This is a genomic window from Pseudaminobacter soli (ex Li et al. 2025) (assembly GCF_029892515.1).
Classification (GTDB): Bacteria; Pseudomonadota; Alphaproteobacteria; order Rhizobiales; family Rhizobiaceae; genus Pseudaminobacter; species Pseudaminobacter soli_A.
On record NZ_JARXVF010000002.1, the window covers coordinates 344,700 to 571,165 of the forward strand.

Consider the following 226,466-nt stretch of genomic DNA (forward strand, 5'->3'; position numbering starts at 1 on the left):
CCTGCTGAACGGCAACGCTTCGCCCTATGACATCGACAACGCTGCCTGGAAGGCGATGCAGGAAAAGACGATGTCGCTGCGCCCGCAGATCGGTGGGTTCTTCGACTATGGCGGCACCTTCTCCTCGCTGCAGAATGGTCAGATGCTGGCCATGGCCGGCATTGGCGACTGGATTACCGGCACACTTGAACGGAATGGCGCCAAGGTGCGCAGCGTCATCCCCGAAGAGGGTGGGCTACAGTTCACCGAATCCTTCTCCATCGGCAAGGGCACCAAGAAGGGTGATCTGGCAAAGAAGTGGGTCCAGTACATTACATCGCCCAAGGGGCAGGTGAAGTCGGCCAACATGGCGGCCTATCCTTGCCTCATCCCGAACAAGAAGGGCTGGGAACTGCTGGCCAAGGAATCCCCTGAAGAAGCCAAGCGGCAGGGCATGCTGCTCAACCAGAGCAACGTGATGGATCTCATCCGCAATGGCCGCATCAAATATCGCCAGTTGCCGGTGCAGCAGAGCCTTGAGGACTGGAACGACTTCTGGTCCGAATACAAGGGCTCGTAATCGACGGGCCTTCCGGGCTCGCTGCATTGAGGCAGCCGGGGCAGGGGCGGGGGGCGCCTGCCCCGTTCCGGCAATCTCTGCGCGGCGGCTGGCCGGGCAGTCGAGCCTCCAGCCTGGAACGGACGCGATGCGGAAACCGATCACACTCTATGGACTGACCTTTTCCCTGCCGATGCTTGTCTGGCAGGTGATGTTCTTTCTCGCGCCGCTGCTGTTCCTGATCGCGCTTAGCTTCTGGACGGTCAAGAATTTTCGGATGCAGCCGGATTTCGACACCGTGAACTGGGTCAGGATGCTCAGCCGCGGCGTTTTCTGGGATGCCTACCTGCGCACCTTCGGGCTGGCGACAGCAGCCGCCATCATCACCAGTGCGCTGGCCTTTCCCTGTGCCTATGCCATCGCCTTCAAGCTTTCGGACACGGCGCGGCGCTGGGCCATCTTCCTGATGGTCATCCCCTTCTTCACCAGCTACCTCGTACGCGTTTATTCCTGGCAGATCTTCCTGTCCGACCACGGCATCTTCAACGCCCTGTTCGCCAAGGTGGGGCTGGGGCCGTTCGGCATGCTCAACTCCGTCTTCGGCACGATGATTGGTTATCTCACATTGAGCTTTCCACTTGTCGTGCTGTTGCAGCTCTTCAGCCTGATCTTCGTCGACAGGACGCTCATCGAGGCAGCGCATAATCTGCGTTGCGGCCGGCTGCGCACCGTCTTTGAAGTCGTCATCCCGGCCGCCCGGGTGGGGCTCGTGATCGCAGCGCTGTTTTGCTTCATCCTCACCTTCGGCGATTTCGTGAGCCCCCTCTATCTTGGAGGCGGCGATCCGCCGACGCTTTCCATCCTAATCACCGACACGACCAAGTCTGGCCAGCAATGGCCGCGGGCGGCGGTGATCGCGCTTGCCATGATCGCAACGCTGCTTGCAGTCGCCTTCACTGCGGTGAGCTACGCCTACAAGGAACGCGGCAGATGAATGACTTCAACCGCAACCGGCTGATCGACTGGGCCCTGAAACTCTACGTCCTGCTTGCCTTCGCCTTCATCTTCGCGCCGATCGCGGCAAGCTTCGTCTTCTCGTTCAATGTCGACCGGTTTCCCTCACTGCCGCTCGGCGGTTTCTCGACGATCTGGTACGAGACGGTGGCCGCCGATCCGCTGGTGTGGGAAGGCCTTCGCAATACGCTCATCGTGGGCATTGTCGTTTCCGTGCTGGCGACGGCAATCGGCTTTGGTGCTGCCTATACCGATTTTCGCTACCGGTTCTTTGGCAAGAACCTCTATCTCGCATTGGCGCTGCTGCCGCCGACTATTCCCGTGGTCATCCTCGGCCTGGCGATGCTCGCCTTCCTGTCCAACGTCAATCTGTCGGGCGCTACTCACTCGGTGATCATCGCCCATGTGGTGATGTGCGCACCGTTTGCCATGGCCATCGTGCGGCTGCGTCTATCGCAGATGGACCCTTCGCTGGAAGCGGCGGCGTGGAACCTCGGCGCATCCGAATGGATGGCGATGCGCCATGTCATTGTTCCCTTCTGCAAGCCGGCTATCTTTGCCGCGCTGTTTATCACCATGGCCGTGTCGTTCGACGAGTTTGCCGTCGCCTGGTTCGTTTCGGGCCTTAGCGAGACGCTGCCGGTGAAAGTGCTCGGCTTCCTGCAAGGCCAGGTCAGCCCGCGCATCAACGTTATCGGCACCTTCGTCTTCATCGCCTCTATGACGCTGGTGGTGCTTGCCCAGATACTACTCATGAAACGCAGTGCCGCGCCCAAGGCGACGGCAGCACGAGCCGGAGCGAAGCTGTCATGACCGACCAATCCCTTGTCGTCTTTGATAGCGTCGTCAAGCGGTTCGGGAATTTCGTCGCCGTCGAGAAGATGGATTTCGAAATCCGCAAGGGCGAGTTCCTGGCCATCATGGGGTCGAGCGGCTGTGGCAAGACCACGACGCTGCGCATGCTGGCGGGATTGGAAGCGCCGACCGAAGGCGAAATCCGTCTCGCGGGCAGGCGGATCAACGATCTGCCGACCTGGCAGCGCGACACGCCGATGGTGTGGCAGAGCCTTGCCTTGTTTCCGTTCTTGACGGTGCGGGAAAACGTCGAGTTCAGCCTTCGCATGCGCGGCGTGGAAAAATCGGAGCGCCGCAGGCGCGTCGATAAATGGCTTGAGCGCATGCAGATCAGCGAATTTGCCGACCGCAATGTCGCGCATCTTTCAGGTGGTCAGCGCCAGCGCGTCGCGCTTGCGCGATCGCTGGTGACGGAGCCAGAGATCCTGCTGCTTGACGAGCCGCTGTCGGCGCTGGACGCGCATCTCAAGGTGCGCATGCAGACGGTGCTTTCCAATTTGCAGCGCGATCTCGGCATCACCTTCGTCTACGTCACGCACAGCCAGTCCGAGGCGTTCTCGATGGCCGACCGCGTCGTTATCATGAGCCGCGGGCGCATCGAGCAGATCGGCAACCCGCAGGAGATCTACCGCGCCCCGCGCACGAAGTTCGTTGCCGAATTCCTCGGCTCGTCCAATATCTTCGCCGGCAGCGTTTCTTATGCCAACGGCCAGTCGCTGAAGATCGCTACCCCGGCGGGCGAATTCATCGTCGTGCCGAATGCCGCGAGACCTCTGGCCAAGGGCGACAGGGCTACCTTTGTGGTGTCGGACGACCGCGTGCATCTCAGCAGCCAGCCGCCGGCCGACGGCTACAACGCCATGCAGGCATCGGTTGTTGGCGAAGAGTTCGTCGGGGCAACGGCGGTGATCCATCTCGAAGGCGCCGAGCGGATTGAGATCAAGGCACAGAGAAGCCACGAGGAGCTAGAGCGACTGAATCTCGAGCCCGGCGCCAAGGTGTGGGTGTCGTGGCGCCCCGAGGCGACGCACATTCTGCCAGGCGAATAGAACGCTTTCACCTGACCACTAAGCCGGCGCCGTCGGTTCACGCGGCCATGCGGAAAGCCGCCGGCGTAGTGCCGCGCCGCTCGCGGAAGGCGCGGATGAAATGCGAGGAATCGCAAAAGCCCGTTGAAGTCGCGATCTCGGTCACCGACTGGCCCGTATGGCGCAGCAAGAACTCGGCATATTCCAGTCGCATGATCTTGTAGGCGAGCGTTGGCGCCATGCCGACATTCGCCTGAAAATGCCGCTCGAGCTGGCGCCTACTCGCGCCCAGGCGGCGCGCGATTTCGGCTGCCGATAGCGGTGCGTCGATGTTTTGCTGCATAAGCAGCAGCGCCTTTCTCACCAGTGCGTCGTCCGTCGTGAGATCGAGCGGAATGCCCGGCTGCGGCTTCTCTGCTCGCAAGGCGTCATCGATGATCATGATGTGCAGGCTCTTGCGCGCCTGCGCCCGGCCGACATGCTTTTCAACCAGATGCGCGGCCAGATGCGCCGAGCTTGCGCCGCCCGAGCAGGTCAGCCGGCCGCGGTCGACGATGAAGATCTGGTCGGAGACGGGCTTCAGCCCATCGAACTGCTCGAGGAAGTCGGCGTGGTGGAACCAGCTTACGCAGCAGCGATAGCCGTCCATCAGACCGGCGCGGTGCAGGATAAAGGCGCCAGTGCAGACGCCGACCAGCGGCACTTCCGCGGCCGCCGCGCGCTGCAGGTAGCGCGTATATTCGGGGCTCAGATTGGGGATCTCGTCGATCAGCCCACCCACCACGACGATGTAGTCGAATTTCCTCGGGTCGCCGAGGCGCTCGTTCGGCTGCACCAGTACGCCGCAGCTCGACGCCACCGGGCTCATCGTATCCGACAGCACCGTCCACTCGCACAGGATCGGCCGGCTGCGATCGCCCTCGTCGGCGGCGAGCCTCAGCACGTCGACGAAATTGGCGAAAGCGCAGAGCGTGAAGCGGCGGGCAAGGATGAAGCCGACGGACAGGCGCGGCGCGGGTGCCCCGCGCTTTGACTGGCGGCTGGACCTGACGCTGCGTTCCATGAAACCTCCCACCATGTCCCTGCCGCACACGTAATATCGTGATGACGCAGTTATTCTGTCCAACATCGAGGCGTCTCGCAATACTCGGACCATGTTGAACTCCGGGGAGTGCTATGACCCGCTTTTCGTTTTCGTCGCTCCTGACCAACGCCCTGACAGGTAACAAGAACTGGCAGCCGCAATGGCCCGATGCCGAGCCCAAGGCCGAATATGACGTCGTGATCGTCGGCGCGGGCGGGCATGGGCTCGGCGCCGCCTATTACCTTGCCCGGGAGCACGGCATCACCAACATCGCTGTCATCGAGAAGAGCTGGCTGGGTGGCGGCAACACCGGCCGCAACACCACCATCATCCGCTCCAACTATCTCTATGACGAAAGCGCGATGCTCTACGAGCATGCCATGAAGCTGTGGGAGGGCTTGAGCCAGGAGCTCAACTACAACGTCATGTTCTCACAGCGCGGGGTGATGATGCTGGCGCATAACGTGCATGACGTGCAGAGCTTCAAGCGCCACATTCATTCCAACCGGCTGAACGGCATCGACAATGAATGGCTGACGCCGGAGCAGGCCAAGGAATATTGCCCGCCGCTCAACATTGCTGCCAATGCGCGCTACCCGGTGATGGGTGCCGCACTGCAGCGGCGCGGCGGCGTCGCCCGCCACGATGCGGTGGCCTGGGGCTACGCCCGAGGCGCAGCGGCTCGAGGCGTCGACATCATCCAAAACTGTCCGGTGACGGCGATCCGCCGCGATGCCTCCGGCAAGGTGAGCGGCGTCGAGACAGCCAAAGGTCTCATCAAGGCCAAGAAGGTCGCGGTGTCGGCGGCGGGCAGCACCTCCATAGTCATGGACACGGCCGGTGTACGCCTGCCGCTGGAGAGCTTCCCGCTGCAGGCGCTGGTATCGGAGCCGGTCAAGCCGATCTTCCCCTGCGTGGTCATGTCCAACACCGTGCACGCCTACATCTCGCAGTCGGACAAGGGGGAGCTCGTAATCGGCTCGGGCACCGACCAATACGTTTCCTACAGCCAGCGCGGCGGTCTGCCGCTGATCGAGCACACAGTGGCGGCGATCTGCGAAGTGTTCCCGATATTCACCCGCATGCGCATGCTGCGCAAATGGGGCGGCATCGTCGACGTCACGCCTGACCGCTCGCCGATCCTCGGCAAGACGCCGGTGCCGGGCCTCTATGTAAATTGCGGCTGGGGAACGGGCGGATTCAAGGCAACGCCGGGCGCCGCCCATGTCTTCGCCCACACCATCGCCAGCGACGAGCCGCACTGGATCAATGCGCCGTTCACGCTCGAGCGTTTCACCACCGGCCGGCTGATCGACGAGGCGGCGGCTGCCGCCGTCGCGCACTGAGGGAGGACAATAAATGCTTCTGATCCGCTGCCCCTATTGCGAGGCCGAGCGCCCGGAGGTGGAGTTTGTCTATGCCGGCGAGGCGCATATCGCGCGCCCGGCCGACCCGTCGAAGCTGACGGACGACGAGTGGAAGAGTTTTCTGTTCATCCGCTCCAACCCGCGCGGCACCCATTTCGAACGCTGGCGGCATCAGCATGGCTGCGCGCGTTTCTTCAACGCGGTGCGCGACACCGTCAGCGACAAATTTGTGATGACATACAAGGCCGGGCTCCCCCGCCCGATCGAGACCGAACTTGAGGAAGCACGGTCATGACCAGCTACCGTATTCCCGGCAGAGGCCGCATCGATCGCAACAAGCCGGTGCGCTTCACCTTCAACGGCGCCAGCTACCCTGGCTTCCAGGGCGACACCCTTGCGTCTGCGCTGCTCGCCAACCGCGTGCATCTCGTAGGCCGCTCGTTCAAGTATCATCGCCCGCGCGGCATTCTCTCTGCAGGATCGGAAGAGCCGAACGCGCTGGTCGGCACGAGCCGTGGCCCGGGCCGTTTCGAGCCGAACACGCGGGCGACCGTACTGGAAGTCTTCGACGGGCTTTCCGCTACCAGCCAGAACCACTGGCCATCGCTGAAATGGGACATCGGTGCGATCAACGACGCGCTCTACATGCTGTTCTCGGCCGGCTTCTATTACAAGACCTTCATGTGGCCGAAGTCGTTCTGGAACAAGGTCTACGAGCCGCTCATCCGCGGTGCCGCCGGACTAGGCAACTCGCCAACGGTGCCCGACCCAGACACCTATGCAAGCCGCTTCGCCCATTGCGACGTGCTCGTCGTCGGCGCAGGCCCGGCGGGGTTGGCAGCGGTGCTGGAAGCGGGCCGCAGCGGCGCCAAGATCATTCTCTGCGATGAGCAGGCCGAACTGGGCGGTTCGCTGCTTTCGGAAACGGATGCGGGTATCGAGGGGCTGTCCGGTTGGGACTGGTTGAAGTCCGCCAAGGACGAACTAGCGGCGATGCCGAATGTGACCGTTCTGCCGCGCACCACGGCGATCGGCTACTATCACCAGAACCTCCTCGGCCTGTGCCAGCGGCTCACCGACCACCTAGCCAGCCCGCTGGAAGGCGCGCCGCGTGAGCGCATGTGGAAGGTGCGTGCGAGACAAGTGGTTCTGGCGCAGGGCTCGATCGAAAAGCCGCTGGTGTTCGACGGCAATGATCGTCCGGGCGTGATGCTTGCGGGAGCCGCGCGCAGCTATCTAAACCGCTACGGCGTCAAGGTCGGCAACCGCCCGGCAGTGGTCACCTCGCACGACAGCGCCTGGCTGGCCGCATTCGACCTTGCCCAGGCAAGCGCGAAGGTCGCAGCCATAGTGGACGTCAGGCCAGAGGTTGCCGGTCATCTGAAACAACGCGCTGCTGGCCTTGGCATCGAGGTTCTGACGGGCTGGACCGTCACCGGCACCAGAGGCCGCCTGCGCGTTTCCTCGGTGCACGTCAATCCAGTCAGCCGTGGCGGGGTGGTCGGTCCGGCCCGCACGATTGCCTGCGACGCGCTCTTGATGAGCGGCGGCTGGACGCCGAGCGTGCATCTGTTCTCGCACACCAAGGGCAAGCTCGACTGGAACGAGGAAGGCCAGATGTTCCTGCCGGGCGAGCGCACGGAGGAAAGCCGCTGCGCCGGCGCAGGCAATGGCAGCTTCGGCCTGGCGGCAGCGCTCGCGGAAGGTGCCGCGGCGGGAGCGGCTGCGGCCGTCGATGCCGGCTTCAAGGCGAAGGCCGCGGCCTATAAGGTCGATGACGAGGTGCCGCTGACTGGCATCAGCTGCCGTGAGCTGCCGACGGATCGCAATGCCTCGAAAGCCAAGGCCTTCGTCGATTTCCAGAACGACGTCACCGCCAAGGACATTCGGCTCGCCGTGCGCGAGGGCTTCAAGTCAATCGAGCACATCAAGCGCTACACAACCAACGGGATGGCGACAGACCAGGGCAAAACCTCGAACATCAACGGCTTGGCAATCGCCTCCGATGCGGTGAAGCGGCCCGCACCCGCTGTGGGCCTCACCACGTTCCGCCCGCCCTACACGCCGACCACCTTCGGTGCCTTTGCCGGCTACAATCGCGGCGAACTGTTCGAGGTGACACGCAAGACGCCGATCGATGCCTGGGCCGAGGAAAACGGTGCGGTTTTCGAGCCGGTGTCGCTGTGGCGCCGCGCCTGGTATTTCCCAAAGCCGGGCGAGGACATGCACGCCGCGATAGCACGCGAATGCAAGGCGGTGCGCGAGTCGCTCGGCATGTTCGACGCCTCGACGCTCGGCAAGATCGAGATCGTCGGGCCGGATGCGGCCGAATTCCTCAACCGCATGTACACCAACCCGTGGTCGAAGCTTGGCGTGGGCCGCTGCCGCTATGGCGTGCTGCTCGGCGAGGACGGTTTCATCCGCGACGACGGCGTGATCGGGCGCGTGTCGAGCGACCGCTTCCATGTCACCACCACCACCGGTGGGGCGGCGCGTGTGCTCGCCATGATGGAGGACTATCTCCAGACCGAGTGGCCGGACCTCAAGGTGTGGCTCACCTCTACCACCGAGCAGTGGGCGGTCATCGCCCTGCAGGGGCCGAATGCGCGCAAGCTGCTGGAGCCGCTGGTCGATAGCATCGACCTGTCGGAGGAGGCGTTCCCGCATATGTCGGTGGGTGAAGGGCGCATCTGCGGCGCGCCGACCCGGCTGTTCCGCATGAGCTTCACTGGGGAGCGTGGCTACGAGGTCAATGTGCCGGCGCGCTACGGCCGCGCGGTGTGGGAAAAGCTCTATGAAGCCGGTCAGCAATTCGGCATCACGCCCTATGGTACCGAGACCATGCACGTGCTGCGCGCCGAGAAGGGCTACATCATCGTCGGCCAGGACACCGACGGCACGCTGACGCCGGACGATGCCGCCCTCGGCTGGGCTATCGGCAAGGCCAAGCCCGACTTCGTCGGCAAGCGCTCGCTGACGCGGCCGGACATGCTGAAGGACGATCGCAAGCAACTCGTCGGCCTGCTGACCGCCGATCCGAACACGGTGCTGGAGGAGGGGGCACAGATCGTGCTCGATCCGAACCAGGCGCTGCCGATGATGATGGTCGGCCACGTCACCTCGTCCTACTGGAGCGCGACGCTCGGACGCTCAATCGCGCTTGCCGTTGTCGAGGGCGGCAGGGCACGCGAAGGCGAGACCATTCATGTGCCCATGCCCGATCGCACGCACCAGGCCAGGATCGTCGGCACGGTATTCTTCGATCCCGAAAACAAGCGTCTCAGCGCATAGGAGTCGACCATGCTGCATGAACATCATCCGCTGGTGGGGCGGGAAATCGCCGTGCGTGAGGCCGCTCCGCTCAGCATCCGCGCTGTTGCCGACTGCGCGCGCTTCAGCCTGCGGATCGATCCGGCACGGATTGTCGAAGCTTCGAAAGCCTTCGGGCTTTCCTTGCCGGAAAGGATCGGCGACGTGACGGTTTCAGGCGACCGGCTTGCCGTCCGCCTCGGCCCGGACGAGTGGTATCTGACGGCGCCGTTGGCCGAGAACCAGGCCATCGAGCGCGACTTTGCCAAGCTCTATGCGACAGTGCCGCATAGCCTGGTCGATGTCGGCCACAGTGAAGTCGGCATCGAGGTGGAGGGCACGGCGGCTCTGCTTGCTCTGCGTTCGGGGATTGCCTTCGACATCGAGGCGATACCCGCCGGCACCGGCTGCCGCACCATTTTCAACAAGGCGCAGATCGTGCTGGTTCGCGAGGCGGAGAACCGGTTCCGCATCGAGGTCTGGCGCTCCTTCGCCGATCACGTCTGGGGCATTCTCCAGGCCGTTAGCCGCGAAATCGCAATCGACATTTGATTGCATCTCATAAGAGGTGGGCAAGGGGTCTCACAAGACAATCGCCGAACCATCACTCCTGCGTAGGGCTATTGCCGGGCGGTCGGTGCTCCTGACGTCCGATCAGCCATTCGCTGGCCGCGCAGATGATGAGCATCAGGCAGATCAGCAGGAGCCCCGCGGGTTGCTCGCGACCGAGGTGGACCAGCGAGCCGAGCAGCACGCCTGCCATCAACACCGCGCCGAGTACGATTAGCAACCGTATGCCGCCGGCCGATTTGCGTAAGCGCCAATGCGCAGCAAAGACGGCAAGATAGGCAATGAGGAAAGTGACGCCGGCAAGGTTTGCGATGGCGCCCAGCGGAAAGGCGAGAATGAGCGCCAGTGAGATGGCCAAAGCAATGAGTGCTGCACGGATGGGTATCCCGGTGTGCATCTCGACCCAATCAGTCACCACCGTCGAAGAAATTCGCGATGGCGCGCCGAGTGCCAGCCTGTGGTTCCAGTTGTACGTGTGGAAGAACAGGGACCTTTCGCGATCGCTGCTCGAACGCGTGGGAAAGGCGGGTGTGACCACGCTGGTCGTCACCGCCGACACGCTGGTCGTCACCGCCGACACGCCGGTGGGCCCGAAGCGCGAATACAATCAGCGAAACGGCTTCTCAATCCCGATCAAACCGTCAGGACGCTTGGCCTGGGACGTCGTAACTCATCCACGCTGGCTGTGCGGCGTACTACTTCGCTATATGGTGACCACCGGAATGCCGACCTACGGTCACTACCCACAGGAATTCCGAAGTAGGGTCACGCGACCATCCGTCGCTGAGGACGTCAGGCTCGAAAACCACTTGAACTGGGACGACATACGGGATCTGCGGCGCTGGTGGAGGGGCAAGCTGCTCATCAAAGGCGTCCTTAGCTTACGCGACGCGTTGAAGGCGAAAGAGGTTGGCGCGGATGGCGTCGTCGTGTCCGCTCATGGTGCACGCAACTTGGATGCGGCGCCCGCCCCAATCGCGGTTCTTCCGCACATTGCCGACGTCCTGGGCGACAAGCTTGAGATCCTTGCCGATAGTGGTGTGGTGCGCGGCAGCGACATCCTCAAGTACATCGGCAGCGGCGCCACATCGGTCATGGTCGGCCGGCTTCCGCTGTGGGGCCTGGCGGCCGGAGGTGAGGCCGGGGCCTACGCCCTTCTGACGATGTTGCGGGAGGAGATCGATATAACCCTGACGATGCTCGGCATTCGCGCGCCCGCCGAGACACGGACGTTAGCCACTGGCAGGTGACGCTCAAACGATCCAGAGCGAATGCCGCAGGCGCAGGACTGACTTGAAACGCAGGCGATGTTCGACACCGAGAAGAGGGCGGCAAGTGCGCCTGATCCCGCCTCGTGAAACCCGTCGTCAAACGCCAGAAGAAGTCGCGCCCCTTACCCATCACGTCTGTCCTTGTCGAACCAGTCATGACCTGCAGCATCGCTTCGACCTTTATGTTCTCCTCCCGGCCCATTCGATAGGCAAGTGTGAGTTGGTCGATCGCCTCGACGATTTCGTTGTCTGTCCAGCCGGCGGCACGCACGTTGTCGATCAGATCATACAGCGCGTCCTCGATCGCCTGCTGACAGTCGATATCCCTTTCGGGATAGTGTTCCTGCCGTTTCGGCGGGTCGATCTGCGCCATCTGGGTCGCGGTTCAGGCCGCTAGCGGCTCGATCATATTGGCGTTGTCGTTTCGCCTTCTGTCCTTGGTGGATGAGTTGACCGCGCGATTCACGCGATAGAATTCCAGGCTGCCATCCAAATCATGATTCAGCAGACCCTTGGCGTCCGGGACTGATGTCGACGGGTCCAACCATCCATCGTAGACGGCAGGATCAAGAATGATCGGCTGGCGATCGTGCAATTGCTTCATCGGCTCCTGCGCCGCCGCGGTCAGGATCGTGCAACTGGTTATGTCGAGCGCCTGGTTGTAGGCCCACAGGCCGGCGAATGAGAAAGGCTGGTGCTGCGGCAGATGGATGTGCCAGGGGTCTTTCTCGCCGTCGGCGCCCTTTGACCATTTGTAAAAACCATCCGCTGGGATCAGACAGCGCTTGGCCTTGAACGAGTCCCGGAAAGCCGGCTTGCTGTCGGCATCTTCCGAACGCGCATTGAATAGCGTGAACTTGGGCATTTCCTTCGCCCAGAACGGCACCAGCCACCAGCGGCCCTCGCGGACCTTGTGATGGCCGTCATCGCCGGCAGTGATGAACGTGACGCCCTGCGTCGGCGCGATTTTGTAGCGGGCTTCGGTGTTTCTGCCCCTGTCATTGACGGTCAGTCGATACTACGCGTGGATTTCAGCCCAAGTGTGATACTGCGTGAACCTACCGCACACTTTTCCTCTCCTTGCCCGTCCGGCCAACGTTGAAAGCATAGGTATAACCACGGAGAAAGGCGAGAGTGAGGGCTTCCCGCCTGGGCGTCGTGCTGGCCCAACTGGATGGCGCCGTAAGCCGGTACACACTTTCAATTCTGTGCTGGCCAGGCCTAAAAAAGGCCCCGGCAGAAAAGAGCCGGGGCCCCAGAGAACCTGATTAGGTTTTTTTCTTCGTGATTAGCGTCAGCGTTCCATCTGTGACCATGCTTGTGCCGACCACGTGTGCAGATGTCGCCCCTTTGGCATCGAGCGCGGCTTTCGCCTCCGGGATGCCATCGATGCCAGTGCGCAGCTTCTTGAGATTGGCTTCGCCAGCCTGCGCCGCAATTTGTTCTACCTGCTTTTGTGCCTTGTGAGGCAATTCGCTGACATCGACGACGTTGATGCGCTGGATTTTTGGTGCTTCCGGTGTAGCTACCGGTGCCTGCTTCGGCGGCTGTGGCGCTGATGTTTCTTGTGCGTTCGCCGCCAAGGCGCCAATGAAGGTGATGCTTGCTGCCAGCATGATAGCTTTGCGCATGGGTATCCCTTTCAAGTTGGCCCCCGCCAACCGACCAACCCACAACGACAATGAGTTCATAGGCTGCCATTCACGGGGCCATTTCGTGACCATATGTTGTCGACGGTGTGAGATGCGGTGCCGAACAGTAAAAAGGTGTCCGCAGTGTCCGCAGACGGGTGCCCATCCGAGCTAGCTTGGTGCCCCAATCCCTAAGGTGGCCCGACATCCCGCAAGGCAGGGTGTGGGGGAGCCTGCGAAAGCCGGGCCGGCCCCGATGGAATCGGGACACTGACCTTATACCAGCGGTGGGGCCGCATCGCCGCTCAAACTCACACAGAGCTAACAGCTATGACACCTGTGAGGGCGTCACTCCACACTGTGCGGGACCTCGCCTGATCTCGTGACGGCTGACATGCGGTGTCCACCCAGAGATAACAGCGCCCAGACCCAGATGACGAAGATCGCCACCAGTCCTGTCAGGATTCAATAAGGCCAGCGGCCGTAGCCGCCGCGATGCGGTTTCGGACTCATCGCACCTCCTCGGCTGAATCTAACCCCAGCGGCGCAGTAAGCTGACAGGGTAGGAGGCACTTCGTCAAAAACTTCCGCAACGCTGGCTTACCCCCAGCGAGTTGGCAGCGTGACGGAAGTTCAGGTGCTCGGCAACCGCCAACGTCTGAACCAATGACGTCAAGGGAATGCGTGAACCAAGAATGGTCCGGTCACGCATATCCGCCTTGGTGCGCCTCCTCATGATCAACACATCGGACAGAAAGCCGATGTGCTACCGCGTTGCGGATATGAGAAGCATCATCGGCCTCTCAATTTCTTCCTCCAAAGCTGGGTTCTCTCTGATCTGCTCCAGCGATGGCGCGAACTCTTCAACGACTTTGATCGTAAACCCGGCGCGGATCAGTGTGTTGAGCGTCGTGCCAATGGTCCGATGATATTTGACAACTCCTTTTACAAACCAGTCGGTCTGGCGCTCGCCCTCAACAGAATAGCGGTTCACAGGCCAGGTCTTGCGACCATCCTCATCTTGGATCCATCGCGGATGAGTGGCCGCCATGAAAATCGGATGCTCGATGGTAAGGACGAAATCGGCTCCGGGCACGAGCGATCGATGAACCATGCGAGCGAGCCGTTCGAAGTCGCGAACATAGTGAAATGTCAGGGCGCTGTAAGCGAGATCGAACGCTGCTTCGGGCAACTCAAGTGTTTCAAGATCTGCCGTTCGGTACGTGATCGCATCGTCGCTCGTGATCTCTTGCGCACGAGAGATCATCTTCTCGGACAGGTCGATCCCGAGGACTGACGTTGCCCCCTGTTCGCGCATCCAGCGCGAAGCCCAGCCGAAACCGCAACCGAGGTCGACGATCCGTGTGCCGGCCAAGTTAGGAAGCAGAGCGCGTATCGCCGGCCATTCGGGCGCGCCGGAGAGCCCCTGAACTTATCTGGGAAGCTGGCTATAGCCAGAAAAGAAGTCGGGATTGTCGTAGATATTTTGTGCCATGATGGACTCCATCGAAGATGATGGGACGAGGCACAGGTCATGCGGAAAGCCTCGTCCACGAAGGGCGCGAGGCCTAGGTATCGTTCCGCTGTCGATATTAAAGCGGTCGACGTCCCGGCATCCCGCCTACTGGGATGCCGGCGAACCGGGAGACAATATGAGTATCCTTCTCGACCATGGAGAAATGATATTATCCGGTATTGTTGGCGTCAACAGAGTGTCGTCGAGGTCGAAGAGAGGGCGCCGGTATTTCATTTTTCAATCCATTGAAGAGCGATGCCAATGACCTGTCGAGCGTCACAGGCAACTGGATAGCCGGCGCGGCCAGGCCGAACGGCATATGTCCAAGGCGGGCTAAGGTGGTGGGTTCCGCCCACAAATGACAACCTCTAAGGTTCGAGATTGGTGACAAATCGGTCCTTCAGCCGGTCGCAAAATTGGATCGCGACAAGCTAAGTCATTCCTTCTATCTCATTCCGTCAGGCGGCAGCTCCCGCCCCGCACAGCCTCGATAACCACGGAAAGAGTTTGCTCCCGAGTATGCGCATCTATCGGCAGGGCATGCCGCTCAAGCTGACCTAGCGATGAGAGTTGCTTGTGGAGTTCCGTGATTGGACCGGGATCATTCAAGGTGTCGCCGCCACGCTCTTGGCAGCGGCGGATGGCCACATCGAGAGGCGGGCGGAGAACCACGTAGTGAACTGGTACGGAGATTTTCCTGAACGGAGCGAGGAACCACGGTCCGACAATGCCGTCCACGATGACAAAGTAGCCGCCGCTGGCATAGCCTTCGGCGGCCTGCGCTAGCACATCGACAACAACGGTGTTCTGGTCATGAGCTTCCGGCAGATAGGGCTGGATCGCTCCATTCTTGATGAAATGCCAGAAATCGTCGGAATGAAGATGGACCTTCGACGATCCGGGCTCTCTGGCGAGCGCCTGCGCCGTCGTGGTTTTTCCGGAACCGGGAGGCCCGGTCAGAATGAGTATTTCGCCTGTATGATTCATCCGCCTTCTACCTAGCATTGAGCAGGCGTCTGCAGATCACAGCCCGCCCGCCCTGTTCAGGCCGGCCCTCACACAGGTCATCGCCGACGGCGTCGCCCGGGGCGTCTTCGATACGTTCGATGCGGAGAGTGTGGCCGACCTGCTCTTGAACCTTCCCGCGAGCACCTATCCCATTCTTGCTGAGATCATTGCGTCACCAGCGAAAGGCCGAATGGAGGAGCTGATCGATCTGCTCGATCGCCGCCTGCGCTTGTACGGAATCGCCATCGACCGGGTTCTCGGTCTCCCGGATGGAAGCGTGCCGCTCGCCAACATCCAGCACCTCCGCAAGCTCATCAGCGCTCGAGATTCCTCATGATACGGTCCCTGAACATCGCGACAGCTTCGGGCAGCCAGCCATTGGCAACAGGCTAGTGGTGAAAACCTGACGCTTGGTACCCGCAATGAACGGCAAGATCCGACCTCGAAGTGGCCATTCAGGGTTGGATTGGTGTTTGCCGAAAGCTGCCGCCTTATGGGTGCAACACATGATGCACCCCACGTCTGAGCAGAAAACTCAGTTTAGAACCGGGTCGAGGCTGCGGCGGGTCCCAAAGTTACTGCTCGGCTTTGTCGTAGGCGCGACGATGTTCTTCAATGGTAGGCAGATTATCTCGAATCCAAAAGTTGAGTCCTTCAAGGGCGTGCAAAACGCCGGTTCCCATGTCGGTCAACTCGTATTCGACCCGCGGTGGCACTTCGGGAAAATAATGACGCACGACAAGCCCGTCGCGCTCTAGATTGCGCAGTGTCAGCGTCAGCATTCGCTGGGTGATCCCGTCGATCTCTTTTTTGAGCGCTGAAAAGCGGAGCCGCCGCTCATCTGCGCGGGAGAGACGCCACAGGACTTGGACAGTCCATTTGTCACCGAGCCGCGTGCAGATCCCGTTTGATGGGATTGGTTTGAACTCCAGATTGCCCTCTGGCGCCTGATATGAGCGGGCATGAATGGAATTGTCCAAGAGTATCATCCCTGTACCTGATGCTGAAAAATGTGCCGTCTTCCAACGTCATTCTATCTGTATATATGGATGCCCTTGGTTCAACACGAGGGTTCTCATCAATGACCAATGACAAACGTCCGATCCTGGTTTTCGGTGCGACCGGTCGTCAGGGCGGATCGGTCGCTAAAGCTTTGCTGAAGGCAGGGTGGCCTGTTCGCGCACTTGTACTGGATCCAATGGAACCGGCCTCGATTGCCCTACGAGACGCAGGCGTCGAACTGGTGCCCGGGTCATTCAAAGACACGGATGTGATCCGGGCGGCGATGAAAGATGCTTATGGCGTTTTCAGCGTCTTGCCAGCCAACTTGGCGGCAGAGGAAGAAGTACGCTACGGCACCTCTCTCGCTGACTTGAGTGTCGAAAGCGGCGTCGCTCATCTCGTTTATTCCTCGGGCGCCAGCGCCGGGGATAAGCTGACAGGTGTGGCGCGGTTCGACGCCAAACCTCGCATCGAGGCGCACATCCGCAAACTGCCCATCAGCGCAACCATCGTCAGGCCCATGATCTTCATGGAAATGCTTGTGCGACCTAGGTTCGGCTTGGACGAAGGGCGGTTGCTCTCTCTTATCAGACCAGATCATTCGATCCAGCTTACTGCCGTGAACGACATCGGAAAGTTCGTTGCGGCCATGTTCGCCGACAAGGCTCGGTTCGGCGGGGTGACTTTGAAGATCGCAAGCGACAGGGTGACAGGTCTTGAGCTCGAAGCCGCCTTTACCGAAGTCGCCGGTCGCCCGATAACTTATGCACGCCTTCCGGATGACGTTCTCGCAGCCAATGCGGACCTCGCGCACATGGCTAAGAGCTTGGAAGATGGCCCGCTGGCAGAACGTGTCGATCTAAACGCTATGCGGGAGATCAATCCAGAACTCCTCTCTTTCCGATCTTGGCTTGCCGGCAGCGGACGCAAGGCGCTCGTTGACGCCTTAGGGACAAGTGCTGCCCACCAACCAGAGTAGCAGTGTTTTGGTGGCTTCGATCGCTGCCGCCGCTCCGGCATGCGAGCGATCGCAGAAGCAAAGGCGAGCGAAAACGCCCGCGGACAGAATGTGACTGCTTAATTGCGCAACCACGCAGATCTTCGTTCCAGCGAGCAACGCCAGGAGCGGACTGGCGGCTTCCCACCCCAGAGCAGCTCTCCGTGTCGGGCACCAAGCGTCAGGCTTTCACCACTAGCTTCCTCTCGCAAACTCAATGATTGGTACCGCTGCTATGAATCCAACTCCATCTGAAGCCGCAGGCGAACCGCAGGTGACCACCGAGTGGCGAGGCCCATTTAAGAACAGCGAAGTCAACTTACTGCACGCAGAGTGCTTCGAGCATAGGTTATTCGAGGACGATTGGTGGGCCCAGGTCAACCGCATCAGCCTGGGCTGGGTCTGTTTGCGCCAAGCAACAAATCTGATCGGGTTCGTTAATGTCGCCTGGGATGGAGCTGTCCACGCCTTCGTTCTGGACACGATGATAACGACTGCATTCAGGCGACAGGGCCTTGCGACAGATTTGATAAGGGAGGCGGTTGAACGTGCGAGGGAAGCCGGCTGCGAATGGCTTCATGTTGATTTCGATCCTCACCTCCGCTCGTTCTATTTCGACGCTTGCGGCTTCAGGCCAACGGACGCTGGACTCATCCCACTCAAGTAGCAGCGATGACGATTGAACTCAGTCGCGCCGAACTCCACGCTGTCGCCGGCTACGCTGCCGTTTGCGCGCGGGAAGCGTTGCCGATCTTCGAAGCCGAATGCCCTGAAGATCCACGACCTCGCACGGCGATCGAGGGGCGTTCGCGGACGGTGCCGAGCGAACTAAAGCGATCCGAGATAGCGCGTGGGCTGCGCAGCGGGCAGCTCAGGAAAGCCGGGACGCCGGACTGGCTGCTGCAAGCGAAGCCGCACGCGCTGCTTTGGCCGCGGCAGGCGCGGCGTTTCTTCACCCGCTCGCGAAAGCGACGCAGGTCAAACATATTCTCGGGCCGGCCGCCCATGCGGCGCGAGCGTTTGAGCTTTCCGCTGGCGACGATCCAGATGTGGGTACGACCCATGTGGAGAAAGCGGGGCTGCTCGATTTCCCAATGTGCGGGTGGTGCTGCGCTGCTAGGGTCGCAAGCGCGTCAGCGCCGCTTTCGCGTCGGGGAGGATGCCACGGAACACCCACGTCGACCCATGCCTGGGGCGACAAGGATTCCTGCAAAGGGCGGGTGGCGTAGATTGGCTCCAGGGTTGGGAGCTTCTTGCAGCTAACAAAAGCTTGTCGTTTCAGCCGCAACGGGGGCACTTGCATCCGGCCTCCGTCTCTGGCGGACGAGCGACTTTCTGGCAGGGGACAGGCTAGTTGTGGTTGTATGCCCGGCCGCCTGTGGGTGGACATCCACTACATCATCGCCTATATAGAGATCTGTGATGCCGATTATCGATTTCATAGATTGTATTTTCGGCAGCAGTAATCAAATCCAGAATTGGATGTCGGTAATATAGATCGTAGATAAGGAGATATTATCTGCCGATGCAGGCGGATGTGATTGCCTCATAATGCCGTTTAATATTGAATTTGAGAAATCGGATGCCTCGCGAGGCGTCAAAATCACCCTCAGGAACGTTTACAAGGTTTTCGGAGGCGTTACCGGGCGTGCGTTGGAGATGGCACGCGCAGGCAAAAGCAAGTCCGAAATTCGAGCAGCCACCGGTTGTGCGATCGGCGTCGATAGTGCAAGCTTCGACATCATGGCTGGCGAGACCTTTGTCATCATGGGCCTGTCTGGCTCCGGCAAGTCGACCTTGCTCCGCCTTCTCAACCGCCTGATCGAGCCAACCTCCGGCACCATCGAGATAGACGGCCGCGACATCACCAAGATGTCGAAGCGCGAGCTGATTGAGCTGCGTCGGCGCGACATGAGCATGGTGTTCCAGTCATTCGCCCTCCTGCCCAATCGCAATGTCCTCAACAATGCAGCCTTCGGGCTGGAAGTTGCGGGCGTGGGCGAGGCCGAGCGCGCCGAAAAGGCGCTTGCCGCACTCGACGCGGTCGGCCTCAAGGCCTATGCGCAGAGCAGGCCGGACGAACTTTCCGGCGGCATGAAGCAGCGCGTGGGTCTGGCGCGGGCGCTCGCCAGCGAGCCCACCATCCTGCTCATGGACGAGGCCTTCTCCGCACTCGATCCGCTCATCCGGACAGAGATGCAGGACGAGCTGATGCGCCTGCAGGGCGAAAACAGCCGCACGGTCATCTTCGTCAGCCACGACCTCGACGAGGCTATGCGCATCGGCGACCGCATCTGCATAATGCAGCACGGCAAGGTCGTGCAGGTCGGCACCCCGGACGAGATCGTCTGGAAGCCCGCCAACGACTATGTGCGTTCGTTCTTCCGCAACGTCGATGTCTCGCAGGTCTTCAAGGCTGGTGACATCGCGCGCAAGGCGCAGCTTACCATCATCGACCGGCAGGGCGTCTCCGTGGCGGCCGCGCTGGAGCAGATGGAGCAGTCGGGCCGGGACGTGGCAATCGTCGTCGGCCGTGACCGGAGATATCACGGCATGGTCAGCCAGGATGCCCTGATCGAGAAGGTGAAAGCCAAGGTCGCAGAGCCATATCGCAACGCCTTCCTGCAAGACGTGTTGCCCATAGCTGCAAGCGAACCCGTGTCGAACGTGTTGGGCCGCGTGGCGGAGAGCCGCTGGCCCGTTCCCGTTGTCGACGAGCAGGGCCGCTATGTCGGCTCGATCAGCAAGTCGTCACTTCTGGAAACGCTCGACCGCGCCGGTTGAGCCGAAACCGAAGGGAAGAAACATGGATTTCAATTTCAGTGTCGGCCACGGCGCTGACGTCACCGTCAACTACATTCTCGACAACTACACGCCCGCGCTGGATGTGATCGCTGCGGCCATCGGCTGCGTCACCGGCGGCATCCAGGGCCTCCTCGTCGGCATCCCGCCTGTTGGCGGCATTGCCATACTGGCGGTCCTGTCGCTCTGGCGCGTGGGCTGGAAGTTCGCCATCTTTGCAACGCTCTCGCTTGCGCTCATCAACCATATGGGCCTTTGGCAGCGTACGATGGAGACGCTGTCGCTGGTGCTTTCGGCCACGATTATAGCGGTCGTAGTAGGTATTCCGGCGGGCATCGCGTCGGCGCGATCGGACCGGGTGGCGAGCTTGCTGCGGCCAGTGCTCGACCTGATGCAGACGATGCCGGCCTTCGTCTATCTGATCCCGGCTGCGATGTTCTTCGGCCTCGGCGCCGTGCCGGGCACGATCGCGACGGTCATCTTCGCCATGCCACCTGTTGTGCGCCTGACAAATCTGGGCATACGCCATGTGCATTCCGAGTTTATCGAGGCGGGCTTGGCCTTCGGCTGTACGCCCTCGCAGCTTCTGTTCAAGGTGCAACTGCCTAATGCGATGCCCTCCATCATGGCCGGCGTGAACCAGACAATCATGCTTTCTCTGTCGATGGTCGTGATTGCCTCAATGATCGGCGCAGGCGGCCTCGGCAACTCCGTGCTGACCGGCATCCAGCGCCTCGATGTGGGCGCCGGCTTCGAGGGCGGCTTGGCCGTCGTTGTCCTGGCCGTGGTTCTTGACCGCATCACCCAGAGCTTCGGCAAGGGCAGTTCGGGCTTGCTGAGCTTCCTTGCCTTCCGAAAAGCCAGCGGACGCATTCGGGCGGCTTCGCAAGCCGCCGGTGTTCCGGCTGATGACGAGCGGCGCTCCGCCGCCGCTTGACCTCCCGAAACCAAGAAGGAGAAGATATGTTCAAAACACTGACACGCATAGGCTTGGCCGCGCTCCTGATGGGCGGCATGGCCACCTCCGCCTTCGCGCAGGACAACAAGTCCGTGAAGATCGGCTGGGCTGCGTGGTCCGACGCCGAATTCGTCACCAAGCTCACCGCGAAGCTCATCCAGGACAAGCTCGGGCAGAAGGTCGAGCTGGTGCAAACCGATGTCGCGCCGCTCTATCAGGGCGTCAGCCGCGGCGATCTCGACGTCATGATGATGGCCTGGCTGCCGCAAACCCATGCCGACTACTACAAGCGCGTCGTGTCCAAGGTGGATACGCTCGGCACCATCTATGACGGTGCGAAGCTTGGCTGGGTTGTGCCGCAATATATTCCTGAGAGCGAGATCAGTTCCATCGACGACCTCAAGAAGGACGATGTGAAGCAGAAACTCGGCGGCACCGTCCAAGGCATCGATCCGGGCGCGGGCCTGACGCGGCTTTCCGAGCAGGCCAACAAGGATTATGGCCTCGACTACAAGCTGCAGATCTCCAGTGAGGCAGGCATGCTGACCACAGTGGACCGGGACATGCGCTCCGAAAAGTGGTTCGTTGCCACGGCCTGGAGCCCGCATTGGATGTTTGGCAAGTACAAGCTGCGCTACATCGACGACCCCAAGGGGGCGCTCGGCAAGGCTGAGCATGTCGACATCCTCGCCCGCAAGGGGTTCAAGCAGGAGAACCCCAAGGTCGCCGAACTCCTGTCACGCATGAAGCTGCCGGTCCCCGAACTCGAGGCGGCCATGTTCGACGCGCAGGAAACCTCCTATGACAAGGCGGTGGACAAATACATCGCCGACCACCCAGAGCGGGTAAAGGCGTGGCTCGGCGAGTAATCGAGCCAACGTGCTGGAGAAGGCGGCATGGACCGGCGGCAATCTTGCTGTCGGTTCTTTTTCGGCGTTGCCACCCCGATAGAGGACAGTCAGTAGACGGCCCGGATCGGACAGGTCGAGAACGTCGATAGATGGTAAGCCCGGTCCGCCTTTGTGGAGGGCATGCGGCAAAGCGGACGTGAATGACATCGCTAACGTTTATCGGGCGGCAACATTGGTCGACAGGGATGCCACAACCTCGAACGTCTGAGTTCAAGGTGCCTCCTGCACTTCCTCGACTTCCGGCGTTACGGGCGCCGGATTGACCACGTAGATATCAGAGCTCAGATCACCGCTGGATCGGATGATGATCCCGTCGTCCTTCAGTCGGCTAAACGTTGCCATGGATAACCGCATGGGTTTGCCTCTGACATCCACGGCGATGATCTTTTCTGACCATGGAACGTGGGTGATCTTGTCGACACGCTTGAGAAAGCGCTTCTCCTTGTCGGTCAGTGTAATCATTTCGGACCGCGCTGTTAGCAAAGCTCGCTGGCTAGAAACGCCCGCGGCACCACGCTGTTCCGCGACGTGGCGACATGCCAAGCTCCGCAGTGGCGCAGCATCGGTCCGCTTCGGCCTCGGTGCGGGCTTTCCCCCGCATCTTCGGAACTTCGGCGGGGCTTAATCGTTTCCGCTACCTTCAGTGCGCAACCCTCGCTCGCCGCCTTCCAAGTCCGACGGCGGGCACTTTTTTGCCGAGCGAACGCTGGCATTACGGCGACACGAGGGAGAAAGGACGAAAGTCGTGCGCAGGATCCTGATCGTATTCGCCACGACAGTTCCCTTGGTCTTTGCGGCTCAAGCGCAAACCACTGAAGGCACCAGCACTCAGATGTTCGTTGCCCCAAAGCCAACAGATGTCCTTAGCTACAACCTCAAAGGGTTGAAAATCAAAAACGAGGCAAATGACGATGTTGGCGAAATCAAGGATCTGGTCCTCTCCCAAAACACGCTCTCAGGGTATGTGGTCTCTGTTGGCGGCATCTTGGGAGTAGGAGAGCATTACCATTACATAGTTGTCAGCCCAAAGGCGGTGAAGATCACCTACGACGAGAAGGACAAGAAGTGGACAGCGACAATGGACGCGACCAAGGCCCAGCTCATGGCTGCCCCGGAGTTCAAGTACGTAGGCCGCTGGAAGCGGTAAATCCATTCCTCATCCCACATCGAGCCCGCCGCACTCCAAGGCAGCCTGCTCGCGATACGCGAGCGAGGCTCGATGAACGCTCCTCCCAATCCCCGACTCGCCGCTGAACTGGGGGCGGTGTGCTTATCTCTCAGGCGCGCGCCGCTCTTTCTTTCCCAGATCGCCACCTAGCGAGAGCCGCCAACCACTGCGCAGTTTGATGTAGCGGGCAAGTGCTTCGGCCATGGCGGCCTCTTCCGTCACGCCCTCCAGATACTTGTACATCAGAAAGCGCGCAGCCTCGTTGACGCTGCCTGACAGGTGTGCGTCAGTGAGAACGCGTTTGATCTTCTCTAGGTCGGCCGAGGATAGAAACTGATGACTTGTTGGCACATCTTTTCTCCAGGGCTGCTTGGTCACTATACCCCGGGCTACGACGCCCCAACAGCCAAGATGCGCGCGGTAACCAGTCACGTCCAGTCCTCGGCCGGTTCAAATTTCGACCCAATGCTGGAACCTCGCCCCAGTTCGATCATTTTGATCTGAGTTCATATGTGATCGCTCTCACCCGCCGCCTTCCAACCTTGCCGGCGGGCATCTTTTTTGCGCGCGCACGCTGCCGGAACTTTTTTCTGGATATGTTCGCTATGCGGGTCCGCGGTAGGGCCAGAACTGACGAATGTCGCGCAAAGGTCTACCGCCCACGATCATCGCAGGCGTTTAAGTGTGCTGGGGTGGGGGGCCTATTTCCGCGCTCGCCTGGCCGGGCAGCTCAGGAACGATAGCACTGCCGCTGCGTTGACTCGGTGCGCTTGGCTCCCAAGCGATTTTGTGCATCGTTCCTGCCCGTCGACCGATCCGGGACGGCGGGCTTCTTCTTTTTGCGGTCTTGCTTTGCACCTCGGGCAAATCGTGCATTGCTACGCCGCACAATGAGCGTACCCCATGCGCGTCGCCGGCCAAGGTGCCGGCGCTAGCCTTTCGTCGGATGGGACTTGGTCCATCGCTTAACGGCGAATTCGCCGGTCATAGCCCCCTTGGTGCCCTGCTTCATGATCAGCTCACGGTGGGGATAGGGGATTTCTATTCCGTTCTCCTTGAAGGTGTCCCACAGCGCCAGCAGCACATTGCCGCGCACATTGGTCAAGCCCTGCTGGGGATCGTGGATCCAGAACCGCAGGACGAAGTCCAGTGAGGATTCGCCGAAGCCGGTAAGCCAGCAGACCGGCCCGTGGTCGGCCTCCACGCGGTCGACGCCCAATGCAGCCTCTATCGCCAGTTGGATGACCTTATGCGGATCAGCCTTATAAGAGACGCCGAAATTCACGTCGAGCCGCACGAGCTTGTCGCTGAACGACCAGTTGATGACCCTCCGGGTGATGAAGTCCTCGTTGGGGATCAGGTATTCGTGGCCGTCGCGCGTCACCACCGAAACAAACCGCGCCCGCAATTCGCGTATCCAACCGAAAGTGCCTTCGAGCGAAATGGTGTCGCCCGGCTTGATCGACTTATCGAGAAGGATGATCACGCCGGAGACGAAATTCGAGACGACCTTTTGCAGCCCGAAACCCACACCGACGCCCACAGCGCCGGAAAATACGGTCAACGCCGACAGGTCGACACCGACGGAGGAAAGCGCGATGGCACCCGCCACCAACACAAGCCCGATCTTTGCGACCTTGCCAATGAGAATTCGAATCGATGGCGTCAGTTCTTCGAAGCTCTGGACACGCTCGTCGAAATAATTACCGACGACGATGGCCAGCCAAACGGTTGCGATCAGCAGCACTGCCGCTTTCAGCACCGTGAGAGCGGAAATGCGCATCGCGCCCAAAGGGAAGGCGAGGCTGTCCAGGAAAGCCGCAGCCTCGTCGCTGATGCCCAGTATGACAAGGGCAGCATAGATCCAGGCAAACCAGCCGAGAGTGCGCCCGACCAGGCGGTTGCGTATGATCCGCGACAGTACCGACGCGAACAGCCACGCCAAGGACAATGAAAGCGCGATAACGAGCAAATGCGTCTGGCTTGGCTGAGTGACGCTCCGCATGAGCGTGAGTGCGACGAGCAGGAATACCGAGAAAAGGATCCAGTTAGTGCGTCGCAACAGCGCGACTACGACCCGCAATAGTCCGGGATGCCCCTTGATCCGGCGTGCCCGACCCTCCAGGAGCGGTTCGACGCGCCGCGCTACAAGCTTCGCCGCCAGGAAAAGGCATATGATGATAACAGTTTGATAGAGGAGCCACGGCGTGGCGGTGTAATCTATTGCTGCGCCGATCTGGACCAGCGTGTCGTTGATGGCGGTGCGAACATCTATGCCCACATACTCGATATGGCGCGGGCATCAAGAACGGCAAGCATCGCCCCCGCAAACCGTTCAGATGCCGCAGAATTCTGTGGGCGCGGGTTCACCTGACCCTCATTTTACTCCGCTTGTTCTGGAACGTGGCCCGATTTCGTGACCGCTGACATGCGGTGCCCACCTAAGGACAGCAGCGCCCAGATGACAAAGACCGTCACAAGACCCAGCAAGATCCAGTAAGGCCACCGACGACGGCCGCGGTCTCGCCCAGGGTCTGGTTTCGGGCTCATTGCGCCTCCTTGATCTTAATCTAGCCCCGGTTCCCCAACCTTCAATCACCGAAAGGATAGGCTATTGCTAAACCATGCCGGCCGGATCGGCGTTGCGGCTCGACTTCATCGGTGACATCGAGGTCCCCCAAAGGCTACGGCACAATCTACGGCAACAAGCAGAGCAAGTTGCCGAAGCCAACCACCGGCACGACGTTGGGCGATGCCGTCGACGCACAAACTTCTTGGACGAAGCAGTTCAGTCTTCGGCCGCCGGTCGCTTACCGGCTCATGCACAAGACGCTGCAGGATTTGGCGAAGGAACTGAGCCTGTGCGGCAACCATCTATTTGATGCCGATCTGTAGGACTGTCCGGCAAGGTCGACCGCGCCGAGTTCGGCAAGCGGCTGGCGCAGGAAGAAGGAACCAGCGAGGCCATGTCGGTTGCCACAGCGCAGTGTTCAGCGAATCTTTGCGCGCCAACGCCAATCTGCTTGCGGATCACCCAGGAAATTGCGCTGTCACGTTCGTCACCATCCTCTTCCCGGGGGAAAGGGGCAGCAGCAATTTGATGCCGACAAGGTGGACGCCACGACTGCGACGGTCATTGTGACAGTGATGAGTCGACCATTGCTCTCGTGGCCATGATTTCGGCAACGTGGTTGTACCCGCTGCCGGCCTCGGCCTCGGCGGCTCGAGCGCCGCAAGGGAAGGGCCCACCCTTCCGGCTTCGCGCCGCGTAGGCTTCTCCCTGGCCATTTAGCGTGGCACGTCATCCTTATAGTTGCGCCGCCCGGGCGGAAGCGCGACCCCGACGCGTCGGCGGGAGAACCGACCGCCTTTGGAAAGATTGTCGAGGATCACTTCCGCCGCGTCTTCGTATGAGATGGTCAACTCTGACACTTTTTGCTTGAAAGCAAACGCCAAGGCCAGTCTGGGCAGAACGTAAGTGTAGGCAGGTCGTGTCATCGGCCATTCGTCGACAGACAAACGCAATTCCCCTGTTGGCTTGTAGTTCTCAGACGGGATCATCGGACCGGGGCACAACATCGACCAGTCCAATGGGCTCCTACGAAGTGCGTCGAGGTTGGTTCGGTGTGCCTCGTAAACCTTCGGGACCTTCGGTAAGTCGACGCCCATGATGTGCGTGCCGGGCACGTCAAGAATCGCCGCACCGCCGAATTGCCAGAGCCGACCTCCTTCGCCGAGACTAATGATTGTCGCATCGATCACAGTCTGTACAAGCTGAGTGAAGCCGGAACCCTCCGTCACACTGCCGGCTGCATTGATAGCGACGTCGTGTCCGACCATCACCCTGGCGATGTCGGAGCTTATGTCACCAATGGACACGTGCAAGTTTGGCGGAATGGGTCTGCCAACGAGACTTAGGAGCTTCGACTCGTCTCGCACGAACGCGGTCACTTCGTGAGCCCGCCGAAGCGCCAGTCCCAGAATGCGTCGGCCGCTATTGCCAGTTGCGCCAAGGAGAAAGATTTTCACAACCGCTCCCCATTTCCTGAGCGAGCCATCTTCATCGATGACGCGCGCACAGTCCCTCAGCCCTGGGGGCCGTGGACTTGGCCGCCAACGAAACAGCGAAGGTAGAAGTTCCCGAACTATCCTGGATTTGCCGTGAACTGCCCTTGATTGAGGGCGTCGGTTCCGGGGCGGGCTTCTCCCGTTTGACAACGCCGAGTTCCGTGAATGGAACTTTTTTGTTCGCTATGCGTTCTCGTTAAGAGTCCGGATGTGGCCCATCCTAACGGCCCATAAGCAGGCTTTGAGCCGCGCGGACAACTTCTTTGGAGAAGACAATGAGACCCTATCTCTCAACACTCGCTTGTTCGGGGTTGCTGAGCATTGGAGCGCTCGCCGGTGCGTCCGCTTTTGCCGGGGGCATCTCCAGTTTCCTCCCCGACATTCCCTCGGCGGTCGACACGGCTGGCGTGGCAACTTCCAGAACGCTACCGACACAGCCCCCCGCAGACGGCCAAGTCTTGAACCGGTCTTGCATCGCGGATGCATGCCAAGGCAAGTTTGAGCCAGCCGTCCTTGTGCTCAAGCCCTCTGACGGCGCGACCGGCGGCTTGCAATTCATCCGCGGCGGCGGCGGCTTCCACGGCTTTGGCGGCGGCGGTTTCCACGGCTTCGGCGGTGGTGGCTTCCACGGCTTTGGCGGTGGGTTCCACGGCTTCGGCGGCTTCCATGGCTTTCATGGCATGGGCGGCTTTCACGGGTTCCATGGCATGGGTGGCTTCCATGGCTTCCGCGGCATGGGCGGCTTTCATGGGTTCCATGGGTTCCATGGGTTCCATGGTTTCCGTGGTTTCCATGGTTTCCATGGCGGTCATTTCTTCCACCATAACAACTTCTTCTTTGATGGTGGTGGCGACGACTTCGACTGGGGCTGGGGCTTGTTCGGTCTAGGCCTGCCGTGGCTGTATCCATACTACGGCGGCTACTACGGCGCTTACCATCCGGCTTACTATCACGCCAGATGGCACCACGCGTATGCCAGGTGCTATCACCACTATCGCTGGGGTTGGGCGCACCGCCATTGCATCGTTCACTGACCGGGAAGTTCCCGGCCTTTGAGGCGGGTTTGTCGTTTGCGTGGCAGCGGCCAATGTCCCGAGTACCGCGGTGGCAAGCGGCTTGGCAACAAAGGCCCGTCGTCTCACTCGAGGCGACGGGCTTTTCACATGCAGCAAAGAGAAAGCCCCAGCTTTCGCCGCCTCGGTCTTCAGGGCTTTTCCCGCGCTAGCTACCGTTTTCCCCGACATGACTGACGATTTGGCCTGGGTTAGTTTTGACCGCGTTGCGGGGGACGCCCGTTTATTGAGAAATATCAATCCGACAGTGACCCGCTCCGGTTTCCGGGGCGGGCTTTTCCCTTGTTCAGGGCACCGTTTTCCCCGACCTGACCGGCGGTTCAATCGGAGCTAGATTGCATCTATGGTCTGGGAGAGACGGACCATCTTCGCCAATGGAAGACCGGCCCGCCCTGGTCCCAGGGCGGGCGCTTTTTCTATGGCCAGAGATTCCGCCGTCTCGCCCGAGGCGGCGGACTCTCTTGATACGATAGAGGTCAGGCGACGATCAGGACGATCTCGAGGCTGTGGGGATCGACGATCGCGATCCGCCCGTCCGGCAACGCGAAATACATGAAGCCTTCGTAGTCGGGGATGATCTCCACGATGCGCGGCGGCAATCGATAAAGGTGCACCTCCCGTGGGACGCGCGCTCCGACGCCGACGGCGAAATTGATTTCAGGGGCGGCTTTGACGTGATTTTCATGGAAAACGCGCCTGAGTTCCGTCCGCTGCTCTTCGCTCACATGGCGCTTTCCGGCGTGCTGTTGCTTGGTTCCGCCGCCCTGTTCCTCCCCCTGCTTTTCGGTTGGCCGACCCGTTTCGCCGTTCTGTTCGTTCTTTTTTTGCTCGCCACGCTGCGCCTTGGGCTGCTTTTCCTCGCCGCCCTTTGGTTTCATCGGGGTCTGTTCGCCGTTCTCGCCACCGTTCTCCATGTTTTCGCCACCGCCAGGCGCCTGGCCCTTTTCGGTGTCATATTGCCCGCCTCCTTGGCCTTCGGACTGTTCAGGCGGCTTCTTCTTCATTTCGGTCTGGGCCAGCGCGACGGCAGGCGCAAAGCCGAGAGCCAACGCAATCGCGCTCTTGAAAAGGATCTGTCTCATCGGGGAGCTCCCTGGACTTGTTTCGGCCAACGTGGGTGCAGCGGCGGTGTTCCATCACTTTCCACGGATCGCCCAGGCGAACTGGTCTGGAACACCGCTACGAGTCCGCAAAGGCGCATGCCGTTTTCCCCGACCTGACGAGATCGTCAGCCGCGGCTAACATCGTTGTGGCGTCTTGCCACTGCGGGAGGTTCTCATGCGCATTCGTCCGATCGTGATGTTGGCCTCGCTTTACCTGATTGGCACCGTCCCGGCGGTCCTGGCCGCCGAGACGCCCACCGATCCCCAGATCGCCCACATCGCCTACACCGCGGGCGTGATCGACGTTGAGGCGGCGAAGCAAGCCCTGGCGAAATCCAAGAACAAGGAGGTTCGGGATTTTGCGAAAAACATGGTCCGTGACCACAAAGCCGTAAATGCAAAGGCGCTTGCTCTGGCCAAGAAACTGAAGATTAAGCCCGAGGACAACAACACCAGCAAGGCATTGACCGAAGCGGCCAAAACCGAGCGCGCCAAGCTCGGCAAACTTCACGGCGCGGCCTTTGATAAGGCGTATATCGACAACGAGGTCGCTTACCACAAGCAGGTGAACAACGACCTGGAGACCGTCTTGATTCCTTCAGCGAGCAACGCCGAGCTCAAGAGCCTGCTCGAAACCGGTCTGAAGGTATTCCAAGGTCACGAACAGCATGCCGAGCAGGTTGCCGCCAAACTCCAGTAGGAGGGAGCGATGGTGTCGAGACGATATCTATTGGTCGCCGCCACGCTGGCGCTGGTCATGAGTAGTGGCGCCCAAGCGGAGACCATTCAGGTCACGATCAAAGAACTGGCGTTCGCTCCGGCAGACATCCATGCCAAGGTCGGCGATACGGTGAAATGGGTCAATATGGACGCCGTCGCTCATTCGGCAACAACCAAGGGCGGCTGGGACGTGACCATCCCTCCAAACAAGACCGCCAGCGCGGTGATGAAGAAGGCAGGTGAGATTAACTACCACTGCCGCTTTCACCCGAACATGACCGGCCACATTACCGTAACAGCTCCATAGCCAAGCTTTGCGGCACGATCATCAGCCCGCCTTCGGTCTCGGGGCAGGCTTTGTTGCGCCGGGTGCCGCCACTTCAGATTGGCTGACCCAAAGTTAGATCGGCCAGAAAACTGCCGTTAACGTTCGGTCCGCTGACGAGAGCCACATCACAAGTTCTTCCCTATAGACGCGCCCGAAATGTGGCCTAAACTTCCGAGAAAGTGTTTGCATTTCAGGCGTGTTTCGGCGCGCGAGAGTGCGGTTCATGTTCAGTCGCCGTTCGTTCATGCTGGGGCTGTTCGCTGTGGTTCTGGTGCCCCAAGCGACTCTTGCCGCTGGACACAGGACGGTCAGGCATAAGAAACACTTCGTTCTTAATCCCAAATATGCCCCGCAGATGGTCGCGTATCCCACTTACTATGCGCCCGGCACGGTGGTGGTCGATCCTCATAATCGATTTCTGTACCTGGTTGAGCAGCCAGGCGTAGCCCGACGCTATGGCGTTGGCGTGGGCAAGGCTGGTTTGGCTTGGTCCGGCCACGCCGTTATCGGCCGCAAGGAAGAATGGCCGCGTTGGAAACCAACCAAGGACATGATCCGACGCAGTCCGCACAAATATCGCAAATACACCAAAGGCCTTGAGGGTGGCCCGCGCAACCCCCTTGGCGCGCGCGCGCTGTATCTCTATCACGGCGGGCGCGACACGCTCTATCGCATCCATGGCACCAACGAGCCATGGACGATCGGCCATGCGGTTTCCAACGGCTGCATTCGCATGCTCAACGAGCATGTCGAGGACCTGTATAGCCGGGTAAATATCGGGACTCCGGTTGTCGTCCTTTAGATGAAGGAAGCGGGCCCCAATGGCCGAAGGCGGGCGGTGGCGGGAGCGTCTTTCAAGCCAACGATTGTTGTGCGTCGGCTGGGTAAACGTTCCTTCCAGGAAACCGCCGAGCCTCCGGCCGCTCCTGTTCACTCGCAGTGCCAGATGCGGTGTGATTATCTCTCGGACGCGCCTGGCGGGCGCTTGTCCTGCTTAGCGTCGCGCATGTGCCAATCACTGCGCTGCCTCGCATAGCGGTCAAGTGCCTCGGCCAAGGCGGTCTCCTCCGTCACGCCCTCCTGATATTTGCGCATCAGAAAGCGCGCGGCTTCATCGATGCTGACGCACACGCGTGCACCAGCGAGAACGCGTTTGATTTTTTCCAGGTCTGACGAGGATAAGTACTGATGACTGGTAGACACGTCTTTCCTCCCGGGGCCAATTGTTATTGTTATCCCCCGATCGGCAAAGATGCCTGATGAGTACAATGCCTTTATATACGTGGCGCGTCCAGAGCGATATCTTGATTATATCTTTTCAGTTTCCCCGGTATCTGGACTATGGCGCACCATATTTCCGATCATCCTCCTGCGTCGGTATCAGACAGACCTCAACTTCTTGCCCGCAGCCTTCCGATTGGCACTAGCCGTTATCCATGACCTGACTAATGGCATGGCCGGAGCTGAAGTATTTCGCGAGGAGCAATCTTGACTAAAGGAAGCTGCCCGCGCGGCCGCAGTTGGAAGAGGCCGCCACGCGTTCGTCTCGCGTGTAATCGGTCAAAACACGGTCTCCACCCGCGAACCGTGCCGCACGCGGTTGAACGCGTCCGGAATAAGTCGTCATGGAGCAAAAGTAGCACGCCTTGCCGTTAAAGTTCCGGAAAATGGAACTTTTTTGTTCTTGATGCGTTCCAACTGCGCGTCCGATTGAGGCACATCCCAAGGGCCCAGGCAGGCATTGAGCCGCGCGGACAAATTCCTTTGGAGAAGACAATGATGCGCTATCTCTCAACACTCGCATGCTCAGGTCTGCTGAGCATTGGAGCGCTTTACGGCGTCCCCGCCATTGCCGGGAGCACGGTCAACGCCGCCGGCGAGGCTTTGTACTCTTCCGCTAAGCCCAATGCAGTCGGCCAGATCTGGTATTCCTGCACCACGGCAACCTGCCAAGGCAAGTTTGAGCCGGCCGTCTTGGTGCGTACACTAGATCCTGGCGGCAGCGTGCAACTCGTCCGCGGCGGTGGCGGTCATGGCATGGGTGGCGGAGGCTTTATGATGCACGGTGGCGGCGGCTTTGGTGGCTTCCATGGCGGCATGGGTGGCGGTTTCCATGGCATGGGTGGGTTCCATGGCGGCTTCCCTGGTATGGGGGGCGGCATGGGTGGCTTCCACGGCATGGGCGGCTTCCATGATGGTCAATTCCATGGCGAACGTCACTTCCGTGGTAACAACTTTTTCTTTGACGACGGTGACGGTGCCTTCTTTGGATTCGGCCTGCCGTTGTATCCCTACTGTGACCCCTATTATCTCAACTACTACGGCGTCTGCTCTTCCGGATACTATCCTGGATATTAGCGCCGCCCGTCCATAATCTCGTTTCAGCACATGCTAAACTGATTAGGTAGTGTCTCATACATTTAAGCCAAGAATTCGCCCGCCTCGGTCTCCGGGGCGGGCTTCTTCTTGGTGGAGCGAGGCCCGGTGAACGCTCCTCCCAGGAAGACACCGAGCCTCTGGCCGCTCCCAGTCCACTCGCCGGACCGGGGGGCGGTGTACTTATTTCTCGGGCACGCGTCGCCAATCCTGGCGTTGCTCAATGTAGCGAGCGAGCGCCCACGCCAGCGAAGCCTCGCCCGTCACACCCTCCTGGAACTTGCGCATCAGGAAACGAGCCGCTTCGTCTTCGGCTCGAGCATCGTTCTTAGGCAGGGGCGCGGTGGTGAGGACGCGCTTGATCTTCTCGAGGTCTGGCGTGGACAGGTAGTGATCACCGGTGGGCATGGTTTCCTCCCGGGATTGGTTCTGGGGCGAGAGAGGCCAGCGCGACAAGTGCCCCATGCGCGCCAGCCGTAGGCGCGACGGGGCGCCTATATAAGAACCGTTCGACAGAGATATGTGGCGGCGGCAGCGAGTGCAAGATCAAGAACGGCACTGGACCCTCGGCAAATGCGCGCGATATCGCCAAGGGTGCTGACGGCCAACCTGCGGACGAGCCGTCAGCGCCCAGTCTGTCGTCGGGCAGAGGCGGCGAGGAACTGCGGCCTCCATCATCGGCATGTTCTGCCGCTGGCTTGGGCGCGCGCAGGAATACAGTAGAATCACTCGACAGATCCGGGCTTTCTTCCCGCCAGCGCATGGTAAAACCATAGCACCACCACAGCACCGACGATCGCCACGATGAGGCTCCAGAAATTGAAGCCTGTCACGCCAGCCGCGCCGAAGAAATTGAAAATGAGACCAGCGACGACGGCGCCAACGATGCCGAGGACTATGTTCGTCAGCATTCCTCGGCCACCGCTATTGATGGCGGCGCTAGCCGCGAGACCTGTAAGGAAGCCGAGAACGATCCAACCGATAACTAACATCGCGCGTCTCTCTGTTGTCGGCGGCGCAATTCAAACAAGTAGATGAGGCTATCGTACCGCTCATTCTCTGGCCCACTAGCCGCTCGTCGGGAAGAGGGGTGATGCGCGAGCGCCTGGGTTCACCAGTCACCGCCGGAAGCTGAAGTCAACAAAGGGATTGATCAGCGGCCTGACGGAGAGATGCGCACCGACCAGGCAATGGTTGATAAAAGCAAGGGATGGGATGATGCACGCAAATCGCGTCACCCAAACGCCGGTTCAAAGGTTCGCTTGGGAGGGTCTTTTTCTTCGGAACGTCGTGGGGTTGATCGTTTCCACTACCTTCAGAGCGAATCCTTGCTCGCTGCCTCGCAAGTCTGAGGCGGGCACTTTTTTGCCCCAAAGGCCTAGGAACATCGTACTCCAAACCGGATAGGCGTATTATGCAGACATATGGAGGCGTGCAGTCATGCGCAAATATCTCTCCCTCCACCCTGAGCAGCGTGGCCCACATTACCCCGAAGAGCTGGAGAAACTCGACGAGTTGGTTCAGCGCGCAACAGAAGCGCTGCGCATAGTCGACCCTGATGAGCGGAATGAGGTCGCGGCAGGGATCTTGTCGCTTTACTCGACTGGGATTCGCGACGACGTAGAAATTCTGGAGATCACGATCCGCCGGCACAGGCGAGACAGCGATATCAGGAGAAGAAAGGCCTAGGTCGAAACCCAGCACCGCCGAACGCCACCCCGCTAATGAAAGGGCGGCTTTTCCCGTTTCAAGGCGCCGTTTCCCGACCTCGCGGGTCAGTCTGCTAGGTCGGCAGACGAAAGAGATCACCATGCTTTTGCCAGGTGTGATCAGTCGAACCAAGGTTTTCACCCCAGAAAATGTGAGCATCATGCGGCGCGCGGTTGAGCGCGTCCGCGCCCAGCGACGGTTGCCTCTTCACGGAGCGGAAACAGAGCGTCTTGCCGCCAAGGCGCTCGCTCTCTTCAAAATCGGCTACATCATGGAGGCCGCGCTGATCAGGGCGCTCAGCGACGAAGGCTAGAAGGGAGCGGGTATCCGCAGATATCTCTCGCTCCATCCCGAACAACTCGTCAGTTTTACCGTCGAGCAACTGGATATCCTCGACACCCTGGTGCAGCGCGTCGTCGACATTGTCGACATCAGCGATCTCGGCGACAGGAACGAGGCGGCCGCAAGGATCTTGTCCATCTTCACGCTCGGCGGGCGAGCCCACGACGAGATCGTGGACATCGCAGTCCGCCTCCACAGGCAAGGCTACTCGCCCGGCGGCCGCCGCTCAGACCAGCCGACGCCGAAGCGGATCAGGACCGAGCGCCAGCGCAGGAAGCAGCCGACGAAGCCAGAGTAGGCCGGAACAACAAGGCAGCATGCGAGTTATGAAATTGGAGCACCTGCTTTCCCGCAGGTGTGCCATTTTCCACCCCTGCATTGCCCGTCGTCTGCGGATGGCGGGCTTTCTTTTAAGGTCGGAACTTCGGTGGCCATGAGCGCGTTTGATCCACGGAACATGGCTCCGGCGAGTTCCCCTGGTTACATCTACGCCGGATGCCGAAGCGCTCGTCGTCCCCCTCCGGAGGCGGCGGGCGTTGCTTAATTTAGCCTGGTTGCAGCCTCCAATTGGTCAATCAGTTCCAGAACATCGCGCAGGTGGAGCTTGAAGGCGGCGTCACGTAGGCCGGAGTCACGATACAGGAACAGACGTTCAAAGGAGAAGGCGAACCGCCCTGAACCTCTGGTTGTCGCCTCGGATATGCGGTATGGCCCCCAGATGCAACCGCACAACAACCATCATGTCGTCGTGCACTTCTTGGTGTACGATGGCACGCACGCGTGAAATACCGATGTCGTTCTCATCTCTCACCTTGCTAGAAGCTCCAGCGTTAAAGTATATTTGCACCGTCTCCATGCCAACAATGGCGTTTTTATCTTGCATATGTATTATAAATTTGTCGTTAATGATACAAGATGTATAGTCAATTTCGCTCGGGGAAGTAAAGATTACCGAAGCGACGCAGAAAGGAGGCCCGTCGTCTCATTCGAGGCGCCGGGCTCCTTTGGGACGTCGGAACATTAGCGGCCACGAGACGTTTGTGAGAATCTGGCATCGCACCCGCGATTTCCCCTCAAACGCCAGACGGCGCCCACCACCTCTCGTTCCGCTCCAGAGGTGGCGGGCGTTTTCAGAAGGCACTGGACGCTCGGCGAAGGCGCGCCATATCGATACTGGGTGCTGGCGGCTCATGTGCGGACTAGCCATCAGCAGCCAGCCCGTCGTCTGGTAGAGGCGGCGGGCTTTCTTTATGACTGAGGAGCAATGGACCGGCGTCTCGTAACGACGCCGGGCGGCGGGAAGGTCGACCTCGAGCAACGGATACCCGCGTTTGACATTCGTCCGCGCTCGGGTCTGTCGATGGCTTGTCCGCCGGCGCGAGGTAGTAGGGCTTGTCGCGGTAGACCTGCCCGACATCGGACAGGTCGACAAAGTTCTCAATGGTCAGCACGTGGTTCGAGAGCGGCTTAAGAGTGTCGAGATCCGATGGCGCGAGCAGCAGATATTCGTTCTTGTCGATCTCGTAGCCTTTGACCTGGTCTTTGGTCTCGACCTCCTTGCCGGTTCCTTCATCAATGTAGGCCGGCTTGACCGGCTCCTTGGTTTCTCTGTTGAGGATTCGGATATGGACGGTCTCGGCATCGGTCCAAGCACCCACAATCTTCACGCCGCAGGTCACGTTTCCGAGCCGCATGAAGCCTTTCCATAGAGAACGCACGCTACTCATGACACGCTACTCCAACAAGGTTGGAGAACGGGCAGGGGCGTCTATCGTTCCTGCCGTCTAGTCGCGCATGGCGTTGCCGAACCAGTTAACCTGCATCGCAGCGCTGAGCTTGATGGTCTCCTGTCGCGCCCAGCGATAGGATGGGTGAAACTGGTTGATCAAGGATGCCTTGCCCTCTGGCCCCTGGTGCACTTTATTCTTGCATTATGGCCAAGGAGATCGAGCGCCAGTTCCTGGTGGCGAACGAGGAATGGCGCAGCTCTGCCGGAAAGTCGTCGTCGATCCGCCAATTCTATGTGGCCACGGGGCCCAACCGCTCGGTGCGCGTCCGCGTCCGAGACGGGAAGGCACTGCTGACGCTGAAGTTCGGGACCGCGGCCAGGACGCGGGACGAATTCGAGTATCCCATCCCGGTTTCCGAGGCCGAGGAGATGCAGGCTTATGTCCTCGGCCAGGTCATCGAGAAGACCCGCCATCACGTCCGCCATGGCGGCTATCTCTACGAGATCGACGTCTTTGAAGGGGCATTGCAGGGGTTAGTGCTCGCCGAGCTCGAGACCGCGGAGGAAGTGCCCGATGCCGCGCTGCCGCAGTGGCTCGGCCGCGAGGTCACGGGTCGGAGCGCCTACTACAACGTGTCGCTGGCGACTTCGGGACGCCCGGTGGAGCAGCCATGAGCTACCGCATCGCCCGGCATCTGCCGCTCGCCGACGAATTCCGTCGCATTGCCGATTTGCAGGTCTGCCGGGCCATGGGAAATCTGGAGGATGCGCGAAGCGATCCAGAGACGATGCTGCACGAGTGCAGGAAGCGCTTCAAGAAGGTGCGAGCGCTGCTGCGTCTCGTACGCCGGGCCGACAAGGGGTTTTTCCGCACGGAAAACGCCCGTTACCGCGATACGGCACACACGCTAGCCAGCGGGCGGAAGGCAACCGCGTTGATCGAAACAGTTGACCGGCTCATCGACGCCTACCCGAAAGCTACCGGTTCGGGCGAGCTCGACGGGATACGCACCGCCTTGGTGATGCGGCGTGAGGCGCGCTTGCGAGAAGAGGCAGGGATGGAGAGGCGGATCGACGCTGGGCTTGCCGCCTGCAGGATAGGCCGGGCGCAGATTCGCATCCTTGAACTTCCGGACGAGCCGGACGACGCAGCCGACGTGATTGCCGCAGGCGTGAAGAAGGTCCTGCGCAAGGCCGTCCGCGCGTACAAGGCAGCCCGCAAGGACGGCACGCCCGAGCAGTTCCATGAGCTGCGCAAGGGCGTCAAGAACCATTGGATGCACCTGCAACTCCTGCGAGCCTTCTGGCCGAGCCCAGCCAAGCGCCGCCGCAAGGCGGCCCACAAGCTTGGCCAACGCCTCGGAGATCTGCACGATCTCGACGTGCTGAAGCGGCTGGTCGAGCGGGAAGGCGACGCGCTGGGCAGCCGCGAGGAGATCGAGCAGTTGCGCCGCGTGATGGCTCGCTCCGACAAGTCGCTGCGCAAGCGGTGCTTGCGAAAGGCAAAGCGCCTGCTCGACAAGGATGCGCGGAAGATGCCACGCAAGGTGGCCAAAAACTACGCGGCTCGGGCGGCGGCCGCCTAGGGCGATGAACGATGACGGCTGCGACGGACACGCTGCTGGATGGGCTCGGGGGATGTCGGCGTGGCTGCAGCAGAAATAGTCCGGCTATGACAGTGTAGTTTCGACTTCACCCCAACATTTGAAAGCACGTCGATGGCGAAGAAGGCAAAAGCGGGCACCCAGGCGGGCGTGCGCGCCATGCTGCCGACCATGCCGCACTTCCTGAAGGTGCTGGGGCCTGGCCTGATCACCGGCGCTTCGGATGACGACCCAAGCGGTATCGCCACCTATTCCCAAACTGGCGCACAGTTTGGCTATGCGCCCAGTTGGACGTTGCTCTATTCCTATCCACTGATGGTCGCCATACAAATAATCAGTGCAGAGCTCGGCCGCACAACGGGGCGGGGGATCGCCGGAAATCTGAGGAAATTCTACCCGAAATCGGTCGTCTATGGCTGTGTCTCGCTGCTGCTGGCGGCAAACGTCATCAATGTCGGCGCTGACATAGGAGCCATGGCCGATGCCGTGCGGGTGCTGATCGGAGGTCCACAGATCGTCTACGTTCTGACATTCGGCGTGATCTGTGTCGTGGCGGAGGTCTACCTGTCCTACGATCGTTATGTCGTCGTTCTGAAATGGCTGACGCTCGCGCTCTTTGCCTATCTCGCTACTTTGTTCTTCGTGAAGGTCGACTGGTCCACCCTGGCACGGAGCCTCGTCGTTCCGCATGTCTCGTTCGACAAGGACTATCTGACGGCCATCGTTGCCATCCTTGGCACCACGATCAGTCCGTATCTTTTTTTCTGGCAGGCTTCCGAAGAGGTGGAGGACATCCGCGATGTGCCAAAGAGAAAAGCGCTCAAAGATGCACCCAGGCAGACGGAAGCTGCCACAGCGCGGATTCGCCAGGACACCTTCGTTGGCATGGGCTTGTCGAACCTTGTTGCGTTGTCGATCATGATGACCGCCGCAGCGACGCTCCATGTCAACGGCATTACCCAGATCGAAAGCTCCGCCCAGGCAGCGCAGGCCCTCAAGCCGCTGGCCGGGGTAATGGCCGAAACGATCTTCGCCCTGGGAATCGTCGGCACGGGGCTGCTCGCGGTGCCAGTCCTTGCGGGATCGGCAGCATATGCCGTCGGCGAGACCTTGCGGTGGCCGACCGGGCTCGATCGGAAGCCCATGCACGCAAAGGCCTTCTACGCGACGATTGCGATCGCGACGCTGATCGGCGTCGGCCTGAACTTCAGTCCGATCAATCCGATCCGGGCCTTGTATTGGAGTGCGGTCATCAACGGCGTCGTGGCGGTCCCGATCATGGCGATGATGATGCTGATGGCGGTGCAACCCCGCATCATGGGCAAGAACACAATCGGCGCCGGGCTTCGTGCGTTTGGCTGGCTTTCGACGGCAGTGATGACTCTGACGGCCGCAGCAATGCTCGTGACGAGTTTTCTGTAGCCCGTCCTGTCATGTTGCCCGACACGAGATCTACCGACCTTGTGCCGCGAAGCAGCTTGTATTCCAAATCACTCCAAATCCGGTACCTGGCCAGAGCGGCCAAGACCCGCGATGTCGGGTGAGGCCGACCTTGCAGTTTGGCGCTTCTCGATCTCGTAGGTAAGCCAGCGGCAGAACATGCCGATGATGGAGGCTAGAGCTCCTACGAGCAAACATGCCGTCAGAGCTACGCTTTCCTTTGCGTGCTGCCAGCTCACGAACGCCAGCAGGAGCACGCTGACGGTCGAAATGAGATACCCGGCACCCTTCAACTTGTGTATCGCGGAGCTTGTCACGAGCGCCTCCGTTCGGTTGCTGGTGAACAAATCCATGTCCCGCATCTGGTCTGCTTGGGTGGTCCGCATTTTAGAGAAACCTAATGGAACCAACCCAGAGATTCTGCGTTGCTGATGTTCCAACTAGGCGCATTGGTGGCGGGGGCCACCGCGACAAGCCCGTCGTCCCACCCGAGGCGGCGGGCTTATTCTTGTGTTTCAGGCTCGTGCGAATGCCTAGGCCTGTGCGGCCCATCGGACTAGAGCAGCCGCATGAATACCTCAGTGACACATGATTCCGCTGCCGAGACCTTCACCATGACGAAGGGCGCTTGGACGAATACCTATCCGATCTCCGATCTATCGAAGTGGATCAACTTCTATCGGCTCCAGCGGGAACGCTTTCCTGCGTACGCTACGTACTACGATGACGATGTCACAGCGCTTGAGAAGCTCGCCGCTACTATCCACCGGCTCTGACTTGCTGGCGCCTTACGTCTTTTCGGTGTGCACCATGCTGATTTCCCTGACATGACTATGCTGGTCGGGGGCCGCTAGTTTGCGCTCGCTAGCGTTCTTTTCGTTGACATCTTCGCACAATACTTGGCCCGCCCCGGTCTTCGGGGCGGGTATTTTCTTTTCAGCGCACTGTTTCCCCTGACATGACCGAAGGTTCTGCCAGGACTAAACTCCGCAATGCGAGTGAGCAGTTTTTTCATGTCTGTAGAAGGCCCGCCTCGGCTCGCTGAGGCGGGCTTTTCCATCAGACCTCGGGCGCACTCGGCGCGTGTTTGGACTGTTTGCCCCGCAAGAGCCGCGTCCGGAGCTTCGGCTGAAAATACGGAGTGAGCGGAGACGGCATTTTCCTCCATCTAGCGCACGCCGGTTGTCAGGATTCCCCCTTCAATGCCCGCCACAGTAGAGGGGCTTCACCCGGGCTGGATAGTAGAATCCCTGAATTGAACACAATCAATCGATGATGAAAATAGACTAGCGCGAGAATAGTTCTCGTTGTGGGGGCAGCAGATCGTCCTGTCATCAGATTTTCTTTGTCGATTGTTCACGAAAGGAATCCGACATGAAGAAGCTTCTCCTCAGCTCGATTGCAGTTCTTGCCATGGCGGCCTTTGTCGCCGAAGGCGCGTATGCCGGCAATCCCAGTGGTGGCGGCAGCCAGAGTGCCGGATCGGGCAACGGCAACGGCAACGGGAATGGCAACACGGGAAACAACAACGGGAACAACAACGGAAACAATAACACTGGATCCGGAAACGGAAACAACAACGGGAATAACAATACCGGCTCCAATAATGGGAATGGAAACGGCAATAACAATAGCGGATCCAACAACGGAAACGGTAACGGCAACAATAATAGCGGCAACAACAATGGGGGAAACAACGGAAACAATAATTCCGGCTCGGGCAACGGCAACAACAACGGCAACCATAACTCCGGGTCCAATAACGGAAACGGGAATGGGAATTTCAATAGCGGAAACAACAACGGTGTTGGAAACGGAAACAACAATTCCGGCTCGGGCAACGGCAACAACAACGGCAACCATAATTCCGGCTCGAACAACGGCAACAACAACGGAAATAACAACCGCGGCTCGAACAATGGCAACAACAACGGCAACGGGAATATGGTCCCGGTTCATCACCATCATCACAAATCCACGTGGTGAACGTATCGCCGGATGATCCGAGAGGCGCCTGAACGAGACGCTCTCATGAACTAGAATGGCCCGTCGTCTCACCCTGATGCGGCGGGCTTGTTTTGCGTTTCAGTGCGGCGGATTTGGCACTCCGCACCCTATCGTTTGGATTTGTGGCCGTCCAAATCGGAGTACACGCTCTTGATGCCGTGCACCAATTCCTCGCAAAAGTGCCCCACCGCATCGATGGCGGTCCGTTCGTCTTCGGTTTCTCGGACGTAGTAGCGAAGTGCCATCTGATAGAGCGCCGCAAGTTGGCCAATGTCCGACAGCACCCTCAGGTGACGCTCCGCCTTCGCCACAACCTCAGCGACCTTTGGGATTTCGAGCTCAAGCTCCTTCTGGATTTCCGCGTCTTGCTCATCTGTACGTCGCACCATGTCGACCTCCTATCAGGAGTTGTTGGCGCCGTTAGGTCCTAGGGCCGGACCCATAAACCGCTTTCATTGATACGGCAGTCGTGATCCACATCTCCGAATGGACGCCATTGATGAATCGGGACATTTCTGGCTAACGACGAGCAGGCTGGGCACGGCCGCAGCGATTATTGTGACGAGTTTTCTGTAGCTCGGCAACCTAGCTCTTGCCGGGACGGGCACTTACATTTGTGGCCGGTGGGAACCGCTACCCGCCAAAGACAAGCCCCTGCCTTCCAAACAGTTGGAGGGCCTTACGCCCCCTCATGGTTCTATTTTGCGAAAGCAGCATTTAGTTTTTCGGCCGATCGCGGAACGGCAGCCGACGCCCGCCGTTGAGGATTTGCTTTGTCCGTCGACGACCGCGCGTGTAGCGAGTGCAGCTATGAGCTTATTTGAAGAGGCACTATTTATTGCGGCAACGGCGCACCGAGGGAAAGTCGATAGGCATGGCAATGAGTATATCCGACATGTATTGCGAGTGATGGGAGCCGTAAGCGAAGGCCACGAACAGATCGTCGCCTTGCTCCATGACGTTGTCGAAAAATCCCAGATTACACTCGACGACCTGCGCGAGGACGGCATCCCACCTCAGATCATCCAAGCAGTTGACGCGATGTCTCGCCGCGTTGGCGAGGACTATTGCGACTTTGTAAAGCGGGCAGCGTCAAATCAACTGGCGCTACCAGTGAAGATCGCCGATCTCAGGGACAATTACCGGACGGCCCAGATTTTCAAAGAAGACGAGCGTATGGAAAAGTATGCGCGGGCTCTGACCATGCTTGGGATCAGCACCTGAGGCTAGTCGTCTCAGTGCGCTTGTCCTACGGAACTTTCGCGGGCGCATGTTCGTGCCCAGAGCCTGGCGTCCGGCGTGGACGGTGGCTCCTTATTGCGTTTCAGGTCCGCTTCGCTATCGAATCCTTGAAGAAGGGCACCCGTGGCCGATAGTCGCCCAGGCGATTTGGAACAACAACTGGGCGTCCGGGTTAATGCTGGCATCTCGGCAACAAGAGACGAAAGGACGAAAGTCATGCGCAGGATCCTAATCGCATTCGCCACGACAGTTCCTTTGATCTGTGCGGCTCACGCGCAAACCACGGAAAGCACCAGCACTCAGACGTTCGTTGCCCCAAAGCCAACGGATGTTCTCAGCTACAACCTCATTGGGCTGAAAATTAAGAACGGCGGCAATGACGATGTTGGCGAGATCAAGGATCTGGTTCTCTCCCAAAACACGCTTTCGGGGTACATCGTCTCTGTTGGCGGGTTCCTCGGAGTGGGAGAGCATTACGTTGTGGTCAGCCCCGAGGCGGTGAAAATCAACTACGACGAGAAAGACAAGAAGTGGACCGCGACGATGGACGCGACCAAGGAGCAGCTCAAGGCCGCCCCGGAGTTCAAGTACGAGGGGCGCTGGAAACGGTAATAACATCCCAGCCGAGCTCGCCTCGGTCTATGAGGCGACCATAAGAAAGCTCGTGGTCAATTCAGATCCTCCTCGGCTTCGACCGGGGGGACAATGAACGATGGCGATGAAAATTCGGTCAAAGGACTTTCGCGTCGGGGAAGGAAAGAAGGTCGACCTTGATGATTGGCCGACGCAGATAGAGCCGGTCTACAAATCCAAGAAGGACTATCAGGACCTGCTCGCCAAGCATGTTGCCCAGTAAGCAACAGCAGCTACTTTACGCCTGCAATCAATATGCAGTCTTGCTTATATTCCAGGCCATGGACGCTGCGGGCAAGGATGGCGCCATCAAACATGTCATGTCCGGGGTTAATCCTCAGGGCTGCCAGGTGTTCAGCTTCAAACATCCCAGTCCGGCAGAACTCGAACACGATTTTCTGTGGCGAACAACGCGGGATCTACCGGAGCGAGGGCGCATCGGTATCTTCAATCGATCCTACTACGAGGAAGTTGTAATCGTCCGTGTCCACCCAGAAATCCTGCTTTGTGAAGGACTGCAGAGAAAGCCGGATCCCCACGGAGACGGCATTTGGGAAGAGCGCTACCGCTCGATCGTGGATCTCGAAAGGCATTTACACGAAAACGGAACCCGCATAGTGAAGTTCTTTCTCCATCTATCCAAGAAAGAGCAGTGCAAGCGCTTCCTCGCGCGCATCGACGAGCCAGAGAAAAACTGGAAGTTCAGCTTGGCGGACGTCCATGAGCGTCAGTTCTGGAAGAGCTACATGAAAGCTTATGAGGAGTGCCTCGGCGCAACCAGTGCACGGAATGCGCCCTGGTACATTGTACCGGCAGACGACAAGGAGAATGCGCGGCTGATCGTGTCGCAAATTATCCTCGATACCTTCGCCAGACTCGACATGAGCTATCCAAGGACAGGCCCGGAGCGCTTGCGGGAACTGGAGGAGATTCGCAAACAGCTAGCGAACCAAGAATAGGGCCAGAGCAACGATTGGCAGCCGTGGACGGGGGGTAGGCCCGGCGCTTCCGCTAGCCGCGGGAATGCTCGGCGCGACGTCTCCCGTGAATGGTCTCCGTTCCGGACCTGACGTCCGCAAACGTCATTGGACACGAGCGCCTGACGATCTCGTTGCCACTCGGCGGAACGTTTCGTCTTTCGCACCGTTTTGACCAATATTTGCGAAGGACAAGACGATGGCTAATGCTCCCAAGGCAGCGGGCCTGAATATAGACAACGTCCAAAAGGCGCTCGAGAAGCAGATCGCAGAACTGCGCGGTGAGATAGGTAAGATCAACAATACTATTGAGGAAAGGGGGGCCAGGCTGGCACGCGAAGCGATCGAAACTGCATCCGCCCGAGCGTCGCGTGCCGCAAAGCGACTTGGCACGCAGACACAATCAGTGCGGGAAGTCGCTCGCGAGAGTCCAGGAGCAGTTACTTTGGTTATTGGAGCGGCGGCATTGCTCGGTTTCACGATCGGAGTCGCCACAGGCATGAATATCAATAGTCAAGGCCGCCGTAGGTATTGGAACTGAGCACTCTGCTCAAAGTTCATTGCTCGACGGACAACCATGCGGTCTGTTTTCAAGGAGAGTCGCCATGGCCGCGTCAGGAATTATCAGCATACTGATCACTTTTCTTGTCGTGGTTCTGGTGCTGTACCTTGTTCAGCGTCTGCCTATCGACGCCGGAATACGACAGATCATTCAAATCATTGTCATCATCATCGGTATCGTGTCGCTGCTCAAATACCTTGCAGTTTTCTGAACAATTCGGCCTTCACTTTCTGCACCACCTCATCGAGAGCTGCGAACAAAGAAGCGGCCCACTGAGGCAGCTTTTTCCGTTGCGTGTCCAGGTTCGTGTCACGTTCCTATAGTCATGCTGGCAAGGGGCTCGCCGTGACCGAAGCTAGATCTAGGTGCGCGAGCCGAACGGATGACCAGGCTTCGAGGAAAGGATTCGAAGCCGGAAGTGGTCACCCGGAAAGCCAGTCTTGCACCTGGCAGGCGTAGAGTGATTTTAGTGCAGCGCCGCGCATATCGGCTTTGCACCCCATCTACGTCATTCTCGAGCGGCTGCCGCTCTCCCGAAAGCGGTCATTCGTTCAAAGGCGGTGCGACCTTTCGAATGCTGCGACCACGAATCCCTACGACCTAATGCGGAAGCTAAGGGCTCCAACTCTCTGGCGCGATCAAACGCTTGGTTCATCTTCGAAACACTCTTCGGGTCGCAGCCAATGTGCGAGATCAGCGACCCTAATCCGATGATACAGACTTCTAATTTCCAGCGGCCAATTCGGCCTCCTATGATCCGTATCGAAGCTCAACCATCCGGTCTCGATGCGGAGGAAAAAATGAACGTTTTTGCCAAAGGTATGCCGAACGAATTACTCAGACTGCAGAACATGCACAACGGCGAGAAGGCCGTACCGACCTTCAGCGCCGCCGAAATGTCACGTCGTCAGGACGGGCTGCGCAAGATCCTCGCCGAGCTAAAACTCGACGCCGCTATCCTGACCTCTTACCACAACATCTGCTACTTCGCGGATTTCCTCTATTGCTACTTCGGCCGTCGTTATGCCTTCGTGGTGACAGCCGACAAGGCGGTTTCCATTTCCGCCGGTATCGACGCCGGCCAGCCGTGGCGCCGCACCTTCGGCGACAACGTCACCTACACCGACTGGCAGCGCGACAACTATTTCCATGCGCTGCAGCAGGCGCTGCTCAATGTGAAGCGCATCGGCATCGAGTACGATCATGTCAATCTCGACCTGCGCAAGCTGTAGGCACCGCTCTAGGCACCGCTTTTGCGGTTCTCAAAGGACGCACAATGTTGACTTCTGTCACGCTTTCCGCGCCGAGCGTGAGCGTGGTGCGGCAACTATTGGCCCTAAATTCAGCGACTTAGTTGCCATCTGCATCTCTAAGTCTGCTTATGCCGATATCGGAGGGCACCGGTTGTTGATCGACAGGTCCATCAGCTTGTGGACGTATTCGTCATCCCAAGTCTGGCAGAAGGTCGCGAGGTTCTGCCGCGCATTGCCGTCGAGAAACAGCTCGTCATGGATGATCTGGAAGACGGCTTTCGCCATCGTTTCCTTCGTAGGAAAGACCTGTGAGGCGGCGATGCCCTGCAGCGGTTCGGCGCCGAACAGCGGATCGATGAGCCCTTGTGCCAGCCGGTTCCCGTCAGTCATGACAATCTCCTTTTGACAGAAACTCTCGTTCGCGATTGGCCATGTGGCCAAGTGGAGGCGGCTTTCAAGCCTGCCAAGTGCGCGTGTCGAACTCCTACGAGAAGTCGAGCACCATCCTGCCGCCTACCTTGCCATCTTGGCGCTCGGAGAAGCGGCGGCCTTCATGGTTGCACTGGTCACGAGAAAACTCCGCCGCCCGGTATGGTACGGTTGCGACATCGAGCTGTTGCTCGAGCCTTGGATCGCGCTGGTGCTGGAGCTAGAGCATACCGGGTGATCGTCAAGTGAAACGGCGCCGCTGACAACGGACCTACATATGGACACGTGCGAGATGGCGGGAGGCAATTTCGTCCACTCGGGGCCTATGCGAAGTGGATTGCCTGCTACTTATGGCAACAGGTTTCTGTGGACCGACCTCAAGGTCATACCTTGGCAGCCCACACTGGACGCCACCGTATGAGGCTGACGTCCAGTGTTCGACGTTTGGGCCGGGGGTCGGCCTGTCTGCTTTCATTTTCCCGATGTTGTTATCCCGTAGGCGAGGACCGCTGCGAACGCAGCAAAAACGCCCAGTACGCAGGCCACGACGACAATTGAATCCGTAGGCATTGAGAATCTCCATTAATGTCTGGAGACGATAGGGCCGGGCGGTCGGGTCCTCGTTGATTTGGATCAAACTTCTGCCCCTACGGAAGGCAGGGCGATGGCCATAGGTTGGCAACCGCCTGCGATCAGCCGACGGTGTCCAGTCCAATGTCGAGGATCGGGGCGCTGTGGGTCAGCCAGCCGACCGAAATCAGGTCGACGCCGCTGGCCGCGATTGCAGGTGCGGTCGACGGGTTGACGCGGCCCGAGGCCTCGGTGATGGCGCGGCCGGCGACGATCTGCACCGCTTGCGTCAGCATTTCGGGCGACATGTTGTCGAGCAGCACGGCATCGACGCCTAGCGCAAGCGCTTCCTCGAGCTGGCCAAGCGTATCGACCTCGACTTCGATCTTCACCATGTGGCCGACGCCGGCCTTGGCGCGCTCGATGGCCGGCCGCACACCGCCGGCGATGGCGATGTGGTTGTCCTTGATCAGCACGGCATCATCGAGCCCGAAGCGATGGTTCGATCCGCCGCCGGCGCGCACGGCATATTTTTCCAGGGCGCGCAGGCCGGGCGTGGTTTTGCGGGTGCAGACGATCTGCGCCTTGTGTGCCCGCGCGGCGTCTACGATCCCGGCCGTGACGGTCGCGATGCCGCTCAGATGCGAGAGGAAGTTGAGGGCGACGCGTTCTGCCGTCAGCAGCCCGCGCGCTGGGCCGCTGAGCGTTGCGATGACATCGCCGGCCACCAGTCGGCTTCCATCCGGCGTTTCCACTTTCATTTCGATGGCGGGGTCGATGAGACGGAATGCAAGCGTGGCGAGGTCGAGACCGGCTACGACGCCTGGCTGACGCGCCGCGAGCATCATCCTCGCAGTCAGCTCCGGGGGCACGATGGCATCGGTGGTGATGTCGCCGGCGCGACCGAGGTCTTCCAGCAGTGCGGCGCGCACCAGCGGTTCGAGCATGATCTGGGGCAAGGGGGACAGCGGCATCGGTCAGGCGCTCCTGCTAGCGCATAACCCCAAAAATCGGAATCGATTTTTGGAAAGGATTATGCGCAGATTCAAAATGTTACAGCGTCCTTTGCGCGCCCGATCGGGCGCGCGGCGCTGTAATGGGAAGAGGTTCAAACTCGGCTGCGGCCTCGACAGCCTCATCAAGGTTCAGCCGTGAGCGGCTGGCAATTGCGCTCTGCGCAGGAAAATCCGTTCGGCAATGCGCGCCTCGGCTTTCCTCGCGGCGAAGTGCCGAGACCGTCATCATGAGGGCGACGGCCGCAGGATCGGCGCCGGCCGAATTGCCCATCGCTAGCGGCAGCAAGGCGGCTGCGGCGTCGCGCAAGCTTTCGCCGTCGCGCAGCACGCCCATCGCCGACGAAACGAAAGTTTGTGCCAGCGATGGATCGGGACGGACCGGCACTGCGGCCACACCTTTTGCCGTGACCGGCCTTGCAGGCGTGGCGGCGATGCTTGTCGCCACCCAGCCCGCGGTCACGACAGCCTCGGTCAGCGAATTGCTGGCGAGACGATTGGCGCCGTGAAGTCCGGTCGAGGCGACTTCGCCGCAGGCCCAAAGCCCCGGAACCGAACTGCGGCCTTCGCCGTCCACCACGACGCCGCCCATATGGTAGTGCGCCGCCGGGCGGACCGGGATTGGATCGGTGGCGGGGTCGATGCCCGCCTCCTGGCAGAAGGTGGCAATGGCCGGGAAACGCTTGGCAAAAGCCGAGCCAAGGCATGCGCGTGCGTCCAGAAAGGCCCGGTGGCCGCGCGCGAGATGACGGTAGACGCCGCGCGCGACGGCGTCCCGCGTGGCTAGTTCCGCGCCCGGCATGTCGGCCAGGAAACGCCGGCCGGTTTCGTCGATGAGCAAGGCGCCTTCGCCGCGCACCGCTTCGCTGATCAGCCGCATCGGCCGACGGGGCGTATCGAGCGCCGTGGGATGAAATTGTACGAATTCCAGGTCGGCCAATTCGGCTCCGGCGCGCGCCGCAAGCGCCAGCCCCTGGCCGAAACAGCCGAGCGGGTTGGTGCTGTCGCGGAACAGGCCGCCAATGCCGCCCGTGGTCAGCACGACGCGGCCGGTTTGCATGACTACGTCGCCTGTCGCGCCAGCCGCCAGCACGCCCACTATGAAGCCGTCCTCGACCAGCAAGCGTCGCGCTTCGACGCCTTCGAGCACAGTTATCGACGACGTCTGCCGGACTGCGGCAGCGAGAGCTCGCACCAACTCGCGGCCTGTGGCGTCGCCAGCCGCATGGACGATGCGGCGGCGGCAATGCGCGGCCTCGAGCCCGAGGCGCAGCTTGCCGTCTTCAGAGCGGTCGAAGGCGACACCCAGGCGTGCGAGTTTGTCGATCGCGCCGGGCGCGGCCTCGACGATACGCCTGACCATACGCTCGTCGCAGAGCCCGTCGCCGGCCGCCAACGTGTCGGCACGATGCAGTTCGGGGGAATCGTCCTCGCCCAGGCTTGCTGCGAGCCCGCCTTGCGCCAGCGCGCTGGATGCTTCACCGCCGAGCGCTCCGGCCGTCAGCAGCACGACCGGCTCGGGAGCTAGCTCCAGCGCAGTCATCAGGCCGGCAATGCCGGCGCCGATGATGACCGGCCGCCCCTCGAGGTCGCGGACTTCGACGGTCATACGGCGAGCATCCTCTCGACGGCGAGGCGGGCGCGCACCGCCAGTTCCGGATCGATGGTCACGACGTGGCGGTTTTCCTCAAGCGCGGCGCGAATGTTGCCAAGCGTGATCCGCTTCATGTGCGGGCAAAGATTGCAGGGGCGGATGAACTCGATGTCCGGATAGCCGACCGAGACATTGTCGCTCATCGAGCACTCGGTGATGAGCACGACACGCGCCGGCTTCTCCCTGCCGACATAGTCAGACATTGCCGCCGTCGAGCCGGCAAAGTCCGCTTCCGCCACCACCTCGGGCGGGCACTCGGGATGGGCGAGCACGGTGACGCCGGGATGGGCTTCACGCAATTCCCGAATGTCGGCGGGAGTGAACCGCTCATGCACTTCGCAATGGCCCTTCCAGGCGATGATCTCGACATCGGTCTGGGCGGCGATGTTCTGGGCCAGATATTCGTCGGGCAGCATGATGACGCGCGGCACGCCGAGCGACTCCACCACAGCCTTGGCGTTGCCCGAAGTGCAGCAGATGTCGGACTCGGCCTTCACCGCGGCAGAGGTGTTGACGTAGGTCACGACCGGCACGCCCGGAAAGCGCTGGCGCATGAGGCGCACGTCCTCGGGCGTAATCGAATCCGCCAGCGAGCAGCCCGCCCCCAGGTCGGGGATCAGCACTGTCTTTTCGGGGTTGAGCAACTTGGCGGTCTCGGCCATGAAATGCACGCCGGCCAGCACGATGACCTCGGCCTCGACCTCCATAGCCTTGCGGGCCAGCGCCAGGCTGTCGCCGACGATGTCGGCCACGCAGTGGAAGATTTCCGGCGTCTGGTAGTTGTGCGCCAGTATGACGGCGTTTCGCTCACGTTTGAGCCGCAGGATCGCGTCGATATCGTCCGCAAACACTGGCCATTCGATGGCCGGAATGACCTTTTCGACCCGGCTGTAGAGCGTGGCGGCGGAGGGGGAGGTGCCAGACATGGGCTTTCATCCTTATTATGCTCGAAATGAGTATAATAAGGATATGCTTATCATGAGCATAAGCCCTGTCAAGCTTCGATTTCGCTATTTGGTGCCGGCCACCGAGCGCTCGTCGAGCACGCCATGGCGAAACTGGAACAGCTTTGCCGGCCGTCCGCCGGTGTCGGAGGACATCTGGCCGGTCTCCTCGACCAGTTCCTGCTGTTCGATCAGGCGACGAAAATTCTGCTTGTGAACGGTCGTTCCGGCCAGCGCTTCGACGGTTCGCTGCAGCTGCAGCAGCGTGAAGGCGGGCGGCATGAGCTCGAACACGACTGGGCGATACTTGATCTTGGTCCTTAGCCTGGCGATGCCGGTGGCAAGGATGCGCCGGTGGTCGCCGTGCATCGTCCGCCCTGGAACGAGCTGCACACCAGTGACTCCGCTCCTGAGCGCCGCTTCCTCGACCAGGCCAGCCTCGTAAAGCAGCTCATAGCGCTGCAGGGTCAGTTCTTCGTTCCAATGCTGGTCATCGAAGCCGAAGCACACGGCGGCGCGCTGCCAGCGCTTGCGGCGCTTTTCCTGCGGCCCCGCATCATCGGCCCATTGGCGCAGTGCCGGTTCGATGACGTCGGTGATCACCGGTGGGGCGCCATAGCGATGGTCCTCCCATGGGAAGAACTCGTACCAGTTGCGCCAGCTACCCGGCGATGTCACGCGCGAGGGCTCCTCACGCGTCAGGCCCAGATAGCTGATCGAAATCACGCGCCGCTCCGGGTCCTCGCCGCTGCGGTCGCGATCGGCAAAGGTGTAGAGCTGTTCGATGTAGCCGAGCGGATGGCCGGTCTGCTGCTCGACCCAGTTGCGCAGGCCAGATTGCAGCGAGCGATGCCCAGATTCAAGCGGACCGGAGGGCAAGGCGGCCGCAGAGCCAATCGTCAGCACGACGGGATTGCCATTGGGTACCGCAACGAGCACGGCGGTCAGCTCCACCTGCACGCCGTGGTTCTCACCCGCGACCGCCGGTTCATTCAGCCTGGCAATTGTTTTGTCTTGCATTTTCAGCCGGTTGTTCAGGACCCTGGACGAAGCGTTCGCTGACGCAACCGAACGTGGACCCGCCGCGCCCTAGCTGTCTGCTATTAAGCACATAAGCGGCACGACATCCATCTCGATGTGCCTGGAGAGCGTCCCGTTCCATCCGTCATCAGGCCGTTATGAAAGACCCGTATCAGCATTGCCGACGCGCAAGGCAATTCCGCATTGCTTTGCACAGCTGTGCAACGGATTGAACATGAACGACGAAGCCTTTCTCGACATCGCTGGGATCAGAGCCGGTTACGGCCGGACGCCGGTCCTGCAGGGGCTGGACCTCTCCATTCGAAAGGGTGAGTTCGTCGCGCTTCTGGGCTCCTCCGGCTGCGGCAAGACCACGCTTCTGAGGGCGATTGCAGGCTTCGTGCAACCAAGCGGCGGCTCAATCAGCGTCGCGGGCCGCAACGTGACAAACCTGCCGCCGGACAAGCGCGGCATGGCGCTGGTGTTCCAATCCTATGCGCTGTGGCCGCATATGACGGTCGCGCAAAACATCGGCTATGGGCTCAAGCTGCAGCGCCGCCCACGCACCGAGATCGCGCGCCGCGTCGGGGAGATGGAAACTCTTCTGGGCCTGTCGGGGCTCGGCACGCGCAAGCCGGGTGAACTGTCCGGCGGCCAGCGCCAGCGCGTCGCGCTCGGCCGTGCTCTGGCCATCGATCCCCAGATCCTTTTGCTCGACGAACCGCTCTCCAATCTCGATGCGCGCATCAGGCTGCAGGTGCGCCATGAAATCCGCTCGCTCCAGCAGCGGCTTGGTATTACCGCCGTCCATGTCACGCACGATCGCGAAGAGGCCATGGTGATGGCCGACCGCATCGTCATCATGAACGCCGGCCGCATTGCCCAGCAGGGAACGCCCGAAGAGGTCTACAATCGTCCTGCCTCGCCCTTCGTCGCGGCCTTCATGGGCGCTGAAAACCGGCTGGTCCTGACGGGACACTCCGAGGCTTCCCGTTTCGAGATATTGGAAGGCAGCGACAATGAAGGCTGCGTGGTGCCGCTCGACGGGCGGCCGCTTGCAAGCGGAACGGTGGAAGCACGCTTCCGCGCCGAGGCCGCGCAACTGTTGCCTGCGGATAGCCGCGAGAACCTGCCCGATGCCGTTCTTGAACTCGCGGGAAGGGTGGCCGCCGTCAGCTATCCCGGCGGCCTGTGGCGGCATTCGATCAAAATCGGCGCGGCGGAAATCCTGGTCGATGCGCCGCGCGCCTTCTCGCCTGGCGAGGCCGTTAAGGTCCGCATCCCGCACCAGGTGCTGTTTCTCTTCAATTCTCGGGAGGCGTCGCCGCCCCCGACACCCGTTTCCCGGAGCGGCGCGGAAAGCCGCTTCCTGGAAGTATCCGAAGCCTGACTTCTTCAACCGGAGATTTCTAACCATGAAGACCCTTCTGCAAGCGACGACGCTGGCGCTCGCCCTTGGCGTGACGCCGACCTCGGCCGCCGAACTGACGGTGGTGACCGCGGGCGACCAGAACATGGTCGACTACATCAACGAATATCTGGGACCGCTTTTCGAAAAGCAGTACCCGGGCAACACCGTCCGCGCCGTCGGCACGGGGCCGGGCGACGCCGGCTCCCAAAAGATCACCGAGCGTTTCGAGGCACAGGCCAAGGCCGGCTCCGAGAAGTGGGACACCGACGTTGCCGTGGTGCACGAGAAGTTCGCCGGCCCGATGGTCGAGGCCGGTTATCTCGAGGCCTATCGCCCAAACATCGAGACCGGCAAGCTGGTGACGCGCGCCAACGCCGACATGGCTCTCGGCACCAAGGTCAGCGGCTATGTGATGCCGATGTTCAACAGCCAGACTGCGCTCGCCTACAATCCGGCTCTGGTTGCCAATCCGCCGAAGAGCTACGAGGAACTGGTTTCCTGGGCAAAGGAGCACCCCAAGCAGTTCGGCTACAACGGCATCAAGGGCGGCGCCTCGGGCGTCAGCTTCGTCATGGGCTGGATCTACGCTTTCGGCGGCAGCGACGCGGGCAAGCTGATGAACGGTCCCTTCGAAGAGGCCGAGACCAAGAAATGGGACGGCGCCTTCGCCAGCCTGAAGGACTTCACCCAGAACGCGACGCTCACTCCCGGCAATGCCGGCACGCTCGACCTTCTGAGCCGCGGCGAAATTGCCATCGGCCCGGTGTGGGTGGACATGTTCTATTCCTGGCAGGCCGATGGCCGCATGCCGCCGGAAATCAAGCTCGTCCTGCCGGCCCCCGGCATGCCTGGCCAGCCGATGCACTATGTGATCCCGGCCAAGGCCGCCAACAAGGAACTGGCCGAGAAGTTCGTGGCGCTGGCCACCAGCCCGAAGGTGCAGGCCGAAGGCATCGTCAAGCGCTTCAACTGGTACCCGGGCATCGACGCCAAATACGTCCAGTCTGAACTCGACGAAGCGTCCTGGAACAAGCTCTTCACCGACATCTCGCCGGAAGACCTGGCGACGAACGGCAAGACCTTCCCGATCGCGCCCTACAACAAGGCGATCCTGGAAGCCTACGAAAGCCAGGCCGCCAACTAAGGCCTAGGCATCCCACTTCCGGCCCGGTTCCTCGCGAGAGGGGCCGGGTCCACACACTATCAGGTACCCGTCGATGTCGAAGCGCCTGCTCGGTCTCATCCTTGTCCTGCCCGCCCTTGCGGTCATCGTGCTGCTTTTCCTCGTGCCGCTCGCCGCTTCGGTGGTCGGCGCGTTCGTGGCCGATGGGCGTTACGGGCTTGCCAATTTCGAGAAGGCATTCGCGCTCTACGCGCAAGACATCGTCTTCACGGTGGTGATTGTCTCCTTCTCGGCCGTCATCATCGGTGCGCTTTCGACGGCCATAGCCGGCTATCTGACGCTCGGCGAAAATCCGCGCGCGGTCGCCATCCTGCGGTGGCTTTACCGCTGGCCGATGTTCATTCCCTTCATCGTCGTCGGCCAGGTGCTGCGCACATTCCTCGCCAAGAACGGCTTGATGAACAACGTGCTAATCAGCGCCGGGTTCATTACGCCCATGCAAGCGAGCGGCATGCTGGACTGGCGCGGCATCATCATTGCATTCGTCTGGAAGCAGACACCCTTCGTCACGCTTTTGCTGGCGGGGGCCATGGCCTCCCTCGACCGGAGCACGATCGAGGCTGCGCGCAATCTCGGCGCCTCGCGCCTGCGCATCTTGTTGGAAATCGTCTTGCCGCAGGTGGCCACCACGCTGGTCGTCGGGCTCATCCTCTCCTTCGTGACGATGATGTCGGTTCTATCCGTGCCGCTGATGATCAATGCGCAGTCGCCGACCATGATCACCGCCGACATCGCGTTCCGTATCAACGCCTATGGCGACTATGGCGTCGCGAACGCGCTTGGCCTGATCTCGCTCGGGGTGACCGCCTGCGTCGCCTGGATTTATCTGCGCCAGACCATGAAGGAGCGGGCATGACCGCGCTGACCCATTCCATCGCCGAGCCGTCGCGGCTGCGCCTCGATCTCTGGTGGCTGCCGCGTGGTATACTCCTTGGGTTGCTCGCTTTTGCCATTTTCGGGCCACTCGCCAATCTGCTTTTGTGGGCGGTGACCGAACGCTGGTATTTCCCGCACACGCTGCCGCTGGAATACGGCTTCAGCTTCTGGGCCCGAGTATTTTCGCCGCGCGGCAACGCGATGGAATCGCTGACCAACAGCGTCGTCGTGGCGATCCTCACGGTTGCCGTTTCGCTGACACTGGCGGTTCCCGCCGGCTACGCACTGGCACGGCTCAAGCTGCCGCTACGCGGGCTGATCCTGCTTGTCTTCATGATCCCGCAGGCGTTTCCGAACCTGCCAGTCTACGTCAATGTTGCGCGGCTGTTCTACGAAATCGGCCTCAATGGCACCATCGCGGGCGTCGTTCTTGTGCACGTCACCCATGGCCTCGTCTTCGCTGTCTGGATCGCCACGGCCGCCTTCTCAGCCATAGATGTCGAGCTGGAACAGGCCGCGCGCTCCATTGGCGCTGGGGCGCTGCAGACCTTTCGCGATGTCACGCTGCCGCTTGCCATGCCCGGCCTGATGGCCAGCGCCATCTTAGTCTTCCTGGAGTCGCTGGACGAGTTCACCGGCAGCTATTTCGTCGGTGCGCCTGACGTAAACATGCTGCCGCTGCTGCTCTACAATGCGGGCGCGGGTGGCAACTACCAGGTCGCGTCCATCACGGCGCTGTTGCTTCTCATCCCGTCGGTCGGTTTCATGCTGGTCGTAGAGCGATTCCTGAAAGCCGACGTGCTTTCCAGAGTCGGACGGTGACGATGAAGAAAGCCAAACCCGAAAAAACTGCCACGAGCCTAAGACCCGGCTTCGTCAGCGCATTGCAGGTTGCGCAGCGAGCGGGCGTGTCGCGCTCGGCCGTCTCGCGCACATTCACGTCCGGCGCCAGCGTCTCGCCGGAAACGCGCGAGAAGGTGGTGCGGGCGGCCGAGGAGCTGGGCTATCAGGTCAACGACCTTGCGCGCGGGCTGCTTGCCAATGGCAGCCGTCTCGTCGGCCTTGTTGTGACCAAGCCGGAAGTCGGCTTCCGTGCATTGCTGATGGCTTCGCTCGCCCGCGCGCTCATCCGGCGTGGCAATGTGCCAATCATCATCGATACCGGGCAGACGGAGCCGGAACTTGCCGCCGCACGCACGGCCCTGTTCGGCCATCGCGCGGAGGCCACCATCATCCTCTCGGGCTCGCCGCCATCGTCCTTCGTCGATCTCGCCCGCTGCAACGGCCAGCCGTTGATCGTCATCGGGCGCTCGGAGCCCGAATGCGACCATATACGCACCGACAATGCCGGCGCGGCGCGTGAGGCGGCTGCCCGTTTCGTTGCCAGCGGCTTCCGAAAGCTTGGCCTAGCCGGTTCCGCATCAGGCACGCCGAGCATCGTCGAGCGCGAGGGCGCTTTTTGTGACGAGGCCGTGCGCCTGGGGGCCGAAGTCATCTTCGAGCGGGGAGGGGATTCGGACTATGCCGGCGGGCGCGAAGTGGCACATCGCCTGCTGAAGCGCCCGGACCGGCCCGAGGCCATCTTTTGCGTCAACGACCTGATCGCCTTCGGCCTGATGGACGTCGCGCGCCACGAACTCGGCCTGTCGCTGCCGCAGGATCTCTCGGTCATCGGCTTCGACGATGTACCGGAGGCGGCCTGGGATTCATATAGCCTCACCACCTTCAGGCAGGATCCGGACCTCCTGGCGACCAAGGCGATGGAGCTTCTCGATCGGCGCCAGGGCGATCCACAACTACCGCCGATGGTGACGAAACTGGCCGCGCCGCTGGTGACTCGGCAAAGCGCGGCACTCGCGGGAAACGCGTCCGCCAAGACCGAATGATAACCAGCGGCTTATGGACGCGGCCGTCACGTCCCTTTCGGCAAAGCCATATAGACCCGCGTGATGAAGGCCTTGATCTGCAATCACGCCTCAAGGAGGGAGAGGACGTGTCATGTTCGACGCTGACACCGTCGCAGCCATTCGGGCTGCAGCGATGAAACTGCATAGTTGTTCCGAGGAATTTCAACGACATATTGCTAATAATGCATGTTCGTTGTTAATAGCCGCATAGCCTGCTGGCGCCTACGGTAGGGTGCCGAGTACCGAGGTGTTGAGCGCCCAGGCAACAAAGGCCCATCGTATCGTCAGAGGCGACGGGCTTGCTGTACACGCTCCCAACGAAGTCGCGCGGATCGAAGTTGGCACCTTCGACTGGGCCGTCCGCCACTCCTTGGCAGGACGGCGCCTCCATGAGGTCTGTTCAAAAAAGCGTGCACCTCGGGAATTTTTTGGTTCGCGGAGCGTCTACTTCGTAGGTCCGATAGAGGCCCAACCCCGAAGATCATCGCACCAAGGTCAATCCTCCCCCTGCGATCAGCGGGCATTGGGCTTCACGGACGGTTTCCCTTGGAGAAGACAATGAAACGCTATCTTTCAACACTCGCATGTTCGGGATTGCTGAGCATTGGAGCGCTCTGCGGCGGTGCCTTTGCCGCGTCCCTTCCCAGCTCAATTCCCGGCATTGTCCCGACCGTGAACGCAGTAGGCGAGGCTTTCCGCGCTCTTCCAGCACAACCGGTGAACAGCGGCATACACGGCATCCTTTTACACAAGCAAAACGATGATCCTGGCGGCCTACAGTTCGTCCGCGGCGGTGGCGGTGGCGGTGGCGGCGGACACGGCGGGGGCGGGATGGGCGGCGGCGGCACGGGCGGCAATAGCGCCGGCGGCATGGGCGGCAATAGCGCCGGCGGCAGCGGCGTGGGTGGCGGCGGTGTAGGAGGCGGCGGCTTCTTTGGGTTCGGCCGCTATCCGCGTCCGTACTGCAACCCCTATTACGGCCCCTGCTATCCAGGATATCGTCGGGGATATTAAGCGCGTCCGGTAGGGTCGGCCGCTCCTAGCGGTTCAGGCCATTTTTCAGCCAAGCACTGGCCCGTCGTCTCACCCGAGGCGGCGGGCTTTCTTTTGCATCCTAGCGCGCGATCAGTAACCGCCGCTGTAGGAGCGGTCGTCGCAAGGCGCGGTGTAGATGCGTCCATAACGGTCCTGGTAACGGCACATTTCTTGACCGCGAGGTTGCGAGCTGCCTGAGCCAGCAACAACAGCACCAAGTAGCGCTCCGGCACCAGCGCCGGTTACTGTGCTTTTCGTGTCGCGACCGATAGCCTGGCCGACGAGGGCACCGCCGGCTCCGCCGACGAGTGCTCCCGTTCCAGCACTCTGTTCAGTTTGAGAACATCCAGCAGTGTTCGATGGAAGCGCGGAAATAGCCACGGATTGTGGCAGGTTGAGCGTCGGCGTAGTGGCGGCATCGCCACTAATCACTCCCCAGGGACCTGCTTTGCTTCGAGGGCGTCGAATATTAGTGCGCCCTTCCGGCTTTCCTCTGCAATTTTCCGGATGTTAGGGTTGTTGCGGACCGCCTGCCTACCGGCCTCGATGGCGAGGTCGACTTCGTCGCGGGTCAGTTTGAGCCGCGTGGGCACCTTGTTGAGGCGGGCGAAAGAGTCCGGATCGGCGTCGCGGAACGAGAGGTACTCGGTGGTGACGGTCACGTCTCGGCAGTCCCAACCGACGAGTGTTCCGCGCTGCTTGTGCACCTGTTCCCGTGAAAGGCCGCACCGGTAATGGATCAGCGCTTCCTGCCATTGATTAAGGGCCAGGTCGACCGCGTCGAACCCGCTCCTGTTTGCCGAAGCAATCGTGGTGTCCGATACGGCCCGAACGATGTTCCCCAGATGGGGTGCTTGCTGCGTCTCACCCCACTCGTAAGGGACGTATCTGCCTGCGTCGGTAACGATGAAGACGAAATTGCGGAGCCTCACAGCTTGTTGCGGCGATAGCGGCGCATACGGACTATCCGCTTTTGCCAGTTCGAGGGTGAGGCCGGTGATGCCAAGATTGTCCGTCAGTGCACCGTCGAGCAGCCGGACGAAGTTGAGATTTTGATCAGCTTGGTAGGAGTCCAACGATCGGGCATAGGCCTGCAGCCGGATTGATGGGTTGTCCGTATCCAAAGCCCGGTCCAGCCAGCGAGGGCGGTGGTAATCGCAATTTATCTTGGGCGCCTGAAGGATCATCGGCGCGAAGACCACTGGAACCGCGGCGGAAGCCCCAACGGCCTCGGCGATCTTGAGCTGGCTGATGTCGCTGCACAGGGCGGCGAACGTGTCTTCGGTAAACAGAAATGGCGTATTGTTGTAAATGTCCGAGGCCGTTACCCAGACGAGCGGCCTGCCTGGCTTGGCGAATGCCGAGAAGGTTGCCCGATCGAAAAGGTTGTCGTCCAGCCATCTCGCGAAGCTGTTTCGATCATTGGCCCCGCCACGGAGTGCCACCTTGACCAGGGTGCCGGGCAAGACGCTGGTAGCCATGTTGGCTTCGGCGTTCTGATACAGGAAACGTTCGCGGAAATCCCGGTAGTCATCTTTTCCCCTGTAACCGAGATAGGCGGCCAGGACGGCGCCACCGGACGTTCCAGCGACAGTGCGGACATTGTCGACCAATGTGCGCGTGATGGGAAATTCGTCGATAGTCAGCGTGTCGAGTTCCAAAAGCGTGCCGTAGGCGAAAGCGGCCGCCCGTGTACCGCCACCCGAAAACGACAACGCCAACACCGTCGAGCCGTCATCGGTGGCATCCGGGATGTAGTCGGGCGACGGGGCACCCGGCATATTGCTGACAAAGTTTATCGGAGAGGTGTCGACGACAACGCATCCCGAAGCTGCAATCGCCGCGGCAAGGCCAACCGCCCTCAGCAGCTGGGAGATTACGTTTCTCACTGAATTGCCCTCGCCGCCGATTCCCCTTTGGGGCCAGAGGGTTGCACGGTGATAGTAATCCTTCAAGTAGTCCTGACTTCCGCAGCGAACTGCGGCCCAACGCTCTCAATTGCACGGCCTAGGCGGCAGACTGCCCTCAGGAAAATATCTTGGGCCCGAGAAGCGTTTGTCATATCGCGAAGCACGGCACTCACCTTGTCGGCGGGTAGATATTTCGCGGTAGGCGCCCGGGCGTGGATCAGCGTTCCGATGCAGCGATCAGCATGGCCAGCGCTGCGGCGGGTGCTGCGCTCGCTTCTGTGGGCGCCGGTAGGCAAGGCGATGGAAAAAACGCCCGAAAGGCTCGACCCGACGCTGATCGAGACCATCAGAGCTGGCATGGGCTACACGGCGGCTGATCTCTGCGAGGCGCGGTTCGCCCGCACCGCCTGTTTCGGTAAGGTTCAGCAGGTGTTCGAGCGCTGCGATGTCATCGCCTCGCCGACGCTGTCGGCTCCCGCGCTGCCGATCGGGCTCGATCCGCTGGGTCGCGTGCAGATCGCCGGCCAGGATGTCGGCACCATTCGCGGTGCATGGTATCCCTACACCTTCCCGTTCAACCTGACCGGACATCCGGCGCTGTCGATCCCTTGCGGCCTGTCGTCCGCCGGCCTGCCGATCGGCCTGCAGTTGGTCGGGCGCTGGCACGAGGACCGCTTTCTGCTCGATTGCGCAGCGAAGCTGGAAGAAGCGCTCGGCTTTTTCGGCCGCCCATCCGCTGCCAAGGGCGGCCTGACCTCGAAGTCAGACGGCCCGTTCGATATCCCGCCGCAGGATGATTGCGGTGGTCAGGTCCTCGACGCCGGGGTGACTTGCGATCAGGTCGCGCAGTGTGTTGAGGCGGTCGATGGACGGCACCTCGATCTCCACGATGAGGTCGAGCTGGCCGCTGACCGACGAAACACGCCGCACCTCCGGATAGCGCGCGAGTTGGTCGAGAATGCCGAGCGAAGGCGTGCGCACCAGCGTGACCAGCAGGAAGGCGCAGACCAAGCCCTGTTCCATCTGCCCGATGTCCGCGCGATAGCCACGGATGACGCCCGACCTTTCGAGCTGCGCGACGCGCTCGCTGGTAGCGCTGCGCGACAGGCCGATGCGACCCGCCAGCGTCTTCAGCGGTATGCGCGCCTCCTTCGTCAGGATGCCGAGAATCTCCCTGTCCTTGGCGTCGAGTTCCTTCATGGTGGGCTCCACTGGCTTCCGTCAAAGTGCCGGTCGAAGCAGGCAAACTGCCGGTCTAACCGACGCTTTGCCGGATGCCTGATTTTTCGGCCCGTGCCAAGGTCCCGCGCAAACGAAATTCCGGACCTGCCATGACCGACGTGAATCACCCCGCCCCCGACTTTACCCTGGATGCCGCGAAGGAGTTGGCGCTGAGCCACTTCGGCGCGACCGGCGAGGCAAGCTCGCTCGACAGCGAACGCGACCAGAATGTCAGGCTGACGTCTGATCAGGGCACGTGGATCTTCAAGATCGTCAACGCCAGCGAGCCGCGCGATGAAAGCGAGTTCCAGACCGCGTTGCTGGAGCATCTGGCGCATACGGCGCCGGATCTCGCCATTCCGCGCCTAAAGAAGACCGGCAATGGCGAGGCGCTCGCCTATGTGACTGCTAGCGAGGCAGGTGAACAGCACGCGCTGCGCATGGTTTCGTGGCTGGCGGGCAAACCTTTTGCAGAGGCCGAGCGCTCGCTGGAGCTGCTCGAAAGCCTGGGTGCAACGCTCGGCAGGCTGGACCGGGCGCTGCAGGGCTTCATCCATCCCGGCGCCCTGCGCAGCTTCGATTGGGACATCCGTTGCGCCGGCGACGCACGCCAGCGCCTTCACCACATTGCGGATCCCGAGGACCGCGCGCTTGTGGAACGTTTCCTTGATCGCTTCGACGCGGAAGTTGCGCCGCGCCTGCCTGCGCTGCGTGCGCAGGTGATCCACAACGACGCCAATGACTGGAACGTTCTGGTGGACGAGGCCGGCGCGCCGCGCGTCACCGGGCTGATCGATTTCGGCGATGCGCTGCATTCGGTGCTTATTGCCGAAGTGGCGGTGGCCTGCGCCTATTCCATACTCGACACGGAAGACCCGATCGGCGCGGCAGCGCGCCTGGCGGCCGGCTTCCACCGCGAATATCCGCTGCGCGAGGAAGAGCTGGACGTCCTGTTCGACCTCATTGCCATGCGGCTTGTCATCAGCGTCACCTTGTCCGCCGCACGGCGCAGGCAAACCGAGGACAACCCCTATCTCGCCATCAGCGAGGCGCCCGCCTGGCGGTTGTTGCGGCGACTGGGCGCGATGAACCGGCGCTTTGCTAGCGCCATTCTGCGCCACACCTGCGGTTTCGACGCCGCGCCGGGCGCGCGCGCCGTGACGAACTGGATCGAAGCGAACCGCAAGGAGCTTGCGCCAATCCTCGACCGCCACCCGGCAACGCTGACCAAGGCGCTGGTGCCCTATGGAGACCCGCACCATCCGATGACGGTCGATTCCGCCGGCCAGCGGCCGGACAAGGCCACCGCCTGGTGGGACGACTATTGCGCCAAGCACGGCATCGAACTCGGCATGGGGCCGTGGGGCGAGGCGCGCACCGTCTATGCGGGGGACATGTTCAAGTCGCGCTTCGTGGAGGGCGAGCGGCGCATCCACCATCTCGGGCTCGACTTGTTCATGCCGGCCGGCACGAAGCTCTACACGCCGCTTGCGGCAACGGTCGTGAGCGTCGAGATCGAGGAAGACCCGCTCGGCTATGGCGGGCTGGTGGCGCTGGAACATCAGCCCGAGGGCTGCCCGCCCTTCATCACGCTGTGGGGGCATTTGGCGCACGAAGTGACGACGCGGTTGAAGCCGGGAGACCGGCTGGAGGCCGGCGATCTCGTCGCCATGATGGGCGCGCCGACACAGAATGGCGGCTGGGCGCCGCATCTGCATTTCCAGATTTCGACCGATCCGAGCCTTGCCGCACGCGACATCCTCGGCGTCGGCGAGGCGCGTTATCTCGATGTCTGGGCCGAGCTGTTCCCGGATGCGTCGGTTCTCGCCGGCATTCCGGCCGAGACTTTTCATCAGAGCGGCCGCACGCGGCCCGAGATCGTGGCGGCGCGCAAGGAAACGTTGCTGCCCAATCTCTCGATCTCCTATTCCGAGCCGATCAAATTCGTGCGCGGCGAAGGCGCGTGGCTGATCGACAATCGCGGCCGCGCCTATCTCGATTGCTTCAACAATGTCTGCCATCTCGGCCACGCCCACCCGGATGTGGTGGAGGCTATTGCCAGGCAGGCGGCGAAGCTCAACACCAACACGCGCTACCTGCATGACAACATCGTCACTTACGCCGAGCGGCTGACGGCGACGCTTCCGGCTGGGCTGGCGGTGGCGAGTTTCGCGTGCTCAGGCAGCGAGGCCAACAGTCTGGCTCTGCGCATGGCCCGCGCCCATACCGGGCAAAGCGATGCCGTTGTGCTCGACTGGGCCTATCATGGTACCACACAGGAACTGATCGATCTCAGCCCCTACAAATACAAGCGCAAGGGCGGCAAGGGCCGGCCGGCGCATGTGTTCGAGGCCGTCATTCCCGATAGCTACCGCGCTCCAGCCGACTGGCCGGTGGAGGAGCATGCGAAGCGCTTCGCACAGAGCATCGCCGAGCAGATCGAGGTGATGCGAAGCCAGGGCCGTGCGCCTGCCTACTTCATCGCCGAATCCATCCCGAGCGTCGCCGGCCAGGTGTTTTTGCCGGAGGGCTACCTCAGGCAAGTCTACGCCATGGTGCGCGCCGCCGGCGGCGTCTGCATAGCAGATGAAGTGCAGGTCGGTTTTGGCCGCGTCGGCAGCCACTGGTGGGCCTTCGAGATGCAGGGCGTGGAGCCCGACATCGTCACCATGGGCAAGCCGATCGGCAACGGCCATCCGATGTCGGCCGTGGTGACCACGCGCGAGGTGGCTGCGTCCTTCAACAACGGCATGGAATATTTCAACACGTTCGGCGGCAATCCGGTGTCTTGCGCGGCGGGTCTGGCGGTGCTTGACGTGATCGAACGCGACGGCCTCAGGCAGAACGCGGCCGAGATCGGCGCCTATCTCGTCGACCGGTTCCGCGAACTGCAGGCACGCTACGAGATCATCGGCGACGTGCGCGGGGTGGGTCTGTTCCTGGGCATCGAGCTGGTAACCGACCGCAAGACCAAGGAGCCGGCAACCGCGCTCGCCCGCCGCGTCAATGATGGTGCCCGCCAGCGTGGCGTGCTGATCGGCACGGAAGGCCCGCACGACAATGTGCTGAAGATGCGGCCGCCGATGATCTTCAGCCGCGCCAATGCCGACCATCTGGTCAGCGTTCTTGATGAAAGCTTCAAGGCGGCCCTGGCAGAGGCCTGACCGCATAGCGCGAGCCGGCCGGTGGCGGGCTCGCGCGAGAGTAAAAGTACCAGATGGACCGGATCGGCTTTGCCGATCCGGTTTGAGTAAGTAGGCCGGATTAGGCCTTCAGGCCTTCTGCGGCATAGGCGGCGATGTCCGCATGCGTGGCGAACCAGACATCGTCATGGCCGCGGATGTGGCGGATCAGCTCTTCCAGAATGGTGATGCGCGAACGGTAGCCGATGACATGCGGATGCATGGTCAGCAGGAACAGGCCGCCTTCCTCATAGGCGCGGTCGAACTCGCGGCGGAAGATATCCAGCACTGCCGTCGGCGGCGTGTAGGGCCGGTGGGCGGTGAAGCGGTTCATGTTGAAATAGACCGCGTCGTCGCGGATCCATTCCACCGGTAGCTCGACGATGCCGGTCGGTTCGCCATCCTCGACGATCTCGTAAGGATCGTCATCAGCCATCAGCGAGGAATCGTAGAGCAGGCCCAGCTCGCGCTGGATCTGGAGCGTCACGCTGGAAAAATCCCAGGACGGCGTGCGCATGCCGACGGGGCGAACGCCGGTGATCTTCTCCAGCGTGTCGGCCGCGCGGAAGTGCAGGTCGCGCTCGTCCTGCGGCGGCACCTTGGTGTTGAGCTCGTGGATCCAGCCATGCAGGCCGATCTCGTGACCCTCGGCGATCACCCGACGCTGCTCGTCCGGATAAAGCAGGCCGACCACGGCCGGCACGAAGAACGTCGTCTTGATGTCGTTGTCTGAAAGCGTCTTGAGGATGCGCGGAATGCCGACGCGGTTGCCGTACTGGCCCTGGGACATCCGGCCGATGGATTCGCCGCCGTCACGCAGTTCGTTGGTTTCATGATCGCTGTCGAAGGAAAGTGCCACCGCGCAGCGCGCGCCGTTCTTCCAGCTCTTCGGCTTCAGCGAGCGGCCGGCGCGCACCTTGTTCACCTTGCCGCGCCAAACCGTCTCGTCCCACTGCCAGGGTTCCATCATTTACCTCGTATTTCGATGGTTCAAAGAACGGCCGCATCCGCCGCTGACATCGCCTGTGGCAGCACGGGTACTGCGGCAAGCAGCCGACGGGTGTAGTCGTCCTGCGGGTTCTCGTAGATCTCGGCGGTCTGACCGGCTTCGACGATGCGGCCGCGATACATGATCGCGACGCGGTCGCAGAGGTGACGGACGACCGAGAGATCGTGCGAGATGAAGATGAGCGTCAGCTCCAGTTCCTTGCGCAGGCGGATCAGCAGATTGATGATCTGCGCCTGGATGGAAACGTCGAGCGAGGCCACCGGCTCGTCGCAAACCACCACATCGGGCTGCATGGCAAGCGCGCGCGCAATCGCCACGCGCTGACGCTGGCCACCGGAGAACTGGTGCGGATAGCGGCCAGCAAATGCCGGATCGAGCCCCACCGCGGCGAGCCACTGGCGGACATATTCGCCCGCCTGCGCCCGCGTCACGAGCCCATGCGCCAAGGGTCCTTCGGAGATGCAATCGCCGACGCGCATGCGCGGGTCGAGCGAGGCGAACGGGTCCTGGAAGATGGTCTGGATGCGCGTGGTGATCTTCTTGGGCGTACGGCCGCCGGAGATGACGCGCTCGCCCTCCAGCCGGACGATGCCCGAAGTCGGAGCGTAGATGCCCGCCGCGATGCGGCCGAGCGTCGACTTGCCACTGCCGGATTCACCGACGAGGCCAAGGGCGTCGCCGCGCGACAGCGTCAGGCTGATATTGTCTACCGCCTGAACCACTGGAACGGGCGAGGCGAGGCCTGCCTTCTCGGCCAGGCCATGCAACAGACCGGTGCTTCTGCGGAACTGCTTGCTGACCCCGTCGACGACGAAATAGGGCACGCTGTGCTTGGGCGTCCGGCTCTGGCCGGCTGTTGCAAGGCGAGGCGGCGGCACAGGATCGGCGGCACCGTCGCTGCTGTTGCGAGCAAGCATGCTGCCCGGCTCGGCGCGCGAGGGAAGAGCGTCGAGCAAGCCGCGCGTATAGGGATGCTGGGGCTTGAGCAGCACGTCCATGGTCTGACCGGCTTCGACGATGCGGCCGGTCTTCATCACCGCGATGTGGTCGGAGATCGAGGCAACAGTGGCAAGGTCATGGCTGATCCAGATCAGCGCCGTGCCGGTCTCTTTTACCAGCTCCTTCATCTCGTCCAGGATCTCGGCCTGGATCGAGACGTCGAGCGCGGTGGTCGGCTCGTCGGCGATGATCAGCTTGGGCTTGTGCAGCAGCGCAATGGCGATCGCCACGCGCTGCCGCATGCCGCCGGAGAACTGGTGCGGATAAAAATCCACTTTGTTCTCGGCATCGGGAATGCGCACCTGCCTCAGCGCCGCAATCGCGCGTTGGCGCGCCTCGGTGGCCGAGACCTTGCCATGCGCTTCCAGCGCAAGCTTGATCTGCGTGAAGATGCTGAGCACCGGGTTCAGCGTCATCATCGGGTCCTGGAAGACCATGGAGATGGCCTTGCCGCGAATGGCGCGCAGTTCGTTGGCCGGAAGGCCGACCAGTTCGCGCCCCTCGAGCTTGATCGAGGAGCCGCTTTCGATGCGCCCGGGATGATCGATCAGGCCGATGATGGAAAAGCCGGTGATGCTCTTGCCCGAGCCGGACTCGCCGACAAGGCCGAGAACCTCGCCGGCGGCCAACGAGAAGGACACGCCGTCCACCGCCTTCATCACGCCCTTGGCGGTGTGGAAGTGGGTCCTGAGTTCGGTAACCTGCAAAAGCGGAGCTGTCATTTCTGCAGCCTCGGATTGAGCTGGTCGCGGATCTGGTCGCCGACCAGGTTGAGCGACACGATGAAGAGGATGAGGGCGATGCCTGGATAGATCGAGATCCAGTAGCGGCCCGACAGGAGATACTGGAAGCCGTTGGCGATCAGCATGCCGAGCGATGGTTCCGTGGGTGGCAGGCCGACGCCGAGAAAGGAGAGGGTGGCTTCGAGCGAAATCGCGCTTGCCACCTGTACCGTCGCAACCACGATCAGCGGCGGCAGTGCGTTGGGCAGGATGTGGCGCAGCACCACACGGCGTGCCTTCAGCGGCACCGAAAGCGCTGCCTCGACATAGTCCTTCTGCCGTTCGGCTGACGCCGCGCCATGAGCGGTGCGGGCGAAGTAGGCGTATTGGGCGAAGATGAGCGCAAGGATCAGCTGGTAGCGACCCTGCCCGAGGATTGCTGCAATGACGAAGGCCAGCAGGATCGCCGGAAACGACAGCTGGAGATCGATGACGCGCATCAAAATGCTCTCGATCCGTCCGCCGACATAGGCGGCGGTGGAACCAACGAGCGCGCCGAGGGTGAAGGCGACGGCGCCGGAAATCACGCCGACCTCGAGCGAAATGCGCAGGCCGTAAAGGATCGCCGAGAGCAGGTCGCGTCCCTGAGCGTCAGTGCCAAGCAAATGGACATAGCCGCCCGTGCCGACATAGCCCGGAGCACGCCGCGCATCGCGCAGCACCAGATGGGCGAGGTCATAGGGGTCTTGCGGCGCGAAGAGCGGGGCCGCAACGGCCAGGATCACGATCAGCAGCGTCACGATGCCGGCGGCAAGTGCAACGCGGTTGCGCGAGAACTCCCTGAAGAAGTCGCGCATCGGGGTGGAGGCGTTCGTCATGCCCGTCCCTTTCTCAAACGCGGATCGAGCAGCACATAGACAAGGTCCACAACAAGGTTGATGACGATGAACAGGAGCGCGACCAGCATCAGGTAAGCGACCATCACGGGGCGGTCGAGCGAGGTGATGCTGTCGATGATCAGCTTGCCGAGACCAGGCCAGGAGAAAATCGTTTCCGTCACCACGGCGAAGGCGAGCGTCGAGCCGAATTCGAGGCCGAAGACGGTGACCAGCGGAATGGAGATCAACTTCAGCACGTGGCGGCGAAGGATAGTGCCTTCGCTGATGCCGGCGGCGCGGGCGAATTTCACCGTGTCGCTGACCATCACTTCGCGGGTGCCGGCCCGCGCCAGGCGGATCATCATCGACAGCTTGAACAGCGCCAGGTTGATTCCCGGCAGTAGCATGTGCTTGAGGCCGTCGGCGGTCAGGAAGCTCCATTCGACGCCGAAGAGCGCCGCGGTATGGCCACGCCCGCCGGCCGGCATGCAGCCGCACTGCACGGCGAAGATCATGATGAGCATCAGGCCGAACCAGAAGGTCGGCACGGAAAAGCCAAGGATCGACGCGCCCATGATGATGCGCGAGCCAAGGCTCTGTGGCCGGTAGCCGGCATAAACGCCGAGCGGAATGCCGACGGCCGAGGCCAGGATGACGGCGAACAGCGTCAGCTCCAGCGTGGCCGGCAGACGCGACAGGATCAACGTGCCGACCGGCATGCCATAGACGAAGGAGCTGCCGAAATCGCCGTGAATGAGGCGGTCGGCGAACTGCAGATATTGCTGCCACAGCGGCAGGTCGAGCCCGTAGCGAGCGATCACCTGCGCACGGATTTCCTGCGTCGCGTCAGGCGAGAGCATAACGTCGATGGGGTTGCCGACGGCATAGACCCCGCAAAAAACCAGGGCGGACATGGCGATGACCACCAGCCCAGCCTGGAAGAGGCGTTGAAAGACGAAAGAAAACATCGCTCCCCTGTCGCGTCCGTTCCGGACGTCATCTTGCCCTTGGTTGTTGCCGGATCAGTCCCAGTCAGTATCCAGAAGCGCCCGCGTTTCCGCGACCGCGACGTCCCAGATGGCCTGCATGTCCGCGTCAGGGCGCTGGAACAGGCCATGATAATTGCCTTCGCCAAGCATCTCGCGCTTGGTGGCTGCGTCGACGCGCGCCAGCCGGGCAAAGTCGATGCGCGGCTTGCTCTCGGCCGGCTGGGGCGCGTTCGCAAGGCGCGTCCAGGGGAAGTTCTCCATCCATGACGCGTGCGAGGCGGCCGGGTCGGTGTCCATCACCTTCTTCCAGGTGAGGGGCGCGCGCCACCAGTCGTGCATCTTCACCCGCGCATCGGGATGCTCGTTCAGCCATTCCGAAATGACCGCCGTCGCCGGCGTGTTGCCGCCATGCCCGTTGACCACGAGAATGCGACGGAAGCCCGACCGGTACATGCTGTCCAGAAGGTCGCCGATCACGCCGATATAGGTCGAGAGCTTCAGCGTCATCGTTCCCGGATAGGCGCTGAAGGACGAAGCCAATCCGTAGGGCACTACCGGGAACACCGGGATGCCGAGAGGCGCTGCCGCATCGATCGAGATCTTCTGGGCCAGGATCATGTCGGTGCAGAGGCTGAGATAGGCGTGCTGCTCGACGCTGCCGATCGGCAGGATGCAGCGGTCGTCCTTGGCGGCGCGCTCTTCCACCTGCATCCAATTCATCTCGGCTATGTCCATCGGGCTCTCACTTTCAGGCTATGCAAAGTCAGTTCCGCGCAGGCGCTTACGCTAGGGCACAAGCACAATCGGCGCCGCGTCGAAATAGTCCAATATTGTTCTATTAGGAACTAAAAAAAGAAATTGACAGCGGTTTTTGGCTAAGTCAAGTTCCATCCGGAACAAACAACGGGTGGAGGAGAAGTGACCATGGCGTCGCTGGACACCGGGTTGACGACTCTTGATGAACTGCTGATGGAAGCAGGCCGGCGAGACGCGCCCGAAGGGGCCGTCGACGACCTCGTCGCCGTCAAGCTCTGGCAGAATCCGTGCTGGTTTTCGTTCCGGATCAATTTCCTGGCGCTGCAGTTCAACGTGCCGATCTACCGCTGGATCGAAGTGGAATTCGGCCTGCAGCGCGTAGAGTTCGTGGTACTCTACTCGCTTAGTCTCAAGAACGGCGTCACCGCGAGCGCCATCTGCAATTCGTCCGGCTTTCCGCGGAACACCATCAGCCGCGCCATTCAGAAGCTGATCGACAAGAACATTGTCCGCCGCGAGGTAGATCCGGGCGATCTCAGGAGCTTTGTCCTCTATCTGACGGATGAAGGAAGACGGATCGTCGACGAGGCCATGCAGCCCATGCGCGAGCGCGAGCAGCTGATGCTGTCTTCGCTCAGCCCGGCCGAGCAGCTGATGCTCTCCGAGCTGCTGGCAAAGGTCGTCGCCGATTCGAGCAAGTGGCCAGAGACCTGGCCGTCAAACAAGAAGTCCAGCCAACAAACCGACACTCCCGAGGAGATGGAAGAAGTATGAATCTGTTGCGCGCAACCACCGGGCTCGCGCTCGCCCTGGGCCTTTCAGCCGGCGTTTCCAGCGTCGCGCTCGCTGCCGATCTGACCATCGGCGTCCGCGCCGGCCCGGCCTCGATCGATCCGGATTTCACCGCCACCGGCACCCATGCCGAAGCGATGAAGCACATCTTCGACACGCTCATCAAATCCGGCAACGATCTCCAGCTGGAGCCGGGCCTGGCTGAAAGCTGGCAGGCGATCGACGACACGACCTGGGAGTTCAAGCTGCGCAAGGGCGTGAAGTTCCATGACGGCTCGGACTTCACCGCCGAGGACGTCAAGTTCTCGATCGAGCGCATCCCGCACGTGACGGGCGCCAACCCGACGAGCGTCTATGTCCGCCGCGTCAAGGATGTCGAGATCGTCGATCCCTACACCGTTCGCGTCAAGACGGACGGCCCGGCGCCGACCCTGCCCAACGACTTCATCCGTCTCTTTGTCGTCTCGCACGTCGCGGCCAAGGATTATTCCGACACGCCCGAACACGCGACCGAAGGCTTCAACTCGGGCAAGGCCGCGATCGGCACCGGTCCTTACAAGTTCGTCTCCTGGACGCCGAAGGAAGAGCTGGTTCTCGAGCGCTTCGACGACTACTGGGGCGGCAAGGAGCCGTGGGACAAGGTGATCCGCAAGGAACTGCCGAACGACGCCGCCCGCGTCGCTCAGCTCAAGGCCGGCCAGGTGGACATCGTCGCACGCATCCCCGCGTCCGACATCGCGACGCTGGAAAACGACTCCTCGCTGAAGATCATCAAGACCGACAGCGTCTATGAGTTCCTGGTCTATTTCGACTTCCGCGAACAGGCGCCGCAGATCACGGCCAATGACGGTTCCGCGCTGGCCAAGAACCCTTTCCTTGACCCGCGCGTGCGTGAGGCCTTCGATCTGGCCATCGACCGCGAGACGATCACCGAAGTGGCGATGGAAGGCATGGGCAAGGCCCAGTCGCAGATCATCACGCCGAACATCTTCGGCTACAATCCGGCGATCCAGCTCACCCAGCCCGACATCGAAAAGGCCAAGCAGCTGTTGGCCGACGCCGGCTATCCGGACGGCTTCAAGGTGGTGTTCAACTTCACCAACGACCGTCTGCCGAGCGACAAGGAAGTCGGCACCACGATCGCCCAGATGCTGGCGGCCATCAACGTAACGGTCGAAGCCAACGCTCAGCCGGGCGCGGTCTACTTCCCGGCCAACACGCGGGGCGATTACAGCTTCGGCATGTCCGGCTGGGGCACGCTGACGGGCGAGGCGAACTATGCGCTGGCGGCACTCCTGCACACCAACGACCCCGAGACCAAGCTGGGCGGCTTCAACGTCCATCACTACTCCAATCCGGAGATGGACAAGCTGATCGAAGGCGCGGCAGCCGAGATGGACACGCCGAAGCGCGAGATGCTGCTGCAGGATGCCAACGCCCTTGTCGCCAAGGAGCGTGCAATCCTGCCGATCGCGTCCACGGTTTCGGCCTGGGGCATGAAGAAGGAACTGACGATCACGCCGCGTTCCGACGAGGACACGCTGGCGATGAACATTCGCCCGGCGAACTGAACCGGCAAATGAGACCTAGCGGCCGCCTTTCGGGGCGGCCGCTCCACTTTTGAGGAATATCCAAATGGGACCTGTTGCACTGGCGATCCATGGCGGCTGCGGCGTCATGGCCAAGCTCGACCTGAGCGAAGAGGAATGGGCGGCCGCCCGCGTCGATCTGCGCCGCTCGCTCGAAGCCGGCTGGGCCATTCTGTCGGCTGGTGGGAGCGCGCTCGATGCGGTCCAGGCGGCGGTGATCGTCATGGAGGATTCGCCGCACTTCAACGCCGGCTATGGTGCCGCCCTCAATGCGGCCGGCTATCATGAGCTCGACGCCTCGATCATGGACGGTCAAACGCAAACCGGTGGCGCGGTTGCCGGGTCCCGGCATATCCGCAACCCGATCCGCGCGGCGCGTCTGGTCATGGAGCGCGGCGAGGCAGTGCTTCTGGCAGGTCATGCCGCCGACGACTATGCGAAGGCTGGCGGCCTCGAGGTTGTGCCGAACAGCCATTTCACGACCGAGCGCCGGGTGAACGCACTCGCCGCCATGAAGGAACATGAAAAGCAGGGCACCGCGGCCAAGGCCAGCGAGTCCGAAAAGCACGGCACGGTCGGCGCAGTTGCACTAGATGCAGCCGGCCACCTTGCGGCTGCTACCTCGACCGGTGGCTACAACAACAAGCCAGAAGGCCGCGTCGGCGATTCACCGATCATCGGCGCCGGCACCTATGCGCGCGACGGCGTCTGCGCAGTCTCGGGCACCGGCAAGGGCGAGTTCTTCATCTTGCATGCGGTGGGCCATGAAGTGGCGTCGCGCGTTGCCTATCTCGGCGAGAGCCTTGAGCAGGCATCGTCGAAGATCATCATCGACGAGTTCCAGCCGCGCAGCATCGGCGCCGGGCTGGTGGCCGTCGACGCCAAGGGCAACATCGCGGCGCCCTACAACACCGACGGCATGTTCCGCGGCTGGGTGACGCCCGAGGGCAAGTTCTTCGTGGGAACCCACGACCAGGTTTTTGCCCTGTAATTGGGCCTTCACTACGGTAGCTCGGGCCCCGCGGCGGCGCATCTGGCGATGCGCCGTCGCTTTTATTATCAGGCGACCTCGGCCTGCTTGGCGGCGTGCCGCAGCAGCATGCCGAACAGGTCGCGCGGCTCGTCGGGATCGGCCAGAAGGTCGAGCTTTTCGTAGAGGCCGGTCGACTGAAGGCGGTCGCGCACATAGCGCAGCGCCGAAAAATCCTCGGTGGCAAAGCCGACCGAGTCGAACAGCGTGATCTGGGCAGGATCGCGCCGCCCTTCCACCTCGCCGGTCATCACCTGCCAAAGCTCGATCACCGGATGATCTGCATCTAGCTGCTGGATCTCGCCCTCGATGCGGGTCTGCGGCGGATATTCCACGAAAATGTCGGAACGCAGCAGGATGTCGCGATGCAGCTCGGTCTTGCCCGGGCAGTCGCCGCCCACTGCGTTGATGTGCACGCCGTTGCCGACCATGTTGTCGGTGAGGATCGTGGCATACTGCTTGTCGGCGGTGACGGTGGTGATGATCTGCGCACCCTCGACGGCCTCCTGAGCCGAATGACAGATGGCGATGTCAAATCCTTTGCCGGCAAGGTTGCTTGCGCATTTCCGACTTGCCGAGGCATCGATGTCGAACAGGCGCAGCCTGTTGACGCCGAGCAGGGCCTTGAAGGCAATTGCCTGGAACTCCGACTGCGCGCCATTGCCGATGATGGCCATCGTGTCGGCGTTCTTGGGCGCCAGATATTTGGCCGCGACGGCGGAAGTAGCTGCGGTGCGCAGCGCCGTCAGGATCGTCATTTCTGTAAGCAGCATCGGATAGCCGTTGCCGACATCGGCGAGCACGCCGAAGGCGGTGACCGTCTGGCGGCCGTCGCGCGTGTTGCTCGGGTGGCCGTTGACATATTTGAAGCCGTAGAGCTGGCCGTCGCTGGTCGGCATCAGTTCGATGACGCCTTCCCGGCTGTGCGAGGCGACGCGCGGCGTCTTGTCGAAGACCGGCCAGCGCTTGAAATCCTCCTCGATATAGCCGGCAAGCTCCACCAGGAAGCGCTCCACGCCGATACGCAGCACCAGCGTCATCATGTTGTCGACGCTGACGAAGGGGACGATGTTGAGGGCGGGGTTGGTCATGTCAGTAGCTCCGGGTGGGGCGGTCCATGATACGGCGCCCCATCAGGCTTGCCGTCAGATCGACCATGAGGGTTGCCGTGCGTCCGCGTTCGTCGAGGAAGGGGTTCAGCTCAACCAGGTCGAGGCTGGTCACCAGCCCACTGTCGTGCAGCATCTCCATCACCAGATGCGCCTCGCGGAAGGTGGCGCCGCCGGGCACAGTGGTGCCGACCGCCGGCGCGATGGAAGGGTCGAGAAAATCGACATCGAGGCTGACATGGAGCATGCCGTTTTCTGCGGCGACGCGCGCGAGGAAATCGCGCAGCAGCGGCGCGATGCCGTGCTCGTCGATCGCGCGCATATCATACATCAAGACGCCCGCGTCCTTCAGCGCAATGCGCTCGGCGGGATCGACGCTGCGGATGCCCAGCGTGCAAATGCGTTTGGGATCGACCGCGGAGGTTACCTGCGGAAGATATCCTTCGAAGCCCGGCAGGCCGGCAACATATGCGAGCGGAACGCCGTGCAGGTTGCCGCTGGTCGTGGTGTCGAGCGTGTGGAAGTCCGTATGCGCATCGAGCCACAGGACGAACAGCGGCCGGCCGATCTCGGCCGCGCGACGGGCGACGCCCGAAACGGTGCCGGCCGAAATGCTGTGGTCCCCGCCAAGGAAGATCGGCATTGCGTCGGTGCTGGCCTGGTAGGCCGCATCAGCGAGCGCTCCCGTCCAGGCCGCAATCTCGGGCAGGGCCTTCAGCGCCGGGTTGCGATGGCTCGCTGGCCGGGCGGCTTCGCGCGTCACTGCGCCGAGATCCTCGACCGTGTGGCCGAGCTCGGTGAGAGCTTCGACGAGGCCCGCCACACGCAGCGCGCTGGGCCCCATTTCACAACCTTTGCGTCCGGTTCCGTCTTGAACCGGCGCGCCCAAAATCCTGCAATGCATATTGGTCCGTCCGTGGAATGAATTTCGCCGGCATTCTAAGCCGATTGCGGTGGCGGAATGAACGGATTGAATTGGCAAACCTATCGATCTGTATTATCAAATTGGTATATTGCTCTTGCCAATATGAGAACTGGAATGGACGAGCTCGACGAAAGCCTGATCAAGCTGCTGCGTCACGACGGGCGTCGGAGCATCTCCGACCTGGCCTCGGACCTTGGCGTTTCGCGCGCCACCGCGCGCGCCAGGCTGGAGAAGCTGGAGCGCTCCGGTGACATTCTCGGCTACACGGTGATCCTGCGTGCCGACGCAGTCGACCAGCCGGTGCGCGGCATCATGATGATCGAAATTGCGGGCCACGTCACCGACAGGGTCGTGCAGGTCCTGGGCGGCTTTTCGGAAATCTCGGCCATCCACACCACCAACGGCCGGTGGGACCTCATTGTCGAATTCGGCACCACCACCTTGACCGATCTCGATGCGGTGCTGCGCCGCATCCGCCTCATTCCCGGGGTGACCAACAGCGAAACCAGCCTGCTCCTGGCCACGCCGCGCAGCACCAAGGCCAAGCTTTAGCCTCAGCATTCTGCTCCAAAGGTCCTGTCGTCGCGACTTCGAGGGAAGGTCTCTCGAAGGGGCGCGAACTCGCGTCTGTGGAAGGGTGAAGTCGTTAGCCGTTCATGGATGGGTGTTCATGGACATGAACGACATTCTCCTGAAAGAACAGAGAAAGAGTCGTAACCTATATGACAGGCGGGTTCTTGGCGCTGTCTTGTCTCGCCATTGTGTCAATCTATCGGGCCTCGTGAAGGCAATTGGAGGAATTGTAATGATCAGCAGACGTTCGCTCATGGCGCTTGTGTCTGTGCTGGCCTTGGGCGTGCCGGCAGCCGGGATCGCCCATGCTAAGGAATGGAAGACGGTCACCGTCGGCGTCGAAGGCGCTTTCCCGCCCTTCAATGCAACGACGCCGAGCGGCGAGCTCGAAGGCTTCGACCTGGATGTGGCCAAGGAAGTCTGCAAGCGCGCCGAGCTCGACTGCAAGATCGTGGCGCAGGACTGGGACAGCCAGATTCCCTCGCTCGTCGCCGGCAAGTTCGATGTCGTGCTGACCATGGGCCCGAACCCGAAGCGCCGTGAAGTGATCGACTTCACCGATCCCTATGCGATCACCCCGAACACCTTCCTGGTGAGCGCCGACGGCCCGCTGGCGGAACTGCCGCATACCGGTGAGCATCTTTCGATCGACACCGAGGAAGGCAAGCAGGCCCTCAAGGACCTGAAGGACGTGCTGAAGGGCTCGACGCTCGGCGCCTCGCTGTCCACCAGCCAGCTTCAGTTCGTTGAGGAGAACTTCAAGGACGTGGCCACGGTGCGCAGCTACAAGGGTTCCGAGCAGAGCCAGCTCGACCTCAAGGGCGGCCGCCTCGATGGCCAATTCGACAATGTCGTCTTCGTCGTCGATCGCGCCAAGAAGAGCGGCGGCGCGCTGAAGGTCAGCGGCCCGCTGCTCACCGGCGGCATCATGGCCACCAATGTGTGCATGGGTATCCGCAAGAACGAGCCAGAGCTGCAGGCCATCCTGAACAAGGCCATCGACTCAATGCGCGACGACGGCACGCTGAAGCAGATGTCCGAAAAGTGGTTCGGCGCTGACGTCAGCCCGCGCACCTGATTACAGGCATAACCTGAAATAGAAAACGGCCGCCAATCCGGCGGCCGTTTTCATTTGCGGTCAGTGCTTGGGAGGATGCTAGACCGCTGCTTGCGGTACTAGACCGCGTGTTGCTTGGCGTGGCGCACCACGTCGGCATGGGTGGCGAACCACACGCCGGGATGGCTGCGGATGTGGCGGATGAGTTCTTCCAGCAGCCAAATGCGCGAGCGGTGCCCGATGATGTCGGGATGCATGGTGAGCTGGAAAAGGCCGCCCTCGGCATAGGCCGCGTCGAACTCGCGCATGAATATGCCGAGGATGTCGGCCGGCGCGATCTGCGGACGCAGGCCGCCCCAGCGGTCCATGATCAGATAGGCCGCGTCATCGCGGATCCACTCCACTGGGAGCTCGACCACGCCGGTCGGTTCGCCGTCCATCAAAAGCTCATAGCAATCGACATCTGCCATCAGCGAGGAGTCGTAGAGCAGGCCCATATCCTTGGTGATCTGCAGCGTGTGTGCGCTGAAATCCCAGGAAGGAGTGCGGATGCCGACCGGCCGGACACCGACGATCTCCTCGAGCTTGTCGGCCGCGCGCAACTGCAACTCGCGCTCGGTTGCGCCGTCGAGCAGCGTATTGCGCTCGTGGATCCAGCCATGCAGCGCGATCTCGTTTCCGGCGGCTGCCAGGCCGCGCTGCTCGTCGGGATAGAGCATCGCCGAGACAGCCGGTACGAAGAAGCTCGCCCTGATGTCGTAGCGTTCGAGAAGCGCACGGATGCGCGGAATGCCCTGGCGCGGGCCGAACTGGCCCTGCGACAGCGCACTGACCGACTTGCCGCCGTCGCGCAGCTCGAAGGATTCGTGGTCGCTGTCGAAGGACAGCGCCACCGCGCAGCGCGCGCCATCTGCCCAGGAGGCAGGCTTCAGGCTGCGGCCGGCGCGCACGTGGTTGAGCACGCCGCGCCAGCGTTCTTCGGGCCAGTTCCAAGTGTCGAGTACTTTATCCATTGCAATTCTCTCAGGAGGTCGGGCCGCCATTGACCGACAGGGTCTGCCCCGTGATCCAGCTGGCGAACGGGGAGGCGAGGAAGAGCACGGCATTGGCGATGTCTTCCGGCTCACCGATCCGGCGCAGTGGGATCTCGTCGATCATCGCCTGCTGGCCGGCGCCGCCATAGGAAGCCCACTGCCGCTCATAGTCAGGACTGGTACGCAGGAAGCCGGGCGCGACCGCGTTCACATTGATGCCGAAGGGCCCGAGCTCATGTGCGAGCTGGCGCGTCAGGCCAATCTGCGCGGCCTTGGCGCTGGCATAGGCCTGGATGCCGGTGAGGCTGACGCCGAGGCCGGCACCGCTGGAGATCATGACGATCTTGCCTTGCTTGCGCTGCTTCATCGAAGGCGCCAGCGCGCGCGCCACCAGGAAGGCGCCCTTGGTATTCACGTCATAGATGCGGTCCCATTCGGCGCCCGTCACCTCTTCAAGCGGCTTGCGCTTCTGGCCCAGAACGCCGCCTGCGACGTGGACATAGACGTCGAAGTGCCGTCCCTTTTCGGCTTGCGCTTCCACGCAGCGGCGAATGTCGTTCTCGTCGGTGACGTCGAGGCGGTCCGTCTCGATTCGGTCGCCGCTTTGCGTCCGCAGCGCCTGCAGTTCGGTCTCGAGGACGTCCGTTGCCAGCACACTCGCGCCCGCATCCGCAAATGCCATGGCGATGGCATTGCCGATGCCGCGTGCAGCGCCGGCGACGAGCACATTCTTCCCGTTGAATTGAATTTCCATGCTTATGTTTCGCTTGTGTTGGAGCCTTTGAAACCAAGGCGGTAGCTGAGTTCGGCCGCGTTGCGGATAGCGGCCTGGGAGAGCCTGTCTTTGCAGGCGTCGAAACGCGGGGAGACAGTGGCGATGTTGAGGGCAGCTATGACTTCGCCCGAGCTATCGCGCACCGGCGCGGCAACGCCGGACCCGCCGAGAATGGCCTCCTGGTCACTGACGCCGAAGCCGCTGCGGCGCGTTTCCTCAAAGATCTTGCGCAGCTGCAACCTATCGATGACCGTGTAATCGGTGATCTTCACCAGCCTTTCGCGCGCCAGATAAGCATCGACGCGATGCGACGCCCAGGAGGCGAGCAGCACGCGGCCCATGGCGGTGCAATAGGCGGGGTCGGTGCCGCAGAGGTCAGAATCGAACCGCACTGCCTGCCGGCTGACGCTCTTGGACAAGATCCTCACCCGGCCGTCGCGGCGGCGCGTTCCGAGAAACACCGTCTCTCCTTCCAGGTCGCGCAGCGCATCCATGATCGGCTGGGCAGTGGCGATCAGCTGCGCGTCGCGGCCGCTGGCCCAGCCGGGCCCGTTCCGGAACGCATCGTGGATCTTGTAGCTCTCAGGCTCGACCCGCACGACATAGGCGCGTGAGATCAGCGTGGCCAGAAGATTGAAAGTGCTGCTTTTGGGGTAGCCGAGTTCGGAGACGATGGCGCGCAGCGTCATCGGCTCTTCTGCACGTGACAGAAGCTCCAAAAGCTCCAGCACACGCACCGCCGATTTGACTTCAGAACTGTCCCGTTCGTTCATATACATGAACCATATTCTGATTGATGAATAACGATGAATTTCTAACATGAAGCCGTCAAGGAAATAAAGGAGTTTTGAGACGTCATGCCCAACGTTCGGAAAGTCGCGGTTGTCACTGGTGCGGCACGCGGCATAGGCCGGGCCTGCGCGCTGGATCTTGCCCGCGCGGGATATGATCTGGCGCTGGTCGATCTTCTCGAACCGGAACTCGCCCGGACCAGCGACGAGGCTCGTGCGCTCGGCTCCGAGGTCAAGTTCTACATCGCCGACGTTTCGAGCTATGCGCGGACGCAGGAGATCGCCAAGGACGTTGCGGCGCATTTCGGCCGCGTCGACTTCCTGCTCAACAATGCCGGCCGCTCGGCGCCGACGGGCATCCTGGAAATCTCGGAAGAAGAGTTCGACCGCGCGATCGCGATCAATCTGAAGAGCTGCTTCAACTACATCCAGAATTTCGCGCCTATCATGCTGGAGCAGGGCGGTGGCCGCATCGTGTCGATGTCCTCGCTCAATGCGCTTTCGGGCGGCGTCACCGCGGCTGTCAGCAAGTTCGCCTATGCCGCCGCCAAGGCGGGCATCCTCGGCATGACGCGCTCGCTCGCCAAGGAATTCGGCTCGAAGATCCACATCAATGCGATCTGCCCGGGCGTCATCAAGACCGAGATCGATACCAACGTCACCGAGCGCGAGCCGGAAGTGATCAAGGGCATCGCGCTCAGCCGGCTGGGCTGCGCCGACGACGTGGCAAAGCTCGTGACCTTCCTGGCAACGTCGGAGCCCTGCTTCATGACCGGCCAGACGTTCACGGTCGATGGCTTCCAGTTCAACGTCTAGACTGGATTTCATCTGTCGCCCGGCTCCGGTCGGGCGACGTCCTTGAGGGAGGGGAAAGACGTGACGGATCGAGACCCAAATGCCGCAGCCTGATGCCTAAAAGCCGCACCAAAGCTGCCATAGGAGATCGTTTCGCTGCGATGCAGACGACTATGGCGCCTCTCAAGTCGAGATCAACCACAGACCGCCAGCCTCATGAACGAACCTGGATTTCTTGACATCATCAGTTTCGGCCCGACGGGCTGGGGCGCAGCACTTCTGGCCGGGGCGCTGATGACCCTTGCCGTCGCTGTGACCGGCTTTTTCGTCGGCGGCGTCATCGGCGTATTCGTGGCCTGGGCCAAGATTGCCGGCGGCCGCGTGCTGCGGGTATTGGCCGATGGCTACACCACCGTCCTACGCGGCATTCCCGAGCTGCTCGTCATCTATCTCTTCTATTTCGGCGGCAGCGCGCTGGTCACGGCCATTGGCAAATATTTCGGAGCCGAAGGGTTCATCGGACTGCCGGGGTTCCTTGCTGGCTCATTGGCGGTCGGCGTTACTTCGGGCGCTTTCCACACCGAGGTTTTTCGCGGCGCGTTCAGGGCGGTGAGCAAGGGCGAGCTGGAAGCGGCGGTCGCTTGCGGCATGTCGCCGTGGCTCAGATTCCGGCGCATCATCGCGCCGCTGACGCTGCGCCATGCGCTGCCTGGCTTGGGCAATGTCTGGCAGGTGGTGCTGAAAGAGTCCGCGCTGGTGTCGGTCACTGGCGTCGTCGAGCTTCTGCGCCAGGCCCAGATCGGTTCCGGATCGACTGGTCTGCCCTTCGACTTCTTTCTTATCGCGGGCGCGCTCTATCTCGCGATCTCGACCTTCTCCGGCTTCGTGCTGAGACTTGGCGAGCGGCGGCTCTCGCGTGGCGTCAGGAGGGGCTGATGGACTGGAATTTTCTTTCCGAGACCTTCCTCAAGCTGGTCGGCGCCATACCGCTCACACTCGAGCTCGGCGCATTGTCGATGGTTCTTGGCAGCGTGCTTGCCACCTGCCTTGCTTTCATGCGCCTGTCGGGCATCCGGTCAGTGGACGGCCTGGCGCGGCTTTACATCTTCGTTTTTCGCGGCACGCCGCTGCTGGTCCAGATCTTCCTGATCTATTACGGCCTCGGCCAGTTCCCCGCCATCCGCCACAGCTTCGTTTGGCCCTTCCTGCGCGAGCCATATTGGTGCGCAATTCTGGCGCTGACGCTGAACACCGGCGCCTATGTGGCCGAGATCATTCGCGGCGGACTAATGGCGGTCCCGAACGGGCAGATCGAGGCAGCACGCGCTTGCGGCATGTCGCCTTTGCTGAGGTTCCGCCGCATCGTCATGCCGCTAGCCATCCGCCAGGCGCTACCGGCCTATGGCAACGAGATCATTGCTACCGTAAAGGCAACCTCGCTCGCCTCGATCATCACTCTGATGGATGTTACCGGCGTTGCTGCGACCATCATCGCCGAGACCTACCGGACCGTCGAAGTGTTCGTCGTGGCTGGCGCCATCTATCTGGCGATCAATTTCCTGCTCACCAGACTGGTCATGCTGGCCGAATACTGGCTGACGCCGCATCTGCGCCAGCCACCTGAACGCTTGCTCGTTTCCGCAAAGGGAGAAGCCTAATGAACGCCGTCCAGGACGCATCCGTGGCGCTCCGCGTCGACGATCTGCGCAAGAGCTTCGGCAGCTTCGAGGTGCTGAAGGGCGTCTCGCTCACGGCGCGTGAGGGCGAGGTCATTTCGATCCTGGGTTCTTCCGGGTCGGGCAAGTCGACGCTCCTGCGCTGCATCAACCTGTTGGAGGTGCCCGATTCAGGCTCCGTGACGGTTTCGGGCGAAACGATCCGCATGGAGAAGGCGAAAGGCGTGAACCGGCCGGCCGACCGACATCAGGTGGAACGCATCCGCGCCGAGCTCGGCATGGTTTTTCAGGGCTTCAATCTCTGGTCCCACATGACGATCCTCGAAAATATCATCGAGGCGCCGGTCCATGTGCAGAAGCGGCCGCGCAAGGAGTGCATCGACGAGGCCGAAGCGCTGCTGGAGAAGGTGGGTATCGCCAACAAGCGCAACCATTATCCCTCGCACCTGTCGGGCGGACAGCAGCAGCGCGCGGCTATAGCAAGGGCATTGGCGATGCGGCCGAAGGTCATGCTCTTCGACGAGCCGACCTCAGCACTCGATCCGGAACTAGTCGGCGAGGTGCTGCGCGTCATGCGCTCGCTGGCGGATGAGGGCCGCACGATGCTCGTCGTCACCCATGAAATGGGATTTGCCCGCGATGTCTCCAACCGGGTGATCTTCCTGCATCAGGGACGGATCGAGGAAGACGGCGCACCGCAGGACGTGTTCGCCAACTCGAAGTCGGAGCGTTTCCGGCAGTTCATCAGCCGCGAAGCGGCGGCTTGACGGCAATTGGCGCGCCCGACGGATCGGGCGCGCGCTGATGTTCTTGATTTAGACGGTCGCAAAGTCGCGATCCGCTTTATGACTGCCCGCCGGCCCTCAATATCTCAGCCTGCCGCGGTCTCCCGCGGTTATGCGTCAGGCTGCGGTCTGGTCAGGAGTGCTTGCCCCAGTGCTCGCGCTGCCAAGAGCCCGCATCGTGGACGATCCTGCCGATCACCAGCAGCACGATCGAGCCGATGATGGCATTGATGGCGACGGTCGTGAGACCTGCGCCAATATGGACGCCCAGCAGCGGAAGCAGCCAGAAGCCGAGGAAGGCACCGACGATTCCGATGATCAGGTCACCGACCATTCCGAACCTGGCACCTTGCACTATCTGATCGGCCAGCCACCCTAATACGAGACCGACCACCAATATGGTCACAAGACTTTCGATCGACATAGACATCTTCATGCCTCCGAAATTTGGAGGAAGGGAGCACTTCAGACGCCAGAACCGAACCCAACGTCAGAAGCTGATCCATTCCTGCGCCCGGATGCTACGCCCGCGGCAGGATGGGGACTGTGCAAAATTATACAGCGTTAGGAAAATTTGCCGATTTCCGTCCACTTATCGGCGCGGCATTTCAGCGCTTGCCCTTGGACTGGTCGTGCATGATGACGTTCAGGAGCGAACTGTGGACTTCGATGCTGCCATTGTAGTCGATGAAGCCCAACCGGCGAAACTTGTTCATGAAATAACTGACACGTGAGCGGGTCGTGCCGATCATCTCGGCCAGCGTTTCCTGGCTGATCCGCGCAATGGTCGGTTCGGATGTATCGTCCTTGCCGAAATGCGCCAAGAGCAGAAGCAGGCGCGCAAGCCTCTTTTCGCTCGAGTTGAACAACTGGTCGATAAGGTCGGATTCGACGCGGGTCATCCGCTCGATGAGATGGGCGATGAACATTTCCGAAAAGGCGGGCTCGTAGCGGATGAGGCGAAGAACGGCCGCCTTTTCCAGCCCCACGATCACCGTCTCCATCATGGCGATGACCGTTTCCATGCGCTGCACCTGCCCGGCAAGGCAGGCCTCGCCGAAGAATTCGCCGCTGTCGAGAATGGCCACGACGGCTTCCTTGCCCTGCTCGGAAACGACAGTGACTTTTACCCCGCCGCTTTCGATGTAGTAAATCGCGTCGGCGGCGTCGCCTTGCGAGAAGATGACCTGGCCCTTGCGGTAATGGCCGACCCAACGACCCTCGCTCACTTTGGCGAGGAAGGATTTCGGATCGAATGACACGTGATGCTGCTCGCTTTATGCGGCCTCCACACCAATTCCGGAAGGGTACACTATAATATCGCGAGCCGGTTGCAGGCGCCCGACACGATTGCGTGCGATGCCGTGTGATCGCGGCTGAGCGAAGATGGCGCTTGCGGGACCGCAATAGCGTTGAGGCGGCGGAACTGGGCTCGGGGCGGGACGTTACATTGGAGGCCTACCGAGGAAGGGCGGGGTGATTGGCGCGTTGATCCCAGATCGGAGCGTCGAAGAACATGTCCACCGTAAACTTTGTTTCAGGCCGACCGGTGCCTTCGCCTACGGGCGACCGGCGAGATTTTCTCTACATTGCAACAGCTTGCTTCGCGGTCGTCGGGACCGGGGCCGTTCTCTGGCCGCTGATCGACAATATGCGACCAGACGCCAGTACGCTCGCCAGCGGCGGCCCGGTGGACATCGATATTTCAAGGCTTGGTGAGGGTCAGCAGGTCACCGTACGCTGGCGTGGCAAGCCGGTCTTCATCATCAATCGTCCCGATGCGGCTCTGCAGGCTTTGAAGAACCCCCAACTGATAGGACACCTTTCGGACCCGGATTCGGAAGTGTTGCAGCAGCCGCCCTATGCGAAGAACTGGGCGCGTGCGAGCAATCCGCGCTTTGCGGTGCTGGTAGGCGTCTGTACACATCTGGGCTGTATCCCGCAGTTCCAGCCGGCACCCGATCCCAGCCGGGATTGGCCGGGCGGATTGTTCTGCCCGTGCCATGGTTCGAAGTACGATCTGGCTGGCCGCGTCTTCAAGAACGTCCCGGCCCCATACAACCTGCCAGTGCCGCCGTACCGCTTCATCAGCGATACAATGCTCCGGATCGGCGAGAACCCGCCCGGCGAATCCTTCGATTTCAGCTCGATCGAGCAAGTATGAAGGTAGGACGATGCCTTTACGGCGTCGGCGCAGGCGTCTCATGCAGCGGCCAGAGCCAACCGCCGCCCAGCGCCTGGAAAAGGCTCGTCGCGGCCAGCATGCGGCTCAGCCGGACTTGCACCAGATTGGTTTCGGCGGTGAACAGGGTCTGCTCGGTCTGCAGCACGGTGATCAAGTTGACCGTGCCGCCGGCCAGTTGCAACTCTGCGATCTCGAAGGCCTTGCGGGAGTTCGTCACGACGTCGTTCTGCAGCTTTAGCTGGATGGTCGTCTGTTCGAGCGCGATGAGCGCCTGTTCGACGTCGGAGAAGCCTGATAGCACGGCCTTGCGATAGGCCTGCAAATCTTGCAGCTGCACGCCTCGGGCCTGCATCAGCTGGTTCTTCAGCAGGCCGCCGTCGAAGATCGGCTGCGTCAGGCTCGCCACCATCGTGTAGTACCAGGCGCCCGGCGTGAACAGGCGCGAAAGCTGCTGGCTCTGAAAGCCCGTCGTGCCGGTAAGCTGTATTTGCGGCAAGAAAGCCGCCCGCGCGGATTCGACACTGAAGTTCGAGGATTCGAGCTGGGCTTCCGCCTGGCGGATATCGGGACGCTGAAGCAGGAGCTCGGAAGGCAGGCCGGGCGTCACGCGGGGCACCGTCACCTGCGACAGGCTACGACCCTTGACGTTAAAGTCGGCGGGCGCCCGCGCCACCAGCACGGCGAGCGCGGAAACGTTCTGCTTCAGCGTCACTTCCAGCGGCGGGATGGAGGCCCTTACCGTGGCGACAACCGCCGCCTGCTGCGAGACGTCGAGCTGCGAGGCCGTTCCGGCTGCGAACTGCTTGTTGACGAGGTCAAGGATGTGGTTTGCGGCTGCCAGGTTCTTGCGTGCGACAGCCAGCTGATCCTGCGCGGCGAGAATCTGGAAATAGGTGTTGGCGACCGCGACGATGCTGCTGACCGTGACGACTTCGCGATTGTAGCGGCTGGCGATGGCGCTCTTTTCGGCGGCAAAGAGCGTGGCGTGGTTCTTGCCCCAGAAGTCGACAATGTAGCTCGCCGAGAGTCCCACATTGTACAGCGAAAACGTCGTGGCTGGCGTCGTCCGCGTTGCCGAAATACGCTCCCTTTCAGCGAATCCGCTTCCGGTGAGGGACGGAAAAAGCGCCGCGCCGGTGATGCCGATCTGTGCGTCTGCCTGGACGATCTGGGCCGTGGCGACCGCAATATCCAGGTTCGACTTTTGCGCCTCCTGGATAAGCTGCGTTAGCTCTTCCGAGCGAAAGCCGCGCCACCAATCGAGCGACGGAACGGCTGCTTCCGGCTTGTTCTTGCCGCCGCGGTAGGCGGAGGGGATCTCGAGCGCGGCTTCAGGATGTTCCGAGTGCAGGATGCAGCCGGACATGGCCAGGCTCATCGCGCACACGGCCAGGACGCGGCGGAATTGCCGATTGCGTCTCGTTAGTTGGGGAACAATCGACTTGAAAGCGACGCAACGCATCCGATGTCCAGCCAGGGATTCGACAACCCATACACCCCAGCACGCCGCGAAACTCGCGGTCGTCCATGGAGCTTCAGTCTCGACTCGAACGCGTCAACTCACACTAAGACGGAAAACATAGCTTGGAAGAAAAAGGTCTGCCAACGACGCAAGAGTAAAAGCCGGCAGTTATCCTCTGACATCTTGGTCATTCACCCGGCTGGGGCCTAGACTGTTGCGCCGAAGGCACGCGCACCCCCCGAATCCAGAAGCGGAACCGGTCGATGTAGATGTAGACGACGGGCGTGGTGTAGAGGGTCAGCATCTGGCTGAAGATCAGGCCGCCCACGATCGCAATGCCGAGCGGCTGACGCAGTTCGCTGCCTTCGCCGAAGCCGATCGCCAACGGGATGGCGCCGAAGAGTGCCGCCACCGTCGTCATCATGATCGGGCGGAAGCGCAGCAGACAGGCTTGGTAGATGGCGTCGTGTGCCGACTTGTTTTCATTGCGCTCGGCGTCGAGCGCAAAGTCGATCATCATGATGGCGTTCTTCTTCACGATGCCGATCAACAGGATCACGCCGATCAATGCCATCACGCTGAACTCGATATTGAAGAGCGATAGTGCCAGCAATGCACCGACGCCTGCAGAGGGCAGCGTGGACAGGATGGTCAGCGGGTGGGCGTAGCTCTCATAGAGGATGCCAAGCACCACATAGACCGCGAGCAGTGCGGCGAGGATAAGCAGCGGCTGGTTGGCGAGCGATTCCTGGAAGACGCGGGCCGTTCCCTGGTAGCTGCCGTGTATCGACGACGGCATGCCGATGCGGGCCTTGGCCGCGTCTATGGCCGCAACCGCATCGCTCAGCGCGACGCCGGGAGCCAGGTTGAAAGAGATCGTGGTTGCCACGAACAGGCCCTGATGATTGACGGCGAGCGGCGTGCTGCCTGGCCCGTATTTCGCCACCGATGACAGCGGCACCATGGTTTCGACATGGGTGCTCACGGCGGACCCAGTCGAGGCGACCGTCTTGCCTGTCGCTCCGATCGAGTTGGTTGCCTGGTTGCGCGCTGCGTCGGCGGCAATTGCGGCCGCGCTGTTGGATCGGCTGGGCGACGCGAAGGTGCCAGCGACCGCATTGGTCGCCTGCGAGCCGCCGACCGAGCCGCCCGCGGTGCTGACGAAGACCTGCTTCAGCGTCTCGGGGTTCTCCCAGTATTCCGGGGCCACCTCCATGACGACATGATACTGGTTGCGCGCCACATAGATGGTCGAGACCTGGCGCTGCCCGAAAGCGTCATAGAGGGTGTTGTCGATCTGGCTGACGGTGATGCCGAGGCGGGCGGCCGTATCGCGGTCGATCTCGACATTGGCCTCGAGACCCTTGTTCTGCTGGTCGCTGTTGACGTCGGTCAGTTTCGGCTCGGCCTGCAGCGCCGCCGTAAGCTTCGGCGCCCATTCCAGCAGGTCCGCGAAAGTGTCGCCCTGCAACGTGTACTGGTATTGCGCATTGGACTGGCGGCCACCGACGCGGATGTCCTGAACGGCCTGCAGGATGAGGGTGGCGCCCGGTACGACCGCAAGTTCACGCCGCAAGCGGCCGATCACCTGGTCTGCTGAAATCTTGCGTTCGGCCAGCGGTTTCAGCGCGACGAACATGAAACCGGAATTGGTCTGTCCGCCGCCAGTGAAGCCCACCGCCGTATCGACCGCCGGGTCGTTCTTCACGATGTCGACAAACTGAGCGAGCTTCTGTTGCATGAGCTGGAACGAGATGGCCTGGTCGGCCTGGATGGAGCCGACGAGCCGCCCGGTATCCTGCTGTGGGAAGAAGCCTTTGGGTACGGTTACATAGAGATAGCAGCTGAGACCGATTGTGGTCAGCAGCACCGTGAGGATCAGGCGGGGCCGGTCCAACGCCCATCCAAGCGATCTGCGATAGCCTTCCAGCATGCCGTCGAAGATGCGCTCGCTGAACCGATAGATCAGGCCATGCTTGCGGTCGCGCTCGCTTCTCAGGAGGATCGAACACATCATCGGGGTGGTGGTGAGCGATATCACGAGTGAAACGAGGATCGCGGTGGAAAGCGTCACCGCGAACTCGCGGAACAGACGCCCGATCAGGCCTCCCATCAGCAGGATTGGGATGAACACGGCAATCAGCGAGATGCTCATGGACAGCACCGTGAAGCCGACCTCCTGCGACCCCTTGATGGCGGCGGCCTTGGGAGACATTCCAGCCGATATGTGCCGGGAGATGTTTTCGAGCACGACGATGGCATCGTCGACAACGAAGCCTGTGGCGACCGTCAGCGCCATGAGCGACAGGTTATCGAGGCTGTAGCCCAGTAGATACATGACCCCCAAAGTGCCCACCAGCGACACGGGAACCGCCACGATGGGAATGAGCGTCGCGCGCGGTTCGCGCAGGAAGGCAAAGACCACAAGGATCACGAGCCCGATGGCGATCATCAGGGTTTGCTCGACCTCCTTCAGAGAGGCGCGGATGGTCGTCGAGCGGTCGACTGCGAGCGCAAGGTCGATGGCCGGCGAGATAGATGCCCGCAAGGTGGGCATCAAAGCCTTCACCCTGTCGACCGTAGCGATGATGTTTGCGTTCGGCGAGCGGTAGACGATGATCAGCACTGCCGGCTTGCCGTTGGCAAGGCCGGCGTTGCGGATGTTCTCGACAGAATCGGAAACCTCGCCGACGTCCGAAAGCCTTACCGGCGCGCCGTTGCGATAGGCCACGATCAGAGAGCGGTAGGCATCGGCCTGGTTTGCCTGGTCGTTTGCATAGATTTGGAAGCGTTGGGTTCCCGCATCGATGGCGCCCTTGGGGCTGTGGGCGTTGGCTGAACCAAGCGCTGCCCGGATATCCTCCAGTCCAATGCCGTATTTGTAGAGCGCCTGCGGATTAAGCTCGACGCGCACGGCAGGCAGCGAACTGCCGCTGACGATGACCTCGCCTATGCCGTCGACCTGCGACAGCTTTTGCGCCAGCACGGTGCTGGCGGCGTCGTAGATCTGGCCTCTGGTCAGCGTGTCCGAGGTGAGCGAAAGCACGAGGATGGGCGCGTCGGCCGGATTGACCTTCTTGTAGGTCGGGTTCTGCCGCAGGCTGCTCGGAAGGTCCGCGCGGGCTGCATTGATTGCGGCCTGCACATCGCGTGCGGCGCCGTCGATGTCGCGGTCGAGCCCGAATTGGAGGGTGATCCGGGTGTTGCCCACCGTGCTGGCCGACGTCATCTCGTTGACGTCGGCGATTTCCCCCAGATGCCGTTCCAGAGGGCTTGCCACGGTCGTCGCGACGATCTCCGGACTGGCGCCCGGTAGTGTTGCCTGCACCGAAATGACCGGAAAATCGACCTGGGGCAGTGGCGCTACTGGCAGCAGCGGAAAGGCCACCATCCCGGTCATCAGCAGGCCGAAGGTCAGAAGCGTGGTGGCGACTGGACGCCGGATGAACGGGGCCGAAAGGTTCATGGCGCTGCATCCGCGCTGCGCCCTTCGGGATAGTCAGGTTCGGCGCCCTGCAGGCGGGCCGAAAGGCGGTCGAACCAGAGATAGATCACCGGCGTGGTGAACAGCGTCAAAAGCTGGCTCAGCAGGAGGCCGCCGACGATGGTGACGCCCAGCGGGTGGCGCAGCTCGGAGCCAACGCCAGTGCCCAGCATTAGCGGCAGCGCGCCGAGAATTGCCGCCAGCGTCGTCATCAGGATCGGGCGGAAGCGCAGCAGGCAGGCCTGGTAGATTGCCTCTCGCGGCGACTTGCCTTCGTTGCGTTGCGCATCGAGCGCGAAGTCGATCATCATGATCGCGTTCTTCTTGACGATGCCGATCAGGAGGATGATGCCGATGATCGAGATGATGGTCAGGTCTTCGCCCGCGATCATCAGGGCCAGCAGGGCGCCGATGCCGGCGGAGGGCAGGGTCGACAGAATGGTGATCGGGTGGATGAAGCTCTCATAGAGCACGCCCAGAACGATGTAGACCGTCACGATTGCCGCAAGCACCAGGAACAGCTGATTGCTGAGCGAGGCCTGGAACGCGCGCGCGGCGCCCTGGAAGGTCGTGATCATGCTGAGCGGCATGTCGATATCGGCCTGGGCCCGGTTGATTGCGGCGACTGCCTCGCCCAGCGACACGCCCGGCGCCAGGTTGAATGACACCGTTGTAGCCGGGAACTGCCCCATATGGGTGATTTGCAGCGGCGCCGTCTGGACATGGGTCTTGGCCACGACCGAAAGCTGGATAGGCGCGCCGCCTGTCGCGGTCGGCAGGTAGATCGACGACAGCGAGCTAAGCGACTGCTGCAGTGACGGATCAGCCTCCAGGATGACGCGGTACTGGTTGGAAGTGCTGAATATCGTCGAGACGATGCGCTGCCCGAAGGCGTCGTAGAGGGCGTTGTCTACGGTGGCGGGGGTGACGCCGAAACGCGCGGCCTGGTCGCGATCGATGTCGACAAAGACCGCCAGTCCGCTCTGCGCGAGGTCGCTGGTCACGTCGGCCAGTTGCGGCAGGCTTCTCAGCTTGTCGATCAGCTTCGGAGTCCATTCCGCGAGTTCGTCGGCGTTCGCGTCCTGAAGCACGAATTGATACTGCGTCCGGCTGACCGTGCCGTCGATCGACAGGTCCTGCACCGGCTGCATGTAAAGCGTGATCCCCGCAAGCGAGGCCGTGCTTTCCTTTAGCCGATTGATGATGGTGGTGATGTCGGCGGTGCGCTCTTCATGCGACTTCAGATTGATCAGGATGCGGCCGACATTCGGCGTCGTGTTGGTGCCGTCGACACCGATGAAGGACGACAGGCTTTCGACGTCCGGGTCCTTGAGGATCGCCGCCGCCACTTCCTGCTGGCGCTCTGCCATCGAGGCGTAGGAGACCGACTGGGGGGCCTCGGTGATCGCCTGGATGACGCCGGTGTCCTGTACCGGGAAAAAGCCCTTAGGGATCACGACATAGAGCACGCCGGTGAGGATCAGGGTGCTCACCGCAACCATCAGCATGAATGTCTGCCGGTCGAGCACCCAGGTCAGCGCGCGGCCATAGCCGCGGATCACCCATTCGAAGAAGTCGTGGCTGGCGCGCTGGAAGATGTTCTCATGGACGTCCGATATCGGCTTCAGCAGCTTGGCGCAGGCCATGGGCACCAGCGTCAGCGAAACCACGGCCGAGATGAGGATGGTGGCTGAGAGAGTGATGGCGAATTCGCGGAACAGCCGGCCGACCACGTCGCCCATGAACAGAAGCGGGATCAGAACCGCGATCAGCGACACCGTCAGCGATATGATGGTGAAGCCGATCTGTTCGGAACCGATCAGCGCCGCTTCTTTTGGCGAATAGCCTTCTTCGATGTAGCGCGAGATGTTCTCGATCACCACGATGGCGTCGTCGACCACGAAGCCCGTGGCGATGGTCAGCGCCATCAGCGAGAGATTGTCGAGGCTGAAGCCGAACAGATACATGATGCCCAGCGTGCCGACCAGCGAGAGCGGCACCGAAAGGCTCGGGATCAGCGTCGCGCGAGCGCTGCGCAGGAAGACGAAGATCACCAGCACGACCAGGATGATGGCGAGCGTCAGCTCATATTCGACGTCCCGCACCGAGGCGCGGATGGTGGTCGTGCGGTCGGTTAGCAGATGCACCTCGACAGCACTGGGCAAGGAGGCCTGAAGCTGCGGCAGCAGCGCCTTGATGCGGTCCACCACCTGGATGACGTTTGCGCCGGGCTCGCGCTGGATGTTGAGGATAACTGCCGGCGTGGTGTTCATCCAGGCGGCCAGCTTGTTGTTTTCGGTGCCGTCGATGACCGTGGCTACGTCGGTCAACCGCACGGGCGCCCCGTTCTTGTAGGCGACGATGAGCGGTTCGTATTCCTGGGCACTCTTCAGCTGGTCGTTGGCGTTGACCGTGTAAGCCCGCGAGGGGCCGTCGAAATTGCCCTTGGGCGCGTTGATGTTCGCGTTCCCGAGTGTCGTGCGCAGGTCGTCGATGTTGAGGCCATAGGCGGCGAGCTTGCGCGGATCGGCCTGGATGCGGACTGCCGGCCGCTGGCCGCCGCTCAGGCTTACGAGGCCGACGCCCGGAAGCTGCGAGATCTTCTGCGCCAGCCGCGTGTAGGCAAGCTCCTGCACGTCGCGCAGCGGCATGGTCTTCGAGGTCAGCCCCAGCGTCAACACCGGCGCGTCGGCCGGGTTGACCTTGGCATAGATCGGCGGCGCGGGCAGGTCGGCCGGCAGCAAGTTGCCGGCAGCGTTGATCGCGGCCTGCACCTCTTGTTCGGCGACGTCGAGCGAGATCGCGAGATTGAACTGGAGCGTGATGACCGACGCCCCGGCCGAGCTTACCGAGTTCATCTGGTTCAGGTTGGGGATCTGCCCCAGCTGAACTTCCAGCGGCGCGGTGACCGACGAGGTCATCACGTCAGGGCTGGCGCCGGGATAGAAGGTCTGGACCTGGATGGTCGGATAGTCGACCTGGGGAAGTGCGGAGACCGGCAGGAACAGGAAGGCCAGCATGCCGGACAGCATGATGGCGATCATCAAGAGCGTTGTCGCTACCGGCCGGAGGATGAAAGGGCGCGACGGGCTCATTGCGGTTGGCCGAGCTCCTAACGCCGGTGCTTGCCAGTCGCCTGGCCCTTTTCATGGGTCGGCGTGGTGCTGCTTGAAGGCGCCGGATCCACCAGCTGTGTCTGGGGTGGCGTCGGCTGGGCCTGCGGCTGCGTCGGCTGTGCCGATGTCTGGGCTTCCTGCCGGACGGCGACCTTGGCGCCCTCGCGCAGCTTGTCGGCACCGTCGACGACCACCCGGTCGCCCGGGTTCAGCCCGGCAAGGATCTCGACCCGCTCGCCCTCGAATACGCCAAGCGTGACCTTGCGAACCGAAACGGTGTCATTGGCATTTACGAGGTAAACGAAGGTGCCGGGCACGCCGCGCTGAATGGCGGCGGTGGGCGCTATCACCGCGTCCTTGTGCTCGTTGACGATGAGTTCGATGTTGACGAACTGGTTTGGATAGAGCGTGCGCTTGTCGTTGGCGAAGGAAGCCTTGAGCTTGATGGTGCCGGTGGTCGGGTCGATCTGGCTGTCAAAGGTTTGCAATTGCCCGTCGGCAAGCTTGTTGTTGCCGCTGCGGTCGAAGGCCATCACGGGCAATGTGGCACCTTCATGCAGGCGCTGGGCGATGGCCTGCAACTGGTCCTCGGGAACGGTGAAGACCACGCTGATGGGCTCGATCTGGGTGATCACAACGATGCCGCCGGCATCGCCCGGCGTCACGTAATTCCCCACGTCCACCTGGCGCAGGCCGATCCGGCCGTCGATGGGGGCCTTGATGGTGGTGAAATCGAGATTGACCGATGTTGCCTGGACGCCCGCCTTGTCTGCTTCGATCGTGCCCTTGTACTGAGCCACCAGTGCCGTTTGTGTGTCCAGCGTCTGGCGCGGCACCGCGTTCTGCGTTGCGAGTTTCTGATACCGGGCAAGATCGACCTCGGCTCCCTGCAGCAGGGCCTGGTCGCGGGCGAGCTGTCCCTGCGCCTGGGCCAGTGCGGCCTGGAATGGACGCTGATCGATCTGCGCGAGAACGTCGCCCTTTTTGACGTCCTGGCCTTCTGCGAAATTCACCTGGACGAGTTGCCCGCCGATCTGGGTCTTGACCGTGACGGTGGCCAGCGACGTGACAGTGCCCAGAGCATTGAGCGTCACATTGATGTTACCGGTGCCGACCGTGGCCGCGCCGATTGAAACGGGCTGCGACGCATGCCTTTGCGTTGCCGGCGGCTCACTGAACTGAGGCCGCTGCCACCAATAGGCGCCCGCAGCCGCAAGAAGCGCCAAAAAGATCAGCCAGGGAAGCCATCCGCCCGAGCGGCGGGGGGCAACCCGCGGTCGCTCGGCGAGGTCTTCCCTCGTCGTCCTATCTCGAAGCTGATCCATGGCAACGCTTCATCCAATCCCGTCAACCCAGCCGATAGTCGGAGGAGATGATTAAGGACTTTTATATGGCACGTAATCGCGCAGCCAATGTTCTCACTTCTTCTTGATCTCGCTCCGAAAATTCCGTGTGTCGCCGCATGGTCGCAGGCATTGTGATTTGCGACATGTTGACATAAAGATATCTTTATGTGATCTGGCGAACAGTGTCGCCTTGGAAATTGGATTTGTCGTAAATGAGTTCCTCGTTTGATGCCCTGTTTGGGCCGGTCGTCGAGACATCCCGAGGAGCCGAGGTGCGCGCCGCGCTGGCTGAAGCGGCACGCGAGCGCATCCTGATCCTGGACGGCGCCATGGGCACGCAGATCCAGGGGCTCAGCTTTGATGAAGAGCATTTCCGCGGCGATCGTTTCGGTGGTTGTGCCTGCCACCAGCAGGGCAACAATGACCTGCTGATCCTCACCCAGCCGGCGGCGATCGAGGAAATCCACTATCGCTACGCCATCGCCGGCGCCGACATCATCGAGACAAACACCTTCTCCTCGACCAGCATCGCGCAGGCCGACTACGGCATGGAGGAGACGGTCTATGAGCTGAACCGCGACGGTGCGCGTCTGGCGCGACGGGCGGTGATCAGAGCGCAGCAGGAGGACGGCAAGCGCCGCTTCGTCGCCGGTGCGCTGGGGCCGACCAACCGCACTGCCTCGATCTCGCCGGACGTCAACAATCCTGGCTATCGGGCTGTTACCTTCGACGATCTGCGCATCGCCTATGCCGAACAGTTGCGCGGCCTGATCGACGGCGGCGCCGACCTTATCCTGATCGAGACCATCTTCGACACGCTGAACGCCAAGGCGGCGGTGTTCGCCTGCAACGAGATCTTCGCCGAGAAGGGCGTCGATCTGCCGGTGATGATTTCCGGCACGATCACCGATCGGTCTGGCCGCACGCTGTCAGGTCAGACGCCAACCGCCTTCTGGCATTCGCTGCGCCATGCCAACCCCTTCACCTTCGGTCTGAACTGTGCGCTGGGCGCCAACGCCATGCGCGAGCACCTGGCCGAAATTTCCGATGTCGCCGACACGCTGGTCTGTGCGTACCCCAATGCCGGCCTGCCGAACGAATTCGGGCGCTATGACGAGACGCCGGAATTCATGGCCGAGCAGATCGAAGAGTTTGCTCGCGAAGGCCTGGTCAACATCGTCGGCGGCTGCTGCGGCTCGACGCCGGAGCATATCCGCGCCATCGCCGAGGTGGTGAAGAAATACCCGCCGAGGCAGGTTCCCGAGCACAAGCCGCTGATGAAGCTTTCCGGCCTGGAGCCCTTCACGCTCGCGCCGGAAATCCCCTTCGTCAATGTGGGCGAGCGCACCAACGTCACCGGCTCGGCCAAGTTCCGCAAGCTGATCACCGCCGGAGACTACGCCGCCGCCCTGGACGTCGCGCGCGACCAGGTGGCGAACGGCGCGCAGGTCATCGACGTCAACATGGACGAGGGCCTGATCGATTCCAAGAAGGCGATGGTGGAGTATCTCAATCTGATCGCCGCCGAGCCTGACATAGCCCGCGTGCCGGTCATGATCGATAGCTCCAAATGGGAGGTGATCGAGGCGGGCCTGAAATGCGTTCAGGGCAAGCCCATTGTCAATTCGATCTCCATGAAGGAAGGCGAGGAGGCGTTCCTGCATCACGCAAGGCTCTGCCATGCCTATGGCGCGGCGGTCGTCGTCATGGCCTTCGACGAGGTGGGGCAGGCCGACACCAAGAAGCGCAAGGTTGAGATCTGCACCCGCGCCTACAAACTGTTGACCCAAGAGGCCGGCTTCGCGCCGGAAGACATCATCTTCGATCCCAACATCTTCGCGGTCGCAACCGGCATCGAGGAGCACGACAATTACGGCGTAGATTTCGTTGAGGCGACCCGCGAGATCACGGCCACGCTCCCGCATGTTCATGTCTCGGGCGGCGTGTCGAACCTGTCCTTCTCCTTCCGCGGCAACGAGCCTGTGCGCGAGGCGATGCATGCCGTGTTCCTTTACCATACCATCCAGGCGGGCATGGATATGGGCATCGTCAATGCCGGGCAGTTGGCAGTCTACGAATCGATCGACCTTGATTTGCGGGAGGCCTGCGAGGATGTGGTTCTGAACCGCGTTCCCAAGACCGGCGGCACCGCGACCGAGCGCATGCTGGAGATCGCCGAGCGTTTCCGGGGCACGGCGGGCAAGGAAGCCAGGGAAAAGGACCTTGCCTGGCGTGAATGGCCGGTCGAGAAGCGGCTGGAGCACGCGCTGGTCGACGGCATCACCGAGTTCATCGAGGTGGATACCGAGGAAGCTCGGCAGAAGGCCGATCGCCCGCTGCATGTGATCGAAGGCCCGCTGATGGCAGGCATGAATGTCGTCGGGGACCTGTTTGGGTCCGGAAAAATGTTCCTGCCGCAGGTGGTCAAATCGGCCCGCGTCATGAAGCAGGCCGTTGCTGTGCTCTTGCCTTACATGGAGGCCGAGAAGGCCGCCAATGGCGGCACTGGCGCACGAGAGGCCGCCGGAAAAATCCTGATGGCGACAGTGAAGGGCGATGTCCACGACATCGGCAAGAACATCGTCGGCGTCGTGCTGGCCTGCAACAATTACGAGATCATCGACCTCGGCGTAATGGTACCCGCGTCGAGGATCCTTGAAACCGCGCGTGAGCACAAGGTCGACATTATCGGTCTATCCGGGCTGATAACGCCTTCGCTCGACGAGATGGTGCATGTCGCCACCGAACTGGAGCGCGAGGGTTTTGACGTCCCGCTGCTCATCGGCGGAGCCACCACCAGCCGGGTCCATACGGCGGTGAAGATCCACCCGAAATATGAGCGCGGCCAGACTGTCTACGTGACCGACGCCAGCCGGGCGGTGGGCGTCGTCTCCAGCCTGCTGTCGCCGGATGCGAAGCATGGCTATGTCGAAGCCACGCGGGAGGAATACAGGAAGGTTGCCGAAGCCCATGCCCGCAGCGAAGCGGAGAAGCAGCGGCTGCCGCTGGCCAAGGCCCGCGCCAACGCCCACAAGGTCGATTGGGCGGGCTATGAGCCGACGAACCCTTCGTTCCTGGGTACACGCGTGTTCGTAAGCTGGGATCTCGCCGAACTTGCCCGCTACATCGACTGGACGCCCTTCTTCCAGACCTGGGAACTCAAGGGGCGATACCCGAAGATCCTCCAGGACGAGAAGCAGGGTCCGGCTGCGCGACAGCTCTTTGATGACGCACAAGCGATGCTTAAGAAGATCATCGAGGAAAAGTGGTTTGCGCCCAAGGCTGTCATTGGTTTCTGGCCGGCCAATGCGGTCGGCGACGACATAAAACTGTTTACGGACACGAACCGCGACAAAGAGCTCGCCACCTTCTTCACCCTGCGCCAGCAGCTGACAAAACGTGACGGCAGGGCGAATGTGGCGCTGTCCGACTTCGTCGCGCCACTGGAAAGCGGCAAGCAGGACTATGTCGGCGGCTTCGTGGTGACGGCGGGCATCGAGGAAGTGGCAATTGCCGAACGCTTCGAGCGCGCCAATGACGACTATTCATCCATCCTGGTCAAGGCGCTGGCCGACCGCTTCGCCGAGGCCTTTGCCGAGCGCATGCACGAGCGTGTGCGCAAGGAGTTCTGGGGCTATTCGCCCGACGAGAATTTCTCCGGCGAGGAACTTGTCGGCGAAGCCTATCACGGCATCCGCCCCGCTCCTGGCTATCCCGCCCAGCCCGACCACACCGAAAAGGTGACGCTGTTCCGCTTGCTCGAGGCGGAGAAGAATGCCGGGGTCAGCCTGACCGAGAGTTTTGCCATGTGGCCGGGATCATCCGTGTCGGGCCTCTATCTGGCCCACCCCGAAAGCTACTATTTCGGCGTCGCCAAGGTCGAGCGCGACCAGGTCGAGGATTATGCCATCCGCAAAGGCATGACGGTGCTGGAAGTCGAACGCTGGCTTGGGCCGATCCTCAACTATGTGCCTGCGCGGGCGACCGGAGCTTAAAGAACGGCCCAGGCCGCCCGCAGGGGCAGGGTTCAGCGATCCTTGACGATCAGCCCGTGCGGTCCTGAACGGTAGTGCGTCAGCGTCCGGTCGGCATGGCGCAGGCGCCAGGACAGGGCCTTCTGTGCATAGTCACGCACCAGCGATGCATAGGTCGGCTCGTCGACCAGGTTGACGAATTCGTGCGGGTCATTCTTCAGGTCGAAGAAGAGCGGAGGCAGGGCCGCGAAGTGCACATATTTGTAGTTCTCGTCCTGGATGACGCAGAGGCTGCAATCGTCCATGTCGAGGCCCAAGACGTCCTGCGGCTGCGAATAGAAGACGTCGCGGAAGTCGAATTCGTAGTGCAGCTCGGTACGCCAGTCTTTCGGCCGGTCGCCCTGCACCAGCGGAACGAGCGAGCGCCCGTCGCAGGCGCGCGGCACTTCGCCGCCCAGCCATTCCAGGATGCTCGGCATCACGTCGATGCTCTCGGTGAGGGCTTCCTCGATGGTGCCGGCACGTTCGGTGGCCGACGGGTCTTTGATGACCAGAGGAATGCGGAAGCTCTCGTCATTGTAGCCGATCTTGCCCAGCAGGTGATGGTCTCCCAACTGCTCGCCATGGTCACTTGTGAAGATGATCAGCGTGTCGTCCCACTGGCCGGTTTCGTCGAGATAGTCGAACACGCGACCGAGGCAGTCGTCGATCTCGGTCATCAGCCCGCAATAGGTGGCGCGCATCTGGCGCAGTTCCGCCTCGTCCATGGTCGCGCCGGAGCCTTCCGCGCCGTGGAAGAACGAGCCGCGCTCGATGCTGTCGATGTAGAAGCGCATCAGCGGGTGCTGCGCGCCTTCCGTTTCCGGATCGGCGGCACGCACTGGCGCGGGCATGTCTTCTGGTCGGTACATGGCGTGGTAGGGAGCCGACGCCACGAAGGGAGGATGCGGCCGGTAATAGCCGAGATGCAGGAAGAAGGGTCTTCCGGCGCGGCCCTTGAGATAGGTCAGCGCCCGTTCGGTGAAATAGGTGGAATCAGAGAACTCGGCGGGAATGCGCGAAGGCTTGTCGGTGGCGCCCGGAACAGAATCCTCGCCCTCGGGCAGCCAGATGTCCTCGCGGTTTTCCGGCAGCTCGAAGTCGTTCTGGGCAACCCAGCCGAAATAGCCGTCCATATTGGGCTCGAAGGCACCGACCGAGCGAAAGCCTTCCATGATGTCGCCCAGCACCAGGAAGCGCGGGTCATTGGTCGAGGCGGTGCGCGGATCGGGCGTGGTCGAGGTGTAGCCCACCAGCGCGGGATCGTAGCCGATCATCCGCAGCGCCTTGCCGAGATTCATGTGGCGCTGGTCGAGCGGCACCGTGTTCTGCACCGCGCGATGGTTCATCAGGTAGAGCCCGGTGAGCAGGCTTGCGCGCGCCGGGCCGCAGGGCACGCATGTCGTCACATGGTTGCGGAAGGTTACGCCCTCGCGGCAGAGCCGGTCGAGATTGGGCGTCTTCAGGAACGGCTCGCGCCCTTCGGCGCGCATGAGGTGGGGCACGAAATCCGCCCGCCACTGGTCGACGACGATGAGAAGTACGTTCTTGCGTGTCATGTCTGCCTCGGTATGTGCGAGGCGGTCTAGGCACACGCTATGTCACCGCGGTGAAGCTTGCGTGAAAGTTTGATGAAGGCTGGCGTCATGCACGGCGCGTGTGGCGGACCAGACTTGGCAGAGCGTTGGGCCTGGCATGAAGGGCGGTTGCCCGGCGCCCCGCGACCGCACTACAACCATGTCATCCAAGGGAGAGAAAATGTCCAAACTTACCGTCCCGCCGCGCAAGGTCGACCAGACCTTCATGGGTTTCCCGCTGGTCGAGGATCTCGACACGCTGAAGGCTGATGTCGTCATCATCGGCATGCCCTATGGCAGCCCCTATTCGATCGACGAGATGACGAACGACCAGACGAATGGCCCCACCGCCATGCGTCGCGCCTCAAACAGCATCAGCCTCGGGCTCGACAGCTACGACTTCGAGATTGGCGGCACGTTGTTCGATGGGCAGGACATCAAGGTGGTCGACGTCGGCGACGTGCCCGGGGACGCGACGGACATTGGCGCCCACTACAGGCGCTCGGAGGCGGCGATCCGCAAGATCCTCGCAGCCGGCGCCATGCCGATCATCCTTGGCGGCGACCATGGCATCCCGATCCCGGTCTTCCGCGCTCTGGACGGCGAGGGACCGATCACGGTGATCCAGATCGACGCGCATCTTGACTGGCGCGACGAGAGGAACGGCGTGAAGGACGGCTATTCGAGCAACATGCGGCGCGCATCCGAAATGGCGCATGTCGACCGCATCTTCCAGCTCGGCATCCGCGGCCAGGGCAGCGCGCGCATCGAAGAGGTCGAAGCCGCGCGCGCCTTTGGCGTCGACATCATCACGGCGGGTCAGTGGGAAGCGGAAGGTACGGCTGCGATCCTGAAGCGCATTCCCGACGGCGGGCGCTACTATCTCACGCTCGATGCCGACGGGCTCGATCCGTCGGTCATGCCGGCGGTGGCTGCGCCGTCTCCGGGCGGGATCAGCTATCGCCAGACCATCGACCTCATCAAGGGGCTTATCAAAAAGGGCCGGCTGGTCGGCATGGATTTGGTCGAGATCACGCCCTCGCGCGACATCAACGACGTCAGCTCGATCACGGCGGGCAACATCGTCCTCAACACCATCGGCGCGGCAGTGCGGGCTGGCTATTTCAAGCGCTAAAGCTTGGCTGGCAGAATAGGGATGGGGCCATCTCTTTGGCCCCATCACCGAGGGGCCGTTGACGAGGGCGGCCTGAAAATCAGGCCGCCTTCCTGTCCGCTCCAAAGGGCGTCTCATTCCCGCCGATCGAAGCCAGCAATTGCTTGAGGCCCGCGTTCGATACGACCTGTATGGCGTCGTCCAAACGAAACCAGCGCCGCTTGCACCGTGTGCTCGCCGGCCAGTTGGTCAGCGTTCCACGCACCTTCAGCCGATAGATCTCAACCACGCACGGCGACGGAGCCGCCGCTTGGCTTGAATAGGAGCCGATGGGTCCGGCATCGAGATGGCCGACGACCCCGGCCTTTTCGAACGCTTCACTCATCGCAGTCTGGCGTGGTGTCCTGTCGTTGCCCGGCAGGCCGCTCGGCAACGACCAGTGCTCGCCGCCGCGAGGCGCGACTAGCAGCACCTTGATCTCGCCCCGCTTCGTGCGCCGCCAAGGCAGAACACCGTATAGCTTCTGCTCCAGATTAGCCGGCGTTGCAGTCGCTGCCGCAGTGGCCGAACTCATGGCAGATCTCATAGGTGACCTCCGGCCCGATCGCCGGCCATTTCGGGACGCGGTTGAGCGTGCGGTCGCCGGCTGTCTGCACACCACGGACAGCGCATGGCGGCTCGTGGCAGGCGGTTGCGGCAGGATTTGCAGATCGAATAAGGCGGTTGGAAAATCATTCATGGCTCCGGAGAAATGCGTGGGTCACGCAACAACTGCACCGCAATTCGACTTCGAAATGCGATCCCGGAGCGGAAAGTCCTGTGCGGTATTCAGTTCAACATCGAGCCGCCCCGGGAGAAATTGCGCGCTTCCCCGGTAAGCCTCGAGATTTTGATGAAAGTTTCCATGCACATGCCTCCAATCTAGTTGGAGGAATATACAATACAAGGGCGCAGCCCAACTTACCGACAGTACGCGCCCTTTGGTCGCGGCGGCAGGTCGGCAAATTTGAATTGGAGCGGATTTTGAGTGTCCCGCCGAGGGCGACAGAAATTCTCGCTCGCAGCGCAGCAAGGTGCTCCGTGGGCCGGAGCCCACGGAGTTTTAAGTCAAAGGCCTATTCGGCGATGTCGACGTTTTCGAAGCGGTGCGAGCCGAGCGGGTCCATTACATAACCCGTCACCTTGTTCGACATGGGCAGTACGACCGTCGAATGGTCGAGCGTCGCCCACGGCGCCTGTTCCTTGATCAGAACCTGCATCTGCTCGTAGATCTTGGCGCGTTCGGCCTGATCGGAGGTCACACGGGCCTTCTGGATCAGTTCCTCGACCGGCTGGTAGCACCAGTTGGCGAAGTTGGCGCCACCGACGCCTGCGCAGCTGAAGAAGTAGCTGATCAGGTTGTCCGGGTCGCCATTGTCGCTGGTGCCGCCGAGGATGAGAGCGCCGTCGCGATCCTTGTCGCGCGCCCGCTTCACATACTCGCCCCACTCGTAAGAGACGATCTCGACATCGACGCCGACCTTGGCGAAGTCGGCCTGGATGAGTTCGGCCGTGCGGTGTGCGTTGGGCATATATGGCCGGCTGACCGGCATTGCCCAGATCTTCATCTTGAGATCCTTCACGCCGGCTTCGTCGAGCATCTTCTTGGCAGCTTCGGGATCGTATTTGTCATCCTCGACCGCGTCGTTATAGCCCCACATTGCCGGCGGCAGCGGGTTCTTGGCCACCTGGCCGGTGCCCTGGAAGATGGCGTCGATGATCGCAGTCTTGTTCATCGCCATGTTCAGTGCCTTGCGCACTTCGGCCTTGTCGAAGGGCGGCATCAGCGTGTTGTAGGCGAGGTAGGCGACATTGAGGCCCGGCTGTTCCATCACCGTCAGGTTCGGGTCAGCCTTCAGTCCGGCGATATCGGCCGGCGCCGGATAGGCGGCAACCTGGCATTCGCCCGCTTGCAGGCGCTGGATGCGCGCGGTCGCGTCGACGGTGATGGCGAAGACCAGATCGTCGATCTTCGGCTTGCCGGCCCAGTAGTCTGGATTGGCCTGGAAGCGGATTACTGCGTCCGGCTGGTAGTCGACGAAGCGGAACGGGCCGGTGCCGACGGGCTGCTGGTTCAGCTTTTCCTTGGTGCCTTCGGCGGCGAGCTTGTCGGCATATTCCTTCGACATAATCGAGCCGAAGTCCATGGCAAGGCTGGCCAGGATCGAGGCGCTGGGCTGGTTCAGCACGATCTTCACCGTGTGGTCGTCGACCTTCACGATGTCCTTGATCAGCGCCGGCATCTCCATGCCGTCGAACATTTCCCAGCTGGTGCCTGCGCTGTAGTCATACCATGGGTCGTCCTTCAGTCGCTGGCGGTTCAGCGAGAAGATCACGTCGTCGGCGTCAAGCTCGCGGCTCGGCGTAAAATAGTCCGTGGTCTGGAATTTCACGCCCTGGCGCAGCTTGAAGGTGTATTCGAGGCCATCGTTCGATACCGTCCAGCTCTCGGCCAAGCCGGGCAGGACATTGGTGGTGCCGTTCTCGAACTCGACCAGGCGATTGTAGACGGGCTTGGACGAGGCATCCCAGGTGCTGTTGGCGGAATAGAGTGCTGGATCAAAACCCTCCGGCGAGCTCTCCGAGCAATAGACGAGGGTCTTGGCAAATGCCTGGCTGCCGAGCAGGCCCGACAGCAGGGCGATGGCGATACCAGACGCCAGCTTTGCGGCAAGCTTGCCGCGGACAAAATTCTTCATGTCTTCTCCCTCTCTCTCATACGCAGTTGACGGCGACCGCCACAGTGCGGTCGCTCCGGTTTTGCTTCTCTCGATCAGTCCACACGGCCTGCCGTGGTTTCCAGGCCGCGCCCGGCGCGCCAAACCGGATCCGGCTGGGTCCAGAGGATCTCGGAGGTGATGAACTTGGCAACCTCGCGCGCATGCAGCGCCAGGAACTTCTCGCCCTTCTCGGCCGTGCCCTTGCTGGGGAAGCCCCAGGTGCCGGTGGTCGGCGCGCGCTCGGAGAAGGAGTAGAAGCGGGAGGCGCCGTAGGGAGCCTCGTTCTGGCCGGCGGGTACGGCTTCGGCGTCCTTGAACTTGTCGGTCTTCACGCAGTCGCCGGCAATGGCGAGCATGACCGAGGCTTCGCCCTCGCAGGCGTGCTTGGGGCCGTCGTCGGATTCAAACAGCGCAGCGGTCTCTTCCGCGGCCAGGAACCATGGCGTCGTCGCCACGATCGGCATGTCGAACTCCACGGCCAGTTCGCGCGTCGCCACTGCGAGCGGGTCGACATTGCCGCCATGGCCATTGACGATCAGCAGGCGCTTGAAGCCGATGGCCTTGAGCGAGCGGGCGACGGAACGCAGCATGGCATGATAGGTCGCATAGTCGGCGGTGATGGTGCCGCCAAAGGGCAAATGATGCTCGCTCATGCCGAGCCACAGGCCGGGAAGCACCGCCAGCGGAACGCTTTCGTCCACCAGTCGCGCGGCGCGCACTGCTACCGCGGCGGCGCTTGCGGTGTCGGTGATGACCGGCAGATGCGGGCCGTGCTGCTCCAGCGAGCCGACCGGCAGGATGGCCAGCGCGTTGCCGCGCGCAGCAATCTCACGCAGTTCCGGCGCCGTCATGCGCGCCCATTCTACTTCGCGACCCATGAATCTTCCTTTCTTCGACAAAGACTGACCGAAAAACAGACCCTTTCGCGGGCGCATTCTCCGGTGTTCGGTAAGGCGGCGTGCCTCCCCGATTTTGATACCAACTTTCCAATCCGCTAATTGATTTTCCTTGTTGCCGGCAAAGTCAATGGTTATCGTCAGCTAGCGAATTGGACCAACGATTGGGGATAGATGGCCACGCATCCGAAACTGGGCCCAAATCTGAAGGCCCTGCGCCAGAAATACGGCTGGAAGCTGAGCGACGTCAGCCACAAGACCGGCGTTGCCGTCTCGACGCTTTCCAAAGTCGAGAACGACCAGATGTCGCTGTCCTATGACAAACTGCTGCAGATCAGCGAGGGGCTGGGGCTGAACATGGCCGAACTGTTCGCGCAGCCTGAGGCGGATGGCGACCGGCTCGCGCGCCGCTCGGTCAATCTGCAGGGCGACGGCCTGCGGCAAAAGACGCAGAACTATGACTATCTCTATCTCAGCACGGACATCACCAAGAAGCGCATGGTGCCGGTGCTGACGCGGGCAACGGCGCGGACGCTGGAGGAATTCGGGCCGCTGATAAAACACTCCGGCGAGGAGTTCATCTTCGTGCTGGAAGGGGCGATCGAGGTGCACACCGAGCACTACGCGCCGGTGCGGCTGGAAAAGGGCGAAAGCATCTATATCGACAGCACAATGGGTCACGCCTATCTCGCTGTCGGCGAGGGCGATGCGCTGGTGCTGGGCGTCTGCTCCAGCGCGCAGCCGAATTTCCAGTCGGCGCTGATCGAGATGTTCGACCCGGAAAAGTGACGGTGTCGGTGCTTGACGTTATTTTCAAATTTTGAAAGTGTTTTCGTATAGGAAAATTGCATGCTCCGGGCCTTGGCCGGGCATAGGCGAGTTGCCGAGGGACTTTTCATGACATTGGAACATGCAGGCCAGCGCGAGGAGCCTATGAAGGCGGATGTGGTGATCGTCGGCGCAGGCATTGCCGGCGCGTCGATCGGCTATTGGCTGGCGCCGCATCTAAAGGTGGTGCTGCTGGAGCGCGAGAGCCAGCCCGGCTATCACTCTACCGGCCGCTCGGCCGCGCTATTCAGTGAAAGCTATGGCACCGCGCAGGTGCGCGCACTGACCATGGCCAGTCGCGCCTTCCTGCAATCGCCGCCGGCAGGTTTTACCGACCATCCCATCCTGTCGCCGCGCGGCACGCTCGTTGTTGCTTCGGCCGAGCAGGCGCATCTGCTGGAGGAGCATGAGGACGCAGTCCGGGCCATGGGCCTGCCCGGTGAGCGGCTGGATTACGCAGCCGCCAAGGCGTGGGTGCCGGTGTTGAAGCCGGAGGCTGCCATCGGTGCGGTCTACAATCCTGACTCCGAGGACATGGATGTTCATGCCCTGCATCAGGGCTACCTGCGCGGCTTGCGGCACGCCGGTGGCACCGTGGTGAGCAATGCCGAAGTCACCGCCGCCGAGCGGGTAGGCTGCGACTGGCGTGTCACCGCGTCGGGCAGAGACTATATTGCGCCCATCGTGGTCAACGCCGCGGGCGCCTGGGGTGACGAGGTTGGGCGCCTGTTCGGTGCGCGGCCGTTGGGGCTCGAGCCGCGCCGGCGCACGGCCTTCGTTTTTGCACCGCCGGCCGGGATGGATGCCACCCGCTGGCCGCTGTTCATGAGCGCCGACGAAAGTTGTTATGTGAAGCCCGACGCCGGCGTGCTGCTTGGCTCGCCCGCCAATGCCGATCCGACTATGCCGCAAGATGTGCAGCCGGAGGAGCTCGACATCGCGCTCGGCATCCATCGCATCGAGGAAATGACGACGCTGACCGTCGGCCGCCCCATCCGCGTCTGGGCGGGCTTGCGCTCTTTCGTGGCCGATGGCGACCTGGTCGGCGGTTTCGACCTGAGCGTGTCCGGCCTCTTCTGGGTCGTCGCGCAGGGCGGCTACGGCATCCAGACCTCGGCCGCCATGGGCGAGGCCTGCGCGGCACTGGTGCGCGGAAAACCTTTGCCGCAGCGGATCGCGGATTTCGGCCTCAGCGAAGCGCAGCTCAGCCCCGAGCGGCTGAATGGTGCTGGCAGCTGATCGGCTCCTACAGGCTGGCCGACAACGGGGGGATTGACTGTCCTTCCGCTTTGATGCGACCCGAGAGGTGACAGTTGTTTCGCCGTCTCGCCCTAGGCGGACGGCGGCCGTTCCGGAGTCAAAGCATGGCCAACCCGATCTACGACGCGCTTGTCGGCATTCATCGCGGCAACGCGAAGCCGTTTCTGCATCTTCAGGACGGCCGGGTGCTGAGCCATGCGGATTTCGCCGACCTCGTGGGGCGCATCGCCACGGTGCTGCGCGAGCAGGGGGTGGAGGAAGGGGACCGTGTTGCCGTCCATGCCGCCAAGACGCCGGAAACGCTGGCGCTGTTTTTCGGCTGCGCGCAGGTCGGCGCGGTGTTCCTGCCGCTAAACACCGCCTACACGCTGGAGGAACTCCGGTTCTTCCTCGGTGATGCCCAGCCAAGACTGTGCATTTGCGCGCCCGAGGAGGAGGCTGATATCGCCGGATTGCTGGAAGGCAGCGGCCGCACGCTTTCTATCGCCGCCGACAGCACCGGCAGCTTCGTCGATGCGATCGCCAAGGCCGAGCCGCTGAAGGACGTTGCCGAAAGGGGCGACGACGATCTGGCCGCGCTGCTCTACACGTCAGGCACCACCGGACGCTCCAAGGGCGCGATGCTGACCCAGTACAACCTCCTGTCCAATGCCCGCGCGCTGGTGGTCGAATGGCGCTTCACGGCCGATGACGTGCTGATCCACGCCCTGCCGATCTTCCACACGCATGGCCTGTTCGTCGCCACCAATGTGATGCTGGCAGCCGGCGGCAGCATCATTTTCCACCAGGCGTTCAAGGCCGACGCCATTCTCGACGACCTGCCGCGCGCGACCGCGCTGATGGGCGTGCCCACCTTCTACACGCGGCTTCTGGCCAGCGAGCGCCTGAACCGTGAGCTCGTCGGCCATATGCGCCTGTTCGTTTCGGGCAGCGCGCCGCTGCTGGCCGAAACCCATGTCGAGTTCGAGGCCCGCACCGGCCATCGCATCCTCGAACGCTACGGCATGACCGAAACCAACATGAACACGTCGAACCCCTGTGAGGGCGAGCGGCGTGCGGGCACGGTCGGCTTCCCGCTTCAGGGTACGGAGGTTCGCATTGCAGACGCCGACGGCAATTCGCTGGCGCAAGGCGAGATCGGCGGCATCGAGGTGCGCGGGTCCAACGTCTTCGTTGGCTATTGGGGCCTGCCGGAAAAGACGAAGTCAGAGTTCCGAACCGACGGTTTCTTCATCACCGGCGACGTCGGCATGATCGACAAGGATGGCTATCTGCACATCGTCGGCCGCGCCAAGGACCTCATCATCTCGGGCGGCTTCAACATCTATCCCAAGGAAATCGAGCTGGTGATCGATCAGGTCGAGGGCGTGGTGGAAAGTGCAGTGATTGGCGTTCCGCATCCGGATTTCGGGGAATCGCCTGTGGCCGTCATCGTGGGCGACGAGGCCGCGCGGTCCGCGGTGGAGGCAGCGCTTGCTACCTCACTCGCTCGTTTCAAGCAGCCCCGGCAACTGGTCTTCGTTGCGGAACTGCCCCGCAACACCATGGGCAAGGTGCAGAAAGCCGAACTGCGCAAGCAGTTCGGCGAACTGCTGTCGAACTGACGAACGAAAAGCCTCCAAGTTCGACCTCAATCAAAGAGAGCTGGGGTAGCGCGCCTGTTACCCCAGCGGTCGACTGGCCAGCGCGACTGCCGAGGCGACCTCTGTGATTTGCGACTCGTCTAGTATGCTGGTCGCGATCCGCACGGCCGACATTGGCCGAGGGGAAAATTTCGAGCCGGGGGCAACGGCAATCCGGCGGGCCGCCAGCGTTACCATTGCAAACGGCTCGGACGGGACCGGCAGCAGGCAACACAGGCCACTGCCGTTCGGTGGCGTGACGCCTTCGGCCGCCAACGCCTCTCCGAATTTTCGCGCGCGCTCGTGGTAAATGTGGCGGGTGCGGTCGAGTTGGACTTGCGTCTCCTCGTCGTTCAGCAGCCAGGCCACGGCCGATTGCAGAATGCGGCTTGTCCAGCCGGCGCTGAAGCTGCGGTAGGATTGGATCTGCTCGACGAGCGAGGCGGAACCGGAAAGAACCGCAAGGCGCATGTCCGGCCCCAGCGTCTTTGAATAGGACAAAATGTGTATGACGCGGTCGGGGAAGCGATTGCCGAGCGTCAGTCGCGGCGTGAGCGCGATATCCGCCACGCCGTCGTCCTCGATGATCAGCGTGTCGCTGCCTTCCAACACGTCGCCCAGAGCGGCCATGCGCGCCGCGCTCACGCAATGGCTCGTCACAGAATGGATGCGCGGCTGGAAGAGGAAGGCGGCCGGCTTCTGCGCCAGCGCCTCGGCTAGGGAGGCCGGCAGCGGCCCTTCGCGGTCGCAGGCGACGGGAATGATCGGCACGCTGAGGTCTTCCAGAATGTCCAGAAGGCGCATTGCCGTGGGGTCCTCGATCGCCACCGGCGCGTCCTGCGGCACCAGCGCGTGCAGAAGCGTGTAGACGGCGTTGTAGCCGCCATTCGTGGCGAGTAAGGCTTCGGGTTCGTAAGGCCAGTCGCGGCGAGCGGCGTTCTCAAGCTCGGGCAGGATGCGCGTGCGGTCGTAGCTGTTCAGGTTCTCCGCCTTCGCGCCGTGGCGCAGCGCGTCTTCCAACGGCGGCAACAGCGCCACGTCGGGAACGGCCTTCGATAGATCCAGTACGTCAGGGCCGTAATTGCCAAAGCTCGCCAGGCGCTCCGGCTTGGCCACGAAGCGGTCGCCGCTGACCCAGGTTCCGTTGCGGCCGCGGCCCGAGATGATTTTTTGCCTGCGCAGGTCGCTCCATGCTTCCGAGATCGTTGCCGGGCTGACGCCCAGCGCATATGCGAGGTCGCGTACCGGTGGCAGCTTGGCGCCCACGGGCAGGGTTCCGCGCCGGATCAGCATCGCCGTGTCACGCGCTATGCCGCGCGTGGTTCGATCTTCCAGTCTCTCGGCGAACCAGGAAGGTGGGAAGTCGAGCGCCATGCGTGGTTCCTCAATTTAATGTTCAATAACGTAATAGCATTTGATCGGGCCAAACTGAACATTTAGTTTGCCTCCCGGAATGGCAATTTCAAGGAAATGAGAATGACAATCGCGCTGCGGCTGGCCGTGAGGGATTGGGACTATCTGACGCCGCTGGCCCTGGGCGATGTGCGCTCGTCACGTCTGGAACTGATCGTCGATCGCGTCGGCACGCTTTCGGACCTGCGCGACGATGAGGCACATGACGCGGCCGAGATGTCGTTCAGCCGCTACACCTCCATGTGCGCCGATGGCGAGGGCGGTGTCGTCGGCATTCCCAACTTCATCATGCGCGGTTTTCGCCATCGCTGCGTCATCACGCGCTCCGACAGCCCTATCACTCGCTTCGACCAGCTTGCCGGCAAGAGGATCGGCGTGACCGGCTGGCGCGATTCCGGCAACACCTGGACGCGCGCGGCGCTGCGCCGCGAGGGCGTCGGCGTGGAAGATGCCTACTGGTATGCCGGCCGCCTCACCGCCGCGCATCCAATCGTCGACCGCCTTGACGGCTTCGGCCGCCCCGGCCGCATCGACGCGGTGCCGGGCGAGCGGCCGATGATGGAACTGCTGGGCGAGGGCTGGCTTGATGCGGTCTTCACGCCTTTCATGCCCGATGGCTTCTTCGGCAGGATTTCCGGCTTTCGCCAGGTGCTGGCGGATTTCCGCGGCGCAGAGCGGGACTATTTCAACGGCGTCGGTTACGTGCCGGGCATGCATCTCGTCGGCATCAAGTCGGAGATCGTCGAAGAGCATCCGTGGATTACGCAGGAGCTCAGCGACCTGATCGACGAGAGCCAGCGCATGTGGACGGCCAAGCGTCGCAAATATGCCGACACTAGCCCATGGGTGATCGACGAGCTCCTCCAGGTGGCGCGCGACCTGCCGGAAAGCTGGAACGACAGCGGCCTCGCGGCCAACACGGCGATGATCAACGCCTTTGCCGAGGAACTTCACGTCCAGGGCATACTTTCGCGCAGACTGACGGTGGAAGAGCTGTTCCCCTTCTTCGCGGCCCAAGTCTGAGCGGCATTCATATTTGGTTCTTTAGGGAGATGAAAATGTACAAGAAATCCATTCTCGCCGCTGCCTTCGTCGTTCTGGCGGCCCAGACGGCATTTGCCGAGGAAGCGAAAATTCCGGAGCAGAGCGTCAACGAGGCGCTGCGTGCCCGCCTGCCGGAGGAAATCGTCAAGGCCGGCCGCATGGTTGCGGTCAACAGCGGCTCCTTCCCGCCCTATGAGATCGTGACGGGCACGGAAGTGACCGGCGCCAGCGCGGAGATGACCGACGCTCTCGGCCAGCTTCTCGGCATCAAGATCGAGCACGCAACGGTGGCCGGCTTGCCGGCCGTGCTGAGCGGTATCAATTCCGGACGCTATCAGCTTGCCTCCGGCCCGATTGGCGATTTCGCCTCGCGAGAGGAAGCCAACGACTTCGTTGACTGGGTGAAGGAATATGTCGTCTTCGCCGTCCAGAAGGGCAATCCCGAAGGTATCGTTTCGCTGGACACGGCCTGCGGCAAGCGCATTGCGGTGATGGCCGGCGGCTCTGCCGAAAAGGTGATCAAGGCGCAGGCCGAGAAGTGCGTGGCCGACGGCAAGACCGCGATCGAGGTGCAGTCCTTCACCGACCAGCCGACCTCCATCCTGGCCGTGCGCTCCAAGCGCTCGGATGCCTTCTTCTCGTCACAGGCTCCGCTCACCTATTTCGTGCAGCAGGCCAACGGGCAGCTCGAACTGACCGGCACGGGCCAGAAGAACGGCTTCGACGACCTTTTCCAGGGCGCGGTGGTGCAGAAGGGTTCGCCTCTCGGCGAGGTGCTCCGCGACGGCATCAAGGAACTGATGGACAACGGCACCTATGCCGCAGTCATGAAGAAGTGGGGCCTTGAGAACAACATGATCGATGCCCCGGGCATCAATCTCGCCGGGAAGGCCGCGAAATGAACACGCTGTCGGCTCCCGCAATGGAAAAGGGAGCCCGCATGGACGCAGACCTTTACGACGTAGCCCGGGCGCATAGACCGTTCCGCCCGGGCCGGTTGCTCCTGTGGGTGGTGGTTCTCGCCGTCGCGGCGAACTTTGCCTACATTGTCGCCAACAATCCGAATTTCGGCTGGCCGGTCGTGGCCACCTATTTCTTCGACCCCACGGTCATCCGCGGGCTCTATGTCACACTGGGGCTGACGGTTGTTGCCATGGCCATCGGCGTTGCGCTGGGCCTTCTACTGGCCATCGCGCGCATGTCGCGCGACAGGCTTGCCAGCTCCATATCGGGGCTGTTCATCTGGTTCTTTCGCGGCACGCCGCTGCTTGTCCAGCTTATCTTCTGGTACAATCTGTCGACGCTGTTTCCGGAAATCTCGATCGGCATTCCGTTCGGCCCGACCTTCGCAAGCTGGAATACCAACGATCTGATATCGCCGGTGACGGCGGCAATCGTCGGCCTTGCGCTTAACGAGGCGGCCTACATGGCCGAGATCATCCGCGGCGGCCTGCTGTCGGTCGACAAAGGCCAATCCGAAACAGCCGAGGCTTTTGGCATGACCCGGGCACGGGCGCTGCGCCGTATCATCATCCCGCAGGCCATGCGCTCCATCGTGCCGCCCACCGGCAACCAGCTCATCAGCATGATCAAGGCAACCTCGCTGGTCAGCGTGATTGCGATGGCGGATCTGCTCTATTCGGTCCAGTCGATCTACAACCGCACCTTCGAGGTGATGCCCATGCTGCTGGTGGCAGTGCTGTGGTATCTGCTCATCACTTCCATCCTGAATGTCGGCCAGGGTGCCATCGAGCGCCACTACAATCGCGGCGAGCGCGACGCGGCCGTGCGCAAGGACGACGCGGCGGAAAAGGCAGTGCAGCAGGAGGACGCCCGGTGACCATGTCTAGCATCGATCAGGCGCCGCTCGTGCGCGCCCGGAACGTCCACAAATCCTTCCATCACGTCGAGGTGCTGAAAGGCATCGATCTCGACGTGAAGGCGGGCGAGGTGGTCGTCGTCCTCGGGCCTTCCGGCTCGGGGAAATCCACCTTCCTGCGCTGCATCAACCGGCTCGAGACGATCGACAAGGGATCGATCTTCGTTGATGGCGGGCAGATCGGCTACCAACTCAAGAATGACAAGCTGCAGCCGCTGTCCAATCGCGCCATTGCCGCCCAGCGCAGCAGGATCGGCATGGTGTTCCAGCAGTTCAACCTCTATCCACACATGACTGTGCTGCAGAACGTCATCGAAGCGCCGATCGGCGTGCATGGCCGTAACCGCGACGAGGCGATCGCCGAGGCGCGCGAGCTGCTGGCCAAGGTCGGTATGTCGCACAAGGTCAGTGCCTATCCGCGCCAGCTCTCGGGCGGGCAGCAGCAGCGCGTGGCAATTGCGCGCGCTCTCGCGATCCGGCCCACGCTCATGCTGTTCGACGAGCCGACGTCGGCGCTCGATCCCGAGCTGGTCGGCGAGGTGCTGACCACCATGCGCAGCCTGGCCGACCAGGGCCTCACCATGATCGTCGTCACCCATGAGATCGGCTTCGCGCGCGAGGCTGCCGACCGCGTGGTGTTCATGGATGGCGGGCGTGTGGTCGAGGAGGGACCGCCGGAGGCCGTTCTGGAAAATCCGCAGCACCCGCGCACCCGCAGCTTCCTCAGCCGCTTCATCTGACGCAGAGAATATGAGAAGGAGGGCTCGTCCTTCCGTGACGAGTCGCTAAACAATGCCACAATCGAACTTTGCCTCCCTTGCCGATTTCGAAGCCTCGAAAGCGTCGCTGAAGGAAATTCGCCACCACCTCCACGCCAATCCCGAACTCTCCTTCGAGGAAGAGAAGACGGCGGCCTTGGTTGCCGAGAGACTTGAGGCCTGGGGCTACGAGGTGACGCGCGGCGTTGGCGGGCATGGCGTCGTCGGCCGGCTGAGTGTCGGGCAGGGCAATCGCAGCATCGCCATCCGCGCGGACATGGACGCGCTGCCGATCCACGAGACGACCGGCCTGCCCTATGCAAGCAAGGCGCAGGGCAAGATGCATGCCTGCGGCCATGACGGCCACACGACCATGCTTCTCGGCGCTGCCGAATATCTGGCGCGCACGAAGAATTTCGAGGGAACCGTCAACCTCATCTTCCAGCCGGCCGAAGAGGCGGGCGTGCCCAGCGGTGCGCAAGCAATGATCGACGACGGCCTGTTCGAGCGCTTCCCCTGCGACGCGATCTTCGGCCTTCACAACCATCCCGGCGCCCCGGCGGGCAGCTTCCTCATGCGGTCAGGGCCGTTGATGGCGTCGGCCGATACTGTGGTCGTCACAGTGCGCGGCAAGGGCGGTCATGCCTCACGCCCGCATCTGACCATCGACCCAGTGATGGTTTCGGCCAGCCTCATCATGTCGCTGCAGACGATCGTGTCGCGCAATGTCGACCCGACCGAGACAGCCGTGGTGACCGTGGGTTCGATCCATGGCGGCGAAGCGTCCAATGTGATCCCGGAGAGTGTCATGCTGACGCTCAGCGTACGCTGCTTCTCGCCGACCGTGCGCGACCTCCTGGAGCGCCGCATCCGCGACCTCACCACCACGCTCACGGCATCCTATGGCGCGACGGTAGAGATCGACTATCAGCGCGGCTATCCGGTGGTGGTGAATTCCGAGGAGGAAACCGCTTTCGCGACCGAGGTCGTAAACGAGCTGGTCGGCGTGGAGAATGTTTCGGTCTGCCCGCTCATCCCAGGCAGCGAGGATTTCGCCTGCTTCCTCGAGCACAAACCGGGCTGCTTCCTGCGGCTGGGCAATGGTGTCGACTCGGCGATCCTGCACAACCCGAAATACGACTTCAATGACGACAGCCTGACCGTCGGCGCCGCCATGTGGGCGAGGCTGGCCGAGCGCTTCCTGTCGCGGCCGCGGTAAGACCGACGGACAGGGCGACCAGCGTAACATGAGGGCAGCCGATACCGGCTGCCTCAAACGCCGAGTTCTTGGGCCGTTTGGCGAAGATCGACGGCAAGTTCCGATGTCACCTCCAGAGCGCGATCCTCGCGGGCGGGCTTTCCATCCGAAGGGTAGTGCGCGGCCAGCACGCGGTCGCGCTCGCGGATCAGGCCTACAATCTCGTCGGCATAGAGCGCGATCACTGCGGCCAGCCAGCGGTTCACCAGATAGGATGGCCGCGCGAAGTGCGGATCGAAGCGCGGCAGCAGGGCAATGGTGCCTGCGGCGTCGAGCCACTCGTCGCCCACGACCCACTGGTTGACGGTGAACAGCCGTATCAGCCGGCCATAAGCGTCGACCCCGATCGCGACCAGATGATGGATGGGGCCGTTCGGCCCGTCCGGCCGAACGAAGCAGTGGAAGTGGCCGTGCTCCGCCTGGCCGTCCTGCGGCGGATGGCTGTGATAGTACCACTGCGCGCCTGTCTCGGGATCGAACACGTCTCCTGGCGGAAAATGTTCCCAAGGTGCGACGGAGTTCGCCTCGCGCAGCGTCTCCAGAAGCACGTTGCTGGCGGACTTCGCCAGCACCTGCTCGCAAAAGAGCGCCTGTCGTGCCGCCTGCGCTTTTGCATCGTCCATCGTCGCGGATCTCCGATCCCAGCTTGCCTATTGCGGCTGCGCCGCGCAAGGGGAGGCCGGGGCCGCAGCACAGGGCGATGCGGCTGCGCACGGAGACACAGGCGCGGCTGCACACGGCGCCGGCGCGGCACTGCAAGGTGCGGCTGCCGCGCAAGGGCTCGATGGCGAGCTTGCGGCGCATGGCGCGGAAGCTGCGCATGGAGATGCGGCGGCACAAGGCGAAGCCGCTGCGCATGGGCTTGCCGCGCTGCAGGGCGAGGCCATGCCGCATGGATTGGCGGCTCCGCAAGGGTTCGCTGCCGCACTGCACGGGTTGCCGGCCGCGCTCGGAGCCGCAGGTGCGGCGACCGCCGGGGCGGCCTTGGGCGCGGCGAAGCGGTAATGATCCACCGCAATCGCCGAAGTGGCGGCGAGGAAGGCGGTGCCGAAGAGGAGGGTGTTGCGCGCGCTCATTTCTTGTTGAATCCGTCGAGGCCGAACAGGGGACGCAGCGCCACGCCGCCGAGACTTCCGACAAAGGCCGAAGCGAACCAGAGCCAGCCATGCACGCTGCCCGAGGCGATGCCGGAAAATAGCGCACCCACATTGCAGCCGAAGGAAAGCCGCGCGCCATAGCCCATCAGCACACCGCCGATGGCCGCCGCCAGAAATGAAGCGAAAGGCACATGTACCTTCGGCGCAAATTTTCCGGCGAGCCCGGCTGCAAAGGCGGCGCCCAGGATGATACCGAAATTCATTACCGAGGTGACGTCGGCCAGTACGCTGGAGCCGAGGGCCTTGGCAGGTCCCGGCCAGTTCCAGAAATCCCAGGTCTCCACCGGAATGCCGACGGCCTGCGCGATCTTGGCGCCCCACAGGCCAAAGCCAAACGTGACCGACCATGGATGCCCGGCCGTCACCAGCGTGGCGATGTTGAGCGCAGCAAGACCAAGGCCGGCTGTGAATAGTGGCCATGGACCTTGCAGCAGCCGCGCGAAACTGTGCTCCGAGGCGGGTTTCACCTGCTCGAGGCTGCCATGGGCGCGGCGCTCGATGAGCACTGTGAGTGCGGCGACCGCGCCGAGGCCGGCCAGCGTCACGATCACGCCGCCGGGCACGCCGAGCGCGCTGCCGAGGCTGATCTGCGGCACGGAAGGCTGTGCGAGCCACCAGGGCAAATGCGCGGTACCGATGACCGCGCCGACAATGAAGAAGATCAGCGTGACCAGCATGCGCGAGCTGCCGCCACCCACGGTGAACAGCGTGCCGGAGCCGCAGCCGCCACCGAGCTGCATGCCGAGGCCGAACATCGCAGCACCCACCAGAACGGAAACGCCGACCGGCGCGAATGCGCCCGACAGCGGCTGCCCGTTGATGCTGCCGCTGGCCAGCAGCGGAATGAAGACCACGGCCGCCGCCGCAATCATCAGCATCTGCGCGCGTATGGCGCGTCCGCGCTGCTCCACCACGAAACGCCGCCATCCGCCGGTGAAACCGAAGGAGGCATGATAGAGCGTCATGCCCAGCAGGCCGCCGATGAGGAACAGAAGCGCCTGGCGAGGGCTGATCGCCTCGCCGATGGCGAGCGCACCGAGCACGAAGGCAAGGACGGCCACGACGACCGGCCCCTTGTCGAGATTGATGGGCGCGGCCGGAGCGCGCAAAGCGGCGTTGATTTCAGTCATGATTTGGTCGGGCAAGGATTGAGGGATGCGGACCGCTTGATCCATTCAGCAAGATGCCCAGGATCGCTCCCGGACATCTCGGTCATCTCAGATTGACGCGGCCAGGCTCACGAGCCGGGCTGCACGGGACGTTCGGGATTGGCCGCCCATTCGGCCATCGAGCCGTCATACATCTTGGTGTTCTTGTTGCCTTCGATCTCGCTCAGGCCGAACCACACGACCGAGGCCCAGTGGCCGGTGTTGCAGAAGGCGATGTTCTTCTCGTCATTGCCGAGACCAACCGCCTTGGAAAGGTTAGCGACTTCATCCTTGGAGGCGAAGGAAGCCTTGCCGGCATCGTAGAGCTTGCCGTTTTCGAGGTTCACCGCGCCCGGAATGGTGCCGGCGACACGCACCACCGGGCTCTTGGCTTCACCCTTGAATTGCGCGGCGGGGCGACCGTCGACCAGCTTGGTGCCGTCGGTACGCGCCTGCTCGACATCGGCGGTGGTGGCGAGCAATTCCTTGCGTAGCTCGCCGGTAAAGCTGGCGGCCACAGGCTGCGCGGCCTCGGTCGAGAGTTCGCCGCCGGCAGCTTCCCAGGCACGCTCGCCGCCGTCGAGGATGGACACGGCATCGTGGCCGAGCACCTTGAAGGTCCAGTAGACGCGAGTGGCGCCGCCGAACTCCGAGGAATCGGTGCCGTTCGGCACGATCACCACATGGCTGTCATTGCTGACGCCAAGCGCGCCGATGGTCTTGGCAATCTGGTCGACCGGCGGCAGCATGCCCGGCACGCCGTTTACTTCCGCGCGCCAGCCAGCGGTGGAGTAGGGGGCGTTGACGGCGCCGGGCACATGGCCCTTCTCATAAGGGTTGCCCTGCTTGTCGGCGTCGCGCACGTCAACAACCACAAGGCTCTTGTCACCGAGATGCGCCTTCAACCAGGCGGCGTCGACAAGCGGCTGGTCGGTCAGGCGCTCGGCCTGGGCTCCGGCGGCAAATGTCAGGACAGCTCCAAGGGCTGCGGCGAAAAGGGAAAGGCGCATCGACTGCTCCTGATGTTTTGGCAAAAGAACTCGACCGCACTTATAGGCACGTCAGGAGCGCCAAGCATGGCAAGCATCCCCCAATTTGCGCGACGCATTGGAAGAAACTGCCAGTCATGGCCCGAACCATGGAAAGAATTTTCCTTTCACATGTGAGAAGGTGAGCGGAGGAGCATAAATCATCCGAATCCACCCAAGTTGCACATGCGAAAAGGCCGTCCGCCTTGCAGCGAACGGCCTCTGCCGATTTTTCCAGGCTTCGAGGCGTCTTAGGCTGGCTTCGCCACCCGCCCGCGCTGCCAGCGCCACAGGTCGCGGCCAAGGATACCTAGAACCGTCAGCGAGATCAGGATCACCGAGATCGCAGCGATAGCGGGGTCGATGTTGTCGCGCATGCCGTTCCACATCTGCCGGGGCAGGGTGACGACATTGAAGCTGGTGATGAACAGCGTCACCGAGATTTCTTCCCAAGACAGGATGAAGGCGAAGAACGCGGCCGAGATGATACCGAACCTGGCGTTGGGCAGAATGATCCAGAAGATCGATTGCCACAGCGAAGCACCGAGCCCGCGTGCGGCCATGTCGATGCGCCTGTCGATCTGGCTGAGCGAAACCATGAAGGTGACCAGCGCAAAAGGCGTTGCCACCACTACATGGGCGAGGATGACGCCGCCGATGCTGTCGAAGCCGATCCAGGGCGCAATGTCGATCAGCGAGGTCTCGAAGAAATAAAGGATGATCGCCGACACCACCGGCGGCATCACCATGGGCAGAAACACCAGCGCGGCCAGCATGGTCGAAAAGCGATTGCGCACGTACCAGAGCCCGAGCCCGAACATGACCGCGAGCATGGTGGAGATCGCCGCGCTACCTAGTGCGATGCCGAGGCTGAGTTTGATGCTGTCCAACCACACCGGGTTGGTGAACAGCGCTTCGTAATGGCGCAGCGACCAGTTGCCCTTGGGCATGGAGAGGTAGCGCGCGCCGGTGAAGGATACCGGCACGATGGCCAGGAGCGGCATCAGCAAAAAGACGATCGTGAGATAGACTATCGCGGCGCTGACGCGGCCTGGCTTGTCAGTGCTGTTCGGGTTGGCGCTCATTGTTGTCACCCTACGAGCTTGTCAAGGCGCGCGACCTTGTGGAGCAGCGCGCCGAGCGCGGCCACGATGGCCAGAAGGATCACGCTGATTGCAGCGGCCAGTCCCCAGTTCACAGTCTGGAACAGCTGCAGATAGATGAACTCCGCAACCATCACGCTGCGACCACCCGACAGGATCGCCGGGGTGATGAAGAAGCCGAGTGCAAAGACGAAGACGATGATGCTGGCGCCCAGCACGCCGGGCATGGTCATGGGCAGCGTCACGGTCCAGAAGATGCGCATGCGCCCAGCGCCCAGTCCGCTGGCGGCCTGCAGCACGCGCGGATCGACCTGACGCAGCGCCGAGGCAAGCGGAAAGACAGCAAATGGTATGAGGAAATGCGTCATGCCGATGATGCTGCCGAGCTCATTGCGAACCAGCGCCAGCGGCTCCTTGATGACGCCGATGCTCATCAGGCTCTCGTTGATGATACCGTTGTTGCGCAGCAGGATCAGCCAGCCGAAGGCGCGGATCAGCACCGAAATCCAGAAGGGGATCAGCACGCAATACTCGATCAGCCGCTGTCGCTGCGGGGGGCCGAACACCCAGTTGTAGGCGATGGCATAGGCAAGCGTCACCGAAACGGTGGTGACTATGACGCAGATGCGCAGCGTGCGGATGAGCACCACCTGCACGGTCGGATCGGTGAAGATGCGGATATATTGCCCCAAGCCGGGCTCGGGGTCGGTCACGCTCCATTTCGCCACCATCAGGAATGGCAGCACATAGGAGGCGACCAGAAAGAGCGGCAGGGGAGCCAGCAGGATCGCATAACGCATCCAGGATCGTGTCATGATCGAGGCCCTCCTGACGCTCTCGGATGTTGAGGGGGCGGCTTCGCCGCTCCCGCTTACTTGGAAACCAGCGCCAGGAACTTTTCCAGCGCGGTCGAATAGTTGTCGGCATACCACTCGGCGCTGAGCGTGACCTGCTTGGCCTCCGCTTCCGGCGACACGCAGTTCAGTGCCTTCTTGTCGTCCGGGATCAGCGCGTCGGCCTGCGGGTTGGCCGGGCCGTTGCCGAGCAGGTCGAACAGCGCCACCTGGCTCAGTGCGTCCTGGGAGGACGCGATGAAGCGCATGGCATTGTCGCGGCCGGTGGGGTTGCCCTTCGGCGTGATCCAGGTCGAGGAGTTGAGGAAGCCGCCCTCATAGCCCCACTTGATCTGGTCGCCGGTGTCGCGGCCGAGCAGGATGGCGCGGGTGTTCCAGATGTAGCCCATGGCTGCTTCGCCTTCGAGCAGGAGCTGCTGGCTTTCTGCGCCCGAACCCCAGAAGGAGATGATGTGCGGCTTGAGCTCTTCGATCTTGGCGAGCGCGCGTTCGATGTTGAGCGGATAGAGCTCTTCCGGCTTCACACCGTCGGCCAGAAGGGCGGCCTCCAGCATGCCGTTCATCCACTTGTACATGGTGCGCTTGCCGGGGAATTTGTCGACGTTCCAGAAGTCGGCCGGCGACTTCGGGGCCTCGTCGGAGAACTTGGCGGAGTCGTAGGCGAGCACATAGGAGAAGAAGTAGCCCGGCGTGCCGAACTCGTAGTCGTAGCCCTTGCGGATCTTGGCGCGGTCGATGACGTTGTAGTCGAGCGCTTCCAGGACGCCTTCCTTGCCGAAGGCGATACCGAGGTTGGCGTCGGCGTCGATGACGTCCCAGATGACCTTGCCCGAGGTGATCTGCGCCTTGATGGCGCCTTCGGTCGGGCCGCTGCCGTCGATGCGAACGGCGATCCCGGTTTCCTTCTCGAACCGTTCGCCGAATGCCTTCTGGAAGGCTTCGATGGCGTCGCCGCCCCAGTTGGCGAGGACAAGCTGGTCGCCCGCGAAAGCCATCTTGGCGCGCATTGCCACCGGCACGCTCAGCAGGAGGGCTGCGGCCTTGACGAAGCTGCGGCGGTCGATCTCGCCGGCCGCTGTGCGGCGGGTGAGGATTTCAAAGCAGTCGCGCTTGAAATGGTCGGACATGATTTTCGTTTTCACTCCCATTAATTGGTTCAGGCGTTGCGGTCGTCGTGCAGGATGAAGCCGCTTTCGACTGGCCAGCACACTTTGGTTTCGGCGCCGACGGCGAGCGCGGCCGCAGCCGAATTGTCCGGGACGGACAGCAAGAGACGCTGCCCGGTGGGCAGGGCAACCTGCAGGCTCATTTCCGCGCCGTTGTAGATCTTGTCGGCAATCACGCCGGCGATGCCGTTTTCGTCAGCACCGGCCGCGCCGATGCGCAGATGCTCGGGACGAACCGCCAGCAGGGATTGCTTACCGGCAGGCGCAGCGGCATTGGTCGGCGCCGAGAGCGTCGCCTCGCCGAGGCGGCCGGTAGCGCGCCCGTCGATGGCGCTGCAGCCTTCAAGCGGCAGCATGTTGATGCGGCCGAGGAACTCGGCGACGAAGCGATTATCCGGTCGCGTGTAGATCGCGCGCGGCTCGGCCGCCTGCATAAGCTGGCCATGGTTGAAGATGGCGATACGGTCCGAAAGGGCCAGCGCTTCGCTCTGGTCGTGCGTGACGAAGACGAAGGTCGTGCCGGTTTCGCGGTGCACGCGCTTCATCTCGGCCTGCAGGCCTTCGCGCAGGTTCTTGTCGAGGGCGGAGAACGGCTCGTCGAGCAGGAGCACGCCCGGCTCGAACACCAGCGCGCGGGCAAGTGCAACGCGCTGCTGCTGGCCGCCGGAAAGCTGGCCAGGCTTCTTGTGGGCGTGCGCGGAAAGCCCGACGCGCTCGATCATGTCGCCAACGCGCTTCTTGATCTCGGCGGCAGGTACCTTGCGGACCTTGAGCGGGAAAGCGACGTTGTCGGTTACCGACAGGTGCGGAAACAGCGCATAGCCCTGGAACACCATGCCGAAATTGCGTTTGTCGGCCGGACGGTTCGTGATGTCGATGCCGTCCTCTTCAAGGCGCCCGCGGCTCGGCGTCAGGAAGCCGGCGAGAGCCATCAGAAAGGTCGTCTTGCCCGAGCCGGAGGGGCCGAGCAGGGTCAGGAATTCGCCTGCAGCGATGGTCAGGTCAAGGCTGCGCAAGGCTTCGAAATTACCGAAGGACTTGCCGAGGCCGATTGCACTGAGTTGAGAGGCGCGATGTCGTTGAGGGGCCAAACCCACTCCCCCTTTTCTATTTTTGCGGGACGATAGGTTGAAAACCGAATTCACCACAATGGAATAATTTGCGCAGTTCAGGTGAAGATTATTCATGTTGCCGTGAGCGGAGTAGTTGGCGGCTCTCCGCGAGGCTTGTTTTCAACCAGTTGCAGAAGGCGCTAACGATCGGCTGATCGAGCTTGTGCCGTTCACAGACCAGAAAATAGGACTCCGGCGATTTGATGGTGCTGTCGAAGGGGCGCACCAGGTCTCCGTCGGTCAGCGCCCTGCCGCAGACGATGTCGTCGCCCATGGCCACACCTTGCCCGGCGATGGCGGCGGCCTGTGCCAGATAGACGTCGGAAAAGACGATGCTGTTTTCCGGGTCCGGCATCGGCAAGCCATAGGTGCCGAACCAGAGCGACCAGTCGTGAAAGTCGTTGAGGTGCAGCAGCGTCAGCCGCGACAGGTCCTCGGGCGTGTGAATGTTGTTCGAGTTGAGCAGTACCGGGCTGCAGATCGGCGTGAATTCCACCTGCGCCAGCAATTCCGACCAATGGTTCGGCCAGCTGCCGGCGCCAAAGGCGATGAACACATCCGATTCGGGATCGCTGACATCGTCCAGCCGTCGCGGCGTCACCAGCTTGATGCGCACGAGCGGGTAAAGACTGCGGAAATCGTTCAGATGGTTGCAGAGCCAGAAGGTGGCGAAGCCCGGTGTGCAGGAGATCGTCAACCGGCCGTGAAGCTGCACATCGTCGGCGATCTCGGCGGCCTGGGCGATGAGCCCCAGCGCGGTGCGCACCTCCTGCGCATAGCGGCGGCCGAACGGGGTGAGCTCGATACCCTTGCCGTCCCGCTCGGTGAGTTCCAGCCCCAGCTCGCGTTCGAGGAAGCGCAGCTGGTGGCTGATGGCGCTCGGTGTGCGGTGCAGCTCCTGCGCTGCCTGCCAAAGGCTGCCATGGCGGGCAACAGAATCGAAGGCCCGCAAGGCGCTCATGGAGGGCAGGTTTCTGGCCGGCCAAGTCATGTATCCTCCCAAAGATGAAAAAGTCTCAACAGTGGAGACAATATATATCACTTTCTGAAAATCCCATTCACCCCATACCATGGATTTGCAATGAGCCAGGCTTGCCCGGCTCCGGAGGATCAATCTTGCCGGCCCTTTGCCGGCAATGCGTGCAAGTCACGCGGGGACAAATTACGAGCAGCCGATGACCAGGAATATTGCCGAGCAAACCGCCACGCGCTGGGTCGACGAGAACGCGGCCGACCTGTCGAAGTGGACCAGCGAAATCTGGCACAAGGGCGAGACGGCCTGGCGCGAATACGAATCCGCAGCCTGGTATGTCGAGCGTCTGCGCGCCGAAGGCTTCACCGTGGAAGAGGGCTCAGCCGGCATGCCGACGGCCTTCGCTGCTTCGTGGACCAACGGCGAGGGCGGCCCGGTCATCGCTTCCTATGCCGAATATGACGCCGTGCCGGGTAACTGCCAGGCGGCAAGCACCGTCAAAGAGCCCCGCGCCGGACTCAACGAACATGCTGGCGGCCATACCGATCCACACTCGGCGCTCGGCATGAGCGCCTTCGGCGGCCTGCTCGCCACCAAGGCGGCCATGCAGGCGCACAACATTCCCGGTACGCTGAAGTTCTTCGGCGAGCCAGCCGAGAAGGTGCGTGGCTCCAAGCCGATCCACGCGGCCAAGGGCTATTATGACGGCCTCGACGCCATGATCAGCTTCCACCCCTGCTACATGCTGCCGCTGTGCAACACGGTGAACTGGGACACACATTGCGGCGCGGCCTTTGCGATGGTCTATCGCTTCGTTTGCGACGAACCGGAAAGCTGGCTGAAGCGCGCCGACGGTCTTCCGATCCCGCAGGCGCACAGCGCCGTGCGCGCGCCGGGCGCCAACGACGCGCTGTTCTATATGTATAACGCCTCCAAGGCGCTGCGTGATTCCATGCTGCCGCATATGGGCGGCTGGTCGATCAGTGAGGCGATCCTGACGGCGGGACAGGCGACGGCCGACAACCTGCCGGCGCGGCTCGCCGAAATCCAGTACATCATCCGCGTTCCGACCGTGGAGATGGCCGAGCAGGCGACGCTGATTCTCGACCGCAATGCGGAAGCCGCTGCCAAGCTCGCCCATTGCCGCGTGGAAAAGATCTGGGTGTCGAAGTCGCGCCCCGGCCTTGCCAACCACGTCATGGCCGAACTGGTCTATGGCAAGCTGGCCTCCGTCGGCGCGCCGAAGTGGAGCGATCGCGCCAAGGAGATCGCCCGCGAGATCCAGGCCAATGTCGGCCTCGAGCCGATGGCTGAGCCCTTCCTGCCCGATTGCGAAAAGCTGATCGCGCCGCAGGAAGCCGAGCGCATTTTGCGCCAGGATCTGCCGCCGTCGCAGATCAACTACACCTCGGACGACTACACCGACATGTGCTGGCACGCGCCCACTGCGCGCCTCTACATCGCCCGCCCGATGCTGACCGGTCCGGCCGGCTTTGCCTACCCGGACTGGGTGATGAACGCACTGGGCGGCATTCCCGAGACCATCGACCCGATGGTTACCTGCGCGTCCAAGACCATCGCGCACTCGATGCTCGAACTGATGCAGAACGCGGAGTTGCGGTCGGCTGCCCGCAAGGAGTTCGAGGAGCGCACCGGCGGCGGCGTCGGCGGCACCAACTGGATCCCGCCGCTGGCCGACTACGAAGCGCCGATCGGCTTGCGCTGGCCCGAATATGTCACCACTGTGCGCGGCCGCGAATGGTGGATCCCGAGCGCCGGCTACTAAGGCCGACGCTCACGCCCTTCTCCTGACAGGTAACCGATAATGCGCGTACTCTACGATCACCGCCCGAGCCACTCGGACCGCAGCGTCTATGCGGACCTCGTGCTCGTCAACGGCCGCATTTATACCGGCGATCCGGGCTTGCCCTGGTGCCAAGCGCTGGCAGTGGCACGCGGGCGCATCGTCGCCCGCGGCGAGCGCGCGGATGTGGAACATCTGATCGGTGCCCAGACGAAAGTGACGGACCTCGGCGGGCGTTTCGCCATGCCGGGTCTCTACGACATGCACACTCATCCCGATCTCGCGCTGGCGCCGCGCTATGCCGAGGACCTGGATATCGGCATCGTCGATCCGACGCCCGATCAGGTCCGCGATGCGATCCTGGCCTATGCGGCCAAGCATCCCGATCGCGAGTGGATCTACGGCCAGTATTTCGTCCGCTACACCTTCCGTCAGGCCGGTCTCGTTCCTGGCAAGGAATGGCTGGACACGGTGATGCCCGACCGCCCGGTCGCGCTGCTCGACCGCATGTGGGGCACCATGATGGTCAATAGCGAGGCGCTTCGCCGCGCCGGCATCACCGCCGAAACGCCCGATCCGGCCAATGGCTATCTCGAGCGCGACCCGGTGAGCGGGGAGCCGACGGGGCTTTTGATCGACGGCGCCTATGCGCTGATCCATGCGGCCATGCCGCCCACGCCGGTGCCGGTCCTGCGCGCGGCCTATCGCGACGGCGTGCACTACCAGTCCGCGCGCGGCGTTGTGTCGACGAAATATGTTCATGTCTGCGAAAGCCGGCTGAACGCGCTGCAGTCGCTCGACCAGGCCGGCGAGCTCACGCTGCGCGTCGAGGCTGCCATCAGCTGGCAGGACGACATTTTCCCGGTGCGACGCCGCTGGGAACTGTTGGCCGGCGAGCGCCACTACTACCGTTCGGCCCGGCTCAACGCCAATGCAGTAAAATTCCACTTCGACGGCACGGTCGAGCCACGCTCGTCCTATCTGATGACGCCGTGGGACGGGAACAGCACGTGGAGCGGCAAGCTCAACCTGACGCCCGAGCATCTTGCCGACATGATCTGGGACATGGACCGGCAGGGCATTCGCGTCATCGCTCACTGCACGGGTGACGGGGCCTCCGACACCTTCCTCGACGCGGTCGAAGAGGCGCGCCGTCGGCCCGGCGGGCTCGGTGTGCGCCATCAGTGCGCGCACAGCACCATCCTGCATGGCAGCAATCTCAAGCGCTTCCGCGATCTCAACGTCACGGCCGAATTCTCGCCGGTGTCGTGGTATCCGTCGAAATTCGTCTCCGGCGCCCGTTCTGGCTACGGCAAGGAGCGTTTGTCGCGCGCCTACAACATCAAGGGCGTGCTGGAGGCCGGCGGCGTCGCCGTCATCGGTACCGACTGGCCGGTCAGCCCGCTCGATCCGTGGATCGCGCTGGAAACCATGGTCACCCGCGCCAATCCGTGGGGCGAGGGCGAGGGCCGTTTTGGCGAGCCGATCTCGCTTTCCCAGGCCATCGACGTGATGACCAAGAACGGCGCTTGGTGCATGGGCATCGAGCACGAAGCGGGTTCGCTCGAAGTCGGCAAGTCGGCCGACATCATCGTGCTCGACCGCAACCTTTTCGAGGTCGAGCCGCAGGGCAATATCCACTCCACCAAGGTGGACCTCACCTTCATGCAGGGCCAGCTCGTGCATGACCGACTAAACGAGAACTCCGAGGCCGTCTGGCACGGGGAGGCCCCGCAGCTATGGTGACCAAGGGCGCCGCGCCCATACCGGTCACCGTGATCGGCGGCTTTCTGGGCGCGGGCAAGACAACGCTCGTCAACCACATTCTGAGCGGCGACCATGGGCTCAAGGTCGCCGTGCTGGTCAATGATTTCGGCGCGATCAACATCGACGCCGCGCTTATCACTTCGACCGAAGGTGGCCTCTACAGCCTGTCCAACGGCTGCGTTTGCTGCGGCCTCAACCAGGGCTTCGTCGAGCAGCTCGAAGAGCTTCTGGCCGCCCGCGCCGACATCGACCATGTCGTGATCGAAGCGAGCGGCGTGGCTGATCCCGCCCGCATCATGGACACGGTGCGCTATTCGCGCTTTGCCTCGCGGCTGCGCGCGGACGCCATTGTGGTGGTGGTCGACGCCGCGGGCTTTGACGATGCTATCGCCGCAGCACCAGGCCTTGCCGAAGCGCAGGTCGGCTCGGCCGATCTTTTGGTCCTCAACAAGACCGATCTTGTCGACCGCGAAAAGCTCGATGCATGGCGCGCGCGCTGGACTTTTCCTGACACCCGTATCGTCGAAACGACGAATGCGCTTGTGCCCTTCGACATTCTCTTTGCCGGCGAAATTCTTTCGCGCGGCACTGCGTCGACCTTCGCCGCTGAGCCTGTCCACGAACAGGCAACGAGCGCCATCTGGCGTCATGACGGCACCGTCGATCTGAAACGCCTGCAGAAGGTTCTTGCCGGCCTGCCCACGGCGGTCTATCGCGCCAAAGGCTTTTTGCGCGCAAACGATGGCCGATGCTTTGCGGTGCATCTGGTCGGCACGCGCCTTTCCTTTGAATCTTTGGCAAAAGCGCCCGAAGGCCTCGACGCGGAAAACATCCTGGTGCTCATCGGCTTCGGCGAGCGGCCACCCTTTGAAACCATCCTGGCCCAGCTCGACGGCTGCGCCGAACCTGCTGCGCCTGCCGCGAAAGGAACTGCCTGAATGAAGACGGTTGGAACCTATCTGGTCGAACTGCTTGCCGCCTATGGCGTCGACACCGTGTTCGGCATTCCGGGCGTGCACACGGTGGAGATGTATCGCGGCCTGCCCGGCAGCGGCATCCGCCATATCACGCCGCGCCACGAGCAGGGCGCCGGCTTCATGGCCGACGGCTATGCCCGCGCGACCGGCAAGCCGGGCGTGTGTTTCATCATTTCCGGCCCCGGCCTCACCAACATCGCCACCGCCATGGCGCAAGCCTATGGCGACTCGGTGCCTATGCTGGTCATCACCAGCGTCAATGCGCCGGGCCGCATGGGCTCGGGCGAGGGGCACCTGCACGAACTGCCCGACCAGCGCCAGGTGGGCCGCCAATTCACCGCCTTCAGCCACACCGTGCTGCGAGCCGAAGAGCTGCCGCAGGTGATGGCGCGGGCCTTCGCCGTCTTTGCGTCGGCGCGGCCCCGCCCGGTGCATATCGAACTGCCGATCGATCTTCTGACCCTTGATGCTTCCGACCTTCCGCCCGCACAGAAACGCCCGGCACCGACGCGCCCGGCACCTGAAAGCCACGCGATCGCCGAGGCCGCTGCCCTGTGCGCGGCAGCGAAGCACCCGGTGATCCTTGCAGGTGGCGGCGCGGCCGATGCCGGCGCGCCGCTGCGTGCACTGGCCGAAGCGCTCGACGCGCCAGTGGTCATGACGGTTAACGGCCGTGGTACGCTGCCGGCCGGCCATCCGCTGGGCGTGCCGTGCAGCCCGGCCATGGAGGCGACCACCGCGCTTATCGAGGCGGCCGATCTCATCATCGCGGCGGGCACCGAATTCGGCCCGACCGATTTCGATTTTTACGACACCGGTGGTGCGCGCATTACCGGCAAGCTGACCCGCATCGACATCGATCCCGAACAGGCAATGCGCGGCCGTCCCGCCGATCTCGCGCTGATCTCGGACACCAAGCTCGCGCTTGAAGCGCTGGTCGCTTCAGTCTCGCCGCGCCCGGCCGGCGATGGCGCCGAGCTCGCAAAAGCCGCTCGTGACGGCGTGCGCCAAGCGCTCAACCCCGTTCTGCGCGCCGGCGTTCACCTCATGGAAGTGGTGCGTGACACGCTGCCCGACGTGGTGATCGCGGGTGACTCGGCTCAGCCGGTCTATGCCGGCTGCTGCGACTTTGCCGCCAGCCGGCCGCGCTCGTGGTTCTGCTCGGCCACTGGCTACGGTACGCTCGGCTATGCGCTGCCGGCGGCTGCCGGCGCGCTGATCGGCAGCGGCAAGCCCACGGTATGCCTTGCCGGCGACGGCGGCATCCAGTTCACGCTGCCGGAGCTCGGCTCGGCCCGCGAGGCCGAACTGCCGCTGATCGTGCTGCTCTGGAACAACAACGGCTATGGCGAGATCAAGGCCTATATGGAAGCGCGCGGCATCGAGCCGATCGGCGTTGATATCTACACGCCGGATTTCCTCACCATCGCGCGCGGCTTCGGCTGCGAGGCCGAGAAGCTGGAAGATCCGCGCGATCTGCCGGCTAAGCTAAAGGCTGCCGCCCAGCGCAACCGGCCGACCGTGATCGAGATCGACGAAGCTGCCTATACCGCTTTCGTCGCCGCTCAAACCGCCTAGAGCATGATCCCGAACCGAAGGTCCGCGCAGCGAATAGTTGCAGACTTTTCGGATAAGATCATGCCAAAAAAAACAAGAGCTTAGAGCGAGATAGCGACACAAACCGTCTCGCGCTAAGCCCTCCCAAGGCTGGCTATCTGCTCGAAGACATAGCGTTTCGCCTCGCGCACGCATTCTTGGAGCGGTTGGCCCAGCGCAAGCCCGGCGGCGATCACGCTCGCCAGCATGCAGCCCGTGCCGCGCATGTTTTTTTCCAGGCGCGGCGCCGTGAAGCGTATTGTTTCGCCGCCTTCGTGCACCAGCATGTCGGTTGACCCGTTCCCCACGGCATGGCCGCCCTTGACCAAGATGGCGGCGCATCCGGTCTCGAGAAGGCGGTGGGCCTGACGCTCCGCCTGGACATCGTCCGTCGCCGTTTCTTGGCCAACCAGAATCCCGAGTTCGATCAGGTTGGGCGTGGCGATCGCGCAGAGCGGCATTAGTTCGCGTTTCAGCGTCACGATGGCCGCCGGATCTAGCAGCGCGCGGCCGGAGGATGAGGCCAGCACAGGATCGTGCACGACCGGCACTTGGCCGTATTCGCGCAACACGCCCGCCACGGCCTCAATGGTGGCCTTGCCGGACAGCATGCCGATCTTGATTGCCGCGACTTCGTTCGCGGCAAGTGCCGCGCGCATCTGATCAGCAACGAGGTCGGGCGGCATCGGCTCAACCCGTTCGACGGATACATGCGTCTGTACTGTCACTGCTGTCACGGCCACTGAGCTGTGCAGGCCGAAGGCCGCGACGGTTTCGACGTCACGGGACAGACCTGCGCCCCCGGAGGAATCCGTCCCGGCTACGACCAGTACATGCGCGCTCATCGCCATGGCGCCGTGCGTCGGAGCCATTCGCGTGTACGCGCTTCCGGGTCCGGGTTAAGCGTGATGTCGGTGACGACAGCCGCAGAGTCTGCCCCAGCCGAAAAGACGCCGTCGAGCCGGTCAGGATTGAGCCCGCCGATCGCTACCAGCGGCAACGGTTCTGCGCGGCGTTTCCATTCGCCGATGCGGTCAAGCCCCTGCGGCGCCCATTTCATCTTTTTCAGGATGGTCGGATAGACCGGGCCGAGCGCGATATAGTCCGGCCCGGCGGCAAGTGCGGTTTCCAGCTCGGCGTGGTCATGCGTGCTGAGGCCCAGTTTCAGTCCGGCTCGCCTGATGGCGGCGAGATCAGCGGCGGCAAGGTCCTCCTGCCCCAGATGGATGAAGTCGCAATCCTCTTCGATCGCCAGCCGCCAATGGTCGTTGACGATAAGCTGGCAGCCATGGTCCGCGCAAATCGCCTTGGCCGTGCGGATCTCCGACCTGAGGCCGGTCTGGTCCATTTCCTTGACGCGCAGCTGCACCAGCTTGACGCCGAGCGGCACCAGCCGTCCGATCCAGGCAGTGCTGTCGACGATGAGGTAGAACGGGTCGAGCTTCACGAAAACACCGCCTTGCCGATGAGAGGCGTCGAAGGGACGGCCATGTCGCGCGGTTCCAGCATGCCGGCGAGAAAGGCTTCATGCCCGGCCTCGACCGCTTTGCCGAAGGCGCTCGCCATGGCCACGGGGTCGCTGGCCTTGGCCACCGCAGTGTTGAGAAGCACGGCATCGAAGCCGAGCTCCATCACGGTCGCGGCGTGCGAGGGACGCCCCAGCCCGGCATCGACGACGAGCGGAACGTCTGGGAAATGACCGCGCAGCGTGCGCAGCGCGTCGATATTGAGCGGCCCCTTGGCCGAGCCGATGGGCGCGCACCAGGGCATCAGCACCTGGCAGCCGGCCTCCAGCAAACGCTCGGCCACGACGAGATCATCGGTCGTGTAAGGAAACACTGCAAAGCCGTCGCCCGAAAGGATACGGGCCGCCTCCACCAGTCCGAACACGTCGGGCTGCAGCGTGTCGTGATTGCCGATCACTTCGAGCTTGATCCAGTTGGTGGAAAACAGTTCGCGCGCCATGTGAGCGGTGGTGACGGCTTCCTTGACCGAGTGGCATCCGGCCGTGTTGGGCAGGACGGCAACGCCAAGCTGCTCGATCAGCGACCAGAATTGGCCACCCGTATTGCCCCCGGCCATTTCCCGCCGCAGCGACACTGTCACCACTTCGGCTTTCGAAGCGCGAACCGCCTCGGCCAGGATCGCGGGCGAGGGATATTGCGCGGTTCCAAGAAGGAGGCGGGAGGCCAGTTGCCTGCCATAGAGCGAGAGCATGGATCACCCTCCCTGCATCGGCGACAGAACTTCAATTCGGTCGCCATCGGCAAGGCGGCAATCATTGCGCTCGGCGGCGCGCACCAATTCGCCATTGTGTGCTGTGGCCAGCCAGCGGCCCTCATATTCAAGCTCGGCCAGAAGCGCGGCGAGCGTCGTCGCCGCCACATCCTGATCCTTGCCGTTAACGGTGAGCTTCATGTGCGAGCTCCCTTGTTTTGGAAATGCTGAAGGCCATTTGCGCGGCGCGCTGCGCCATGGCGGGCGCAAGCAGGAAGCCATGGCGGTAAAGGCCGTTGATGCTGATCGTCGCGCCCGACTGCGTCACGCGCGGCAGGTTGTCGGGATAGGCAGGCCGCACACCGACTCCAGCTTCGACGATCTCGGCTTCGCCGAAAGCCGGATGCACGCTGTAGGCGGCGTTGAGCAGTTCCATCATGGAGCGGGCGGTGACAGGTCTTCCCGACTCGCTCTCGATCATCGTCGCCCCGACCATAAAGCAGTGGTCTGCACGCGGAACAACGTAGAGGGGAAAGCGCGGGTGAAGCAGCCGAACCGGCCGCGACAGCGTCACGTCCGGCGCGCGCAGGATCAGCATTTCGCCGCGCACGCCGCGCAGGTTGGGATCCGAAGCGGCTCTCGCCATACCGGTGCAATCGAGGGTTAGGTCGAAGCGGCTGCCCGCTTCCCCTTCGACGAACAAAACGCCCATTGTCTCCAGCCTGCCGCGCAAGGCGGTGAGCGCGGCGCGGGGATCGAGATGCGCCTCACGCACGAAGTGCAGCGCGAGACGAAACCGACCTGCGAGATCGGGTTCGAACTCGGCGATCTCCTCTTCGCCGAGCGTCCGGAAACCGGTCGTGCGCGCGGCAAAGCGAGCCAGTTCGGCCGTATCCCGCGCTGGTGCGACAACCAGCGTGCCGGCCCGGACGACGTGGCCCGGCAAAGCCGCATCCCACCAATCGGCGGCGCCGAGGCCCAACTCCTGGATCAGCGGCTCCGCACTCTCGCGCTCACAGTCGGGCGCGAGCATGCCGCCGGCAAACCACGAGGCCGCCCGCACCATGTCGGTGCGCGGGTCGACGACGGTGACCGCCGCCCCGCGCGATGCCAGCTCATAGGCGGCCGTCAGGCCGGCAACGCCGGCCCCTTTGACCAGCGCTTTCATGGCGCCGGCGCCTCCTTGTCCGCGGTTTCGACTGTTTCCACCGGCATATAGAGGTCGCCGCCATGGCGATATTTTTCAGCCATTTCGGCCATGCCGTGCTCGCGCGCGGCATCGCGTATGTCCTGCGAAATCCGCATCGAGCAGAATTTCGGGCCGCACATGGAGCAGAAATGCGCCACCTTGTGCGCTTCCTTGGGTAGCGTCTCGTCGTGGAAGGCGCGGGCCGTATCGGGGTCGAGCGAGAGGTTGAACTGGTCCTCCCAGCGGAACTCGAAGCGCGCCCGCGACAGCGCATCGTCTCGGGCCTTTGCCGCCGGATGGCCCTTCGCTAGATCCGCGGCATGAGCGGCGATCTTGTAGGTGATGACGCCGGTCTTCACGTCGTTACGGTCGGGCAGGCCGAGATGCTCCTTGGGCGTGACGTAGCAGAGCATCGCGGTGCCGAACCAGCCGATCATGGCAGCACCTATGCCAGAGGTGATGTGGTCGTAGCCCGGGGCAATGTCGGTGGTGAGCGGCCCGAGCGTGTAGAAGGGGGCCTCACCGCACACGGCAAGCTGCCTGTCCACATTCTCCTTGATCATGTGCATGGGAATGTGGCCGGGGCCCTCGATCATCACCTGGCAATCCTTGGCCCAGGCGATCTGCGTCAACTCTCCCAACGTATCGAGCTCGGCGAACTGCGCCGCGTCATTGGCGTCGGCGATGGAGCCGGGACGCAGGCCGTCGCCCAGGGAAAATGACACGTCATAAGCGCGGCAGATGTCGCAGATTTCCTCGAAATGTTCGTAGAGGAAGCTTTCCTTGTGGTGGTGAAGGCACCACTTGGCCATGATCGAGCCGCCCCGCGAAACAATCCCGGTGACCCGGTTAACTGTGAGCGGAATATAGGGAAGCCGCACCCCGGCATGGATAGTGAAATAGTCGACGCCCTGTTCGGCTTGCTCGATCAGCGTGTCGCGAAAGATCTCCCAGGTCAGTTCTTCGGCAACGCCGCCGACCTTTTCGAGCGCCTGGTAAATCGGCACCGTGCCGATCGGCACGGGCGAGTTGCGGATGATCCAATCGCGGATGTTGTGGATGTTGCGGCCGGTGGAAAGGTCCATCACCGTGTCGGCGCCCCAGCGGATGGCCCAGACCATCTTCTCCACCTCCTCGGCCATGGAGGAGGTGACGGCGGAATTGCCGATATTGGCGTTGATCTTCACCAGGAAATTGCGGCCGATAATCATCGGTTCGGTTTCCGGGTGGTTGATATTGGCGGGGATGATAGCCCGGCCGCGTGCCACCTCGTCGCGCACGAATTCGGGCGTGACGTAGTCAGGAATGGCCGCGCCGAAGGACTGGCCGTTGCGTGCAGCCTTGCGCATCTCTTCCCGGCCGAGATTTTCGCGGATGGCGATGAACTCCATCTCGGGCGTGATGATGCCGGCTCGTGCATAGGCAAGCTGGGTGACGGCCTTGCCATCTTTTGCCTTGAGCGCGCGGTGGCGCGACGGAAATTCGGGCGTTAGCCGGTCGCCCGAGACGAATCCGTTGTCCTCGGGCCGGACGATACGGCCGTCATAGGCCTCGACGTCGCCGCGAGCTGTGATCCAGTCTTCGCGGATGCGCGGCAGTCCCTTTTCGATGGTGATTCTCGCGTTTTCGTCGGTGTAGGGGCCTGAGGGATCGTAGACGGTGACCGGCGGTTCGCCGGCGCTGGGATGGAGAGCGATTTCGCGCATGGGCACACGTAGATCGGCGTGGATCGCACCGCATTTGTAGACCTTGCGCGACGCGGGCAAGGCGCCCACGGAAACGGTCGGGGTTAAGGCATTCATTGGGACGGACCTCCCTTGCTGGGTTGCAATGGAGACCCAGTTCCGTGCCGGAAGGAGGATACGGACTTCGCAAGTGCCGGAAAGGGCGGCTTCGCCGCAATATCCGGGACGAGCCGCAATGCGACGCGAAGCCCTTGCACCATCCCTACGCCAGTGTGAACTGGATCAGGTTCAACGGGTCACTGCGCTGCGAAAGCCAGCAGAATCTCAGCCCCTTGTCGGGACACCCCTGGTGAGGTGGGTAGCTTGTACGAAGGGTCGGCGCCTTGTCAACAGGCTGCTTCGGCTTCCACTTCTTGACAGGCGTGCCGATTCAGCATGGCATCTTGCATTGCTCAGTTAATATGAGTATTTCGCTCCAGAAATATCTCGACCGCGCAGCGAGGGGACAGCTATGCTGAAGAACCGGATTTTGGCCATCATGTTCATGGGGGCCATTTCGTTTGTCGGCACGGCAACGGCCCACGCGCAGGAGCAGGCGCCATCACAGCCGGCGACGGTCGAGACACCGGCGGCTCCTGCCGCGCAGCCTGTGGAAGCTCACGGGCAGCCGGCCGGCGCTACGCCGACTGCTTCCGATCTGGCACCGCAGATGCCTGCCACTTCGGTGGTGCCGGTCGATGGAACTCAGGTGCCGCTATCGAGCAGTCACTCGCCTATGGCCTCCAACCTGCCTCACAACCTGTCTCCCTGGGGCATGTTCATGAGTGCCGACATCGTGGTGAAGGCGGTGATGATTGGCCTGGCCTTTGCCTCGCTCGTCACCTGGACGGTCTGGCTTGCCAAGTCGCTCGAACTAGCGGCTGCGCGCCTGAAGGCCCGTCGAGCGCTGAAGGCCATAGTCTCGGCGCGTAGCCTTGCCGATGCGGAACGTGCGTTGGAAGGTCGAGGTGGTGCCGGCGCGCTGCTCGTGCGTGCGGCGCAGCAGGAGGTCACTCTTTCGCAGACCGCGCTCGACTTTGCTGGCGGTGAGGGCCTGAAGGAGCGTGTCGCCTCACGACTGTCGCGCATCGAAGCCATGGCTGGCCGGGGCATGTCACGAGGCACCGGCGTTCTGGCCACTATCGGTTCCACCGCGCCCTTTGTCGGTCTGTTCGGCACCGTCTGGGGCATCATGAATGCCTTCATCGGTATCTCCGAGGCGCAGACCACCAATCTAGCAGTCGTAGCGCCTGGCATTGCGGAAGCGCTGCTTGCCACTGCCGTCGGCCTCGTCGCGGCCATTCCGGCTGTTGTCGTCTACAACGTCTTTGCCCGCTCGATCACTGGCTACCGTCAGCTGTTGGCCGACGCGTCGGCAGGGGTTGAGCGCCTCGTCAGCCGCGATCTCGACTTCCGCCTGGTGCTGCCCAAGGCGCTGGCGGCGGAGTAGGGAGCAGCGCCATGGCTTCCCGAATCCGCGAGAGCGCCGGCGACGAGCTGGAAGAAAACCACGAGATCAATGTGACGCCGTTCATCGATGTCATGCTGGTTCTGCTCATCATTTTCATGGTGGCAGCACCCCTTGCTACCGTGGATGTCAATGTCGACTTGCCGGCCTCGACCGCTGCGGCAGCTCCCCGGCCGGACAAGCCAGTCTATCTCACGCTCAAGGAAGATTTGGCGCTGGCGCTGGGCAATGAGACCGTGCCGCGTCAGGCCTTTGCGGCGGTGCTGGACCAGCAGACTGGCGGCGACAAGGAAACGCGCATCTTCCTGCGTGCCGACAAGACGGTCGGCTATGGCGAGCTGATGGAGGTGATGAACCTCCTGCGCGCGGCAGGCTATCTCAAGATCGCACTGGTCGGGCTTGAAACCGCGCCTGCCCCGGAGGCACCGCAAGCGCAATGACCATGGCTGTCGAGCATTCTGGCCTCGATGCCCACAGCTCGCTTCCGTCGCGCCGTGAGGTGGTCGGGTGGCTTGCGGCGGGGGCTGTCGTGCTCACCCTGCATGCGGGCGCGGCCATGATGTTCCAGCGGATGACGAACGTACTTCCGGCCGCCGAGCAAGAAGCTGCAATGGTCGTGGAACTGGCTCCGGTGCCGTTCGTTGCTCCGAGCGAAGTCGATAGCGAGTTGGTCCCCGAGAAGGTCGCGCCGGAAGAGGCCATCGCGGCGCCGGGCACGGAAACGCCCTCCGAAGATACCGAAAGCGCCACGATCAAGCGGGACGTCGTCGACACCGCGGAAGAGGTGCCGGTCAAGCAGCCCGCCCCGGTCGCCGAAGAGCCAGTGCAGGAGGCAAGCATAGAGCCGGTTACCGAGCCAGCGGCGGAGTCCGAAATTACCGCACCGGAGCTGGTCGAGGCGGTGACGCCCGAGGTTGCGGTTCCGCTGCCGATGCCAAAGCCGAAGGTTGAACCGGAGCCGCAGCCCAAAAAAGCTGCCGAAAAGCCGAAAACCGAGCCGCTCAAGAAGGCTCCCAAAGCCAAGCCGGCGGAAAAAGTCGCGGAAAAGCCCGCGGAGAGGCAGGCGACGCTGGAAGCAGCCCCGGCTCCAAAAAGCCACGCTTCGATGGCGCCGACCGTCAGTCACGCGAAGTGGCAGGCAAAGGTGCTGGCCTGGATCAATCGCCACAAACCGCGGTCGGCGCGCGCGCGAGGCGTCGTGCAGGTCAGGTTCCAGATCGATCCGTCGGGAAGTGTTCTCAGCGCAAACGTCATACGCTCATCGGGTGACGACGCCCTGGATCAGGCCGCTATCAACATCGTCATGCGTTCTTCACCTGTCCCGCCTCCGCCGTCAGAAATCGCCCGCAACAGGATGTCCCTGTCCCTGCCGGTGGAGTTCAAGCGCTAGTTTTGAGGAGCCGCCCGCCCAATTCGTCGCTGTCGCCTTTGCACTTTGGCAATGTCGCATTCGTATGGCCCGGACCGCCCATTCAATGGTTAGATCAGGACACTTCAGGTGCCGGAGTCGTGAGAGCGAAGCCGGAGAATTGGGAAGCCGGTGAGAAACCGGCGCTGCCCCCGCAACGGTGGTGGAGTATGTCACGGACGGGAGACCACTGGGCGAAAGCCCGGGAAGGTGTTCGTGGCGGTTCTGCAGAACCAGCTCCTTAGCCCGGAAACCAGCCTGAGGTTGTTTCAACCCGACTGATCGCGGTGGGCGGTCAAGTGGCGGATTCTTGCGTGGGAGGAGGCCCGAAGCGGCCGGCTGCGCAATCATCCCCTCTGAAATCACCACCAATTCAGTCCTTGTTCGATGCGAGGACAGGACATGGACGTACGCGCCGATATGCTGAGGCGGATTAGAAGCCGCCGTGAGGGCTTCAGCCTCGAGCAACCTTTTTATATCGACTCCGACTATTACAAGCTCGACCTCGAGCTGATCTGGTATCGCGACTGGCTGTTCATCGGCCATGACTGCGAATTGCCCAAGACCGGCAGCTACATGACCGTTCAGGTCGGCGATTTCCCGGTGGTCATCGTGCGCGACCAGAAGGGCGATATCCGCGCCTTCCACAATGCCTGCCGCCACCGCGGCAGCCGCGTCTGCACTGCTCACAAGGGCACCACCGCAAAGCTGGTCTGCCCCTATCACCAGTGGACCTATGAGCTTGACGGGCGCCTCCTGTTCGCGCGCCAAATGAGCGACGATTTCGATGCCAGCCAGTTCGGCCTCAAGCCCGTGGCTTGCGAGACCGCGGGCGGCTACATCTTCATCTGCCTGGCCGACGAGCCGGCCGACTTCGCACCCTTCCGTGCGATGATGGAGCCCTATTTCCTGCCGCACCGGCTGACCGAGGCGAAGGTGGCCTTCGAAAGCACTATCGTCGAGAAGGGCAACTGGAAGCTGGTGTGGGAAAACAACCGCGAGTGCTATCACTGCGCCGGCAACCATCCCGAGCTGTGCAAGACCTTCCCCGAAGCGCCGACCGTTACTGGCGTCAGCGGCGCCGAGAGCGATCCGGAAATGCTGGCGCATTGGGCAAAGTGCGAGACCGCCGGACTTCCGAGCCGGTTCCGTATCTCCGATGACGGCCAGTATCGCGCCACGCGCGCACCGCTCCTCAGGGACGCCGTCAGCTACACCATGACCGGCAAGCAGGCGGTAAAGCGCAATCTGTCCGACAGCGTTTCGGCCGACCGCATCGGCTCGCTGCTGCTCTACCACTACCCGACGACGTGGAACCACGTTCTGGGCGACCATGCAGTCACCTTCCGCGTGCTGCCCATCAGCGCCACCGAGACGGCCGTCACCACCAAGTGGCTGGTCCACAAGGATGCGGTCGAGGGCGTGGACTATGATCTCGCCGAGCTCACCCATGTCTGGACCGAAACCAATGACCAGGACCGCCGGATCGTCGAAGAGAACGCGTTCGGCATCAAGTCGCCGGCCTACGAGCCCGGGCCTTATTCCGAGGTCCATGAAGGCGGCGTGATCCAGTTCGTCGACTGGTATTGCGGCTTCATGGAGCCGCGCCTGGCAGACGGCGAGAAGCCCGCGCTGCGCAGCGTCGCCTGAACTGGAGAAAGGCGATGAACGCCATGACCGCGATCGGCCTCTACCGGCATCTGGATCAGATGCTGCCGTGGAACGACAAGCTGCAGGTGCTGGAATGCATCGGCGTGACCGACGAGGCGGCACAGGTGAAGACCTTCACCTTCCGCTCCGACAATCAGACCTGGTTCCGCTACCAGCCGGGCCAGTTCGTCACGCTGGAGATACCGGTTGGTGCGGAGCCCGTGCTGCGCACCTACACGCTCTCGTCCAGTCCCTCGCGGCCGTTCTCAATCGCGGTCACGGTCAAGGCGCAGCCTGACAGCATCGGCACTCGCTGGATGTTCGACAATCTGCGGCCGGGCATGCACATCAAGGCATATGGCCCGGCCGGAGATTTCTCGCTGCACAACCATCCGGCGGGGAAATATCTGTTCGTCTCAGCGGGCTCGGGCATCACGCCGATGATGTCGATGACCCGCTGGCTGAACGACTTCGCGCCGCAGACGGACGTTGCCTTCGTCAACTGCGCACGGCGGCCGGAAGAGATCATCTTCCGCAAGGAGCTCGAGCTGCTCGGCAACCAGATGCCGGGCCTCTCGCTCAGCTTCCTGGTCGAGGAGCGGTCGAGCCGCGAAAGCTGGTTCGGCCATATGGGCCGCATCGACGCGGTGCGCCTGCCGCTGCTCTCGCCCGATTTCCGTGAGCGCGAGATCTTCTGCTGCGGGCCTGATCCGTTCATGCGTGCGGTGCGCGGGATGCTGGAAGCTGCCGGCTTCGACATGGCGCACTACCATCAGGAAAGCTTTGGCGCGCCGCCGGTCGAGCCGGTGTCCTTCGCCGCTGACGCGGATGAGGCGGGGGTGGATGCACCCGTCGAGGCTACGCCGATCCGCTTCTCGCTCTCGGAAGTCGATGCCGAATGCGTCGCAGGCCAGACCGTGCTGCAGACAGCGCGTGCGGCAGGTGTGCGGATTCCGGCCGCTTGCGAGTTCGGCCTGTGCGGCACCTGTAAGGTCAAGAAGGTCTCCGGCGAGGTCGAGATGAGCCACAATGGCGGCATTCTCGATCACGAGATCGCCGACGGATTTGTCCTCGCCTGCTGCTCACGCCCGCTTTCGGCCCTCGAGATCGAGGCTTGATAGATGGGGTCGCAACGATTGCCCGGCGCGTCGCCGCGCTGGGATATGCTTTGGGGTCACGCCTCGCCGGAAGCGAAGCCGGAACCGGAAGACGTCCTGATCGCCTGGCTGCTCTGGCTGCCGCGCGATGCGGATGTCGCGAAGGCAGCAGCGGATGAGGTGGCAAGGATGGACAAGCGACTATCGCTGTCCGGCGCCGCCGCTCGTCTCCGCGAACTACTGCTACAGCTGGTAGACGGCAGGCCGCTTACCCAATACGGCACGGCCTGAAAGCGAGTGGCCGGCGCGATTGACGCCGGCGATGGCCATTATCAGCCCTTGAACTCGTGCGCGGCGATTGAAGCCGGCTTCATCTCAATCGAGAAGCCCGGTGCCAGCGGCGGCATATAGGCCGCGTTGCGGATGTCGCAGGGCTCGACGAAATGCTCGTGCAGGTGGTCGACATATTCGATCACGCGGCCGTCCTTGGTGCCGGACACTGCAATGTAGTCGATCATCGACAGATGCTGCACATATTCGCAAAGGCCGACGCCGCCGGCATGCGGCCATACGGGCAGATTGTACTTGGCAGCGATCAGCAGCACCGCCAGCACTTCGTTCAGACCGCCCATGCGGCAGGAGTCGATCTGCACAACGTCGATGGCGCCTTCGGCGATAAGCTGCTTGAAGATGATGCGGTTCTGGCACATCTCGCCGGTCGCCACCTTCACCGGCGCAATCGCCTCGCGGATCTTGCGATGGCCCGCAATGTCGTCCGGGCTGGTCGGCTCCTCAATGAAGAAGGGTTTTGCGAAGGCAAGCTTGCCCATCCACTCGATCGCCTGGCCGACTTCCCAGACCTGGTTGGCGTCGACCATCAGGGTGCGATCCGGGCCAATCACTTCGCGCGCGATGGTGAGGCGGCGAATGTCGTCCTCGAGGTCGCGACCGACCTTCATCTTGATGTGGTTGAAGCCGGCATCGATAGCCTCGCGGCAGAGGCGGCGAAGCTTCTCGTCGCCATAGCCGAGCCAGCCGGCCGAGGTGGTGTAGCAGGCATAACCCTCGCGCTCGAGTATGGCCATGCGTTCTGCCTTGCCGGCCTCCGCCTTCTTCAGGATCGCAAGCGCCTCGTCGGGCGTCAGCGCGTCGGTCAGGTAGCGGAAGTCGACGATCTTCAGAATCTCTTCAGCCGACATGTCTGCCACCAGCCGCCACACGGGCTTGCCTGCCTCCTTGGCCCAGAGGTCCCACACGGCATTCACCACCGCACCGACGGCCAGATGCATGGCGCCCTTGTCGGGGCCGATCCAGCGTAGCTGGCTGTCGCCGGTCACATGGTGCCAGAAGCGGGCCGGGTCTTCCTTCACCCAGTCGAGATCGAGGCCGACAACCAGGTGCCGCAGCGCCTTGATGGCGAGGCAGACGACTTCGTTGCCGCGGCCGATGGTGAAGGTCAGACCATGACCCGCCAGACCATCTTTGTCCGTGTCGAGAACGACATAGGCGGCGGAATAGTCCGGGTCTGGGTTCATCGCATCCGAGCCGTCGAGGCTCTGCGAGGTGGGAAAGCGCAAGTCGAATACGCGAAGATCGGTGATGCGGGTCACGGTCTGCTCACGAATGAGGGGGGAGGGTGGCCGAGCTTTAGAGCGAGATTACCTTTTCTGACAATGTCTCACTCTAAAGCTCTGTTTTTGAAGCCTTATCTTGTCCGAAAAGTCTGCAACCATTCGCTGCGCGGACCTTCGGTTCGGGATCATGCTTTACGCGTCGGCTTTGACGTTCTGGCGCTGCTGGCCGAGGCCTTCGATGCCGAGTTCGACGATGTCCCCGGCCTTCAGGTAGCGCGGCGGCTTCATGCCCATGCCGACGCCCGGAGGCGTTCCGGTGGAGATGATGTCGCCCGGATGCAGGCTCATAAACTGGCTGAGATAGGACACCAGATATTTGACGCCGTAGACCATGGTCTGGGTCGAGCCATCCTGCACCTTCTGGCCGTTCACCGTCAGCCACATGGAGAGGTTTTGCGGGTCGGCGACCTCGTCCTTGGTCACCAGCCAGGGGCCGATGGGGCCGAAGGTGTCGCAGCTTTTGCCCTTGGTCCATTGACCCGAGCGCTCGGTCTGGAAGGCGCGCTCTGAGACGTCGTTGATGGTGCAGTAGCCGGCGACATAATCCAGCGCCTCGTCTTCGGTGACGTACTTTGCCTGGCGGCCGATGACGACGCCGAGCTCGACCTCCCAGTCGGTCTTCTCAGAGCCGCGTGGGATGAGCAGGTCGTCATCCGGGCCGACGATGGCCGAGGTGGCCTTCATGAAGATGATTGGCTCCGGCGGCACGGTGGCGCCGGTCTCGGCTGCGTGGTCGGAATAGTTGAGGCCGATGCAGATGAACTTGCCGGTGCCGGCGACGCAGGGGCCGAGGCGCGGATTTCCATGCACCAGCGGCAGCGTCGACGGATCGACATGCGACAGCCGCTCAAGTGCCGCCGGGTCCAGCGTTTCGTCCGACAGGTCGGCGATGTTCTGCGACAGGTCGCGGATGTTGCCATCTGCGTCGATCAGGCCAGGCCGCTCGCGGCCGACCTCGCCATAGCGCAATAGCTTCACGTCAAATCTCCTTCAAAAATGGACCGTGCTTTGCAGGGGTCCGTCATCACATCGCCCAGCCGCCGTCAATCGCGTAGGCTTGGCCGGTCGTATAGGTGGCGCCGGCCAGATAGACCGCAAGATCGGCGATCTCTTCCGGCGTGCCAAGCCGGCCCATCGGCTGGCGGGCGATGAAAGCGGCGCGCGAGGCTTCATAGTCGCCGCCGGCGCGCATGCGATCTTCCAGCGACGGGCTCTCCACCGTGCCGGGGCAAATGGCGTTGCAGCGAATGCCCTTGCCGATGTAGTCGGCGGCGACCGCCTTGGTGAGGCCAACTACGGCGGCCTTGGTGGTGGTGTAGGCGAAGCGGTTCGGCACGCCCTTCACGCTGGAGGCGACCGAGGACATGTTGATGATCGCGCCGCCGCCGCGTGCGATCATTCCCGGCAGCACGGCGCGGATGGTGCGCACCATGGAGCGCACATTGAGGTCGAAGGCAAAGTCGAGTTCCTCGTCCTTCATCTCCAGGATCGTGCCGGAGTGGACGAAGCCGGCGCAGTTGAACAGCACGTCGATCTTGTCGATCTCGGAGACAAGCTGCTCGACCTCAGTGGCGTTCAGCACGTCAAGCTTGCGGGCGATAATGCCGGGCTCGCTGGTCAGCTGTTCGACCAGTTTTTCGTTGATGTCGGTGGCGACCACCTCGGCCCCGGCGCGCGCGAAGGCAAGGGCGGTGGCACGCCCGATCCCTTGCGCCGCGGCCGTCACCAGCACCGTCTTACCCTCAAGATGTGTCATTGCTTCGTTCCCTGATCCGGTTGTTCGCTCAAGCTGCCCTGCGACGCTCGACAATGTAAATGTGTTCGGCGGCCAGCACGACCTCTTCGCGTTGATTGATGACCTCGCAGCGCTCGAAGACGCGGCCGGCGTCAGTGCGTTTGGGGTCGTCCTCCTTCCGCACGATGGTGGTGCGCGTGCGGATCGTGTCGCCGATGAATACCGGCCGCACAAAGCGCAGCCTGTCATAGCCATAGGAGAAGGCAACGGGGTTGATGACAGTCGCCGTCAGCCCGATGCCGATGGAGAACACCAGTGTGCCATGGGCGATGCGCTGACCGAACGGTGTCGACTTCATGAACTCCGCATCCATGTGATGGGGAAAGAAGTCGCCCGTGTGCCCGGCATGGACGATGAAATCGGTCTCGGTGATCGTGCGGCCGAAGGTCAGTCGCGACTGGCCGATCTCATAGTCCTCAAAATAGGTGGTCTGCTCCATGTCAGGCTCGCCTTTCGATCGGTGTCGCCGGGCTCGCGCTGGAGCGGTAGGCTGCTTCTACCAGGGCCATCGTGTTCCAGGCGTCCTCGACCGAGCCGACAAGCTCGGCATCTTCGCCGGATGCGAAGCGTTGCAGGTTGGCCATGCGGCCGACGAAGGCATCCGGGAACCAGGCGCCCTTCAACGGCACCGAAACCCAGCCATCGGCGCCCTTCGGATGGATCTCCAATATGTCCGGCTCGCCGCGCGGATAGTCGAGATTGACGCCGAGCTGCAGATAGGCCGCGCCCTCGGTGCCGCAGATGCGGAACTCGCAGGCCTGGTGCGGGCGGCCGAATTTGTGGTCATGGTTGATCGACAGCGCGCAGCGCACCCGGTCGCCATAGTCGAGAATGGCGCTGGTGCGCGTCTGGGCAACATCATGCGACGGGTGGCCGAGCGTCTTGGCGTGAACAGCCTGCGGATCGCCCAGCAACTGGCGGATCAGGTCCAGATAGTGGATCGAGTGCATGGCGATCTCGATACGCGGCAGGCCCTTCAGGAAGGGCCATAGCTGCCACGGCGTGTCGAGCGCCAGCCAGGCGTCGAAATCGACCACCTCGCCGAGCCAGCCTTTTGCGATGGCATCCTTCAGCGCCAGCATCATCGGTGCAAAGCGAAGCTGGAAGTTGACCGCCGCGGTGATCTTCTTTCGCCGGCAAATCTCAAGGATTCTTGTTGCCTGCGCGAGGTCTGCGCCCATCGGCTTCTGGATCAGCGCGACGGCGCCGTCCGGCAGCGCCTCAAGCACTTCGGCGTGGCGGCCGGGCGGCGTTGCAAGATCGAAGATGGCGTTCTCGACCGCCGCCGCCTCGCCAAGTGATCTATAGGCAGTGACGCCCCATGCGGAAGCCAGCTTCTCGGCCTTCTCTCTGTCGGGGTCGAACAGGCCGGCAATCGGGAAGCCGCCCTTGCGATAGGCTGGATAATGCGCGTCGCCGACGATGGAGCCGGCACCGAACGTCACGATCGGGCGCGGGCTTTCAGGCAACGGCCAGGACTGGGCGAGGGAGGCGGGATCGAACGGTTCACTCATGATGAAACACCTCATCCATCATCGCCCACCATTCGCCGTCCTTGCGTGTTTCGAGCGGCGACTGGCAGGGCATGCACACCGCCCACCATTCCTGAGTCGTGGGATCGGCGGCCATCTTCGCGGCATCGGCCGAAAAGTCGGCTCCGTGATATTCCCAATAGCCGAACAACAGGTTCTCTGGCTCCTTGAGAAAGATCGAGTAGTTGCGGATGTTGCAGGCCGAGATCATCGACAGCACCTCAGGCCAGACGGCGGCGTGCAGGCGCTTGTACTCAGTGACCTTTTCGGGCTTCAGACCGATCATCATGCCCATTCGCTGCATCAGGCCCTCCCGATCTCGCGCGTGAATTCGGGAATGCTCAGGTCGCGTACGGCGTCCCAGTCCCAGTCGATGCCGATGCCGGGTTCGCTTGGCGCATGGGCGTAACCGTTCTCAATGCGCATGCGGCCGGCTGTCAGTTCGTCAAGCTGGGGGATGTATTCGACATATTTGCCATTCGGCACCGCGCAGGCGAGGCTGACATGCAGCTCCATCAGGAAATGCGGGCAGACGGGGATGTCGAAGGCCTCGGCGGCGTGCGCTACCTTCAGCCAGGGTGTGATGCCGCCGATGCGGCCTACATCCACCTGCACGATGGAGCAGGCACCTTTCTGCATATATTCGCGGAAATGCCGGATCGAATAGAGCGACTCGCCGACGGCAATCGGCGTCGAGGTCGATGCGTTGAGGCGCACATGACCGTCGATGTCGTCGGCGGGCAGAGGCTCCTCGATCCAGGCGAGATCGAGTTCGGCAAGACGCGCTGCGCGCCGGATCGCTTCGTCGATGACAAAACCCTGATTGGCGTCGGTCATGATCTCGTAGCCGTCGCCCACCGCCTTGCGCACCGCCGACAGCCGGGCCAGGTCTTCCGAGCCGTGCGGCCGGCCGATCTTGACCTTAGAGCCTCGAAAGCCCTTGGCCTTGGCGGCAAGCGCATCTTCCACCAGCGCCTCGGTCTCGATGTGTAGCCAGCCGCCTTCGGTGGTGTAGAGCGGGCAGCGATCCTTGGCGCCGCCCGCGAGTTTCCAAAGCGGCAGGCCCTGTTTCTTCGCGCGCAGATCCCACAGCGCGGTGTCGATCGCGGCCAGCGCGATCGAGGTGATGGCGCCGATGGTGGTGGCATGAGTGGCGAACTCCAGCTCGTGCCAGATCGCCTCAATGCAGTCGGCGTCGCGTCCAATGATGCGCGGCGCCAGATGATCGGCCAGAAGCCGCATGACCGAAGAGCCGCCGGTGCCGATCGTGTAGCTGTAGCCGGTGCCGACCGCACCATCGGCGTCTGTGATGGTGACGATGGGCGTCTCCTGGGAGACGAAACTCTGGATGGCGTCGGTGCGCTTGACCTTGGGCACCAGGTCGACCATCCGCAACTCGACCTTCTCGATCTTTGCCATGGTCAGCTCCTGAGCGTGCGGCCGGTTTCGGCCGAGAAGAGATGTGCCTGGCTGAGGTCGAAGCTCATGCCGATGCGATCCCCCGTCCTTAGTGGCTTCGGATTGAGCATGCGCGACACCCAATCGTGGCCGTCGAACTCGGCGAACACCAGCGTCTCGTTGCCGAGCGGCTCAGTGATCGAGACGGGAAGCTCTGCACCGTGCACATCGGCCGCGTCGCCGGAATTGATGCCATGGCCGGTCGGGTAGAGATCGTCGGGTCTGAGGCCGAACACCACCTTCTGGCCGGCGGCGACATTGGACTGGAACTGCCGGGGCAGGGGCAGGCTCGACCCATTGCCGAAGCGCAGCTTGCCGTCGTCGATAGTCGCCTCATGCAGGTTCATTGGCGGCGAGCCAATGAAGCCCGCCACAAAGCGCGTGGCCGGGCGGCGGAACACCTCGTCGGGCGAACCCACCTGCTCGATATGACCGTCGCGCATGATGACGATGCGGTCTGCCAGCGTCATCGCCTCGACCTGGTCGTGGGTGACGTAGATGACGGTCGACTGCACCTTGGCGTGCAGCTTCTTGATCTCCGTGCGCATTTGCGTGCGCAGCTTGGCATCGAGGTTCGACAAAGGCTCGTCAAACAGGAACACGTCGGGCTTGCGCACGATGGCGCGGCCCATGGCGACGCGCTGGCGCTGGCCGCCGGAAAGCTGCGAGGGGCGCCGGTCGAGGAGATGATTGAGGTCGAGGATGGCGGCCGCTTCGTTGACGCGGCGGTCGATCTCGGCCTTGGGCTCGTTGGCGATCTTGAGCGAAAAACCCATGTTCTCGCGCACCGTCATGTGCGGGTAGAGCGCGTAGGACTGGAACACCATGGAGATGTTGCGCGCACGCGGCGGCAGGTCGTTCACCGTGCGGCCGCCGATCTCGATGGCGCCGCCCGAAATGTCCTCCAGCCCCGCGATCATGCGCAGCGTCGTCGACTTGCCGCAGCCGGACGGCCCTACCAGCGCGATGAACTCGCGGTCCGCCACGTCGAGCTCGATGCCGTGCACGATCTCCAGATTGCCGTAGCGCTTGACCAGCTTCTTCAGGGATACGGTCGCCATTGTCAGCCTTTCACCGCGCCCGACGTGAGGCCGGAGACGAGGTGCTTTTGCACTATGAAGGTGAGGGTGAGGGCCGGGATGATCATCACCACGGCAAGGGCGCACATGCCGCGCCAGTCGATGGTGAACTCGGCCGTGTAGTCGAGCAGGCCGACCGGCAGCGTCTTCGAATTCACCGAGCGGGTCAGTTGCGAGGCGAGCGCGAATTCGTTCCAGGACGTGAGGAAGGCGAAGATGCCTGCCGAGGCGATGCCGGGGCCGGCCAGCGGAAACTCCACCTGCCAGAAGGCCTGCCAGCGCGTGCAGCCGTCGATCTGCGCGGCTTCCGCCAGATCCTTCGGCACCTGCCGGAAGAAGCCGTCGATCAGCCAGATGGTGAAGGGCACGTTGAGCGCCACATAGGCCATGATCAGCCCGAAATGCGTGTCGATGATGCCAAGCCGGGCATAGACGAAGAACAACGGCAGCGACAGCGCAATCCCCGGCACCGTGCGCGTCAGCATGAAGCCGAGGAACAGGCCCGACTTGCCGCGAAAACGATAGCGCGCGAAGGCGTAGCCTCCGGCCATGCCGACCGCAATCGCGACCGCCGTGGAGGTGATCGAAATGATGAGCGAGTTGCGGAAATATTCCATCACCGGGATGCCGCCTTTGCCGACGCCGCTGAACATCGCGACATAGGCTTCGAAGGACAGTTCCTGCGGAATCCAGACCGGTGGTTTTGCCATGATCTCGACCGTTGGCCGCAGCGACGACAGCACGATCCAGAGACCCGGCAGGCAGATGATGGTCATGGCCGCGAACAGGCTGACCGCATGGGCGATCTTGAGAAGGCGGCGCTTGAGGCGGTGGGAGGCGTTCTCGTCGCGCATGCTTACCACTCCGCGCCGATCTGCGTGCGCGCCGCAGCGAGTTTGCGGAAGAAATAGACGGTGAAGAGGATCGACAGCAGGATCGACACATAGGCCATGGCGTTTGCCAGGCCCATCTTGGCGTCCGAATAGGCGGTGCGCGAAATTAGCGTCCACAACAACTCGGTACGCTTGGCCGGGCCGCCGTCGGTCATGATCTTGACGATGTCATAGGCGCGCGCGACGTCGAGCGAACGGATCGTCATGGCGATGTAGGCAAATGGCATGATGAAGGGCCAGGTCACATAGCGGAAGGTCTGCCAGGGCGTGCAGCCATCGACGCGCGCGGCCTCCAGCGGCTCCTTGGGCATGGCGAGCAAGCCGGCGAGGATGAGGATGGCAAAGACCGACGTGGCCGACCAGATCTCGGCGACAAGGATGGCGATGAAGGCGAGGTGCCCTTCGATGAGCCAGGGTATGGCGGTATCGGTGATGCCCAGCGCCTGCAGCGCATTGTTCACTAAGCCGATATTGTCGTTGAACATGAACTTGAACTGGAAACCGACGAGGATCGGCGAGAACATCATCGGGAACATCAGGAGTGTGCGCAGGATGCGCTGGCCGCGCGTCGCCTTCTCGACCATCAGCGCAAGGCCGAGGCCGAGCAGCATTTCGAGGTTGAGGGCGACCGTAAGCAGAAGCACGGTGCGGCCGAAGGCAGCCCAGAAATCCCAGTCGGAAAGAAGGTTGGCGTAGTTGCGCAAGCCGATGAAGACGAAAAAGGTCTCCGGCTTGGTCAGGCGGAACGGCGTAAAGCTCGAATAGAGCGACAGGGCCAGCGGCACGATCACCACCGCCGCCAGCACCACGATCGCCGGCATGACAAGCAGCACCGGCGCGGGTAGGCGCGGAAGCCTTATCGATCTCTGTTCCAGAATATCTTCTCTGGCGGTGGCGCTCATCGGGCGACCTTCCGTCTCTTATGCGGATTCATGGACCGGCACAGGATGCGCATCAGCCCGCTCTTCTCCCCGCCGAAGCGGGGAGAAGGTTCTGGGCGCCGGCAGGCATGACATGCCGGCATTGTTCTGGGATCATGCCTTAGAGCTTGCCGGCTTCCTCGAGGATCGAGGTTGCCTTGGCGGCAGCGTCATCAAGCGCCTGCTTGGAAGTCTTGTCGCCGAGGATGGCGGCCTGGAGCTCCGGATAGACGGCGTTCGAGATCTCGATCCACTCGGGGGTCTGCGGCACCGGGAAGGCGTGCTGCGCGGCTTCCTGGAAGGCCTGCAGGACCTCGGTCTTGTAAGGATCGGCCTTGGCCTGCTCGATGTCCCATTCCCACACGGCGGTGCGTGTGGGCAGCGGGCCGGCGGCGGCTTCCAGCTTCTGGCTGTCCTCATTGGTCAGGAACCAGACCAGCGAAGCGGCCGCTTCCTTGTTGGCGCAGTTCTCGGTGACCGAGAAGCCGTGATGACCCGACCAGCCGGTGCGCGTGCCCGACGAACCCTTCGGCTGCACCTTCACGCCGACATTGCCGGCCACCTTGGACGACTTCGGATCGTTGAAGAAGGAGGCCCAGCCCGGCCAGTCGAGGTTGAAGGCGACCGTGCCCGAGGCAAAGCCCTGACCGAGATCGTCCCAGAGATAGTTGGTGGTGCCGGCCGGCACCGCCTTGGCCTTGTAGAGATTGACGAACCAGTCGAGCGCGCGCACGCCGGCCTCGGAGTTGAAGGCGGGCTTGCCGTCCTTGTCGAGATATTCGCCGCCCTCGGCCACCAGCATTTCGTAGAAGCGGCCGTTAATCGCTTCTTCCTTGCCGGCGTACTGGGTGCCGTAAAAGTCCGGCGGATTGGCAAAGAACTCGGCCTGCTTGGCCACTTCGTCCCAGGTGTCGGGCGGGGTCAGCTCCTCGCCATACTTTTCCTTGTAAGCCTTCTTCTTGGCTTCGTCCTGGTAGAGGCTCTTCTGGTAATAGAGCGCGGAGACGTCGAACTGCGCGCGCGGCAGCATCACCAGCTTGCCGTCGAGCGTGGAGGCCTTGATGTTGGCCGGCACGAAGGCGTCGATCTCCTCCTTGGGCAGGAGCTTCGACAGATCGGTGTAGATACCGGGATATTGCGGCGCGAAGGACGAGTGGTTGGAGCCCACGCACCAGGTCACGCTGCCAGAGGCGATGTCCGACTTGATTTCCTTGTCGAGCTCGAAGTGGTTCTTCTTCGACAGCACGTTCACCTTGGCGCCGGTCGCCTTCTCCCATTCGCCGATGCGGGTGTAGAGTGCTTCATATTGCTGGCCGCCGATCAGCTTGGCATCAATGGTGACGCCTTCGAACTTTCCGGGCAGGTCCGCGGCGAGAGCGGCGCTCGAGCCGACGGCAATCAATAGGACTCCGGCCGAGACGCCGGAAAGCAGTCTGTTCATATCCTCTCCTCCCTCCAGACGGCGCGCGGGCGCCGTGTGAGCGCTCATAAGTGAGCGCTTCATTCATATAAGAAAAGCAAATTCATAAGCAGGTCAAGTTGAAACTTCTTCCTTCGGCTTTGCTTTATGCGTATATGCAAGGAGCAATTCACTGGAGGAAATTCCTTGGAGGACGAGGAGACAGACCGCTACCGCGCGCCGGCGCTCGACAAGGGCCTGGACATTCTGGAGCTGTTGTCCGGGGTGGATGGCGGGCTGACGCAGGCCGAGATCGCCAAGAAACTCGACCGCAGCCCGAACGAGTTCTACCGGATGCTCGACCGGCTTGTGCGGCGCGGCTATGTCACCAAGATCGACGGCGACCGCTATTCGCTGACCCTAAAGCTGTTCGGCCTGGCGCAACTGCATGCGCCGGTGCGCCGGCTGGTCTCCTACGCCACGCCGTTGATGCGGGAACTTGCCGAGACCTCCTGCCAGGCCAACCAGCTTGCGGTATTCGATCGGGGCGCGGCCGTGGTCATCGCGCAGCAGGAAGCGCCGGGCTACTGGGGCATTTCCATCCGCGTCGGCTCGCATATCAGCCTGTTCGACACCGGTTCGGGCCATGTGCTGCTGGCCTTCCGCTCGCCAGAGGAACGGATGATGATGATCGCGGAGAGCGGCCGCAGCACCGAGCAACCGGTCTTGAACGACGACTTCTTCAAGCGCCTCGACCTGATCCGCGAGCGCGGCTACGAGATGATGAGCAGCATGCAGACGGCGGGCGTCTACAACCTGTCAGCGCCCGTCATCGGGCCCGACGGCAAGGCGATTGCGGCGCTGACGGTGCCCTACATCACGCTCGTCAACACCCCGCACGCGCCGGACATCACGCGCACCATCGAGCTTTTGCGCGCAACCACCGGCAAGCTGTCGCTGCTCGCCGGATCGGACGTGCGCCCGCAGGAGTGATTTGTATTTGAAGTGATGATTTTCTTGCGGGAGCCCGTGAGAAGGCGAAGGAGGAGCGCCCATGATCGTCGACACGCATCTACACCTGATAGACCTTTCGGCACTGCGCTATCCCTGGCTAGCCGGGGTTGCGGCCCTCAATCGCGACTTCCGCTATGAGGAATACGCGCGCGAGGCAAAACGGGCCGGGATTTCGGCCACGTTGCACATGGAAGTCGATGTCGATCCGGCCGAGATCGAGGCCGAAACCGACTATGTGCAGGAACTTTCCGCGCAGCCGGCCAATCTGATAGTGGGTGCCATCGCGGCCTGCCGTCCGGAGGAGGCAGGCTTTGCCGCCTATCTCGAGAGCCAGGAGGGCAATCCCTTCGTAAAAGGCTTCCGGCGCGTGCTGCATGTGATGCCCGACGAGCTGTCGGAGAGCGCGCTATTCCGTGATAATATCCGGCGGCTTGCCGGTACTGGCCTGACCTTCGATCTCTGCGTGCTGCCGCACCAGCTGTCGAAGGCAATGGCTCTCGCCGACCTAGCGCCCGAGGTCCAGTTCGTGCTCGACCATTGCGGCGTGCCGGACATCAAGGGCGAGACAATTCATCCCTGGCGCGAGCACATGGCGGAAATCGCCCGGCGCGACAATGTCGTGGCCAAGATATCGGGCGTCGTTGCCTATGCCGATCCCGAGAACTGGACGGTCGAGACGCTACGCCCCTATGTCGAGCACACTATCGAGAGTTTCGGCTGGGATCGCGTTGTCTGGGGCAGCGACTGGCCGGTCTGCACGCTCGGCGGCGGCCTGTCGCAATGGGTGGCGGCAACCCATGCGCTGCTCGCCGGCGCCTCGGCCGACGAGCGCACAAAACTGCTTTCCGGCAATGCAAGGCGGATCTGGAAGTTGGCGTGAGGCGGGCAGCTATTGCCGTGCGTCCTTCGACGCTCGCCCTCTAGGCGAGCGCCTCAGGATGAGGGGAACCTGCGCCATCTGCGAGCGAAGCGAGCCTCGAAGGACGCACCAAAAACTTGAATGTTTTCAAAAGCTCCCGCGGAACAGCTCGTTGATGACTTCAATCACGCCACGCGCCGCGTGGCGGGCAGCAAGGCCTTCGTTGATGCGGTCCGATGCGGCTTGCTGGAATGCCATATAGCCATTGTGGCGAGGGCGTACCCATGCCCCTTCCAGCGTTGCGCGGGTCGCCTTGTAGAAGTCGCCGGCTGCTGCATTGACGCCGTCGTCCTCCCATGCATCCGCGTGGCCAGGCTGGCCGCCTGCGGCCGCATAGGGCCCGCTCTGCACCTCGCCACCGGCCACCCAATAGGCGAAGTCGGTAGCCGCTTCCCGTTCCCGCGAGAAGGCCGAAACGGCGATGCCGGTGCCGCCGAGCGCCGAGCCGACCGGGCCATCTTTACCGGCAGCCGGAATGTCGGCGAAGGCGAGACGATTGGCGCGGAAGCCGGTTAGCGAATAGCTGACATAGCCGTAGATCAGCGGCGAGCAGACGAGTTTTGAACCGGCCTCCGCCATCTTCTCAGACACGGCAATGGGATCCATTTCCGGCGAGGCGGGATCTATCAGATCGGCTATCTCGCGGATCATTTCGAACACTGCTGCGCCTGCCTCGGGTGTGATGAGCATGTCGCCTTCGACCGCGCAGGGATGGCCGAGATTGCCGGCGAGCGTATAAAAGCTCATAAGCGAATGCGGGGGTCTCAACGCCAGCGCAATGCGGCCTTCGCGCGCCAGATTCAGCACGTCGCTCCATTTGGCGAGCGGCGCGTCGAGCGCGTCGGGCCGCCAGGCCTGAACCTGTGTCGCCGCATCGATTGGGAACGCCCATTGCCGACCCTCCCAGGTGTAGCTGGGATAGGAACGGCCGACGCTCGCCGCAGCCAGTGCCGCGCGCTCCGCCTCGCGCCCAGCAACATCGAGCGGCGCAAGGCATCCCTCCGCAGTGATCTGGCCGACATGCGGATGATCGACGACGATGAGGTCGTAGGCGCGCGCCAGTTCCTCGACCGGGAAGGATTCGAAATCCTGCAGCGAGCGCTTGTCCCAGTCGATGCGCACGCCCGTGCGCTGCTCCCAGATCGCCGAGCAGGCGACCATCGGGTCATAGCCGCGCGGGTGGCTCCAGGTCATGCCCTTGAGGCGGACAGCCGCGCTCACAGGCCAAATTCCGCGCGGATGGCGTCGCTGTGCTCCCCGATGCGTGGCGCGGCGCGCGACACGACGGGACGCTGCCCGTTGATGCGCAGCGGCGAGCGCGTGGTGGTGATCGACACCTCGCCCTCGCGCGTCACGGTCTGCAGCATGTCGAGCACCTGGAAACCTTCGCTGTCCAGCAGCTCATTCCAGTCCATCACCTTGGCGCACCAGATGTCGGCCGGCTCCAGAATGGCAAGCCATTCCTCGATCGTTCCGGTAGCGATACGTTTCGCGATGACCGCCTTGATATCGTCGCGCGCGGTGAACCAGCTGGCGGGGGCGTCGCGGTATTGAGAGAGTTCCTCCAGACCAAGAAGGTCGGCCAGCTTGGGGATCGGCGTCATTGCGATGGCAAGGTAGCCGTCCCGGGCCGGATAGACGCCGTAGGGCGCAGCGAGATAGGCGTGCGCGCTGCGGAAGCTCGAGCGTCGAGGCAGGCGTCGGCCGTCGTTCAGATGCGTGGTCAGTACCTCGAACTGCAGGTCCACCAGCGCCTCGAGCAGGCTGGTCTCGATATGGCTGCCTTGGCCGGTAACGCCGCGCCGCACCAGAGCGGCCAGAATGCCTTGCGCCGCAGCCGCACCGGCCAGCATGTCGCCGATGGCGAGGCCGAAGGGCACCGGGCCCTGCTGCTCGTCGCCGTTCAGCCACATCACGCCCGAGCGCGACTGGGCCAGAAGGTCCTGACCGGGCCGCTTCAGCCAGGGGCCTTCCTCGCCATAGCCGCTGATCGAGGCGTAGACCAATCGCGGGTTGATCTTGCGCACCGCCTCGTAGTCGAGGCCGAGGCGCTCGATCACGCCGGGGCGAAAGTTCTGGATCAGCACGTCTGCTTTGGTCAGCAGCGTGCGCAGCGCAGCGAGGTCATCATCGTTCTTGAGATCGATCGCCAGGCTCTCCTTGGCGCGGTTGATGGCGTGGAAAATGGTGGAATCGCCGCCGATCTCGGTGTCGCTGAGATAGAGCCGGCGCGACAGGTCACCGCCGTCCGGCCGCTCGATCTTGATGACGCGCGCGCCGAGATCCATCAGCCTCAGCGAGCAATAGGGCCCGGACAGGAACTGGCTCATGTCCACCACGACGAGACCCGTCAGCGGCAGTTCGGTGTCTGTGCTCATCTCTGACTATTTCTCAGTCTTGCCGACGAAATCGGCCGGGTTGCGATACTTCACGGTCTGCAGGTGCTCGCAGTAGAGCACCAGTTCGCCTTCGCCCTTGAATACCTCATAGCTGGCGCGGATCAGGCCCAACTCCTTGTAGCGCGGGCGTTTGTCGAGGTTGGTGCGGATGGCGTAGATCGTGTCGCCGATGAACACCGGCTTGATGAAACGCAGCTTGTCGTAGCCATAGGAAAAGGCATTGACGCAATTGGTCGCGACAAGGCCGAGGCCGGCGGAAAAGACAAAGGCGCCGGCAATCAGCCGCTTTCCGAACATGCCCTCGGTTTCGGCGAACATCTGGTCCTGAACATAAGGGTGAATGTCGAGCACCAGCGTGTTGAAGAGATGGCTGTCGCCCTCCGACATCGTCCTCCGCAGCGAGCGGATCTTCTGACCAACGGGCCAATCCTCATAAAACCAGTTCTCCGAATTCCAGACCGGTATTTCGGCATGGTCGGCCGGCATGTTTAGCGGCCGCGTGGAGGAAATGCCCACCGTGGGCGCGAAGTCCGTCATCTATGCTTCCGTTTCGAAATTGTGCGGCCAGATCGTTGCAGGATCGACCCGCCCCCATATCTTCTTTTATGAATACAGTTTTCACATATGGATGAAACATGCAAGCCGAAATCACCCTCCTGCTGGGCGCGCGCAAGGAGGTGTTTTTCGCCGGCATCCGACGAAATTGGGAAAGGCATGGCGACATAAGAGCTTCGGCCCGGACGCCTATTGCGGTATCATCACCGCATACTTTCAATGACCAACACGGGAGCGACGATCATGGGCCTTCGCATCAACGACATTGCACCGGATTTCACCGCCGAAACGACCAAGGGCACGATCCATTTCCATGACTGGATCGGCGACGGTTATGCGGTGCTGTTCTCGCACCCGAAAAACTTCACCCCGGTCTGCACCACCGAGCTCGGCGCCATGGCCGGCCTTGCCGATGAATTCGCCAAGCGCAACGCCAAGATCATCGGCATCTCGGTCGATCCCGTCGAAAGCCATGCCAAGTGGAAGGACGATATCCGCACCGCCACCGGCTATGTGGTCGACTACCCGCTGATCGGCGACAAGGACCTGAAGGTCGCCAAACTCTACGACATGCTGCCGGCGGAATCCGGTGACAGCTCCGAAGGGCGTACGCCGGCCGACAATGCCACCGTTCGCTCGGTCTTCATCATTGGCCCCGACAAGCGCATCAAGCTCGTGCTGACCTACCCGATGACCACGGGGCGTAACTTCGACGAGATACTGCGCGCGCTCGACTCCATCCAACTCACCGCCAAGCATCAGGTGGCGACGCCGGCCGACTGGAAGCAGGGTGAGGATGTCATCATCACGGCTGCGGTGTCGGACGAAGATGCCATCAAGCGCTTCGGCGCTTTCGACCGCATCCTGCCGTACCTGCGCAAGACTAAGCAGCCGCAGGCCTGAAGCTCCGGTCGCTTCGCGTGAAGAAAATGGGCCTCGCCGTCGGCGGGGCCCTTCGTGTTTTCAGGGTTGGTGCGCGAAATCGCGCTGCGCATTGGCGGTTGCGAGCACTTTGCCCTTCGCGTCCAGAGCCTTCACTGTGAAGACATAGGTGTGCGTGCCGGAAGGCGGGCAGGGGCCTTTGTATTTGAACGCGCCATAGGGCAGCGAGCTTTCGCCCCTATAGGGAACCTGACCACCGCCGTGGTTGAAGTTCGGCGCATTCTTGTCTGTCATGTGGAAATCGAGGGTCGCGGTGCCGCTTGGAACGCCCGACAGCTTGAACGGCGGCGAGTTGGGGTCGAAGCACTTCTTTGTCGGCCCCCAGTCGAAGCTCACCTTCATCTCGGCGTGTGCTGTGGCAGTGAGAGCGGCGAGGATCGTACTTGCCAGCAAGAGACGCATGGTTCCGGTCCCTTTCTCTTCCCATCGTGTGCGCGGAGCGCTGATGTTGTCGTGCCGAAAAGATAGGGCGGCAGCAGCCTGTTGGAAGTTTGGGCACTATCTGCGCGGCGATGGAGGACAGATTGCGCCGTCCTCCATTTGGCCGTGAAATTCTCTAATTGCCGGCCGCCGGCGTCACCATGGCAGAAATAATTCGCTGCAGGTCCAGCCGGCCGATCTGCTCGCCGTCGCCATTGACGACGGAAAGCTCATTCTGCCCGGCCTTGGTCAGCATGGTCGCGGCCTCGTCAAGCGTGGTGTCGGCATGCGCCAGGACCGAAGCCGGCTGGGATCCTGAATTGACCGGGGCCATGACGGCATCGAGCCTGATCACGCGGCCGCGGTTCACCTCCTTCACGAAGTTGGCGATATAGTCGTCGGCAGGGTTGAGCACGATGTCCTGGGCGGTGCCCTGCTGGATCACTTCCCCATCGCGTAGGATCGCCACCCGGTCGCCGAGGCGTAGCGCCTCGTCGAGGTCGTGTGTGATGAAGACGATCGTCTTCTTGATCTCCCGCTGCAGGTCGAGCAGCACGGACTGCATATCCATGCGGATCAGCGGATCGAGTGCCGAGAATGCTTCGTCCATCAGAAGGATCGGCGCATCGTTGGCCAGTGCGCGCGCCAGGCCCACGCGTTGCTGCATGCCGCCGGAAAGCTGGTTGGGATACTTCTGTTCGAACCCGTCGAGGCCGACGCGCTCGATCCAGCGCATGGCCGAATCTACCTGCTTGGCCCGCGGCACGCCCTGCACTTCGAGCCCATAGACGGTGTTTTCCAACACGTTGCGATGCGGCAGCAGCGCGAACTTCTGGAACACCATTGCGGTCTTGTGTCGGCGGAATTCACGCAGCTCTCGTTGGTTCATCTTCACCACGTCGGCGTTGCCGACAAGCACCTCGCCGACGGTGGGATCGATCAGTCGGTTGATGTGACGGATCAGCGTCGACTTGCCGGACCCCGACAAGCCCATGATGACGAAGATGTCGCCGCCGGGCATGTCGATGTTGATGTTCTTGAGGCCCAGAACATGGCCGTGCTTCTCATTCAGCTCGGCCTTGGACATGCCTTGCCTGACCATATCGACATAACCTGCCGCGCCATGGCCGAAGATCTTGTACAGGTTGCGGATATGGATGCCGTTGTCCGCGTTCTTCTGCGGCTCAGCCATGGATGACCTCCAGGTGCCTTTGCAGCCGCTTGCCGTACGCCTGGCTGATGCGATCGAAGATGATGGCGATGCCGACGATGGCGAGGCCGTTGAACACGCCGAGCGTGAAATACTGGTTGGCAATTGCCTTCAGCACCGGTTGGCCGAGGCCCTGCACGCCGATCATGGAGGCGATCACCACCATGGCCAGCGCCATCATGATGGTCTGGTTGATACCGGCCATGATGGTGGGAAGCGCCAGCGGCATCTGCACGTTCTTGAGCTTCTGCCAGCTGGACGAGCCAAAGGCGTCCGCCGCCTCAAGCACGTCGCGATCGACCTGGCGAATGCCCAGATTGGTAAGCCGGATCATCGGCGGGATGGCATAGATCACCACTGCGATCAGGCCGGGCACCTTGCCGATGCCGAGCAACATGACCACGGGGATGAGGTAGACGAAGCTCGGCATGGTCTGCATCACATCGAGGATCGGGTTAATCCAGCTCTGCAGCCGGTCCGAACGCGACATGGCGATGCCGATGGGAATTCCGAGCACGATCGACAGGATGGTGCAGACCAGGATCATCGAGATGGTCTTCATCGTGTCGTCCCACATGTCGAAGTAGCCGATGACCAGCAGCGTGACGACCGAACTGATCACGATCCTCCAGCTGCGGGTGGCGAACCATGCGATAGTCGCGATCAGCAGCAGGATGATCGGCCATGGCGTATTGGTCATGAACCGTTCGGATTGGATGAGAAAATACTGCAGCGGCTGGAAGAAGCCCTCGATAGTGTCGCCATAGGCGCGCGTGAAGCCGCGGAAGCCCTCATCGATGCTCTTCTTCAAGACACGCAGCGTGTCGTCGTCCATGTGCGGAAATCTAGTCATCCAATCCATCGATTTCCCTTTCACTACAAGCGGATCGTGTTCGTATTGTTGGGCTTTTCGAAACGCGTGGGCGGCGAACCGGAGTGGCGCGCCGCCGACGGTTCGTTTGGCCGGTTATTGCGCGGCAGCCTTCACCTTCTCGGCGACCTCGGGCGAGACCCACTTTGTCCAGACGTCCTCGCCGGTCTTGATGAAGTGCTTGGCGCCTTCCTCACCGGTGGCCTGGTTATCGGTCATCCAGGCCAGCAGCTTGTTGACGGTCGCGTTCGGCCAGCTGCGAACCTTGAGGTAATCCATGGCCGGGCCGGCGCGATCGGCGAAGGCGGTGGTCACCAGGGTCTCGACCCTATCCTTGGGCCATGCGTTGCGCTGCGGATCCGGGCAGTCGGCAACTGTATTGCAGCGCTTCCATTCGGCTGCATCGTAGGGCACGCCATATTCGAGCTTGACCATCTCGTACTTGCCGAGCAGCGCGGTCGGTTCCCAGTAGTAGCCCATCCAGCCTTCCTTGCGCTCATAGGCCTTGGCAATCGAGCCGTCGAGGCCGGCGGCCGAACCGGTGTCGACGAGCAAGAAGCCGTGCTTGGCGCCTTCATAAGCCTTGAAGAGCTGGGAGGTGACCAGCGTGCCACCCCAGCCTTGCGGGCCGTTGAAGACGGCGCCCTTCGACGAATCCTCCGGCGCCGGGAACAGCTCGGGATGCTTGAGAGCATCGTCGATGGTCTTGATGTCTGGGTGGGCGTCGGCGATGTATTTCGGAATCCACCAGCCTTGGACGCCGCCGTCGGAGAGCGCCTCGACGGTGGAGACCAGCTTCTTGTCGGCAATGCCGCGCTCGACGACCTCGGGCAGCAGGTCGACCCAGCCTTCCGGCGCAATGTCGGGCTGCCCCTTCTCAGTCATCGAGGTCAGCGTCGGCACCGTGTCGCCGACAACGAGGGATGCGTCACAACCATAGCCGGCGTTGAGGATGAGTTTGTCGATATTGGCCAGCACCTCAGCCGACTGCCAGTTCATGTTGGCTATGGTGACTGTACCGCATTCGGCGGCGTTCGCAGCGCCGCCGATCGCCAGCAGGCCAAGGGCCAGGGCGGTGGATGCAAGCAGATGTTTCATTGTTCACTCCCATTCAAGCGGTGTTGAATAACGAAGATGACAATCGACACCGCGTCAAAAGCCACTTCGCGAAGCACCGCAGGCGCAGCGCGCATGCGATGCTTCAAAGGGCCGCTGCATGCCGCAATCTCCTCCGGGCATGCATCGGCCAAATTCTCAGCCGGTTCGCGACATGGCGACCGCCGCTGCCTCCGCAGCATCGAGACCGGCACTGACGGCGGCGATGAAACCGCCATCGATCATTCCTTGCAGTCCCGCCGCCGTGGTCCCCCGATAGTTGAGAAATGCCCTAACGGTCTCTTCTGGAGAAACATAGTGCGCGCCGAGCAATTGGCTTGCCCCGGCAACGACGGCTATCGCCGCTCTTGTGGCGATGTCTCGAGGCAGACCCTTGGCAACAGCATGATCCATCATGGCCTGTGCAAGCAAGGCTGGAAAGGCGGGACCCGATCCCGACAGCCCTGTCAAATAGTCGATATCGGCTTCGCGAAACACTTCATCCGTCGTGCCGCAGGTTGCAAAAAGCTGCCGCACGAGTTCCTTGTCCTCGGCCTTTGCACCATCGCTCGCGAACCACGGTGTGTAGGATTTGCCGATTTCGGCCGCAGCGTTCGGCATGGCGCGCACGATGCGGTCGCTGCCGCTTCTTGCGGCAAGAGTTGCGACCGGCACGCCCGCCATCACCGAGATTACCAGCTTGCCGCGGGCACCGATCTCTACCGTCGAAAACTGGTCGGGTCGAACCGACAGGATGATTGCGTCCGAACGGTCGGCGAGTTCCCGATTGTCGGCAGTACAAGCAACATCCGGCCAGCCGGACAGCCCGGTCGTCGACCGGCTGGACAAGATGAGTTGCGATGGTTCGACAAATCCCGCCTTCAGCATCGCACGGGCAATGGCGCTACCCAGCCACCCGGTGCCGCCGATAATGCCTATGGTGGGCCTGGTCATCAGACTGCACCTGCGGTTGCTTCGGCCGAGGCAATGTAGCCGTGCCGCGCGCTGAAGCGCTCCATTTCGCTTGGCGTGGGCTCGCGCCCGGTGAAGATCTCGACATATTTCGGGATGCGCGCCATGCGGGTGGCAAGGGTCTCTACCGTCTTCATCGAGATGTAGCCGATCTGGGTCAGGTAGATCGTCCGCGACCTGACATCTGCCGCGAAGGGCTCGAAGCCGAAGCGGAGGAACATGGACTGAAGGGCTTCGAGCCGAGCCGTATCGGCGGCCCCGATTTCCCTGGCCACCTCGGGCGACTGCTGCGCCCAGCTGCGAACCGCGAATTCGAAGCGGGAATCGAACAACTGCTGGTCGAGCCAGCAGTCAAAGACATTCAGGATCGCTTCGGCGACGCTCTCGGCGTAGCTTTCCGTGCGCTTGATGAAGTTTCCAGTGTTCTTGGACCGCCAGAGGTCGATGAGGGCGGCGAGCAGCTCCTCGCGGTCAGCGAAGAACCAGTAGAAGCTGGTGCGCGAAAGCTTCAGCCGCTTCGACAGCGGCAGCACGCGGACGGCATCGACACCGGCCTCGATCAGGCTTTCATAAGCAGCGTCGAGCCATCCGTCGCGTGACCCGCGCCAACCCGTTTCGCCAAGTTTCTCCTGCTCCATGACTGGAAGCTAAGCACGCTAGCAAGTGCCACGCAACCCAAAATGTACGGCGCTGTCGACAGAATTGACAGTGATGTACATTTCCACTTACGATCCTTTTGACGCCTTGTCCTCGGAGCATCCAACGATGTCGAACGACCCGCTTCTCCAACCCTACAAACTAAAGCATCTCACGCTCAAAAACCGGATGATGATCACCTCGCATGAGCCGGCGTATCCCGAAGATGGCATGCCCAAGGCGCGCTACCGCGCCTACCATGCCGAACGCGCCAAAGCGGGCGTCGCATTGACCATGACCGCCGGTTCCGCGTCCGTCGCGCGCGACAGCCCTCCGGTGTTCAACAACATCCTCGCCTACAAGGACGAGGTGGTGCCGTGGATGAGGGACGTGGTCGATGCCTGCCATGAGCATGGCGCGGCGGTGATGATCCAGCTGACCCATCTTGGCCGCCGCACCCGCTGGGACAAGGGCGACTGGCTGCCGGCGGTTTCGCCTTCGCACAATCGCGAGCCTGCACACCGCGCTTTCCCGAAGAAGCTGGAAGACTGGGACATCGAGCGCATCATCAAGGACTATGCCGATGCGGCCGAGCGTATGAAGGCAGCGGGGCTGGACGGCATCGAGCTCGAGGCCTACGGCCACCTGATGGACCAGTTCTGGTCGCCGCTCACCAATACGCTGGAAGCCCCCTATGGCGGCTCGCTCGACAATCGCCTGCGCTTCACCTTCGACGTTCTATCGGCGATGCGCGAGCGCGTCGGGCCGGACTTCATCGTCGGCATCCGCTACACCGCCGACGAGGTGATAGCCGGCGGCCTGACGCGCGAGGATGGCCTCGAAATATCCCGGCGCTTCAAGGCCTCGGGCATGGTGGATTTCCTCAACGTGATCCGCGGCCATATCGAGACCGACGCAGGCCTCACCGACGTGATCCCGATCCAGGGCATGCCGAGCGCGCCGCATCTCGATTTTGCCGGTGAAGTGCGCGCCGAGGTTGGCATGCCGACCTTCCATGCCGCGCGCATCCCCGATGTTGCAACGGCCCGCCACGCGATCGCATCGGGCAAGCTCGATATGGTCGGCATGACCCGGGCGCACATGACTGACCCGCATATCGTGCGCAAGATCATGGAAGGCCGCGAGGATGACATTCGCCCCTGCGTGGGCGCCAACTACTGCCTCGATCGCATCTACCAGGGCGGCGCGGCCTACTGCATCCACAACCCGGCCACCGGCCGCGAGTTGACGATGCCGCACGACATCCCGACGGCCAAGGTCAAGCGGAAGGTTGTGATCGTCGGCGCCGGCCCGGCCGGGCTCGAGGCCGCACGCGTCTCGGCTGAGCGCGGCCATGAGGTCGTGGTGTTCGAGGCTTCCGCCCATCATGGCGGCCAGGTACGGCTGACGGCTCGCAGCCAGCGCCGGCAAGAGATGATCGGCATTGTCGACTGGCGCATGGCGCAGTGCACCGCCAAGGGTGTGACTTTCCGCTTCAACACCTGGGCTGAAGAGGCCGACGTGATGGCCGAGAAGCCGGACGTGGTGATCATCGCCACCGGTGGCTATCCGCACACCGAAGTGCTGTCCGAAGGCAACGATCTCATCGTCTCCACCTGGGACATCCTCTCGGGCGACGTGAAGCCGGGCACCAATGTTCTGCTGTTCGACGACGCCGGCGACAATCCGGCGCTGCAGGCGGCCGAGGTGATCGCCAAATCCGGCGCCAAGCTGGAGGTGATGACGCCTGACCGTTCCTTCGCGCCCGAGGTCATGGGCATGAACCTCGTGCCCTATATGCGCAGCTTGCAGAAGCTGGACGTGACCTTCACCGTCACCTTCCGGCTGGACAAGGTTACGAGCGACGGCAACGAGCTGATCGCCCATATCGGCAGCGATTACGGCGGCGTCGACAAGGTCCGGCGTGTCGACCAGGTGGTGGTCAACCACGGCACCATCCCGATGGACGATCTCTATTTCGCGCTGAAGCCGAAATCGAGCAATCGCGGCGCAGTCGACTACATGCGCCTCATCGAGGGCGAGCCGCAGGAGGTGACGGAGGGAGGCTTCCAGCTCTTCCGCATCGGCGATGCCGTCTCGGCGCGCAACACACACGCCGCGATCTATGACGCTCTGAGGCTCGCCAAGGATCTGTAGCTCGAACAGGCTGGCGGAGGAGGCCGGCCGGGGAGGGGAGGGGAGGAAAATGCAGGAACGGACGTTCAAGCGCCTGTTCACGCCGGTTGCGTTGCGCCACAAGACGCTGCGCAACCGCATCGTCTTTGGTGCCCACACAGCCAACATGGCGGTCGAAGGCCTGCCCACCGAGCGGCACGCTGCCTACTATGCCGAGCGGGCCAAGGGCGGTGCGGCGATGGTGGTGGTCGAGCCCGTGCCGGTGCATGCGGCGGCGGTTTTGACGCGCGGCAACTTTCGCCATTCCGACGACAGCGTGATCCCGCATTTCCGGAAGGTGACGGAGGCCATACACGAGCATGGCGCCGTCGCCATCCAGCAGCTCTACCATGTCGGCCAGCATGGCGATGCCGACAATTCCTTCCATGCCGCCTGGTCGCCTTCCGGCCTGCCGAGCTATCACGACAGCGATGGCTCGCACCGCATGAGCGAGGGCGAGATCGAGGAGACGATCGACGGTTTTGTCCAGGCGGCGCGCCGCTGCCGTGAAGCGGGTTTCGACGGCGTTGAGGTGTGGGCCGCCTATCACGGCATGCTCGACCAGTTCTGGACGCCATGGTCCAACCGGCGCGACGACCGCTGGGGTGGCAGCTTGGAAAACCGAACCCGCTTCAGCCGCGAAGTGCTGACGCGTATCAGAAAACTCTGCGGCGAGGATTTTATTGTTGGTCTGGCCGTCAATGACCAGCCCGATGTCGAGGTGGCGCTGAAGCGCGAGGCCACCGCTGAAATCGTCGCGCAGCACGATCGCGACGGGCTGATCGACTACGTCACCTGCGGATCGGGCGGCTATTTCGACTTCTACAAGCTGATGCCGACCTTTCTTTATCCCGAGAAGCTAGGAGCCGATCTTGCTTCGGTGCTGAAGGGCGCGGTCTCGCATGCACTGGTCACGGCCGAAAGCCATATCCGCACGCCGGAAAACGCCGAAAGCGTGCTGAGCGAAGGCATGGCTGACCTGGTTTCCATCGTACGTGGCCAGATCGCCGATCCGCACCTCGCCAACAAGGCGAGGGAAGGTCGGCCCGAAGACATTCGCGGCTGCCTCTCCTGCAACCAGATGTGCTGGGGCAGGCGCTCGCGCGACTACTGGATTAGCTGTGTGGTCAACCCGTCTGCCGGTCGCGAATGGGAGTGGGGTGGAGATACGTTCCAGCAGGCTCCCACATCGAAGCGCGTTTTGGTGGTCGGCGGCGGACCGGCCGGGCTGGAAGCGGCGCGCGTGGCGGCCGAGCGGGGCCACAAGGTGGTGCTTGCCGAGGCGTCGGATCGGCTCGGCGGCCAGTTCCGCCTTGCCGGGCTGCAGACGCGCCGGGCGCAGGTCCTCGATCTGATCGACTGGTACGAACGGCAATTGCAAAAGCTCGGCGTGGAGATCCGCTACAACACCTATGTGGAGGCTGGCGACATCGCCACCGAAGCGGCGGACGAGGTGATTGTCGCCACCGGCTCGCTTCCGTCCGAAACCGGCTTCCAGCGGGCGCTGCCGCATGTCGAGACCTTGCCGGGTATCGAGCGCGGGAAATTTTTCTCCGCCGAAGCCATCATTGCGGGCGAGGCCCGGCCGGGCAAGCGCGTCATCGTGTTCGACGAAGGCGGCAACTGGAAAGGCTGCGGCACAGCCTGGAAGCTCGCCGAGGACGGACATGAAGTCAGCATCGTCACGCCCGACCCGGTGGTCGGCAAGGAGTTGCAGCGCACCACCGCCGACTTTCCGCTGCGCCGCAATCTTGCCCGGCTCGGCGTGCGGTTCGTCACCGAAAGTGCGATCCTCGAATGGACGGGCGCGGCCGCGCGGATTGCCTCATTCCTTGATGGCCGGGAAGAGTTGATCGAGGCCGATGCGTTGGTTTTCGCCGCAACCAATTCCGCGGAGGACAGCCTTGCGCGGGAACTGACCGAACGCGGTATCGCCTTCACGGCGATCGGCGATTGCCTCGCTGCGCGGCAGGTGCCCTATGCCATACATGAGGGACGCAAGGTGGCGCTGGCGCTGTAGGCGGCAGCGCCTGCGGCGTGGCTCAGGCCTTAGGCGCGCCGTAGTGCAGCACCTGCACCTTCTCTAGCGTCACAAGACCGCTCGACATCATCGTCTCCAGAACGGGGAGGAAGGCATTGATCTTTTCCTCGCTGTCGACGATCTCGACCACCAGCGGTAGGTCTTCTGACAGCCGCAGAATCTTGGCCGTGTGCAGCTGGCTCGACTGGCCGTAGCCCAAGCCGCCGCGCAGCACGGTCGCGCCAGCCAGGTGCAATTCGCGCGCCTTCAGCACGATGGCTTCGTAGAGCGGCCGTCCGTCGGCACGGTCGTCCTCGCCGATGAATATCCGCAGCAGTACCGATTGTTCGGGAATCTGCATGTCAAATTCCTCCCAGGCGGTTGAGGCGCATCGCGAGCAGGTGCCCAAGCCAGACGGCGAGCAGCCAGGCGATCACCGAGATGATGACATTCAGTCCGGCGAGCGACCAGTGACCGGATTGGGTGAGACGTAGCGTTTCGAGGCTGAAAGTGGAGAAGGTGGTGAAGCCACCGCATATGCCGGCCATCACGAACTGGCGATTGCGGCTACCGACGAGCAGGCGTCCGTCCGGGCCGGTGAGCGTGGAATAAAAGCCGATAACGAATGAGCCCACGATATTGACGAACAGAGTGCCCCACGGAAAGCCGGGGCCGAACATCGCAAGCGACGTCAGCGAGACCAGCGCGCGCAGCACGCTGCCGATCACCGCGCCGAGCGACACCGCAAGATAGAGCGAAGCTCTGTCGCGAAAGTTCTGGATCCAGGCCTGCGCTCGTGGTGGGGCGGCGGCGTGTGTCGGCTCCGGCCTGTTCATGAAATGGCGGCTCCGAAAATGGCGGCACCGGCAGCGAAGCCGATGGCGGCACCGGCGAGGCACAGCGTGACCGACAAAAGTACATTGCCGCCGGCACGCAGCATTTGGCCGTCGCGCGCGAGAGTGAGCGTATGAAGACTGAAGGAGGAAACGGTGGTGTAGGCGCCGAGGAAACCGGTCACGGCAAACTGCCACGCCTCGGGCAGGGCAAAGGCCCCGCCGGCGGCCGATGCGGCAGCGACGAAGCCGATGGCGCTCGCTCCGCTGACATTGACGACCATGGTGCCCCAAGGAAAGGTTTCCCCCACGCGCCGCCCAATGAGGCCCGACACGAAGAAGCGCGCGGGCCCGCCTAGCGCGCTGCCCAGCACGACCCAAAGCAAGCCGTGAAGCACGTCCAGCATCTCTTTTCCGAATCTCCTCGCCGCTGGTTCGCCGCGTCGGTAAGGAGTCGTCCGCATGACCCATGCGCTGTCAACCGGAAGCCGATCGAAATCGTTCCGATACTGCCGAGCTGCTTGGTGGTATGACCCGGCTAAGCCGTGTGGGTGGCGCTAATTTCCATCAGCTCGCGCGAATAGGGCTCCTTCAGCGCGCCCTGCTTGAGCTGAGCGGCGTCGGCGATTTCGACGATGCGTCCCTGCCGCATCACCGCCAGACGGTCGCAGAGAAAGGAAACCACCGGCAGGTTGTGGGTCACCATCAGGAAGGTCAGGTTCTGCTCGCGTCGCAGGCGCTTCAGCAGGTTGAGGATCTCAGCCTGCACCGACACGTCGAGCGCCGAGGTCGGTTCGTCGAGCAACAGGATCTTTGGCTCGAGCACCAGAGCCCGGGCGATCGCCACGCGCTGGCGCTGGCCGCCGGAAAGCTGGTGCGGAAAGCGGAAGCGGAACTTTCGGTCGAGCCCGACCGAGGCCATCACCGCCTCGACGCGGGCGTTCTGGTCGCCGATGCCATGGATGCTCAGCGGTTCGCTGAGTGTCGCGTCGATGGTCTTGCGCGGATGCAGCGACCCGTAGGGGTCCTGGAAGACCATCTGGCAAGCCCGCGCGAAATGGCCGTCGATGCCGTGACTGCGCGGCTTGCCGAAAGCGGTGATCGAGCCGGTCCAGTCCGGTGCAAGACCGGCTATGGCCTTGAGCACCGTCGATTTTCCGGAACCGCTTTCGCCGACGAGCGCAAAGCTCTCACCCTCGGCGATGTCGAGGCTCACGCCATGGGTGATGCGCGTTTCGCCATAGGAGATGTCGAGATTCTTGAGCGAAAGCGCGGTCATAGGCTGGCCCATGCACTGCGGTCGAGCACGGGCAGCTCGTCGCGGGTTTCGTTGAGGCGCGGGATGGATGCGATCAGGCCGCGCGTATAGGGGTGCGTGGCGTTCTGCAGCTCGCCCGCGCGGCATTCTTCAACCACCTGGCCGGTGTTCATGACCAGGATGCGGTCGCAATAGCTCGACACGAGATTGAGGTCGTGGCTGATGAAGATCAGCCCCATGCCCTTGCGCTTGATCTGCTCGTCGATGATGTCGAGCACCTGCGCCTGCACCGAAACGTCCAGCGCTGAGGTCGGCTCGTCGGCGATCAGGAGGTCGGGTTCCGGGATCAGCATCATCGCGATCATGACACGCTGGCCCATGCCGCCCGACACTTCGTGCGGATAGAGTTTCGCAACCCGTTCCGGATCGGCGATGCGCACCGATTCCAGCATCGCCAACACACGCTGGCCCACCTCGCGGCGCGACAGGCGCTGGTGGGTCAGCAGCGCCTCGGCGATCTGCTCGCCTATGGTCATCACCGGGTTGAGCGAGAATTTCGGATCCTGCATAACCATGGAAATGCGGGCGCCGCGAATGGCGCGCATCTCTCTTTCCGAGCGGTTACGCAGGTCGATGCCGTCGAAGTTCAGCTTATCCGCGCTGACGCGACCCGGCGCGCGGATGAGCTTCAGGATCGAGCGGCCGGTCATGGATTTGCCCGAGCCGCTTTCGCCGACGATGCCCAGTCGCTCGCGCCCGAGTGTGAAGGACACGCCGCGCACGACATCAATGTCGCCGCGCGGGGTAGGGAAGGTGACGCGCAGGTTTTCGATTTCCAGAAGCGGCGTGCTCAATGCTGTTCTCCGCTTTTGGGGTCGAGGACGTCACGCAGGCCGTCGCCGAGGAAGCAGAAGCCAAGGCTGACGACAATGATGGCAAAGCCGGGCATGGTGGCGACCCACCACTGGTCAAGGATGAAGCTGCGGCCGCGCGCGATCATCGCGCCCCATTCCGGCAGCGGCGGCTGCGCGCCGAGCCCGATGAAGCCGAGGCCGGCCGCAGTCAGGATGATGCCGGCCATGTCGAGCGTCACGCGGACGATCATGGATGACGTACAAAGCGGCAGAACGTGACCGAGTACGACCCTGAGCGAAGACGCGCCCTGCAGCCTGATCGCCGAGATGAACTCGGAGTTCTTGAAGGTCATCGTCTCGGCCCGAGCGATGCGCGCATAGCCGGGCCAGGTGGTGATGGCGATGGCGATGACGGCGTTTTCGATGCCGGGCCCGAGCGCGGCGACGAGGGCAAGCGCCAGGATCAGCTTGGGCAGCGACAGGAAGACGTCGGTGATGCCCATCAGGATGCGGTCTGGCCAGCCGCCGAAATAGCCAGCCAGCGCACCGATGAACAGCCCCGCAGGGGCCGCAAGCACGGCAACCATCGTAACGATCACGAGCGTGATGCGCGCGCCGTAGACGACGCGGGACCAGATGTCTCGGCCAAGTTCGTCGGTGCCCATCCAGTTGGCAGCACTCGGCGCCAGCAGGCGCTGCGTCAGATCCTGCTTTAACGGATCATGGGTGGCGAGCAGCGGCGCGAAGATCGCGGTGAGCACCAACGCAAGAATGATCACGGTCCCGACAACGGCAAGCGGGTTGCGCGACAGGGCGCCGGCGATGCGCCATGCGCGGCCAAGCCGGGCTTGCAGGCGGGAGGAGGGGCTGTCGTCGACCAGCCAGGCGCGAAGGGTTGCGGCCATGAAATCCTCCTATCGCGCGCGCGGGTCGAGGACGCGGTAGAGCACGTCCGAAAGTTTGTTGATGCCGATGAACACCGCGCCGATCACCAGCGTGGCGCCGAGCACGGCGTTCATGTCGGCGTTGAGCAGCGCAGTGGTCAGGTAGTTGCCGATGCCCGGCCAGGAAAAGATCGTCTCGATCATCACCGAGCCCTCAAGAAGCCCGGCGTAGGAGAGGCCGATCACCGTGATCAGCGGCACCAGGATCGGCCGGAAGGCATGGCGCCAGATCACCAGCCGCTCCGGCACGCCCTTCACGCGGGCGGTGGTGACGTACTCCTGCGCCAGCTGGTCGAGCATGAAGGAGCGCGTCATGCGGGCGATATAGGCGAGGCTGAAGAATCCGAGGACCGAGGCGGGCAGCGCCAGATGCCAGAGCGCGTTGAAGAAGATGTCGCGCTCGCCTGCAATCAGGCTGTCGATGAGGATCAGGCCGGTTACGGGCTGCACCAGCCCGTCATAGAAGATGTCGACGCGGCCGGGGCCTCCCACCCATTTCAGCTGGGCGTAGAACAGCGCGAGCCCGACCAGGCCGAGCCAGAAGGCGGGTATTGCGTAGCCGAGCAGGCCAACGACACGGATCGTCTGGTCCACAAGGCTGCCCTGGCGGCTGGCGGCATAGACGCCCATCGGCACGCCGAGAGCCACGCCGATGATGATGCCAATGGTGGCCATTTCGAGCGTCGCGGGGAACACGCGCTTCAGGTCATCAGCCACCAGCTTGCCGGTCGAGACCGACATGCCAAGATCGCCCCTCAGCACCGAACCGATATAGTTGAAGAACTGTACGATCAGCGGCTTGTCGAGCCCGAGCTCGATGCGCGCAGCCTCGTAGACCGCTCTCGGGGCACGGTCGCCGACCACCGCCAGAACCGGATCGATCGGCACCACGCGGCCGATGAAGAAGGTGATCGCCAGAAGCCCAAGAAAGGTGAAGGCCAGCGTGACGACGAAGCCGGCAAGCGCGAGCAGAAAGCGCTTATGCCTGCCCGAGCCAACTGGTTTTGCCGTGCCGGCGACGACCGCGCCCGTCGCGGTATCGGGTTCGAATGCCACGCTTGTCTTTCCCGTCCCTTGCATTCCGCCCTCCCGTCGAAACAGGGGGCGTCGCCCTCGAATAAAACGACGGCCATCCACCGCTGTTCAGGTGGTGGATAGCCGAAAAATCTGCTTGGACTATACAAACATTTTTGCTTAGATCAAAAAAATTTTGATGGGGACGAGAACAACAGTGTCCGTTGCAGCAGGAAAGTCTGCGGCGTCGTCGCAGCCGAAGGTGGGAGCGCTGATCCGCGCCCGCCGCAGGCAGCTGCAAATGACTCTTCAGGAACTGTGCGACGCGGCCGGCATATCTGTCGGCTATCTCAGCCAGGTGGAGCGCGACCACGCGACGCCCTCGCTTGGCACGCTGGCGCAGATCGCCAGGAGCCTTGATGTCGGGGTCGACTATTTCATCTCGGCGCCCGGCGTCGAAGAGGGCCAGACCCGCGCGAGCGAACGCAACAAGTTCTCCGTCGACGGCTCCTCTATCGTCTATGAGAGGCTTGGCGCGGATTTCGCAGGCAATGTGCTCTCTTCCTTCCTGCTGACCATTCCGGCCGGCTACCGCTCCGAGACGGTGAGCCATGAGGGCGAAGAGATCGTCTACATGCTGGAAGGCGCCGTCACCTTCCGGATCGATGGCGACGAGATCACGCTTTCGGCCGGCGACAGTTTCCATTTTCGCGGCAACAGCCCGCATGCCTGGGCAAACGAGACCGGAGAGGTCGCCCGGCTGTTGTGGACCGGAACCTTGCCGCTGTTCCGCTCATCGCATCCCGCGCGCCCGGCCTTGCGCAGTTCCAAGGCCGAGCCCGGCAAGAAGACAAGCAGGAAAACGACCAAAATGAAGGAGGGACTATCATGAAACTTTTGAAGGCCGCATTGCTGGCGGCAGCGCTGGCGATGCCGCTGGCGCCCGTGGCGAGCTATGCCGCTACCCCGGCCAACGCGCTGGTGGTGGCCCAGAACATCGACGACATCGTCAGCATCGACCCCGCCGAGGCCTATGAGTTCTCGTCGGGCGAATATGTGACGCAGACCTACGACCGTCTGGTGCAGTACGACGCGCCCGACGTGAAGACGCTGGCGCCGGGCCTTGCCACCGAATGGGTGGCCGATGACGCCGCCAAGACCATCACCTTCACCCTTCGCGACGGCGTGAAGTTCTCTTCAGGCAATCCGCTGCGCGCCGAGGACGTCGTCTACTCCTTCAAGCGCGTCGTTGTGCTCAACAAGGCGCCGGCCTTCATCCTGACCCAGCTCGGCTGGACGCCCGAGAACATCGACCAGATGGTCAAGGCCGAGGGCAATAAGGTCGTCGTGAAGTATGACGGCGATTTCTCGTCCGCCTTCGTGCTGAACGTGCTCGCTTCGCGCCCGGCCTCGGTTGTCGATGGCGTAAGCGTCCAGGCCAATGAGGCCAATGGCGACATGGGCAATGCCTGGCTGAAGGCCAATTCAGCCGGCACCGGCCCCTTCGTGCTCAAGGCGTTCCGCCCGGCCGAAATCATCAATCTCGTCGCCAATCCTGACTATTTCGGCGGCGCGCCGGCGATGAAGACCGTGATCATCCGCCACGTCGCGGAAGCGGCGACGCAGCAGCTGCTGCTCGACTCGGGCGACGTCGACATGGCCAAGAACCTGACGCCGGACCAGATCAAGAGCCTCGCCGAAAAGGACACGGCGAAGGTCGAGACCTATCCGCAGGCGGCCGTGCATTTCCTGAGCCTCAACCAGAAGGACGAGGCGCTGCAGTCGGAAGCCATCTGGGAAGCCTCGCGCTACCTGGTCAACTATCAGGGCATGGCCGACAGCTTCCTCAAGGGCCAGATGCAGGTGCACCAGGCCTTCTGGCCGAAGGGCTTCCCCGGTGCGCTCGATGACACGCCCTACAGCTACGATCCCGCCAAAGCCAAGCAGATCCTGGCCGACGCCGGCATCAAGACGCCGCTCAAGGTGACGCTGGACGTGATCAACTCCACCCCGTTCACCGACATGGCGCAGTCGCTGCAGGCGAGCTTCGCCGAGGCCGGCATCAACTTCGAGATCATCCCCGGCACTGGCTCGCAGGTCATCACCAAGTATCGTGCGCGCACGCATGAGGCGATGCTTCTCTACTGGGGCCCGGACTTCATGGATCCGGATTCCAATGCCAAGGCCTTCGCCTACAACGAAGACAATTCGGACGGCAATTATCAGTCGACCACCACCTGGCGTAACGGCTGGGCCGTGCCGGCCGACATGAACGCCGAGACCAAGGCCGCCCGCGCCGAGGCCGACCCGGCCAAGCGCAACGAGATGTATGTCGACCTGCAGAAGAAGGTCCAGGAGAAGTCGCCCATCGTGGTGATGTTCCAGGCCGCAACCCAGGTGGCGCACGCCAAGAACGTCCAGGGCTACGTCAACGGCGCGACCTCCGACTTCGTCTACTATCGCCTCGTCACCAAGAACTGAGGCTAGGGCCCAACAGGCTTTCGGGGGTCGCCTTTGGCGGCCCCTTTTCTTTGGGCACTCGTGTGCCTGCCTCTCAGGCGTGAGCGCTTGCGGCTTCGCGGATCGTCTTGAGCAGGATCGAGAAAGCGGGCGAGGGGGCCATGTCGGTACGCATGGTCAGGCCCACCGGGCCACGGGTTTCGCTTGTATCTATGGGCAGTGCGGCGAGCGTGCCGGCCTTGAGGTCGTCGGCAACGACGCCGGCGGAAATGATCCAGATCGCATCGCTCTGGCGAACGAAGGCGCGGCCGAAAGAGTCGGACACGGTCTCGATCTCGGTCGGGATGGCCGCCACCCCGTTGGTCAGGAAGAAGCGCTCGACGAAGGGGCGGATGATGGAGCCGCGTGTCGGCATCAGCACCGGGTAGTTGCTCAGCTCCTCGAATACATCCCGATCGCCCTTGAGCAGCGGATGGCTGCTGCGAACAACAAAGACGACCTGTTCGGAATAGAGGTGCTCGAAGAAGAAGCCGGTCATCTTTTCGGGCTCGGCCAGACGGCCGACGACGAGGTCCAACTCACCCAGCCTTAGTTGCTCGAGGAGCACGACGTTCTCACCGGTCACGATCTTGATGGTGACGCCTGTATCCTCTTCCAGGAAAAGCTTCATGGCCTGCGGCATGATGTGAGCCGACACGGTCGGCAGCGTGCCGATGCGGATCGGCGGGCCGGCTTCTGCGTCTGCATTGGCGACCGAGTCGATGCCCTGCCGAAGCGCGGTGATCGCCATACCGGCATGCTGCATGAAGATCTCGCCCGAGCGCGTTACCCGGATGCCGCGCCCATCGCGTTCCAGCACCGCAACGCCGAGCGCTTCCTCTAGCTCGCGAATGGTCTTGGTAACCGCGGGCTGGCTGACATTGAGGATGGCCGCCGCCTTGACCACGCTCTTCTGGCGCGCAACTTCAAGAAAGGTCTGGAGATGGCGGAACCGGACGCGGCTTTCGTTCATGGACGATACATAACCCATGGGTTAAGGGATCGCCACAAAATATCATTTTACCAAACCAAACAACTAATCCACTGTCACACCGAGGAGAAACTCAGTGCAATTCATCGATATTGGCGGCGTCGCGCTCCACTACCAGCTCATCGGCGGTCCCGCAGACAAGCCGGTAATCGTCTTTATCAATTCCCTCGGCACTGACTTTCGCATCTGGCGCGACGTGATCGTCCGTCTCGTCGGCGATTTTCCCATCGTGACTTACGACAAGCGCGGCCACGGCCTGTCAGATGTAGGCGCCCCTCCCTACGCGATGGAGGATCATGTCGGCGACCTCGAAGCGCTGCTCGATCATCTCAATGTAAAGAGCGCCATCATTTGCGGCCTGTCGGTCGGCGGCCTTATTGCGCAGGGTCTCTATGCACGCCGCCCCGACCTGATCAAAGGCATTATCCTTTGCGACACGGCCCACAAGATCGGCACGACAGACAGTTGGAACGCGCGCATCGCCACTGTGGAGAAAGAGGGGATCGACGCGATCGCCGACGGCATCCTGAAATTCTGGTTCACGCCTGCGTTCCATGCCGAGCGCAAGATCGAGCTCGCTGGCTATCGCAACATGATGGTCCGCCAGCCCGTCGCCGGCTATGTCGGCACATGCGCGGCGTTGCGCGATGCCGACTACACTGAAGTTGCCGCAAACATCGCAGTGCCGACGCTTTGTATCGTCGGCGACCAGGATGGCTCGACGCCGCCCGCACTGGTGCGCACCACCGCCGACCTTATTCCCGGCGCCCGTTTCGCGGTCATCGAGAACGCCGGACACATTCCTTGCGTCGAACAGCCCGAAGCGCTGGTCGAACTCATGCGCAAATTCCTTGCCGAACTGCCCTCCGGAGAAAGACGTCATGAGTGAACAGCCTCGGCACTCGAGAAGGTACCGGGAGGGGCTTGCCGTCAGGCGTTCGGTGCTTGGTGACGCACATGTCGACCGCGCCGAGAAGGCCTCGACCGATTTCGACCGTCCCTTCCAGGAGTTGATCACCGAAACCGCCTGGGGCAACCTCTGGGCGCGTCCGGGCTGGACCAAACGCGAGCGTTCGATGGTGACGCTGGCCCTGCTTGCCGCGCTCGGCCACGATGAAGAGGTGGCCATGCATGTGCGCGCCACGGCCAACACCGGTGCCACCCGCGAAGACATTTGCGAAGCCTTCCTGCACGTTGCAGTCTATGCCGGCGTGCCGGCGGCCAATCAGGCGATCAAGATCGCCAAGCAAGTGTTCGCCGAAATGGATGGGGAAACCGGGGCAAAATGAGCGCTGATCCGTTGTCCAACCGCAAGCCCGAGACCGGCGCCTTTTTCCAGCGCGACCGCCTGTGGCACCCGCCGGCATTCACGCCCGACTACAAGACCTCGGTGCTGCGCTCGCCGCAGAAGGCGCTGCTTTCGCTCGACAACACGCTGTCGGAGATTACCGGTCCGGTGTTCGGCCACAACGTGCTGGGCGAGCTCGACAACGACCTGATCCACAACTTCGCTAGGCCCGGCGAAAGCGCCATCGGGCCGCGCATAATCGTCTATGGCCGTGTGCTCGACGAGCGCGGCAAGGTCGTGCCCGGAGCGCTGCTGGAATTCTGGCAGGCCAATGCCGGCGGCCGCTATCGCCACAAGAAGGAAGGCTACCTTGCCGCCCTCGACCCCAATTTCGGCGGCTGCGGACGCACTATCACCGACGAGGAAGGCAACTACGTTTTCCGCACCATCCAACCCGGGCCCTATCCCTGGCCGAACGGCGTCAACGATTGGCGCCCCGCTCACATCCACTTTTCGGTGTTCGGCCACGGCTTTGCACAGCGCCTGATCACCCAGATGTATTTCGAGGGCGACCCGATGATCTGGCAGTGCCCGATCGTGAAGGCCATTCCCGACCGGACGGCGATTGAAACACTGATCGCCGCGCTCGATCGCGAGGCGACGATCCCCATGGATGCGCGCGCCTACAAGTTCGACATCGTGCTGCGTGGGCGCCGCTCGTCGCTGTTCGAAAACAGGCTGGAGGGTAACTGATGGCGCAGTCTCTCAACCGTCTGAAGGAAACTCCTTCGCAGACTGCTGGCCCCTACGTGCATATCGGCCTGACGCCGAATTTCTGCGACATCACCGGCGTCTACCCGGAAGACCTCGGCGCAACCATGGTCAACGACAAGACCAAGGGCGAGCGCATCACCATCCGTGCCCGCGTGCTCGACGGTACTGGCACGCCACTCAAAGACGCGTTGATCGAGATCTGGCAGGCCGATGCCGACGGGCTCTACAATTCTCCGGGCGAGATGCGCAGCGCTGCCGATCCGAATTTCTCCGGCTGGGGGCGCAAGGCCACCGACATGGATACCGGCGAATGCGTTTTCGAGACGATCAAGCCGGGCCGCGTGGCGTTCAAGGACAGGAGGCTGATGGCCCCGCACATTACTTTCTGGATCGTCGCGCGGGGCATCAATATCGGCCTGCAGACGCGCATGTACTTCTCTGAGGAAGCTGCGGCAAATGCCGAGGACCCGGTGCTGGCCCGCATCGAGCACAAGGTGCGCGTGCCCACCCTGATTGCGCAGCGCGCTGCCGATGGCGCCTATGTTTTCGACATCCATCTCCAGGGGGAGAAGGAAACGGTCTTCTTCGATATCTGAGCTGGGTATCAGGTCATGTCCTTCTCGCCCTTCGATCATCCAATACTCTCCGGCCTTCTCGGCGACGACGAGACCGCGCGGCATTTTTCGGCCGCTGCCGAGATCGAGGCCATGCTTGTTTTCGAGCGGGCATTGGCCGAGGCGGAAGCCGACGAGGGCGTTATCGAGCGCGAGGAGGCTGACGCGGTTATCGCGGCGTTGAAGACGTTCAAGCCGGATATGGCAGGGCTGAGGGCGGGGGTCGGGCAGGACGGCGTCGTGGTGCCGGAGCTGGTGAGACAGCTTCGCACCGCAATCGGCAAGCCGCATGAAAAGGCGGTGCATTTCGGCGCCACCAGCCAGGACGTCATCGACACTGGGCTGATCCTGCGGCTGAAGCCGGCGATCGCGCATCTCGACGCGACACTGTCCGACGTGATCGACCGGCTGGCGGGTGTGGAGGCACGCTTCGGCGACCGGTACCTGATGGGCAGGACGCGGATGCAGGCCGCGATCCCGATCACGGTTGCCGACCGCGTCCGGTCGTGGCGGGACCCGCTGGTCCGGCACCGCAGGCGACTGGACGAGCAGCGTCGGGAACTGCTCGTCGTACAGTTCGGCGGGGCGGCGGGCACGTTGGAAAAGCTGGGCGACAAGGGGGCAGGCGTGCGCGCCGCGCTGGCGGCCAAGCTGCAGCTAGGCGATGCGCCGCAATGGCACAGCCAGCGCGACAGGCTGGCAGACTTCGCAAGCCTCCTGTCGCTGATTGCCGGCAGTCTCGGCAAGTTTGGGCAGGATGTTGCGCTGATGGCCCAGACAGGCGGCGAGATCGAGCTGAAGGGCGGGGGTGGGTCCTCGGCCATGCCGCACAAGCAGAATCCGGTGGCCGCCGAGGTGCTGGTCGCGCTCGCACGGTTCAACGCCACGCAGCTTTCGGGAATGCACCAGGCACTGGTGCACGAGCAGGAGCGCTCGGGCGCGGCCTGGACTCTGGAATGGCTGATCCTGCCGCAGATGGTGGCGGCCACTGCCGCAGCCCTCCGGCAAGCGAAGGCGCTGGCAGGTCAGATCGAGGCCATAGGCTCGTAGCGGCGGATCTTCTTCCACCGCGACCACGGAATTGGAATGCCACCGCACGTCCGCGAGCCCGGTCATCGGGCGCGGCCGGCCTGAATGCAAACGACAAGCAGGGAAGCAATGCGCACGAAGGTTGTGGTCATCGGTTCGGGTCCCTCGGGGCTGTTGCTCGGGCAGCTTCTGGCCAACAGCGGCATCGACAACATCATTCTGGAACGGGTCGATCGCGACTATGTGCTGGGCCGCGTGCGCGCCGGCGTGCTGGAACAGGGCATGGTGGACCTGCTGGACGAGGCTGGCGTGGGCGCGCGCATGCATGCCGAGGGCTTGCCGCATGAGGGCATTTCCCTTGCCTTCGACAACCGTCTGCACCGCATCGACCTTTATGGGCTCACGGGCAAGCGCGTCATGGTCTACGGCCAGACCGAGGTGACGCACGACCTGATGGACAAGCGAGCGGCGGCCGGCCTGACGACCGTCTATGAGGCCAAGAACGTCCAGCCGCACGATTTCGATACGTCGTCGCCTTTTGTCACTTATGAGAAGGAAGGCCTCACCCAGCGCATCGACTGCGACTTCATCGCCGGCTGCGACGGCTTCCATGGCGTCAGCCGCAAGTCGGTGCCGCAGGATACCATCAGGACCTATGAACGCGCTTATCCGTTTGGCTGGCTGGGCATTCTCGCCGAGGTTCCGCCGGCGGATCATGAGCTGATCTATGCCAACCATCCGCGCGGCTTTGCGCTGTGCTCAATGCGCTCCGAGCACCGCAGCCGCTACTATGTGCAGTGCCCGCTTGACGACAAGATCGAGGACTGGAGCGACGAGCGCTTCTGGGACGAGCTGCGCTGCCGCCTGCCGAAAGAGGCGGCCGACCTGGTGGTGACCGGGCCGTCTTTCGAAAAGTCGATAGCGCCGCTGCGCTCCTTCGTGGCCGAGCCGATGCAGTTCGGCCGCCTGTCACTGGTCGGCGATGCCGCGCACATCGTGCCGCCCACAGGCGCCAAGGGCCTCAACCTTGCCGCCAGCGACGTGCGCTATCTCTTCTCAGGGCTGCGCGAATACTATCTCGACAAGTCATCGGCGAGCATGGAGACCTATTCGGGCAAGGCGTTGGCCAGGGTTTGGAAGGCGGTGCGCTTCTCCTGGTGGATGACCACCATGCTGCATCGCTTCCCCGACACCGACGCCTTCGGCCAGCGCATCCAGGAGGCCGAACTGGACTATCTCGTCCACTCGCGAGTTGCCTCGGCATCTCTTGCCGAAAATTACGTCGGTTTACCTTACTAAGGGCGGGCGTCGGCGGGCTGCACTGCCGGGGCCCTCAAGGGGCTCGAAAAGCACTCTTGCGCCTCATCGGACCCTGTCAGGATCCGATTGACAGGTTGACCGGCCTTTCGCTGGAGGTCGCCTGAATAAATCCTGTTCAGGATGGAACACGCGGTTTCCGCACGAGACAATGGCCGGTTGACCAGAAGTGGGCCTCCCAGCGAAGCGGGTTTCTTGCGGATATGGTCCCAAACCTTCCAGGTCCCATCGGGCTCCTGGACACATTCAAATCGAGAGGCGGTATCCGTCAAGTTGGACCTCGCTAAGCCATCCCTCCCGATGTTGCGACTGTTGTGCGAGGCCGCAATAAAGCAATTTCGGCTGCGTGTCATGTCGCAAATCGGCCAAGCATGCAGGACTGGCCGAAAGTACAAAACGCCCTCTGTTCGAACGACGCGGCGCTTACCGTTTCGAACGGCAGGCATTGGGCGTTAGCGTCGAATATGTGCGTGGATCTCCGCCAGAAGTGTCGGGTCGATCGCGGCTTTAGAAATCCCATCGAGAAGCGCATCGCAGCTTACGGCGTTCGCACCAGGCCCCAAGTTTGAGGCGGCAATCGCTCCAGCTACATTTGCTAAAGCGCCGGTGGCGGATGGCGAAAGGCCAGTAAGCATTCCGAATATGTAGCCGGCTGCGAAGGCGTCGCCCGCGCCGGTCGTATCGATGACGTCGACCTTGACGGCCGGCGAATGCAACTCTTCCCCTTTGCGAAAGAGAACCGAGCCTTCAGCGCCGCGCTTGATCACGACGTTCGTCGCGCCGGCTTCGAGCAGGGCGCGGGCGGCGGCATCCAGCGTTGTGGGCTGGCCTTGGCCGCCGAGCAGTTCGGCGTCCGACTCGCCGAGGAACACGGCGTCAATCTGCGGAAGCAGAACCATGACCGCCCGCCCGATCGCGCCGGCGATGCCTGAGGGGATGTCCAGCGTAATCGGGATGTTTCCAGCGCGTGCCAAGTCGATCGCGCGCAGTGCGGCATCGCTCTGAGGGGCCTTGAGCAGAGCATAACCTGAAAGATGGAGTAGGGTGGCGTCGGCCAGCGCCGCCGCTTCGACATCGTCGGCGCCGAGTTTCACGTTGGCGCCGCGATAGGAGAACATGGTGCGCTCACCGCTGGCGCCGACCACAACGATGTTGAGTTGGGTCGGCTCCTCGGCGTCGCGGCTGATCCAGCGGGTTTCGACCCCCGCCGCTGCCATCTCGGCCATGCACCAGTCGCCCCAGGCGTCGGTGCCGGTCCTGCCTATGAAGCGGACCGGCTGGCCGAGCCTGGTCAGTATCAGCGCGGTATTGGTAGCCGAGCCGCCGATGCCGTGCATCTGCCGCTCGGCAATGCCTTCACCGCCTTCCGGCGGATAGGCCGCAACCTGCAAACTAAGGTCGACGTTGATGTCGCCGAGGATTGCGACTGCGGGCAAGAGTGCTCCTAGACATCGATATGCATCTGATCGAGTGCCAGTTCTACATCGGCGATGATGTCGTCAATATGTTCGATGCCGACCGAGAAGCGGACCAGGCCGTCGACGATGCCCATGGCGTGGCGTTCCTGAGAAGGAATGTCGAGGAAGGCCATCGTCCCCGGCATCTGCGTCGTCGTGCGCAGGCCGCCCAGGCTGGCCGCGAAGGAGCAGAGCTGGAGACGCTTCAGCAGACGAACGCCGTGTTCCTCGCTTTCCACCTGGAAGGACAGCATCGCGCCGAAATTGCGCAGCTGTTCCTTAGCCGATTCATGGTTCGGGTGGGACGTCAGGCCAGGATAGAAGACGCGCTTCACCTTCTCATGGCCTTCGAGATAGCGGGCCAGGGCCGCAGCGTTGGCGCACTGCTTCTCAACCCGAAGCGCCAGCGTCTGCACGCCGCGCAGCAGCAGCCAGGCGTTGAAGGGCGACAGCGGCGCGCCGAGCTTGTTCAGTGTGTTCCACCGCACGTCTTCCAGCCAGTCCTTGGGCAGCAGGTCGGACTTCTGCGTGATGACGCCGCCGACCGCGTCGTTGTGACCGCCGATGAACTTCGTGGCGCTCTCGACCACAACGTCGACGCCGAAGGAATGGGGCTGGCAGACCGCCGGGCTGGCAAATGTATTGTCGCAGATCACAATGATGCCGCGGCTGTGCGCCAACTCCACGAGCTTGCGGATCGGCGGCACCTTCATGGTCGGATTGGCCAGGGCCTCGAAGTACAGCACCTTGGTCTTGTCGTTGAAGGCGCGCTCCACCTGTGCAGGATCGCTGGTGTCGACGAAGCTCACGGTGATGCCGAAATCGCCGATACGGTGGTCGAAGAATTCGTGCGTGCTTGAATAGGTGGTGATGTCGGTGACGATGTGATCGCCGGCCTTCAGGATGCCGAACAGGGCGTGCGAGATCGCGGCCATGCCCGAAGCGGTGGCAAGACAGACATCGGCGCCGGTCAATTGCGCGATGTGCTCCTCGAACTTGTATTCCGTCGGATTGCCGCAGCGGCTGTAGATGTTCACTTCCTTGCGCGCGCCGGCGACGATCTGGTCGTAGATGTCGCCTCCGTACTGGAAGTTGGCCGACATGTAGATCGGGTAGCTGATCGACTGCGACTCCGGTTCGGGTTCATAGAATACGGCGCGGCTGGCGAAATCGAGCTTTTTGGACGACATGCGGATACTCCTTGAGGGGGCTTATTCCTTGACCGCGCCGCCGGTTAGGGCGGTGGTGATCTGGCGTTCGAAGAAAACGAAGAGGATGAGCGGGGCGATGGCGGCCAGGAAAATTGCCGCCAGCATCACCGGATAGTTGGTGATGTGTTCGCCCACGAAGTCAGCCAGTCCGACGGGAAGTGTCTTCTTGGCCGGCGAATTGATGAAGACGAGGGGGAACAGGAAGTCGTTCCACACCCAGATCATGTTGACGATCGCGGCGGTGAACATCGCAGGCCGCGCAATCGGCATGGCGATGCGCCAGAAAATAGTGAACTCGCTGCAGCCGTCTATCCGCGCCGCTTCGATGATGTCGCGGGGCAGCGTGACGAAAAAGGCGCGCATGATGAAGAGGGTGACCGGCACATTGAAGGCGGCCGTCGGCAGGACCACGCCAAGATGCGTGTCGAGGAGGTTCATCGCGCGCAGCATCACCACCAGCGGAACGAGCGCCACATAGGCGGGGATGGCCATGGCGATCATCAGGCCGATCTCGATGCCTGCCAGCCAGCGCGGCCGGTAGATGGCGAGCGCATAACCGCCTGCTGTGGCAACGACGACGGCCAGTGCGGTCGAGCCAAGCATCACAATCAGAGAATTGAGCGAATAGGTGCCGAGCGCGCCGGTGCTCCACGCCTGGACGAAGGCGTCGAGGCTGGGCGTCGCAGGTAGCGACCACACCGAACGCATGAACTCCTTGTTGGTCTTCAGCGTGCTGTAGGCCATCCACACAAAGGGGAAGACCACTACCAGGACGTGAACCGAAAGGAAGGCGAGCACCCCGACGCGAGTGATGCTCCAGCGCGAAGTCAGGTGCATGCTCAATCGCCTTTGCCCGCTTTGCTGCTGCGCAGACCGCGGAAGACGATCCAGGCGCCGATCGCCGTCAGGAGCATCTGGGCGAAGCCGATGGTCGCCGCGTAGCCCATCTCGAAAGAGCTGAACCCGATCTTGTAGAGGTAGGTCGAGACGACCTCGCTGGCGTGGTTCGGGCCGCCATTGGTGAGCACGAAGACGAGCGAGAACGTCTTCAGCGAGCCGATGATGCAGAGCATGACGTTGGCGCGCACCGAGTCCCAGACCATCGGCACTGTGATCGAAAAGAGGGACCGAAAATGTCCGGCGCCATCAAGGGCTGCGGCTTCATAGATGCTGTCGGGTACATTGCGTACGGCGGCAACGAAGAGAAGCACGTAGAGGCCGAGATAGGTGAAGCTCATCACCGCAACGACCGCCGCGAACGCCGTTGAGGACTGGCCGAGCCAGCCGGTTGCCAGACTCTGCAGGCCCACGGCCTTCAGAGCCGCGTTGAGCAGCCCGAAATAGGGATTGTAGATGAAACGCCACAGCAGACCGATGCAGATCTCGCTGACGATAACCGGCACCAGATAGAGAAAGAGGAACAGCCGGCCGATTTTGCCAACGATGCGCACGAGGCAATAGGCAATCACGAGCGCCAGCAGCACCTGCAGGACGATGGCCGAGGCGGCCACCGCAAGATTGCGCGCCAGCGCTGCCCAAAAGAAGCCGTCGCCGGCGAGCCGCAGGAAATTGTCCAGTCCAACGAAGACCGGAGTGGCAGTGCCGTTCCATGAGTAGAAGGACAGGACGGAGGAATAGACGACCGGATAGGCGACGAACCCCACGACGAGGATCAGCGTCGGCAGCAGGAACAGCAGCGCGTAGCGGCTGTCGCGTTTCACCGCTGAACTGGCGGCCGCTGCTCCAGATGCCATGGGGGGTCTTCTCCGTACTTGGTCGCGCCACCAGGGGCGGCGCGACCTTGTCGAGCTGTTACTTCGCCTTCAGCGCTTCTTCCAGGCGCTTGGCGGCCTCGTCAGGCGCGACCGATCCATCGAGCACGCCCTGCAGCGAGGTGTAATACGTGTCGGTGCCCTTCGGCGGCATGGCGGTGTCGTAGAACGGATCGAGATTGGCCGCCTTCCCCATCAGGTCGTTGCTGATGCCATAGAGCACGGGACCTGCGGCTGCTTCGGTCGTGGCGCCCTTGACGGTGACCATCGTCTTGCGCAGCTCGACATATTTGGTCATCACTGCGGGCGAGGTCAGGAAGCGCAGCAGCGTGACCGCATCTTCCTTGTTCGTGGTCTTTTCGGCGATGCCGAAGGCCGCAGCGACGCCGCCAAGGATATCGCTCTGGTCGCCCTTGCCTTCGGCGACGGTCGGGAAGGGGAAGAAGCCGAGTTCGAAGCCGTCCGGCGCGTCGGCGGAAGCGCCGATCTGCCAGGTGCCGTTCAGCATCATTGCAGCCTGGCCGTTCAGGAAGAGCATGTTGGCTTCCTGATCGCTCATGCCGTTGAAGCCGACCGGGAAGTAGCCCTTTGCCGAAAGGTCGGCGATGCGCTTGAACGCCTCGGTGCCTTCCGAGCCGAGCGTGGCATCGGGCTTTCCAGCGACGAAGCTGGAGACGACGCCCGAGCCTTTCAGGCGCATTTCGAGATACTGGAACCAGAACGTCGCCGGCCAGGAATCCTTGTTGCCCAGAGCAAACGGAACGAGGCCGTCGGCCTTGATCTTCTCGCACAACTCGAGCAGCTGGTCATAGGTTGCGGGAGCCGTCCAGCCTTTCTCGGCGAACAGCTTCTTGTTGTACCAGAAGACGGAGGAGTCGATGTCGATCGGCACCGCATAGGTGTGGCCAGCCATCGTGGTTTGCGCAAGGGCGCTCGACAGGAAGCTGTCGCCCCAGCCATCCTTGGCCAGTGCCTCATCCAGCGAGTACATCTGGTTGCCGGCCACGAAGGCGCCAAGGAAGCCGCCCGGCAGCGTGTAGAAAACGTCCGGCGGATTGCCGGAAGCCATGGCCGTGTTCAGCTTGGTCTTGTAAGAGGACTGCTCGGCGGCGACGACGTTGAGCTTGATATCGGGATGCGCCTTGCCGAATTCCTCGAGCGCATAGTTGATGAAATCGACTTTGTCCTGCTGTCCGGAATAGGCGTGCCAGAAGGTCAGCTCGCCGGCCAACGCGGAAAAACTCATCGACATGGAAGCGGCGATGCCAAGCGCAACTGCACGCAAACGCATGATTTAACTCCTCCCTACAGGTTTCGCGCACCTTGCGCGAGGGCATGCAGTGGTGCCACATTCTCACTATGGTGTCCACAGTGGCACCACTTATCACCAGATTCTACGCACCGGTGATCTTTCGAGGAGAAGGCCAAAACGAGGCGGGCATGATCGATCATCCCAATATTTCTGGCGGCGGGGGCAATGCCGCGAGCCGGCTGCGCAGCGCGCTGCCCGCACTTTCGGACTCCGAGCGCCGCGTCGCATCCTGGATTCTCGAAAACGTCGACCTGGCCATTCGCCAGTCTATGTCCGCGATTGCGCAGGCCATCGAGGTCAGCGACACCACGGTTCTTCGCATGTGTCGCACGGCCGGCTTTGAAGGCTTCACCGATCTCAAGCTGGCGCTGGTCAGGGATTCAGGCGATCGGCCTGCCAGGGCTCTCGACCAGGCGACAGAGGCCGAGGGCGATTTTGCCTGGGCCAATCGTGTCTTCACGGCCAATATTCAGGCGATCAGCGACACGTTGACGATGCTCGATAAGCCGACCATGACTCGTGCGCTCGATCTCATAGCGGGCGCGCGTCACATTCTCATCGGCGGCGTGGGCGGATCCGGCCTCGTTGCGCAGGCGTTCTATCAGCGATGTTTCCGGCTGGGCCTGCATTGCGACGCGCCGGTGGATTCGCAGTTGCAACTCATGCACGCTTCGCTGCTGGGTCCAAAGGATCTTGTGGTCGCCATTTCCTATTCCGGCATAACCAACGATCCAATCCTGCTGCTTCAGGAAGCCAAGGCGCGAGGCGCATCGACGCTTTGCATCACCGGCAATCAAAGGTCTCCATTGGCGCGTCTCGCCGACCTGGTCCTGGTCAGTGTTTCGTACGAGATGCGCAGCGAACCAATGGCAGCGCAGATTGCCCAACTGACGCTTGTCGACGCCCTTTACGCCGCATTGGTCGCGCGAGCGCCGGACGCCGCCCATATGAACGAGGAGCGCATGGTCAACGCCATCCTCCCAAAGTCCATCCGATGAGGCATCATGCAGCCGGTTGCCGTGCAGGCTCGGTCCCGTTGCCGGATCGGCGCGTATTCAACAGGAATCGCGTCATTGCCGGCTTTCCCCGATCCCGGACAACCCATACAAGTGCAAGCGGCCTGCGTTCAAATGTGACTGTCATTACGAATTTGCATGGCTTGATCCAATCGTTTCATCGTTCAGTCGTGATAGCGCTCTTGACTCCCGAGGAAACGGAATTACAGGTTTTAGTTGTCAGACATCTTACATAGACTGGGGATCGTCCTGACGGGAGTGAACGGGAGGACTAATTGAAAAAGCTCTTCGCACGACTGGCCATTGGGGCTGCATTTGTCGCCTTTGCGGTCTCCGCCCATGCCGGGCAGACGCTCGACCGCGTCATGGGTAAGAAGGCGATGGTTGTCGCCACCAACAGCGGCTGGCCTCCGCAGAGCTATCTCGACGATAACAACGAGATGGTCGGCTTCGACATAGACGTTTCCCGTGAGATCGGAAAGCGCCTTGGCGTCGAGGTGAGCTTCGAGACGCCCGAATGGGCGACGCTGACCGGTGGCCACTGGCAGGGACGCTACGACCTTGGCGTCGGTTCGGTGACGCCAACCAAAGCCCGCGCCCAGGTGATCGATTTCGTCGGCATCTATTATTACAGCCCTTACGTCTATGCGGTGCACAAGGACAGCACGGCAAAGACGGTGACCGACCTCAACGGTAAGGTCATCGGTGTTGAGACGGCAACGACGTCGGAAGATTTCATCAACCGCAAGCTCGAGATCGATGCGCCTGGCCTGCCGCCGATCGAATACAAGCTCGAGCCCGGCGAAGTCCGCACCTATGCCGATTCGATGCTTCCCTTCGATGACCTGCGCCTCGGCGATGGCGTCCGCATCAATGCGGTGATTGCGCCCGAGCAGACGGCGCTCAACGCAATCAAGAACGGCTACCCGGTCCGCGTGCTCGAGGGCGAATACGCGTTCCGCGAGCCGCTCGTCGTGATCGCCGAGAAGGGCGACGCGGAGTGGACGGCCAAGGTCGGCGGCATCATCGAAGAGATGAAGAAGGACGGCACCCTCGGCCAGCTCACCACCAAGTGGTACGGCAAAGACTACAGCGCAGACTGAGTCTAGCGGCACGGGCCGATTTTGGCGCCCGTGCCTTTCCTTTTCTTGAAAGACCCAGGCGCGCGATGACCTATCCCGACACCTATTACAAGCGGACTATGTCCGATCCGAAGAAGCGTCCGTCGCTCGCCGGCACGGAAGAGTGCGATACCCTGATCATTGGCGGTGGCCTGGCGGGGCTGACGACCGCGCTGCAGCTCGCAAGGGCAGGGCAGTCGGTGGTGGTTCTCGAGGCCCAGAGCGTCGGGTTCGGCGCCTCGGGCCGCAATGGTGGGTTCGTCAGCCCAGGCTATGCCACCGGCACTGACCAGATCGCCCGGATCGCCGGACAAGACGCAGCCAAGCGACTGCATCTGATGTCGATCGAGGGCGTGGATTACGTCCGCCAGAACATCGAGGCGCTCGGCATCGACGACGCAAAGCCCAAAAAGGGGCTGATGAGCGCAGTGCGCTATGAGGACGGCGCCAGCCTCAAGGCATATGTCGAGCAAACCCGTCGGCAGTATGGCTATGAACTCGAATTCATGGATCGCGACCGGGTCCGCACCGTGCTGAAGTCGGACCGCTATTTCCAAGCAGTTCGTGACGGCCAATCCTTCCACATGCATCCCCTCAACTATCTGCGGGGGGTCGCGCGCGAAATCGAGCGCCTCGGCGGGCGCATCTTTGAAGCGTCGCCGGCAAAAGCCACCAATCTCGACGGCGCGCAGAAGCGTGTCATGACCCAGAACGGCGAAGTGCGGGCGCGCAACGTCGTCTTCACCACCGGCGGCTACACCGGCTCGCTGCATGGAAAGCTGAAGCGCTCCTTCCTGCCGATCGCGACCTATGTGATGGTCAGCCAAGAGGCGCCGGAACTCATCGCATCCGCTATCCAGACAACGGACGCCATCGGCGACAATCGCCGCGCCGGCGACTATTACCGCGTCGTCGATGACGGCAGGCGGCTGCTCTGGGGCGGGCGCATCACGACACGCGCTGCCTCGACGCAAGCGCTCGTTCGCGAGTTGCGCGCCGAGATGGTGGGAACCTATCCGCAATTGGCCGGCCTCAAGACGGAACTCGCCTGGTCGGGCCTCATGTCCTATGCCCGCCATCTCATGCCCCAGATCGGGCGCATGAGCCCCGGCGTCTGGCATTGCACGGCTTTTGGCGGGCACGGGCTCAACACCACCGCAATCGGCGGCAAGGTCATCGCCGAAGGCATTCTTGGAGAGTCTGATCGCTACAAGCTGTACGAGCCCTTCGGCCTCGTCTGGGCCGGCGGTCTGGCCGGCCTTGCGGTTGCGCAGCTCACCTATTGGAAACTTCAGGCTCAGGACTGGTGGCGCGAACGCGCTGCCTGAAAAGCGAAAGATCGACATCATGCTCGGCCGATTGATACTCAGCTATCCGGAAGCATCGCGGCGGGCCGCAGGCCTGTTCTTTCTCGCCCTGGTAACGGTTGCGCTCTACCAGCTTGGCATTAGTTCCGCCTGGATCGGTCGGGTGCTGCCCTCGGCCGAAACTTGGCTGAACGAAAATCCCACCGCGAGCCGGTTCGTCTCCGCGCTGTTGGTCGCGCTCATAGTGGCCGCCAACTGGAAGGCGCTGCACCAGCTTCCACGCAGACAGCAGATCGTCGCGGTGTGGATGGAGCTCTTCGCGCTCCTGATGGCCTTCTTCTATTCGTTCGATCTGTCCTTCGCCTTCATCGCCAAGAAGATCAGCTTCCTGATCACGCAGGGCGTGGTCACGACGCTTTATATTTCGGCGATCTCGATCGCGATCGCCACCGCCATCGCGCTTGTCGGTGCCATCGGCAAACTGTCGAGCAATGGCGTCGTCTACGGACTGGCGACCTTCTACACGTCGCTGTTTCGCGGCCTGCCGCTGCTGATGCAGATCTACATCATCTATCTCGGGCTGCCGCAGGTGGGTTATGTCATCGGCCCGGTGCCGGCCGGCATTCTCGCGCTTTCCCTCTGCTACGGCGCCTACATGACAGAGATCTTCCGGGCCGGCATCGAGAGCATTCCGCGCGGCCAGTCTGAGGGCGCGGCCGCACTCGGCCTCAACCCTTCCCAGACCATGGCCCTGGTGATCCTGCCGCAGGCGATGCGTATCATCATCCCGCCAACGGGCAACCAGTTCATCGCCATGCTGAAGGACTCTTCGCTGGTGTCGGTCGTCGGCGTCTGGGAAATCATGTACCTCGCCCGCACGCAGGGACAGACGGAATTCCGGCATATCGAGATGCTGATCACAGCCTCGATGATCTACTGGATCCTTTCGATCTGCCTCGAATACGGTCAGTCGCTTATCGAAGAACGTTTCGGCCGTTTCAATGTCCGCTGAAACGTCTTCGGCAGATGTCGACGGCGTGATTGCGCCGTCGAACAATCGTGCCGTGCTGCTTGTTCTTTCTGCCTTTGCCGTCTTCTCGTGCACTGATGTTATCGTGAAGGTGCTTGCGGGACGGATGCTGGCACCGCAGGTAACATTCCTGATCACCGCCGCGGCGCTGATTGTTTTGCTCGGCCACGCTTTTGCCACCGGGCGAGGGTCGCGGCTCGTTCCCCGCCATCCTTGTGTGGCGCTGCTGCGCGCGCTGCTGCTCGCCGGCGATACCTTGCTGATCCATTATGCCTTTGCAGTCCTGCCGCTTGCGGAGGCGTATCTGCTGGCTTTTTTGACGCCGATCCTCGTTGCGGTGCTCGGCTTTGTCTTGCTGGGCGAACGGCTTTCGGCGATTGGCTGGGCGGGCGTGCTGATCGGTTTCGCCGGTGTTGCGGTCGCTCTCAAGCCGGGTGTCGCCCCGCTCAATCTGGGTCATGCGGCGGCGGTCGGGTCCGCTGTCTTCTTTGCTCTTTCGCTGGTTTTGCTGCGCAGGACCAAGGCGGCCGAGACCGACGAGGCGCTTGTTTCAAGCCTGCTGGTCGTGCTTGCGCCGGTCGCCCTTGCTGTAGCGGCTGTCAGCGGCGGGTTCGCACAGGTCAGCCTCGGCGATCTGGCGCTCGCGCTCGCCGGCGGAGCGATGATGCTCGGCGGCCATGCGCTGCTTGTCCGCGCCTTCCGCATCGGCGAAGCCTCAGTGGTCGCGCCCTTCCAGTACAGCCAGATCATCTGGGGCTGCCTGTTCGGGCTGCTTGTCTTCTCGACCCCCGTAGAGCTCCACACGCTGGCCGGTGCCGCGATCATCATTCTGTCCGGCTGGCTCGTGCTCAAGTGATGCCGTGGCCGGCTCTCCGGCAGCCAATACGCCAGCCCTAGAGCCTCAAATCAGAGCGATTGCGGCTCCTGGGGAAAGCCGCCGACATGGGTGCAGGTCTGCGCCGCGTGATCCCGACCGGATTCCAGGCATTGGAGAAGCGATGCACCGGCAACATGCGCAGCCAGGAAGCCGGCGATAAAACTGTCGCCGGCCCCGGTCGTATCGACGACGTCGACCGCGCGAATGCCGGTCGAAGCGCGAACGGTCCCGTCGCTTGCCGCAGAGCCTTCGGAGCCGCGCGTCACCACCGCGATCCGGGCCCCTTGTTGCAGCAGGTGCTCGAGCATTTCCTCGCCGACCTGCTCGTCGTCTCCTGCAGAACCGAAGGCGACCTTAAGCCCGTCGATGCCGAGATCTTCCGGGTCAGCGTTGACGGAAATATCCTGTGACAGGCTGACGCCGGCTGCCGCGAGCGTGCGGCGCAGTGCGCCGCCGTCATTCATCCAGCCAATGTGTACGTGGTCCATCGTCTTGAGGACATCAATCTCGGCCGTCTCGGGCGCGTAACCGGCGCACACGCCGAAATCCTCGAAGGCGATGACACGATCGCCCGACGGCAAGACCTCGATATCGGTATAGGCGGTGACGCCGTCGCGCTCCTGAAGATGATCGAGCAGAACACCGTTTTCCGCCAGCATGCGCCGTGTCCTCAGCCCGCCCGCATCGCGCCCGACGGCGCCGAAGTAATAGGACTTATGCCCGCGACGGGCGAGTTGCACGGCGACGTTGACGGCATTGCCGCCGACGAACGACTGCGAGACGGGCCGCCGAAAGCGATCGATGCAATTGTCACCTACAGCGGCGAAGCGGAAGGTCTTCATGAAAAACCTCTAGGAGGACGGCAAAGCCGCGAACGCGGAAAGGCGCATTCGCGGCTTATAGCTCCGGCTGGCAAGCCTTTCGGGTCAATAGGCGACGCGCTTGTAGTAACGGCGCGTCGTCAGCGGATGATTGCGCATGACCTCCAGATGCGCGCTGATGCGTTCCAGCACCGTTGCGAGCAAGATAGGCGAAATCAGCGCGCGCACTTCCGGCGAAATACCGGGGAGGGCAAACTCGGCCGTGTCGAGCACCGCAAGCTTCTCGGTGTAGTTGGGCACGAAGTTCTGCACCCGCTCGGCGAGCGGCCGCAACTCGTCCTCACCCTTGAACAGGATAACGCTGACGCCCTTTTCGACCAGTTCGAGCGTACCGTGGAAGAAGTCGGAAGCATGAACCGGGCGGGTGCGGATCCACTGCATTTCCTCAAGAATGCACATGCCGTAGTAGAAGGCCTCCGGCCAGACGTTACCGGCGCCAGTCACGATGTGGTAGTCCGACCCAGCGAGGATCTTGGCGAAGGCCTCTGCCTTCGGCTCGTAGGCGCGCTTCACCTCGAGGAGCAACTCCGGCAGCTTGGAGAGCTCTCCAATCACCTGCTCGTAGTTCGCGATCTCGCCGCGATGCTTCATGATCGCGAGCGCGATGAAGAGGGACTGCAGGTAGAAGGACTCGCATGACGTGTCGTCCTCGGCAAAGTTCACGAAGACATGGTCGCCACCCTTGCCGAGCGGCGTTTCCTCATTGCCGACCAGCGTGATGATTTTTGCGCCGATCTCTTTCAACTTGCCGAGCAGGGCGACGCTTTCCTTGGTCGTTCCCGAAAGCGAGGGCATCACGACGATCGACTTCTCCGTCAGATTAGCCGACCCGGTGATGACGAGTTCGGCCGGCATGTCGATGAAGGCAGGGAAGCGAGAACGGCGCTGCAACAGTTGCACGGCCGGTTGCATGAGGATCGCAGCTCCTCCAGTGCCGAGGAAGAAAATGTTCTCCGCTCCGGCGGACAGGCAGGAGGTGATGGCCGCTTCCAGGCGCTTTTGGAGGGCGGCGGCACCCGACTGGATGCGCAGGAATCTCTGTTCGTCGAAGTTCAGCATGGTTTCGGCTCTTGGTCGCAATGAAGATGGATCAATGTTGTAAGACAACTGACATCGTGGTTGACGGCTGTCAAGGGAACGGTCTTGCTTTCTCATGGACTTATCGTTTGGGGAGGGCGGCAGCGCGGGGACGCTCTAGGCTTGACCTGCATGAATTTGTCAGACAAGAACAAGTTTGCGCTAACAATCTTACGAGGCAAGCCCGTGGATGAGCCCCTTCGCGATTCACGCACGCTGGCTATCCAGCTTCGCGATCGGATCGCAGATCTCATTCGTTCCGAAGGACTGAAGCCGGGCGACAAGCTGCCGACAGAGGCGCAGTTGACGCAGCGCTTCAAGATTTCCCGCCCAGCCTTGCGCGAAGCCCTGAAGCTGCTCGAGCAGGACGACATCATCTATGTCGAGCACGGACGTGGTCGCTTCGTCTCAGCGCTCTCCGCGGTCCAGGTTGACCGGCCGATCACGGTGTTCGAGAGCGTCACCGACATGGCGCGTCACTACGGCTACACCACCGTGAACAAGGTGCTGTCGATCTCGGAGGAAAAGCCGGACAGCCGCGTGGCCGAGTCCCTGCAACTCTCGCCTTCCGATCGCGTCATTCGCATCGAGCGCATAAGGCTGCATAACGACGAGCCGATCCTCTACTGCATCGACTATGTGCCGCGCAGCATCATTCCGACGCGGCTCTACGATATTGACTGGAGCGGATCGTTGCTGGGGCTGCTAGAGCAATATGGGAACAGGCCGCGCATGTCGGCCGCTACCGTGTCCTCCGTGATGTTGCCCGACGACGTTATCGAGCGGCACGATCTGAGGGATTTTGGCCCATCGCTGCGGATCACCGAAACCTGTTTCAACGCGGCAGGCATACCGGTGAACTATGCCATCGACTATCATCGTGGCAGCCACTTCTCCTTCAGCCTGACCCGCAAGTAGGCCTCTGCGGCAACGTTGGGGGTGGACCAAAGCGCCGGCAGTTACTGCACGAAAAAGTCTTCGATCCGAGCCGACGTCTGCTTCAAGAGCGGCAGGAAATCCCGCTCCATTTCGGCAACGGAATGTCGCGCGGACTGGGTGGAGACGTTGATTGCCGCGACGATCGCACCCGAGCGGTCACGCAGCGGCACAGCGATCGAGCGCAAGCCGATTTCCAACTCCTCGTCGACAATCGCATAGCCGTCGCGGCGCGCCTTGGTGACGGCATCGGCGATCCGTTTCGGCTCCGTAAGGGTTTTTTCCGTCTTGGGGTCGGGTGCGATGCGGGAAAGGAAGGCGGCGACTTCCTCGGGCTTCAGGCCGGAAAGCAGCACGCGGCCCATGGCCGTGCAATAGGCCGGCAGGTGCGAACCGACATGCAGTTCCAGGCTGACGATGCGCGGGCCTGCGGCGCGAGCTACATAGACCACATCCTCGCCCGACAGGATGGTGGCCGAGCAGGATTCCTGCAACGCGGCGGCCGTTTGGCGCATGAAGGGCTCGGCGAAGGCCCATAGCGAGGTGCCCTGCAGCCAGGTGCGGGCGACCGACAAGAGGCGCGGCGATAGCGCAAACAGTCGGCCGGTCTGCGTGGCATAGCCGGTCGCCACCAGCGTCAGCAGGAAGCGCCGCGCGCCGGCGCGTGTCAGCCCAGCCTTTTCGGCCGTCTCAGTGAGCGTCAACCCCGCCGGATGTGCGGCGAGGATTTCCATGACGCCGAGCCCGCGTTCCAGCGAATTCACGTGGTCGCGTGTGGTGCCTTCTTCACGCATGGACGGTGCTTTTCTGGGCGCAGCCATCGGGTGCACCGAAGATTGACTCTCGAGCAGTATTCATGCACAAAGTATCGCATATAAAACAATTGTTCGCAATGCGAACTTTTGACCAGACGACAAGAGAGCGCAATGGCCAAATTCCTGCCCCTGTCGCAAGCGGTTGCCGACAATCTCAAGGATGGCGATGCCGTCGCCTTCGAGGGCTTCACCCATCTCATTCCCACGGCGGCCGCGCATGAAGCGATCCGCCAGGGTTTCAAGGATCTCACGCTGATCCGCATGACCCCCGACCTCATCTACGACCAGATGATTGGAATGGGCATGGCAAAGAAGCTGATCTTTTCCTACGCCGGCAATCCGGGCGTGGGCCTGCTGCGTCGCCTGCGCGACGCCGTAGAGAACAATTGGCCGCATGCGATCGAGCTCGAGGAGCACAGCCATGCCGCCATGGCCAATGCCTATGAGGCGGGCGCCGCGGGGCTCCCTTGCGCCATCTTCCGCGGCTATCGCGGCGCCGAGCTTGCCAAGGTCAATCCGAACATCAAGTCGATAGAATGCCCCTTCACCGGCGAGAAGCTGGCCGCCGTGCCAGCCGTGCGTCCGGACGTGACCTTCATCCACGCCCAGAAGGCCAACAAGAAGGGCGATCTGCTTATCGAGGGCATCATCGGCATCCAGAAGGAAGCAGTGCTGGCCGCCAAGCGCGCCGTCGTCACGGTCGAGGAAGTGGTCGACGACTTCGACGACCTGCACCCCAACCTGACGGTGCTGCCGAACTGGACGATCACAGCGATTTCAGTCGTGCCGGGCGGCGCGCATCCTTCTTATGCGCACGGCCACTACATCCGCGACAACGCCTCCTATCTCGAATGGGACAAGGTCGCTGCCGACCGCGAGCAGTTCCTGGCCTGGATGCAGAAGAACGTGTTGGAATCGAAGCCGGAAGATTTCGCCGGTCGCGTCGAGAATCTGAGGGACGCCAAATGAGCACGGAACTGGGCTTCACGCCGAACGAGATGATGACGATTGCCGCCTCGCGCGCGCTGAAGAGCGACGACGTCTGCTTCGTCGGCATCGGCGCGCCATCGGCGGCCTGCAACGTGGCGCGGCTGACGCATGCGCCCGACATCACGCTGATCTATGAAAGCGGCACCATCGGCACGGCACCCGACGTGCTGCCGCTATCCATCGGCGACGGTGAGTTGTGCGACACGGCCGTGACCACCGTTTCAGTACCGGAAATGTTTCGCTACTGGCTGCAGGGCGGCCGCATCTCCATCGGCTTCCTGGGGGCTGCGCAGCTCGACAGGTTCGGCAACATCAACACCACCGTCATCGGCGACTATGCGCATCCGAAAACCCGACTGCCTGGCGGCGGCGGCGCGCCGGAGATCGCGACCTCGTCCAGGGAGATCTATATCACCATGGCGCAGTCCAAGCGCGGCATGGTCGAAAAGATCGATTTTTATACCTCCTTCGGCCATGGCGAAGGAGGGGACCACCGCAAGCGGTTGGGCATCGACACGGCCGGCCCGACACTGCTGATCACCGATCTCGCCATCTGGAAGCCTGACCCGGTGACCAAGGAGTTCACGGTTGTTTCGATGCATCCGGGCGTCTCCCGCGAAAAGGTTCAAGAAACCTGCGGCTGGACGGTGAAATTCGCCGAGGAAGTTGCTACGACGCCTGCGCCAACCGAACTGGAACTCAAAACGTTGCGCGACCTGCAGGCCCGCACCAAGGCGGCGCATGAGGGAACCGCAAAAGGGAAAGCGGCTTGAACATGGCTGACGCCTATATCTGTGACTACATCCGCACGCCGATCGGCCGTTTCGGCGGCTCGCTCTCCTCGGTGCGCACCGACGACCTCGGTGCGATCCCACTGAAGGCGCTGGTCGAGCGCAATGCCTCCGTCGACTGGGCTGCCGTGGACGACGTGATCTATGGCTGCGCCAACCAGGCGGGCGAGGATAACCGCAACGTGGCGCGCATGGCGCTGCTCTTGGCCGGCCTGCCGGTCGAGGTGCCGGGCACGACGATGAACCGTCTCTGCGGCTCGGGCATGGATGCCGTCATCGCCGCCGCGCGCGCCATCAAGGCCGGCGAGGCCGAACTGATGATTGCCGGCGGCGTGGAATCGATGAGCCGCGCGCCCTTCGTCATGCCCAAGGCCGACACCGCCTTCTCGCGCAATGCCGAGATCTATGACACCACCATTGGCTGGCGCTTCATCAACCCGCTGATGAAGAAGCAGTATGGCGTCGATTCCATGCCGGAGACCGGCGAGAACGTTGCCGAGGAATTTGCCGTCGGCCGTGCCGACCAGGATGCCTTTGCCGCACGCAGCCAGGCCAAGGCTGTGGCCGCGCAGGACAATGGCCGCCTCGGCCGCGAGATCACACCGGTGACGATCCCTCAGCGCAAGGGCGAGCCGGTGGTTGTCGCCAAGGACGAGCATCCACGTGCCGGCACGACCGTCGAGACGCTGGCCAAGCTGCCGACCCCCTTCAGACAAGAAGGCGGTACGGTGACCGCTGGCAACGCCTCGGGCGTCAATGACGGTGCTGCCGCCCTCATCGTCGCTTCGGAAGCCGCGATCAGGAAATACGGCCTGACGCCGATCGCGCGCGTCATTGGCGGCGCCACCGCCGGCGTTGCCCCGCGCATCATGGGCATGGGCCCGGCGCCGGCGACCAGAAAGCTCTGCGCCCGTCTGGGCATCAAGCCTTCCGACTTCGACGTCATCGAGCTCAATGAAGCATTCGCCTCCCAAGGCATCGCCGTGCTTCGCGACCTCGGCATCCCCGAGGACGCTAGCCACGTGAACCCGAATGGCGGCGCGATTGCGCTGGGCCACCCGCTCGGCATGTCGGGCGCGCGCATTTCGGGTGCGGCCGCACTTGAGCTGAAGGAACGCGGCGGCAAGCTGGCGCTCGCCACCATGTGCATCGGCGTCGGCCAGGGCATTGCGATCGCGCTCGAGCGCGTCTGAGCCGAATCATAGACCGCATTTTCAGGAGCCCGGCGTCACTGACGCCGGGCTTTTTCTTTGTGCGGACGGCACCACGTGCCTCCGCAACCTCGCGCGGATTAGACGGGTCATTTCCGTTTCGAACGAAATCGAAAGGATGTAGAAATGTTCATCCTCACGATTTCCGAAAATGGAGATGAGCCTTGCAAATTGACGACTTCGATAAAAAGATTCTTTCCGAAATCCAGAAGAATGCTAGCCTATCCGTATCAGCCATCGCCGAGCGCGTCAGCCTTTCGCCGACGCCGTGCTGGCGGCGGTTGCAGCGGCTGGAGCGCGAAGGGTTCATCGACGGGCGTGTGACGCTCTTGAACCAGGAGCGCGTCGGGCTCGAACTGACGGTCTTCGTGATGATCCGCACCAATCAGCACAACAGGAGCTGGCTGGAGCGCTTCAGTATGGCCGTCGGCAAGTTCCCGGAGATCGTGGAGGTGAACCGGCTGGCAGGCGAGTACGACTACCTGCTCAAGGTCATCACCAAAAACAACGCCGCTTACGACGCCTTCTACAAAAACTTCATCGACGAGATCGAGCTAAGCGATGTCACGTCCTGCTTCTCCATGGAACAGATCAAATACTCAACCGAGCTGCCTCTCGACGTCGTCGCCTGACGGGCTGGTGGGGAAGATCAGGCAAGGCGTGGTGGGCGAGGGGAGCCCAATCGAGGGCCCGTTCGGCCCGCGTCCGCTGGTCTATGCCGACTATGTCGCCTCGGGCCGGGCGCTGGATTTCGTCGAGGAGGCAGTGCGCGCGCATGTGCTGCCCTTCTATGGCAACACCCATACCGAAACGTCCTTCACCGGCCGCGAGACCACGCGGCTGCGCGAAATGGCTCGCGCATCGGCCAAGCGCGCGGTGGGCGCGGGCGAGCAGCACGCCGCGATCTTCACCGGTTCGGGCGCCACGGGCGCCATCGACAAGCTGATCCGCGCCATGGGCCTTTATGCGCCGGCGCACCTGCACGGGAAGGCTGATGCTGAACGGCCCGTCGTCTTCGTCGGGCCATACGAGCACCATTCCAACGACCTGCAATGGCGCGAAGCGTTGGTGGATGTCGAGCGCGTGCCGCTCGACAGCGAGGGGCAAATCTGCCTCGACACGCTGGAGCGGCTGTTGGCCAAGCACGAAGGCCGCGCGAAAAAGATCGGTGCGTTCTCAGCGGCCTCCAATGTCACCGGCATCAAGACCAATGTGCGCAGGCTGGCGGCACTTCTGCATCAGCATGGCGCGCTGTTCTTTTGCGACTACGCCGCCGGTGCGCCCTACATGGCGATCGACATCACTGAGAGCGCGCCGGGCGCGGGCGACCAAATCGATGCGATTTTCCTGTCGCCGCACAAATTCATCGGCGGCCCGGGGGCCTCGGGCCTTCTGGTCGCCGACCGCGCCCTGCTGTGCGGCAAGGTGCCGTCCGTCGCCGGTGGCGGCACGGTCGCCTACGTCACCGCCGATCATCACGTCTTCGTTGCGGATGCGGAACGACGCGAGGAGGCTGGCACGCCCAACATCGTAGCCGATATCCGCACCGGCATCGCGCTGGAGTTGAAGTCGAGCGTGGGCGCCGAAGAGATCGAGCGGCGCGAGAGCGCCATTGTGGCCAAGGTCATGCAGGCATTCCTTGCCGAGCCGGGCATCGAGGTCCTGGGCTCGCCAACGGCGCCACGCGTCGGCATCTTTGCCTTCAACATCCGCGCCGGCGGCAAGACCCTGCACCACGGCTTTGTCACCGCGCTGCTGAATGACCTGTTCGGCATCCAGGCACGCAGCGGCTGTTCCTGCGCGGGGCCCTATGCGCACGACCTGCTCGCCATTCCGGCGGAACAGGCTGCACGGCACGAAGCTCTTGTGGCTGGCGGCGAGAGCCTGCTGCGCCCGGGCTGGGTGCGGCTCGGCTTCAACTATTTCTTCAGCGAAGAGACGGTGGACTATATCGTCTCGGCCGTGCGCTTCATCGCGCGGCGCGGCGCCGACTTTTTGCCGCTCTACAAAGTCGATGCGAGGACCGGCGTTTGGCGCATGGCCGATGCCCCGACGCCCCGCCCGGCATCGCTGACTGAACTGGCCGACATCTGGAGCGACGCGGCACCAAACGAGCCCTCCGCCGCCATGCCAGATTTCGCCACCTGCCTGCAGCTTGCCGATGAGCTGGCAGATGTTGCCGCTGGCAGGAAATCGGCCGCCGAAAGCGCCTTGAGCCGCGAGGCCGAAGAGCTTCGCTGGTTCTGGATGCCGGGCGAAAGCGTGCGGGCCCCCGCCCGATAGGTGGCTATTTCTCCGGAGCAATCCCGACGCGCGCCGAACTGTCGCCGATAAAATTCCGAACCAGCGGCGGTATCTTCGCCGAATCGATGGGCAGGGCGCCGCATTCGCCGACACCCTTCCGGGTGTCGGCGGCCGTGCCCAGGTGCCGCCAGATCATCGGCGAGGCGTAGGGCAGGTTGGCCTGCCGCCACGACAGGCCGAAGGTCATGCCCTTCAGATAAAGCTTCTGGTGCACTGTTGCCGGCAGCAGGATCGTCTCAGAAACGAGATGCTGGAGCGTGCTCTTTTCGACGATGAAGATGCGGTCGCGCAGATAGGACACCAGTCCTTCGTATTTGCCCAGCTGGCTGATCTCGCGGCCCTTGTCGCGAATCCGCTCGACCGTCTTCACATAGACCAGCCCCTCATGCTCGTAGACCGAGCAGAAGGCGCGGATGATCATGCCCGGCCACGACGGCGAGGTGTGATAGGTCTGGTAATAGCCCAGATAGGGACGCAGCGCTGCCACATCACCGGGGAAGGCGCTCTGCACGAGATCCGAGATGGCGTTGCCGGGATTACGGATTTCCCGAAAACGCTCGCGGAAACTTTTTTCCGGTCGCTCAAAGTCTCCCGGCGTCAGCCCGAAATAGGTTGCGATGCGCGAGAGGTTGTAGGCCGATGGCCGGCTTTCACCCGTTACGTAGCGATTGAATTGCTGCCTGTTTATGCCGAGTTCGCGGCAGATCAGCGAGATCGACGGTTTGGTACTGCACGCCCAGCGCAGGTTGTCGGCCAAGTGGCTGTCTTCCATTCGTCGCTCCGATTGCCCCTTTCCAACTAGCGCAAACTAGCTGCAAGCCGCTGCACATAGCGCAATTGCATGACGCATGGCCAGCCATAGAGTGCGCCCCTCTAGTTTGACGGATGAAGGCAAGGGGCGAGGATTGCTTAACAAACCCGACAAGAACTTTACCGTGCTCGAGAACGAGTGGATCGAGCTCAAGGATGGCCGCCGGCTGGCCGCGCGCATCTGGCTACCGGATGTATCGGAGGAAAAGCCGGTTCCGGCTATCCTCGAATATCTGCCCTATCGCAAGCGCGATGGCACGGCGGCACGCGACGCCACCACCTATCCGGTCTTTGCCCAGCACGGCTATGCGGGTGTACGCGTCGACATCGCCGGCAATGGCGAGTCGGAAGGCCTTTTGACCGACGAATACACTGAGGACGAACTCGCCACTGGGGAGGAAGTCGTCGCCTGGATCGCCGCGCAGCCCTGGTGCTCGGGCGCGGTCGGCATCATCGGCATTTCCTGGGGCGGCTTCAACGGGCTGCAGATCGCCATGCGCCGCCCGGCGGCACTCAAGGCGGTCGTCAGCGTCTGCACCACCAGCGATCGCTATGCAGACGACATCCACTACATGGGCGGCTGCCTGCTCAACGACAACATGACCTGGGCGCAGCAGATGCTGGCCTATTCCTCGCGTCCGCCAGATCCGGCACTGGTCGGCGAGGGTTGGCGCGACATCTGGGTGGAGCGACTGAAGAACCTGCCCAACCTGGCAGCGAATTGGATGTCGCATCAGCGTCGCGACGCTTTCTGGAAGCACGGCTCTCTCTGCGAAGACTGGCAGTCGATCACCGCGCCGGTGCTGTGCATCGGCGGCTGGGCGGACGCTTACCGCAACACGGCCGCCGCGATTGCCGAAAAGCTCGAAGCGCCGGCCAAGGCGCTGATGGGGCCGTGGGATCACAAATATCCGCACATTGCCCGCGTACTGCCCAAGGCAGACTTCCATGGCGAAGTTCTGCACTGGTTCGACCGCTGGCTGAAGGGCGAGGAGAACGGTGCGGAAAACCTGCCGGACTATCGCGTCTTCGTGCAGGATTTCCAGGCACCGATGGTCGAGTTCGGCGAGCGTTCGGGTCGCTGGGTGGCGGAACAGAGCTGGCCGTCGCCGAATGTGGCCATGCAGGCTTTCCATCTTGGCACCGGCACGCTTGGCGCGCAGTCTGAGGGCGAAGTGGTCGTCTCGACGCCGCAGGATCTCGGCAAGGCCTCGGGCAATTTCTGCGCCGGCATGCGCATGGCTAATGAACTGCCGGGCGACCAGCGCACCGACGACGCGCTCTCGGTCTGCTTCGACAGCGGCCCACTGGAAGCGGATGTCGAAATCATCGGCGCGCCGATGATCGAGTTAGATGTGGTTTCGGACAAGCCAGCTGCATTCCTTGTCGGCCGGCTGTGCGAAGTGGCGCCCGATGGCACCTCGATCCTCGTCAGCTACCGGCCGTTCAATCTTGCGCATCGCATCTCGCATGAGCACCCCGAAGCTCTCGAGCCCGGCGAGCGCTATCGTGTGCGCTTCCCGCTCAATCAGTGTGCCCATCGCTTCTCCAAGGGCAGTTCGATCCGGCTTGCGCTGTCCACCAGCTACTGGCCGATGGTCTGGCCAAGCCCGGAGGCGGCTAAGGTGACGGTAGAACTGCGTGACAGCACGCTCTTGCTGCCAGTGCGCAAGAATGCGCAGCCGGAGGACAGCACCGCTGCGCCTGAACCCGCGCGCAGCTATCCCGTGCTCGCGGTCGAGAAGCTGACCGATGCCCATGACAGTACCGAGCGCGGCGTGGACGCAGACGGCCGCAGCTTCTTCGAGACCTTCGACGATTTCGGCTGGAATAGCGACCTCGAAACCGGTCTTGCGACCCATTCCAACGTGCGCCAGCGCTTTTCCGTCAAGCCGGACGATCCGCTAACGGCGGAGGCGTTTGCCGAGTGGACGATGGATCTCAAGCGCGACGGCTGGGAGATCCGCACCAACTCGCACCATCGCATGACCTGCGATGCCACGCATTTCCATATCGAGGCCGGCATATCGACTTTCGAGAACGGTAAACCGGTGTACGAGCACTACTGGAACCAAAAAATCCCGCGCGATCACATCTGAGCCGGGGATAAGGGAACGAACATGAAGAAGAACATGAATATCGAATGGGCTGGCCTGAATATGGGGCGCCGGCGCTTTCTGCAGGGCGCGGCCGCCATCGGCGCCGCGGCTGCGGTCGGCGGACTGCCGAAGCCGGCATGGTCCGCTGTTGGCGGCACGCTGCGCGTGCGTGCCTATTCGGACTTGAAGTCGCTTGACCCGGCCTTCTCGTCGGGCCTGCCGGGAGAGGCAGTACAGGCGCCGATCTACAACAAGCTCATCCAGTACAATCCGGGCAGCGACTGGGGCTGGCAGCTTGATGCGGCAACCTCCATCGAACAGGTTGACTCGACGCATATCAAGTTCGCGCTGCGCGACGACATCGGCTTCACCAATGGCTACGGCGCCATGACCGCCGAGGACGTGAAGTATTCGTTCGAGCGTATTATTGATCCGGCGCTGGATTCGCCCAACAAGCCCGACATGGGCACCCTGAGCCATGTCGAGGTGACAGGCGAGCGCGAGGGCGTGATCGTTCTAAAGGAGCCGTTCGCGCCGCTGTGGTCGATCGCGCTGCCGCACATCACCGGCAACATCGTCTCCAAGAAGGCGTTCCAGGAAGCCGGTGGCCGCATAACCACCTCGGCTGTCGCCGCATCCGGCCCCTACATGTTCAAGGAATGGCAGCCGCGCCAGAAGGTGGTGCTGGTGCGCAATCCCGACTGGAAGGGTACGCCGGCCGCCTTCGACAGCATCGAGATCCTGCCCATCGATGACGAAAACAGCGCCGAGATCGCCTTCGAGGCCGGCGAACTGGACTTCACCGGGGTCCCGGTTTCTTCGGTCGAGCGCCTGCGCGGTGCTGCGCCCAAGAACGGCGTGCTGAAGGAATATCCCTCGCTCTACTATGTTTGGCTCGGCATGAACCTGGACAATCCCAAGCTCCAGAACCCGAAGCTGCGTCAAGCGATCCAGTATGCGATCAACCTGCCGATGATCACCGAGGCCGCCTATTTCGGCATCGCCAAGCCCTCCACCGGCCTGATTGCGCCGGGCCTGGTCGGCCATCGCGAGCAGTCGCTGATCCCCGAGGCCGGCGATCTCGAAAAGGCGCGCCAGCTTCTGGAGGAATCGGGCGAGACCAATGTGTCGCTGACCCTCGACGTCAACAATACGACCACCTTCGTCACTGCAGCGCAGATCATCCAGGCGAACCTTGCCGAGATCGGCATCACGGTGGAAGTGAACGTGCACGAAGCGGCCACCTTCTGGACGCTGGGCGAGGAAGCTTCCGGCGACCAGTGGAAGAAGGTTGAGTTGGTGTTGAACCGCTTCTCCATGCTGCCTGATCCGTATTACGCCACCTCGTGGTTCACCTGTGCGCAAGTCGGCAAGTGGAACTGGGAGCGCTACTGCTCGAAGGAGTTCGATGCGCTACATGAGGCCGCTGCCATCGAGACCGACACGCAAAAGCGTGACGTGATGTACAGGAAGGCGCAGGACATGATGGAGGAAACCGGCGCCTACCGCTTCCTCACCCATGAGGCAACCGCCATCCTCTATAACAATACCATCAAGCCGGCGCTGCGCCCCGATGGCTTCACCTTGCTGCGCTACTTCGAAAAGGCGTAGTCCCGCAAACCGGCTTACCTCGGCGCCCCTTTGCATGGCGGGCGCCGGGCCGCCGCGTTGTTGCATTTTGGGGAAAGGCAGGGCTGCGATGCTCATCTATACGATCAAGCGGCTGGGGCTCGCCGCGCTGATCATCGTGGTGGCGATGACGCTGCTTCTGGTCATGGTGCATATGGTGCCGGGCGATCCCGCGCGCACCATGCTTGGGCCGCGCGCCACGCCCGAGATGCAGGAAGCCCTGCGTATCAGGATGGGTCTCGACAAGCCACTGATCACCCAGATCGGCATGTTCTTCATGAACCTTCTGCGCGGCGATCTCGGCATGGACGTGTTCGAGAACCGTCCTGTAGCAACCATCGTTTTCGAACAGCTGCCCTATACGCTTGAACTCATTGCCGCTGCCATCATCTGGCCGGTCGTGCTCGGCACCATCCTCGGCGTCTATTCGGCCTCGCACCGCAACAGCCTGATCGATCGGCTGACCGGCGTGCTGTCCATTGCCGTGGTGGCCGCGCCCGCCTTCGTCGTCAGCCTGTTTGCGCTGCTGATCTTCGCGGTGCAGCTGCAGTGGCTGCCCGCCATCGGCGCCGGCGATCCGGACAGTTTTGCCGACCGGCTGCGCTATCTCGTACTGCCGGGATTTTCCATCGGCCTGTCCTGGGTCGGATACATCGCCCGCATGGTGCGTGCCTCCATGCTGGAGGTGCTGGGCGAGCCGCACATCCGCACCGCTCGCGCCTTCGGCCTAAGTGAATGGCGCATCCTCTATGGCTATGCGTTGAAACTCGGCATCCTGCCCATCATCACAATGCTGGGCGTGGGGATGGGCTTTCTGCTTTCGGCTGCGGTCTTCACCGAGATGGTGTTCGCGCGGCCCGGAATCGGCAAGCTGGTCATCGATTCCATCACCTCGCGCAACTATCCGGTGGTGATGGGCGCGGTGCTGGTCTCGACCATCCTGTTCGTGCTCTCCACGGCCATTGCCGATTTCGCCAATGCCGCGCTCGACCCGCGCGTGCGCAAGGCGCTCTGAGGGGATGGCGATGAAGCAGCAATCCGAACTCCTCAAGAGCGCAAAGCTCATCCTGCGCGATCCGCTCGGCCTGCTTGGGCTCGTAATCGTCATTGCGCTGGTTGGCAGCGCAATCTTTGCGCCGTCACTCGCGCCCTTCAACCCGACCGCCATCGACATGAAGGCGCGGCTCAGCGCTCCCACCGCCGTCCACTGGCTCGGCACCGACCAACTCGGCCGCGACACCTTCTCTCGGATGATCCTGGGCGGGCGCGTGGCGCTGCAGGTGGCGCTGCCTTCGATCGCCGCAGCACTTGGCCTCGGCCTTTTGCTCGGCATGGTCGCCGGCTACGGGCCGCGCTGGCTCGACAATGCCATCATGCTTTTGTTCGACACGCTGCGCTCGTTCCCCACCGTGATGCTGGCGCTGTCCTTCGTGGCGCTCGTCGGGCCCAGCCTCGGCACTGTGATGCTGGTGGTGATCGTCACCTCCGCGCCGATCTATGGCCGCATCGCACGCACGCAGACGATGACGCTGAAGACATCCGAGTTCATCACCGCCGAAGAGGCTATGGGCGCGCGCATGCCGCGCATCCTGCTCATCCACATCCTGCCCAACATCCTCGGCACGCTGGTGGTGCTGGCTTCTATGGACATTCCGGCAGTGATTGGGCTGGAGGCGGGGCTGTCCTTCCTGGGCATGGGCGTGAAGCCGCCCACGCCGTCATGGGGCTCATTACTGAAGGACGGTTATGCGCTGATCCGCAGCACGCCGTGGCTGATTATCGCCGGTGCTTTCCCGATCGTCATGACCACGCTCGGCTTCACCTTCCTTGGCGAGGCGCTGCGCGACGTGGCCGACCCCAAGCTGCGCAGGACGAGGTAGGACATGAGCGAACCCGTTCTGAAAGTCTCAAATCTCAGCATCGACTACCGCACCGAGCAGGGGCGACTGAAGGCGCTGCGCAACATCGACCTGACCATAGGCGCGGGCGAGATCGTCGGCGTGGTGGGCGAAAGCGGTTGCGGCAAGTCCACACTGATCTCGGCCATCCTGCGGCTGATGGCCAACAATGCGGAAGTCACCGGCGGCGGCATCGCCATCAATGGTCGCGACCTGTTCACGCTGTCGGCGCGCGAACTGCGCATGATGCGCGGCGCGGAAGTTTCCATCGTCTTCCAGGACCCGATGCAGAGCCACAACCCGGTGATCTCCATTGGTCGCCAGATGATCGACATCCAGTTCCGCGAGAACATCTCGAAGAAGGAAAAGCTGAACCGCGCCATCGCCATGCTGGAGGAGGTCGGCATCCCCCAACCGGCGCAGAAGATGAAGCAATATCCTTTCGAGCTGTCCGGCGGCATGCGTCAGCGTCTGGCGATCGCCATGGCGCTGCTGTGCCGGCCTAAGCTTCTGATCGCCGACGAACCAACCACCGCGCTCGATGCGACGCTGGAAGTGCAGATCCTCGAAAAGCTGAAGGATCTGCAGCAGCGCTATGGCTGCGCTGTGCTGTTCGTCTCGCACCATCTCGGCGCGGTCGCCCGGCTCTGCGACAAGGTCGCGGTCATGTACAAGGGCGAGGTGGTGGAAAGCGGCGATATCGACACCGTGTTTTCCAACCCGCAGCATCCCTACACCCGCGCGCTGATCGAATGCGATCCAGCTGGGCTCGAAGAGCGAACGCGCGTGCTGCCCACCATCCCCGCTGACTTTCTGGAAGCTGCCCGCTCATGAACATCGCCGCAGCAACATGCTCCCAAGACGCGGCCCGCGATGAGGTCCTGCGCATCTCGAACCTGCGCGTCAGCTACAGCCGAAAAGGCTTGCTGACCAATTCCTCGCCGCTGGTCGCGGTCGACGGGATCTCGCTGTCGGTTGGCAAAGGCGAGATCTACGCCATCATCGGCGAAAGCGGCTCGGGCAAGACCAGCTTGCTCAGGGCGGCGGCGGGCCTCCTGCCGGCCAGCGGCTCAGTTCAGATCGACGGGCGCGAGGTCGTCGGGGCCTCGAAAAGCGAGCTGCGCGCCATCCGCGCCCGCTTCGGCCTGATGTTCCAGGACCCGGTCGGCAGCCTCAGCCCGCGCCTGACGGTACAGTCGATCATCACCGAACCGTACCGGATCCATGGCGTCAGCAAGAAGGACATGGCCGCCGAGGCACGGCGGCTGTTGAAGCTGGTCAGCCTGCCGGAGGATTTTGCCAGCCGATATCCACACCAGCTTTCGGGCGGCCAGGCGCGACGTGTCGGCGTGGCACGGGCGCTGGCGCTGGATCCGGCGCTTATCCTCGCCGACGAGCCGACCGCGGGTCTCGACGTTTCGGTGCAGGGAGAGCTGCTGAACCTGCTGCGCGATTTACAGGAAAAACTCGGCCTCGCGATCCTGATCATCACGCACAACCTGCATGTCGTGCGCCACATCGCCGACCGTATCGGCATCGTCTATAAGGGGCGCATGATCGAGGAAGGCGACAACGACAGCATCTTCGGCACGCCGGCCGAGGACTATACCAAGCTGCTGCTCGCCTCCAACCTGCACCTCAAGAACCGGGTGGAGCGAGCGTAGGGCAGGGGACTGCCCTATCAGCTACAGCCGCTTTTCTGATTCCTTGTCGAATACGTGCAGGGTGTCGGCGTCGAGCGCGAAGCGGCGGCGGGTGCCGGCCTGGATATCGGATTTCGGCGGCAGGCTGGCGGTGATGCGCTGATGGCCGATCGTTGCGCTGATGACGATTTCCGGACCGGTCAGTTCCACCACCTCGACATTCGCCTCGAATGCCGGCGCTTCGCCGTCCGAGGCAAGCCGCAAGCTTTCCGGGCGGATGCCCAACACCAGCTTCTGGTCGGGAGTGCCCTTGGCGGAGGTCTCGTAGGGTAGCGGAATGACGACATCGGAGCCATCGATGCGGGCGACGCCGTCGGCTATGTGCGCGTCGAGCATGTTCATAGAGGGCGAGCCGACGAAGCCGGCCACATAGAGCGTAGCTGGGCGCTCGTAGATCTCAGCCGGTGTCGCAAGCTGCTCGATATGGCCATTGCGCATCACCGCGATGCGGGTGGCGAGCGTCATCGCCTCGATCTGGTCGTGGGTGACATAGACCACGGTGGTGCGCAGCATCTGGTGCAGGCGCTTCAGCTCAGTGCGCATTTCCATGCGCAGCTTGGCGTCGAGATTGGACAGCGGCTCGTCGAACAGGAACACCTGCGGGTTGCGCACCAGAGCGCGGCCGATGGCGACGCGCTGGCGCTGGCCGCCGGAAAGTTCCGAGGGTCGGCGCTCGAGCAGGTTTTCGATCTGCAGGATCTTTGCGGCCTTCTTCACCGCCTCGGCACGCTCGGCCGCGGGAACTTTCCGCATTTCGAGGCCAAACCCGATGTTCCGTGCAACCGACATGTTCGGGTAGAGCGCGTAGGACTGGAACACCATGGCGATGTCGCGGTCCTTCGGGTGCACGCCCACGACAGAGCGGCCGTCGATGCGCACGTCGCCGCCGGTGGGTTCGGCCAGACCCGCAATGATGTTTAGCAAGGTGGACTTGCCGCAGCCCGAGGGCCCGAGCAGCACCAGGAACTCGCCGCTTTCGAGCGACAGATCGATGCCCTTCAGCGTGTCGACCGTTCCGTAGCGCTTGCGCACTCCGATGATGTCCAGCGCGCTCAACGGCCTTCTCCGGCGATAGTGTAGAGGGTCATGGGACTACTCGACCTTGGTGATCTTGGAGGAACGCACCGGCGTTCCGACATCCGCGACGCGATGCGAGGCAAAGGCCAGCATGAAGCGCTGTGCGGCTGGCAGCAATGCGAAGATGGCCCCGGCACCGCTGGCTGCGCTGGTCGCCACCGTTTCCGTGCCGGCAACCGGCGCTTCGCCGGAGGCGTCGAACACGACCACGGGCGAGCCGGCCTCCGCTGCCGAAATAGCCATGCGGGCGACGAGTTCGGAGGTTGCATCGGCCGCCCGGAACAGTACCACGCCGACATTGGCGCCCAGCATCTCCATTGGCCCATGGCGCAGCTGGCCGCCCTCGAGCGAGAAGCACGGCACGCGCGACAACTCGGTGAGGCCGAGCGCAATGGCTTCCGCAATGCCCTGCGTACGGCGGCCGGAGGTCACGATTGCGGTAACGTTTGCCAGCGATGCGGCGGCCGCGTCGATGGGCACGTTGGTCGGGTTCTTGAGGATTTCCAGCGCCTGTGTGGGGTCGGCGCCCAGCTCGGCGAGCACGGCCAGATGCAGCGCGAAGCTGATGGTGAGGCTGCGGGTCGCGGCAAAAGCCTGCTCGTTACCGCCAACGCCGGCGAGGCAGGGCACGGTCTTTGCGAGCGTGGAATTGCCGTCGAGCGTCAGGCCAAAGGTGTTTTCCGGTACGCCGGCCTCGGCGAACCAGCGCAGTACCTCGGCGCTCTCGCCCGACTGCGAGGTGACGAGAATGGTGCGCCCGGACAGCGGGAGCGGCTGGCCGAGCTGTTCCGACATCGGGACGGCAACCGCATCGATGCCCAGATCGCGATAAAGTGGCTCGACCGCGCGGCCGACCGCATGCGAGCCGCCCATGCCGAGCAGGAGCAGGCGACCGGTAGCGCGCAGCGCCTCGGCGATCTTTTCAGCGACCGGCTTTGCCGCCTCGAAGGAGGCGATGGCGTCGGCATTCTGCCGGGCCATTTCGTTTTCGATGGCGACCAGGCCCGCGGGGCGTTCGTTCTGTGCTGTCATTGTCATCCCTTGACGCCGCCCTGTGTCAGTCCCGAGATCAGGGCTCGCTGCATGAACAGGCCGATCAGCACCGGCGGCAAGGCGGCAAGCACGCCGGCCGTAGCGATCAGGCCGTAATCGGACACCCTGCCGCCGGCGAGGTCGGCGATCGCCACCGTCAGGGTCTTGGCCCTGAGGTCGGAGGTGAAAAGCAGGGCATAGAAGAACTCATCCCACGCCAGCAGGAAGGCGAAGAGCGCGGCAGTGGCCATCACTGGTGCCGCAAGCGGCAGCGTTATAAGCCTCAGAATCTGGTCGAGGCGCGCGCCGTCCATCATGGCCGCGCTTTCGATTTCGCGCGGGATGGAATCGAAGCCGGACTTCAGCAGCCAGGTGGTGAAGGGCGCGAGGATGGTGAGATAGACCAGCGCCAGGCCGTAGACGGTGTTGAGCAGGCCGAGCGCGGCAAGCGCCATGTAGAGCGGCACGGCCAGCGCGACCGGCGGCAACATGTAGGTGGCAATGACCGCATAGAGCGACCAGCCCACCGCTGGCGTACGCGACACCGCCCAGGCGGACGGGATGGCAACCACCAGTGCTGCAATGGTGGCCATGCCGGCAACGCGTAGGCTGTTGAACAGGGCTGCGACGAAGGCGGCGCCCTCGGTGTTGGCCACCGCAGTCAGCAGGCGCGTATAGCGCGACAAGTCCACCGTCTCGGGCCACCAGTGCAGGGGCTTTGCGGTGAGGTCGCCGGTAGAAGAAATGCTCATCACGAACAGCCAGACCACCGGCGCGACGATGATCGCCGCCAGAAGCAGCGCGAAGGCGTGGATGAATATGGTCGCCGTCAGGCTGCGCCGTTCCATCAATTTGCTCCCGCGGTCTTGCGGATGACGGCGGCGTAGATCGCGGCAAGCACCGTCACCATCAATGTAACCATCAGCGCCAACGATGCACCTGATCCCGCGCGTTGGAACGAAAACGCTTCCTGATAGACGAGGATCGAGAGGGTGCGCGTCGAGTTGGCAGGGCCGCCGCGCGTCATGACCCAGATGATGTCGAACACCTTGAAGGCCTCGATAGTGCGCAGCACCAGCGCGACCATCAGCGGACCGGCGAGATAGGGCAGGATAACGAAGCGGAAGCGCGACCAGGCGCCGGCGCCGTCAACCATGGCAGCGGATGTGATGTCACGCGGCACGGCCTGCAGGGCGGCGAGTGCGATCAGCGCGACGAGCGGAAAATTCTTCCAGGTATCGGCGAGAATGAGGGCGGCAAGCGCGGTGCCCGGCTCACCGAGCCAGGAGCGATAGGCGTCGAGCAGGCCTATCTGGGTCAGCGCCGCATTCAGCGCGCCGTATTCGGGATTGTAGATGAGCCGCCACAGCGTGGCGTTGACGACCGTGGGCAGCGCCCAAGGCAGGATCATCAGCGCCCGCAGCACAGTGCGGCCGTAGAATTGCTGGTTAAGCAGTAGTGCTGCACCAACGCCCACAAACATCTCGGCCGTGACGGAGATGACAGCGAACCACGTGGTTGTGAGGAAGGCGCGCTGGAAGCCGGAATTCGACAGCATCTTCAGATAGTTGTCGAATCCGACGAAGTTGCCGGAGGTGCCCACCAGCTTGGCGTCGGTAAAGGAGAGACGCACCGTATCGATGAGCGGCCAACCGATGACCGCCACCATGACGATCAGCAGCGGCAGCATCAAGAGCCATGCGCGCGTGTTGACCCAAGAGCTGGACATGAAGCGGAACCCGTACCCCTAAAGAAAACGCGGGCGACGTCGACGAAACGCCGCCCGCGAAATCAAGTTAGCCTATCAGAGGCCGCTGTTCTCTGCGGCGGTGTTGAGGGCATCCTCAGGCTTCGACTGGCCGAGGATGGCTTCCTGGACGGCCAGCTGCAGCGCGGTCGACAGCTCCTGGTACTTCGGAGTCGTCGGACGCGGATACATGGCAGCCAGAGCGACCTTGGCCGCGGCGATCATGTCTTCCTGGCCGGCGCTGACGGCCGGATCGGCATAGGACGAGGTCCAGATCGGCAGGCTGAGCTTGGCGTAGGCGTTCTGCGTCGCCTGCGAGGTCATGAACTCGATGTACTTCCAGGCTTCGTCCTGGTGCTTGCTGGTGGTGGTGATGCCAAGGCCCATCGAGCCGTTGACGGCCGAGACTTCGCTCTTGCCCTCGACGCCCGGTGCCGGCACGACGCCGACCTTGCCAGCGACCTTGCTCTCCTTGGGGTCGTTGGCCATGTTGTACATGTAGGTCCAGTTGAGGGCGAAGGCTGCCTCGCCGTTCTGGAACACGCGGCGCACGTCTTCCTCGAGGAATTCCTTCGAGTTCGGGTTGGTCAGGCCCGAGGAATACGACGTCACCATGTAGTTCAGTGCATCCAGGCCACCACCGGTCTGGAAGGCGGGCTTGCCGTCCTTCAGGAATTCGCCGCCAAAGGCGCTGACCAGCGTGGTGTAATCGCAGATCGCGGCTTCAGCCTGCGACCAGCTCCACGCGATCGGCGTATCGAGAAGGCCCTTCTCCTTGATGAGCTTGGCCTGGTCGGCAAGCTCAGCCCAGGTCTTCGGCGGGTTCTTGATGCCGGCCTTCTCAAGGATTTCCTTGTTGTAGAAGAGATACTTGGTGTCGAGGATCCACGGCAGGCCGTAGCGCTTGCCTTCATATTCGACCGTGGTCCAGGCGCCCGGCAGCACGCCTTCCTTCATTGCCGGCGTGATGCGGTCGGAGATGTCGACCAGCACGTTGTTGGTGGCGTATTCGGCCGGCCAGATCACGTCAAACAGCACGACGTCGTAACCGCCGCCCGAGCCCTGGGCCAGCACGGTCTTGTCATGCAGGCCTTCATAGGGAACGAACTCGATATTGACGGTGACGTCCGGATTGGCCTTGGTGAAGGCATCCGTCATCGCGCGCACGTCGGCTTCGCTATAGGCGGCCTGTGCCATGAAAAGCGCGTTGAGCTTGGTCTCCGCATGGGCGACGCCGCCGAGCGCGGCACTGAAAAGGGTAGCGCCGAGCAGCGCCGTCTTGATGGATTTCAACATTCTCTCTCCTCCACCGAGTGGTCCTGGACTTCTGACATCGAATTTTGATCAACGCTGTTTCGGAAGCAACCGGTTCCAGCCTCGGTTTTTCCCCCGGCTGACCCTCATTCTCCGAAAAACTTGCATTTTCTCATTAAATCAATTGTCTTGAAATATTCCTCGGTCAATATCGGGGAACTGTCAAGAGGGTCGGTTATGAACGAGATGCGGCAAATACGGGCAAAAAGCGGCACCAATCTCGGTGGCGCAAGCGCGCACAACCGCCGCGTCATGATCGATGCGCTGAGGGTAAACGGTGCGCTGTCGCGTGCGGACCTGGCGCGGGCGACACAGCTGACGCCGCAGACAGTGTCCAACATCATCGAAGAATTGTCGCGCGACGGGCTGGTCATGTCGCAAGGCGTATTGCGCAAGGGCAGGGGACAGCCGGCGACGCTCTACCGGCTCGTGCCCGAGGGCGCCTTTGCCATCGGCCTGCAGATCGATCGGCATGTGACGCGCGCCATCGCGGTCAATCTGGTCGGCGAAGTCTTGGCGCGGATGGAAGCCAATCTTCCCGAAGGCGGGCCGGCCGAGGGCGTGGAAGTGGTACTTGGCCTTGTCGAGCGCGCGCGCCGCGAGCTTTCGGGCTGCATTCCGCAGGCGGAAGAGCGGCTGGTGGGTCTCAGCATTGCTATGCCCGGACCGTTCGGTATCAGCGCGCCCTATGGCGATCCCTGGGCGATGACGGCGTGGCAGAATTTTCCGCTCGTGCAGACTATCGCGGAAGGAACCGGCCTGGAGGTTGCGCTGCAGAACGACGCGGCGGCTGCAGCGACGGCCGAAAAGCTGCTCGGCGCGGCCCATGGCGTGGATCATGCCATCTGCGTCTACCTGGGTTACGGCCTCGGTGCGGGCCTCATCATCAATGGCGAGCTCTATGGCGGCGCCTATGGCAATGCCGGCGAAATCGGCATGGTGCTGGCGCTGGCGCCGGACGATGCGGGCAGTGTCGCGCCGCTGGAGCATTTTGCGTCGATCGCCTCGCTCTGCAAGGCGCTCGAACTCGATCCTGCCGATCCCGAGCTGTTCGCCTTGATCGCCGATGCGGTCGCGCGCGCCGACCCGCGGGTGGAAGACTGGATCGTCAAGGCGGCCGAGCGCCTGCGCTGGACGGTGCAACTCCTGGAATCGGTGTTCGACCCGCAGACGATCATCCTGTGCGGCGGCGCGCCGCGTTCGCTCATCGAAAAATTGGTGGAGCGGATGCAGCCCTTGCTGTCTTCGGTTTCCGAGCGGCAGGAACGACTTCCGCAACCTCGCTTGCAGCCCGGCCTTGGCGACCCTTGGGCAGTGGCGCTCGGCGCGGCGGCGGAGCCGATCTCCCGTGCCTTCGACCCACGCTTTTCAGCCATCCTGAAGGCGCGGCCGACCTCGGGCTACATGTTCCGGTCTTGAACAACCGCACTGTTGCAGGCCTTGACGGCCGATAGCGCGGCGTCTTGAGCGCCTCGCTCCTCATCATTCGGCACAAGTGCGAAACGTCAGCAGGCGTAGTACATTTGTGCCGGAATGACGGCGGAGAAAGCGATGGCCAGAGAGTGTCGTCGAGGACGCAGCCAGGCGGCTTGCGTGGTGTGCTTTCTATTGCTGGCCGCGTCTCAGGCCGATGCCGCCGCGGGAGCAAGTTCAGGTGCTGGCGGGGTAGGCTTGACTGGCTCCAGCGAAGGGATCTTCGTGTTGGAGCTCGTGCTTCTGCTTGTCGTTGGCCGAGGCCTTGGCGAGCTGTTCCAGCGGCTCGACCAGCCAGCGATCATGGGCCAGCTCATTGGCGGCATCCTTCTTGGGCCGACCTTGTTCGGCTGGCTATGGCCAACCCTCCAGCATAGTGTCTTTCCGTCCGATCCAGCCCAGAAGGGCATGATCGAGGCAGTGGCTCAGCTGGGCATTCTGCTGTTGCTCATGCTGACCGGCATGGAGACCGACCTTAAGCTGGTGCGCAGGGTCGGTGCCTCCTGCCTTTCAATATCGACGACAGGCATAATCGTCCCCTTCGTCTGCGGCTTCGCGTTTTCGTTCTTCCTGCCGGAATCGCTGTTGCCCAATCCGAGCCAACGCCTGGTCGCCGGAATATTCCTCGGCACAGCGCTGTCGATCTCGTCGGTCAAGATCGTGGCCATGGTGGTTCGCGAGATGAACTTCATGCGCCGCAATCTGGGTCAGATCATCGTTTCCTCCGCAATCATCGAAGACACGATCGGCTGGCTCATCATCGCGGTTACCTTCGGCATCGTCTCGCATGGGAAGGTGGAGCTGCTGCCTTTGCTGGGCACCGTCGCGGCGGTCGCGGCATTCATGATATTCAGCTTCACCATCGGGCGACGCATGGTTTTTTCGCTGATCCGCTGGAGCAATGACACGCTCCAGAGCGAATATGCCGTCATCACCGTGATCCTCGTCATCATGGGGACGATGGCCTGGGTTACCAACTTAATTGGCGTTCATACGGTTCTGGGCGCTTTCGTGGCCGGCATTCTGATCGGCGAGTCGCCGATCCTGTCGCGGCACATCGAAGCCCAATTGCGGGGCATCATCACCGCGCTGTTCATGCCGGTGTTCTTCGGCATGGCCGGGCTGTCAGCCAACCTCACCGTGCTTGCGGATCCGCACCTTGCTCTACTCACCGCGGCACTCATCGCGATTGCCAGCGTTGGCAAGTTCAGCGGCGCCTTTCTAGGCGGAAGGGCTGCCGGCATGTCCTGGAAGGAAGCGACGGCTGTCGGCTGTGCAATGAACGCACGTGGCTCGACCGAGGTCATCGTGGCGAGCATCGGCCTGTCGGTGAACATCCTGTCAGACACTCTTTTCACCATGATCGTCACCATGGCGGTCTGCACCACCCTGTCGATGCCGCCCATGCTGCGCTGGGCACTCCGGCGGCTGCCGATGAGCCCCGAGGAAAAGGAGCGCGTCGAACGTGAAGCACTGGACGAGCGCGGCTTCGTCGCCAGGCTGGAGCGTCTGCTCGTCATCGTGGACGACAGCGCCGTCGGGAAATTCGCCGCGCGTCTCGCTGGCATGGTCGGAGGTTGTAGCGGCATGCCAATCACACTGCTGCGCCAGAATACAGAGTTGTCAGCAAGCCTGCCGGAGGGCGGCAGACCTCGCGAACATGTCAGGCAGTTGAGAAGGGCGGCGAAGTCGAGCGCCGACGCCGTGCAACAGGACGAAGGCACTCCCGTTGAGGAGGTCCATCTGACCGCTCGCAACGAAATTCCGGTTACCACCGAGACGGTCGCTGACGAATCCCGCAAAGGGTATGACCTGCTATTCGTGGGGCTGGGTGGGAGCACAGGCGGCAACGGGGCCTTCGCGCCCAGGCTCAACGATATCGCTGCCGGTTTTGACGGGGCGCTCTGTCTTGTCTTGCCGGGGGAGGTGGATGCTCGACCGATGCCAAGGCTCGGCAAGGGCTCGACCATTCTCGTCCCGATCAATGGAACGGAAGTCGCGCGCCGTGCCGCGGACCTGGCCCTGGCCCTGGCGAGGCCGCGCAAGGCGCATGTCAAGGTGCTCTATGTTGTCCGCGAAAAGCGGCTCGGTCGGCGCCCTTCCATATCCCGCTGGCGAGAAGAGGCCATGCTGAAGGAGATCGTTGAACTCGCGGACCGCTATGACGTGCCGGTCAGGACGGCGATCCGCACGCACACCAGTCCCGGTGACGCCATTTGCAAGGAAGCAAGGCAGGCCGCGCTCGTGGTCATGGGTGCAACGCAGCGACCCGGGCCCGACTTGTTCTTCGGGCCTACTGCGATGTCTGTCGTTGCCAATTGCCCTCAGCCGATCGTGCTTGTAGCCAGCGAACGCGGGCTGCGCACTGGATAGACACCGGCTCGTCGGGGGAAAGTTCGCCGCCACGCGGGTTATGAATAGGGACGGCGTCGATGAACCATCGGCCGGTCTTTTCGTGGCGAGGCAGGCAGTCTGAGATGAAGGAATCGCGCAAGACACGGAACGATGATCCCAAGGGTCCCTTCTTTTCAGCGGAGCAGGTGCGGCAAGGCAAAATAATATTGCGCACCCGATCGCGGCGTCTGATTTTCATAGCCGGGCTGGCCGGCATTGTCGTGCTGGCTCTGCTCCTGGCGATCTTTGCCAGGTAGCGTCCGTCAGTCCCTACTCTCGCGGGATATACGGATTTCTTCGACCTCGCCGTATTGCGCAAGCGTCGTCAACAGACCTGGCGGGAGTTCGGAAGGCTCGGGCCGGGTCCAGGAGACATCGAACAAGAACCGTTGCGCGCCGGCGCGGCCGAGGCGATCCGTACCGGCAAACCGCGCCTCATAACCCTGCGCCTTGAGGATTGCGGCGAGATCGGGCGCCGTCGCGCCGCCGGTGCCGAGCGCCACCGTGGCGTGATGCTGGCGGGGGATTCTGAGATCGACCCATTTCAGGGCGAGCAGCGTCACGAGCGTGAGCAATGTGCCGGCAATTCCCAGCCAAAGCTGCCCTCCTCCGAATGCGAGGCCGATGGCTGTCATCACCCAAAGCGTTGCCGCCGTTGTGACCCCGCTTACAAGATCGCCCTTCCTCAGAATGGTTCCGCCACCAATGAAGCCGACGCCGGTCAATACGCCGAGCGGAAAGCGCAGCACATCCATTGTGGCAAAGGATTCCGGGGTCTTGCCGGCGACGGACAGCAGCAGATTGGCCTGGATCATGCTGATGGCGGCCGCAAGCCCAACCAGTATCGTGGTTCGAAAGCCGGCCGCCTTGCCATGAGCTTCACGGTTCAAGCCGACCAGCGCGCCGGCCACCACCGTAAGGAGAAGGCGAAGCAAGATTTCCTGCCAGCTTGGGTTCAGTGGCATGCAAGACCCTCAAGTTCTCTCCACGATGTCGATGACGAAAACGCTCTCAGATTTTCGCGATGCCAGGGAAGAAAAGATAACAGGCGACGCTAATCACGACGAGATAGGCAAGCATCACCAGGCACCAGAAGAAATTGTGCCGAATGACCTCGCCTTCGTTGCGCACGAAACGCGTCGTCGATACGCCGACGCTGGCTGTCTGTGGCGCGATGGGCTTTCCTATTTCCGCACCGACTGAATTGACGGTCGGCAGCAGCAGCGGCGGGAAGCCGAGAAGTTGCCCGACCAGAGCCTGGAACTTGCCGAACATGGCGTTGGTGGAGGTGTTGCTTCCCGACAGGGCGACCCCTATGAACCCGAGGATCGGAGCAACGATGATAAAGGCCGTACCGAGCGACGAAAAAGCCTTCGCCAGCGACGCTGCCATGCCGGAATAGTTGTAGACATAGGCTAGGCCGAAAATGAACACGCCGACCAGGCAGGCTCCCCACATCTGCGACCAGGTCTTGTTCCAGATTTCGCCAAGTTGCCTGCGGCTCACACGCAACAGCAGTGAGACGATGATCCACGATGCGAGGATAGCCGAGCCTCCGACAAACGGCGTCCAGTTGAAGACGGCTGCGTTCTTCGCCCCCTCAACGATCGAGGATGCGGCGGCTACCTGCACATGCAGCAACACGATGCCGGGCAGCTTGGACCACGGTCCCGTCCAGGCGACGACAACGATGATCAGAACCGCGATTGGCATCCACGCTTGGAAGATATCGCCCGCGGATAGACCATGATCGCCCGTCGTGACGGGACCCGTCAGCGGCCTGCCGCCATAACCGCGCATCTGCTTGGGCTGCCAGACTTTGAGCAAGAGGAGCAGGCAAACAAAGCACACGATGGACCCGGCAATATCCGGCAGATAAGGACCGAGGAAGACGCCGACCGGCAATTGCCCGGCGATATATGCGAGGGACCCAACCACCGCGATGGGCCATGCCTCCCGCATGCCTTCCTTGCCCGAAACGAGATAGAGCAATATCCAAGGCGGCAGCAGAGCCAGTATAGCAACGATCTTGCTGACCGACCCTGACAGCGCAAGCAACGGGTAACCGGTGACGGCCGCGAGCGCGATGATGGGTGCACCAAGCGCACCGAACGATACCGGTGCGTTGTTGGCGATCGCGGCAACCCGGACGGCATCAAGATCCGGAATATCGAGGGCGATCAGGATCGGGGCGACAAACGCCCACGGATAGCCGAAGCCGACCAGGCCCTCCAGGAGGGCACCGAACGCCCAGGCAAACAGGATGGTCTGGACCCGGACATCCTGCGTTCCCTGTGCAATCAGCCAACGCCTCAGCTTGTCGAACGTGCCTGTGATGACCAGCGTGTTGAACAGCATCACGCCCCAAAATGTGATCCAGTCGACATTCCACACGCCTGTCGCAGAGCCGTAGAGATAGGCGAGCAAGCCGTCGCCGAGCGGCATGCGCCAGACCCATAGCGCCAGCGCAAATGTGATGATCGAGCCGACAAGCGTCGCCACCCACGCCGACCAGCGAAGCGCGGCCAGCATGAAAAGCAATGCCGCGACCGGCAGCAGGGCTACAAGCCAGGTGATGAACAGATTTCCGGTGGGGTTGAGAATCTGACTGAACATGTGAAACACCGCCCATCACAAGGTTGGCGCAGAGATTTCGTGTTCACTTCAATGCAAATCTTGACCGTATGAACTCTTGTTTCCGCCCAGGCTTCGGTGGTGCCTGGGCCGAAATCGTCATTTTGGCAGACGGTTGAGAGTAGCAGATTTTGGCTGCAACGTTAAGGCGAACCCCGTTCACCACCTCCAGGGTCCGGCGTATCTAGGTCGCCATTATCGCTATGGCAGCGGAAGCACCTCGGATCGCTTGGTTTGACCGAGAGCAAAACTCGTCTCGATCGATGCGACGCCCTCAAGCCGGGTGAGCTTTGTTTTGAGAAAGGCTTCGTAGGCCGCGAGGTCGGCCACAACCACCCGCATCAGATAATCGTATTGCCCTGTCATCAGGTAGCAATCCACGACTTCCGGCCAATTCGAAACGGTCTGCGCGAAGCGATCGAGATATTCTTCCCTTTGCCGCTCCAGCTTGATTGAGGCAAAGGCGCTGACCGGCAAGCCGATCTTGGCTTGGTCGATGATGGCGCTGTAGCCCTTTATGATGCCTTCGTCTTCCATCATCCGCAGACGTCTGGCACAGGGAGTAGGGGAGAGCCCCACCTTGTCCGCCAGCTCCTGCAGCGTGATGCGCCCGTCGCTTTGGAGCACGGCGATGATCTTGCTGTCGATACGATCCAGCTTGCTCATTGGCGGAATCCTCCTCAATCTCGGCCATCAATAGCCGAATATATTAAAATTGGCTCAAACCACCCCTGCTTTTAGCCGATTCCTCTAGTGGCGCCCGACTAAGGTTCCACCAAACGAAAGGGGACACCGTGGAAGACAAGATTGCTGTTCTGGCCGAGCTCGAAAAGAAGGTGCTGTGGCTGTCGAGCTGGATGATCCATCACGCCAACCATGTTCGGCCCAACGATGATGGATTGAAGGTCGGAGGGCATCAGGCCTCCTCCGCGTCGCTGTCGACGATCATGACGGCGCTTTATTTCTCCGTCCTCCAGCCAGAAGACCGGGTTGCGGTGAAGCCGCATGCCAGCCCGGTGTTCCATGCAATCCAGTACCTCTTGGGCAACCAGACCCTAGGCAAGCTTGAGAACTTCCGCGCCTTTGGCGGAGCCCAGTCCTATCCCTCGCGTACCAAAGATGTCGACGATGTCGACTTTTCCACCGGCTCGGTCGGCCTGGGCGCGGCTCAAACCGTGTTTGCGTCCCTGGTGCAGGACTATCTGGCAGCGAAGGATTGGTTCGCTGACGGGCGAGAGGGGCGCATGATCGCCCTGCTGGGCGATGCCGAGATGGACGAGGGCAACATCTTCGAAGCTCTGCTCGAGGGCTGGAAGCACGGCCTGCGCAATACCTGGTGGATCGTCGACTACAATCGCCAAAGCCTGGACGCCGTGGTGCGCGAAGGGCTCTGGGAGAGGTTCGAAGCGATTTTCCGGAACTTCGGCTGGGAAGTTCAAATCCTGAAATATGGCTCGCTGCAGCTGGCCGCCTTTGCCGAGCCAGGTGGAGATGCGCTCAAGCACTGGATCGACCAATGCCCCAATCAACTCTATTCGGCGTTGACTTTCCAGGGAGGTGGGGCCTGGCGCAAGAGGCTGCAAGACGACCTCGGCGACCAAGGTCAGGTTTCCGCGTTGATCGAACGCCGAAGCGACGCGGAACTGCACGCGCTGATGACCAATCTCGCCGGTCATGATCTGCCGGTTCTTCTAGAAGCGTTCGAAGCCTCGACGTCCCATGATCGGCCTGTGTGCTTCATCGCCTATACCATTAAGGGATATGGGCTGCCGCTTGCCGGGCATAAGGACAACCATGCCGGGCTCATGACGCCAGCGCAGATGGGTGCGCTGCGCGATAAGATGGGCATTAGGGAAGGCCACGAATGGGAGCCCTTCGAGGGGCTCGCCAAGGAGAACAAAACCCTCGACGCCTTTCTCCGGCAGGTTCCGTTCCAACGAAAGGGGACGCGCCGCTATTCCGCCCCCCGGATCGAGGTCCCCAATCGACTTGAGACGCAGATTGCGCCGTCGATGTCCACGCAGCAGGGTTTCGGTCTGCTGATGAACGAAATTGCAAAGCAGGATTCGCCTTTCGCCGAGCGGGTCGTGACGACGTCGCCCGATGTCACAGTGTCGACCAACCTTGGCGCCTGGGTGAACCGCCGCGGCCTGTTTGCACGCGAGGAACTCGTCGACCTGTTTCGCAAGGAGCGTATCCCATCGACCTTTACCTGGGATTTCTCTCCCAAGGGACAGCACCTAGAACTCGGCATCGCAGAGATGAACCTGTTCTTGACGCTGTCGGCGCTGGGGCTTTCCCATTCCCTCTTTGGCGAACGACTTTTGCCTGTAGGAACGCTTTACGACCCCTTTATTGAAAGAGGCCTCGATGCCTTGAACTACGCCTGTTACCAGGACGCCCGTTTCATCGTCGCCGCAACACCGTCGGGTGTAACGCTTGCGCCGGAAGGCGGTGCGCATCAGTCGATCGCCACGCCCCTCATCGGCATGGCCCAGGATGGACTTGCCTCGTTCGAGCCCGCATTCGTCGATGAGCTTGCGATCATTCTGAGATTTGCCTTCGACTATATTCAACGTGATGGCAGCCGTGAGCCAGACCGCAAAAATTGGCTGCGAGATGCCAACGGGGGCTCGGTCTATCTGCGGCTGTCGACCCGGACGATCGAACAGCCCAACCGACAGATCGACGCCGACATGGCTGCTGACATCGTCAATGGTGGCTATTGGCTGCGCCGGCCAGGGCCGAACGCGGAGCTCGTGATTGCCTATACCGGGGTTCTTGCGCCCGAGGCCTTGGAAGCAGTTGGATTGATGGCGGAAGACCGGCGCGACATCGGCCTCCTGTCGGTGACGTCCGCGGACAGGTTGAACGCTGGCTGGACGGCCGCGCACCTTGGCAAGGAGCAGGGCATGACCAATGCCCAGAGCCATGTCGAAAAGCTGTTGTCGATCATGCCCAGAAATTGCGGTCTGATAACCGTGGCGGATGGCCACCCCGCAACACTTGCTTGGATGGGAGCGGTGCACGGGCATCGCACGCGTTCGCTGGGCGTTGAGCATTTTGGCCAAACCGGCTCGATTGCCGAGCTATATCGTCACTACGGGATAGATGCGCAGGGCATCATGAAGGCAGCTCAATCGCTCATTCCGGGCAAACCCATTCGGCATCTGCAACTTTAGCAGCATCGATTGGCAAAGGCCTTCCGGCGGCTGCGAGGACGGCTCATCCAGGCTTGCGGACGGCTCGCACTCTCCCGCTGCTTCCGCCGCCGCAGAAGAACCGATCCTTGCCGTCGGATTCAAGCCCCGACACCATCGTCCCGGGCGGCATATCGATCCTCTCGAGAACCTTTCCGGTTTCGGGATCGATGTGCCGCAGTTCGCTCTCGTTGCCTTCCAGAGTGGCGTGCCATAGCTCGCCGTCGATCCACGTCACACCAGTGACGAAGCGGTTGGACTCGATGGTGCGGAGGACCTTGCCAGTCTCGGGATCGACCTGATGGATTTTCCGGTCTCGATACTGCCCGACCCACAGCGACCCCTCAGCCCAGGCGAGCCCTGAGTCTCCCCCGCCACCAGGCGCCGGGATCGTGGCGAGCACCTGGCTCGTCCTGGGATCGAGTTTCTGAATGCGGTTCTCGGCGATCTGATAAAGATGCTGCCCGTCGAACGCGGTTCCGGCATGCGCGGGAACGTCGATCGAACGCAGAACCTTCCCGTCCGCCGGATCGAGGGCGTTCAGCCTCTCTCCCGACGCGAACCAGACGTGCTGACCGTCAAACGTGACGCCATGCACTGCCTCTACCCCCGGAAAGGGGCCGTATTCCTTGATGACTTCGGCTGATGATCGTTTCATTCGCTTATCCTAGCCATTTGGCAGTGGAGCAGGGAGTAACAATGACGTCGGGAATCCTGGAACGGACGAGGCAATCCACCGATGCGACCGCCCCTGGCCGAACGACTGTACCTTGCCTTCTGTCGCAAGCTGTTCAAGCGCCCGTTGCACCGTGCGCGGGCTGGCATCGAGAGAGATCGCCAGGGCAGAGCTCGACCAGGACTCGCCGTCGGCCAGCAGGGCAAGCACGGCAGAATGCTGATTTTCGACGGGCGGTACCAGCACGACGACCTCGTTCGCGCGACGCGGCTTGAGCGTAAAGCCTTGCTTCGTCGCGCTTACTTCCGCCAACTCCCGAAGCTCTACACGAAGCCGCCCCATTTCCACTCGCAACCGCGCGCGATGAGATTCATCGGCGTCCTTGCCGTGAAAGGCACGTGCCACCAGCGTGTGTCTCGATGCATCCCCCGGCGAGGCCTCTCCGAGCGTGCGCGCCAGCGCAAAGAGGGTAGGGCGCGTCGCGAGCGAGACGACGCCTTTGGCATCCCGCACGACATTGCGACACCCATCCACGACCAGCGCGCCTGACGATAACAGCGCTTCCACCTCATCGAGCAGGAGCAGGCGTTCTTGGCCACGAGCGATAAGGCGGGCCGCAGGCGCGTTTAGCGTGGCCGATGCATACTCAACCTCCGCGCCCAGCGCGGGGATGCCCGCCTCACGCGCAGCCTGCGCGGCTCGGATAAGTGCGTCATGGGCAGCCTTCGTCTGCAGACGTCGGATTGCGATTCCAACGATTGCAAGCTCGTAGGCCGCCCTCAGCGCGGGTGGGAGACGTATTGGGTCTTGCTCGGCAAGTGCGCGCTCGGCCTCGTCGAGACGACCGATCAGAAGCAGGCGGCGGGCTGTCAGATTGCGCGCATGCGCGGCGTTCAGGCGGTCGCCGTGAGCCTCAAGCGTCGCCTGCGCTCCATCGAGCGCCTTTGCGGACCAGCCGAGATCACGCGAGACAAGCGCGATCTCGGCCTCGGCGACGAGGCACCGCGCGCGGGCCACAGCCTCTTTCGGGCCAAAAGTGCGGGCAGCACTCTTGAGGAGTGCCTTTGCTCGGACGAGATCGCCGAGCTGCGCCATCGCGATGCCTCGGAGGGCAAGCGCAGGGGCGTCTTCGCGCAAGGCAACCCGGTTCAATGCGCCGAGGGGGTCGCCATTGGCGAGGGCGTGAGCAGCGGCGGTGATCAGCGAGTCCATTCGAATCCCGTCACAATTGTAACTCTCACCGTTCGATTTCCGGTGCCAAAACTACCTAACGACCAATGGAGCCGCGCTTCAGCCAAGGCGCGGGACTTCGCCAACACTAGGAGGTTTCGAAAGCCATGACCACATCAGCCAAGAACGGACAAAAAGGCGGACAGCAAGCCATGCAAACGCCGCCAGTCGTGTCGCCACAGGCGTGGGAGGCAGCCCGCCAGCAACTGCTCGTGAAGGAAAAGGCCCAGAGCCGCGCCCGCGACGCCCTGGCTGCCGAGCGCCGGCGCATGCCATGGATGGCCGTGGAGAAGGCCTATGCGTTCGAGGGGCCCGAGGGCAAGGCCAGCCTGCTCGACCTGTTCGAGGGGCGGCGTCAGTTGATCGTCTACCGTGCCTTCTACGAGCCGGGGGTGTTCGGCTGGCCCGACCATGCCTGCCGGGGCTGTTCCATGGTGGCCGACCAGGTCGCCCACGTGGCTCACCTCAACGCCCGCGACACCACGCTCGTCTTCATCTCGCGTGCATCTCAGGCAGACATCGCCCGGCTGAAGCAGCGGATGGGCTGGAATATGCCTTGGTACACTGTCACGGACAGCTTCGACGCCGACTTCGGCGTGGACGAATGGCACGGCACGAACGTGTTCTACCGCGACGGCGACCGCGTGTTTCGCACCTACTTCATCAACAATCGCGGCGATGAGCAGATGGGGAACACCTGGAACTACCTCGACATCACGCCGTTGGGGCGGCAGGAGGTTTGGGAAGACTCGCCCGAGGGCTACCCCCAGACCCCAACCTACAAGTGGTGGAACTGGCACGACAGCTACGCCGCGGACGCAGCGCCCGACAAGAAATGGGTCGAGGTTTCGGACGCCGGAGAAGCTGCGTTCCGCAATCAGCCCGGGAGCACAAATCCATGAGCCACGCCTGTTGCGGCGACCCCGAAAGGCAGGCGGACCATCGGAGCGCCAGTCCACTCAGGACCGCCGATTGGCTGTCCCTCGCAGCATCGCCGACCTTCGCCATCATGGCGCTGCTGACCAGTGTCCTCGACAGCGGTTCGGCGGAGATGCTCTGCTCGACGATGCAAGGGTCGCTGCTGAGCGGGATGACCACGATGTACCTGCTGATGAGCGCCTTCCACTCAGCGCCATGGCTGAAGCTGCTCGCCCGTTTGGGAGGCGGGTCCAAGCTCTGAGATCAGTAGCGGGAGGTCTATTTGCCCTCCCGCAACTGGGCCGGCGTCAGGCCGCAGTGTTTCTTGAGCGTGAACGTGAGGTGGCTTTGGCTGGCGAAACCGCTGAGCAAGGCAATCTCCGTGACGGTCAGCTTCCCTTCGACCAAAAGCCGTTGTGCGAACTCCAGTCGCAGCCCCATCAGATACTGATGGGGCTGCCTGCCGAAGGACTTGTTGAAAGCTTGGATGAAATGGCGCGGTGATAGTTCACAAACAGCGGCCAGATCGGCCACTAGCAGCTTTCCGGTGAAATTCTCGGCCAGAAACTCGCGGATGCGGCGGATGTTGCGAGGCGAAAGCGCTCCGCGCGCGTCGGCTGCTTCGTGCTCCGCCCCGGAATAGTTTCTCAGGAGATGGATACCGAACAAGGTGAGGATCGAATCGACGTATAGTTCGTTCGCCGCCGGTCGTTCCGTAAGCTCCGCCCTCAGAAGGCTGGCAAAATGCAAAGCCTGCGGGTCGACCGCGGTGGCCATCATCGGACGCGGCGCGAAGATCTTGCCGTCATATTCCCGCTCCGAAAGGGCTGCCATGGCAGACGGCGTGATGACGACTGCAACGCTTTCCTTCTTTGAAGGCCAGA

General features: G+C 62.4%; 219 protein-coding genes, 4 pseudogenes and 2 riboswitches (2 of these 225 cut by a window edge). Of the genes and pseudogenes, 111 read left to right on the forward strand and 112 right to left on the reverse strand.

Features of this window, described 5'->3' with window-relative positions:
* The 4 genes from M2281_RS12395 to M2281_RS12410 form a co-directional block, all read left to right on the forward strand.
* A protein-coding gene (locus M2281_RS12395; protein WP_280821458.1) for a polyamine ABC transporter substrate-binding protein crosses the window boundary here: on the forward strand, positions 1-559 show its 3' portion. 578 nt of this gene lie to the left of the window's left edge; 559 of the gene's 1,137 nt are visible here — the last part of the coding sequence; the start codon falls outside the window, past its left edge; it ends in the stop codon at positions 557-559.
* Positions 560-686: 127 nt separating this feature from the next.
* Positions 687-1,532: an ABC transporter permease gene (locus tag M2281_RS12400; RefSeq protein ID WP_280821459.1), complete on the forward strand. Its 846-nt coding sequence runs from the start codon at positions 687-689 to the stop codon at positions 1,530-1,532.
* A complete protein-coding gene (locus tag M2281_RS12405; RefSeq protein WP_280821460.1) occupies positions 1,529-2,365 on the forward strand; it encodes an ABC transporter permease in 837 nt (278 codons plus the stop codon). Before M2281_RS12400 ends, M2281_RS12405 begins: the two co-directional genes overlap by 4 nt.
* A complete protein-coding gene (locus M2281_RS12410; protein ID WP_280821461.1) occupies positions 2,362-3,456 on the forward strand; it encodes an ABC transporter ATP-binding protein in 1,095 nt (364 codons plus the stop codon). The genes M2281_RS12405 and M2281_RS12410 overlap by 4 nt, the downstream gene beginning before the upstream one ends.
* Positions 3,457-3,493: 37 nt before the next feature.
* On the opposite strand, the gene M2281_RS12415 is transcribed toward M2281_RS12410, so the two are convergent.
* On the reverse strand, positions 3,494-4,498 hold the full coding sequence (locus M2281_RS12415; RefSeq protein WP_280821462.1) for a GlxA family transcriptional regulator: 1,005 nt from the start codon (positions 4,496-4,498) through the stop codon (positions 3,494-3,496).
* Between the two features lie 113 nt (positions 4,499-4,611).
* Here M2281_RS12415 and M2281_RS12420 point away from each other — a divergent pair, with 113 nt between their 5' ends.
* Genes M2281_RS12420 through M2281_RS12435 form a run of 4 tightly spaced genes read left to right on the forward strand, consistent with a single transcriptional unit; the run spans position 4,612 to position 9,747 of the window.
* Positions 4,612-5,865, forward strand: a complete 1,254-nt coding sequence (locus M2281_RS12420; RefSeq protein WP_280821463.1) for a sarcosine oxidase subunit beta family protein — start codon at positions 4,612-4,614, stop codon at positions 5,863-5,865.
* Positions 5,866-5,878: 13 nt separating this feature from the next.
* The gene (locus M2281_RS12425; protein ID WP_280821464.1) at positions 5,879-6,181 is read left to right on the forward strand and encodes a sarcosine oxidase subunit delta; all 303 of its coding nucleotides are present in this window, start codon (positions 5,879-5,881) and stop codon (positions 6,179-6,181) included.
* The gene (locus M2281_RS12430; RefSeq protein WP_280821465.1) at positions 6,178-9,177 is read left to right on the forward strand and encodes a sarcosine oxidase subunit alpha; all 3,000 of its coding nucleotides are present in this window, start codon (positions 6,178-6,180) and stop codon (positions 9,175-9,177) included. Before M2281_RS12425 ends, M2281_RS12430 begins: the two co-directional genes overlap by 4 nt.
* 9 nt (positions 9,178-9,186) lie before the next feature.
* A complete protein-coding gene (locus tag M2281_RS12435) occupies positions 9,187-9,747 on the forward strand; it encodes a sarcosine oxidase subunit gamma (RefSeq protein ID WP_280821466.1) in 561 nt (186 codons plus the stop codon).
* A 52-nt stretch (positions 9,748-9,799) separates the two neighbouring features.
* On the opposite strand, the gene M2281_RS12440 is transcribed toward M2281_RS12435, so the two are convergent.
* Entirely contained in the window at positions 9,800-10,123 is a 324-nt protein-coding gene (locus tag M2281_RS12440) for a hypothetical protein (RefSeq protein WP_280821467.1), read from the reverse strand.
* Between M2281_RS12440 and M2281_RS12445 the strand changes: the two genes are divergently transcribed.
* Positions 10,101-11,015 (forward strand): alpha-hydroxy acid oxidase, encoded by a 915-nt coding sequence (locus tag M2281_RS12445; protein ID WP_280821468.1) that lies wholly within the window; start codon positions 10,101-10,103, stop codon positions 11,013-11,015. The genes M2281_RS12440 and M2281_RS12445 overlap by 23 nt on opposite strands.
* An 85-nt stretch (positions 11,016-11,100) precedes the next feature.
* Positions 11,101-11,433: a hypothetical protein gene (locus M2281_RS12450; protein ID WP_280821469.1), complete on the forward strand. Its 333-nt coding sequence runs from the start codon at positions 11,101-11,103 to the stop codon at positions 11,431-11,433.
* Here M2281_RS12450 and M2281_RS12455 read toward each other — a convergent pair.
* The 5 genes and pseudogenes from M2281_RS12455 to M2281_RS12475 all read right to left on the reverse strand — a co-directional run bounded on the left by M2281_RS12455 (position 11,422) and on the right by M2281_RS12475 (position 15,170).
* On the reverse strand, positions 11,422-12,048 hold the full coding sequence (locus M2281_RS12455) for an SOS response-associated peptidase (protein WP_280821856.1): 627 nt from the start codon (positions 12,046-12,048) through the stop codon (positions 11,422-11,424). The genes M2281_RS12450 and M2281_RS12455 overlap by 12 nt on opposite strands.
* A 256-nt stretch (positions 12,049-12,304) precedes the next feature.
* Entirely contained in the window at positions 12,305-12,667 is a 363-nt protein-coding gene (locus tag M2281_RS12460; RefSeq protein ID WP_280821470.1) for a hypothetical protein, read from the reverse strand.
* A gap of 595 nt (positions 12,668-13,262) precedes the next feature.
* A pseudogene (locus M2281_RS12465) lies at positions 13,263-13,403 on the reverse strand (LysR family transcriptional regulator); the annotation flags it as partial.
* 30 nt (positions 13,404-13,433) lie between these two features.
* A pseudogene (locus M2281_RS12470) lies at positions 13,434-14,162 on the reverse strand (class I SAM-dependent methyltransferase).
* A gap of 471 nt (positions 14,163-14,633) precedes the next feature.
* Entirely contained in the window at positions 14,634-15,170 is a 537-nt protein-coding gene (locus M2281_RS12475) for an ATP-binding protein (protein ID WP_280821471.1), read from the reverse strand.
* 130 nt (positions 15,171-15,300) lie between these two features.
* Between M2281_RS12475 and M2281_RS12480 the strand changes: the two genes are divergently transcribed.
* A complete protein-coding gene (locus tag M2281_RS12480; RefSeq protein ID WP_280821472.1) occupies positions 15,301-15,528 on the forward strand; it encodes a hypothetical protein in 228 nt (75 codons plus the stop codon).
* Positions 15,529-15,766: 238 nt separating this feature from the next.
* Here M2281_RS12480 and M2281_RS12485 read toward each other — a convergent pair whose 3' ends face one another.
* Positions 15,767-16,180: a winged helix-turn-helix transcriptional regulator gene (locus tag M2281_RS12485; RefSeq protein ID WP_280821473.1), complete on the reverse strand. Its 414-nt coding sequence runs from the start codon at positions 16,178-16,180 to the stop codon at positions 15,767-15,769.
* 92 nt (positions 16,181-16,272) lie between these two features.
* Here M2281_RS12485 and M2281_RS12490 point away from each other — a divergent pair, with 92 nt between their 5' ends.
* The 6 genes from M2281_RS12490 (at position 16,273) to M2281_RS12515 (ending at position 21,819) form a co-directional block, all read left to right on the forward strand.
* Positions 16,273-17,172, forward strand: coding sequence for an NmrA/HSCARG family protein (locus M2281_RS12490; RefSeq protein WP_280821474.1), 900 nt, complete (start codon positions 16,273-16,275; stop codon positions 17,170-17,172).
* Positions 17,173-17,425: 253 nt separating this feature from the next.
* The gene (locus M2281_RS12495) at positions 17,426-17,857 is read left to right on the forward strand and encodes a GNAT family N-acetyltransferase (RefSeq protein WP_280821857.1); all 432 of its coding nucleotides are present in this window, start codon (positions 17,426-17,428) and stop codon (positions 17,855-17,857) included.
* Between the two features lie 5 nt (positions 17,858-17,862).
* Entirely contained in the window at positions 17,863-18,453 is a 591-nt protein-coding gene (locus M2281_RS29210) for a putative immunity protein (protein WP_425537717.1), read from the forward strand.
* Positions 18,454-18,741: 288 nt separating this feature from the next.
* The gene (proV, locus tag M2281_RS12505; RefSeq protein ID WP_280821476.1) at positions 18,742-19,974 is read left to right on the forward strand and encodes a glycine betaine/L-proline ABC transporter ATP-binding protein ProV; all 1,233 of its coding nucleotides are present in this window, start codon (positions 18,742-18,744) and stop codon (positions 19,972-19,974) included.
* Positions 19,975-19,996: 22 nt separating this feature from the next.
* Positions 19,997-20,929 (forward strand): ABC transporter permease, encoded by a 933-nt coding sequence (locus tag M2281_RS12510; RefSeq protein WP_280821477.1) that lies wholly within the window; start codon positions 19,997-19,999, stop codon positions 20,927-20,929.
* Positions 20,930-20,955: 26 nt separating this feature from the next.
* Positions 20,956-21,819 carry a glycine betaine ABC transporter substrate-binding protein gene (locus M2281_RS12515; protein ID WP_280821478.1) on the forward strand — a complete coding sequence of 288 codons (864 nt, stop codon included), beginning with the start codon at positions 20,956-20,958 and terminating at the stop codon, positions 21,817-21,819.
* Between the two features lie 252 nt (positions 21,820-22,071).
* Here M2281_RS12515 and M2281_RS12520 read toward each other — a convergent pair whose 3' ends face one another.
* Positions 22,072-22,323, reverse strand: a complete 252-nt coding sequence (locus M2281_RS12520; RefSeq protein ID WP_280821479.1) for a hypothetical protein — start codon at positions 22,321-22,323, stop codon at positions 22,072-22,074.
* Between the two features lie 283 nt (positions 22,324-22,606).
* Here M2281_RS12520 and M2281_RS12525 point away from each other — a divergent pair, with 283 nt between their 5' ends.
* Complete coding sequence (locus M2281_RS12525; protein WP_280821480.1) at positions 22,607-23,008, forward strand: PRC-barrel domain-containing protein; 402 nt, start codon at positions 22,607-22,609, stop codon at positions 23,006-23,008.
* Between the two features lie 123 nt (positions 23,009-23,131).
* Here M2281_RS12525 and M2281_RS12530 read toward each other — a convergent pair whose 3' ends face one another.
* Positions 23,132-23,407, reverse strand: coding sequence for a hypothetical protein (locus M2281_RS12530; protein ID WP_280821481.1), 276 nt, complete (start codon positions 23,405-23,407; stop codon positions 23,132-23,134).
* Between the two features lie 553 nt (positions 23,408-23,960).
* Positions 23,961-25,304, reverse strand: coding sequence for a mechanosensitive ion channel family protein (locus tag M2281_RS12535; RefSeq protein WP_280821858.1), 1,344 nt, complete (start codon positions 25,302-25,304; stop codon positions 23,961-23,963).
* Positions 25,305-25,747: 443 nt separating this feature from the next.
* On the opposite strand from M2281_RS12535, the gene M2281_RS12540 reads away from it, so the two are divergent.
* Positions 25,748-25,924 (forward strand): hypothetical protein, encoded by a 177-nt coding sequence (locus M2281_RS12540; protein WP_280821482.1) that lies wholly within the window; start codon positions 25,748-25,750, stop codon positions 25,922-25,924.
* Positions 25,925-26,317: 393 nt separating this feature from the next.
* Here the strand turns inward: M2281_RS12540 and M2281_RS12545 are convergent, their stop codons facing one another.
* Complete coding sequence (locus tag M2281_RS12545; RefSeq protein ID WP_280821483.1) at positions 26,318-27,058, reverse strand: NAD(P)-dependent oxidoreductase; 741 nt, start codon at positions 27,056-27,058, stop codon at positions 26,318-26,320.
* Between the two features lie 314 nt (positions 27,059-27,372).
* Between M2281_RS12545 and M2281_RS12550 the strand changes: the two genes are divergently transcribed.
* Entirely contained in the window at positions 27,373-28,131 is a 759-nt protein-coding gene (locus M2281_RS12550) for a hypothetical protein (RefSeq protein ID WP_280821484.1), read from the forward strand.
* 515 nt (positions 28,132-28,646) lie between these two features.
* On the opposite strand, the gene M2281_RS12555 is transcribed toward M2281_RS12550, so the two are convergent.
* On the reverse strand, positions 28,647-29,252 hold the full coding sequence (locus M2281_RS12555) for a DUF1236 domain-containing protein (RefSeq protein ID WP_280821485.1): 606 nt from the start codon (positions 29,250-29,252) through the stop codon (positions 28,647-28,649).
* A gap of 217 nt (positions 29,253-29,469) precedes the next feature.
* Here M2281_RS12555 and M2281_RS12560 point away from each other — a divergent pair, with 217 nt between their 5' ends.
* The 3 genes from M2281_RS12560 to M2281_RS12570 all read left to right on the forward strand — a co-directional run bounded on the left by M2281_RS12560 (position 29,470) and on the right by M2281_RS12570 (position 31,123).
* Complete coding sequence (locus tag M2281_RS12560) at positions 29,470-29,973, forward strand: DUF4142 domain-containing protein (RefSeq protein WP_280821859.1); 504 nt, start codon at positions 29,470-29,472, stop codon at positions 29,971-29,973.
* A gap of 9 nt (positions 29,974-29,982) precedes the next feature.
* A complete protein-coding gene (locus M2281_RS12565; RefSeq protein WP_280821486.1) occupies positions 29,983-30,300 on the forward strand; it encodes a cupredoxin domain-containing protein in 318 nt (105 codons plus the stop codon).
* Positions 30,301-30,544: 244 nt separating this feature from the next.
* The gene (locus tag M2281_RS12570) at positions 30,545-31,123 is read left to right on the forward strand and encodes a L,D-transpeptidase (protein ID WP_280821487.1); all 579 of its coding nucleotides are present in this window, start codon (positions 30,545-30,547) and stop codon (positions 31,121-31,123) included.
* Between the two features lie 155 nt (positions 31,124-31,278).
* On the opposite strand, the gene M2281_RS12575 is transcribed toward M2281_RS12570, so the two are convergent.
* Entirely contained in the window at positions 31,279-31,524 is a 246-nt protein-coding gene (locus M2281_RS12575) for a hypothetical protein (RefSeq protein WP_280821488.1), read from the reverse strand.
* Between the two features lie 573 nt (positions 31,525-32,097).
* On the opposite strand from M2281_RS12575, the gene M2281_RS12580 reads away from it, so the two are divergent.
* Positions 32,098-32,679: a hypothetical protein gene (locus tag M2281_RS12580; RefSeq protein WP_280821489.1), complete on the forward strand. Its 582-nt coding sequence runs from the start codon at positions 32,098-32,100 to the stop codon at positions 32,677-32,679.
* 201 nt (positions 32,680-32,880) lie between these two features.
* Here M2281_RS12580 and M2281_RS12585 read toward each other — a convergent pair whose 3' ends face one another.
* Together M2281_RS12585 and M2281_RS12590 are read right to left on the reverse strand one after the other, a co-directional pair.
* On the reverse strand, positions 32,881-33,105 hold the full coding sequence (locus M2281_RS12585) for a hypothetical protein (RefSeq protein ID WP_280821490.1): 225 nt from the start codon (positions 33,103-33,105) through the stop codon (positions 32,881-32,883).
* Between the two features lie 317 nt (positions 33,106-33,422).
* A complete protein-coding gene (locus tag M2281_RS12590; protein ID WP_280821491.1) occupies positions 33,423-33,689 on the reverse strand; it encodes a GlsB/YeaQ/YmgE family stress response membrane protein in 267 nt (88 codons plus the stop codon).
* Positions 33,690-34,137: 448 nt separating this feature from the next.
* Between M2281_RS12590 and M2281_RS12595 the strand changes: the two genes are divergently transcribed.
* On the forward strand, positions 34,138-34,386 hold the full coding sequence (locus M2281_RS12595) for a hypothetical protein (RefSeq protein WP_280821492.1): 249 nt from the start codon (positions 34,138-34,140) through the stop codon (positions 34,384-34,386).
* A 94-nt stretch (positions 34,387-34,480) separates the two neighbouring features.
* On the opposite strand, the gene M2281_RS12600 is transcribed toward M2281_RS12595, so the two are convergent.
* Together M2281_RS12600 and M2281_RS12605 are read right to left on the reverse strand one after the other, a co-directional pair.
* Positions 34,481-34,951 (reverse strand): hypothetical protein, encoded by a 471-nt coding sequence (locus M2281_RS12600; RefSeq protein WP_280821493.1) that lies wholly within the window; start codon positions 34,949-34,951, stop codon positions 34,481-34,483.
* A gap of 997 nt (positions 34,952-35,948) precedes the next feature.
* Complete coding sequence (locus tag M2281_RS12605) at positions 35,949-36,476, reverse strand: Ku protein (protein ID WP_280821494.1); 528 nt, start codon at positions 36,474-36,476, stop codon at positions 35,949-35,951.
* 206 nt (positions 36,477-36,682) lie between these two features.
* Between M2281_RS12605 and M2281_RS12610 the strand changes: the two genes are divergently transcribed.
* The 3 genes from M2281_RS12610 (at position 36,683) to M2281_RS12620 (ending at position 39,504) form a co-directional block, all read left to right on the forward strand.
* Positions 36,683-37,153, forward strand: coding sequence for a CYTH domain-containing protein (locus tag M2281_RS12610; protein WP_280821495.1), 471 nt, complete (start codon positions 36,683-36,685; stop codon positions 37,151-37,153).
* Complete coding sequence (locus tag M2281_RS12615; protein WP_280821496.1) at positions 37,150-38,064, forward strand: CHAD domain-containing protein; 915 nt, start codon at positions 37,150-37,152, stop codon at positions 38,062-38,064. The genes M2281_RS12610 and M2281_RS12615 overlap by 4 nt, the downstream gene beginning before the upstream one ends.
* A 132-nt stretch (positions 38,065-38,196) precedes the next feature.
* On the forward strand, positions 38,197-39,504 hold the full coding sequence (locus M2281_RS12620; RefSeq protein ID WP_280821497.1) for an NRAMP family divalent metal transporter: 1,308 nt from the start codon (positions 38,197-38,199) through the stop codon (positions 39,502-39,504).
* A gap of 68 nt (positions 39,505-39,572) precedes the next feature.
* On the opposite strand, the gene M2281_RS12625 is transcribed toward M2281_RS12620, so the two are convergent.
* On the reverse strand, positions 39,573-39,875 hold the full coding sequence (locus M2281_RS12625; RefSeq protein WP_280821498.1) for a hypothetical protein: 303 nt from the start codon (positions 39,873-39,875) through the stop codon (positions 39,573-39,575).
* A 228-nt stretch (positions 39,876-40,103) separates the two neighbouring features.
* Between M2281_RS12625 and M2281_RS12630 the strand changes: the two genes are divergently transcribed.
* Positions 40,104-40,298, forward strand: coding sequence for a hypothetical protein (locus M2281_RS12630; protein WP_280821499.1), 195 nt, complete (start codon positions 40,104-40,106; stop codon positions 40,296-40,298).
* Between the two features lie 580 nt (positions 40,299-40,878).
* On the opposite strand, the gene M2281_RS12635 is transcribed toward M2281_RS12630, so the two are convergent.
* Together M2281_RS12635 and M2281_RS12640 are read right to left on the reverse strand one after the other, a co-directional pair.
* Positions 40,879-41,490, reverse strand: coding sequence for a hypothetical protein (locus tag M2281_RS12635; protein WP_280821500.1), 612 nt, complete (start codon positions 41,488-41,490; stop codon positions 40,879-40,881).
* A gap of 146 nt (positions 41,491-41,636) precedes the next feature.
* On the reverse strand, positions 41,637-41,918 hold the full coding sequence (locus tag M2281_RS12640) for a hypothetical protein (protein WP_280821501.1): 282 nt from the start codon (positions 41,916-41,918) through the stop codon (positions 41,637-41,639).
* A gap of 421 nt (positions 41,919-42,339) precedes the next feature.
* On the opposite strand from M2281_RS12640, the gene M2281_RS12645 reads away from it, so the two are divergent.
* The 7 genes from M2281_RS12645 (at position 42,340) to M2281_RS12675 (ending at position 46,175) form a co-directional block, all read left to right on the forward strand.
* The gene (locus M2281_RS12645) at positions 42,340-42,753 is read left to right on the forward strand and encodes a GTP pyrophosphokinase (RefSeq protein ID WP_280821502.1); all 414 of its coding nucleotides are present in this window, start codon (positions 42,340-42,342) and stop codon (positions 42,751-42,753) included.
* A gap of 234 nt (positions 42,754-42,987) precedes the next feature.
* Positions 42,988-43,383 carry a PRC-barrel domain-containing protein gene (locus M2281_RS12650; protein ID WP_280821860.1) on the forward strand — a complete coding sequence of 132 codons (396 nt, stop codon included), beginning with the start codon at positions 42,988-42,990 and terminating at the stop codon, positions 43,381-43,383.
* Between the two features lie 100 nt (positions 43,384-43,483).
* Positions 43,484-43,627, forward strand: coding sequence for a hypothetical protein (locus M2281_RS12655; protein ID WP_280821503.1), 144 nt, complete (start codon positions 43,484-43,486; stop codon positions 43,625-43,627).
* On the forward strand, positions 43,614-44,363 hold the full coding sequence (locus M2281_RS12660; RefSeq protein ID WP_280821504.1) for an ADP-polyphosphate phosphotransferase: 750 nt from the start codon (positions 43,614-43,616) through the stop codon (positions 44,361-44,363). The genes M2281_RS12655 and M2281_RS12660 overlap by 14 nt, the downstream gene beginning before the upstream one ends.
* A gap of 217 nt (positions 44,364-44,580) precedes the next feature.
* Complete coding sequence (locus M2281_RS12665; protein WP_280821505.1) at positions 44,581-44,922, forward strand: hypothetical protein; 342 nt, start codon at positions 44,581-44,583, stop codon at positions 44,920-44,922.
* Between the two features lie 64 nt (positions 44,923-44,986).
* Positions 44,987-45,154, forward strand: coding sequence for a Thivi_2564 family membrane protein (locus M2281_RS12670; RefSeq protein WP_280821506.1), 168 nt, complete (start codon positions 44,987-44,989; stop codon positions 45,152-45,154).
* A 589-nt stretch (positions 45,155-45,743) separates the two neighbouring features.
* On the forward strand, positions 45,744-46,175 hold the full coding sequence (locus M2281_RS12675) for an aminopeptidase P family N-terminal domain-containing protein (protein WP_280821507.1): 432 nt from the start codon (positions 45,744-45,746) through the stop codon (positions 46,173-46,175).
* 174 nt (positions 46,176-46,349) lie between these two features.
* Here the strand turns inward: M2281_RS12675 and M2281_RS12680 are convergent.
* Positions 46,350-46,586 (reverse strand): annotated as a pseudogene (locus M2281_RS12680) (glutamate decarboxylase); the annotation flags it as partial.
* A 43-nt stretch (positions 46,587-46,629) separates the two neighbouring features.
* On the opposite strand from M2281_RS12680, the gene M2281_RS12685 reads away from it, so the two are divergent.
* The gene (locus tag M2281_RS12685) at positions 46,630-46,863 is read left to right on the forward strand and encodes a hypothetical protein (RefSeq protein WP_280821509.1); all 234 of its coding nucleotides are present in this window, start codon (positions 46,630-46,632) and stop codon (positions 46,861-46,863) included.
* Positions 46,864-47,317: 454 nt separating this feature from the next.
* Here the strand turns inward: M2281_RS12685 and nadC are convergent, their stop codons facing one another.
* The 4 genes from nadC to M2281_RS12705 all read right to left on the reverse strand — a co-directional run bounded on the left by nadC (position 47,318) and on the right by M2281_RS12705 (position 51,826).
* Positions 47,318-48,169: a carboxylating nicotinate-nucleotide diphosphorylase gene (gene nadC / locus M2281_RS12690; protein WP_280821510.1), complete on the reverse strand. Its 852-nt coding sequence runs from the start codon at positions 48,167-48,169 to the stop codon at positions 47,318-47,320.
* A gap of 79 nt (positions 48,170-48,248) precedes the next feature.
* On the reverse strand, positions 48,249-49,817 hold the full coding sequence (locus tag M2281_RS12695) for an L-aspartate oxidase (protein WP_280821511.1): 1,569 nt from the start codon (positions 49,815-49,817) through the stop codon (positions 48,249-48,251).
* Entirely contained in the window at positions 49,814-50,788 is a 975-nt protein-coding gene (gene nadA / locus M2281_RS12700) for a quinolinate synthase NadA (protein ID WP_280821512.1), read from the reverse strand. Before nadA ends, M2281_RS12695 begins: the two co-directional genes overlap by 4 nt.
* A gap of 84 nt (positions 50,789-50,872) precedes the next feature.
* Positions 50,873-51,826, reverse strand: a complete 954-nt coding sequence (locus M2281_RS12705; RefSeq protein ID WP_280821513.1) for an NUDIX hydrolase — start codon at positions 51,824-51,826, stop codon at positions 50,873-50,875.
* A gap of 235 nt (positions 51,827-52,061) precedes the next feature.
* Here M2281_RS12705 and M2281_RS12710 point away from each other — a divergent pair, with 235 nt between their 5' ends.
* From M2281_RS12710 to M2281_RS12735, 6 genes are all read left to right on the forward strand, one after another.
* The gene (locus M2281_RS12710; protein ID WP_280821514.1) at positions 52,062-53,216 is read left to right on the forward strand and encodes an ABC transporter ATP-binding protein; all 1,155 of its coding nucleotides are present in this window, start codon (positions 52,062-52,064) and stop codon (positions 53,214-53,216) included.
* Between the two features lie 25 nt (positions 53,217-53,241).
* Positions 53,242-54,381 carry an extracellular solute-binding protein gene (locus M2281_RS12715; protein WP_280821515.1) on the forward strand — a complete coding sequence of 380 codons (1,140 nt, stop codon included), beginning with the start codon at positions 53,242-53,244 and terminating at the stop codon, positions 54,379-54,381.
* A 73-nt stretch (positions 54,382-54,454) separates the two neighbouring features.
* Positions 54,455-55,276, forward strand: a complete 822-nt coding sequence (locus M2281_RS12720) for an ABC transporter permease (protein WP_280821516.1) — start codon at positions 54,455-54,457, stop codon at positions 55,274-55,276.
* Entirely contained in the window at positions 55,273-56,118 is an 846-nt protein-coding gene (locus M2281_RS12725) for an ABC transporter permease (protein ID WP_280821517.1), read from the forward strand. Before M2281_RS12720 ends, M2281_RS12725 begins: the two co-directional genes overlap by 4 nt.
* 2 nt (positions 56,119-56,120) lie before the next feature.
* Positions 56,121-57,182 carry a LacI family DNA-binding transcriptional regulator gene (locus M2281_RS12730; protein WP_280821518.1) on the forward strand — a complete coding sequence of 354 codons (1,062 nt, stop codon included), beginning with the start codon at positions 56,121-56,123 and terminating at the stop codon, positions 57,180-57,182.
* 579 nt (positions 57,183-57,761) lie between these two features.
* Positions 57,762-58,217, forward strand: a complete 456-nt coding sequence (locus M2281_RS12735; protein WP_280821519.1) for a hypothetical protein — start codon at positions 57,762-57,764, stop codon at positions 58,215-58,217.
* Positions 58,218-58,328: 111 nt separating this feature from the next.
* On the opposite strand, the gene M2281_RS12740 is transcribed toward M2281_RS12735, so the two are convergent.
* Together M2281_RS12740 and M2281_RS12745 are read right to left on the reverse strand one after the other, a co-directional pair.
* Positions 58,329-58,631, reverse strand: a complete 303-nt coding sequence (locus tag M2281_RS12740) for a glycine zipper 2TM domain-containing protein (protein WP_280821861.1) — start codon at positions 58,629-58,631, stop codon at positions 58,329-58,331.
* Between the two features lie 35 nt (positions 58,632-58,666).
* A complete protein-coding gene (locus tag M2281_RS12745; RefSeq protein ID WP_280821520.1) occupies positions 58,667-60,193 on the reverse strand; it encodes a patatin-like phospholipase family protein in 1,527 nt (508 codons plus the stop codon).
* Between the two features lie 312 nt (positions 60,194-60,505).
* On the opposite strand from M2281_RS12745, the pseudogene M2281_RS12750 reads away from it, so the two are divergent.
* Positions 60,506-60,769 (forward strand): annotated as a pseudogene (locus M2281_RS12750) (amidase family protein); the annotation flags it as partial.
* 141 nt (positions 60,770-60,910) lie between these two features.
* Here the strand turns inward: M2281_RS12750 and M2281_RS12755 are convergent.
* Positions 60,911-61,348, reverse strand: coding sequence for an Lrp/AsnC family transcriptional regulator (locus M2281_RS12755; protein ID WP_280821521.1), 438 nt, complete (start codon positions 61,346-61,348; stop codon positions 60,911-60,913).
* A gap of 131 nt (positions 61,349-61,479) precedes the next feature.
* On the opposite strand from M2281_RS12755, the gene M2281_RS12760 reads away from it, so the two are divergent.
* Positions 61,480-64,533 carry an aminotransferase class III-fold pyridoxal phosphate-dependent enzyme gene (locus M2281_RS12760; RefSeq protein WP_280821522.1) on the forward strand — a complete coding sequence of 1,018 codons (3,054 nt, stop codon included), beginning with the start codon at positions 61,480-61,482 and terminating at the stop codon, positions 64,531-64,533.
* 100 nt (positions 64,534-64,633) lie between these two features.
* Here the strand turns inward: M2281_RS12760 and M2281_RS12765 are convergent, their stop codons facing one another.
* Genes M2281_RS12765 through M2281_RS12785 form a run of 5 tightly spaced genes read right to left on the reverse strand, consistent with a single transcriptional unit; the run spans position 64,634 to position 69,883 of the window.
* A complete protein-coding gene (locus tag M2281_RS12765) occupies positions 64,634-65,521 on the reverse strand; it encodes a polysaccharide deacetylase family protein (RefSeq protein WP_280821523.1) in 888 nt (295 codons plus the stop codon).
* Between the two features lie 20 nt (positions 65,522-65,541).
* The gene (locus M2281_RS12770) at positions 65,542-67,281 is read right to left on the reverse strand and encodes an ABC transporter ATP-binding protein (RefSeq protein ID WP_280821524.1); all 1,740 of its coding nucleotides are present in this window, start codon (positions 67,279-67,281) and stop codon (positions 65,542-65,544) included.
* Positions 67,278-68,159, reverse strand: a complete 882-nt coding sequence (locus M2281_RS12775) for an ABC transporter permease (protein WP_280821525.1) — start codon at positions 68,157-68,159, stop codon at positions 67,278-67,280. The genes M2281_RS12770 and M2281_RS12775 overlap by 4 nt, the downstream gene beginning before the upstream one ends.
* Positions 68,156-69,127 carry an ABC transporter permease gene (locus M2281_RS12780; protein ID WP_280821526.1) on the reverse strand — a complete coding sequence of 324 codons (972 nt, stop codon included), beginning with the start codon at positions 69,125-69,127 and terminating at the stop codon, positions 68,156-68,158. The genes M2281_RS12775 and M2281_RS12780 overlap by 4 nt, the downstream gene beginning before the upstream one ends.
* Positions 69,128-69,181: 54 nt before the next feature.
* A complete protein-coding gene (locus M2281_RS12785) occupies positions 69,182-69,883 on the reverse strand; it encodes a creatininase family protein (RefSeq protein WP_280821527.1) in 702 nt (233 codons plus the stop codon).
* 189 nt (positions 69,884-70,072) lie between these two features.
* Between M2281_RS12785 and M2281_RS12790 the strand changes: the two genes are divergently transcribed.
* The 3 genes from M2281_RS12790 to M2281_RS12800 all read left to right on the forward strand — a co-directional run bounded on the left by M2281_RS12790 (position 70,073) and on the right by M2281_RS12800 (position 73,276).
* Positions 70,073-70,678 carry a MarR family winged helix-turn-helix transcriptional regulator gene (locus tag M2281_RS12790; protein WP_280821528.1) on the forward strand — a complete coding sequence of 202 codons (606 nt, stop codon included), beginning with the start codon at positions 70,073-70,075 and terminating at the stop codon, positions 70,676-70,678.
* Positions 70,675-72,267: an ABC transporter substrate-binding protein gene (locus M2281_RS12795; RefSeq protein WP_280821529.1), complete on the forward strand. Its 1,593-nt coding sequence runs from the start codon at positions 70,675-70,677 to the stop codon at positions 72,265-72,267. The genes M2281_RS12790 and M2281_RS12795 overlap by 4 nt, the downstream gene beginning before the upstream one ends.
* A 64-nt stretch (positions 72,268-72,331) precedes the next feature.
* Positions 72,332-73,276 (forward strand): isoaspartyl peptidase/L-asparaginase family protein, encoded by a 945-nt coding sequence (locus M2281_RS12800; RefSeq protein ID WP_280821530.1) that lies wholly within the window; start codon positions 72,332-72,334, stop codon positions 73,274-73,276.
* A gap of 68 nt (positions 73,277-73,344) precedes the next feature.
* Here M2281_RS12800 and M2281_RS12805 read toward each other — a convergent pair whose 3' ends face one another.
* Both M2281_RS12805 and rocF read right to left on the reverse strand, forming a co-directional pair.
* Entirely contained in the window at positions 73,345-74,406 is a 1,062-nt protein-coding gene (locus tag M2281_RS12805) for an ornithine cyclodeaminase (protein ID WP_280821531.1), read from the reverse strand.
* 1 nt (position 74,407) lies between these two features.
* On the reverse strand, positions 74,408-75,328 hold the full coding sequence (gene rocF / locus M2281_RS12810; protein WP_280821532.1) for an arginase: 921 nt from the start codon (positions 75,326-75,328) through the stop codon (positions 74,408-74,410).
* A gap of 135 nt (positions 75,329-75,463) precedes the next feature.
* On the opposite strand from rocF, the gene M2281_RS12815 reads away from it, so the two are divergent.
* On the forward strand, positions 75,464-75,901 hold the full coding sequence (locus M2281_RS12815) for an Lrp/AsnC family transcriptional regulator (protein ID WP_280821533.1): 438 nt from the start codon (positions 75,464-75,466) through the stop codon (positions 75,899-75,901).
* A 253-nt stretch (positions 75,902-76,154) separates the two neighbouring features.
* The gene (locus M2281_RS12820) at positions 76,155-77,000 is read left to right on the forward strand and encodes a transporter substrate-binding domain-containing protein (protein WP_280821534.1); all 846 of its coding nucleotides are present in this window, start codon (positions 76,155-76,157) and stop codon (positions 76,998-77,000) included.
* Positions 77,001-77,098: 98 nt separating this feature from the next.
* Here M2281_RS12820 and M2281_RS12825 read toward each other — a convergent pair whose 3' ends face one another.
* Genes M2281_RS12825 through M2281_RS12835 form a run of 3 tightly spaced genes read right to left on the reverse strand, consistent with a single transcriptional unit; the run spans position 77,099 to position 79,567 of the window.
* Positions 77,099-77,992: a polysaccharide deacetylase family protein gene (locus tag M2281_RS12825; protein WP_280821535.1), complete on the reverse strand. Its 894-nt coding sequence runs from the start codon at positions 77,990-77,992 to the stop codon at positions 77,099-77,101.
* A gap of 10 nt (positions 77,993-78,002) precedes the next feature.
* The gene (locus M2281_RS12830) at positions 78,003-78,767 is read right to left on the reverse strand and encodes an SDR family NAD(P)-dependent oxidoreductase (RefSeq protein WP_280821536.1); all 765 of its coding nucleotides are present in this window, start codon (positions 78,765-78,767) and stop codon (positions 78,003-78,005) included.
* A 2-nt stretch (positions 78,768-78,769) separates the two neighbouring features.
* Positions 78,770-79,567, reverse strand: a complete 798-nt coding sequence (locus M2281_RS12835) for an IclR family transcriptional regulator (RefSeq protein ID WP_280821537.1) — start codon at positions 79,565-79,567, stop codon at positions 78,770-78,772.
* A 78-nt stretch (positions 79,568-79,645) separates the two neighbouring features.
* Here M2281_RS12835 and M2281_RS12840 point away from each other — a divergent pair, with 78 nt between their 5' ends.
* The 4 genes from M2281_RS12840 (at position 79,646) to M2281_RS12855 (ending at position 82,817) form a co-directional block, all read left to right on the forward strand.
* The gene (locus M2281_RS12840) at positions 79,646-80,395 is read left to right on the forward strand and encodes an SDR family NAD(P)-dependent oxidoreductase (RefSeq protein ID WP_280821538.1); all 750 of its coding nucleotides are present in this window, start codon (positions 79,646-79,648) and stop codon (positions 80,393-80,395) included.
* A 195-nt stretch (positions 80,396-80,590) separates the two neighbouring features.
* Positions 80,591-81,310: an ABC transporter permease gene (locus M2281_RS12845; protein ID WP_280821539.1), complete on the forward strand. Its 720-nt coding sequence runs from the start codon at positions 80,591-80,593 to the stop codon at positions 81,308-81,310.
* Positions 81,310-82,032, forward strand: a complete 723-nt coding sequence (locus tag M2281_RS12850) for an ABC transporter permease (protein WP_280821540.1) — start codon at positions 81,310-81,312, stop codon at positions 82,030-82,032. Before M2281_RS12845 ends, M2281_RS12850 begins: the two co-directional genes overlap by 1 nt.
* Complete coding sequence (locus M2281_RS12855; protein ID WP_280821541.1) at positions 82,032-82,817, forward strand: ABC transporter ATP-binding protein; 786 nt, start codon at positions 82,032-82,034, stop codon at positions 82,815-82,817. The genes M2281_RS12850 and M2281_RS12855 overlap by 1 nt, the downstream gene beginning before the upstream one ends.
* 151 nt (positions 82,818-82,968) lie before the next feature.
* Here the strand turns inward: M2281_RS12855 and M2281_RS12860 are convergent, their stop codons facing one another.
* Together M2281_RS12860 and M2281_RS12865 are read right to left on the reverse strand one after the other, a co-directional pair.
* Positions 82,969-83,265: a GlsB/YeaQ/YmgE family stress response membrane protein gene (locus M2281_RS12860; protein ID WP_280821542.1), complete on the reverse strand. Its 297-nt coding sequence runs from the start codon at positions 83,263-83,265 to the stop codon at positions 82,969-82,971.
* 178 nt (positions 83,266-83,443) lie between these two features.
* Positions 83,444-84,097, reverse strand: a complete 654-nt coding sequence (locus tag M2281_RS12865) for a Crp/Fnr family transcriptional regulator (RefSeq protein ID WP_280821543.1) — start codon at positions 84,095-84,097, stop codon at positions 83,444-83,446.
* A gap of 254 nt (positions 84,098-84,351) precedes the next feature.
* Between M2281_RS12865 and petA the strand changes: the two genes are divergently transcribed.
* Positions 84,352-84,999: a ubiquinol-cytochrome c reductase iron-sulfur subunit gene (gene petA / locus M2281_RS12870; RefSeq protein ID WP_280821544.1), complete on the forward strand. Its 648-nt coding sequence runs from the start codon at positions 84,352-84,354 to the stop codon at positions 84,997-84,999.
* A gap of 16 nt (positions 85,000-85,015) precedes the next feature.
* Here petA and M2281_RS12875 read toward each other — a convergent pair whose 3' ends face one another.
* From M2281_RS12875 to M2281_RS12890, 4 genes are all read right to left on the reverse strand, one after another.
* Complete coding sequence (locus M2281_RS12875; protein ID WP_280821545.1) at positions 85,016-86,482, reverse strand: efflux transporter outer membrane subunit; 1,467 nt, start codon at positions 86,480-86,482, stop codon at positions 85,016-85,018.
* Between the two features lie 187 nt (positions 86,483-86,669).
* A complete protein-coding gene (locus tag M2281_RS12880; RefSeq protein ID WP_280821546.1) occupies positions 86,670-89,948 on the reverse strand; it encodes an efflux RND transporter permease subunit in 3,279 nt (1,092 codons plus the stop codon).
* The gene (locus M2281_RS12885) at positions 89,945-93,061 is read right to left on the reverse strand and encodes an MdtB/MuxB family multidrug efflux RND transporter permease subunit (protein ID WP_280821547.1); all 3,117 of its coding nucleotides are present in this window, start codon (positions 93,059-93,061) and stop codon (positions 89,945-89,947) included. The genes M2281_RS12880 and M2281_RS12885 overlap by 4 nt, the downstream gene beginning before the upstream one ends.
* 17 nt (positions 93,062-93,078) lie before the next feature.
* Positions 93,079-94,407, reverse strand: coding sequence for an MdtA/MuxA family multidrug efflux RND transporter periplasmic adaptor subunit (locus M2281_RS12890; protein WP_280821548.1), 1,329 nt, complete (start codon positions 94,405-94,407; stop codon positions 93,079-93,081).
* Positions 94,408-94,640: 233 nt separating this feature from the next.
* Between M2281_RS12890 and metH the strand changes: the two genes are divergently transcribed.
* A complete protein-coding gene (metH, locus tag M2281_RS12895; RefSeq protein WP_280821549.1) occupies positions 94,641-98,423 on the forward strand; it encodes a methionine synthase in 3,783 nt (1,260 codons plus the stop codon).
* A gap of 32 nt (positions 98,424-98,455) precedes the next feature.
* Here metH and pehA read toward each other — a convergent pair whose 3' ends face one another.
* Positions 98,456-100,000, reverse strand: a complete 1,545-nt coding sequence (gene pehA / locus M2281_RS12900; protein WP_280821550.1) for a phosphoric/sulfuric ester hydrolase PehA — start codon at positions 99,998-100,000, stop codon at positions 98,456-98,458.
* Between the two features lie 199 nt (positions 100,001-100,199).
* On the opposite strand from pehA, the gene M2281_RS12905 reads away from it, so the two are divergent.
* Positions 100,200-101,153 carry an agmatinase gene (locus M2281_RS12905; protein ID WP_425537718.1) on the forward strand — a complete coding sequence of 318 codons (954 nt, stop codon included), beginning with the start codon at positions 100,200-100,202 and terminating at the stop codon, positions 101,151-101,153.
* Between the two features lie 79 nt (positions 101,154-101,232).
* Here the strand turns inward: M2281_RS12905 and M2281_RS12910 are convergent, their stop codons facing one another.
* The 3 genes from M2281_RS12910 to M2281_RS12920 form a co-directional block, all read right to left on the reverse strand.
* A complete protein-coding gene (locus M2281_RS12910; RefSeq protein WP_280821551.1) occupies positions 101,233-101,706 on the reverse strand; it encodes an NUDIX hydrolase in 474 nt (157 codons plus the stop codon).
* Positions 101,707-102,247: 541 nt separating this feature from the next.
* Positions 102,248-103,870, reverse strand: a complete 1,623-nt coding sequence (locus M2281_RS12915; RefSeq protein ID WP_280821552.1) for an ABC transporter substrate-binding protein — start codon at positions 103,868-103,870, stop codon at positions 102,248-102,250.
* 74 nt (positions 103,871-103,944) lie between these two features.
* The gene (locus M2281_RS12920) at positions 103,945-104,769 is read right to left on the reverse strand and encodes a creatininase family protein (protein WP_280821553.1); all 825 of its coding nucleotides are present in this window, start codon (positions 104,767-104,769) and stop codon (positions 103,945-103,947) included.
* A gap of 192 nt (positions 104,770-104,961) precedes the next feature.
* On the opposite strand from M2281_RS12920, the gene M2281_RS12925 reads away from it, so the two are divergent.
* The 3 genes from M2281_RS12925 (at position 104,962) to M2281_RS12935 (ending at position 108,479) form a co-directional block, all read left to right on the forward strand.
* Entirely contained in the window at positions 104,962-105,576 is a 615-nt protein-coding gene (locus M2281_RS12925; RefSeq protein ID WP_280821554.1) for a helix-turn-helix domain-containing protein, read from the forward strand.
* Positions 105,577-105,684: 108 nt separating this feature from the next.
* Positions 105,685-106,854 (forward strand): NAD(P)/FAD-dependent oxidoreductase, encoded by a 1,170-nt coding sequence (locus tag M2281_RS12930; RefSeq protein WP_280821555.1) that lies wholly within the window; start codon positions 105,685-105,687, stop codon positions 106,852-106,854.
* Positions 106,855-106,979: 125 nt separating this feature from the next.
* Positions 106,980-108,479 carry a malonate--CoA ligase gene (locus M2281_RS12935; protein WP_280821556.1) on the forward strand — a complete coding sequence of 500 codons (1,500 nt, stop codon included), beginning with the start codon at positions 106,980-106,982 and terminating at the stop codon, positions 108,477-108,479.
* A 57-nt stretch (positions 108,480-108,536) separates the two neighbouring features.
* Here the strand turns inward: M2281_RS12935 and M2281_RS12940 are convergent, their stop codons facing one another.
* The gene (locus tag M2281_RS12940) at positions 108,537-109,871 is read right to left on the reverse strand and encodes a PLP-dependent aminotransferase family protein (RefSeq protein WP_280821557.1); all 1,335 of its coding nucleotides are present in this window, start codon (positions 109,869-109,871) and stop codon (positions 108,537-108,539) included.
* 102 nt (positions 109,872-109,973) lie between these two features.
* Here M2281_RS12940 and M2281_RS12945 point away from each other — a divergent pair, with 102 nt between their 5' ends.
* From M2281_RS12945 to M2281_RS12965, 5 genes are read left to right on the forward strand one after another with little or no spacing between them, the layout of a single operon-like run.
* Entirely contained in the window at positions 109,974-110,933 is a 960-nt protein-coding gene (locus M2281_RS12945) for a nitrate ABC transporter substrate-binding protein (protein ID WP_280821558.1), read from the forward strand.
* A gap of 35 nt (positions 110,934-110,968) precedes the next feature.
* Complete coding sequence (locus tag M2281_RS12950) at positions 110,969-111,856, forward strand: ABC transporter substrate-binding protein (RefSeq protein WP_425537719.1); 888 nt, start codon at positions 110,969-110,971, stop codon at positions 111,854-111,856.
* On the forward strand, positions 111,853-112,794 hold the full coding sequence (locus M2281_RS12955) for an amino acid ABC transporter permease (protein ID WP_280821560.1): 942 nt from the start codon (positions 111,853-111,855) through the stop codon (positions 112,792-112,794). The genes M2281_RS12950 and M2281_RS12955 overlap by 4 nt, the downstream gene beginning before the upstream one ends.
* Before the next feature lie 2 nt (positions 112,795-112,796).
* The gene (locus tag M2281_RS12960) at positions 112,797-113,573 is read left to right on the forward strand and encodes an amino acid ABC transporter ATP-binding protein (protein ID WP_280821863.1); all 777 of its coding nucleotides are present in this window, start codon (positions 112,797-112,799) and stop codon (positions 113,571-113,573) included.
* A gap of 52 nt (positions 113,574-113,625) precedes the next feature.
* Positions 113,626-114,810, forward strand: a complete 1,185-nt coding sequence (locus M2281_RS12965) for a M20 aminoacylase family protein (protein WP_280821561.1) — start codon at positions 113,626-113,628, stop codon at positions 114,808-114,810.
* A 53-nt stretch (positions 114,811-114,863) separates the two neighbouring features.
* Here the strand turns inward: M2281_RS12965 and M2281_RS12970 are convergent, their stop codons facing one another.
* The 8 genes from M2281_RS12970 to M2281_RS13005 all read right to left on the reverse strand — a co-directional run bounded on the left by M2281_RS12970 (position 114,864) and on the right by M2281_RS13005 (position 123,408).
* The gene (locus M2281_RS12970; protein ID WP_280821562.1) at positions 114,864-115,472 is read right to left on the reverse strand and encodes a DUF6969 family protein; all 609 of its coding nucleotides are present in this window, start codon (positions 115,470-115,472) and stop codon (positions 114,864-114,866) included.
* Positions 115,473-115,921: 449 nt separating this feature from the next.
* On the reverse strand, positions 115,922-117,136 hold the full coding sequence (locus M2281_RS12975) for a YeeE/YedE family protein (protein WP_280821563.1): 1,215 nt from the start codon (positions 117,134-117,136) through the stop codon (positions 115,922-115,924).
* Between the two features lie 107 nt (positions 117,137-117,243).
* Positions 117,244-118,164, reverse strand: coding sequence for a sulfurtransferase (locus M2281_RS12980; RefSeq protein WP_280821564.1), 921 nt, complete (start codon positions 118,162-118,164; stop codon positions 117,244-117,246).
* A 269-nt stretch (positions 118,165-118,433) separates the two neighbouring features.
* A complete protein-coding gene (locus M2281_RS12985) occupies positions 118,434-119,267 on the reverse strand; it encodes an ABC transporter permease (protein ID WP_280821565.1) in 834 nt (277 codons plus the stop codon).
* Between the two features lie 5 nt (positions 119,268-119,272).
* The gene (locus tag M2281_RS12990) at positions 119,273-120,100 is read right to left on the reverse strand and encodes an ABC transporter permease (RefSeq protein WP_280821566.1); all 828 of its coding nucleotides are present in this window, start codon (positions 120,098-120,100) and stop codon (positions 119,273-119,275) included.
* 56 nt (positions 120,101-120,156) lie between these two features.
* A complete protein-coding gene (locus M2281_RS12995; RefSeq protein ID WP_280821567.1) occupies positions 120,157-121,266 on the reverse strand; it encodes an ABC transporter substrate-binding protein in 1,110 nt (369 codons plus the stop codon).
* A 29-nt stretch (positions 121,267-121,295) separates the two neighbouring features.
* Positions 121,296-122,396, reverse strand: a complete 1,101-nt coding sequence (locus M2281_RS13000; RefSeq protein WP_280821568.1) for an ABC transporter ATP-binding protein — start codon at positions 122,394-122,396, stop codon at positions 121,296-121,298.
* An 88-nt stretch (positions 122,397-122,484) separates the two neighbouring features.
* On the reverse strand, positions 122,485-123,408 hold the full coding sequence (locus tag M2281_RS13005) for a LysR substrate-binding domain-containing protein (protein WP_280821569.1): 924 nt from the start codon (positions 123,406-123,408) through the stop codon (positions 122,485-122,487).
* A gap of 184 nt (positions 123,409-123,592) precedes the next feature.
* On the opposite strand from M2281_RS13005, the gene M2281_RS13010 reads away from it, so the two are divergent.
* From M2281_RS13010 to M2281_RS13025, 4 genes are read left to right on the forward strand one after another with little or no spacing between them, the layout of a single operon-like run.
* Positions 123,593-125,176: an amidohydrolase gene (locus tag M2281_RS13010; protein ID WP_280821570.1), complete on the forward strand. Its 1,584-nt coding sequence runs from the start codon at positions 123,593-123,595 to the stop codon at positions 125,174-125,176.
* Positions 125,177-125,215: 39 nt separating this feature from the next.
* A complete protein-coding gene (locus tag M2281_RS13015; protein WP_280821571.1) occupies positions 125,216-126,940 on the forward strand; it encodes an amidohydrolase in 1,725 nt (574 codons plus the stop codon).
* Positions 126,934-127,899, forward strand: a complete 966-nt coding sequence (locus tag M2281_RS13020; protein WP_280821572.1) for a CobW family GTP-binding protein — start codon at positions 126,934-126,936, stop codon at positions 127,897-127,899. The genes M2281_RS13015 and M2281_RS13020 overlap by 7 nt, the downstream gene beginning before the upstream one ends.
* Positions 127,900-129,516, forward strand: a complete 1,617-nt coding sequence (locus M2281_RS13025; RefSeq protein ID WP_280821573.1) for a 5-guanidino-2-oxopentanoate decarboxylase — start codon at positions 127,900-127,902, stop codon at positions 129,514-129,516.
* A gap of 113 nt (positions 129,517-129,629) precedes the next feature.
* Here the strand turns inward: M2281_RS13025 and thiD are convergent, their stop codons facing one another.
* The 6 genes from thiD to thiC are packed head-to-tail and all read right to left on the reverse strand — an operon-like array spanning position 129,630 to position 134,742.
* Positions 129,630-130,379, reverse strand: coding sequence for a bifunctional hydroxymethylpyrimidine kinase/phosphomethylpyrimidine kinase (thiD, locus tag M2281_RS13030; protein ID WP_342394254.1), 750 nt, complete (start codon positions 130,377-130,379; stop codon positions 129,630-129,632).
* On the reverse strand, positions 130,376-130,981 hold the full coding sequence (locus M2281_RS13035; RefSeq protein ID WP_280821575.1) for a thiamine phosphate synthase: 606 nt from the start codon (positions 130,979-130,981) through the stop codon (positions 130,376-130,378). Before M2281_RS13035 ends, thiD begins: the two co-directional genes overlap by 4 nt.
* Positions 130,978-131,751: a thiazole synthase gene (locus tag M2281_RS13040; RefSeq protein WP_280821576.1), complete on the reverse strand. Its 774-nt coding sequence runs from the start codon at positions 131,749-131,751 to the stop codon at positions 130,978-130,980. Before M2281_RS13040 ends, M2281_RS13035 begins: the two co-directional genes overlap by 4 nt.
* Positions 131,752-131,754: 3 nt before the next feature.
* Complete coding sequence (thiS, locus tag M2281_RS13045; protein ID WP_280821577.1) at positions 131,755-131,952, reverse strand: sulfur carrier protein ThiS; 198 nt, start codon at positions 131,950-131,952, stop codon at positions 131,755-131,757.
* On the reverse strand, positions 131,936-132,919 hold the full coding sequence (thiO, locus tag M2281_RS13050; RefSeq protein ID WP_280821578.1) for a glycine oxidase ThiO: 984 nt from the start codon (positions 132,917-132,919) through the stop codon (positions 131,936-131,938). The genes thiS and thiO overlap by 17 nt, the downstream gene beginning before the upstream one ends.
* On the reverse strand, positions 132,916-134,742 hold the full coding sequence (thiC, locus tag M2281_RS13055) for a phosphomethylpyrimidine synthase ThiC (protein WP_280821579.1): 1,827 nt from the start codon (positions 134,740-134,742) through the stop codon (positions 132,916-132,918). Before thiC ends, thiO begins: the two co-directional genes overlap by 4 nt.
* Positions 134,743-134,866: 124 nt before the next feature.
* A riboswitch (TPP riboswitch) is annotated at positions 134,867-134,983 on the reverse strand.
* A 153-nt stretch (positions 134,984-135,136) separates the two neighbouring features.
* Between thiC and exbB the strand changes: the two genes are divergently transcribed.
* The 6 genes from exbB (at position 135,137) to M2281_RS13085 (ending at position 140,578) form a co-directional block, all read left to right on the forward strand.
* Positions 135,137-136,114: a tonB-system energizer ExbB gene (gene exbB, locus M2281_RS13060; protein ID WP_280821580.1), complete on the forward strand. Its 978-nt coding sequence runs from the start codon at positions 135,137-135,139 to the stop codon at positions 136,112-136,114.
* 11 nt (positions 136,115-136,125) lie between these two features.
* Positions 136,126-136,572 carry a TonB system transport protein ExbD gene (gene exbD / locus M2281_RS13065; RefSeq protein WP_280821581.1) on the forward strand — a complete coding sequence of 149 codons (447 nt, stop codon included), beginning with the start codon at positions 136,126-136,128 and terminating at the stop codon, positions 136,570-136,572.
* Entirely contained in the window at positions 136,569-137,522 is a 954-nt protein-coding gene (locus M2281_RS13070; RefSeq protein ID WP_280821582.1) for a TonB family protein, read from the forward strand. The genes exbD and M2281_RS13070 overlap by 4 nt, the downstream gene beginning before the upstream one ends.
* 89 nt (positions 137,523-137,611) lie before the next feature.
* Positions 137,612-137,816: riboswitch (cobalamin riboswitch) on the forward strand.
* A gap of 126 nt (positions 137,817-137,942) precedes the next feature.
* On the forward strand, positions 137,943-139,190 hold the full coding sequence (locus M2281_RS13075; protein ID WP_280821583.1) for an aromatic ring-hydroxylating oxygenase subunit alpha: 1,248 nt from the start codon (positions 137,943-137,945) through the stop codon (positions 139,188-139,190).
* A gap of 23 nt (positions 139,191-139,213) precedes the next feature.
* The gene (locus tag M2281_RS13080) at positions 139,214-140,308 is read left to right on the forward strand and encodes a hybrid-cluster NAD(P)-dependent oxidoreductase (protein WP_280821864.1); all 1,095 of its coding nucleotides are present in this window, start codon (positions 139,214-139,216) and stop codon (positions 140,306-140,308) included.
* Positions 140,309-140,311: 3 nt separating this feature from the next.
* The gene (locus M2281_RS13085; RefSeq protein WP_280821584.1) at positions 140,312-140,578 is read left to right on the forward strand and encodes a hypothetical protein; all 267 of its coding nucleotides are present in this window, start codon (positions 140,312-140,314) and stop codon (positions 140,576-140,578) included.
* A gap of 41 nt (positions 140,579-140,619) precedes the next feature.
* On the opposite strand, the gene M2281_RS13090 is transcribed toward M2281_RS13085, so the two are convergent.
* The 11 genes from M2281_RS13090 to M2281_RS13140 all read right to left on the reverse strand — a co-directional run bounded on the left by M2281_RS13090 (position 140,620) and on the right by M2281_RS13140 (position 151,039).
* Positions 140,620-141,897, reverse strand: coding sequence for an L-fuconate dehydratase (locus tag M2281_RS13090; protein ID WP_280821585.1), 1,278 nt, complete (start codon positions 141,895-141,897; stop codon positions 140,620-140,622).
* Positions 141,898-142,053: 156 nt separating this feature from the next.
* Complete coding sequence (locus tag M2281_RS13095) at positions 142,054-142,899, reverse strand: fumarylacetoacetate hydrolase family protein (protein ID WP_280821586.1); 846 nt, start codon at positions 142,897-142,899, stop codon at positions 142,054-142,056.
* A gap of 46 nt (positions 142,900-142,945) precedes the next feature.
* On the reverse strand, positions 142,946-143,677 hold the full coding sequence (locus M2281_RS13100; protein WP_280821587.1) for an SDR family oxidoreductase: 732 nt from the start codon (positions 143,675-143,677) through the stop codon (positions 142,946-142,948).
* A 28-nt stretch (positions 143,678-143,705) separates the two neighbouring features.
* On the reverse strand, positions 143,706-144,155 hold the full coding sequence (locus M2281_RS13105; RefSeq protein WP_280821588.1) for a MaoC/PaaZ C-terminal domain-containing protein: 450 nt from the start codon (positions 144,153-144,155) through the stop codon (positions 143,706-143,708).
* Position 144,156: 1 nt separating this feature from the next.
* Positions 144,157-145,230: a Gfo/Idh/MocA family protein gene (locus M2281_RS13110; protein ID WP_280821589.1), complete on the reverse strand. Its 1,074-nt coding sequence runs from the start codon at positions 145,228-145,230 to the stop codon at positions 144,157-144,159.
* Positions 145,223-145,552, reverse strand: a complete 330-nt coding sequence (locus tag M2281_RS13115) for an L-rhamnose mutarotase (RefSeq protein WP_280821590.1) — start codon at positions 145,550-145,552, stop codon at positions 145,223-145,225. The genes M2281_RS13110 and M2281_RS13115 overlap by 8 nt, the downstream gene beginning before the upstream one ends.
* Entirely contained in the window at positions 145,552-146,667 is a 1,116-nt protein-coding gene (locus M2281_RS13120; protein WP_280821591.1) for a mandelate racemase/muconate lactonizing enzyme family protein, read from the reverse strand. The genes M2281_RS13115 and M2281_RS13120 overlap by 1 nt, the downstream gene beginning before the upstream one ends.
* A 2-nt stretch (positions 146,668-146,669) precedes the next feature.
* A complete protein-coding gene (locus M2281_RS13125; protein WP_280821592.1) occupies positions 146,670-147,767 on the reverse strand; it encodes an ABC transporter ATP-binding protein in 1,098 nt (365 codons plus the stop codon).
* A gap of 2 nt (positions 147,768-147,769) precedes the next feature.
* A complete protein-coding gene (locus tag M2281_RS13130) occupies positions 147,770-148,639 on the reverse strand; it encodes a carbohydrate ABC transporter permease (RefSeq protein WP_280821593.1) in 870 nt (289 codons plus the stop codon).
* 2 nt (positions 148,640-148,641) lie between these two features.
* Positions 148,642-149,580, reverse strand: a complete 939-nt coding sequence (locus M2281_RS13135; RefSeq protein WP_280821594.1) for a carbohydrate ABC transporter permease — start codon at positions 149,578-149,580, stop codon at positions 148,642-148,644.
* Between the two features lie 139 nt (positions 149,581-149,719).
* The gene (locus M2281_RS13140) at positions 149,720-151,039 is read right to left on the reverse strand and encodes an extracellular solute-binding protein (protein ID WP_280821595.1); all 1,320 of its coding nucleotides are present in this window, start codon (positions 151,037-151,039) and stop codon (positions 149,720-149,722) included.
* A 165-nt stretch (positions 151,040-151,204) separates the two neighbouring features.
* Here M2281_RS13140 and M2281_RS13145 point away from each other — a divergent pair, with 165 nt between their 5' ends.
* On the forward strand, positions 151,205-151,990 hold the full coding sequence (locus tag M2281_RS13145; protein ID WP_280821596.1) for an IclR family transcriptional regulator: 786 nt from the start codon (positions 151,205-151,207) through the stop codon (positions 151,988-151,990).
* Positions 151,991-152,051: 61 nt separating this feature from the next.
* Positions 152,052-152,891, forward strand: coding sequence for an amidohydrolase family protein (locus M2281_RS13150; RefSeq protein ID WP_280821597.1), 840 nt, complete (start codon positions 152,052-152,054; stop codon positions 152,889-152,891).
* A gap of 126 nt (positions 152,892-153,017) precedes the next feature.
* Here the strand turns inward: M2281_RS13150 and M2281_RS13155 are convergent, their stop codons facing one another.
* Genes M2281_RS13155 through M2281_RS13165 form a run of 3 tightly spaced genes read right to left on the reverse strand, consistent with a single transcriptional unit; the run spans position 153,018 to position 155,866 of the window.
* Positions 153,018-154,124, reverse strand: a complete 1,107-nt coding sequence (locus tag M2281_RS13155; protein ID WP_280821865.1) for an ABC transporter substrate-binding protein — start codon at positions 154,122-154,124, stop codon at positions 153,018-153,020.
* 23 nt (positions 154,125-154,147) lie between these two features.
* Positions 154,148-155,308 (reverse strand): CaiB/BaiF CoA transferase family protein, encoded by a 1,161-nt coding sequence (locus tag M2281_RS13160; protein WP_280821598.1) that lies wholly within the window; start codon positions 155,306-155,308, stop codon positions 154,148-154,150.
* A gap of 6 nt (positions 155,309-155,314) precedes the next feature.
* Positions 155,315-155,866 (reverse strand): MaoC family dehydratase, encoded by a 552-nt coding sequence (locus M2281_RS13165; protein WP_280821599.1) that lies wholly within the window; start codon positions 155,864-155,866, stop codon positions 155,315-155,317.
* Positions 155,867-156,127: 261 nt separating this feature from the next.
* Between M2281_RS13165 and M2281_RS13170 the strand changes: the two genes are divergently transcribed.
* Positions 156,128-156,787, forward strand: a complete 660-nt coding sequence (locus tag M2281_RS13170) for a peroxiredoxin (RefSeq protein WP_280821866.1) — start codon at positions 156,128-156,130, stop codon at positions 156,785-156,787.
* 60 nt (positions 156,788-156,847) lie between these two features.
* Here M2281_RS13170 and M2281_RS13175 read toward each other — a convergent pair whose 3' ends face one another.
* The 6 genes from M2281_RS13175 to M2281_RS13200 all read right to left on the reverse strand — a co-directional run bounded on the left by M2281_RS13175 (position 156,848) and on the right by M2281_RS13200 (position 162,032).
* Positions 156,848-157,228, reverse strand: a complete 381-nt coding sequence (locus tag M2281_RS13175) for a YbhB/YbcL family Raf kinase inhibitor-like protein (protein WP_280821600.1) — start codon at positions 157,226-157,228, stop codon at positions 156,848-156,850.
* A 154-nt stretch (positions 157,229-157,382) separates the two neighbouring features.
* A complete protein-coding gene (locus M2281_RS13180) occupies positions 157,383-158,438 on the reverse strand; it encodes a quaternary amine ABC transporter ATP-binding protein (protein ID WP_280821601.1) in 1,056 nt (351 codons plus the stop codon).
* On the reverse strand, positions 158,431-159,318 hold the full coding sequence (locus M2281_RS13185) for an ABC transporter permease (protein WP_280821602.1): 888 nt from the start codon (positions 159,316-159,318) through the stop codon (positions 158,431-158,433). The genes M2281_RS13180 and M2281_RS13185 overlap by 8 nt, the downstream gene beginning before the upstream one ends.
* 105 nt (positions 159,319-159,423) lie before the next feature.
* Positions 159,424-160,425, reverse strand: a complete 1,002-nt coding sequence (locus M2281_RS13190; RefSeq protein ID WP_280821603.1) for an ABC transporter substrate-binding protein — start codon at positions 160,423-160,425, stop codon at positions 159,424-159,426.
* Between the two features lie 156 nt (positions 160,426-160,581).
* Complete coding sequence (locus tag M2281_RS13195) at positions 160,582-161,376, reverse strand: pyrroline-5-carboxylate reductase family protein (protein WP_280821604.1); 795 nt, start codon at positions 161,374-161,376, stop codon at positions 160,582-160,584.
* Positions 161,376-162,032 (reverse strand): TetR/AcrR family transcriptional regulator, encoded by a 657-nt coding sequence (locus tag M2281_RS13200; RefSeq protein ID WP_280821605.1) that lies wholly within the window; start codon positions 162,030-162,032, stop codon positions 161,376-161,378. The genes M2281_RS13195 and M2281_RS13200 overlap by 1 nt, the downstream gene beginning before the upstream one ends.
* Positions 162,033-162,159: 127 nt before the next feature.
* On the opposite strand from M2281_RS13200, the gene M2281_RS13205 reads away from it, so the two are divergent.
* Together M2281_RS13205 and M2281_RS13210 are read left to right on the forward strand one after the other, a co-directional pair.
* Complete coding sequence (locus M2281_RS13205) at positions 162,160-164,187, forward strand: NADH:flavin oxidoreductase (RefSeq protein WP_280821606.1); 2,028 nt, start codon at positions 162,160-162,162, stop codon at positions 164,185-164,187.
* A 49-nt stretch (positions 164,188-164,236) separates the two neighbouring features.
* On the forward strand, positions 164,237-166,225 hold the full coding sequence (locus M2281_RS13210; RefSeq protein WP_280821607.1) for an FAD-dependent oxidoreductase: 1,989 nt from the start codon (positions 164,237-164,239) through the stop codon (positions 166,223-166,225).
* A 22-nt stretch (positions 166,226-166,247) separates the two neighbouring features.
* Here the strand turns inward: M2281_RS13210 and M2281_RS13215 are convergent, their stop codons facing one another.
* From M2281_RS13215 to M2281_RS13245, 7 genes are all read right to left on the reverse strand, one after another.
* Positions 166,248-166,586, reverse strand: coding sequence for a DUF190 domain-containing protein (locus M2281_RS13215; RefSeq protein ID WP_280821608.1), 339 nt, complete (start codon positions 166,584-166,586; stop codon positions 166,248-166,250).
* A 1-nt stretch (position 166,587) separates the two neighbouring features.
* A complete protein-coding gene (gene crcB / locus M2281_RS13220) occupies positions 166,588-167,061 on the reverse strand; it encodes a fluoride efflux transporter CrcB (RefSeq protein WP_280821609.1) in 474 nt (157 codons plus the stop codon).
* Positions 167,058-167,465, reverse strand: coding sequence for a fluoride efflux transporter CrcB (gene crcB, locus M2281_RS13225; RefSeq protein ID WP_280821610.1), 408 nt, complete (start codon positions 167,463-167,465; stop codon positions 167,058-167,060). The genes crcB (M2281_RS13220) and crcB (M2281_RS13225) overlap by 4 nt, the downstream gene beginning before the upstream one ends.
* Before the next feature lie 131 nt (positions 167,466-167,596).
* Positions 167,597-168,337, reverse strand: a complete 741-nt coding sequence (locus tag M2281_RS13230) for an ABC transporter ATP-binding protein (RefSeq protein WP_280821611.1) — start codon at positions 168,335-168,337, stop codon at positions 167,597-167,599.
* Positions 168,334-169,170: an ABC transporter ATP-binding protein gene (locus M2281_RS13235; protein WP_280821612.1), complete on the reverse strand. Its 837-nt coding sequence runs from the start codon at positions 169,168-169,170 to the stop codon at positions 168,334-168,336. The genes M2281_RS13230 and M2281_RS13235 overlap by 4 nt, the downstream gene beginning before the upstream one ends.
* Entirely contained in the window at positions 169,167-170,075 is a 909-nt protein-coding gene (locus M2281_RS13240; protein WP_280821613.1) for an ABC transporter permease, read from the reverse strand. Before M2281_RS13240 ends, M2281_RS13235 begins: the two co-directional genes overlap by 4 nt.
* A gap of 9 nt (positions 170,076-170,084) precedes the next feature.
* Complete coding sequence (locus tag M2281_RS13245; protein ID WP_425537720.1) at positions 170,085-171,170, reverse strand: ABC transporter permease; 1,086 nt, start codon at positions 171,168-171,170, stop codon at positions 170,085-170,087.
* Positions 171,171-171,327: 157 nt separating this feature from the next.
* On the opposite strand from M2281_RS13245, the gene M2281_RS13250 reads away from it, so the two are divergent.
* Both M2281_RS13250 and M2281_RS13255 read left to right on the forward strand, forming a co-directional pair.
* Positions 171,328-172,020, forward strand: coding sequence for a helix-turn-helix domain-containing protein (locus M2281_RS13250; protein WP_280821614.1), 693 nt, complete (start codon positions 171,328-171,330; stop codon positions 172,018-172,020).
* On the forward strand, positions 172,017-173,609 hold the full coding sequence (locus tag M2281_RS13255) for an ABC transporter substrate-binding protein (RefSeq protein WP_280821615.1): 1,593 nt from the start codon (positions 172,017-172,019) through the stop codon (positions 173,607-173,609). The genes M2281_RS13250 and M2281_RS13255 overlap by 4 nt, the downstream gene beginning before the upstream one ends.
* Before the next feature lie 73 nt (positions 173,610-173,682).
* On the opposite strand, the gene pcaQ is transcribed toward M2281_RS13255, so the two are convergent.
* Positions 173,683-174,600 carry a pca operon transcription factor PcaQ gene (gene pcaQ, locus M2281_RS13260; protein WP_280821616.1) on the reverse strand — a complete coding sequence of 306 codons (918 nt, stop codon included), beginning with the start codon at positions 174,598-174,600 and terminating at the stop codon, positions 173,683-173,685.
* A 94-nt stretch (positions 174,601-174,694) separates the two neighbouring features.
* Here pcaQ and pcaD point away from each other — a divergent pair, with 94 nt between their 5' ends.
* The 6 genes from pcaD to pobA all read left to right on the forward strand — a co-directional run bounded on the left by pcaD (position 174,695) and on the right by pobA (position 179,622).
* On the forward strand, positions 174,695-175,507 hold the full coding sequence (gene pcaD, locus M2281_RS13265) for a 3-oxoadipate enol-lactonase (RefSeq protein WP_280821617.1): 813 nt from the start codon (positions 174,695-174,697) through the stop codon (positions 175,505-175,507).
* Positions 175,500-175,907, forward strand: a complete 408-nt coding sequence (gene pcaC, locus M2281_RS13270; protein WP_280821618.1) for a 4-carboxymuconolactone decarboxylase — start codon at positions 175,500-175,502, stop codon at positions 175,905-175,907. Before pcaD ends, pcaC begins: the two co-directional genes overlap by 8 nt.
* Positions 175,904-176,659: a protocatechuate 3,4-dioxygenase subunit beta gene (gene pcaH, locus M2281_RS13275; protein WP_280821619.1), complete on the forward strand. Its 756-nt coding sequence runs from the start codon at positions 175,904-175,906 to the stop codon at positions 176,657-176,659. The genes pcaC and pcaH overlap by 4 nt, the downstream gene beginning before the upstream one ends.
* The gene (pcaG, locus tag M2281_RS13280) at positions 176,659-177,276 is read left to right on the forward strand and encodes a protocatechuate 3,4-dioxygenase subunit alpha (RefSeq protein ID WP_280821620.1); all 618 of its coding nucleotides are present in this window, start codon (positions 176,659-176,661) and stop codon (positions 177,274-177,276) included. The genes pcaH and pcaG overlap by 1 nt, the downstream gene beginning before the upstream one ends.
* A 15-nt stretch (positions 177,277-177,291) precedes the next feature.
* Complete coding sequence (locus tag M2281_RS13285) at positions 177,292-178,344, forward strand: 3-carboxy-cis,cis-muconate cycloisomerase (protein WP_280821621.1); 1,053 nt, start codon at positions 177,292-177,294, stop codon at positions 178,342-178,344.
* Between the two features lie 108 nt (positions 178,345-178,452).
* A complete protein-coding gene (pobA, locus tag M2281_RS13290; RefSeq protein WP_280821622.1) occupies positions 178,453-179,622 on the forward strand; it encodes a 4-hydroxybenzoate 3-monooxygenase in 1,170 nt (389 codons plus the stop codon).
* Between the two features lie 470 nt (positions 179,623-180,092).
* Here pobA and M2281_RS13295 read toward each other — a convergent pair whose 3' ends face one another.
* Genes M2281_RS13295 through M2281_RS13315 form a run of 5 tightly spaced genes read right to left on the reverse strand, consistent with a single transcriptional unit; the run spans position 180,093 to position 185,371 of the window.
* Entirely contained in the window at positions 180,093-181,076 is a 984-nt protein-coding gene (locus M2281_RS13295; RefSeq protein ID WP_280821623.1) for a carbohydrate kinase family protein, read from the reverse strand.
* A gap of 8 nt (positions 181,077-181,084) precedes the next feature.
* Complete coding sequence (locus tag M2281_RS13300) at positions 181,085-182,287, reverse strand: trans-sulfuration enzyme family protein (RefSeq protein ID WP_280821624.1); 1,203 nt, start codon at positions 182,285-182,287, stop codon at positions 181,085-181,087.
* A gap of 21 nt (positions 182,288-182,308) precedes the next feature.
* Complete coding sequence (locus M2281_RS13305) at positions 182,309-183,145, reverse strand: carbohydrate ABC transporter permease (protein ID WP_280821625.1); 837 nt, start codon at positions 183,143-183,145, stop codon at positions 182,309-182,311.
* A 2-nt stretch (positions 183,146-183,147) separates the two neighbouring features.
* Positions 183,148-184,062 (reverse strand): carbohydrate ABC transporter permease, encoded by a 915-nt coding sequence (locus M2281_RS13310; protein WP_280821626.1) that lies wholly within the window; start codon positions 184,060-184,062, stop codon positions 183,148-183,150.
* Between the two features lie 58 nt (positions 184,063-184,120).
* Entirely contained in the window at positions 184,121-185,371 is a 1,251-nt protein-coding gene (locus M2281_RS13315; RefSeq protein ID WP_280821627.1) for an ABC transporter substrate-binding protein, read from the reverse strand.
* Positions 185,372-185,403: 32 nt separating this feature from the next.
* Here M2281_RS13315 and M2281_RS13320 point away from each other — a divergent pair, with 32 nt between their 5' ends.
* The 5 genes from M2281_RS13320 to M2281_RS13340 all read left to right on the forward strand — a co-directional run bounded on the left by M2281_RS13320 (position 185,404) and on the right by M2281_RS13340 (position 190,722).
* The gene (locus M2281_RS13320) at positions 185,404-186,390 is read left to right on the forward strand and encodes a MurR/RpiR family transcriptional regulator (RefSeq protein ID WP_280821628.1); all 987 of its coding nucleotides are present in this window, start codon (positions 185,404-185,406) and stop codon (positions 186,388-186,390) included.
* 293 nt (positions 186,391-186,683) lie between these two features.
* Positions 186,684-187,511 (forward strand): transporter substrate-binding domain-containing protein, encoded by an 828-nt coding sequence (locus M2281_RS13325; protein ID WP_280821629.1) that lies wholly within the window; start codon positions 186,684-186,686, stop codon positions 187,509-187,511.
* A gap of 65 nt (positions 187,512-187,576) precedes the next feature.
* Positions 187,577-188,857: an NAD(P)/FAD-dependent oxidoreductase gene (locus M2281_RS13330; protein WP_280821630.1), complete on the forward strand. Its 1,281-nt coding sequence runs from the start codon at positions 187,577-187,579 to the stop codon at positions 188,855-188,857.
* Between the two features lie 19 nt (positions 188,858-188,876).
* Positions 188,877-189,848 (forward strand): amino acid ABC transporter permease, encoded by a 972-nt coding sequence (locus M2281_RS13335; RefSeq protein ID WP_280821631.1) that lies wholly within the window; start codon positions 188,877-188,879, stop codon positions 189,846-189,848.
* Entirely contained in the window at positions 189,838-190,722 is an 885-nt protein-coding gene (locus M2281_RS13340; RefSeq protein ID WP_280821632.1) for a DMT family transporter, read from the forward strand. The genes M2281_RS13335 and M2281_RS13340 overlap by 11 nt, the downstream gene beginning before the upstream one ends.
* Positions 190,723-190,772: 50 nt before the next feature.
* Here the strand turns inward: M2281_RS13340 and M2281_RS13345 are convergent, their stop codons facing one another.
* Positions 190,773-191,585, reverse strand: a complete 813-nt coding sequence (locus M2281_RS13345; protein ID WP_280821633.1) for a PfkB family carbohydrate kinase — start codon at positions 191,583-191,585, stop codon at positions 190,773-190,775.
* Between the two features lie 84 nt (positions 191,586-191,669).
* A complete protein-coding gene (locus M2281_RS13350) occupies positions 191,670-192,683 on the reverse strand; it encodes an SIS domain-containing protein (RefSeq protein WP_280821634.1) in 1,014 nt (337 codons plus the stop codon).
* A gap of 204 nt (positions 192,684-192,887) precedes the next feature.
* Between M2281_RS13350 and M2281_RS13355 the strand changes: the two genes are divergently transcribed.
* Positions 192,888-193,619: a GntR family transcriptional regulator gene (locus M2281_RS13355; protein ID WP_280821635.1), complete on the forward strand. Its 732-nt coding sequence runs from the start codon at positions 192,888-192,890 to the stop codon at positions 193,617-193,619.
* A 41-nt stretch (positions 193,620-193,660) separates the two neighbouring features.
* Here the strand turns inward: M2281_RS13355 and M2281_RS13360 are convergent, their stop codons facing one another.
* Positions 193,661-194,431 (reverse strand): IclR family transcriptional regulator domain-containing protein, encoded by a 771-nt coding sequence (locus M2281_RS13360; RefSeq protein WP_280821636.1) that lies wholly within the window; start codon positions 194,429-194,431, stop codon positions 193,661-193,663.
* A gap of 132 nt (positions 194,432-194,563) precedes the next feature.
* Here M2281_RS13360 and M2281_RS13365 point away from each other — a divergent pair, with 132 nt between their 5' ends.
* From M2281_RS13365 to M2281_RS13385, 5 genes are all read left to right on the forward strand, one after another.
* Positions 194,564-195,421, forward strand: coding sequence for a CoA transferase subunit A (locus M2281_RS13365; RefSeq protein WP_280821637.1), 858 nt, complete (start codon positions 194,564-194,566; stop codon positions 195,419-195,421).
* Entirely contained in the window at positions 195,418-196,215 is a 798-nt protein-coding gene (locus M2281_RS13370; protein WP_280821638.1) for a CoA-transferase subunit beta, read from the forward strand. The genes M2281_RS13365 and M2281_RS13370 overlap by 4 nt, the downstream gene beginning before the upstream one ends.
* A 2-nt stretch (positions 196,216-196,217) precedes the next feature.
* Positions 196,218-197,426: a 3-oxoadipyl-CoA thiolase gene (gene pcaF / locus M2281_RS13375; RefSeq protein ID WP_280821868.1), complete on the forward strand. Its 1,209-nt coding sequence runs from the start codon at positions 196,218-196,220 to the stop codon at positions 197,424-197,426.
* Positions 197,427-197,614: 188 nt separating this feature from the next.
* Positions 197,615-198,076, forward strand: coding sequence for an Lrp/AsnC family transcriptional regulator (locus M2281_RS13380; RefSeq protein WP_280821869.1), 462 nt, complete (start codon positions 197,615-197,617; stop codon positions 198,074-198,076).
* A gap of 7 nt (positions 198,077-198,083) precedes the next feature.
* A complete protein-coding gene (locus M2281_RS13385) occupies positions 198,084-199,727 on the forward strand; it encodes an aminotransferase class V-fold PLP-dependent enzyme (protein ID WP_280821639.1) in 1,644 nt (547 codons plus the stop codon).
* Between the two features lie 4 nt (positions 199,728-199,731).
* On the opposite strand, the gene M2281_RS13390 is transcribed toward M2281_RS13385, so the two are convergent.
* Positions 199,732-200,520: a helix-turn-helix domain-containing protein gene (locus M2281_RS13390; protein ID WP_280821640.1), complete on the reverse strand. Its 789-nt coding sequence runs from the start codon at positions 200,518-200,520 to the stop codon at positions 199,732-199,734.
* 133 nt (positions 200,521-200,653) lie between these two features.
* Between M2281_RS13390 and M2281_RS13395 the strand changes: the two genes are divergently transcribed.
* The 6 genes from M2281_RS13395 to M2281_RS13420 all read left to right on the forward strand — a co-directional run bounded on the left by M2281_RS13395 (position 200,654) and on the right by M2281_RS13420 (position 207,848).
* Positions 200,654-202,657 (forward strand): CocE/NonD family hydrolase, encoded by a 2,004-nt coding sequence (locus tag M2281_RS13395; protein ID WP_280821641.1) that lies wholly within the window; start codon positions 200,654-200,656, stop codon positions 202,655-202,657.
* Between the two features lie 21 nt (positions 202,658-202,678).
* Positions 202,679-204,268: an ABC transporter substrate-binding protein gene (locus M2281_RS13400; RefSeq protein WP_280821642.1), complete on the forward strand. Its 1,590-nt coding sequence runs from the start codon at positions 202,679-202,681 to the stop codon at positions 204,266-204,268.
* Between the two features lie 88 nt (positions 204,269-204,356).
* Positions 204,357-205,301, forward strand: a complete 945-nt coding sequence (locus M2281_RS13405; RefSeq protein ID WP_280821643.1) for an ABC transporter permease — start codon at positions 204,357-204,359, stop codon at positions 205,299-205,301.
* A 10-nt stretch (positions 205,302-205,311) separates the two neighbouring features.
* On the forward strand, positions 205,312-206,166 hold the full coding sequence (locus M2281_RS13410; protein ID WP_280821644.1) for an ABC transporter permease: 855 nt from the start codon (positions 205,312-205,314) through the stop codon (positions 206,164-206,166).
* Between the two features lie 3 nt (positions 206,167-206,169).
* On the forward strand, positions 206,170-207,018 hold the full coding sequence (locus M2281_RS13415; RefSeq protein ID WP_280821645.1) for an ABC transporter ATP-binding protein: 849 nt from the start codon (positions 206,170-206,172) through the stop codon (positions 207,016-207,018).
* Positions 207,015-207,848, forward strand: a complete 834-nt coding sequence (locus M2281_RS13420) for an ABC transporter ATP-binding protein (RefSeq protein WP_280821646.1) — start codon at positions 207,015-207,017, stop codon at positions 207,846-207,848. Before M2281_RS13415 ends, M2281_RS13420 begins: the two co-directional genes overlap by 4 nt.
* A gap of 21 nt (positions 207,849-207,869) precedes the next feature.
* On the opposite strand, the gene M2281_RS13425 is transcribed toward M2281_RS13420, so the two are convergent.
* The 5 genes from M2281_RS13425 to M2281_RS13445 form a co-directional block, all read right to left on the reverse strand.
* Positions 207,870-208,943 (reverse strand): ABC transporter ATP-binding protein, encoded by a 1,074-nt coding sequence (locus M2281_RS13425; RefSeq protein ID WP_280821647.1) that lies wholly within the window; start codon positions 208,941-208,943, stop codon positions 207,870-207,872.
* A 36-nt stretch (positions 208,944-208,979) separates the two neighbouring features.
* Positions 208,980-210,002 (reverse strand): SIS domain-containing protein, encoded by a 1,023-nt coding sequence (locus tag M2281_RS13430; RefSeq protein ID WP_280821648.1) that lies wholly within the window; start codon positions 210,000-210,002, stop codon positions 208,980-208,982.
* On the reverse strand, positions 209,999-210,844 hold the full coding sequence (locus tag M2281_RS13435) for a carbohydrate ABC transporter permease (protein WP_280821649.1): 846 nt from the start codon (positions 210,842-210,844) through the stop codon (positions 209,999-210,001). The genes M2281_RS13430 and M2281_RS13435 overlap by 4 nt, the downstream gene beginning before the upstream one ends.
* The gene (locus tag M2281_RS13440) at positions 210,844-211,725 is read right to left on the reverse strand and encodes a carbohydrate ABC transporter permease (RefSeq protein WP_280821650.1); all 882 of its coding nucleotides are present in this window, start codon (positions 211,723-211,725) and stop codon (positions 210,844-210,846) included. Before M2281_RS13440 ends, M2281_RS13435 begins: the two co-directional genes overlap by 1 nt.
* Positions 211,726-211,800: 75 nt before the next feature.
* On the reverse strand, positions 211,801-213,039 hold the full coding sequence (locus tag M2281_RS13445) for an extracellular solute-binding protein (RefSeq protein ID WP_280821651.1): 1,239 nt from the start codon (positions 213,037-213,039) through the stop codon (positions 211,801-211,803).
* 195 nt (positions 213,040-213,234) lie between these two features.
* On the opposite strand from M2281_RS13445, the gene M2281_RS13450 reads away from it, so the two are divergent.
* From M2281_RS13450 to M2281_RS13460, 3 genes are all read left to right on the forward strand, one after another.
* Positions 213,235-214,476, forward strand: coding sequence for an ROK family transcriptional regulator (locus M2281_RS13450; RefSeq protein ID WP_280821652.1), 1,242 nt, complete (start codon positions 213,235-213,237; stop codon positions 214,474-214,476).
* 132 nt (positions 214,477-214,608) lie between these two features.
* Positions 214,609-216,903, forward strand: coding sequence for a cation:proton antiporter (locus tag M2281_RS13455; protein ID WP_425537721.1), 2,295 nt, complete (start codon positions 214,609-214,611; stop codon positions 216,901-216,903).
* A 104-nt stretch (positions 216,904-217,007) separates the two neighbouring features.
* Positions 217,008-217,181, forward strand: coding sequence for a hypothetical protein (locus M2281_RS13460; protein WP_280821654.1), 174 nt, complete (start codon positions 217,008-217,010; stop codon positions 217,179-217,181).
* Between the two features lie 6 nt (positions 217,182-217,187).
* On the opposite strand, the gene M2281_RS13465 is transcribed toward M2281_RS13460, so the two are convergent.
* The 3 genes from M2281_RS13465 to M2281_RS13475 all read right to left on the reverse strand — a co-directional run bounded on the left by M2281_RS13465 (position 217,188) and on the right by M2281_RS13475 (position 220,224).
* Positions 217,188-217,889 carry an MgtC/SapB family protein gene (locus M2281_RS13465; RefSeq protein ID WP_280821655.1) on the reverse strand — a complete coding sequence of 234 codons (702 nt, stop codon included), beginning with the start codon at positions 217,887-217,889 and terminating at the stop codon, positions 217,188-217,190.
* Between the two features lie 46 nt (positions 217,890-217,935).
* Positions 217,936-219,540: an L-lactate permease gene (locus tag M2281_RS13470; RefSeq protein ID WP_280821656.1), complete on the reverse strand. Its 1,605-nt coding sequence runs from the start codon at positions 219,538-219,540 to the stop codon at positions 217,936-217,938.
* A gap of 219 nt (positions 219,541-219,759) precedes the next feature.
* Positions 219,760-220,224 carry an Lrp/AsnC family transcriptional regulator gene (locus M2281_RS13475; RefSeq protein ID WP_280821657.1) on the reverse strand — a complete coding sequence of 155 codons (465 nt, stop codon included), beginning with the start codon at positions 220,222-220,224 and terminating at the stop codon, positions 219,760-219,762.
* A gap of 191 nt (positions 220,225-220,415) precedes the next feature.
* Here M2281_RS13475 and M2281_RS13480 point away from each other — a divergent pair, with 191 nt between their 5' ends.
* Positions 220,416-222,740 (forward strand): transketolase-like TK C-terminal-containing protein, encoded by a 2,325-nt coding sequence (locus M2281_RS13480; RefSeq protein WP_280821870.1) that lies wholly within the window; start codon positions 220,416-220,418, stop codon positions 222,738-222,740.
* A gap of 43 nt (positions 222,741-222,783) precedes the next feature.
* Here M2281_RS13480 and M2281_RS13485 read toward each other — a convergent pair whose 3' ends face one another.
* Both M2281_RS13485 and M2281_RS13490 read right to left on the reverse strand, forming a co-directional pair.
* Positions 222,784-223,416: a DUF5074 domain-containing protein gene (locus tag M2281_RS13485; RefSeq protein ID WP_280821658.1), complete on the reverse strand. Its 633-nt coding sequence runs from the start codon at positions 223,414-223,416 to the stop codon at positions 222,784-222,786.
* Between the two features lie 9 nt (positions 223,417-223,425).
* A complete protein-coding gene (locus M2281_RS13490) occupies positions 223,426-224,646 on the reverse strand; it encodes a helix-turn-helix domain-containing protein (RefSeq protein WP_280821659.1) in 1,221 nt (406 codons plus the stop codon).
* Positions 224,647-224,771: 125 nt separating this feature from the next.
* Between M2281_RS13490 and M2281_RS13495 the strand changes: the two genes are divergently transcribed.
* Positions 224,772-225,566, forward strand: coding sequence for a DUF899 domain-containing protein (locus M2281_RS13495; protein WP_280821660.1), 795 nt, complete (start codon positions 224,772-224,774; stop codon positions 225,564-225,566).
* Positions 225,563-225,844, forward strand: coding sequence for a hypothetical protein (locus M2281_RS13500; protein ID WP_280821661.1), 282 nt, complete (start codon positions 225,563-225,565; stop codon positions 225,842-225,844). The genes M2281_RS13495 and M2281_RS13500 overlap by 4 nt, the downstream gene beginning before the upstream one ends.
* A 17-nt stretch (positions 225,845-225,861) precedes the next feature.
* Here the strand turns inward: M2281_RS13500 and M2281_RS13505 are convergent, their stop codons facing one another.
* Positions 225,862-226,466 carry the 3' portion of an AraC family transcriptional regulator gene (locus M2281_RS13505; protein ID WP_280821662.1) on the reverse strand. Its footprint extends 256 nt past the window's final position, so 605 of the gene's 861 nt are visible here — the last part of the coding sequence; the start codon falls outside the window, past its right edge — the gene reads right to left on this strand; it ends in the stop codon at positions 225,862-225,864.

Bases quoted from the DNA above. Each gene is read 5' to 3' on its own strand.
- M2281_RS12675 (WP_280821507.1), top strand. From the start codon at position 45,744: ATGAACGTTTTTGCCAAAGGTATGCCGAACGAATTACTCAGACTGCAG.
- M2281_RS12715 (WP_280821515.1), top strand. From the start codon at position 53,242: ATGAAGACCCTTCTGCAAGCGACGACGCTGGCGCTCGCCCTTGGCGTG.
- petA (WP_280821544.1), top strand. From the start codon at position 84,352: ATGTCCACCGTAAACTTTGTTTCAGGCCGACCGGTGCCTTCGCCTACG.
- M2281_RS13190 (WP_280821603.1), bottom strand. From the start codon at position 160,425: ATGAAACATCTGCTTGCATCCACCGCCCTGGCCCTTGGCCTGCTGGCG.
- M2281_RS12400 (WP_280821459.1), top strand. From the start codon at position 687: ATGCGGAAACCGATCACACTCTATGGACTGACCTTTTCCCTGCCGATG.
- M2281_RS12925 (WP_280821554.1), top strand. From the start codon at position 104,962: ATGGCCACGCATCCGAAACTGGGCCCAAATCTGAAGGCCCTGCGCCAG.
- M2281_RS12645 (WP_280821502.1), top strand. From the start codon at position 42,340: ATGAGCTTATTTGAAGAGGCACTATTTATTGCGGCAACGGCGCACCGA.
- M2281_RS13135 (WP_280821594.1), bottom strand. From the start codon at position 149,580: ATGAGCGCCACCGCCAGAGAAGATATTCTGGAACAGAGATCGATAAGG.
- metH (WP_280821549.1), top strand. From the start codon at position 94,641: ATGAGTTCCTCGTTTGATGCCCTGTTTGGGCCGGTCGTCGAGACATCC.
- M2281_RS13255 (WP_280821615.1), top strand. From the start codon at position 172,017: ATGAAACTTTTGAAGGCCGCATTGCTGGCGGCAGCGCTGGCGATGCCG.
- M2281_RS12795 (WP_280821529.1), top strand. From the start codon at position 70,675: ATGAATCTGTTGCGCGCAACCACCGGGCTCGCGCTCGCCCTGGGCCTT.
- pcaQ (WP_280821616.1), bottom strand. From the start codon at position 174,600: ATGAACGAAAGCCGCGTCCGGTTCCGCCATCTCCAGACCTTTCTTGAA.
- M2281_RS12670 (WP_280821506.1), top strand. From the start codon at position 44,987: ATGGCCGCGTCAGGAATTATCAGCATACTGATCACTTTTCTTGTCGTG.
- M2281_RS12890 (WP_280821548.1), bottom strand. From the start codon at position 94,407: ATGGATCAGCTTCGAGATAGGACGACGAGGGAAGACCTCGCCGAGCGA.
- M2281_RS13175 (WP_280821600.1), bottom strand. From the start codon at position 157,228: ATGCGTCTCTTGCTGGCAAGTACGATCCTCGCCGCTCTCACTGCCACA.
- M2281_RS13350 (WP_280821634.1), bottom strand. From the start codon at position 192,683: ATGCTGAACTTCGACGAACAGAGATTCCTGCGCATCCAGTCGGGTGCC.
- M2281_RS12460 (WP_280821470.1), bottom strand. From the start codon at position 12,667: ATGCGCAAAGCTATCATGCTGGCAGCAAGCATCACCTTCATTGGCGCC.
- M2281_RS13170 (WP_280821866.1), top strand. From the start codon at position 156,128: ATGGGCCTTCGCATCAACGACATTGCACCGGATTTCACCGCCGAAACG.
- M2281_RS29210 (WP_425537717.1), top strand. From the start codon at position 17,863: ATGACGATTGAACTCAGTCGCGCCGAACTCCACGCTGTCGCCGGCTAC.
- M2281_RS12945 (WP_280821558.1), top strand. From the start codon at position 109,974: ATGACAATCGCGCTGCGGCTGGCCGTGAGGGATTGGGACTATCTGACG.
- M2281_RS13115 (WP_280821590.1), bottom strand. From the start codon at position 145,552: ATGCAGCGAATGGGCATGATGATCGGTCTGAAGCCCGAAAAGGTCACT.
- M2281_RS12965 (WP_280821561.1), top strand. From the start codon at position 113,626: ATGCCACAATCGAACTTTGCCTCCCTTGCCGATTTCGAAGCCTCGAAA.
- M2281_RS13370 (WP_280821638.1), top strand. From the start codon at position 195,418: ATGAGCACGGAACTGGGCTTCACGCCGAACGAGATGATGACGATTGCC.
- M2281_RS12920 (WP_280821553.1), bottom strand. From the start codon at position 104,769: ATGGGTCGCGAAGTAGAATGGGCGCGCATGACGGCGCCGGAACTGCGT.
- M2281_RS12760 (WP_280821522.1), top strand. From the start codon at position 61,480: ATGACCGACGTGAATCACCCCGCCCCCGACTTTACCCTGGATGCCGCG.
- M2281_RS12780 (WP_280821526.1), bottom strand. From the start codon at position 69,127: ATGTTTTCTTTCGTCTTTCAACGCCTCTTCCAGGCTGGGCTGGTGGTC.
- thiD (WP_342394254.1), bottom strand. From the start codon at position 130,379: ATGAGCGCGCATGTACTGGTCGTAGCCGGGACGGATTCCTCCGGGGGC.
- M2281_RS12655 (WP_280821503.1), top strand. From the start codon at position 43,484: ATGGCGATGAAAATTCGGTCAAAGGACTTTCGCGTCGGGGAAGGAAAG.
- M2281_RS12565 (WP_280821486.1), top strand. From the start codon at position 29,983: ATGGTGTCGAGACGATATCTATTGGTCGCCGCCACGCTGGCGCTGGTC.
- M2281_RS12705 (WP_280821513.1), bottom strand. From the start codon at position 51,826: ATGCAAGACAAAACAATTGCCAGGCTGAATGAACCGGCGGTCGCGGGT.
- M2281_RS12880 (WP_280821546.1), bottom strand. From the start codon at position 89,948: ATGAACCTTTCGGCCCCGTTCATCCGGCGTCCAGTCGCCACCACGCTT.
- M2281_RS12800 (WP_280821530.1), top strand. From the start codon at position 72,332: ATGGGACCTGTTGCACTGGCGATCCATGGCGGCTGCGGCGTCATGGCC.
- M2281_RS13165 (WP_280821599.1), bottom strand. From the start codon at position 155,866: ATGACGGACTTCGCGCCCACGGTGGGCATTTCCTCCACGCGGCCGCTA.
- M2281_RS13310 (WP_280821626.1), bottom strand. From the start codon at position 184,062: ATGGCATCTGGAGCAGCGGCCGCCAGTTCAGCGGTGAAACGCGACAGC.
- M2281_RS13195 (WP_280821604.1), bottom strand. From the start codon at position 161,376: ATGACCAGGCCCACCATAGGCATTATCGGCGGCACCGGGTGGCTGGGT.
- M2281_RS13335 (WP_280821631.1), top strand. From the start codon at position 188,877: ATGCTCGGCCGATTGATACTCAGCTATCCGGAAGCATCGCGGCGGGCC.
- M2281_RS12640 (WP_280821501.1), bottom strand. From the start codon at position 41,918: ATGGTGCGACGTACAGATGAGCAAGACGCGGAAATCCAGAAGGAGCTT.
- M2281_RS13485 (WP_280821658.1), bottom strand. From the start codon at position 223,416: ATGAAACGATCATCAGCCGAAGTCATCAAGGAATACGGCCCCTTTCCG.
- M2281_RS13490 (WP_280821659.1), bottom strand. From the start codon at position 224,646: ATGGACTCGCTGATCACCGCCGCTGCTCACGCCCTCGCCAATGGCGAC.
- M2281_RS13005 (WP_280821569.1), bottom strand. From the start codon at position 123,408: ATGACTTGGCCGGCCAGAAACCTGCCCTCCATGAGCGCCTTGCGGGCC.
- M2281_RS12840 (WP_280821538.1), top strand. From the start codon at position 79,646: ATGCCCAACGTTCGGAAAGTCGCGGTTGTCACTGGTGCGGCACGCGGC.
- M2281_RS12580 (WP_280821489.1), top strand. From the start codon at position 32,098: ATGATGCGCTATCTCTCAACACTCGCATGCTCAGGTCTGCTGAGCATT.
- M2281_RS12815 (WP_280821533.1), top strand. From the start codon at position 75,464: ATGGACGAGCTCGACGAAAGCCTGATCAAGCTGCTGCGTCACGACGGG.
- M2281_RS13040 (WP_280821576.1), bottom strand. From the start codon at position 131,751: ATGCTCTCGCTCTATGGCAGGCAACTGGCCTCCCGCCTCCTTCTTGGA.
- M2281_RS13460 (WP_280821654.1), top strand. From the start codon at position 217,008: ATGAAGGAATCGCGCAAGACACGGAACGATGATCCCAAGGGTCCCTTC.
- M2281_RS12555 (WP_280821485.1), bottom strand. From the start codon at position 29,252: ATGAGACAGATCCTTTTCAAGAGCGCGATTGCGTTGGCTCTCGGCTTT.
- M2281_RS12850 (WP_280821540.1), top strand. From the start codon at position 81,310: ATGGACTGGAATTTTCTTTCCGAGACCTTCCTCAAGCTGGTCGGCGCC.
- M2281_RS13230 (WP_280821611.1), bottom strand. From the start codon at position 168,337: ATGACCGCGCTTTCGCTCAAGAATCTCGACATCTCCTATGGCGAAACG.
- M2281_RS12910 (WP_280821551.1), bottom strand. From the start codon at position 101,706: ATGAGTTCGGCCACTGCGGCAGCGACTGCAACGCCGGCTAATCTGGAG.
- M2281_RS13070 (WP_280821582.1), top strand. From the start codon at position 136,569: ATGACCATGGCTGTCGAGCATTCTGGCCTCGATGCCCACAGCTCGCTT.
- M2281_RS12435 (WP_280821466.1), top strand. From the start codon at position 9,187: ATGCTGCATGAACATCATCCGCTGGTGGGGCGGGAAATCGCCGTGCGT.
- M2281_RS12595 (WP_280821492.1), top strand. From the start codon at position 34,138: ATGCGCAAATATCTCTCCCTCCACCCTGAGCAGCGTGGCCCACATTAC.
- M2281_RS12725 (WP_280821517.1), top strand. From the start codon at position 55,273: ATGACCGCGCTGACCCATTCCATCGCCGAGCCGTCGCGGCTGCGCCTC.
- M2281_RS12855 (WP_280821541.1), top strand. From the start codon at position 82,032: ATGAACGCCGTCCAGGACGCATCCGTGGCGCTCCGCGTCGACGATCTG.
- M2281_RS12775 (WP_280821525.1), bottom strand. From the start codon at position 68,159: ATGACGAACGCCTCCACCCCGATGCGCGACTTCTTCAGGGAGTTCTCG.
- M2281_RS12940 (WP_280821557.1), bottom strand. From the start codon at position 109,871: ATGGCGCTCGACTTCCCACCTTCCTGGTTCGCCGAGAGACTGGAAGAT.
- M2281_RS13445 (WP_280821651.1), bottom strand. From the start codon at position 213,039: ATGTTGAAATCCATCAAGACGGCGCTGCTCGGCGCTACCCTTTTCAGT.
- M2281_RS12825 (WP_280821535.1), bottom strand. From the start codon at position 77,992: ATGGATAAAGTACTCGACACTTGGAACTGGCCCGAAGAACGCTGGCGC.
- M2281_RS13100 (WP_280821587.1), bottom strand. From the start codon at position 143,677: ATGACACATCTTGAGGGTAAGACGGTGCTGGTGACGGCCGCGGCGCAA.
- M2281_RS13125 (WP_280821592.1), bottom strand. From the start codon at position 147,767: ATGGCGACCGTATCCCTGAAGAAGCTGGTCAAGCGCTACGGCAATCTG.
- M2281_RS12950 (WP_425537719.1), top strand. From the start codon at position 110,969: ATGTACAAGAAATCCATTCTCGCCGCTGCCTTCGTCGTTCTGGCGGCC.
- M2281_RS13480 (WP_280821870.1), top strand. From the start codon at position 220,416: ATGATCCATCACGCCAACCATGTTCGGCCCAACGATGATGGATTGAAG.
- M2281_RS13130 (WP_280821593.1), bottom strand. From the start codon at position 148,639: ATGCGCGACGAGAACGCCTCCCACCGCCTCAAGCGCCGCCTTCTCAAG.
- M2281_RS12790 (WP_280821528.1), top strand. From the start codon at position 70,073: ATGGCGTCGCTGGACACCGGGTTGACGACTCTTGATGAACTGCTGATG.
- pcaH (WP_280821619.1), top strand. From the start codon at position 175,904: ATGAGCGCTGATCCGTTGTCCAACCGCAAGCCCGAGACCGGCGCCTTT.
- M2281_RS12515 (WP_280821478.1), top strand. From the start codon at position 20,956: ATGTTCAAAACACTGACACGCATAGGCTTGGCCGCGCTCCTGATGGGC.
- M2281_RS13440 (WP_280821650.1), bottom strand. From the start codon at position 211,725: ATGTCCAGCTCTTGGGTCAACACGCGCGCATGGCTCTTGATGCTGCCG.
- M2281_RS12550 (WP_280821484.1), top strand. From the start codon at position 27,373: ATGAGACCCTATCTCTCAACACTCGCTTGTTCGGGGTTGCTGAGCATT.
- M2281_RS12710 (WP_280821514.1), top strand. From the start codon at position 52,062: ATGAACGACGAAGCCTTTCTCGACATCGCTGGGATCAGAGCCGGTTAC.
- M2281_RS12955 (WP_280821560.1), top strand. From the start codon at position 111,853: ATGAACACGCTGTCGGCTCCCGCAATGGAAAAGGGAGCCCGCATGGAC.
- M2281_RS12430 (WP_280821465.1), top strand. From the start codon at position 6,178: ATGACCAGCTACCGTATTCCCGGCAGAGGCCGCATCGATCGCAACAAG.
- M2281_RS12735 (WP_280821519.1), top strand. From the start codon at position 57,762: ATGAAACGCTATCTTTCAACACTCGCATGTTCGGGATTGCTGAGCATT.
- M2281_RS12935 (WP_280821556.1), top strand. From the start codon at position 106,980: ATGGCCAACCCGATCTACGACGCGCTTGTCGGCATTCATCGCGGCAAC.
- M2281_RS12875 (WP_280821545.1), bottom strand. From the start codon at position 86,482: ATGCGTTGCGTCGCTTTCAAGTCGATTGTTCCCCAACTAACGAGACGC.
- M2281_RS13150 (WP_280821597.1), top strand. From the start codon at position 152,052: ATGATCGTCGACACGCATCTACACCTGATAGACCTTTCGGCACTGCGC.
- pehA (WP_280821550.1), bottom strand. From the start codon at position 100,000: ATGACACGCAAGAACGTACTTCTCATCGTCGTCGACCAGTGGCGGGCG.
- M2281_RS12570 (WP_280821487.1), top strand. From the start codon at position 30,545: ATGTTCAGTCGCCGTTCGTTCATGCTGGGGCTGTTCGCTGTGGTTCTG.
- M2281_RS12660 (WP_280821504.1), top strand. From the start codon at position 43,614: ATGTTGCCCAGTAAGCAACAGCAGCTACTTTACGCCTGCAATCAATAT.
- M2281_RS13015 (WP_280821571.1), top strand. From the start codon at position 125,216: ATGCGCGTACTCTACGATCACCGCCCGAGCCACTCGGACCGCAGCGTC.
- crcB (WP_280821610.1), bottom strand. From the start codon at position 167,465: ATGCTGGACGTGCTTCACGGCTTGCTTTGGGTCGTGCTGGGCAGCGCG.
- M2281_RS12785 (WP_280821527.1), bottom strand. From the start codon at position 69,883: ATGGACATAGCCGAGATGAATTGGATGCAGGTGGAAGAGCGCGCCGCC.
- M2281_RS13075 (WP_280821583.1), top strand. From the start codon at position 137,943: ATGGACGTACGCGCCGATATGCTGAGGCGGATTAGAAGCCGCCGTGAG.
- M2281_RS12665 (WP_280821505.1), top strand. From the start codon at position 44,581: ATGGCTAATGCTCCCAAGGCAGCGGGCCTGAATATAGACAACGTCCAA.
- M2281_RS13495 (WP_280821660.1), top strand. From the start codon at position 224,772: ATGACCACATCAGCCAAGAACGGACAAAAAGGCGGACAGCAAGCCATG.
- M2281_RS13185 (WP_280821602.1), bottom strand. From the start codon at position 159,318: ATGGATTGGATGACTAGATTTCCGCACATGGACGACGACACGCTGCGT.
- M2281_RS12510 (WP_280821477.1), top strand. From the start codon at position 19,997: ATGGATTTCAATTTCAGTGTCGGCCACGGCGCTGACGTCACCGTCAAC.
- M2281_RS12930 (WP_280821555.1), top strand. From the start codon at position 105,685: ATGACATTGGAACATGCAGGCCAGCGCGAGGAGCCTATGAAGGCGGAT.
- M2281_RS12765 (WP_280821523.1), bottom strand. From the start codon at position 65,521: ATGATGGAACCCTGGCAGTGGGACGAGACGGTTTGGCGCGGCAAGGTG.
- M2281_RS13205 (WP_280821606.1), top strand. From the start codon at position 162,160: ATGTCGAACGACCCGCTTCTCCAACCCTACAAACTAAAGCATCTCACG.
- M2281_RS13450 (WP_280821652.1), top strand. From the start codon at position 213,235: ATGAACGAGATGCGGCAAATACGGGCAAAAAGCGGCACCAATCTCGGT.
- M2281_RS13250 (WP_280821614.1), top strand. From the start codon at position 171,328: ATGGGGACGAGAACAACAGTGTCCGTTGCAGCAGGAAAGTCTGCGGCG.
- M2281_RS13470 (WP_280821656.1), bottom strand. From the start codon at position 219,540: ATGTTCAGTCAGATTCTCAACCCCACCGGAAATCTGTTCATCACCTGG.
- thiC (WP_280821579.1), bottom strand. From the start codon at position 134,742: ATGAATGCCTTAACCCCGACCGTTTCCGTGGGCGCCTTGCCCGCGTCG.
- M2281_RS12445 (WP_280821468.1), top strand. From the start codon at position 10,101: ATGAGCGCCAGTGAGATGGCCAAAGCAATGAGTGCTGCACGGATGGGT.
- M2281_RS13435 (WP_280821649.1), bottom strand. From the start codon at position 210,844: ATGGAACGGCGCAGCCTGACGGCGACCATATTCATCCACGCCTTCGCG.
- M2281_RS12420 (WP_280821463.1), top strand. From the start codon at position 4,612: ATGACCCGCTTTTCGTTTTCGTCGCTCCTGACCAACGCCCTGACAGGT.
- M2281_RS12970 (WP_280821562.1), bottom strand. From the start codon at position 115,472: ATGGACGATGCAAAAGCGCAGGCGGCACGACAGGCGCTCTTTTGCGAG.
- M2281_RS13215 (WP_280821608.1), bottom strand. From the start codon at position 166,586: ATGCAGATTCCCGAACAATCGGTACTGCTGCGGATATTCATCGGCGAG.
- M2281_RS12625 (WP_280821498.1), bottom strand. From the start codon at position 39,875: ATGGATTTGTTCACCAGCAACCGAACGGAGGCGCTCGTGACAAGCTCC.
- M2281_RS13085 (WP_280821584.1), top strand. From the start codon at position 140,312: ATGGGGTCGCAACGATTGCCCGGCGCGTCGCCGCGCTGGGATATGCTT.
- M2281_RS13430 (WP_280821648.1), bottom strand. From the start codon at position 210,002: ATGACAATGACAGCACAGAACGAACGCCCCGCGGGCCTGGTCGCCATC.
- M2281_RS12730 (WP_280821518.1), top strand. From the start codon at position 56,121: ATGAAGAAAGCCAAACCCGAAAAAACTGCCACGAGCCTAAGACCCGGC.
- M2281_RS12415 (WP_280821462.1), bottom strand. From the start codon at position 4,498: ATGGAACGCAGCGTCAGGTCCAGCCGCCAGTCAAAGCGCGGGGCACCC.
- M2281_RS12615 (WP_280821496.1), top strand. From the start codon at position 37,150: ATGAGCTACCGCATCGCCCGGCATCTGCCGCTCGCCGACGAATTCCGT.
- M2281_RS12610 (WP_280821495.1), top strand. From the start codon at position 36,683: ATGGCCAAGGAGATCGAGCGCCAGTTCCTGGTGGCGAACGAGGAATGG.
- M2281_RS13180 (WP_280821601.1), bottom strand. From the start codon at position 158,438: ATGGCTGAGCCGCAGAAGAACGCGGACAACGGCATCCATATCCGCAAC.
- M2281_RS12960 (WP_280821863.1), top strand. From the start codon at position 112,797: ATGTCTAGCATCGATCAGGCGCCGCTCGTGCGCGCCCGGAACGTCCAC.
- pobA (WP_280821622.1), top strand. From the start codon at position 178,453: ATGCGCACGAAGGTTGTGGTCATCGGTTCGGGTCCCTCGGGGCTGTTG.
- M2281_RS13405 (WP_280821643.1), top strand. From the start codon at position 204,357: ATGCTCATCTATACGATCAAGCGGCTGGGGCTCGCCGCGCTGATCATC.
- M2281_RS13025 (WP_280821573.1), top strand. From the start codon at position 127,900: ATGAAGACGGTTGGAACCTATCTGGTCGAACTGCTTGCCGCCTATGGC.
- crcB (WP_280821609.1), bottom strand. From the start codon at position 167,061: ATGAACAGGCCGGAGCCGACACACGCCGCCGCCCCACCACGAGCGCAG.
- M2281_RS12590 (WP_280821491.1), bottom strand. From the start codon at position 33,689: ATGTTAGTTATCGGTTGGATCGTTCTCGGCTTCCTTACAGGTCTCGCG.
- M2281_RS13465 (WP_280821655.1), bottom strand. From the start codon at position 217,889: ATGCCACTGAACCCAAGCTGGCAGGAAATCTTGCTTCGCCTTCTCCTT.
- M2281_RS13200 (WP_280821605.1), bottom strand. From the start codon at position 162,032: ATGGAGCAGGAGAAACTTGGCGAAACGGGTTGGCGCGGGTCACGCGAC.
- M2281_RS13010 (WP_280821570.1), top strand. From the start codon at position 123,593: ATGACCAGGAATATTGCCGAGCAAACCGCCACGCGCTGGGTCGACGAG.
- nadA (WP_280821512.1), bottom strand. From the start codon at position 50,788: ATGTCTGGCACCTCCCCCTCCGCCGCCACGCTCTACAGCCGGGTCGAA.
- M2281_RS12980 (WP_280821564.1), bottom strand. From the start codon at position 118,164: ATGCGCCTTTCCCTTTTCGCCGCAGCCCTTGGAGCTGTCCTGACATTT.
- M2281_RS12985 (WP_280821565.1), bottom strand. From the start codon at position 119,267: ATGAGCGCCAACCCGAACAGCACTGACAAGCCAGGCCGCGTCAGCGCC.
- rocF (WP_280821532.1), bottom strand. From the start codon at position 75,328: ATGCATTGCAGGATTTTGGGCGCGCCGGTTCAAGACGGAACCGGACGC.
- M2281_RS12405 (WP_280821460.1), top strand. From the start codon at position 1,529: ATGAATGACTTCAACCGCAACCGGCTGATCGACTGGGCCCTGAAACTC.
- M2281_RS12805 (WP_280821531.1), bottom strand. From the start codon at position 74,406: ATGACCAACCCCGCCCTCAACATCGTCCCCTTCGTCAGCGTCGACAAC.
- M2281_RS13155 (WP_280821865.1), bottom strand. From the start codon at position 154,124: ATGACCTGGAGCCACCCGCGCGGCTATGACCCGATGGTCGCCTGCTCG.
- M2281_RS12820 (WP_280821534.1), top strand. From the start codon at position 76,155: ATGATCAGCAGACGTTCGCTCATGGCGCTTGTGTCTGTGCTGGCCTTG.
- M2281_RS12490 (WP_280821474.1), top strand. From the start codon at position 16,273: ATGACCAATGACAAACGTCCGATCCTGGTTTTCGGTGCGACCGGTCGT.
- M2281_RS13390 (WP_280821640.1), bottom strand. From the start codon at position 200,520: ATGGAAGACAGCCACTTGGCCGACAACCTGCGCTGGGCGTGCAGTACC.
- M2281_RS12410 (WP_280821461.1), top strand. From the start codon at position 2,362: ATGACCGACCAATCCCTTGTCGTCTTTGATAGCGTCGTCAAGCGGTTC.
- M2281_RS12620 (WP_280821497.1), top strand. From the start codon at position 38,197: ATGGCGAAGAAGGCAAAAGCGGGCACCCAGGCGGGCGTGCGCGCCATG.
- M2281_RS12845 (WP_280821539.1), top strand. From the start codon at position 80,591: ATGAACGAACCTGGATTTCTTGACATCATCAGTTTCGGCCCGACGGGC.
- M2281_RS12905 (WP_425537718.1), top strand. From the start codon at position 100,200: ATGTCCAAACTTACCGTCCCGCCGCGCAAGGTCGACCAGACCTTCATG.
- M2281_RS13345 (WP_280821633.1), bottom strand. From the start codon at position 191,585: ATGAAGACCTTCCGCTTCGCCGCTGTAGGTGACAATTGCATCGATCGC.
- M2281_RS12560 (WP_280821859.1), top strand. From the start codon at position 29,470: ATGTTGGCCTCGCTTTACCTGATTGGCACCGTCCCGGCGGTCCTGGCC.
- M2281_RS12990 (WP_280821566.1), bottom strand. From the start codon at position 120,100: ATGACACGATCCTGGATGCGTTATGCGATCCTGCTGGCTCCCCTGCCG.
- exbD (WP_280821581.1), top strand. From the start codon at position 136,126: ATGGCTTCCCGAATCCGCGAGAGCGCCGGCGACGAGCTGGAAGAAAAC.
- M2281_RS12650 (WP_280821860.1), top strand. From the start codon at position 42,988: ATGCGCAGGATCCTAATCGCATTCGCCACGACAGTTCCTTTGATCTGT.
- M2281_RS13315 (WP_280821627.1), bottom strand. From the start codon at position 185,371: ATGCGTTTGCGTGCAGTTGCGCTTGGCATCGCCGCTTCCATGTCGATG.
- thiO (WP_280821578.1), bottom strand. From the start codon at position 132,919: ATGAAAGCGCTGGTCAAAGGGGCCGGCGTTGCCGGCCTGACGGCCGCC.
- M2281_RS12975 (WP_280821563.1), bottom strand. From the start codon at position 117,136: ATGACTGAAATCAACGCCGCTTTGCGCGCTCCGGCCGCGCCCATCAAT.
- M2281_RS13240 (WP_280821613.1), bottom strand. From the start codon at position 170,075: ATGGCCGCAACCCTTCGCGCCTGGCTGGTCGACGACAGCCCCTCCTCC.
- M2281_RS13140 (WP_280821595.1), bottom strand. From the start codon at position 151,039: ATGAACAGACTGCTTTCCGGCGTCTCGGCCGGAGTCCTATTGATTGCC.
- M2281_RS12495 (WP_280821857.1), top strand. From the start codon at position 17,426: ATGAATCCAACTCCATCTGAAGCCGCAGGCGAACCGCAGGTGACCACC.
- M2281_RS12885 (WP_280821547.1), bottom strand. From the start codon at position 93,061: ATGAGCCCGTCGCGCCCTTTCATCCTCCGGCCGGTAGCGACAACGCTC.
- M2281_RS13080 (WP_280821864.1), top strand. From the start codon at position 139,214: ATGACCGCGATCGGCCTCTACCGGCATCTGGATCAGATGCTGCCGTGG.
- M2281_RS12720 (WP_280821516.1), top strand. From the start codon at position 54,455: ATGTCGAAGCGCCTGCTCGGTCTCATCCTTGTCCTGCCCGCCCTTGCG.
- M2281_RS12860 (WP_280821542.1), bottom strand. From the start codon at position 83,265: ATGTCTATGTCGATCGAAAGTCTTGTGACCATATTGGTGGTCGGTCTC.
- M2281_RS13110 (WP_280821589.1), bottom strand. From the start codon at position 145,230: ATGAGTGAACCGTTCGATCCCGCCTCCCTCGCCCAGTCCTGGCCGTTG.
- M2281_RS13305 (WP_280821625.1), bottom strand. From the start codon at position 183,145: ATGCACCTGACTTCGCGCTGGAGCATCACTCGCGTCGGGGTGCTCGCC.
- thiS (WP_280821577.1), bottom strand. From the start codon at position 131,952: ATGAAGCTCACCGTTAACGGCAAGGATCAGGATGTGGCGGCGACGACG.
- M2281_RS13020 (WP_280821572.1), top strand. From the start codon at position 126,934: ATGGTGACCAAGGGCGCCGCGCCCATACCGGTCACCGTGATCGGCGGC.
- exbB (WP_280821580.1), top strand. From the start codon at position 135,137: ATGCTGAAGAACCGGATTTTGGCCATCATGTTCATGGGGGCCATTTCG.
- M2281_RS12830 (WP_280821536.1), bottom strand. From the start codon at position 78,767: ATGGAAATTCAATTCAACGGGAAGAATGTGCTCGTCGCCGGCGCTGCA.
- M2281_RS12995 (WP_280821567.1), bottom strand. From the start codon at position 121,266: ATGTCCGACCATTTCAAGCGCGACTGCTTTGAAATCCTCACCCGCCGC.
- M2281_RS13120 (WP_280821591.1), bottom strand. From the start codon at position 146,667: ATGGCAAAGATCGAGAAGGTCGAGTTGCGGATGGTCGACCTGGTGCCC.
- proV (WP_280821476.1), top strand. From the start codon at position 18,742: ATGCCGTTTAATATTGAATTTGAGAAATCGGATGCCTCGCGAGGCGTC.
- M2281_RS13160 (WP_280821598.1), bottom strand. From the start codon at position 155,308: ATGAGCACAGACACCGAACTGCCGCTGACGGGTCTCGTCGTGGTGGAC.
- M2281_RS12835 (WP_280821537.1), bottom strand. From the start codon at position 79,567: ATGTATATGAACGAACGGGACAGTTCTGAAGTCAAATCGGCGGTGCGT.
- M2281_RS12585 (WP_280821490.1), bottom strand. From the start codon at position 33,105: ATGCCCACCGGTGATCACTACCTGTCCACGCCAGACCTCGAGAAGATC.
- M2281_RS12755 (WP_280821521.1), bottom strand. From the start codon at position 61,348: ATGAAGGAACTCGACGCCAAGGACAGGGAGATTCTCGGCATCCTGACG.
- pcaG (WP_280821620.1), top strand. From the start codon at position 176,659: ATGGCGCAGTCTCTCAACCGTCTGAAGGAAACTCCTTCGCAGACTGCT.
- M2281_RS13300 (WP_280821624.1), bottom strand. From the start codon at position 182,287: ATGTCGTCCAAAAAGCTCGATTTCGCCAGCCGCGCCGTATTCTATGAA.
- M2281_RS12425 (WP_280821464.1), top strand. From the start codon at position 5,879: ATGCTTCTGATCCGCTGCCCCTATTGCGAGGCCGAGCGCCCGGAGGTG.
- M2281_RS13475 (WP_280821657.1), bottom strand. From the start codon at position 220,224: ATGAGCAAGCTGGATCGTATCGACAGCAAGATCATCGCCGTGCTCCAA.
- M2281_RS13365 (WP_280821637.1), top strand. From the start codon at position 194,564: ATGGCCAAATTCCTGCCCCTGTCGCAAGCGGTTGCCGACAATCTCAAG.
- pcaC (WP_280821618.1), top strand. From the start codon at position 175,500: ATGAGTGAACAGCCTCGGCACTCGAGAAGGTACCGGGAGGGGCTTGCC.
- M2281_RS12915 (WP_280821552.1), bottom strand. From the start codon at position 103,870: ATGAAGAATTTTGTCCGCGGCAAGCTTGCCGCAAAGCTGGCGTCTGGT.
- M2281_RS13415 (WP_280821645.1), top strand. From the start codon at position 206,170: ATGAGCGAACCCGTTCTGAAAGTCTCAAATCTCAGCATCGACTACCGC.
- M2281_RS13420 (WP_280821646.1), top strand. From the start codon at position 207,015: ATGAACATCGCCGCAGCAACATGCTCCCAAGACGCGGCCCGCGATGAG.
- M2281_RS12485 (WP_280821473.1), bottom strand. From the start codon at position 16,180: ATGATACTCTTGGACAATTCCATTCATGCCCGCTCATATCAGGCGCCA.
- M2281_RS12635 (WP_280821500.1), bottom strand. From the start codon at position 41,490: ATGATGGTGATGAACCGGGACCATATTCCCGTTGCCGTTGTTGTTGCC.
- M2281_RS12695 (WP_280821511.1), bottom strand. From the start codon at position 49,817: ATGACCGTCGAAGTCCGCGACCTCGAGGGGCGGCCGGTCATCATCGGC.
- M2281_RS12520 (WP_280821479.1), bottom strand. From the start codon at position 22,323: ATGATTACACTGACCGACAAGGAGAAGCGCTTTCTCAAGCGTGTCGAC.
- M2281_RS13285 (WP_280821621.1), top strand. From the start codon at position 177,292: ATGTCCTTCTCGCCCTTCGATCATCCAATACTCTCCGGCCTTCTCGGC.
- M2281_RS12605 (WP_280821494.1), bottom strand. From the start codon at position 36,476: ATGAGTAGCGTGCGTTCTCTATGGAAAGGCTTCATGCGGCTCGGAAAC.
- M2281_RS12475 (WP_280821471.1), bottom strand. From the start codon at position 15,170: ATGAATCATACAGGCGAAATACTCATTCTGACCGGGCCTCCCGGTTCC.
- M2281_RS13500 (WP_280821661.1), top strand. From the start codon at position 225,563: ATGAGCCACGCCTGTTGCGGCGACCCCGAAAGGCAGGCGGACCATCGG.
- M2281_RS13360 (WP_280821636.1), bottom strand. From the start codon at position 194,431: ATGCGTGAAGAAGGCACCACACGCGACCACGTGAATTCGCTGGAACGC.
- nadC (WP_280821510.1), bottom strand. From the start codon at position 48,169: ATGCCGCTGTCCCCCTTGCCCCAGATCATGCTCGAACCGCTGGTGCGC.
- M2281_RS13410 (WP_280821644.1), top strand. From the start codon at position 205,312: ATGAAGCAGCAATCCGAACTCCTCAAGAGCGCAAAGCTCATCCTGCGC.
- M2281_RS13340 (WP_280821632.1), top strand. From the start codon at position 189,838: ATGTCCGCTGAAACGTCTTCGGCAGATGTCGACGGCGTGATTGCGCCG.
- M2281_RS12770 (WP_280821524.1), bottom strand. From the start codon at position 67,281: ATGACAGCTCCGCTTTTGCAGGTTACCGAACTCAGGACCCACTTCCAC.
- M2281_RS13330 (WP_280821630.1), top strand. From the start codon at position 187,577: ATGACCTATCCCGACACCTATTACAAGCGGACTATGTCCGATCCGAAG.
- M2281_RS13400 (WP_280821642.1), top strand. From the start codon at position 202,679: ATGAAGAAGAACATGAATATCGAATGGGCTGGCCTGAATATGGGGCGC.
- pcaF (WP_280821868.1), top strand. From the start codon at position 196,218: ATGGCTGACGCCTATATCTGTGACTACATCCGCACGCCGATCGGCCGT.
- M2281_RS13455 (WP_425537721.1), top strand. From the start codon at position 214,609: ATGGCCAGAGAGTGTCGTCGAGGACGCAGCCAGGCGGCTTGCGTGGTG.
- M2281_RS13105 (WP_280821588.1), bottom strand. From the start codon at position 144,155: ATGGAGCAGACCACCTATTTTGAGGACTATGAGATCGGCCAGTCGCGA.
- M2281_RS13210 (WP_280821607.1), top strand. From the start codon at position 164,237: ATGCAGGAACGGACGTTCAAGCGCCTGTTCACGCCGGTTGCGTTGCGC.